The sequence below is a fragment of the Pseudoalteromonas sp. EB27 genome (assembly GCF_001974875.1).
In the GTDB taxonomy this organism is placed as follows: domain Bacteria; phylum Pseudomonadota; class Gammaproteobacteria; order Enterobacterales; family Alteromonadaceae; genus Pseudoalteromonas.
Genome location: NZ_MTQD01000002.1, coordinates 57,672 through 288,357, shown reverse-complemented (window position 1 = coordinate 288,357; position 230,686 = coordinate 57,672). Strand labels below are relative to the sequence as shown.

Genomic DNA, 230,686 nt, shown 5'->3' with positions numbered 1-230,686 from the left:
GTTAAAGAAAGCGCTAATATGAGTTTTTTCATCGGTTTTATCCATCCTAGATAGTGTTTATATAATAGAAACAAACGATCAACATAAAAGCAAGTATAAACACAAAAAATAAGTTCAATTAATAAGCTAAATTTGGGGGGTAACAAAAATAATCTAATAGCTACATATATTTTAGGCATTAAAAAAGGCGCTTAAAAAGCGCCTTGCTAACAAGTATGTGTGCTTAAAACATATCTTGATAGGAATTTGTTGTGCTAAACGTAATTGCTTTTTCAAAGCCAGGTAACTGAATACTTTGCTCGCTTATTACAATGTCATTGTCATCAATAAGTCCGTCGCCAAAGCGGTAAATAAGCTCATATTGGCCTAAATCAGCTTGAGCTTGATACATTTGTTGCGCGGCTTTAATTGCTACATTTTTTTGAGCGTAACTAGTCATAACGTCATCGCCATGGCGATTAGCGAGCATTTGCATTGTCACTTTTGGTGAAAGTACTATTGCTGTTGCATTGTTACCGCCAAAGCCTTTTGAATTTATAAAAGCTATATCCATTTCACTGCATTCGTAATGGCTATTACGAATATCAAGATGATCGGTGTAAACATCATCAGCCACTTTATCAATTGTGGTAATACCCGGCATAATGTTGTGACTAAATACACCGAGAGCTATCGCTAATTGGTCGCCACTTGCAGGAGCTATAGTATGACCAACATAGGCTTTAGGCGCTGTCACTTTCCAATTATCAATAGCGAACGTTTGTGCCACTTTGTGATATATCAGCGACTCTGTTACGCGGTTTAACGGTGTACTTGAGCCATGCGCTAAAATAAAGCTACGTTCTTGCAAAGCTTCTTTGCCTAAAAGGCTCGTTGCTAAAGCAGCCGATTTAGCCATGGTAATGTAGTTACCAGGACCAGGTGACGTAATTGATTTTTTTATACCATCTGCATTTACAAATACATCCGGCACAGAGCCCATTATGTCAGCGCCTAATTCAAGGGCTAATGCATCATCCATTAAAATAGCAACTTGTGCGCCTTCACCTAATGTAAAGCCGCAGTTATCCCCAAACGGGCGGCTACTTTTGCGATAATCTGGTTCTTCATCATGTGATAAGTTATCTAAGCGGCGCAAACCTTCAACATTTGCAAGTGCGCTCATGTTACCAAAGCCTTCAATCACTTCGGGTGTAATAGCACACTCAACACTTGCGACAACCGCAACGCGTGTACGCCCTGCTTGTATGTCGTTTACTGCTGCACGTAAGTTGTATAAAAACGTAGCACAGGCGCCCGAGGTCGAAAACGTAGTTCCCACATTGCCCGTAACATACGCGTTAATAAAGTCAGTCGACATGGTATTTAAACCCAGTGCTAACTGCTTAGTACTAACACGGTCGCCCTGTTGGCGTGCTTTAACTAAACCGCCTAGGCCTTTGTCGTCCATTTGGCCAATTACCGATGCTGAATAGGTACCAATTTTATCTGGCTCTACGCTATTCATAATGTGTTGCCAATCAAGCCCTGTTGATTTAATCGCATCGGTAGCTGCAAAAATAGTCGCTTGCAAACCACGAGGCTGATAGCGGCTGTTATACATAACAGACGGATCAAATCCAGTCGGAAATTGCCCTGCAGATTTAATTGGATTATCACGTGTTGAGTCATGCTTAACATCTAAGTCGGCTGCAATAGTTACTTTTACTTTTTTGCCTTCAAGTTCTTCAACTTGCCAGCTAGTTGGAACAGGTACCGGTAAGTCGCGAGCGCGAGTTTCAAACACAATAGCGTTATCGCTTGATGCGTTTAGCGTCATTTTTTGCTGCCACGGTGTGGCATCTGCATCAAAGTGTTCTTTTTCAATTTTACGAATAAGTGTACCGGCAATAATTTGCTCACCAAAGCGTGCTTCTATGTCGCTTTGCTCAACATTATTACCTTGTGTATCTTGTAATTGGCCGTTTACAACGCTTACTAGATTCATCAGTGTGGCGAGGCCTAAAAATGTTTCACTGCGATCTTTAGCGTTTAAACTATCTAACACGATACGGCGATAACCTTGATGAAAAGAAGTACGGCCAGCGGCGTTAATGCCACCCATGCCTACTATAACGGGTAATGCAGTCATAATTTACCTTTAAAAAACGTGTTATAAGATGAACACGCAGTTTAAATGGATTACGTACCATACATTGTGCTTTAATAGCCAAATATTCAGCACAAAAGGCCAAAAGGTACTGGTCGGAGCATTTACATGACTGAAAAAAACACTAATCCACCACTAAACATTGCTATAGCGGTATATCCGCATTTATTAGTGACTAGTTTAACGTTACCTATAGAAATGCTAAGAGCCGGCGAGGCCTTTGCTAAAGGCCACCTTAATAAGCAAAGTTTTAGACCGCTTGCTATAAATTTAGTGGCTAAAAATGCAGAATCTATAGCTACTCGCGCAGGCCTTGCGATAGTTCCTGATTGCATAACAACTAATGCGCCCTACAGCGATTTAATTATAGTCCCGGGTATTTGGCGAAACCCGCGCCCAGTAGTACGTACAAATCAAGACGTAGTTGATTGGCTAAGCGAAAGCTTTAGCGCTGGCAGTCATATAATTGGTGTAGGTACTGGCAACTGCTTATTAGCTGAGGCTGGCTTACTTGATGGGCACCCTGCTACCACACATTGGCACTACGCCAATCAATTTAGCCATGACTATCCGCTGGTGCGTTTAAAACCCGACTTTTTTATAACCCAGTCAGAGCGTATGTATACCGTAGCGAGTCTTAATGCCCTTGCGGATGTGATCGTACATATTATTAGTCAGTACTATACAAAAGCAGCCGCTCAACATGTAGAGCGTAATTTTTCGCACGAAATACGTAAACCCTACGAAGATCAACGCTATTTAGAAGGTGCAGTAGACCGTCACCCCGATGAGCTAATTGCGCAAATTCAGTTTTGGCTAAAAACCAATTTAGCCACCGAGCTAAACCTGCAAGAAGTCGCTGCCCAATTTAGCTTGAGCTACCGTACTTTTACCCGCCGTTTTAGAGCAGCTACTAATCAAAGCCCTATTGAGTATTGGCAACAATTACGCGTAGAAGGTGCGAAGGAGTTATTAGCATCATCAAATTTATCAATTCAAGAAGTGGCTTTAGAAGTGGGATATAACGACCAAGGGCATTTAACACGCGTGTTTAAAAAAGTATTAAGCCAAACCCCCAGTGGTTACAGAAAAGTAGTTAGACGAAAGTTATTTGGATAACCAGCGACTGCACTCTAAATTGGCATTTTTTTATACATAAATTATACTCTTATCAATAATATAATTTATGCCATACCAAGGTAACTGCATGAAAGATAAACTTAGTAAGCACCTTTTTGATCCACAAAGCGATGCTTCTATTGAATCAAAGTTATTAAAGTTACTTTCACTCGTACGAAAACATTTGAGCATGGAAGTTGCGTTTATTTCAGAATTCACCAATAATGATCGCGTTTTTAAAGTGGTAGATAACCAAACTACAAATACCTGCGTATCCGTGGGTAACTCAGATCCAATTTGCGAAACTTACTGTAAAAAAATATCCGATAACGAGCTAGAACAAATAATCCCTAATACCCTTGAGCACCCTATAACCCGCAATATGCCAGTTACAGAAAAGCTAAATATTGGCTCGTATATAGGTGTACCTATTGTCTTATCTACAGGTAAAGTTTACGGTACTTTTTGCTGTTATAAAACCATATTAGATAATACCTTGAACGATAAAGATTTGTCATTTCTTAGGTTAATTTCTGAAATAGCTACGGAGTTAATCGAAAAAAATGTTCAATCTAACATTTTAAATAATGAGTCAAAGTCGCTTATTGAAAATATTATAAAAACAAACGATATTACGATTTATTTTCAGCCCATATTTAATTTATCAACCAATCAACTTTCGGGTTATGAGTCTCTGTCACGCTTTTTTATTGAACCCTATAAAACACCTGACATTTGGTTTAAAGATGCTGAAAAGCTAGGTCTAGGAGAAGCATTAGAGATACTTGCTATACAAAATACATTACATTGCTTGGATAAATTTGATGAAAAAGCTTATATCACTATCAACACTTCACCTCAGCATATTTTATCAAGCTCAATAGACAAAGTATTACAAAGCATCGATTGTAATAGAATAATTTTAGAAGTGACTGAACATTCACCTATTTTAGACTACCAAGCGATGCGAACCGCACTTCAACCATTAAGAAACCGAGGTGTAAAACTCGCTATCGATGATGTAGGTGCTGGATTTTCATCTTTTCAGCATATTTTAGAATTAGAGGCAGATATCATTAAGTTAGACATAAGCCTTACTCAAAATATAAATACGGATCGTAGAAAGTTTTTATTAGCTAAGGCACTATGCGGATTTGCCAAAGCGATTAATTGCTCAATAGTTGCTGAGGGAATAGAAAATCAAGAAGAATTAAGTGCGCTGAGAAAGCTAGGCGTTGATAACGTGCAAGGTTACTTTATAGGCCGCCCTGCCCCGCTTGAAGACGCTATTCATTTTCAAACAGTCAGGCTTTAATAAAAAACGCCACTTTTAGTGGCGTTCTGAGTCGTTAAATTCTTTTCGATAATAGCGTTTTTGATAGTTTTTTACTTTAGTGTGTACGCCTTTGCTTAAGCTTTTAAATTTAGCCTCGAGTACGTCTACACCGTATAAAATACCGACCACCAGCACCGAGAGCTTTATTGCAGCGCCAAGGTTTTCGGTCGCTATCATAACGCCTATTGATGCAAGCACCCAGATGGTTGCAGCAGAGGTTACACCAACTACCGCACCATCTTTTGCGAGCATAACGCCAGCCCCTAAAAAGCCAATACCTGTAATTATTTGCCCAACTACACGAGAATGATCTATCACATCCCCTTGTAAATTAAACGCGGTCGATAAAAACAAATACGTACCCAAGGTTATTAACGCAGAGGTACGAATGCCTACAGGTTTGCCGCGCAATTGGCGCTCTATACCAATAATAGCACCACAAAAAGCCGCAGTACCAATAGCTGCCCACGAATACGGGGCTACATCAATTAAATCTAAAAAAGTCACTGTTAACCTTATATTTTATTAGCTATAGCCACCGCTGTTCTTAAACGTTGGCTACCAAACGCTGACATTTTACTAAAATCACTTCGTGCAATAGGTACATATTGGCAATCTATTGCGAGCTGTTTATCGTTACCGGGCTCACAAAACGGATCGTGAACATACACGCAGTGCTCATCAAGGTGCGTAACACACACCCAATGTGGCGATTTTTTACCATCAAAACTGTATGTACTAATTAATAACAGCACACTAAAGCCTTTACTTAACCACTGCTCAATATGCTCAAGCTCTACATCTTTATACGTAAGCGGTATATTTGCCTGTGCAATACCATCTACAAATTGTTGATGCACGGTGGCAAGTACCACTTTTTTGTTTTCGTTGCGTACGCCATCTAAAAACAAAGGCTCGGTGGTATTAACCATTACCTCGCTTTTAAAACCACGCTTATTAGCGGCAAGTGCCAAACCAAACGGATGACAACCACCATGACCCGATGTCATAAAAATGGTGGTACCTTCACGCCAAAGTGCTAACTCATGTGATTGGCTAAGCTCAGTTGTTGGCTCAAGTGCCCCCATTGCCATTAATAGTGCAGCAGGTCCGCATGTAAACTCGGTAGTTTGCTGATACCACGGCGTTAAACGCGCCACTTTTAACTCACTCGTTTGTCGAATGTTTTTTTGCATTCGTAGTGCATCACTGTGGTCATCGTAATAATCGCTATATTGGCCAAACACTCTGTAACCTAAACTTTTATAAAGCCCTATCGCACCTTCGTTATTTACAGCCACTTCTAAACGCAGGTAAATACGCCCGTGCTCACACGTTTCTTTTTCAAGGCTAGTAAGCAATGCCTTTGCAATCCCCTTACCTTGCATTGTGGGTTTTACAGCAAGCGAATACAAACGCCCTAAACGTGTGCCTTTATGGCACCACACTAGCCCATAGCCGCATATTTGCTCGCCATTTTCTGCAACGAGTAAAATACCATGCTTAGCACTTAGCCAGCGCTTTAAACTGCGCGGGCTCAATTTATCGTTATTAAAGCAAGCATTTTCAACGTCAATCAGTGCATTTAAATCACTGCTAAGCGCTTTTCGAATAACAAGGTTGCTCATGTTATTACCCACGGCCTCGTGCTTCTAAGCGTTGTTTAAATTCATCCATAATGATCATGTATAGCTCGTCACCCAAATAGCCGTCTTCTACTTTGTGATCAATACTTGGGTTGTCGTTTACTTCAAGCACGTATGCTTTGCCTTGATGCTCTTTAACATCAACGCCATATAAACCCCTACCCACTGTTTTACATGCTTTTAATGCTGCATCTAACACCGCTTTTGGTAACTCAAAGGTTGGCAATGTTTCAAAGCCACCAGAGAAAAACCGTTTAGCGTCGTGGTTATAAATTTGCCAATGGTTACGCGCCATTAAATAACGACATGCATAAATTGCACGACCATTTAATACACCCACTCGCCAATCGTATTCGGTGTACATGTATTCTTGTGCAAGCACTAATGCGCTAAATTCAAACAGCTCTGTAAGCTTAGCTTCAAGCTCATCACGGTTTGATACTTTATAAACACCTTTTGAGAAAGACCCTTCAGGCATTTTTAAAACAAGCGGATACGTAAACGCTTCTTCTAATTGCTCAAGCGTTTCACTTGCTTGATCTGCCACTACAACCGTTTTTAAACTTGGCACTTTTTGATAATTAAACGCATCGTGTAAATACACTTTATTACAACAACGTAAAATAGACTCAGCATCATCAATAACCACTAAACCCAGGCTTTGCGCTTTGCTTGCAAGGCGGTACGTTGGATGGTCAATCGCTGTAGTTTGGCGAATAAATAACGCATCAAACTGGGCTATGTTATCAATTTCGTCAAAGCTTAATGCTTGTGCATTAATGCCGTGTTTAGCGGCGGCTTTAATAAAACGTGCAATAGCGTCTTTATCACTCGGCGGTACTTTTTCGTTATGATCAACAAGTATTGCCATGTCCCATCTAAAACGACGTTGCACTGAGCCAATACGCCACTGCGTTTTAGTAAAGTTATCTAGCTTGGCTACAAATTCGCTGTACTGCTGCTCGCTTAAAGACGATAAAGACCCTTGTTGCAACAAGCCCTGTTCATCAACAAATAAAATAGGCGTTGGGTATTGCTTAAATACCGACTTAGCCGCTTTTGATTGTAAATCGTTTTGTGTATTACCAAAGTAAAGTGTGCCATCTATTTGGCCCACATTTAACATAGGGGCTTGACCACTACGCAATGCGTTTATGGTTTTTACACTTGGCAAAACTTGGTGCTTGCGCGCCTCAGCAAGTAACGAGCAATAGTAACCTTTGCTCAAGTATTGGCTTGAGTCGCACAGATTAATAATGCGTGTTTTTGGTTCATTTTGTTTTGGGTAATCACGTAAGTAGGTATTAAACGTAATTACATTTTCGAACGATTGAGCAAGCGTTTGCTCGTTGTTATCAACCACAATTAAGGTTTTAAACACGACTTTTCCTAGTTAAGTCAAAATATAAAAAGCATGCTTAGTAAAATACTAAGCATTATAAATAGAAACACCCATCGTACTAAGTGGGCATTGCGCGAATCACTTAATATGATGGGTGCTTTAACAGGTACCTACTGTACGAGTTAGCGCTTAAATTGCTTAAGCGACATGTGCTTTATATGCCCTTTTTTTAAAACGCACAAATGAGATATTTTTAGCGTGAAGATGAAAAATATTGATTAACTATATTTTCCAACTAATGCCGATTAAAATACCCAAAACAATACCTTAAGAGAGTTAAAAATGTCGCTGCCTGCTTGCCCAAAATGCCAATGTGAATATGTTTACCAAGACCAACAACTGCTTATTTGCCCCGAGTGCGCCTATGAGTGGAACCCAAATAATACAAACGATGAAGCCGCCATTTTAGTTAAAGATGCCAACGGCACTTTGCTAAATGATGGCGACAAAGTGACAGTAGCCAAAGATTTAAAAATTAAAGGCAGCTCGCAAGTCATTAAAATTGGCACCAAAGCGGTCGTTAGAAGAGTGCTTGATAAAAAAGATCACGAACTTGATTGTAAAGTAGATGGTATTGGCGAAATGATGGTAACAGCGAAGTTTGTGAAAAAAGCTACCTAAAATTGGATATTTAAAATATAGGATGTTAGATGAAAAATCATAAAAATAAATTCATCCAAGCCTTATGCTCTGTCATTGAAGCTTATTATTAGTGCGTGTAATTGATTTTGTTTAACTGCTATTAGTTGGTGTATATCTAAAGGTCCACCATCCATTTAATAAGGCAAATTATCGCCTAGGTATGTTTAAGCTTTTAACCTCCTCACCTTAATGAGGAGGTATCTCTTGAACTAAACAGTTTACATTTCAGTTAAAGTGCTTTTTAAGCTTTGATTACCCAGTAAAGAAATCAAATACGTTACCAAGTGTTGATGATGAGCCTTTATAAAATTCAGTAAAACTACATCGACTGCATGTCACAGCAGTGTACTTTTTATTTTGAACATCAAAAATTCTTGACCAAAAACCACCCGAAACTCTTATTTCACCGGTATCAAATTCGTTATTATTACACTTAGGGCAAGACCAATTGTTATGTCTCATATTTCAACCTCCATATTATTTATGTACGGTATATTAGACACTTAACGAACACGTGTAGCAATTTTTTTAATAAACAAACCAATATTTAGTTCTTATATTGGTTAAGTTGGAATTTTGATAGATATTTGAATGGCTTTTTAATAATTGCTTTTTATAATAATTAGTACGGGGGTCATACTAATTTCACTTAGGGATTATCTACTTGTTAGCTGTATATTGCGTTAGCAACAAAAATTTTCGTAGGTCCCGTTCATATCTCATTACGTGCAAAATATATACTTTATCGTTATCTTTTTTGTAAAATATACGACAAGGATTCATGACCAGTTCAAGATAATTTAGGTTAGCTAACTCAATTGGTTTTTTACCTGATTCAGGAAAGAGTTCGAGACGTTCAACTTTTTCAAATATTTTGGAAACCAATTTTTTCGCTGACTGCAAATTGCTTAATGCGATATATTCAGCAATATCGTTAAGATCATCCAAAGCTGGATTAGTCCAAATTATTTCAGCCATTTATTCATTTTATCTTTAGCTTCAACATTCGACATGGTTTCACCACGACTTATTGCCTGCTCTCCTTTTGCAAGAGACTCAAGAATTTGCATACGCTTTTGCATAAATTCATAATCATCAACATCTACTAAGTATGCAGATGGTTGCCCATGTTCAGTTATCAACACAGGTTCTTTAGAGGAATGAAGTTCAGATAATATCTTCGTTGCTTGACGCTTCAATGTTGTTACTAGTTCTACTCTCATAATAATCCCCAAACAAATGTATCATTATAGTAGCACCGAGTGGCCAACTTGGGAAATACAACTAACGAGGCTGTAAAGCACTAAAATCAATTAAAAAGGGAGCACCTAACGTCAACCATGCTCATTTTTAAACTATTAGGTACTTCTCATTATATGCCTTTGTACAAATTGAAATACACACTACGTTACGCACTTACAGCATAGCTGTAGGTTAGATAAATGGCGAAGCCATGCCATACGACAATTAATTTATGAATAAAAATAAGCGTTTATTGTGTCGATATGGCTCTATCAGCAAACGGTTCACTCAAAAACCAAAGCTTTATAAAATCTCTACCACCACGTATTCGTGGGCTTTACCTGCAATTGTTAACGTAATTTCATCATCAATCTGTTTATTTAATAACTGCTTACCCATAGGAGCGCCGGGTGTTACTACAGCAATTGCGTGCTGTTTAACGTTTACCGTTAATCCACCAGCGGCTGGGCCTAAATAAAACCATTTTTGCGCTGCGTTATCATCTTCTAAACATAACAGCGAACCGATAGCTATTTTGTCGGTTGGTTTTTCGTTAAAGGCAGGCTCAAACAATTCTATGCTTTTATAGCAATCGTTTACGCGCTGGGCTTGGCCTTGTGCTAAATACGCGGCTTCGAGCCCTAGGGTATCGTATTTATTTTCGGCTATATTTTCTTCATGTGTGGCTGTGTCGTGCGCGGTTTTTGCCGCTACTTTTGCTGTTGTAAGCTGCGCTTCTAGCGCAAAACGAAGGTGTTCGATAACGTGGGTTTTATTCATGGGGATTAATACAATACTGGCAGTAAAAATAAGGCAGCTAGTTTAACATTTTTGCGAGGCCTAAAACCATTGTTTTAAACCCCACAAGTTTGGTTGGAATACTAGCGGGGTTTAAATAAGCATTAAACAAGCAAAGAGCCGTTGATTGGTGCAGCTCTTTGCTTGTGCTTTATTAAAACCTTATGGCATATTTAATAATGTTTGCGTGTGGGCATCTACTTTAACTTCGTAATTTTTAGCGCTTAAGCCCAATAGTTCTGGCAAGGTTGCCGCTATACAAATAGACGAGAACGTCCCCACTACAATGCCGGTAAATAATGCAATAGCAAAGCCTTGCAGTGGTGCGCCTGCAAGTAACCAAACGCTGGCAACCGTTGCAAGTGTGGTACCCGACGTTATTAAGGTACGTGTTAGCGTACTTTTAATCGCATTATTAATAATAGTCGCTGGGCTAAGTACATTGTTTGATTGAACACGTAAAAGCTCACGCACTCTATCCCCTACTATTATTGAGTCGTTAAGTGAGTAACCAATAATAGCCAGTAAACTTGCCAGTACGGTTAGGTTAAATTCAATTTGTAATAGTGAAAATAACCCTAGTACAAGTATTAAATCGTGCACTAGCGCAACCACAGAGCCGAGTGCTAAGCGCCATTCAAAACGCACTGCAAGGTAAATCATTACTGCAATCATTGCAGCAAACATGGCTAAACAACCCTGATCAAATAACTCATCGCCCACTTGTGAGCCAATATAGGCTGACGATAATACCTGTGCGTTTATATCATCGTTTTGTGTAACAGCGCTTTGCCAATCAAGGCTATTAGCTGTTGTTGATGCACTTGGCGCTTCTCTTAATTGAAAATGGCTATTACCTTGCGCGGTTAGCTCAAACTCTCCGTTGTGATTTTCAGCAATAAACGATTGAAGCTCTTTTAGCTCAACACTTTGGCTGGTTGTAAACTCAGTTAAATAACCGCCGGTAAAATCTAGGCCAAAATTTAGACCCTTTTGCGTAAGCGTAAATACGGATAGCAGCACTAACATGGCGCTTAAAAGCATGCCCATAAAGCGTAAACGTGTGCCCGCCTCACCTTTCAAAAAATAATTAAGCATGTGCTTTTACTCCTGCTTTTTTACCCATTTTTAAATACAACGTTTGGCTTAATATTTTTGATACGTACACACCTGTAAATACAGACGTTAAAAGTCCCAGTGCGAGTGTAATGGCAAAACCTTTAACGGGCCCGTAGCCTATGCCGTATAAGATAAGTGCGGTTATCATGGTGGTTATATTGGCATCAAATATTGTATTTGCGGCTTGTTTATAACCCTCTTGAATAGCTTGATATGGTGCACGGCCTTGGCGACGTTCTTCTTTAATGCGTTCAAATATTATTACGTTAGTGTCTACCGCCATACCTATGGTTAGCACCAGACCTGCAATACCCGGAAGCGTTAACACAACCCCTGGTAATAATGACATTAAGCCCACAAGCGACGTTAAATTTAATATAAGTGCTACGTTTGCAATAAGGCCTAAACGACGATACCAAAGCGCCATAAATGCAAGCGTAATACCCATGCCTAACATAAGCGCGGCTAAGCCATTACTAATGTTTTCTTGGCCGAGGCTTGGCCCTATTGTTTGTTCGTGCACAATTGTAACGGGTGCTGTAAGCGAGCCTGCGCGTAGTAACAATGCCAGATCGGCTGCGGCTTGTTGGCTTTTCATATTGGTAATACTAAAACGCGAACTTAAATGCTGAGCAATATTGGCTACGTTAATAACTTCGCTTTTTTTAACTACTTCGCCTTTAGCGTTTTGAGAATACTCAGAGTAAACCGTCGCCATTGGCTTACCAATATTGGCTTTTGAAAACGCCGACATTGCATCCCCGCCTTGACTGTCTAAGCTTAGTTGTACAAGTGGTTTACCCCAATCGTCGCGGCCTATGTTTGCATTATTGATATGATCGCCTGTAAAAATTGGCACAGGATCGAGCTTTATAGTCCCGCCCGATTGCATATTAAATGTTTGCCCGCCAATTTCTTTTAATTGATAAAAACCAAGCGATGCAGTTGCACCAATAATACGTTTTGCTTCGTTTGGATCTTGCACGCCCGGTAACTCTATACGAATGCGATGTTTGCCTTGTTGCTGTGTTACCGCTTCGGTAATGCCCAATTCTTCAATACGCGAACGAAGGGTTGTAAGTGTTTGCCCCATTACTTCTTTATCAAAGCTGCTGCGGCCTTGCTCCGAATAACTAAATTTGGCAGCCTTAACGCTGCCGTTATTGCTTGTTACAACGGCTAAATTAGCAAATCGGCTTTGTAGCTCTTCAATAACGGGGGTTAACTTGTCGGTTGCATTAGGCAATGCGTTTATTTCAAACCCGTGCTGAGTTTGCTGCGCTTTTACACCATGTGCTTTTTGCTTAATAATAATTGATTTAGCTTGTTGATACGCACTGACTAATTGCTCATCAACGGCTTTATCTAAATCTACGTCTAGTACAAATAACACACCGCCATTTAAATCAAGGCCCAGCTTTATTGGTGATAAACCAAAATTTTGTAACCATGTAGGGCTTGTTGCATGCTCAACAACTTTAACTTGCGTGTTTGGGTATTGCGCTTTTATAGCCGCTTGCGCCTGTGCGCTTTTAGTTGGCTCGTTTAAAAGTACATTAATAGTTGATTGCTTATCTAAGCCCTGCTCAACCTCAAGCCCTTGGTTATTTAAAAAAGTAACTAGGGTTTTAGTGCTTGGTAAAGATTGCGTTTCGCTGTGCGCAGCAGCACTTATGTGCAACCACGATTTATTTGGATATAGGTTTGGTAATGCGCTGATAGCTAATAAAACCAGTACTATTAGCATGGCGATATAGCTTAATTTAAATTTAGCCGTAGACGGCTTTTTATCTTTTTTAAAACTTAACATCTTTAATCCTTATTGCCAGCAAAGCTAGCAACGTACTTTTTAAAAGCACAATTAATCTGCAGGCTAAAACTTTAAAAGTTAAAACCTAATAAAATTAAATAAGGAAAATTAAGCGTGGTAGGTAGTTACAGCTCTGTAGAGTAAGTTAACGTCTTTCCAGCCACTCAAGCGCGACTTTTTACTATTAGTTACAAGCGTATACCAAGGCTGTATAGGATTAACGGCTCTTGGTCGTAAGAATATATGCCTAACAAGGTTTTGAGCGAAAAATTCAAAAACCACATCGTATTCTGGTTCACTTTGAACAGTGTGCAAAAACAATGATGAATTATTGGCAGTTAACCTTGGTTGGTGCGCGTCAAAATCGGTTTGATGCGTTTTTTTATGCTGCGTAATATCTACAGACTTACTAATAGGCTGTATTTTAGTTAAATCGCCAATATCAGTAAGCGAAACCTGCGTACTAATATTGATATTTAAATTTTGTGAGGCGCCCATAGCATTGCTCTGCACACTAAAAAGTGCAGCAAGTAGCAAAAAGGCAGTTAATAACACTCTAAATTTAAACATTCACGTTTTAAAACTAAAATAAGGGATGCGTAGTATATAAGGGCAAGCATTTAAAATACAATGCTTATTAATTAAGTATTTAGTTTTAACAGAGATCACTAATGCGCCCCAGACAAAGCAGTGAAAAACGACCAGACGCCATGAACCTACGCCAAAGTGTAAAAACGCTTTGCCCCTACCTTACAAAATTTAAAGGCCGTGTTTTTATTGCACTTATGGCGCTTATAGGCGCAAAAGGTGCCACGCTTTTAATGCCTTGGGCGCTTAAAGAAATAATAGACTCTGTAGATAAGTCGATTAACCCACTGATAGTTATTCCCGCTTTATTGTTATTGATGTACGGTGCACTGCGTTTTGCTAGCGTATTTTTAGGTGAAATAAGAGATGCTGTATTTTCTCGCGTAACCGAGCACGCCATGCGTGATATTGGTTTAAAAGTATTTAAGCATTTACACTCGCTTGAACTGGCTTTTCATTTAGATAGGCAAACCGGTGGCATTACCCGTGATATAGAGCGCGGTACTAGCGGCTTAAGTTTTTTAATGCGTTTTTTAATGTTTAACATTGTGCCTACTTTGTTCGAAATACTGACTGTTGCGATTATTTTTGGCACGTTGTTTTCTGTTTGGTTTGCGCTTATTACATTACTGGCAGTCGCTATTTATATTACCTTTACTGTAGTGGTTACCCAGTGGAGAAACCGATTTATTAGAGAAGCAAATGCTGCCGACAATCAAAGTAATACCCGCGCCATAGACAGCCTACTTAATTATGAAACTGTAAAGTATTTTAATAATGAGCAGTTTGAAGCAAAAACGTACGACACCTTTTTAGCAAACTGGGAAAAAGCCCGTTTAAAAAATAGAATGTCGTTGCTCGCACTCAACTCAGGCCAAGCACTTATTATTGCTTGTGCTATTACTGCCTTAATGTGGTTGGGCTCAACAGAAGTAGTTTCAGGTACACTCTCTATTGGTGAACTTGTGATGATTAACGCATATATGATTCAGCTATTTTTACCGCTTAACTTTTTAGGCTTTGTGTACCGCGAAATAAGACGCGCGCTAACCGACCTTGAAAACATGCTTGGGCTACTTAACAAAAAACCACAAATAACCGATGCACTTAATGCAAAAGAGCTAAATGTTAGCCAAGGTGAAATAACATTTAACAATGTAAGTTTTAGTTACGATGCGCATCGCCCTATTCTTAATAGCCTTAACTTTTGTGTTAAAGCTGGCAGCAAAGTAGCCATTGTTGGTGCCAGTGGTGCAGGTAAAAGTTCATTAGCGAGACTGCTTTATCGTTTTTATGATGTAAGCGCTGGTGAAATTAGTATTGATAATCAAGCAATAAACTCAGTAACACTTAATAGTTTACGAAAAGCCATTGCAATAGTCCCACAAGATACTGTGCTGTTTAACACTACTATTCGTGAGAATATCGCTTACGGCAGACCATCAGCAAGTGATGCAGAAATTGACGAAGCCATTGCTATGGCGCATTTAAAAGACTTTATAGCAACACTTGATAAAGGCGATAAAACACTGGTTGGCGAGCGCGGTTTAAAAGTATCCGGTGGCGAAAAACAGCGTATTGCCATTGCACGCGCTATTTTGAAAAAGTCCCCTATTTTAATTTTTGATGAAGCAACTTCTGCACTCGATTCTCATTCTGAGCAAGCAATACTCGCAGCAATGCGTGAAGTTGCCAGTAACCATACGAGTATTGTTATTGCTCATCGCCTTTCTACTATTACCGATGCAGACACCATTATTGTGCTCAAAGCCGGACAAATTATTGAGCAAGGTAAGCACGATGAGTTACTTACACTCGCCGGAGAATATGCCCGTATGTGGGAGCTTCAGCATAAAAAATAAATAGTGTGTAACCCCTCTTAGCTCGGATACTTTCAAGTATTCGAGCTAAATAAAGCTTTTATAGCGCCTATCGACCTTTCTCTTTTCTTCTATATTAGTTTTATCGAGCACTGTGGTGATTCACCTCAAAAGGTTTGTTTGTATGATTAATATCAATAACAATCGATAAGTTAAATATTCGTAACAATAAATGATTCACTTCTATTTGAATCAAAAAGCTCCTCAGGGGAACATAATGAAAAAGAGTTTAATTGCAGCAGCTTTAGTTGCCACATTTATTACCGGTTGTTCAGAGCCGCAAACAACAAAAACAGACGAGCAACAACCTAAAATAGCCACTACAGCAGTGACAAAAAAAGCAGAGTTAGGTAGTTTTGGCGTTGATTTAACAGCGCGTAACAAAGCCGTTAAACCAGGCGATGACTTTTTTATGTATGCCAGCGGCACCTGGTATGACAACTACGTAATGCCTGCAGATAAAACCCGCTACGGTGCATTTTCAGGATTAGCTGAGCGCAGCGAAGACGATGTTAAAGCTATTATTGAAGAAATAGCGGCGCGTAAAGATTTAAACGCAGAAGAAAAACTCGTTGCTGATTTTTACAATGCGTATATGGATACCGAAACGCTTAATAAGCTAGGTGTAGCGCCAATCAAGCCATTATTAAGTGAAATTAGTGATATAGCGTCAACTGACGATTTAGCTGAAATGTTTGGAAAGTCTTGGTTAACCGGTAATAAAGCCCCTTTTGGTGGCGGCATGTGGTTTAACCGCTTAGACCCTAACAAATATGAAATGTCCCTCGGTGCTGGTGGTTTAGGCTTACCCGATCGCTCTTACTACCTTGAAGACGCTGAGCGCTTTGTTAAAACCCGTACAGCTTATGTTGCTCACATTGCCGATATGCTTGAATTTACAGGCACTGAAAATACCGCTGAGCGCGCTCAAGCTATTCTTGAACTTGAAACTAAAATAGCACAAGGTCATTGGCCGCGTGAAAAACGTCGTAATCGCGATTTAACCTTAAATCAAATTGAACGCACCGATTTAAGCACGGCTTACTCAGGTTTTAATTGGGATTTATACTTTGCGCAAACAGGCTATAAAGTACCTCAGTTAAATGTGTCTCAGCCTGAGCCAATAAAAGCGATGATTGAGCTAATCAATCAAGAAGATATTGCAGTATGGAAAGACTACTTAACGTATCACGCTATTAGCGGTAACGCAGGTTTGCTATCAGAGGAAGTATTTAATACTAACTTTGCTTTTTTTGGTAAAGAACTAAACGGACAGCAAGAACCTCGACCTCGTTGGAAACGCGCAATAAGTCAAATGTCGGGCACAAATTCGCTTGGTTTTGCAATTGGTAAAATATACGTAGCACGTTACTTCCCTGAGTCATCAAAACAGCAAATGTCTGAGCTGGTTGAAAACCTTCGTACAGCCCTTGGTGAACGTATTGATAACCTAGAGTGGATGGGCGATGCAACTAAAGTAAATGCGCGCGCTAAACTGGCTGCCTTTGTACCGAAAATTGGTTACCCCGATGTATGGCAGTCTTATGAAGGTTTAAGCATTACTAAAAATGATTTGATTGGTAATGTGAAAAACATGCGTGAATTTTTCCACGCAGAAAGTGTTGAAAAAGAGCTACAAAAAACAGACCGTAACCGCTGGGGCATGACGCCACAACGCGTAAACGCTTACTACAATAGCTCGTTTAATGAAATTGTATTTCCGGCTGCGATACTACAACCGCCGTTTTTCGATCCAAATGCCGATCCGGCAGTAAACTATGGCGGTATTGGCGCTGTAATTGGTCACGAAATGGGTCATGGATTTGACGATCAAGGTTCAAAATCAGACGAAAACGGTGTGCAACGTAATTGGTGGACTGATGCTGACCGTGCTGCATTTGACAAAAAAGCCGATCAATTGGCTGCGCAGTACAGTAAATACGAGCCAATTGAAGGTAATTTTGTTAATGGTCGCAACAGCCTTGGCGAAAATATTGGTGATGTGGGTGGTTTATCAATGGCTTACCACGCTTACAAGCTAAGTTTAAACGGCAAAGAAGCACCTGTTATTGACGGTGTTACTGGCGATCAACGTTTCTTCCTTGCGTGGGCACAAGTATGGAAAGAAAAACGTACTGAGCAAAGCATGCTTAACCAACTGCGTGGTGGCACACATGCCCCAGGTCGCTTTAGAGCACAAGCGCCGCGTAACCACGATGCATGGTACAAAGCGTTTGATGTAAAACCAGGCGATGAGTTATACCTTCCTGAAGATGAACGTGTACGTATTTGGTAAGTAATATATGAGGCTATTAGTTTGCCTTGTTTAATTTTATTACTCAATGTAGGCAACTCATTAAATGAGTTGCCTTTTTATTGGGTTTTATTTGCTCTGAAAACCATCTTTAAGTCCCCCTACAATCCCTTAATAAAATGCACTTTAGATGGCTTTTAAACGCGACAGTTTTAATCTACTTTAATACTTACTAGCCCTTGAATGCATTTACCTTTAGAATACGCACTATAATTTTATTCTATTATTTACATATATTAAGGCGAAACGCAGATGGGAAGAGCTTACCAAAACAAAAAAGATTCAATGGCTAAGACTGCGGGTGCTAAAACTAAAGTTTATTCTAAGTACGGCAAAGAAATTTATATTTGCGCTAAAAACGGTGGTGTAGATCCAGATGGTAACTTATCATTACGTCGTTTGATTGAACGCGCTAAAAAAGACCAAGTACCAGCACACGTTATTGACCGCGCAATAGACAAAGCAAAAGGCGGCGGCGGCGAAGACTACTCAGCAACACGTTACGAAGGTTACGGCCCAGGTAACTGTATGATTATTGTTGATTGTTTAACAGATAACAACAAACGTACCTTTGCTGATGTACGTGTTTGTTTTACTAAAGCAAATGCTAAAATTGGCGCTCAAAACTCTGTTTCACATTTATTTGATCACCTTGCTATTTTTGTATTTGACGGTGATGACGACGAAGCAGTACTTGAAGCACTAATGATGGCTGATGTTGATGTAACTGACGTAGAAGTTGATGACGGTAAAGTCACTGTTTTTGCTCCTCACACAGAGTACAACAACACACGTACAGCGCTTGAAGAAATGGGCGTGACTGAATTTGACGAAGACCTAATTAGCTTTGTGCCACAAATTGAAACACCTATTGAAGGCGAAGACGTAGAAGTTATGGAACGCTTTTTAGCCATGCTAGAAGATTGCGACGACGTACAAAACGTTTACCATAACGCGCAATTCTAAAATTAGTTAACTAAGTTAGAACGACTTTAAGCCAACAGCTATGTTGGCTTTTTCATTTTTAGAACGTGGTATAAATATATGAATAATCTTACGGAGCTTAAAAGTGGCAAACTTGTTGGTGCTACTCGCCTGCAATTAGTAGAAGAGCTAAACACATTCCCTGAAGAAATTTTTAGCTTAGCTGACACGCTTGAAGTACTCGATTTATCAAATAATAATTTATCAACACTACCTGATAAATTTGCCTGTTTAACACGTCTTAAGCGTGTATTTTTATCGTTTAATCAGTTTAAGCATATTCCTGCGGTTTTAGCTAAATGCCCTGCTCTGATAATGGTTGCATTTAAAGGCTGTAAAATATCTGAGTTTAGTGATTATTGTTTACCAAAAAATATTGAATGGCTCATACTCACCGACAATAATATTACTGAGCTACCACAAAGTTTTGGCCAATTTACACAGCTCAAAAAGCTCGCGCTTGCGGGCAATAAACTTAAGCAACTACCAAGTAGCATGGCGCAGTGTAAAAACCTCGAGCTTGTTAGGCTCTCTGCTAATAACTTAACACACGTAGACGACTGGCTGTTTGAATTACCTAAACTTGCTTGGCTTGCGTTTGCCGGTAACGATTTTAATAAAGCTCAGTGCCTTACAAAATGCAGCTTAGAAAATAAACCTCTCAACGATTACACACTTAGTCATGTTATTGGCCAAGGTGCATCGGGCGTTATTCATTTAGCACAAGCTGCTGACAGCGCTGTAGCGATTAAATTATTTAAAGGTGCAATTACCAGCGACGGCTACCCGCTTGATGAAGTAAATTGCTGCTTACAAGCAGGCGATCACGCTAATTTAATTAAAGTACTTGCCTACATAGAACAAAGTGATCAGTTAGGTTTAGTGATGGAGCTAATAGATAAAAGCTTTGCTAATTTAGGCCTGCCTCCAAGCCTTGAAACCTGTACGCGTGATACCTTTAATAATGATTGCCATTACTCAACTGAAGCTATTTTAAAAATTGCACAGCAAATGGTAAGCACACTGCATCACTTGCATACTAATAAAGTGAGCCATGGTGACATTTATGCGCATAACACTATGGTTAACCAAAACCATAACGTTCTGTTTGGTGACTTTGGTGCTGCAACTAATTTAACAATGCTAAGTGAGTATCAGCAAAAGCAACTAGAGTTGATAGAAGTAAGCGCTTTGGGCTGTTTAATTGAAGACTTATTAAGCACGGTAACCGGCGATGATAGACAAAGCGAGCTATTTTTTAAAATGTCCGATATGGCAAAACGTGCTATGCAACCTATATTAAATCAAAGGCCTACATTTATTGAGTTATTAGAAGAGCTAAATATATAACTCAGTATTAATTAAATAAATTCTAAAAGGGTGCAACGTGTAACACGTTGTTCCCTGTTAGTTTGTATTGTGTATTTATTCGATCATTCGAATTTATTTAGTGCGCTTAAACGGATAAACCTGTTGTTTTAGCATACCTATCGGCATGTAATCCCCGACTACACCATATGCTTCTGGCCACTCTTTTTGGCCTTTAACAGCTGTACCAAACGCATAATCTAAAAACGAAAAATGCGCAGCGTAATTACGGTCAATCGCGGCTTTATCTGACGCATGATGCCAATGGTGAAACTGCGGTGTAACCATAAAATATTTTAGCCAACCAAATCTAACACGTACATTTGCATGATTAAACACAGCCTGCAAACCCACAATTATTACGTATAAACTAATTATTTGCTGTGAAAATCCAAGTACAAATATGGGCGTGAGCACTAAGCTGCGAGTAACCAGTATTTCAAGAATATGTTGGCGAGAGCCCGCTAACCAATCCATTTCTTTAGCGCTGTGATGTACGCCATGAAAACGCCATAACAAAGGAATTTCGTGATAAGCACGATGCACCCAATACTGCATTAAATCGGCCACAAGTATTATTAAAAACAACTGCACTACAAAGGATGTTTGCTCTATATAACCTTGTACTGTAGATGATACAGCCCAACCAAAACCATAATGTACAAAATGGTTAGTAACAAGTAATACAAAACCAATAATTAAATGATTTACAAAAAAGTGGTTTAAATCACCTCGCCACTCACTACGCAATATTTTTTGCTCTTTCCGATGCGGTAGCAGCTTTTCAATAACAATAAATATGAGTGTTGAGCCGAGTAAATCTAAAATAAACCAATCGAGCCCTATGTAAGGTGTGTCGCTGGCAAACTCGTTTACCTCAACGTTTGGTCCGCCAAACATAATAGCCAATATAATAAAAAACCACGCTGTAGCTCCTAAGCGCTTATTGGTATTACGTACAAAGTTAAGTAGTCCTAAACTGCCGGATATTAGCAATGCTGCAAACATAAGCTGGCGCAAAAAACTAACGTCGTAGCTTTTTCTCAGTTCTGGTGTGGTTAAGTATTCGGGAAAGTGAAAAGCTAATACGCCTAAACAACTCAGTATTGCTAAAAAACAGGCTATGTAGCCACTTATGTTGCCCTCACCTATCTGAAGGTGGTTTGTGCGAAATACCTTTCGTGATAAAGCTCTGATCATTTTTATTATCCCTTGCTTCGTTGAGTTGATTAAATACAACGAAATTCCATTGATTTACACACCCACATATTAACAAAATTTAGGGTATAAAAAATACAAATAGTTCACTCCATAGTCTGAGTTGCAAATATACAGATAAACCAAACGCAAAAAAGCCACGCAATGCGTGGCTTGGTTGGATAAAGCTAAACTTTTACGAGGTCAATTATAAGTACTGACCTAGTGCTTTAACTTGGTCTAGCATGCGGTTTGAGAAACCCCATTCGTTGTCGTACCAAGCCATTACTTTAACTAGATTACCATCGGCTTTAGTTTGCGTTGCATCAAAGATAGATGACGCTGGGTTATGGTTAAAGTCGATAGAAACAAGCGGAAGCTCGTTGTATTGTAAAATATCTTTCATTGAACCCGTTGACGCTTCTTTCATGATTGCATTGATTTCTTCTGCAGTCGTATCGCGCTTAGTAATAAACGTAAAATCAACTAAAGATACGTTGATTGTCGGTACACGTACCGACATACCGTCTAATTTACCAGCAAGTTCTGGTAATACTAAACCAACAGCTGCCGCAGCACCTGTTTTAGTTGGGATCATAGATTGAGTTGCACTACGAGCACGGTATAGGTCTGGGTGGTATACGTCAGATAGGTTTTGATCATTCGTATAAGAATGAATCGTTGTCATACTACCTTTTTCAATACCTACTGTGTCATTAATTGCTTTTGCAAGTGGTGCTAAACAGTTAGTAGTACACGATGCATTTGAAATAATTTGGCTATCAGCGTTAATTACATCGCTGTTTACACCATGAACCACTGTTGCATCCATATCTTTACCTGGAGCAGAAACGATTACTTTTTTAGCGCCCGCTGTAATGTGCTTAGCAGCGTCATCACGTTTAGTGAAAAAACCAGTACATTCTAAAACGATATCTACGTTTAGTGCTTTCCACGGTAAATTTGCAGGGTCGCGTTCTTGCGTTAACGTAATTACGTCGTCATCGATTAGCATAGTGTTATTTTCAAGTGTTACTTTTTTAGAAAATTGACCATGAACTGAGTCATACTGCGTTAAATGTGCATTAACGTTAGCAGGTGCTAAATCGTTAATTGCTACAATTTTAATTTCGCTGTTTTGAGCTGACTCATAAAGTGCACGTAAAACATTTCTACCGATACGGCCGTAACCGTTAATTGCTACATTAATCATTTTAGACTCCTATTTAAGTTCACTTGCTTGGCGAGCAAGCGCTTCAATTGCTTGCCAGTCTTTATTTTCAATTAGTTGTTTATCTAGCATCCACGTACCACCAACACAAATAACATTGTTAAGCGCTAAATAGTTCGGTGCAGTTGCTAGGCTAATGCCGCCAGTTGGGCAAAAAGTAATATGTGGTAATGGGCCACCGATTGATTTAAGCATTGATGTTCCGCCTGCAGCTTCTGCAGGGAAGAATTTTAAATACTTAAAACCATGCGACGCAAGTTGCATAACTTCACTTGCAGTTGCAGCGCCTGGTAAAAATGGTATATCTGATGTTTTAGCCAAAGCAATAAGCTCATCGCTAACACCTGGACTCACCATAAAATCTGCACCTGCGGCAACCGAAAGATCAAAGCTTGCTTTATCTACTACCGTACCAGTACCTACATAGGCTTTAGGTACTTCTGCTTTCATCAGCTTTACAGCTTCTGCAGCAATAGGTGTACGTAGTGTTATTTCTAAGGCTTTTAAGCCACCGTTATATAACGCTCTTGCAAGTGGTGCTGCATCTTCTAATTTTTCGATTACAACCACTGGCACTACGGGTGCCGATGCTAAGATTTTTTCAATACTCATTACTTGTTCCTCATTACCCAGTATGGCTAATATTTATTCAAGTCCAAAAGCACTCGCGCCTAAATCGGCACTGCTTACGATATTTCTAAATCCAGTAAATAATTCACGACCTGTACCAAATGTTGCACTTGGCAGGCTAAGTTCTGCTTCACGTTTAGCAAGTTCTTCGTCACTAACGTGTACTTTTAATATTCCGTTTGGCGCATCAAGTGTCACTAAATCACCTTCTCGGATTTTAGCAATAACGCCGCCTTCGACTGCCTCTGGTGCTAAGTGAATAGCTGCTGGTACTTTACCTGATGCACCCGACATACGACCGTCAGTAACAATGGCTACTTTAAAGCCTTCATCTTGAAGCGTTGCCATTACTGGCGTTAATTTATGTAGCTCTGGCATACCTTTCGCTTTAGGGCCTTGCTCTTTTAGCACGGCAATAAAGTCTTGGTTTAATTCGCCACGCGTGTATGCGTCTTGCAGAGCACTTTGTGAGCTAAATACTTTTGCTGGAGCAGTAACAACCTGATGTTCAATAGCAACAGCTGACACTTTAATAACAGCTTTACCTAAGTTACCCGTTAGAAGTTGCAGACCACCTTGCTTACTAAAAGGGTTACTCACTGGGCGAAGTACTTCTTCATCGTGTGAATTTGCTGGGCAATCTACCCATTTTACTTTAGTTGGGCCGGTTGAGTTGCTCATGATCAGGCTATCGTCTTTATCTAAACGAGGCTCTGTCATGTAAGGTGCTAAACCATCGCCTAGCATTGTTTTAACGTCTGTGTGTAAGTAACCAGCGCTTGCTAGCTCTCGCATTAAGAAACCCATACCGCCAGCTGCTTGGAAGTGGTTTACATCAGCTGAGCCGTTAGGGTAAATACGTGTAAGTAGTGGTACAACTTCTGATAAATCAGACATGTCTTTCCACGTAACCTGAATGCCCGCCGCTTTTGCTATCGCAACAATATGAATAGCATGGTTAGTAGAACCACCTGTAGAAAGCAAGCCGACTAAACCGTTTATGATCGTTTTTTCGCTGATCACATCGGCTAAACACGGGCTTTCTTTATCATCTGTAAGCTGCTTAAGCATGGTTTCTACAGCATTACCTGTAAGGCCATCGCGAAGCTCAGTGTAAGGATTAATAAACGAGCTACCAGGAAGGTGTAAGCCCATTATTTCCATTAACATTTGATTTGAGTTTGCAGTACCGTAGAACGTACAAGTACCTGCGCTGTGATAAGACGCGCTTTCAGCCTCTAATAAGTCTTCGCGACTTACTAAACCTTGTGCAAATTTTTGACGAATACGTGCTTTTTCTTTATTAGGAATACCTGATTGCATTGGACCTGCGGGTAAAAAGAACACAGGTAAATGACCAAAAGACAGTGCACCAATTAATAAACCCGGGACAATTTTGTCGCAAACGCCTAAACAAAAAACGCCATCAAACACATCGTGTGAAAGCGATATTGCCGTAGACATAGCAATTACATCACGAGAAAAAAGCGAAAGTTCCATACCGTCACGCCCTTGCGTAACACCATCACACATTGCAGGAACACCACCAGCAACTTGTGCTGTAGCATCGAATTTTGTTGCAATGTCTTTAATTAAATCTGGGTAATCTTTGTATGGCACATGAGCCGAAAGCATGTCGTTATATGAGTTGATAATAGCAAGATTTGGCTGCTCATCAGATTTTAAGCGCGCTTTATCATCACTGCTACACGCAGCCATAACATGGGCTATATTTCCGCAACCTAAACCGGCACGAACTCTTGTTTGTTTTTTTGCGTGCGAAATACGTTCTAAATAATCTTGACGGGTATTTTTACTGCGTTCGATAACGCGCTGGGTAACTTCTTGAATACGAGGATGTAACATAATTTAACTCATCTCTATTAGTTAGAGGATAAAGGCTCAGTAGCAACTACAGACTCCACGTAAATAACTGTACTGAGCATCTTTGATTTACCCGTTCAAAGGTACGCTACCAGGGAGCCTCTCACAACAGCCCTGACACCGGTGTCACTGTATTAACGCATAGCAATGACACCGGTGTCAACCCTGGGTAACAAAAATAGTTTAATATTTTAACATGACCGAATAATGACCTAATTGATTTTTAGGCACAAAGTATATTTTAGCAAGTTCAGAGCAAAAAAAAGCCCAAATAAGCGTCACTCATATTCGGGCTACTGTGAAAGTTTTTTTAACTCACTATTTTATCGCAGAGGTAGACTCGCGTGTAATTAAGCGCGACTCAAGTGTTACCTGATAAGGCTTTTCTTGTGGTTGAGCTATGTGTGAAATAAGTTGAGTTACGGCCTGTTTAGTCATCTCTTCAACCGGTTGTGCTATAGTTGTTAAACCAGGCCAAATATGACGCGCAATGGGTGCATTATCAAAACCAGCTATTGAAATGTCATCAGGCACTTTTAATTGGCGCTGAGTAGCTAATTTTAATACCGCTGCCGCCATGTAATCGTTTGATGCAAATACAGCTGTTGGCCTAGGGGACAAATCTAATATGCTACGTGCACTATCTACACCAGAATGATAACTAAAGTTACCCTCCTCTACTAATCGTTCATCAAACTCTATCCCATGGCTTGCAAGTGAGCGCCTGTAACCTTTAAAGCGTTGTTGCGTAGCACTGTGATCCGGGTGCCCTTTAATAAACGCTATAGATTTATGCCCAAGGCTAATTAAATGCTCAGTAATTTCAAATGCGCCTTGCTCATCATTACTACGAACTGAAATAGAATCATCTTGAAGTAAAGCTGACGCAACTCTTGCATAAGGAATTTTTTTAGATTTTAAAAAAGAAGCCAGCTCAGCAAAATCACCAAAAGGAGGTGTTAGCACAATGCCATCTAATCGAGATGTCTGCAGTAATTGCTCAATATTATTTATAAGGGCATCACCACGAAACTCACAGGGGTGTATCAATAGATTATAATTATTTTCTTTGCATGCTTCTAGAGCACCCGTTTGCACGCGAGTGATGTAGCTTTTACTTGGGTTATCGTAAAGACAGCCAATAATAAAGCTACGATTTTGTGCAAGCCCTCGTGCAATTGGGTTTGGGGTATAATCGAGTTCTTTAAATACCGCAAGCACCTTTTCTCGGGTTGCAGCACTAACATTAGGCTCGTTATTTAAAACGCGTGATACGGTTTTTTTAGAAACACCAGCATGACTTGCCACACTGTTTATTGTTACTTTTTTCATCACTCTATTTTTCCAAATGCGAACAAGGAAAGCTCCTTATTTGCTGTTGTGCAAACACGCTGCGGCACCAATTAGTGGAATATTATCTTGTGTTACAAGTGTTACAGGAATTTGCCCTGCGTACTGCGACATAATACCCTTTTGCGAAAATCGTTCAACAAAACGACTTTCTAAAAGTCTTGCTTGCATTCGAGGCAGTATTCCACCGCCGATAAATAGTCCACCTAGAGCCCCGTAAACAACAGCTAAATCGCCAGCTACACTGCCAATCCAATCACAAAACTGGTTTAGCGTTGCATCACACACATCACATTCACCGCTATTTGCTAGGCTACTAATTTGCGCTGCATCTAAATTTTTAGCTGTTACACCCTTAACCGCAGACATCGCTTTATATAAATGCGTTATGCCAGGTCCTGAAAATACAGTTTCGATAGAAACGTGGGGGTGGTCTTTACGTAATTCATTTAATAATAAAGTATCGAGTTCATTAACGGGTGCAAGTGATATATGCCCACCTTCTGAACTTAAAACAGCGGTAGATTGCGATGTTCTTACTAAACATGCAGCACCAAAACCAGTACCTGGGCCTATAACACCAATGTTTGCATTGTCATCAGCTTGACCTGATTTAACAATTACATTTTGTGTAGGATCTAAGTAAGGAGCAGCGTACGCAAAAGCAGCAAAATCGTTAATGACTTCTAGTTGAAGTAAATTAAAGTGTGCTTTAAATTCACTAACACTAAAATGCCAACCTAAATTGGTTAAGTGTACTTGCCCAGCTTTTATTGGACCTGCAACGGCTAAGCATGCGCGTTTAGGGGTAATATGCGAAACTGTTTGTAAATATTGTTCTAGCGCACTTTCAAGTGAACCAAAATTAGCACTAGGGAATATATTAATGTGCTCTATTACAAATTGGTTAATGTCTTCATTAAAACCAGTTATTAAAGCAAAGCGGGCATTAGTGCCGCCAACATCAGCAACTAAGATGGGATCAAATTGGGCAGAAGAGTTTAGGCTCATAGTATTATCTCTTTTGTTAAGCGACTCGTGCTTATTATTTTACAATGGTATACCATTGTTATTTATACTTTGAGCTATCACCTCAAAGTAGCTATCACAGTAAAAAATGCTGTCTATAAAAGATATTGACAGCGAATACGTTTTGACAACAAAATGATAAAACACTGACATTATGACACCGGTGTCATGAATTTATCAATAAAAATATACGTTAATTCACAAAAAGCTTGAAATTATTCATTAATAAACGAAAATGACACAATTATTTATCAATTTAATTAAGTTGTAACAATGAAAGGTAAAGCCACCTCATTTGATATTGCCCACTATGCAGGGGTATCTCAATCAACTGTATCTCGCGCTTTACGTAACAGCCATCTTGTTAATGAAGAAACACGTAAGCGTGTTTTCGATATAGCTAAAAAACTTAATTACAAAGTTGATAAAAATGCCAGCAACTTAAGGACTCAGCAAAGTAGTACGCTAGCATTACTTCTTTTCGAAGACCCTACTTCTGATGAGTCACAAATTAATCCGTTCTTTTTAGCCATGCTTGGCAGCATTACCCGTGCTTGCGCTAAAGAAGGTTACGATTTATTAGTATCATTTCAATCGGCCAGCGCTGATTGGCAAGCAGACTATGAAGATAGCCACAGAGCCGATGGTATTATTTTACTCGGTTATGGCGATTACATTGATTACCAACCAAAATTTAACACCCTACTTGAACAAAACACTAAGTTTGTTTGTTGGGGCGCAACGGTTGATAATCGCCCAGATTTAACTGTTTGTTGTGACAACTACGGTGGCGGTAAGCTTGCCGCTGAGCACTTTATTGCTCACAGCAGAACTGATTGCGCTTTTATTGGTGATGCATCTGATCATAGCCCTGAATTCTTTAGTCGTTTTCAGGGCTTTAAAGATGAGCTATTGGCTAACAACGTAAAAATAAACGAACGTAAAATGGCTAATGCTATATCTACTGAAGAATCTGGGTATCACGCCACTCGTTCGCTTATCGCTAATAATATTAAATTTAACGCCTTATTTGCCGCAAGCGATTTAATTGCTATTGGGGCTATACGTGCACTTAAAGAAGCAAATATCAACGTACCAAAAGATGTTGCGGTAGTCGGCTTTGATAACATAGCCATTGCTAGTTATGTAAACCCACCGCTGACGACGATAGAGCAAAACACTACTGTTGCTGGGCAAATGCTTGTAGAGAACTTATTAAAACTGATACGTGGTGAAGAAGTACAAAGTACCCTATTAGCTCCTATTCTCATTCCTAGAAGGTCAAGCTGAGCCTTCATATTGTGTAAGTATTGACTACGAGCTGTTCACATTCATTTACAAACAACATAAAAAACATAAAAAACATAAAAAGCATAAAAAACAATGAACTAAAAAAATGAAAAGTTCATAAACCACACTTTTTGGTCAAAAAACCACCCAGCTAGCCCTCCCACAGCCATAGAGCCCTGTTAACCATATTTACTATTTTGTTTCCTTAATGTAAATTTATTGTGCCGCTATGATCTTACCTTCTAACTTTATAGCTTAAATAACAATAATACCTCAGGGATCTACATATGTTTAAAACTAAAGCTCTATCAAATGCAATAAGATACTCCTTATTGCTAGGCTCTGTAGCCTTAGCGCCTAACGCGCTGGCTCAAGAAAATGATTTGAATTCAGACGTGGAATTAGAAGAAGAAGCACCTGAACGAATAGTTGTAACAGGCTCACGTATAAGAAAAGCTGAATTCTCAAATGCATCACCAATTCAAATTATCAATGGCGACTTATCTCGTGAAATGGGTTTATTTGATGCAGGCTCAATGCTTCAATCGACCAGCCAAGCGGCTGGTGCTCAAATAGATAATACATTTGGTGGTTTTGTACTAGATAACGGCCCGGGCGCTGCAACAATCGGATTTCGTGGTTTAGGTGCTGAGCGAACTCTTGTACTTATTAATGGTCGAAGAATGGCTCCTGCTGGCGTTGGTGGTGCACCAACATCCCCTGATTTGAATTTAATACCTGGCGTGATGATTGAGCGTGTAGAGAATTTATTTGATGGCGCATCAACCGTTTATGGTTCTGATGCGGTAGCTGGTGTAGCTAACGTAATATTGAAAAAAGATGTTGAAGGTTTTATTTTTGATGCATCTTATCGTCAACCTAAAGGTGAAGGCGGTGAAGAAACTGTACTTTCGGGTATGTGGGGCAAAACCATGGATAATGGTTTTATCACTGTAGGTGTTGAATATTCAGAACAAAAATCTCAATCTTTATCTGGCAACCCTTTTGTTAAAGGGTGTGAAGAGCGTATTTGGGAAGCTGAAGATGGCAGTATCGTAACGCGAAACAGTGGCTATGGTCCTGTAGCAAGCGGTGAAGATTCATGTGATATTTTCCCTTTAACAAATCGTATTAGCGTACCTTCTTTCTTTGGCAGTGTTTATTACACTCCTAACTTCACAAACACTGGTATTCCAAACTTCAGCGAATCAACTGTACCATCAAGTCTTGAAGGATTTTTACCTTCATGGGTAGCTGGTGATTTCGATGGCGATGGTATTAATGATGGTGTATTTGTTGATGGTAACGGCGATGGTTTCCGTGACGTTGACTTCCAAGACCCTCTATACGCTTTCCAACAATCGGATTACTACAAAAGCGGTGATTACAGAAGTAAAAATGAACGTATCTCACTAATGCTTAATGGTGAATACAACTTCCAAGATGATAACGACACAACTTTCTACTATGAAGGTTTATATGCGAGTCGTAAATCACCAATTTTTAGCCCTGGTGCACAAATATTTCAACAAGTAGCGGCATCAAACCCGTATAACCCATGTGGTACAAACGGTATTGACTGTTTTGGCGTGTTAGGTGTGGGCCCTGGTGGACCTGAAGCCGTTCAGCCAATCATCAACATTCGTGGTGACCGTGATCAAACTGAGGTTGAAGTATCACAATACCGTTTAGTTACCGGTGTTACTGGTAACCTTGGTATGTTTGAAAATATTGGTTTAGACAATTGGTACTACGACGCGTCTGTATCGTACAGCGCATCAAAAGGTACTGACCACCGAGTTGGTATTGATGAAGAACGCTTAATTAACTCTTTAGAAACTGCTGTTCTAAATGATGATGGGACTGTTACCTGTGGTACCGGTTCTGATGGTTGTGTTCCTGTTAATTTATTTGCAGACAGTATTTACCAAGAAGGTGGCGGTACGCTTTCACCTGAAGAAGCGGCCTATTTGTTTATTGATCGCGACATCGAAACAAAAGTAAACCAGTTTGTTTTTAATGCATTCATGGGTGGTGATTTCTTCGCGCTACCATGGAATAACGAAACTGTTGCAGGTATCGTTGGTATTGAATATCGTCGTGATGAGATTGAATCAAATCCAAATGCTGCAGCATCTCAAGGCCTACTATGGGGCTACTTTGCTGACCAAGGCGCTGATGGTTCTCGTAATCTAAAAGAAATATTCACAGAAGTTGACTTCCCTTTACTTAAAGGAGTTAAAGGTGCTGAAGAACTTACATTTACAGCTTCTGGCCGTGTTTCTGAAGAATCTTTCTACGATGCTGAATCAACTTATAGTCTTAAAACTATCTACCGTCCTGTTGATTGGTTTACTTTACGTGCAACAAAAGGTACTTCTTATAGAGCGCCAAACTTACGTGAACGTTTCTTAAACGGTACGTCTGGTTTTAATACAGTTGCCGACCCATGTGTTGTTCCGGAAGATGCTCGTAATATAGACCCATTGAACCCAGGTTCAGCAGCTACATATAATGCGGCTGAAGAAACACGTGATACAGCAGTACTAAACGCTTGTCAAGCATCAGGTATTGATCCAACTACTCTTGGTTTAGGTCAAGGTGGGACTGATTCATATACTGGAACTTATAGCGCTGAGATTGAAACTGGCGGTACAACTGAGCTTAGTGCTGAAACATCAGTGGCTAAAACATACGGTTTTATCTTTGAACAACCGTTCACTGATGCATTTGATTTAACAATGTCATTAACTCGTTTTGATATTGAAGTAACAAATAGTATTGCAGAGCCAAGCGCTGGTTACAGTATTGGTCAGTGTTATTCTGCTGATGGTAATGATGCTTTCTGTAGCCGTATAGGGCGTGACGAAAATGGTCAAATTGATTTAGTTGATGCTAGCTTTATCAATATTGGCTTAATCTCATCTAAAGGTTTTGATTACAATATCTACTTTGAAACAGATACGGTAATTGCAGAAGAAAACTTAGGTATTACACTAGACCTTCAAGCTACGCGCATGACAGAGCAAGTTTTTGATGTACTTGGTACTATTGATGACAATATGGGTGAGCCAGATTCACCAGAATGGCGCGGTACAGCACGCTTACAACTTAAATATTCTGATTTTAGATTTAACTGGGAAACACGTTTCATCGGTAAAGGTCGTGAAGATGAAGATGATTTAGGTGAATTCGAAGAAGGTACTGCAGGTTGTCGTGGTTTAACTGACGCAAATGGTGCTCCACTTAAATGTCGCCCTGTAGGTTTCACTGATGACTACTTTGTGCATAACATTGGTATGACTTGGTCTAACGATGCTTATAAAGTGAACTTTGGTGTACGTAACGTATTTAATGAAGCTCCACCAAAAGTAGATCCAAGTGGCTCTTTCTCAAATACTAACATCCCTCTAGGTGTTGGTTATGATACTTCAGGACGTAGCCCATACATCAGTTTTACAGCTTCTTTTTAATTAGAATTGGCTGAGTATATATTCAATCCAGATGGCCTAAAATTTTAGGCCATTTTTTTTGAGGGAATAAAAAATGAAACTTAAAAAAAGAATGTTAGTAGGATTTACCTTACTAAGCCTATCTTCTTTCGCTAATAGCGAAACTGAAGATGCGACACAAATGAGCAGTATCGATGCTTTTTCAATGTCATCGGCTATCCGTAGTGTTGTAGCATCACCTGATGGTAAGAAGCTTGCTATTTTAAGAGCCACTACCAAAAATGGTGACTATATAATTGAGATAAGAGATCCAAATAACCTAGAAGCAGACCCAGTAAGGTTGGGCGCTGATAAAATGCTGATATCTTCCATCGTATGGTTAAACGATGAAAAAATTGGCGTTATGTTTAGACAAATACTAGAAGATGGTAGTCGCAAGTATTGGGTTAATAAGTTTGCAATAACTGATGCAGATGGTAAAGGCGACTGGTTATTGCCATTTAAGAAAAAACGAAATATTCAATTTAATATAATAAATATTCTTCCTGACAAAAAAGATGAAGTATTAGTAGAGGTTGATATTAATAATAACTACATTCCAGATGTAGTGCGCTTTAATATTAATACTGGACGAAGCGTTACTGTAATGCGCGGAAATGAAAAAGTATCAGGCTCATTTGTTTCTGACTACGATGGTGAAATAAGAATAGCCCAAGGTTGGAATAAGTCTGATAACGCAATCGATTATTATGCCCGAGATAAAGGCAATGATGATTGGAAAGTAATTAAGCAAGTTAGCCCTAAAAAGCGTGAAAATTTTGAGATATTAGGGTTCGCAAAAAGTAATCCTAACGAAGTTTATGTTAACGCCAACTTGGGCGAAAATACGACTGGCATCTATATTTACAATATTAAAACAGGTCAGTATTCTGAACGCCAATTTGGCCTTAAATCGGTAGATACCGACGGTGTTATACTTGATACAGACGGTACTTTACAAGGCTTTCGCTATACCACCAAGCAACCTAAGTTTTATTTCACAGATCCTAACCTTCAAGCACTTAACGAATCTGTTGCTTCTTTATTTAAAGATAAGTTTGTGCAAATCATTAGTAGTTCTGATAACGATAATGTATTAGTAGTGAGAGTATCTGCTGACGATAACCCAGGCAGCTATTACATTGTTACTAATAAACAGAAGTTAACCAAAATTGGTGATCGACTTCCGTTTATTGATAAAAGTAAACTAGGATCCGTTAAATATATCTCTTATAAAGCAAGAGATGGACGCAAAATAAAAGCGTATGTAACAATTCCTGCGACTAAAGGTCCTTACCCCGCAATAGTACTCCCTCACGGTGGTCCTTGGGTGCGCGACTCTATTGTTTTTGATGATTGGGCGCAGTTACTCGCCTATCATGGTTACGTTGTTATTCAACCAAACTATCGTGGTTCTACTGGTTACGGTTTAGAGCATTGGATAGCAGGTGATAATAACTGGGGCTTGAAAAAACAAGATGATTTAGACGATGCCGCGCAGTACTTGATCGATAAAGGCTTAGCAACAAAAGATAAGCTTGCTTTATTTGGTTGGAGTTATGGCGGTTATGCTGCATTTGCTGCATCTATGCGTGAAAACAACATATATAAATGTGTTGTTGCCGGTGCGGGTGTAAGTGATTTGAGTCGTATCAATGCAACTCTTAACGAAAATCGCTTTTTAAGTATTTTACAACGCCCTACTATTTCTGGTGTCTCTCCTGTAGAGCAAGTAAATAAAGTAAATATTCCGATACTGGTTGTACATGGTGATATAGATAGTCGTGTTCCAGTAAAACACAGTAGAGACTTCGTATCTGAGCTTGAAAAGTACAAAAAAGACTTTAAATATATTGAGCTAGAAGATGCCGATCACTTTTCTGATACGCTTTTTTACGATCATAAAAAAGAGTTTTATACTGAGTTATTATCGTGGTTTGATAATAAATGTGGGCTCAAATAATATAATTAAAGGGTGACATTCATTTTTATGAAGAGAATTATTTAGTTTTAATACCGAGTTACTACATAATAGAAAGGCCTCTAAATTTATCTAGAAGCCTTATTTAATAACTACAGCATTTTATACCAATCCGCAATAATACTTAATCATTTCGCGGGGCTAAACGTGTCGCTAACTGCGTTAAAAAATTCTTATTTAGAACAACTAAATAGCGAATTTTTTGCCTAGCTATCAACACGTTCTTCCTGCCTCAAAATAGATCACTTAATTAAGCGAATTGGTATTATATATTATTTTTTTAGAGACTCGGCAACTACAGGATAATAATCCCAAACTTGTTTATCACTGAGTGAGCGTACAAGCTTAATGTATTCTGCGTGTGTCCAAGCTAGAGGTGTTGCTGAGTTTGTACCCTCGCCTAACTCATAACCTGCTTTATTTACGCCTACGCCATCCCATACTTGCTCCGGTAGCATCATGCCGCTATTAGCAAACTGCTCTAAACCTTTTACGTAACTATTTTTAATGTCCGCTTGTTTTGCATCATCAAGCGCATTATTTGCATTTGCAGCTGCTATTTCATAATGCCCGCGCTCACCTGTAAAAAATGGCCATACACGACCACGTTGGCCTGGCGTGTTGCTCCCGCTTTCGGCGTAATTAGTGCCTGTGGTTTCATCTTCGCCGTAACCGTCGTTACCATAACGGCGATAGCCTGCAAATGTGCCGCTACCATCGGTATAGTTAAAGCTGTATTTAACTTGTAAGTTATCTTCAAGCGTTTCGTCGTCATACTCAGGCAGGGTTTTAACTATACTTGCATCCTTGGCACTTCTTACTCCGTAGCGGACTAATTCTAAAAACCCACCGTCTAAAATCTGCTTTTTGTTAAAACCTTCACGGCCATTGTTGGCGTTAATTTTAGTATTAGAGTTAGCGTCGGTGTCTTGACCTATACGAATAAAATACTCGCCATCGGTGCTATCACCTTTTAAATTACCTTGAGTGGTAAACATTTGCGATTCTATATTACTGTTGTACTTTTTAGCCGTTGCTAAATAACGATCAGCATTTTGAGTATCACCACTGAGTGTTGCTATGTCACTGGCTGTTATAAGGCCAGCAACAACGGCAGCCGTTGTAGAGGGAGAATAACCACTTTGCTCTTCCCAGCGCTCTTGCTGTGTTGCAGGTGGAGTGATTTGCATGTCGTTCCATAAAATTTTAGCTCTTCCGCCATTAACTAAAAAGTCAGCTGCCGGTTTTAGCATGCGTGCGTACCAACCTTTAAGTTCGTTATCACTTAGTACGTTTGCTTGATGTAACTTCCACGCGAGCATAATTGGCATAGCCGTTTGATCTAGCTGTACCCCTACCCATTCAAGTTCACCGTCAACATGTGTTTTTTGTAAAAACCAGCCAGTGTCGCCATTGTTACCGGGAGTTTTGCTAGTAACTTGTACTTTTTCAAGGTATTCGAAGGCCGTTTTTGCAGTGGCTGTATCGCCTAAGGCCATAAACGCCATAGCTACTTGATAAAAGTCACGAACCCATACCGCTTTGTAACCTGTAGAACCCTCTTTGGCTGAAACAGTTTCACCCCAAGGATTAGAAAGTGAGGCAATGAGCGCACCCGCATTGGTTTTGTCCTCTTGCGCTTTTAGCACCATTGCACTGGTATAAAGTAGCTTACCGTCATCGGCTGTTTGATTAACCATGGCGTTTAATGGCTCAAGGCTTTGTAAATAATCTTCCCAGCCTAGCGCTTCACCTTTACCGTTGTAGGCATCAAGCACATTTTGATAACCTTTAGATAAGCTCTGCGCACCTTGTTGATGGCTTTGCTGCTGGGTTTTACCAAAGCTTAGTGCTAAATCAAATGTGGTATTACTATCGATATTACCAAGCTCTGCCAGCAGAGTGACGTTACCTGCCTTATCGCCAGTGTTTGAATATTGTTTGCTTAGTGTGTGTTGTTTTTTAAGTGAGGTGATGCCATCGCTCACACCTGTAAAGCCTACACTTTGCATTTTGAATGGCGTAGATGATTGCAACGTTAAAAAGTTATCGTCTTCCCAGGCAACTAAGCCTTGCTCAGTGGTTTTTGCAAAATCACCTAAGCCGTTGTTGTTTATATAAGGGTTAACAGCAACATACGCTCTCACGCCTTTAAGTGATGTATTAAAAATACTGCGTACAAACAATGTTTGTCCGCCTGGATCGGTGAATATGTGTTTTTCGAGGGTAAAACGCCCTTGCTTATCTGTGCTTGTTACTTTGTAAGCAAGCGATAGTGGTCTACCTTTATCGTCTTTATGTAAGTAATCAATTGTAACGTCTAAGTCGTCAGCTTCAGTGACTGTAAAGTCTTTACCGGTTACTACAAACTGCATATCTTTGATTTGTGCTTGGTGAATGAGTCCAAACATAGTTTCGGTGATCATACCTTTAGCAATTGAAAACCATACTTTTGATACTTCACCTGTCGCAGCGTTGTTATTATATTGGCCGTTTTGGTATTGCTCAAAAGAAGTACCAATTCCGGTTTTACCCGCGTAAGCCCAAAATGGTTCAGCTCCTGGTGCGCCAGGAGCGCCAGAAGCGGCTGAAACTGTAGCGTCAATATTTTCGTTATTCTTATTTTGTGCACCACAGGCTGTTAAACCCAAAGTTAAAATAGCAGTGGTAATAAGGTTATATTTTTTCATTGTGTGACCCTTAGTTTGAATTTTTAACGCGCATTACAGCAATTGCAGCAACAACGAATGATGCAGCACCAATTAATAATGCGTAAATAGGCTGATTAGAAAATACGTGTCGTAAAATAAGCCCTAAAATACTAGCGGCAAGCAATTGCGGTATAACAATAAAGAAGTTAAAAATACCCATATACACGCCCATTTTGTTACTCGGTAGTGCATTACTTAACATTGCATAAGGAAGCGATAAAATAGAAGCCCATGCAAAGCCAACGCCTATCATTGGAATAAGGAGCATTTTTGGATCTGTTATAAACATAAAGCTCGCAAGGCCCAATGCGCCTAGTAATAAGTTAAAGCAATGCGCGCCTTTTAATCCCATTTTTTTAACTAAAAACGGAATACACATAGCAGCAATAGCCGCAAAGCCATTGTAAGCTGCAAATAAAATGCCGACCCAATCAGCCCCATCGTTAAAGGCTTTACTTGTTGCATCACTGCTGCCGTAATGAAAGCTTGTTACTGCGGCTGTGGTGTATATCCACATAGCAAATAACGTAAACCAGCTAAAAAACTGCACCCAAGCAAGCTGCTTCATTGCCTCTGGCATGGTAAATACATCTTGTACTACTTGGTAAAAACCGCCTTGTATTTTGTTAGCAGCCTTTAATGCGCTTGCTATCCACTGCACAATACCAAACGCTAGTAAGCCACCAGCAAGTAGGTATAACTCTTTTTCAAGCGATAAACCCATTACTAAAGCAAGTGTTGCTAAACCTAGCACCACAAAAATAATGGCACCTTTATTGAAGTTGATATCTACTAATGCGATGTTAGTCGGTTTGGCAGTGTAGTTTTCAAAAGCAGCTAATTGCTCAGGGCTATATTCTTTGGTTCGCATAACTGTCCAGAGAACTGCAACTAGCAATACAACCCCACCCCAATAAAATGAATATTTAACAGATTCAGGGATTTGCCCTGGCGCAGCAGTATTACTTACGTCAAACCAATTGGTCATCATCCATGGTAGTCCTGAGGCTAATACCGCACCAATACCAATAAAAAAGCTTTGCAAGCCATAGCCCGTAGCACGTTGTTTTTCTGGCAGGTTATCGCCTACAAGTGCTCTAAAAGGTTCCATAGTGACGTTGATTGATGCATCCATAATCCACAACATACCTGCCGCAATCCAAAGGGTTGGTGAATGCGGCATGATAAAGAGTGAGATAGTAGTAAGTACCGCCCCTATGAAAAAGAATGGACGTCGACGACCAAAACGTCCCCATGTTTTATCACTCCAATAACCAATTATTGGTTGCACTATTAAACCTGTTAGCGGTGCTGCAACCCATAAAATAGGAATATCATCAACTTGTGCGCCTAGGGTTTGAAAAATACGGCTCACATTGCCGTTTTGTAGTGCAAAACCAAATTGAATGCCTAAAAAGCCAAAGCACATATTCCATATTTGCCAAAAACTTAGATTTGGTTTGTTGCTGTCATAATTATTATTTTGATTATTCATGATTAGCCTTATTAGTTAAAACTGCGCTACTAAATGCATCTAGCGAAAGCATAAGCTTTGTAACTTCTTTGTCAGTGATGATCTTTACCGTATTTTGTTCAAGTAAGTCGTGTAGCGGTTTATTTCGCTCAAAGGTCTTTACTTGCTCTGGTGTTAAATTAATTAATACCGTTTGTGGCTCCTCACTAAAATTACTAAAAACATAAATAGATTGCTGTCCCAGCGTGCGTACAAAACCAACAACACGCTCGCTACCACTAACCGAAAGCGCTGTCATGGTTCCACCTACAACAGCGGGTAAACTATTAAGAGCCATTATTGCTTTATAATAATCACGAAGTGATGCTTGTTCGCTCGTTAAGTTAGCGCCGTCGAATTTACCTTTATTCATCCATGCTTGATGCGCTGGTACACCAATATAATCAAAAATGCTGGTGCGAGTAGGTGTTCCAAAACCTGCGTTTTCAGATCCGTCCTCTCCCACATCTTGGGCAAAATATAATAAAGTGGGTGCGCGACTAATTAAGCTAGAAACGACCATTGCTGGTTTCCCCCAGCGTGCATCACCTGCAAAATCAGGGCTAGCAATGCGTTGTTCGTCGTGATTTTCTAAAAAGTGCAGCATGTGCGCTTCAATATCAGTAACTTGGCTTTGGGCTGGAAAAATAGTATTGGCAGCTTGCTTATTCTGCATAATGGCTTTTAATGTGTCGTAAAAGCCGACTTTGTCATACAAGTAATCCATTTTTCCTTGCTGAATATACGCTCTGTACATTTGTGGGTTGTAAACTTCAGCCAATAAAAACGCATCGGGCTTTTGCATTTTTATTGATGAATTTAAAAAGCTCCAAAATTCAACCGGTACCATCTCGGCCATATCGTACCTAAAGCCATCAACGCCTTTATCGAGCCAGTACAAAATGATGTCTCTAAATTTATACCAACTATTAGGAAGCTTTTTATTTTGCCAAAACGCATAATGAGCGCGATAATCTTGGTTTTCTAGTTCTTTGGGTAATGCAGGAAAGTCATAGCTGCCATCAGGCTTAACGCCATAATTCACTCTTACGGTTTCGTACCAATCGTTAATATCTGGCTTTGGTGCACGCGCACCATTACCCGTCCATTTTGCTGGGGTTTCATCAAAAAAACCGTCAGCTAAAGGGTGAGTATTACCCCCTAAAACTATATAGCTTTGTGATGTTGGAACCTGAAAAGACTGACCTGGTACATAATAAAAGTTATTATTTTTATCGTACTCTTTGCTGGTGTCGTCTTGTTCACCAAAGTCTTTTATTCCCTTGGGTTTTGCTACTGATTTATAATTACGAGCCACATGGTTAGGTACAATATCTATAACCACTTTCATGCCATGCTTATGAGTGCGTTCAATCAGGTCACTAAACTCACCCATTCTATTGGTCACATTTATGGCTAAATCTGGGTTTACGTCGTAGTAATCTTTTATTGCATAAGGTGAACCTGCACGGCCTTTAACTACATCAGGGTCGTCTTGCGTAATTCCATACTCGGTATAATCGCCCACTAGCGCATGATGTAAAACACCGGTATACCAAATATGGGTCGTCCCCAATTCTTTAATACCTTTAAGTGCAGCATCGTTAAAGTCGGAAAATTTACCTACGCCATTTTGCTCTTTCGTACCCCAAGGCACATTCGCGGTCTGTGTGTTGCCAAATAAGCGTGTAAATACTTGGTATACAACAGGCTTTGTTAACTCATTTTGCGCCTGTTTAGGCGCTTGCTGTTGTTCGGTTTCATTATTGTCTGAGCACGCACTTGTTATAAGTGCGCTACATAGTAATGCAGGTACATAAACTGATTTTTTCATTGTGTGTCTTTTTGTCAGTAGTGTTATAGCTTTATACTAAAGATATCTGCAGCAAGCATACAGTTGCTGCATACGTATTCACTTAAACATTCACGGCGTATTAATCACTAATACCGTAGCAGCCATTGGCTTTAAGTTAATACTGTTAGTTAGTTTAAAAGTGTGTTGTTTGAATAATGCCTGCGCATTGGCATTTTTTGGTATAACTTCTTGCATGTAATCAAGATTATGCTTTTGTGTTACTTTGTTTTTATTCATAAAAACTAATACTGTTTGCGTATCACTAACACGAGCATAACTATACACACCATTGTTCGGACTAAAATGAACGAGCTTACCCTTTGTAAGTGCCGGGCTTTGCTTTCTAAAGTTAAGAAGCGTGCTTATAGTCTTGTGCATATCGCGCTGCTCTTTACTTAAACCTATTCCAGTAAACGCATTGGCGTTTTGATTTTTAAACCCACCTGGAAAATCAATACGTATATCACCATGATCTTTACTCGGCGTGTTATCCAATAATATTTCGGTTCCATAGTATATTTGAGCAATGCCGCGCGTTGTTAAAAACAAAGTCATCGCCATTTTAGTTTTAGCTAAGTCTTGCCCAAGCTCCGTATATACACGGCTCATATCGTGGTTATCAGCAAACACCATAATGTTATTGGTGTCTGGGTATAAAAAATCGTTAGCTAATGACTGATATACTTTAACCCAGCCTGTGCTCCAACTTTCATCTTCATTTAAAGCTCGAATTACCGCCTCTTGCAACGAAAAGTCCATCACACTGGGTAAGCTTGACACATACCCATCTTGATTAACTTTACCGCGCTGCCAATACGACGCTATTGCAGGGTTTGAAGTCCACTCTTCTCCAACAATATTAAAGTGTGGGTATTCATCCATAATGGCCTTGGTCCAATCACTTAAAAACGCTTTATCTGAATAAGAATAGGTATCTACACGAATACCGCTTAAATCTGCGTATTCGATCCACCAAATTGCATTTTGAATTAAATACTCATTTAATAATGGTTGGCGCTGATTTAAATCGGGCATGCTAGCGACAAACCAACCATCGCTAAATTGGCGTTTATCGTAGTTACTTGCGTGTGGATCTTGAATTGTTTGACGCGCATGGCTTGTGGCATTTTTGCCATTTTCAAACTGCCCATTAAAGTTAATCCAATCTTGAGTTGGTTTATCCTTCATCCACAGGTGCTCAGAACCAAAATGATTAAGCACCATGTCCATAACAAGCCCAATGCCCTGCTCTTTAGCCTTTGTTGACAACGTTTTATACAACTGGTTTGAACCCATACGTGGATCAACGTTGTAAAAGTCTGTAATCGCGTAACCATGATAAGAGTAATCAGGCATGTTGTTTTCAAGCACAGGTGTTAGCCAAAGCTGTGTAACGCCTAGATTATTTAAATACGGCAGCGCATTAATTACACCTTGAATATCACCGCCATGTCGCCCGCCTTTAAAGCTTGTATTTGCACTCTCTAGCATACCTCTAACTGTATCGTTTTTTTTATCACCATTTGCAAAGCGATCTGGGTTAATTAAATATAAAGCATCTGCATTTGTGAAACCTTGGCGTTGCGCGCTATGTTTATCCCGGGTAAGTAAAGGAAATTCAAAGCTATGTACTGGATCGCTACTCTTAAATTGAAGCGTTCCTGCTTTGGCGTTATCGCTAATATTTAAATGTAGAAAAGCATAATTCGGGTTGTCAGTGCGTATTACGTTATTAAGATTAACCCCTTTATACTTATCTAATTTAAATTCTTCGTTAGCTATATTTTGCTCATGTACGAGCACTGTGATGTTATTTTTATTCATGCCTACCCACCAATTGGCAGGCTCTACATTAAGTGCATAACTAAAGCTTGGTAAGCTACATACGCTTACTAGTAAAAGTGTGTTTAAAAATCGCATTGTTATACCTTTTTAATGCTGGCTAAAAAATTCTGGTGAGTTGGTAGCTGCGCAACTGTTGAGTTTATCAATGTTTTTAAAGTAGAGAATAAATCGCTCAGTTGATCATCACTTAGCGAATCAACAATATTGTTATAGTCATCAGGGATAAGCCCTTGCCCTATCATGACTTGCTGCCAAGCAACTTCAGCGAATAGTTCATCATCTTCCCGCACTACTTTGCCTGTTTGTTTAAATAAACTCAGTTTATGGGTAAGGGAATTTGGTATATCCATTTGCATGCATTGACGCCAAAACGGGGTATCTTCTCGCTCGGTGAGTTTATAATGCAAAATAATAAAATCGCGTATATGCTCTATTTCAATAACGCTTTGTTTATTAAACTGCGTTACTAACGCATCGCTAATGCCATTATGTGGAAATAGTTTAATTAAGCGTGTAACCGCAGTTTGAATTAAATGAATACTGGTTGACTCAAGCGGCTCTAAAAATCCACTTGATAAACCAACCGCGACCACGTTTTTATGCCACTGCTTTAAGCGCCGACCTGTTTTGAATTTTATAATACGGGGCTCTGTAATTGGCTCAGCGGGTAAGCTTTTTAGCAGTAACTGCTTAGCATCATCATCTGACAAGTATCTACTGCAATAGACAAGGCCATTGCCAATACGATTTTGGAGTGGTATTTGCCATTGCCAACCAGCACTATGTGCAATAGATCGCGTATAAGGTTTTAGCTCATTGGTACTTTTTGTTTGAACAGCCACTGCACTATCGCATGGTAAGTAATGAGACCAATCAATAAACCCTGTATTAAGTGTTTGCTCAATTAACAAGGCACGCAGCCCGGTGCAATCTATAAATAAATCACCACTAATTTGACTATCGTTATTAAGTGTTAGGCTTTTAATATTGCCTGTATAGCATTGTTCAACATGGTCTATTTTTGCATCTATATGTTTAACACCGCGCGATATAGCCAACTTTTTTAGATATTCAGCGTAAAGCGTCGCATCAAAATGATATGCATAACTCAGCCCAGGTAGTTGAGTATTTGGGATGGTATTTAAAGGGGCAAACCTATGCTGTTTAGCCGCTTGGTAATTGAGTGAAAAATCCCATAGTTCGTCTTCGCAACCCGTAACTTGGCCTTTTAACCAAAAATTATAAAAATCACAAAAGGGAAAATCTTTACCAAACGAGCCAAACGCATGCATGTAGCTATGCGATTGGGTTTTCCAGTTTTCGAACTCTATACCTAATTTTATTGAAGCATTAGTGGCATTAATAAAATCTTGCTCGTTTATACCCAGCGCGTTATTAAGTTGAATAATAGGCGGTATTGTTGCTTCACCCACTCCTATCGTACCAATAGCTGATGATTCTATTAGTGTGATATTAATTACTTTACCTAACACTTTATTAAGCAGTGCTGCTGTTATCCAGCCTGCGGTACCACCGCCTGCAATTACCACGTGTTTTATTGGTTTCATATTATTATCCACGTTTTATTAAATTTAAGTACGGTTAAAAAGTTAGGTAAACTAGCTATAAAAAAGCCCCTGTAACACAAATTACAAGGGCTTCTACACACAGTTTTTATTATAGCTTGTAGCTAAAGCCTAACAAGTAAGTGCGACCGTAATCTTGGTAATCACGTACTTGTAAAGCATTGTCGCCTGAAAGCGACGTAAACGGTTCTTCGGTCAGGTTTTGTACTTGGAACTGAATTGATAAGCCTTCAAGGCTCTCTATACCTGCTTCACTAAAGTCGTAACCCGCTTGAACATCCCAAATAGTTTCACCTAAAATATCAACTTGTTCCGTATCAAAGCCTAAACCATATACATCGCCTTTAAAGGCACTGCGTTTGCGCATACTAGTACGTAACTGCATACCATGCATTTCGTAGTAAACCGTTAAGCTTTGAATTTTATCTGAAAGACCAGGTAGTTCGTATTCGTTACCGTTTTGGTCCTCAATATCAGACTCAATACCAGTATGGCTGGCAATTAAACCAAAACCTTCAAGAGACGGATGGAAAATTTTAAATGGTAATGCCAGTGACAGCTCATAACCATATAAATCGCCACCGCCGCCATTTATTTTACCACTGCCAGTACCCGATGATGTTGCTGGTAATTCTCCGGTAGATGGATCTGCGACACCCGACATATCAATTGCGTAAGTACCGTCAAAAATCCACTGAGTTAAATCTTTATAGAAAAACGCTGCAGAGAAGTAACCCTCATCACTAAAGTAATTCTCGTAAGTAAAATCGTAGCCTGTTGCTTCTTTAGGCTCTAAATTTGGATTACCACCCGATACAGACCAATAGTTACCATTTTCATCTGGCGTTTGATTATATGATGCATTAACTGATGAATTCATTTCATCTAAGCGTGCACGAGAAATTGTTTTAGCAGCACCAAAACGTATCGTTTGTTGCTCATCAATCGCAAGTGACAGGTTTAAGCTAGGTAATACGTGTGAGTAATCATGACTTATGTTTGTAGGTGATGTAACAACCACACCATCAACAGTACTAAATGCATTACCTTGTGATGATTGATCAGTTTGTACATAACGCACGCCCACGTTACCCGTTAATGCAAGACCGCTTACTTCAGCATTAATATTTGCTTGAACAAATGCAGAAGTAATTTCTTCTTTTACAGTCCACGATTTCGTCGCATGACTTGTATTTGTTAAGCTCTCTGCAAGTAAGTCGTAATAACCATCGTTAACTAAGCCATTTACGTCATAAGCAATCATATCGCCCATGCCTATAAAGCCTAGGTCAACACTTCCGTTACGGTACTGTTCTGGCACGCTAAGCATGCCTGGGTTATCAAGCGAAAAGCTAGATAACGTCATAAAGTAACCTTCTGAATCTTTTGTTTTCTCACGTTCTTTGTAAGACATACCAAATTCAATAGAGCTTATGTACTCGTTTTCTAATACCTTTGAAGCCGCTATTTTTAATGTTGATAATTCATCTTCAATGGTCGGTGCATTAATAAAACCATCTTGCGCTTGGTTTTCATACTCAGTGCCAGTCAAACCATATTTATCGTTAAGTGCAGAGCTTGCACCCCACGATAGTGGGCCACCTAATTGTATTAAACCATAATCGCTATAATCTAAATCATGTGAAAAAGTAGCTCCAGTGTTACCACCATTAAATGTGTAACCCAAGTTATCTGCTACCCCGCGAGCATCACCACGACCAGTGCCTGAATAGCTTTCAACACTCCATATTTTGCGCTCTACTTGTGAGTAACTTGCATCAAACTCAACTGACCATAAATCGTCAATATCGTATTTAGTATTAAAACCAAAGGCTGTAAGTTCGGCTTCGCGTTCTTCATAATCGTTACGAACTACAACACGCTGACCTTGTGTTACTGCACTTGTTATAAAGCCAGATGCTTCATCAACTACAACACTATTTGGATCAATACTACCTTGTCCCCATGCAAATGGAACTTCAATACCGCGTAGAATTTTTTCATCTGTAAAATCTACATATAACGCATCAAACGTCATATTTAATTTATCTGTGGGCGCCGCTTCTAAAACAAGCATTGCCGAATCACGCTCAAGCGTTGATGAACGTACGTAAGGTTTAGCACCACCTAAAATTGAATAATCGTTACCATTTTCAGTGAATTCTGGATAACCCCATGAGTTCCAACGTTTTTCTTGATTTGGTGAACTCATGGTGTTTAGTGCAAATGCAACACCAATGGTATCGTCTGCAAATTGATCAATGTATGAAATAGTGCCTCGGTAACCGTCGTCGTTGCCGTCAGGGTTTAATTTACTAAAGCTGGTTTGCTCATACTGTCCATTTACTTGTACAACACGTTCGCCTTTGCTTAAAGGACGAACTGTTTGCATATTAATAACACCAGCAATACCCTCAGCATCAATACTTGCATTTGGCGTTTTATAAACAGTTACACCGCTCATTATTTCTGATGGGTAAAGGTCAAACTCTACACCACGGTTATCACCAATCGATACTTGTTCACGACCATTAAACGTTGTGCCACTTTCATTCTCGCCAAAACCACGAATAGAGACACGACTTGCTCGGCCGTCTAAGCGCTGAGCTGTTAAACCGGGTAAACGCGCAATCGATTCAGCAATTGAAGAATCTGGCAATTTGCCAATATCTTCAGCCGATATAGATTCTACAACCTGTGTAGAGAAGCGTTTTGTGTTAATAGACTCAACCACACTGCCACGAAAGCCTTTAACTTCGATAACTTCTACATCATCTTTTTTTATTGTATCTTCTTGAGCAGCCTGTGTAGCAAAGCTCGATAAGCCTGCAGCTGTTAATGCCAAAGTTAATATACTTGGTTTGAACATAGACATAATGTTTTCCCGTTACCCATATTGTGATACCCGCGTTCAATGTTTAAGTGATAGTTAAACAAGGCGAGCTAATTTTGTTGTCAGGATGAATATTAACGCCAGATTTATTTTATTAACAACTTTATGCATACGTATTCAACAATTTCAATATAGCCTAACATTAACATACATTACACACGTGCATTTTTAACCAATTGATTTTATTGGGAATAAGACAGATAAAAAACACAAGACAAACATCAATAGTCAAATCAATTCTATTGAAACTTAATGGCACTTTTACTTAAATGTAAACAAGGTGAAATTAATTATCACTGTCAAATAACGTTTAAATTATTCCACATTTACCAAGCGTTAAATTGGTCAGACCATTTCATGTAGATCCTGGGATATATTTCCCTTACAGTACAATCTGTTAGATTCAATTTAACTAATAAATCAATGACTGACGTAATTGGTAAACAATAGATACGCAAAATGAACGCTACTAAAGCCACTCTAACCACTTATTTTTAATAAATTTATTGCATTATTTTTAGTGCATACGTATGCAGACTTTTTACAGGATTAAAGGCTTCACGTATGCTTTTTGCAAATAACGTGATTAATCGTAATCACAATAAAGAATAGTCTAAATACTGTGTGGAATGACGGAGAAAAGCATGACCCAAAAGCAGTGGTATAAAGGTGCGGTTATTTATCAAGTTTATCCGCGTAGCTTTCAAGATAGCAACAGCGATGGTATTGGTGATTTAAAAGGGATTATTAATCGTATTGATTACATTAAAAGCTTAGGCGTTGATGCAATTTGGATTTCACCTTTTTTCAAATCGCCAATGAAAGACTTTGGCTACGATATTAGTGACTACCGTGACATTGACCCGCTTTTTGGTGATTTAAACGATTTTGATGAACTTATTAGCCAAGCCCATGATCGCAATATTAAAATTATAATTGACCAAGTGCTAAGCCATACGTCAGATCAACACCAATGGTTTACAGATAGCCGCGAAAATCAAAATAACGATAAAGCGGATTGGTATGTTTGGGCTGAAGCTAAAGATGACGGCACAGCACCTAATAATTGGCTGTCTATTTTTGGTGGTGGCGCGTGGCAGTGGGAACCTCGCCGTGGGCAATATTATTTGCATAACTTTTTAACCGAACAACCCGATTTAAACTTTCATAATCCTGACGTAAGACAAGCTGTACTTGATAACGTAGAGTTTTGGCTTAAAAAAGGCGTAGATGGCTTTAGATTAGATGCTATTAACTTTTGCTATCACGATGCACAACTTCGCGATAACCCAGCTAAACCAAAAGATAAGCGCCAGGGTCGCGGTTTTAGTGAAGATAACCCATACGCATTTCAGTATCATTACTACAACAACACTCAGCCAGAAAATATTGAGTTTATGCAAGACATTCGCACATTACTTAATAAATACCCAGGTACTGTATCGCTTGGCGAAATCTCATCTGAGGATTCATTAGCGACTATGGCGCAGTACACCCAAGGTGGCGATAAGCTGCACATGGGATATAGCTTTGAGCTCTTAACAAATGATTATTCAAGTGAATATATTAGAACTACTGTTCAAACTCTTGAACAACGTATGACTGAGGGTTGGCCGTGTTGGGCATTTAGCAACCATGATGTTGAGCGCGTAGCGAGTCGCTGGAGTGAAAATGGCATAATAAACCCTCAGCAATGTAAAATGCTAACCGCCCTACTTGCTTCTCTTCGTGGCAGTGTATGTATGTACCAAGGTGAAGAGCTTGGTTTAGGTGAAGCATCTGTTGCCTTTGAAGACTTACAAGACCCATATGGCATTACATTTTGGCCTAATTTTAAAGGGCGTGATGGCTGTAGAACGCCAATGCCATGGGAGCAAATTGATTCATCTCATGCCGGTTTTAGTGATGTAAAACCTTGGCTACCCATTGATGATGCACACAAACAGCAATCAGTTGCGATGCAAACAAATGATAGTCACTCAATTTTAAACGCCTACCGTGAGTTTATGGCGTGGCGAAAAAAGCAAACAGTTTTACTTGAGGGTGATATTGAGTTTATTGAAACGCCTGAGCCTGTTCTTGCTTTTTATAGAACGCTTGGAACGCAAAAAATGCTTTGCCTGTTTAATCTAAGTTCTCAACAAACAAATATTGATATGCCGACATCAATCGTTAAAGAATATAACGAGCTTAGCCACCACAGCGCAAAATTAAGCCAAGACACACTAACGCTTGAGCCTTTCGCTTGCTTTTATGCAGAGTGTTAATGAAATCAATAATTACACTTAATGTTACAGCTAAGCTCTAAACATAAAAAGCCCAAGTAAATTACTTGGGCTTTTTTGTGCATTTAATTTTTCTAATGACTTTGGGTTTTACTGTTTAAGTAATCAGTTAAAGCAAATAAAACGCCTGACATTACAAACGTGACATGAATTGTCACTTTCCAAAGTAGCTCATCACTTGGATATGCACCTGAGTTTATAAATACTTTTAATAACTCAACAGCAGAAATAGCCACTATCGCACTTATTAATTTCATCTTTAGACCTGAAAAACCAACTTTGCCCATCCAAGATGGTCTGTCTTCGTGATTATCAATATTAAGCTTAGAAACAAAGTTCTCGTAACCACTAAATGTAATGATCAGCAATAACCCCGCTAATAATGCCGTATCAACTAGAGTTAGAATACCGACAAGTAACTCTTGATTGGTTGCTGTAAATGTCGCAATACCCATTAAATAAAGCTGCTTAAAAAACTTTATTAACAACAGTACAACTGCAAATAGTAGACCCACAAAAAATGGGGCTAGTAACCAACGCCCTTTAAAAATAAAAGATTCTAATGCATGCTCTACTTTATTAGCTTGGCGTGGTTTTTTATTAGGGGTGTGTGATGACATTGGTTTGACTTTTAATTAAAAAAGCGACCTTAGCTTATAAACCACTACAACACAATGTCGCGAAATCCTGACAAGTGAATTACTCATCCTCACGATAAAAATATTTCGTTATCTTTTATTTCGTTTTCGTTTAAAAATCAATATACCAACAGAGTTGTTCTGGATTGGGCACTACTGGTTTAAACCTAACCTTAAACTGGGTAAATCAGTCATCACACCATTTTTTTAGGAATAAACGAATGAAAAAAGCATTGCTAGCATTAATCGTAGCTCCACTATTTGCAGTATCTGCGACTTACGCGGTAGCAGACGATGCGCCAACAGCTTCAGCCGAAATGGTAAAAGAATACACAGAAATGTGTGTTAACTGGGCTAAAGATGATGACGTAAGCAATGAAGAGCTAAATGCCTACGTATTAAAATGCGTAAATGATGAGCTTGAATCTGAAGGCTATAAAAAAGTATCTTCTGTTAAAATTTAATCATACCAATTGCATTAAATTAGCGATCTATTTAGTGCGGTAAAATGACTATGTTTTTAATAAAAATTAATATACCCAATACACTTAGTTAAATGTACTGCTAATAAAGCCGTTGCGAAAACATTTAACTAGGCACAAAAAAACCGGAATAGACACAAGCTGTGCATTCCGGTTTTTTTATGACTTTTTAAAAACTATAAAAAGCTATGAATAAGAAATACCTACTTATTCATTCTCTTTTTTAGTTTTAGGCTTTGCTTTGGCTTTAGGCTTTGCCTTAGCTGGTGCCTTTTTTGCAGCGGCTTTCTTTTTAGGTGCTGCCTTTTTCTTAGCTTCTTCTGTCCATTTACCTGCATCAAAATGAGCAGTCCAGCCAGTTGCTTTGCCGTCAACTTCAGTCATAACATACTGAGCTTTATTTTTACGGCTGTAGCGTACAACAGCAAGATTACCATCAGGATCTTTAGCCGGTGCATCAGCTAAGTAATAAAACTTAGGCGAGATGCGGTCTCTAAAGCGTTTTAACTCTTCTACCTTAGGTGCACGTGTTTCACGAGACTTAGGAAAAGTATTTGCAGCTAAAAATATACCCGCGGCGCCATCACGTAATACGAAATACGCATCTGACTTTTCACACTCTAACTCAGTAATGTGAACAGGATCTTCTTTTGGTGGAGCAGCTTCGCCACTTTTAAGTAGTTTACGTGTGTTTTTACACTCGTCATTATTACAGCCAAAGTACTTACCAAAACGACCCGATTTAAGTTCCATGTCAGAACCACATTTATCACATTCGATAATTGGTCCGTCATAGCCTTTAATTTTAAAGGTACCTTCTTCAACAATATGCCCTTTACATGCCGGGTTATTACCACACACATGTAACTTACGCGTTTCATCAATTAGGTATGAATCCATTGCTGTTTCACAAATAGGACAACGCTTCATCTGCATTAACTTTTCAGTTTCTACATCTTCTACATCAGCTGCAACAGCTTCATCACCCGACACTAAGTTCATTGTCGTAGTACAACGCTCTTTTGGCGGAAGGCTGTAACCAGTACACCCTAAGAAAACACCGGTTGATGCCGTGCGTATACCCATTTTTCGGCTACATGTAGGGCATTCAATATCGGTTTCAACCATCTCGTTAAGACGCATGCCACCATTCTCTGGCTCGTCTTTAGCGACAGTTAATTGCGTTGAAAAATCAGCATAAAACTTATCTAGAACTTGAGTCCATACACGCTCGCCTTCAGCGATATCATCTAAACGGCCTTCCATTTTAGCTGTAAAATCAAAGTTCATTAAATCAGTGAAATTTTCAACCAAGCGATCAGTAACTATTTCACCCATTTTTTCAGCAAAGAAACGGCGGTTTTCTACACGTACATAACCACGATCTTGAATCGTTGATATAATTGACGCATAAGTAGATGGACGACCAATACCGCGTTTTTCAAGCTCTTTTACTAAACTTGCTTCACTAAAGCGCGCTGGTGGTTTCGTAAAATGTTGCTTGGGATCAAGTTCGATTAAAGTAAGGATCTCACCTTCTTTAACAGCCGGTAGTGATTGATCTTCTTCGTTTTTCTTACGTACTGCAGGTTGTACTTTTGTCCAACCATCAAAGCGGAGCACACGGCCTTTCGCTTTAAGCTGGAAGTCGTTAGCCGCAACAGTTAGTGTTGTTAAATCGTATTCAGCAGGTACCATTTGGCACGCTACAAACTGACGCCAAATTAGCTCGTACAGCTTTTTAGCATCGGCGTCTACACCTTCAACATGACCAGATAACACGGTGACGCTTGAAGGACGTATTGCCTCATGCGCTTCTTGTGCATTACCTTTAGAGCTGTAGCTAATTGGATCTTTTGGTAAGTATTTAGCACCAAACTCGTTTGTTACATACTCACGACACATTTCAACGGCATCTTTTGAAAGATTAGTTGAATCGGTACGCATATACGTAATATAACCGCCTTCATACAAACGCTGAGCAAGCATCATGGTCTTTTTAACGCCATAACCTAAACGTGTACTTGCCGCTTGCTGCATGGTTGAAGTAATTAATGGCGCACTTGGGCGGCTTTTACTTGGTTTTTCTTCAACACTAATTACTTTGTATTCTGCATTCTCAAGACTTTTAACCGCTGCGCTAGCCTGAGCTTCATTTACAGGCTTAAAAGGCTTTCCTGCTTGTTTGGCTACTTCTAGACGTAACTCAGACTCAGTATTTTTAACGTCAGCGTGAATATCCCAAAATTCTTCAGGGATAAACGCCTTAATTTCACGCTCACGCTCTACTAATAAACGTACCGCAACAGACTGAACTCGTCCTGCAGAAAGTCCACGGGCCACTTTAGCCCACAATAAAGGTGATACCATAAAGCCAACAACACGGTCTAAAAAGCGACGTGTTTGCTGAGCGTAAACCATATCAGTATTAAGCTCGCCAGGTGTTTCAAACGCTTGCTGTATTGCGTTTTTAGTAATTTCGTTAAAAACTACGCGCTTATACTTAGCAGGATCACCACCAATGATTTCTTGAAGGTGCCAAGCAATTGCTTCCCCTTCTCTATCCAAATCCGTTGCGAGATATATTTGGTCTGCATTTTCAGCCAGCTTTTGTAATTCTTGAACAACTTTTTCTTTACCTGGCAGTATTTCGTAATGCGGATCCCAGCCTTGGTTTGGGTCAATACCCATACGCGCGACTAAGTTTGTATAATCTCGTTGCTTTTTATACGCTGCTTTCTCTTCAGGTTCCATTTTACGAACTTCTGCTGGCGTTTTAGTTGCCGGCACTTTAGCTTTGCTCGAACCTGAAGTAGGTAAATCTCGTACATGCCCAATACTGGACTTTACGATGAAGTCATTACCTAAATATTTATTAATTGTTTTAGCCTTAGCAGGAGACTCTACAATTACTAGCGATTTGCCCATAGTTGCCTATTTCTAACCAAATATTAAAAATGTGTTTTGCCGACATAAGCGGCGCGAATATTTATAGGTATATCTACAAACACTAGTTGTTACAAGCTTTTAATACAAACTTTTCAGTATTTACTGAATAAACGAACAATTTTTGTCGTTAAATTAAACAAACAGGTGTTTTTAGATTAATTGATGTGGAATATATAGAACAGAAACAAAAATGCCAACCTAAAGGTTGGCATTTTTAAAATAAAGCCTTATTTACTATCGTAAATTTCAACTCCTTTGGAGACTGTTTTAGTGCCACCAGCCTGAGTAGTAAACTCAAATGTTATTGAAAGTACACCGTCAAATTTATCATTACCATCTGCTTCTCGAGAAATACGAACATCTGAATACATTGGCTTATCCGTATTGGTACTTGGGATGATCGCGTTATTTTCGATAATAGATAAGTCACCATTTGTAGATGATATTGATACTGTTGTACCTGCAGGCAACGGATTACCAAACTCATCCGTGTAGTGAATACGAACAGTAATACCAGCTAAACCTACTTCTAATTGTTCAGGATCAGTTTCATCTGGGTCAGTTTCGTCATACGCAGGGTTATCTGCAAAAACATTTGACAAATCAACTGCTGAGATATCACAACGCTCAGATACATCGGATGGCTCAAGTACTGCAACAACTGAAACAGAGCAATCTGCTGGTACATAAACAGGATATGGTGCATCAAGAATATCCGTTGTTTTCAACACAGAAAAACGAACATATGGGTTATCTCCAGACATAACCAATTCAATTTGTTTACGCACTTCAATTAGCTCTCGAGAACACTCACCTGCAGTTTCAGCAGCTTCACCACATAATAAACCATTATATTTACCATCAGCAAAGTCATAAATACCGTCATTATCTAGGTCTCGCCATGTTTCATTATGACCACCACGTGAAATTAGCTCAGAACACTCATCTGTAGAGGGGTCATAACTTGAAGCGTCTGCATCACTACAGTTTGCTTTATCAAAGGTCGCATTTTCATTGTGATCTATAAACGCTTCAGGTAAATCGTAACTTGCGTAATACTCACCAATATCAAATAAACCATTGGTACGCTTAACATCATCAGTGGTTTGCTCATCTACAAAGTTTTCTTGCCCTTTAGTGACAGCTAGAATACTTACACGTCCACCCATAACAACGCCATCAGCATTATTTTTAGCGCGTGTAATACCATTAATACAAGGAGCTGCAATACCAAAATATGGGTCACAATTTATAATACCTGTTTTTGGATTTATTCCTTCCGTCGTGGTTGAATCACCATCGATGTCACCAATTCGGTTACCCCATTTATAATCATAAAATGGACGGTCTCCTTGAGAGCGCCAGGTTACAACACAAGTAGCGTCGTCAGTTTTACAAGTAACTTCATTGCTAGATGAGCCAATGACCCCTGCTTCAGCTAAAATAGTTGCTTCTACACCGTCACCATTATAATTATTAAATTGGTCACCAAAATATACCGTAATATCATTTAAAACACCGTTATAGTTAAGTGAGTTCGTATTAAGCGTATTTGGGCTTGCATCAAAACTGTTTTGGTCTGTCACGCCCGAAGCTAAAGTTAACTGAGCTGATACAGAGCTTATTTGCTCACTCAACGGAACTAAAGTTAGTGTCCCATCTGGACAAATTTCATTGGTTGGGTCTGCAGAGCACAGCGCAACATCATCAACCCAACATGTTAAGTCATCACCTTCAGGTAAATTATTAACATCTTCTTTAGAAATAAAACACGCTTTTACCACTAATGGACCAGGTACTATGCCAGATTCAACCGTTGTCTGAACAAAGCCTTCATTATTTGTATCACTTGTTCTAAGTGAAAGTTTAGCTGCACCCACTGAATCTGTTAACTTGAAATCAATACGTTGCTGCGTGGAAGCAAGACCATCCGCATCTATTAGCTTAAATCTAACAATCGATTGAGTCGGAGCTCCGCCTTCACCTGGAGGTAATGCAATAAATGTTTCACTGACATCAACAAACTGTATTGATTGTACCGCTGATGTTTCTACAGGAATAATCGTAGTTGCAGTGAAGTTTTTACCACCTGTTTCAACCGTGATATTAATATCATCATCAATACTACAACCTGTAGCTCGGTATGTTGATGTTGCTATACCACTTGATGATTTTACTGATGCATCAATTACTGAGTCGCCGCTAATTACACACGTTGAGCTGAACTCAACATCTGTTGGAGTTAAGTATAAATTACCATCCTCATCTAAAAGTGTTACTTCAATAACTGTACTACCACCTGCTTTTAAAGGGATAACATTTCCTGAAATATCTGTATTAAGCCCGTTATCAACCTCTAGGGTTAAATCAGCAATACCTACAGCAAAATTAGTTGAATTACTTTCACCTACAGACGTTACAGTCACGGTACCAGCTCCACCAGTATTACCAGGTTGCAATTTTAGTAAAGCAATACCAAAGTTATCGGTAAGGGCTGTCCCAGATGAAGGGAGAACAGAACCTAAATTTGTTGAAATATTAACAAGCGAATTTTTACTACCATCACCACTTTGCTCATCAATAACTTCAACAAATAATTCACCTAGTTCTGATGAAGATATTGTGTTGGCTACCGTACAACCCGATGCTGTTTGAGTAGGGTCAAGTTTTACACTAGAACGATTATCATCCCAGCCTGCGTTACAGCCTGTTAAAAGCTTTACTGATATAGAGAATTGTGCCAAATCAACTGGTGCAGAATCACCTGAAGAATAAAATACAGCTGTATTACTCACTTCTGTTGAGTTAGTAGGATTATAAGTTGCGACAACTTGACCTGCACCTTTAAAGCTACCACTAGAGAGAGTTACTTTTGCCTCCCCCGCTGAGTTAGTAATTGCAGTACCTAAGTCAGGCGTTATTTTGCCTGTGAAGTTTGTAGTAAATGTAACAAGTTGCTCGCTAAGTGCAACTCCATCATTTTTTAAAGTCGCTGTAACCGTCCCTAAATTATCGGTTGTAACCGGATTTGTATCCGAATACTTAGCGCCACTCTCATCGACTATATTTACCGTTAAGGTTGTTGAACCACTAACCCCCGTATCATCACCTTGCCCACCACTTGATTGAAAAGCAAAAGTACTTGTATAAGATTCACCATCGACTGTATAAGTAGCAGTTACTTCACCCGCACCGGCTTCAGTACCGGCGGTAAGTTCAACCGTTGCAATACCATCGTTTTGAGTTAATGCACTTGATGGAGACAATTCACCAATTTCATCTTCTAATGTAAAAGCAATACGCTTACCCGCGACAATTACCCCGTCTTGAGTAAGAGTTGCACGTAAATCTAAAGAGGAGGTAGCAGTAACAGAATTTGACTCTGTTGCGTCTGTCTGAGAATATCCCTTCAGTGAAACCAAATATGTACTAGTCTCTGTAGTGGAATCACCATCACTAATAGAACCGTCTTTTTCAAGTGACCCACCGCCACCACAGGCTGTGAGTAAAAAACTTAGCAATGAAATGCCGAGCAGTCGCATTAAAGGCATGAACCTCTCCCTAGCGTTGTTATTATAATCAAAATTAATTTACACTTAATATTAACCTATAACTTAGTCTAAAATCACAGTTTTTTATTACTTTTTTGTGCAAAATATTTTTAAATAAATACTAACTTTTTCTGTAGTAAATATTTCCTTGCTGGTAGTCTATGGCAAATTTATAAAAATGTAGATCAGGAAATATGTCAAAAATCCGTTCAATGAGTTTAACCACTCGCATCATGATTGGTATGGCGCTTGGGGTTGCAGTAGGTTTTATATTTCAGGCTATATTAGCTGGTGAAGACGATTATCTAATACCACTTGGGTTATTCTCTTTGCCAATTAAAGCCTTTTTTGTTGATGGTATTTTCCATGTTGGTGGTCAAATATTTATTGCCAGCTTGAAAATGTTAGTTGTGCCTCTTGTTTTTGTATCGCTTGTTTGTGGTACCTGTAGCTTAAGCGACCCTAAAAAACTAGGTCGATTAGGTGGTAAATCTATTGGTTTATATTTATTGACTACAGCTATTGCTATAACAGTAGCAATTACGCTTGCCTTATTATTTAGCCCTGGTGAAGGCATCAGCTTGCCATCTAATGCAACTTATGATGCTAAAGAAGCGCCTACTCTTGCCCGTGTAATTATAGATATGTTTCCTACAAATCCTTTTGAAGCCATGGCCAAAGGCAATATGCTTCAAGTTATTGTGTTTGCACTTTTATTTGGTGTAGCAATGGCATTGAGTGGGAAGGCGGGAAAACGTGTTGCTACCGTATTTGAAGATTTAAACACTGTGATTTTAAAACTAGTTACGCTTTTAATGAATATTGCCCCTTATGGCGTATTCTTTTTAATGGCAAAACTGTTCACAACAATTGAGCTTAACTTAATTGTGAGCTTAGCCAAATACTTTGGCGTTGTAGTGTTAGCACTGTTATTACATGCGCTTGTAAATTACACCGTATTACTAAAAGTACTTACAGGCTTAAACCCACTTATTTTCTTAGCAAAAATGAAGCACACATGCTTATTTGCATTTAGTACTTCAAGCTCAAGCGCAACTATGCCTATTACACTTGAAACAGCAACTAAAAAGCTAGGCGCTAACAACTCCGTTGCCTCATTCACTATCCCTCTAGGCGCGACCATTAACATGGATGGCACCGCTATCATGCAAGGTGTGGCTACCGTGTTTATTGCACAAGTGTTTAGTGTTGATTTAACAATATCTGATTATCTAATGGTTATATTAACAGCAACACTTGCCTCTGTAGGTACAGCAGGTGTACCTGGTGTTGGTTTAATAATGCTCGCAATGGTACTTAACCAAGTTGGCTTACCTGTAGAAGGGATTGCAATTATTATCGGTGTAGATAGATTACTTGATATGACACGTACAGCAGTTAACGTAACCGGCGATTGTATGGTTACCTGTGTTGTTGCCAAGTCTGAAGGTGAGCTTGATGAGAGCATCTTCAACGACCCTAATGCAGCTAAAGATTTAGAGGATTATCATAAATCTATTGATTCATAAGCTACATTTATACAGCTATAAAAAAACCTTGATGGAATCCATCAAGGTTTTTTTTCGAGTAAAAATAATTAAACTGAATCCTGAAAAGATTCTAATCTAAGGATTTAACGACTTAAACTTAGAAAGTAAGTTTATTCCCACTTTATTTACACCACTACTCAAACCAAGAGCTAGTTTATCGCTCAACCCTTTTTTAACTTTGTATTTAATCTTATAAATTTGGCGCTCATGTTGCTGCTCTAGCAATGCATCATCACTTGTTTTTATCACGTCTACCAAGCCTTTATCAATCGCTTGAGTTGCAAACCAATGCTCACCTGTCGCAACTAAGTTTATATCTAAGCTTGGACGTTGAGTGCTTACAAACGTTTTAAATAAATCATGTGTTTGTTCAATTTCTTCACGAAATTTTTCACGGGCCTTATCTGTGTTTTCACCAAATAAAGTAAGTGTGCGTTTAAATTCACCTGCTGTTATTTGCTCAAATTCAACATCATTTTTCTTTAATATTTTATTAAAGTTAGGTATTTGAGCTATCACACCAATAGATCCAACTATTGCAAAAGGGGCTGCAAGTATCTCATCCGCAACACACGCCATCATGTAACCACCACTTGCTGCTACTTTATCAATTGCAACACTCAGGGGAATACCCGCACTTTTAATACGCTGTAACTGAGATGCAGCAAGTCCATAGCCATGTACAACTCCACCACCACTTTCTAAACGAATAAGTACTTTGTCTTTACTTGGATCGGCAATAGAGATAATCGCCGTTATTTCTTCTCGTAAACTTTCTACTTCGTGAGCATCCATACTACCCACAAAGTCAATTACATATAAACGAGGTTTAGGCTCATCTTTATCTGCTTTTTTACTTTTTGATTTAAGTTGTTTTTGATGCGCTTTAAGCTCTTTTTTGCCCAACGTATTTTGTAAAAAACTCTCTTTAAGTTCAACTAACTGCTCTGATATATCGTCAATTTGTACTTCACCTTTTTTGGCCTTTGGCTTAACCGCAGCGCCAACTATTAGCATTAAAATAACTGCTATAGCGATAACAAAAGTAACTGTTTTAGCAAAAAACAAACCGTATTCGTATAAAAATTCCAACTGGTTTCTCCATTTATAAATTTCAGCTAATTTAGCATGCTTTAAAGCAAAAAAAAGCCACTTTTCAGTGGCTTTTAAAGGTTAATTATTTTACTGGTTATTAATCAGTCACAACCTCAGGGTTGGAAACTAATAACATCCGTCCTCGAGCAGCTAAGTAAGTCGCTACTTGCAACTGCATTTCTGCATTAGCAGCAGCACTGCCTTCAACAGTTGCAGCCTGCGCAGCATCTTGAGCTGGTGTTAATATAGAACCATGATGCCCTTTGGTAAATTTAACTAAATAGCTTGCTGGTGTTTCACTCAATGCTTGCGAAGTACTTACTGTTTCAAGACCCATCAAGTTAGCTAATGGAATTGTGCCAGAAATAGGATTATTAGCTGCCATTGGTGGTATCACTTGGTCAGGCTTGTTATCAACACCATCACCCACAACAACATTAGTATAAACAGGAGTACCTAATGCTTTTACAGTAGCTGCGTAGTTAGTTGGATCGCCACTATCTAGCGCTGTTTGTGCAGCAAATGCAAACTGAGTAAACACTCCTTGAATATTAGTAAGCTTACTTGTTTCACCAGCTGTAGTTAAAGAAGCTACATACTCGTTATAACCACAAGTTAAATATGCTTCCATATCTGGCAATAGTGCACCACAGTTAGACACTGCATCAGCTTGTAAGTATGCAGTAAATTCATCAGCTTCTGTTGTACCGGCTTGTGAAAGTACTGAACCTTGAATAAATGGACCAAACGCAGCAGATTCAAGTAAGAAGCTTGCTATACCGCCACCACCACTTGCAAGAGCTACCGTGTTTACATTAAATAGCGGATCAAGCGTCTCGGCTATTGGCGTGTTAGCTTGAGCAATAAAGGCTGGAGCAACAATCGAACCTAGCGAATGCCCGATATAGGTAACGTCTTTACTATTAATAGTTGAATCGTTAATAAAGTTTAAACCTAAACGAAGGCCTAATAAATCAGCTGCTGATTGACGTAAGCTATCACGTGCAACCAGTAATGAACTTAAGTTCATGTAACTAAGCACAGAACCTGTAGTTGCATTGAAGTCGTCAGTTCCATCACCATCAACATCTATTCCACGCTCACCATGTCTTGGATGGTCAATAGCAACTGTTGCAAAGCCTTGAATAGAAAGTTGGGCAGTTAAAGCAAGCATACTTTCTTTTTGTGTTGTAATACCGTGCTGCATAATAACAACAGGCCATCCACCTTCAGGCATAGCGATAGGATCTAATTGTAACTGTGCACGAACACCATTAATTATCGGTAAAATAGGTTTAGTAACTTGCACTGGCACATTTGCCATGCTTTGTACTTTTGGAATTGAGTTGTATTTTGTTAAATGACGTGTGCTGTCTAGTCCTAAGTCACGTAATTGTCCGTCACTTAATGCAGAACATAAACCATCATTTTCACTAATAGGATCTGCAGGAAATGCATCGCCTGCAACGGCCTTGTAACCAATTATTGCCACCGCGTTATCACACATACCTTGCCAATATGTATCACTTAAATCACTAATATCAGTACCCGTTGGTGTACCTAAATACATCGGTAACATAATGCTACCTTTTTGATATTGCACACCAGAGAATGCAGCAGAGACTTCTACACCCTGAGAAGCAAATACTTGTTGTACATTTACCATAGGTTGTTCAGGAACTTGAAGTGCAGGCGTTGGTAAAGCTGGCTCTTGCAAGCTTGCAGCTAGTAACTTTTTAATTGTCCCAAGTACAGGACCTGCTGATTGAATAGTCATCGCACTAGAAAAAATAATATCTTCTTTTGTGATATCGCCTGAGCTAACTACTACATTTTCGTAACTGTTAACAGCCCCCTGCAAACCAAGTTGGGCTTCTGTAATTAATGGCGCTTCTTGTTTAACCAATCCATAAGTAGAAGAAGGCTCAATAGAACGCCCTAATGAATCTTTAAGCCCTGTAGTTAATACATTGATGTATGAGCTACCTGCCGTAAATGGTTTTAAAGGAATAATTGCAACGGCATCACCAGAAGCTTGAGTAACAAAGTCAACACCAAAAGTAAGCTCACCGACCAATTTACAAGCTGTACCGGCAGCTACAACTGAACATTCTGCGTCAGTTAAGCTTGCACCCATTACAACTTCAAAAATTCTTACTGTACCAGGTGTTCCAGCAGACGTTTCATCTAAGCTAACATTTGGTGGGAATGTTAAATCGATTTTATAAGGAACCTGCGAAGACCAACCATCAAGTGCACCTAGTGCAAGTTGAGGGTCTGCATAAGCTGCGCGCGAAATAGACACATTATTGTCATCTAATTCTCCAGGAATATTAAGTGTACCGTCTTGAGTTCCGCTCATTAATAAATCATTAGGAACTGATAAGATACCTGCCGCTGGGTCAAATGTAACTGTTGCTGTAGGAATGACTGGTGCTGTGTCGTTTTTGACATCTGTTAACGTTTCTCCACCGCCACAGCCTGCTAAAGCTGCTGTAACCGAGAGTGAAAGTAGCATTTTTTTCATATTGTTGGCTCCGCACGTATTTTATTTTTATAGTGTGTTTAATCAGTGTATTAAGTTAAAACAATGTAATCAGATTATTAATGAGACATTAGACCAGTTAAACTTAACGTAAAGTTTCTATTTTCGCCACCTAATTTTACAATAAATTCGATTACTTCACGTTTCGCTATGTTAAAATCAAAAAAATTATATGAATTGGTACTTTTATGCACACATATCAAGCAGCTGAAAACGCACTTAAAGATAAAGTTATTTTAATAACAGGCGCCGGTGATGGTATTGGCCGAGTTGCAGCAATTACGTATGCAAAATACGGCGCTACAGTTATCTTATTAGGAAAAACAACTAATAAACTTGAATGTGTTTACGATGAAATTGTTAATGCTGGCTACCCTAAACCTGCAATAGTCCCTATGGATTTAAAAGGCGCTACGAAGCAAAACTACCGTGACCTTGCTGCAACAATCGAATATCAGTTTGGACGCCTTGATGGATTGCTTAATAATGCAGGTATTTTAGGGTCACTCGGTCCGCTTGAACATTTTTGCTCATCTACGTTCGAAAACATAATGAAAGTAAACGTGACTGCACAAGCAATGATCACTAAAGCACTTTTTCCTGTTCTTCGTAAGTCTGATAATGCATCGATAGTATTCACGTCATCAGGTGTAGGCCGCAAAGGTCGTGAATTTTGGGGGCCTTATGCCATCTCAAAATTCGCAGTAGAAGGTATGATGCAAACATGGGCATGTGAAGTAGGTAAAACGAATATTCGTATAAACTGTATTAACCCAGGTGCAACGCGTACCTCTATGCGTGCAGCTGCATACCCTGGCGAAGATAGAGAAACGCTTGCTACACCAGAGGATTTAATGCCTACATATTTATATCTAATGAGTGACGATTCAAGTGAAGTGAATGGCGAATCGTTAGATGCTCAAGTAAAAAAGTAATTTAGAGTTTAAATAATTTAAACAGCACATTAAAAAAGCCGCAATTAGCGGCTTTTTTGTGTTCAATAAATAACTAATTGATTATTTACGTTTAGTCGGCTTAACACGCTGATTGTGTTTTTTAACTGCTTTACGAATTTGGTTGATTTTAGCGCGTTTATCTTTGCGTTTTTCAGGCATAACAGAAAGCTTAGTTTGTGTTTCGCGGCCTAATTTAACGGTTTTACGCAAGTAGTTAACTGTTTCTAAATCATACTCCATCCAACCACCTTGTGGCACCCGCTTATCAAGCTCTAGTTTACCGTAACGAATACGAATAAGACGAGATACTTCCGCATCTTGAGACTGCCATAAACGACGAACTTCACGGTTACGTCCTTCATTTAACGTTACGTTAAACCATCGGTTAACGCCTTCACCACCCATAGGGGTTACAGTCGTGAATTTAGCTGGACCATCTTCAAGCTCAACACCGCGTAGTAAGTTTTTAACCGTTTCATTGGTTACTTCACCAAATACACGCGCAGAGTATTCACGCTCTACTTCATAGCTTGGGTGCATTAAACGGTTTGCCAGTTCACCATCGTTTGTAAAGAGCATCAAACCTGATGTATTAACGTCTAGTCGACCAACCGCAATCCAGCGATCGCCATCAATACGCGGAAGTCGGTCAAATACAGTACGACGTCCTTCAGGATCTTTACGTGTGCTTAACTCACCTTCTGGTTTGTTATACATAATCACACGACAGATTCGGTCTGCTTTTTCTTCAATTTTTACACTGTGTCCGTCAACACGAATCAAATCGGTTTCTTCAACACGGTCACCTAACTTTGCCACTTTACCGTTTACACTAACGCGGTTTGCGTCAATGTATTTTTCCATTTCACGGCGTGAGCCTACGCCTGCACGGGCTAAGACTTTTTGTAACTTTTCACCTTGTATAATACTCATTCGGATGGTTCTCTCACAGAAGGATCGCTCAATAACTGGTTAATTTTACTTTGCTGCTCTGTTGGCAACGCAGGTAAATTTTCAAGCCCAGTTAACGAAAAATAATCTAAAAATTGCTTAGTAGTTGCATATAAAGCCGGCTTACCCGGAACCTCTTTATGCCCTACCACTTTAACCCACTCTCTTTCGAGTAAGGTTTTAATAATATTCGAACCCGTAGTAACACCTCTTACTTGCTCAATTTCGCCGCGTGTAATGGGCTGCCTGTATGCTATAAGTGATAATGTTTCCAGTAAAGCACGCGAGTATTTTGGTGCACGTTCTTGCCACAAGTTATTTAACCAAGGGCTTAAACTACTGCATGCCTGAAACCGATACCCACTACCAACCTCAACTAAGCGAATACCACGAGTTTGAAAATGTTCTTGTATTGTATCTATTGCGTCATTTATTCGTGCCATAGAAATAGCTAAATCTATTAATACGATGTCTTTAAGGTGGCGTTTACTAACAGGCTTATCTGCAACAAAAATAGCTGCTTCAATGATCTCAACTAGTTGTTCATCACTAATTCGTCGACCCGCCATACACACTCTTAACAAATAAAAATACACAGCCATCTATTATGACAGAACAACACCAAACTAGGAAAATATATCTATCAAATAACTAAATTTAAAACACAAAAAAGCCAGTGACTAGCACTGGCTTCTTTGTTGCTTATTAAAATGACAACTATTAACTATGTTTAATGGCTTCTAATGCATCATCTTCAGCTACTGCGTTACCGTATTTTTTAATGTAACCCATAAACTCGCTTTTACTGATCCGCTTATCTTGGTTTTTATCCATATAACCAAAATGATTTGAAATATCATCATCGTTACCTTCAACTACCGAGATATAGCCATTGCTGTCGTTATCTAGACTTGCAAAGCTGCTTTCAATTTTATCGAATTTAGCAATTTCAGCTTTAAATGCCGACTCACTTACTTCAGAATCAGTAGCTACTTTACCATTGTTTAACTTCATGTAAGTGTTAAATTCTTTGCGGCTAATTTCGTTATCCATATTGGTATCAATATTTGAAAAGTGACCCCAAATGCTATCGTCATCAGCTTCAACTTTTGAGATGTAGCCATCGCTATCATTATCTAAACTTGCAAAGTCACTGTCTATTCTTTCAAGACCTTGATTAGATGAACAAGCCGCTAGGCTTAATGATGCTAAAATAGTGGCTGCTAATGTTAACTTTTTCATAAGACGTATCCTTCGTAATTAATTAAATGTCACTTTAACTAATACAAATCTAATGCCAATAATAGTTAACTTATAATAATCAATAACTTAATCTCATTCGGTATATTTATTAAGCAGTTTCAATAAGTTAAGCTTGCAAGCTTTGCAAACTACCTTGTAATTTTTGCAAAAAAATACCCGGTAAAAACCAGGTATTTCAATTTTACTTATATAGTTAAGCTAACAATTAGATTGCTGCGTTTTGGTAGCGCTTAACAAACTCAGTAACGTTTTGACCATTACATTTTAATGAGTTCAGGTTACCAATTTTTTGACGAACAGGTGCTAAACCTTGTTTTAAAGCCGTCATACATAGTTGAGTTTCTTGTTGAGCGTCTTTTGCAAATACTTCTACTTTCTCAACTGATGCGTTGCTTAATGTCGTTTTTTTAGCAATATCACGAATATCTTCGCCATTACATAAAATGCTTTTAGAAAAACGAGATAGGTAAACACCGTGCTGGGCAGCTTCTTTACGAGCAACGCTAAAGCCTTCGTTTGCACTTAGTACGCATAACTTAGACTCAATTTTGTTATCTTGGCTAAAGTAAGTATTGCTTTGTGCTGACGCAGTTGCAGATGCTAGTAAAGCAGTGGCTAAAAGTAGTTGTGTTTTCATGAGAGATCCTATTTGAACGAGCTAAACAAGTGAATTTCGCGCATTATATATTCAATAAAGTTAAGTTCAATTGAATTTTTTATTTATTTAAATAATTAATATTGTATTCACAATGTTTAAACTTTACCCATCATTTGATCAACATTTACGCAGCTATTATCTCAATTCAGTCATGTTATGTACGCGTATTTACTGATACAATTTAAGCTATTAAATAGAACCAATTTTAAGGTAAATTTTATGAAAGTGATTTCTTTCAATATCAATGGTCTGCGTGCTCGTCTTCACCAATTACAAGCAATTATCGACAAACATCAACCAGACGTTATTGGCTTGCAAGAGATTAAAGTTCACGACGAAGCATTCCCATTAGAAGATGTACAAAAAATGGGATATCACGTCTACTTTCATGGTCAAAAGGCGCATTATGGCGTAGCTATGTTATGCAAAAAAGAGCCTAAATCGGTCTTAAAAGGTTTTGCCACCGATACAGATGAATCGCAAAAACGCATGATAAGCGTCACTATTGAACAAGAAAACGGTCGCGACCTTACTGTCATGAATGGCTATTTCCCACAAGGTGATAATATTAATCACGAAACTAAATTCCCTTATAAACGTCAATTTTATAAAGATTTAATGACACACCTTGAAACCAACCACACACCCGATCAAGATGTAATTGTCATGGGTGATATCAACATATCACCCACCGATTTAGATATTGGTATTGGCGAAGTAAATGCTAAACGTTGGTTAAAAACAGGTAAATGTTCTTTCCAACCGGTAGAGCGTGAATGGCTTGCAACACTACTTAATTGGGGTTTTAAAGACACCTTTAGAGAGCAAAACCCCGAAATAGACGATCAATACTCGTGGTTTGACTATCGCTCTAAAGGGTTTGTAGATAATCGAGGACTTCGTATAGATGTAGTGCTTGCAACCAACGAACTTGCAGCACGCTGCATAGATACCGGTATTGATTACGAACTTCGCGGTATTGAAAAACCGTCAGACCATGCCCCTATATGGTCAACATTTAAGTAATTATTATGCTCAGCCTAACAATGCAGGGACTGCTTTGGTCCCTTGTAATTATCATTGCTATTTTAAGCTTTGATAAAAAAACATATAAAACATTACTGAATACGCCAGTCCGTCAAACTGGCGTGCTTGCGTGTGCGTTAGTGTTTGCAATGCTTTGGCGAATAAAGGCAGGAATTTTAACGGGCCTTGATTTGCACATACTAGGTGTTACGGCTGCGACATTAATTTTAGGCTGGCGATTGACTATTTTAAGTAGCCTACTTGCCACAGCACTGCTCGCTGCCTTTGGTCAAATTGAACTTGAGCTGTTACCAGTACAACTGCTTATTGGTGCGTTTATTCCTATTTTATTGAGCTATCTTGGCTTTATAATTAGTTACCAATATTTACCTCGTCATTTTTTTGTTTATATATTTGTTTGTGCGTTTATAACCGCGGGATTTATAGCCTGTATAAAAATAAGCCTAGGTGCTTTATTTTACTTAGCTATAGGGCAATACAATTGGCAAGAACTTGCAGATAACTACGTTTATCTAAGTGCCATAATCTGGTTTCCTGAAGCAATGCTCAACGGCATGGCTATAACGATTATGATCACCTATCGCCCGCATTGGGTAAAAACTTTTTACGATAAGGACTACCTAGGCTCATGAGTCTACAATATCAATGCCCGCTGTGTACCCTAGCACTTTTAAAAGCTGATTCAACACTTCGTTGTGCTAATAACCATAGCTTTGATTTTGCCAAAGAAGGTTATGTTAATTTACTGCCTGTGCAACAAAAAAACTCAAAACAACCGGGTGACTCACTTGAAATGGTACAAGCCAGACGCGCATTTTTAGAGCGTGGTTATTATGGCTTCTTGCAACGAAATCTTAGCGACATAGTTAGTAATATAAGTGCAAATACAGTAATTGACTTAGGATGCGGCGAAGGATTTTATACCCAAGCAATAGCAAGTAAAACAAATGCTATAGTATATGGTGTCGATATTTCAAAATCAGCGGTTAAATATGCAGCAAAGCGCTACCTTAATTGCCATTTTAGCGTGGCATCAATCAGCCAAGCGCCCTTTAAAAGCCAATTTGCCGATGTACTTGTTAGCGTATTTGCACCTTTGTTTGAGCAAGAGCTCGAACGCCTTGCAAATCAAAACGCAACATTAGTGGTTGCAAGCCCAGGCCCTTGTCATTTAAAAGAGCTAAAATCGTATATATATTCAGAAGTAAACGAACATACTGAAATATCCACTCCAAAAGGGTTTCAAAAATCGGAACAGATCCTTTTAACAGAGCATGTAGCACTTAGCTTTACTGATATTAAAAACTTAATAATGATGACACCATTTGCATGGAAATTTAGACCCGAGCACTGGACAGCACTCGAAGAAAAAGGTGAACACACTGTCACCTTATCATTTTATATTACTCAGTTTACCAAAATAGATAATGGTATAACTCTCTAAAACTGCTCTTTAGTAAATGCCCTGTCCATTTTTTCAAACATATCTTTGAGTAAATTGGCAAGCTCCATATAACGGGGCTTGTTTTCACTTAACTGCGCTTGATATCCATTAGCTGCCATTTTAGTGTACAGCTCGTTATACCATTTTTGCATCGCAGGCTCTAAAGGCGTTTGCGCTCGCTTACCTAACCAAAATAGACCTTGTAATGGTAGAGATATGAAAAATAATGCACTCGCAATGGCTTGTGGTAAAAAATCAGAACCTAAGTAATTTAGCTGAAAAAACAATGTTAGCATGGCTAAGATTGGCATTACTGTAATAGCAAGCTCAGTCGCTCTGATCACTCTAAACTCTAAAAACAAAGGCGCAAGCTCTTTGCGCATTGGCCATTTTTTACCATACAAACGGCCTGTTTGTAGTTGTGACATCACACTTTTTTGCATCATGAATCCTCACAGATACTGCTTTTAAATACAATAGAAAAACGAGCTATACCCAAAGTGTAACACAAAATGAAGGAGTTACACTTTCTCAGTAAAAGAGCTTAAATTTACCCTTTAATGGCGAACAATCCTAACTTAAACATCTTAAATAAGGTAAAGTATTTAACATTGCGTTAACCACTTTGCAATTGAACATTCAATTGTTTTAGCTTTATTTAATACCGTAAGTGTAACGATTACGTATTAACGTTTACTTACTAAATTTGTTTATGGAAATTGAATCTATGCCAACAACCTCCCCTAAAGCCCAACATGTTTTAGTTTTAAACTGTGGTAGCTCTAGTTTAAAGTTTGCCATTATTGATGCAAACGACGGTCACGAAATTATCTCAGGCCTTGCTGAGCGCTTAGGCGCCAAAGCACCCTCTATTAAATACAAATTTAATGGTGCTAAAACAGTTATCGACTTAGCGGCTAACCAAGCACATGCTGAGGCTATAAATACGCTTGTAAGCTTAATAAAAGATCACAAACTTGATGAGCAACTTATCGCAGTAGGCCATCGTGTTGTGCATGGCGGCGAGCACTTTACGCAATCTGTATTGATTGACGAAAAAGTAATTGCAGGCATTACGCAGTCAGCAACGCTTGCACCGCTTCATGGGCACGCTAATTTACTAGGTATATCATCTGCGCAGGCATCGTTTGAAGGTTTGCCACAAGTCGCGGTGTTTGATACTGCATTTCATCAAACTATGAGCGAAGTTGCCTTTCTTTACGCTCTTCCATATAAGTTGTACACCGAGTTTGGTGTTAGGCGTTATGGTTTTCATGGCACAAGTCATTTTTATGTTGCAGGGCAAACAGCAAAGTTACTAGAGCAACCTATCGAGCAAAGCAATTTTATTAGTGCCCACTTAGGCAACGGTTGTTCTGTATGCGCGATTAAAAATGGTAAGAGTGTTGATACCAGCATGGGACTAACGCCTCTAGAGGGGCTGATAATGGGCACACGTAGCGGCGATATTGACCCTGGTTTATTTAACTTTTTAACCACCCAACTTGATTACACAGCCCAGCAAATAGATAACCTACTAAACCAAAAAAGTGGCTTGTTAGGTATTAGCGAGCTTTCTAACGATTGCCGTACTATTGAAGAAGCCGCTATAGCCGGGAATAAAAAAGCGATACTCGCAATTGACATGTTTTGCTACCGCCTTTCAAAACAAATCGCGGCGTATATGGTGCCATTACAGCGTCTTGATGCTGTGATTTTTACGGGTGGTATTGGTGAAAACTCAGATATTATTCGTGAAAAAGTAATTACACAACTTGCCTTTTTAGGCATTAATTGTAATCCGCAAGCCAACCTTAATGCGCGCTTTGGTCAAGGCGGTGTTATTAGCTGTAAAAATTCACATGTCAAAGCAGTTGTAATGCCAACTAATGAAGAGTGGGTTATTGCCCTTGATGCGGCAAATATTGTGAAGGAGCTTTAATATGGCACGTCGTATTATGTTAATTCCTGTTTCTACCGGTGTTGGTTTAACGTCGGTATCAGTTGGTTTAGTGCGTGCACTTGAACAAAAAACAGTTAAAGTTAACTTTTTTAAACCCATCGCTCAGCCACGTTCTGGTGAAACAGGCCCTGAAAAATCAACACAAATAGTCACTCAAGGCTCACCTATTAACCCACCAATGCCTTTTGCACTTGATTATGCAGAGCAAATGATTGGCGACGGTAAAGGTGATGATCTACTAGAGGAAATTGTTGAACGCTTTGAAAGTAAAATAAACGACGACGAAGTCGCTATAATTGAAGGTATGGTACCTACTCGTCGCCAACCTTATGCTGGGCGTGTAAATCGCGAAATTGCGCAAACACTCGGCGCCGAAATTGTATTTGTACTTACCCCAGGTAATTACACCATTACTCAAATAGAAGACCGCCTTGAAATTGCAGCAGGTAACTACGGTGGTATCGATCATCCTCGCGTACTGGGCTGTATTTTTAATAAAGTAAATGCGCCACTTGATGAAGAAGGTCGTGCACGCGCCGATTTAGTAGACTCATACAAACCTGAAGAGCTTGAAAACGAGTTAAATCGTTTAGCCTCCCTGCCTATTTTTAAAAATAATCCGTTCATGTTACTTGGCGCAATCCCGTGGGATTTTGACTTAGTAGCGCCGCGCGTAAAAGACTTAAGTGCGTATTTAAAAGCAACAATAATTAACGAAGGCGATATGCTTCATCGTCGCCTGCGACGTATTACTTTTTGTGCTCGTACGGTTTCAAATATTTTAAACTATTTTACGCCAGGCGCTTTATTAGTAACACCGGGCGATCGCTCTGACATACTTGTTGCTGCGTGTTTATCAGCTATGAATGGCACCAAACTTGGCGCCATATTGCTTACCGGTGGTTTTGAACCAGAACCGCGTATAATGGCCTTGTGTGAGCAAGCCATGCAAACCGGTTTACCAATACTTGCAACCGATGCCGACACATGGCGTACATCATTATTACTGCATAACTTTAATATGGAAGTACCAAACGATGATGACCAACGTATTGAAAAAGTAAAAGATCACAACGCAGAGCATATCAATTCAAGCTGGCTAGATACTCTCGCTAAAAGTGTAGGTAAAACTCGCAAGTTATCACCGCCCGCATTTCGTTACTTACTTACCACTAAAGCGCGTAAAGCAGGTAAAACAGTTGTTCTGCCAGAAGGCAATGAACCTCGTACAATTAAAGCGGCTGCTATTTGTGGTCAACGCGGGATTGCTAAAACTATATTACTGGGCGATCGCGAAGAAATAATGCGTATTGCGCAGCAGCAAGGTATTGAGCTAAACGAACATGTAACTATTATCGAGCCAAAAAGTATTATTAATGACTATATTGCGCCTATGGTCGAAATTCGTAAAAGCAAAGGCCTAACAGTCGTAGTAGCACAAGAGCAACTACAAGATAACGTCGTACTGGGTACAATGATGCTTGAGCAAGGTAAAGTGGACGGTTTAGTATCGGGCGCGGTAAACACTACGGCAAATACAATTCGCCCACCACTACAATTAATTAAGACAGCACCAGGGTCATCGCTAGTATCATCTGTATTTTTTATGCTGCTACCTGACCAAGTGTTAGTTTACGGTGACTGTGCGATTAACCCAGACCCTAATGCTGAACAGCTTGCAGATATAGCGATTCAATCTGCCGACTCTGCAGCTGCATTTGGTATAGAGCCACGTGTTGCTATGATCAGCTACAGCACGGGTACTTCTGGTACCGGTGCCGATGTTGAAAAAGTACGTGAAGCCACAAAAATTGCAAAACAAAAACGTCCTGATTTAATTATCGACGGTCCACTACAATACGATGCCGCTATAATGGAAAACGTAGCTCTTAAAAAAGCACCTAACAGCCCTGTAGCCGGTAAAGCGACTGTATTTATATTCCCAGATTTAAATACGGGTAATACTACATATAAAGCAGTGCAGAGAAGTGCCGACTTAATAAGTATTGGCCCTATGCTGCAAGGTATGCGCAAACCTGTAAACGATTTAAGCCGGGGTGCATTGGTTGATGATATTGTGTATACAATCGCCTTAACTGCAATTCAGGCAGCCCAAGCAGAAGCGCAAATTACTCAATAAACGCAACGTGTGCTTTTTATAGTCTAGCTAGTATTTACTTAATAATTAACTAGTTAGGCTATTTATACCCTACAACCCCCATACTTATCCACAGAAATTGTGGGTAAGTTTGTAATCTCTATTAAAACCTACTCCCAAATGCCTATTTTAGTCTCGGTTACACCTTTAACTTGAAGGCAATAATCTATACTATTAAGCTATCAATAATGCTGTATCGCAGGCGTTTAATGTCAAAACAAACATTACAATTACACAGCACAATTTTATCTATACATAGTTTAGATGTAGATGCCGACATACCTGCGGCACTTTTAAAGCAATCTTTATTTTTTATTTCTAAAACCCATGATGAACTTTCAATTGTATGCCCAAGCGATTTTGAAGTAAAAAGCCTGGATACCGAACCAGACTGGCAAGCTTTAGAGGTTGTAGGTCCACTTGGCTTTTCGTTAACCGGAATTATGGCTAATATTTCAGGCGTATTAGCGCGAGCTAAAATTTCTATCTTTTCAATCTCAACCTACGATACTGATTATATTCTCATAAAAAAACACACTGCAGATAATGCTATTTCAGCTTTAAGAAAAGAAGGTTATAACGTGGTGGTAAATTAACTTATGAAAGCTCAAAAAATTGACTATTTAGCTCAAAATAAAACGCCTCTTAACGCAATAAATATTACCAGCCCATTTACAGGTAAAGTAATTGAACTGAAAGAGCACCCAGAACCTTTTTTTCGTTTTGGCACTCTGGGCCCTGGTATTATGGTGCAACTAACAAGTCATAAAATTTTAGCACCGTTTGATGGAACTTTATTACAAGTAAAAAATGCAGGCACTGAGTTTATTCTACAAGCTAATAATGGTCTAAAAGCCTTGATTAACTTAACTATCCCTGATTCGCAATCAATTACGCATACCCATATTGCGCAACTCAATGGTAGCAAAATATGCAAAGGTCAACGCCTTGCTTATTTTGATTTACGAGAACTTGATACTCCAATGCTTGCTAGTTTAATTTTACTAAACGGCCATAATCTTGGCACATTTCATTACTCACATTCGCATGTAAATGCGGGCGAAGACACCCTATTAACTATTATTAAGAAGAACTAGATTTATGATCACTCTATACGGTATTAGCAACTGCGATACGATAAAAAAAGCAAAAAAATACTTAGCCGACAACAATATCGAATTCACTTTTCATGATTACCGCAAAGATGGCGTAAACGAGAAAATGGTGAGTGATTTTGCAAATAAACTCGATTGGGAGCAACTCATTAATAAAAGAGGCACTACTTATCGCGCATTATCTGATGAGCAAAAACAGAGCCTAACTAAAGAAAGTGCTATCCCATTGTTAGTTGAACAACCTGCCATGATCAAACGCCCAGTACTGGTAAACAATGGCACTTACCATTTAGGTTTTAAAGCAGCCCAATACGACGAGATTTTTAATAATGACTAATGATGTAATTAAACTAGCCCAAGCACTAATCCAACGTGAATCAGTAACGCCCGAAGATGCTGGCTGCCAACAAATGATGAACGAGCGCCTTGCTGCGGTTGGCTTTAATATAGAGTCATTATTTTTTACCGACACACTTAATACTTGGGCTCGAAAAGGCACACAATCGCCACATTTTTGTTTTGCAGGTCACACTGATGTTGTACCAACAGGTCCTGAACAAAATTGGCAACATCCGCCGTTTTCAGGATTAATAAAAGATGGCCTATTACATGGGCGTGGTGCTGCCGATATGAAAGGCTCATTAGCTGCAATGCTTGTGGCAACCGAGCGCTTTGTTACTAAACATCCAGATCATAAAGGTTCAATTTCTTTTTTAATCACCTCAGACGAAGAAGGTCCATTTGTAAACGGGACTACTCGCGTAATTGATACATTAGAAGCACGCGGTGAAAAAATTGATATGTGTCTTGTAGGCGAGCCCTCATCACGCGATGTACTCGGTGATGTGGTTAAAAATGGTCGCAGAGGCTCACTTACCGCTTTTTTAACCGTTAAGGGTATACAAGGTCATGTGGCCTACCCGCATTTAGCACAAAACCCAATTCACTTAGCGACGCCAGCACTTACTGAACTTAGCCAAACGGTGTGGGATAACGGCAACGAATACTTCCCCGCCACCAGCTTTCAAATTTCTAATATTAATGGTGGCACGGGTGCGGGTAATGTTATTCCGGGTGAGCTCGAAGTACAGTTTAACTTTAGATTTAGCACGCAAGTAACGTATGAGCAATTACAGCAACGTGTAAATGACATTCTACAAAAGCATGACTTAAATTATGAATTAAGCTGGATAGTAAATGGCTTACCTTTTATTACCGAGCACGGCCCGCTTGTTGATGCCACAGTTAAAGCGATTAAATCAGTAACCGGTTTAACCACGAATCTAGAAACCACGGGTGGTACATCTGACGGTCGTTTTATTGCACAAACAGGTGCTAAAGTAATTGAACTTGGTCCACGTAACGCCACTATCCATAAAGTAGATGAATGCGTAAGTACCGATGATTTAATAGCCCTTACCGACATTTACGAGCAAATACTAGAGCAACTTTTAGCATAATGGATGTCACTCAACCCACATCAGTACTGTGTATTACAGGTCAAAGTGATACACATTTAACTGATATACAAAACCATCGCTTGCACAGCGCTATTATTAGCGATTTTTTAGCGCTGCAAAGTGCAGCACAAAAAGCGGGATTTGAGCTTACTATTGCCTCAAGTTTTCGCGACTTTAATCGTCAATCAATTATTTGGAATAATAAATTTTTAGGTATTCGACCTGTTTTTAATAAACAACAAAAGGTTGTAGATTTAACTAAATTAAATGATGTAAATAAATGCATAGCAATAATGCTCTACTCTGCACTACCTGGGGCAAGCAGGCACCATTTAGGCACCGATTTAGACGTGTTTGATAAAGCTGCAGTAAGTGATGATTATAAACTACAGCTAACACCTGATGAATACCTGCAGGGTGGGCCGTTTGCGCCTTTAAGTAATTGGCTTGATACTCACTTGGTTAAATTTGGTTTTTATCGCCCTTACCAACATGATTTAGGCGGCGTAGCACCAGAGCTTTGGCATATAAGCCATATCAAGCAATCACAATTGTTAGTGAATACACTTAGCGAGCAAGTACTTTTTGAATGCATAAAAAATAGTGAACTACAGGGTAAGCAGGCAATACTTGATAACTTACCTGCTATTTATAAACGCTTTGTAACAAACGTGAGTCCACCATAAAAGAAGGTTAACTTAAATGATATTAAGCCTTCTTTTTATTTAAAATAAATACTAGCACAGCGCCTAATATCAAGGAGCTTGCAACTATAAACTCCATTGTTACCTGCTCTGATAAAAACAAGACCCCGGCAATGGCTGCAAGTACCGGCACACAAAGCTGCACAACAGCCGCCTGGGTGCTTTTAAGCAGTGGCATTGCCACATACCAAACACTGTACCCAATCCCAGAAGCTATTGCCCCAGAGGCACATGCAAGTAACACTCCTTCAATACTCATATTTTTTAAATAACTCATACCAACAAGTAATAAAACAGGGATAGCCACTAAACTTCTTATAAAGTTAAACCCAGTTGTACGCAGTGGCGATACACACACTTTACCGCGAATACTGTAAATACCCCATGCCACACCACTGAGTGCCATAAGTGATGCACCTAATAACGAAGGTACAGCAGCAGATGGCAGCATTAAATATACAAAGCCGCCTAGCGCCACTATAAACGCGCACCACTGAAGTACACTCAACTGCTCTTTTTGATATATACCCCAGCCAATCATAGTGAGTTGCACGGCTGAAAACAAAATAAGTGCACCGGTTCCTGTATCTAGCTCAAGGTATGCAATCGAAAAACAAAGCGCGTAAATAAGAAGACTAATACTGCTTCGCCAGCTTCCTTTATCACTTAAAATAGCGGGGTTAAATGTACCTTTTCGTTTTAAATTATGGGTATAAATAGCCATTATAATGCCCAAACATGCAGCTCCGCTTAGTAAACGAATAACAGTAAAATTCCAAGCATCTATATAGCCTTCGGCTAAAGCCATTCTGCAAAAAAGAGAGTTTGCGGCAAACGCGATTAAGGCAATAATTGTATACAATGTAGCTTTCAAAAAAATTCCTTAGCAATCAAAAACGAGTCACAGCATTGTTTAAATTAATAATCTAATTAACCCTCTAAGCTTAAAGTGTAACTATAAAAGCCTACAAAGGCTTTACTGAGCGACACATTTAAACAGGATTGATACAACTGTGCAAAGGGAGTGTTGTATTTAATAGACCACCTCATCTGTATAAGCATTTCACTTAACAAGAAAAGTTCACGCTTTGTTCACCAATGTCATTTTATATTCCCTTATTGACAGGCAGTTTTACTCTACGATTTTTTACAATATTTCACACATTCAAATAAAAATAATATGTTAATGTATGCAAGTAAATTAAGAGGAGTGCGCAGTGCGCCTAAGTATAATTTTAAGCTTTTGTTGTATTTTAAGTGGGTGTAGCACAATGGGCTTTAATGACCTATTTAATGACTATGCCACGCAAATGACACCAATAAGAAATGCGATCGAGAAAAATAACATCGAAGAAGCACGATCCCTTATTGCCAATAATAGCACCATGCACAGCAGCTACTTACTCAACCAACTTGAGCAAGCTCGTTTAAACGACTTAGCCAATACGCCACAAGAGGCACAAAGTAAATTTGAGAACGTGTACACGCAAATGCAAAAAAAACGCGAAGCCGCCAAAATACAAGTAAGTGCGGGGCTTGAACAAAGTAATGCATTATTTACTAACGACTCAGCCATTACTTATGTACCACCGGCTTACGAAATGAGTATGCTTCATAGTTATAAAGCACTTAACTACGTGTATAAAAACGATGTAGAAGGCGCTTTGGTCGAAATTCGCCGTGCTAATAAAGTACAAGTTGATGCACTAAGCGAAAATAAAACAGATGGCGACTCAACCGTTAAAGAAGCGCAGCAGCACTACCCTAGCATGGGCAATGTAACCAGAGATGTAAAAAATGGCTTTCAAAATGCCTATACATTTTATTTATCTGCTTTGCTTTACCAAAGTGCTAAGCAGTATGACGATGCTTATATTGATTATAAAAAAGCACTGGCTATACAACCTAACAATATTTATTTACAGCAGGACGTAATGCGCCTAGCTAAAAAACAAGGGTTTGACCAAGATCTAAGTGAATTTAAAAAACGTTTTAGTGATGCACCCACTATTTCTGCAACACAAGGCGAGGTAATTGTTTTGTTTGAACAAGGCTTAGTACCAAAACAAGATGAATTTAAACTGCGCTTACCCATTTATTCATCACGCGGCGATGCGCGCTTTTATAGCCTTGCAATGCCAGTATATAAAGATAATGCCTATGTGCGCCGCCTTAATAATATAAACATAGATGCACAAAGCTTGGAGCTGAGCCCATTAGTACACATTGAAGCACTTGCAGCAAAAACATTAGAAGATCAAATACCTGCAAAAGTAGCTCGTCAAGTGCTTAGGTTAGTAGCTAAAGAAAAAGTCCGTGCAGAGCTTGCACGCAGTGCTGGTGACGTAGGTAATATACTTGCCAATATTTATAATTTGGCTTCTGAGCAAGCTGATACACGCAGTTGGCTTACACTTCCAAATCAAATAAGTGTTGCAAGGCAAAGCCTAAACGCAGGTGAGCATTCTCTGCATATAGGCACACAAGCACCTATAAATTTTACCATTAGTAAGCAAGGGTTAACGTTAATTTACTTAACCTCTATTAATAACTACTTTAATTATCACGTAGTCCAACTTTAGGGCCTATTAACCTTTCGAGGTTGAATTTACAGAAGTATGTTTGGTTTTTAGGCAAGGCAGAGCCTATGTAATGTGGTTGTTCCCCATAAATAGGCGATAACGCAGCATAAATGCCAAACATGCGCTGCCCGTTGGGTTCGTCCTAGGGGCGATTGACTCTTTGTTGCTCGGTTTTTACTTAGCCCACTAGGTTACAAACCTCGCGGCTCGATTAAATCGCCCTTAGATAAAATAAATTTTAATCCATAAAGGTCAATAGGCCCAGGAGCCATCATGAAATACATAGCGCCATTATTAGCAGTCTTAATGCTCAGTGCATGTTCCAGCAAACCGGTTACATCGGGTATTTCTGTTGAACAAAATAAAAACCAGTTTAATGAGCAATTACGTGTAGATAACCCAGAGCTTGGTAAAAAGCTGGCCATTACTGATGTGAAAACACGTCAAACCAACCAGTTAACCGATGTAGTAGTGACACTCTCAAGCCAATATAAAAAATCACAATATTTGCAGTATCAGTTTAATTGGTTTGATAAAGACGGCTTTGTAATTAAAGGCAACCATTCACCTTGGCAAGCACTCACCTTATTTGGTTTTGCAAAAACACAATTACCGGGCTTAGCACCTAGCTCTGATGCGGTTACCTTTTCTTTAGCAGTAAGAGAAGTGTCTACCGAATCACAAGAATTTAAAGATTAAAGGAAACAACTATGATCATCAGTAACAAATTTAAAACAGTATCAACTTACGCTCTAGTTGGCTTGAGCGCTTTAGTGTTAAGTGGCTGTGCTAATAAAGCCGTAGTAAGTTATGGCGACGCACAAGCAGTAGAAACTACAGATATTAATTTTGGTTCTACCGACTTACAAAAAGTAGCGAGTCAAATGACCGACTCATTACTCAGCTCACCTGTTGTTGGCACAATGACCGCCAATAAACGCCCTGTAGTATTTGTTGAGCGTATTAAAAATAAAACCAGCGAGCACATTGATACAGAATCAATCACCGATTCAATCTCAACACAAATGCTACGCAGCGGTAAGTTTCGTTTTGTAGATATGACCCGTGTTGAGTCAGTACGTGAGCAATTAACGTTTCAAAACGAAGATGCCCTTGTTAACCCTACAACAGCCGTTGCATTTGGTAAACAAATTGGCGCGCAATATATGTTATATGGAAACTTATCAAGTATCGTTAAATCAAATGCTGATAAATCAGACGTATATTATAAATTTACAATGCGTTTAATGGATATGGAAAGCGGCCTAGTTGAGTGGGCAGACGAAACTGAAATTCGTAAAACTAAAGAAAAATCAACCTTTGGCTGGTAGCTAATACCAATCTGCTTATATATGGGGTCTATTTAACGTTAAGAAAATTACGCTAGTACTAGGCAAAAATTTTTGTATCTAGTTGTTCTAAATAAAAAATTTTTAACGACGTTATAGCGCAATTTAATTCGTTAAATTGATCAAAGATTTATGCAGGTTGGTATAAAAGGAGCAAGTTATGAAAGCAATTACTGTAATTATGTGCGCTTTACTTACAATAAGCGCGCCTACGTTTGCTAAATACGAGCGCAATAAAGCAGTCCCTGTGCAGCAAGTTTTATTTGGTGACGTAAAATCGGTACGCAATATTACCGAGCAAGAAATCATTCAAGACAAAAACAATGGCTGGAAAACCTTCGGCGGCGCATTACTCGGTGGTGTAGTAGGCAACCAGTTTGGTGGCGGTAGCGGCCGCACAGTAGCAACAATATTGGGCTCGGTAATTGGTGGCAGTGTTGCACATAATAGGCAGCAGCAAAGCCATTATCAGCAAAATCACTTTGTAGAGTTATTAATACAAGTTGAAAATGGCGACCAGTTTATGGTTGTTCAAGATCAGGACCAATCTATGCGTTTTAGCAAAGGCGATAACGTAAGATTAGTGTATTTGAACGACAACACAGTGCGTGTAGATAAAGCGTACTAGGACGTGCTGAACTTTGGTGGTTGAATTTGCAGCAGAATGTTTGGTATTTAGACAAGGCAGAGCCTATGAACTGTGGTTGTTCCCTATAAATAGGCGATAACGCAGCATAAATCCCAAACATGCGCTGCCCGAAGGGTTCTGCCTAGCGGCAATTAACTCTTCGTTGCTCGGTTTTTACTTATTCTTACATGGATGTAAGCCAGTAGGGTAACGCAGGAGCAGTTACCGAGCCCACTAGGTTACAAATCTCGCGTCGCGATTTAATCACCCCTAGATTGGACAAATTTCAATCCACAAAGATCAACACGCCCTGTTAATATATTCATGATTAAAGTAAAAACGAGCCAAATTTGGCTCGTTTTTTATTATTTTTTTAATAACTATACTTGGCGATAGTCTTTAAAAAAGCGCTTCATTTTTAACATCGCATCGGATAAATCATCTTTGCTTGGTAAAAATACCAATCTAAAATGATCCGGCTCAGGCCAATTAAACGCCCTACCATGCACAAGTAATATTTTTTCTGCTTTTAGCAAATCGTACATCATTTTTTCATCATCTTTGACGTTAAAAAGTGCTGTATCTACTTTGGCAAACGCATAGAGCGCGCCTTTAGGTTTTTTACAACTAATGCCTTCAATATCATTTAATCCGCGCCACGCAATATCACGCTGCTCATACAAGCGCCCACCTGGGTTTATTAGACTATCAATTGATTGCACACCGCCAAGCGCCTGTTGAATTGCATATTGTGCAGGTACATTAGCGCACAAACGCATAGATGAAAGTATTTCTAGGCCTTTGCGTAAATCATCCATTACCGAAGTACGACCGCTTAACACCATCCACCCCATTCTGAGCCCCGCTGCACGGTATGTTTTTGCTAAACCATTAAAAGTAATGATTGGTACATCATCACAAAGTGAGCCGATTGAAGTATGAGTTATACCATCGTATAAAATCTTTTCGTAAATTTCATCGCTCAGTAACAGCAGTTTATGTTCACGCGCTATATCAATTAATTGCATTAACAAATCATCGCTGTAAACCGCACCGGTGGGATTATTAGGATTAATTAATACCAGCGCTTTAGTTTTAGATGTTATTTTACTTTTTATATCTGCAATGTCCGGAAACCAATCTTGCTCTTCATCACATAAATAATGCACCGGATTACCACCCGATAACGTGACCGAAGCAGTCCAAAGTGGATAATCTGGAGCAGGAATAAGCACTTCATCGCCATTATTTAATAGCGCTTGGGTGATCATCTGAATAAGTTCGCTTACGCCATTACCAATATAAATGTTATCTACATCTAAATTATGTAATCCACGTTGTTGGTAATGCTGATAAATAGCCACGCGGGCTGAATAGAGGCCTTTAGAGTCACAGTAACCTTGGGCTGAATATAAGTTGCGGATAATATCGCGGTGCATGTCTTCTGGCATATCAAAACCAAAGGCGGCCGGATTACCTATATTCAATTTTAATACTTTTTGACCTTCGTCTTCCATTTTTTTAGCTTGCGCTAAAACCGGCCCACGAATGTCATAACATACACCTTCTAATTTGTGACTCTTTTTAATATCAGACATTTTTACCTCTTTAGGGCGTATTGACTTTATGGATTAAATTTGTTCAACCTAGGCGCGATTTAATCGCGGCGCGAGATTTGTAACCTAGTGGGCTAAGTAAAAATTGAGTAACAAAGAGAAAATAGCCCCTAGGAAGAACCCTCTGGGCAATGCGTGTTTGGATTTTATGTGTTGTTATCGCCTATTTATGTGGAAAAACCACACTGCATAGGCTCTGCCTAACCTAAAACCAGACACTCGTTGCAAATTCAATCCCGAAAGATCAACACGCCCTAGTGAATCTTTAGACTAACCTAGTAAAGGCGTAAAATGCCAGTGTATTTAAGCGCTTAATACTGAAATAAATTCACGTTTGGCTTATATCTTTAACGAGATGCTAACCATTCATTTAACTTAGCTTGAGAGCCTGTTACTTGAGCCATTAAACTATCAGATGCGTCGATGGCTTCAGCTAAGTTATCTAGGTTTAAATTTTGTTCAATAACACGAGAAACCTCAGCAAGGCTTGAAGCACCAAACTGCGCAGCGTTAGATTTTAAACTATGAGAATGACGAATAGCCGCTTCTCTGTCTTTTCCAATGGTTGCTAACACTTCAGAGCCTAAACGTTCAAACTCCGAGCAGCAAAAATCAAGTGTATCAGCAAACTGCTCACCCAATAATGATTCCATACTCTCTAATGCTGATGTATCTATATTTATTTCTGTCATATTTTAAGCCCTTAAAACAATCCATGTAAATTACAGTTTAATAGTACTACTTTATATTGATGCGTAAAAAAAACCAACTTAATTACCTTATAAATGTATAATTATGAGGATCATACTGGCAACAAAAAGTTTATTAAATGGCACGCACACTTTGTAATCATTGTAACTTTGCACTTAACACCTGTATTTGCAGCGCAACTACAAATATAAATAACAAAGTTACGGTTATTATTCTACAACACCCAAGCGAAGAAAAAATAGCAAAAAATACCGCTAAGCTATTGAATTTATGCTTAACTGATTGCCAAATAATCAAAGGTGAAAATAATGATGACTTTTCCATACTAAAAACACTGCCAATAAGCTCTACTGTTTTGCTCTACCCTAGCGAAAATGCTATAAATTTAGACGATAGCGTTGAGCAACCAAGTATAAAAAAAATCACTCATTTAATCGTGGTTGATGGTACATGGAAAAAGGCCTATAAAATTTTACAACTCACCCCATTACTAAATCAGTTCAAAACGGTCAGCTTTAAAAAACTACCTAAAAACCGTTATGCAATCCGTAAAGCCCCTCGGGTCGACAGCCTATCCACACTTGAAGCCGTCGCGCATAGTTTGTTTTTAATAGAGCAGCTAAACCCCGCACCACTTTATAATGTGCTTGATGAATTAATACAAAAACAAACCCAACACATGCCCGATCACGTAAAAGCACGTTACTTAGATTAAATACGGTGCCATGAATTTAAATGCGTAGTTACCCAAACAGACTAAAACGTGGCTTTACTCGCCAAGGCCCCGACTATCGCTTTGACGACCAAGTCGATTTTAGCGATATCAGAGATACCTTTGGTTTTAGATCAATGGTGGTAGGTAAATGGGTAACCAAAGAAGAGCGCTACATTAGCGCTAATTTAATTTACGATGCGCTGGCCGACCTTGCCCAAATACTGCATTTACCACCCAAAGCTATTGGCCTGCGCGAGAAGCTTAATTTTGCATTTGGCCATGGTGGTCAAAAAGGCGTGCAAGCGCATTATAATGCGGCTTCTCAAACGCTTGCTCTTGCAAAAAATGCAGGCGGTGGCGCACTCGCTCACGAATGGTTTCATGCATTTGATCATCATATAAGCGAGCATTTATTTGCAGCAAAACCACGATTTGGTTTTGCCTCAAAACTATGGCTTTCAAACACGCCTAATTTATCGCACCCACTTAATAATGCTTTAAACAATTTTTATAAATATGTATTTTTAAATGAGGATGGTGTGGATGCTAATAGCTTTGTACAAACATGCATAGAACACGATAAAGCACAAAACATGAATTATATGAGCATGCCAGAGGAACTTGCAGCACGTTGTTTTGAAGCGTGTATTGAGCAGCATTCACATATAAAAAATAGCTTTTTGGTGGGAGGCTTACAAAGTAGTAATTTAATATACCCAAACGCTGAGCATATTAATAAAGCAAATGAAGCGCTTAATCAGTATTTTGAACTACTGGGTTACGCGCTTCATAAAATAGACGAGTAAAGCCTATATTTGGTGATTATTTATCGTCACTAATGCGGCTTGCTACCGCACTGCTTTGATCTTTATACTTTGCGTCTTTACGAATGTTGTAAGGGTTTTCGCATGGGCCTGAAAGCATTTCAAAGCTCATTGCACCAATTTTCATCAGGGGGCGAAGTGCCAGTGGTAATTTACCTGAGTTGTAAAACTCTAAAACAATATTACCGCTCCAGCCTGGGTCGATTCTGTGCGCGGTTACATGCACCATTAAACCCAAACGCGCAAGCGATGAGCGTCCATCTAACCACCCTACTATGTCTGCTGGCAACGTTACTTTTTCGTGTGTAATAGCTAAAGCGAGTTCACCTGGGTGTAAAAAGAATGCTTCACCTTCATCAAGCACTATTTCTTCACTCATGATTGATTCCATGGCTTTATTTAACTGATCTTTTGGGCCACTTAAATCGACGTATGCGGCATTATGCGCATTAAAAGTTCTAAATTTATTCCCTAAGCGCAAATCGGCAGTCACGCCTGAAATCATCTCGCTCGTTGGCGCAGGCTCAATAACAATGCGACCGTCGCTTAGGTATTCATTAATATGTGTGTCTGAAAGTCTCATTATTTACTAATCTTCCGTAATCACAATTTCAATCGCATTGTGATGCTGTTGATAATAGAGCGTGCTGGCTATAAGCCTCGCTGCTGCGCTGTATGTTTTGCTTATTGCCGCCTCGTTATCGTTGGCAATAAGTTTCCCTTGCTCAGAATACTCGCGTATATCTATTGCAAGAGGAATATGGCTAAGTACGGGTACACCGTGTTTGTGTGCAAGCTTTTGTGCACCATCTTTACCAAATACGTGGTTAGCTTCACCACAGTGGCTGCAAATGTAGTGACTCATGTTTTCTATTAGGCCTAGAACCGGTACGTTTACTTTATTAAACATGGCAATGCCTTTTTGCGCATCGGCTAGCGCTAAGTCTTGCGGTGTCGTTACAATAACAGTGCCGCTCGCGGGAACTTTTTGACTCATTGTAAGCTGAATATCACCGGTACCTGGTGGCATATCCACAATTAAGTAATCAAGCTCGCCCCAATCAGTCTCGTTAAGTAACTGGTTAAGTGCGCCTGACGCCATTGGTCCGCGCCATACAGTGGCATCATCGCTTGGTACTAAAAATCCAATAGATTGCGCTTTAATGCCGTTTGCATCAAAAGGCTGTAATTGTTTGTTATCTTTAGTGACGGGCTCTGCGCCCACCAAACCTAAAAGCATTGGAATAGACGGGCCATAAATATCAGCATCTAAAATACCCACCTTTGCTCCTTCGTTTTTAAGGGCGCCCGCCAAGTTAACAGCGGTAGTCGACTTACCTACTCCGCCTTTGCCTGAGGCAATAAGCACAATATGTTTAATCGCTTTAAACTTAGCTGCTTCTTTAATGATAACCTTGGCGCTAATTGTTACTGGCACATTTAAGCTTTCACTTACGTGTTGCTCAACTAAAGGCATTTCTGATTGTCCAGCAAATGGCAGGGTTAATTTTATCTGTAGTGATTTATCGTCATTTTGAGTAATAGTATCAATGAAGCTTTCGTCAATACCGACGGCAAAAGCCGCACTGCGATATGCCGCTAAGGCAGTAATAATCGGTTGTTTTTGCACCGATTTAGAAGAGAATAGTTTCGACAGTCCAAACATAGCAATTAAATAGCGTTTCTTTGATGAAAAGTGCCACGGAATTATGTAACATTCAGGGCATTAACACCAGTCAATTAATAAAAATCCATAAGCTGTGCACACTCTAAGCAGATAGCTTGTAGATAAATTAATGATAATTGCCGTTTGTATAATAAAAACGGCGTTTTATCCTCAATTCGGAATGATTATGACGCAGCGAAAGATCCTGATTACCAGCGCATTACCTTATGCAAATGGCCCTACTCACTTAGGTCATTTATTGGAATATATTCAAACTGATATTTGGTCACGTTTTCAAAAACTACAGGGCCACGAAGCTTATTATGTTTGCGCAGACGATGCCCACGGCACGCCAATTATGCTTAATGCGCAAAAGCAAGGGATCACGCCTGAAGAAATGGTAAAACAAGTGAGCATAGAGCGCCAACGCGACTTTGCTGACTTTAATATCAAATTTGATAACTACCACAGCACGCACAGCCAAGAAAACAAAGAATTTAGCGAACTTATCTATAACCGCCTAAACGATGCCGGTCATATTAAAAAGCACACTATTTCGCAATTATTCGATCCTGAAAAAGGTATTTTCTTACCCGATCGTTTTGTAACTGGTACTTGCCCAACATGTAAGTCTGAAAACCAAAACGGCGATAGCTGTGATTCGTGTGGTGCTACATACAGCCCAACCGAACTCATTAATCCGCGCTCTGTAATGTCAGGCGCTGAGCCTGTGCTTAAAGATTCTGAACATTACTTTTTTGACCTGCCAGCATTTGAAGGCATGTTAAAAGAGTGGCTACACTCGGGCACTATTCAGCAAGAAATGGCTAACAAGCTAGACGAATGGTTTACCGATGGCCTGCAGCAGTGGGATATTAGCCGTGATGCGCCTTACTTTGGTTTTGAAATTCCAAATGCACCGGGCAAATATTTTTACGTTTGGTTAGATGCACCTATTGGTTACATGGCGAGCTTTAAAAACCTATGTGATAAAAAAGGCATCAACTTTGATGAGTTTTGGGCTGAAGGTTCAGACGCTGAGCTTTATCACTTTATTGGTAAAGACATCATTTATTTCCACAGCTTATTTTGGCCAGCAATGTTAGAAGGCGCTAATTTTAGAAAGCCAACTAACGTATTCGCTCATGGTTTTGTTACTGTAAATGGCGAAAAAATGTCTAAATCAAAGGGTACGTTTATTAAAGCGCGTACTTATTTAGATAACTTAAACCCAGAGTACTTACGTTACTACTACGCAGCAAAATTAAGCAGCGGTATTGTTGATCTTGATTTAAACCTAGAAGACTTTGCACAACGCGTAAATTCAGACCTAGTAGGTAAAGTAGTAAACATAGCGAGCCGTTGTGCTGGCTTTATTACTAAAAAGTTTGATGGCAAGCTAAGCAGCACTATTATGCAACCAGAGCTGTTAGCAGAGTTTCAAGCGGCTGCACCTAGCATTACAACACACTATGAGAACCGCGATTACAGCCGCGCAATTCGCGAAATAATGGCGCTTGCCGACAAAGCAAACCAATTTATTGATGGCGCAGCACCTTGGGTATTAATTAAAGACGAAACTAAGCAACAAGAAGCACACGAAGTGTGTTCTCTTGGTCTTAACTTGTTCCGCGTTTTAATTACTTACTTAAAACCAGTGCTACCAGAAATGGCCGACAACGTACAAGCATTTTTAAATGACGACCTTGCATGGGACGGCGTTCAAAATGCGCTAGTAAGCCACCCTATCAATAAATTCAAACCGTTAATGCAGCGTGTTGAAATGGATAAAGTAAATAAAATGGTTGAAGAATCTAAAGAAAGCTTAGCGCCAAAAGTAACTATTGACCCTAACAGCCCACTTGCAAAAGAGCCGATTAGCGACGAAATAGAATTTGATGACTTTGCAAAAGTAGACTTACGCGTAGCTAAAATTGCTAAAGCAGAGCACGTAGAAGGCGCTGATAAACTACTTAAGCTAACACTTGATTTAGGCGGCGAAACTCGCCAAGTGTTTGCAGGTATTAAATCAGCTTACGCACCAGAGGATCTTGAAGGTAAGTTAACCGTTATGGTCGCTAACCTTAAGCCTCGTAAAATGCGCTTTGGTATGTCTGAGGGCATGGTATTAGCAGCAGGTCCTGGCGGAAAAGAAATTTATATTCTTAACCCAGATGACGGCTCAGAGCCTGGTATGCGCGTAATGTAATATTACTCATACAATAAAAACCGCTGATACATCAGCGGTTTTTTTATGGGCAAAAGTAATGTTTAGTCATATATTAAGCCTAGCCGTTTATACAAACGCCTTTGCATTAAATAAAGTGAATTGTAATTATGACCCAAATTTTAGATACCAACAGAACAAAAGTAAGTAGCCAAATAAAGCAACACAAGTTAGTCGCCATACTGCGCTTAAAACAACAAACCGATGTAGCACCATTAATTGATTGTTTAGGGCCTGTTTATCTTTCGAGGTTAAATTTGCAGCAGACTGTTTGGTGTTTAGGCAAGGCAGAGCCTATGTAGTGTGGTTATTCCCCATAAATAGGCGATAACGCAGCATAAATGCCAAACAGGCGCTTCCCGAAGGGTTCTGCCCGAAGGGTTCTGCCTAGGGGCAATTTACTCTTTGTTGCTCGGTTTTTACTTAGCCCACTAGGTTACAAACCTCGCGCCGCGATTAAATAGCCCCTAGATTGAACAAATTTTAATCCTGAAAGGTCAACAGGCCCTAATAAATGCGGGCATAAACGCATTAGAGATCACTTCAAACACACCTGGCTTTGAGCAAGAAATAGCAAAAGCGCGTGCAGCGCATAAAAACGCACTTATTGGTGCAGGCACAATAATTAACACCACCCTTGTTCAGCAAGCAATTGATGCAGGCGCACAGTTTATTGTAACGCCAAATACCAACAAATCAGTTGTCGAACTTACCCACCAGCACGGGTTACCAGTATTAATGGGCGCGCTAACACCTACCGATGTAGCAAATGCAATTGAATATAACGCAGATATTATTAAGGTGTTTCCTGCGGGCAGTATGGGCGTTGGTTACTTCAAAGCGTTAACAGGCCCATTTTCAGAGGCGCAACTAATGCCTGTTGGAGGTATTACTTTGGATAACTTATCACAATGGTTTGAAGCAGGCGCTTGTGGTGCTGCAGTAAGTGGCGATTTTTGTAAGATATTAAATACCGAACAAGAACGTAGTGACCTTAGCAAGCTTGTAAAAAACTATATAAGTAAACTGCCTAAATAGGCAGTTATACTTTAACTATAAAATTAATCATCTTTTTTAATTGAGCTTTTTCAATACGCGGTCTTTTCTTGGTAGGTAATAGTTATCGTAATCAAGAGACACTATAACGCGTTCTGCTTTTCCTAATAACTCATTACGCGGAATTAAACCTATGACACGCGAGTCAGCGCTATTGTCGCGGTTATCACCCATTGCTAAATAATAATCATCAGGAATTGTAATTGCATCAAACCCCGATAAACGTGAAGGAATATTTGCCACTCTTATCGAATGCTCTAATCCGTTTAAATCTTCGATTTTATCAAGCGAGTCTATATTGCTTTGCTTATCTGCATAATTAAGTTTTTTACCATTAATAATGAGCTCATTATTTTCAAGCGCAACGGTGTCTCCTGGCACACCAATTACACGTTTAATTAAACGATTATCGGCAGCTTGTGAGTCAAAAACAATAATATCACCGGTTTGTGGGTCCGCTAGTTTTAGTAATTTTATGTGCGTAAATGGGACGCGAATATCGTAGGCCATTTTATCGGTAAGTATTCTGTCACCTTCTTGAATTGTTGGCTTCATTGAGCCTGTTGGCACTTCGTACCAATCAGCAACAGCGCTTCTAAATACGCTCATCAGTGCAATAAATACGATAAGAGAGCGGTTATTTTTCCAAAACTTATAAACTAATTTCATGCCTATTCCCTTCAATTGAACAAGTCTTTAATTGAGTAACTGTTTATATGACTTTGCTAATTAGCTGCAGTTCAATCAATGATGTAACAAAACATGTTTACTCAAAATATAAATGATCGATTAAATTTAGAGCGTCGTAACATTTAACGAAACCAACGGGTATTAACTTAAAGGAAAATAAAATGTTTAAGAAAATTACTACTGCATTATTGTTTACAACTGCAAGCCTTGGATTTACTACAGCGGCTTATGCTGATCATCACGGTATGAAAAAAGACGTTGTTGAGGTAGCCGTTGAAAATGGTTCGTTTACTACCCTTGTTGCTGCTGTAAAAGCCGCAGGCTTAGTTGAAACGCTACAAGGTAAGGGACCATTTACTATTTTTGCACCAACAGATGCTGCATTTTCTAAATTACCTGAAGGCACTGTAGAAATGCTTCTCAAGCCTGAAAACAAAGACAAGCTAACGGCGGTATTAACTTATCACGTAGTGTCTGGAAAAGTGATGGCAGCCGATGTAATGAAGGTAGATAGCGCTAAAACACTACAAGGCCAATCAGTTATGGTTAAAGCCGACAGTATGGGTGTAATGATAAATGACGCTAAAGTTGTAAAAGCTGATGTAAAAGCAAGCAACGGCGTAATTCATGTTATCGACACAGTACTACTTCCAAAAGAGTAGTCATAAAAGAATAAGCCAAATAAAAAAGCATAAGTAAGTACTTATGCTTTTTTATTTATTTTTTCATCACATAACAAATTATTGATTTAGTTTTTCTTTCGCTTCTTTTACTTTTTCAAAATCTAAACCAAGTTCGTCAGTCGCTTCTTTAATAAGGTGCGGTTGAGTCATTACTACTGCCATTAGTTGCTGTAGTTTTTCTGGCGGAATACCAAGCTCTTGAACAAGCGCCATTGCCATCATTGGGTTTTGAGTAAACGCTTCAAACAATGCTTTTACTTTTTCGTCGCTTACATTGTGCTCTTTAAGTATTGCTAGTATTGGATTCATTATTAAACCTTAAGTGTTTTTTATAGGGCTTAGTATATGGGCTAAACCCTAAAATTAAAGAGTTACTCTACAAGTAAAACAACTTTACCAGCATTTTCATTACGCTCTAAAATAGCATGAGCTTCGTTTGCGTCGCTCCAATTCAATGTTTTATACAGGTTAAAGTCGTACTTTTTAGTGGCAATATCATTGTAAAAACGCGCTACAAAGTCGTCGCGCACCTGGCGTTTAAAATCAATGCTGCGGTTTCTAAGTGTTGATGCATGAAACGAAATACGTTTGCGTAAAAGCGCCGCAAAATCAACTTCTGCAAAACGTCCATCTAAAAATGCAAGCATCACAATTTGGCAATCCATCGCTGCAATAGCGGCATTTTTATTTAAATAACTCCCCGACACCGGATCTACAATTGCATTTGCTGTTAAGTCATTTGCTTTCATATATTCTACAAAGTCGGTGGTTTTGTAGTTAATTGCATGATCGGCACCGAGCTCTTTTGCATGTTGGCATTTGTCATCCGTACCTGCGGTAATAACAACGGTAGCACCTGCGCTTTTGGCCATTTGAATTGCTGCACCGCCCACGCCACTAGCACCTGCATGAATAAGCGCTGTTTGCCCTTTTTGTAATTTACCAAGCTCAAATAACGCGCCAAATGCTGTTAAATACACTTCGCTTATTGCAGCGCCTTCAGCCATTGTTACATCATCGGGTAATTCCATAAGCTGCTTTGCATCAACGGCTACATATTCACTGTAAGCGCCGCCTGAGCACAACGTAAAAATACGTTTGTTTAGCCAAGTGTTATCTACATCTTTACCGAGCTCGGTGACTGTACCCGCACATTCTAAACCTAAAATAGGGCTATCTCCCGCAGGGGCCGGGTACTTACCTTGGCGCTGCATACTGTCTGCACGGTTTACACCTATTGCTGCAACTTTAACAAGTACTTCATGGCTCTTTAAAACCGGTTTTTCGGTTTCACTAAATGCAAGATTACCATCTTCATGAGAAATATATTTCATTGTTGCTCCAAGTTTAAAAACTGTAATAACATATAAATGGGGATGAACACAGATTCAAACAACCTCAAAAGCGCCAACTTTGTTTGTAAGGATAAACATCGGGTAGATAACCATTATGTACTTGTTGCTGACAACCTTGCCAAAACGTCGCTAAAAACAAGTTACTGTGCTTATTATTAAAATAATTAAACGCAATCTCGTTGGCGCTAAAAAACACCTTAAATTGGCTCGGAAATATATCGTTTTCAGCTATATCAAAATACGAGTTTCTACTTAGCTCTTCAAGTGCATTTTGGGTTTGTGGCACCTCTCTAAAGTTGCAATCGGTTAGTGGGCAAATTTCGTCAAAGTCGTAAAACACAACTCGCCCCCATCGCGTTACGCCAAAGTTTTTCATTAGCATGTCGCCCGGAAATATATTAGCACCCGCTAACTCTTTAATTGCTTTACCGTAGTCATGCATCACTCGTTCTAAGGTTTTGTTATCGCATTGGGTAATATATAAATTAAGCGGGGTCATTTTACGCTCAACATAAACGTGCTTTAAAATAAGTGCCTTGCCAGATATAACCATACTGCTGCCAATTTGGCTTTTCATCTGCTCAAGCAGTTCATCGCTAAAACGGCTTAAATCAAACGCTAAATATCTAAATTCGTGTGTGTCGACCAAACGACCAACCCTATCGGCTTGTTTTACAAAGTTATACTTTTCTTTCACCTGTGCTTTGGTGGCTGTTTTTGGCGCACTGAATTTGTCTTTGATTACTTTATAAACGTAATCTAACCCTTCAATAGTAAATACCAGCATTACCATACCTGGCGTCCCTGGTGCTGTAACATACTTGAAGTTGGCTGGGCTATTTTTAGTCGTATCAACTTTGTGCCGATAAAACTCAGTTTTGGCGTGCTTTATAAAACCAATGGCGTTAAATAATTCAAAGCGTTGTTTGTGTGGCATTAACACACTTAAGTAATCTACATAACGAGCGGGTTTATCGGTATCAACCATAAAATAGGTGCGTGCAAAACCAAATAATAAACTTAATTGATCGGCGCCCATCATTACAGCATCAATCTTTAGTCCCTCATCGGTATTTAAAATAGCGATAGCAAAAGGCATGTTGTCGCCATTTTTAGCAATGCAGCGCCCAATTAAATAACAGGCTTTGTTTCTAAAAAATAATGAGTTGGCGTATTCAATATACCCGTCATTTAAATTTATAAGTTCGTACACCTGTTTGCATTGCTGCTTAGCGCCTTGCATTAACGTACTTTGTAAAGTGGCTACATCGCGTTCTAACTGGCTAAACGGCACTCTAAATACTTGATTAGTGATAAGCGTTTTAACGGCATTATTAAACCCATTATGTAACGACACCCTACTCACTAAGCTTTCATAAGAGCGCGGCTCACTACGATACTTTGCTTTTAATACAAACAAATGCACAGTACGAATTTTTTTATCGTCCCAAATTGCGCCAAACGTTGAGTTAAAAAAGGTATGCGCAATAGGTTTATTTTCGTGATTTTGTACCATATCGCCATAAATATTTTTAGCTAACTGCCACGTTTGCGGGCAAGTAAGTTCAGCGTAAGCAATTACTCTCACGGCTTCACTCACGTTTTTTACTTCGCGTTCGTAAACCTGTAAACGTTCACGCATAGCACTTTGCACACTGTGGTACTTTCGTTGTTCAAAACGGCTTTGTGCACCCAGTGTAATATTTAAAAATTGCGAAAACATCGCCTCAAATCCTGCAAAAACAGATCGTGCAAGCTTCCTGGCTACAACATGTTGTAGCGCATTATTCGATTGATTTGTTAACCTATTTTGCATAAATACAGCACTTATATTGATGCCAGTTATGGCGGTTATTTTTTATTAATGGTTTACACCTTAGCAAGCAGGCTTTAATTTAGGTAATTAATAAAGCATATAAATAAAATTGATCCTATGAATATACGTAATGTCGATCTCAACCTTCTCGTTTATTTAAATGTGTTAATAGATGAGAAAAGTGTTTCAAAGGCTGCCAATAAACTCGCGCTTACGCAACCGGCTATGAGTAATGCATTAAAACGTTTACGCGATTTATTTGACGACCCGCTACTTGTGCGTGCCGCAGGCTCTATGACACCAACAGCAAAGGCACTTGCATTAAAGCCTGAAGTGGAGGCGCTCTTAAAAATGGCCGAAGCAATTACGCAGCCTAGTGATCAATTTAACCCTGCAACCGCAGAAGTTACGTTTAGAATAATGGCAAACGACTACATAGAGTCGACCTTAATAGCCCCTTTTATAACCGCGCAGCTTAGTAAAAGTCCTGGTATTAATTTTGACGTATTAAGCCCAAGCGACGTTAACCTGCAAGACATGGAAAAAGGCACTATTGATTTAGCAATAAACCGCTTTAATGGCCTACCACGCTCGTTTCATCAAGCCAGTGTTTGGCGCGATAATTACTGTTGTTTAACCCATCCTAAAAATACATTTTTACACCAATCAGGGTTAGAAGACTACTTACAAAAAGAACACATTTGGGTAAACCGTGCCGGCTGGGGGCCAGAGGCAGCGGTTACTAATAAATCGGGAAAGCAAAAATTAGGCTGGGTAGACGAAGCGCTTTGGCAGCTAGAACAAACTCGTAAAATACGTGTTTTTACTCGCCACTACATGGTTGCAAGCCTGCTTTGCCAATCAGAACAACTTATTGCCACACTACCGCGCAGGCAGGCTAAGTTATTAGCTTCTCATACTGATTTAGTGATCAGCCCTGTGCCATTCCAAATAGTCCCTATTGAGGTGAAAATGATATGGAGCCCGCTACTGCACCACGCGCCAGCGCACCAGTGGTTAAGGCGTGAGTTATTAGCATTCGCTAAAACAATTGCAGATAGGTAATTAAGAGTAAGCATTTAATTAATGCTCAAGAGCCTAACGCGAAAGCCAGTGCTATGTACTGAATCATCAGGTTTTGAGCTGGTAGCTTGGTCAGCATTTTAAATACATTGAGTTAGAAATTACCTAGTGAAAACTAGAATTCCAACTCAAATACAATGTTCGCTAAAGAATTGAATCAAAATAGGTACTGGGTTATTCTTAATTAGTAATATAAAGCCAATAACTTTAGATACTCGTTATCAAGAATCTACGACATATTAAAAAATGGAATTTTATGTACCAATACTTATATTTAAAGTGTTCACTTATAATGAGTAAGGCCACCAAAATTAGCTTTCTTCCTTTCTCTAAAGTTGAAACTGACAATTTAAAAACTCTCTTATTTACTGCACGACTTTTTGTTTATATAGCTCTTGCATACTTTTTGAATGGGTTAGGTACTTTTGTATATGATGTTCATGAAGTTGTTAATTTATACAACTTTAAACAAACTTGGAGCGTAATTTTTACAAATATTCATCAGACTCTACTATTGAAAAAATTATTATGGGAGATGTTATTTAGCGCTGCTATATTAGCGTCTGGAGGTATATTGGCTGCAATAATTTCATTCGAGTTTAAATATGAAAGTAAAAATGACTAACCTCAGGCCTTTGCTGTACTTTAAAACCTTATGCTATTGAAGCTGAAATTATTAAAGCACTTAACTTTCCTCCTTTAACAAATAGCACTAATAATATAAAAATTCAGAAACAGTATTTTTAATAGGTAATTTATAAATGGATAGTGCATCAATAATTGCATGGAGTGTTTTATTTGGTGGCATAGGTATTGGCTACCTTACTTACGGGCGAAGAAAAAAAGCCGTAGTACCACTTTGTATTGGTTTATCGTTATTAGTGTTTCCGTACTTTATGACCAGTGTAAGTATGTTGCTTATTGTAGGCGCTATTTTAGTTGCCATTCCCTACTTTGTTAAAATTTAACATTACTACTGTTATTGCTAAGGCTAAATAAAATACACGCGAAAAATAAAAAAGCGCCATGGTATTCAACTTTGGGAAAATACCATGGCGCTTTTGGGGTAGTAGAAATAGGAATGTACCTACACTGTATGATTTGCAAGCTTAGTACCAACTTCATGAAATAATTAAAGTTCAATAAAAACAATTAATTAATATATTTTCTCGATACCTCTATTGTTTCCCTTGTTCCAGTTTTGTGCACGCTGCCACGAATTTTCACCAAATTAATTGGCATTATTTAAGGTTGTTTCAGCATTCTATTAACCATTAAATCTTATTATTGATAAAATCAATATCAGTTATTGAAAACAACAATTTTATTAATAATACACTTAGCGCTAGAGTGAAGTTAAGCCAACAAACTAAGAGTAATTATTATGACAACAACTTCTTTCACACGCCAAGATGGATTATTCATCGATGCTAACTTGCATCAGTTCATTGAAGAGCAGTTATGCACTAAAGCTAACACCACTGAAACTTACCAAGCATTAGCTACTTTAGTTGATGAGTTTGGTTGTAAATGCCGCAAAACAAAACATCAACCTAATGATGTATTAGAGGTAGATACATTATTAAACGCATACCAACTTAAAAATCATCCACTTTGCCATGTTGATGCACAAACTACGGAAGCCGTTTTAGACGAATATTGCTGCCAGGTTCCTGCAATTATTGTTGTTGCATTAATGGATACGCTTAGTGGTACTCAGTGCGATGAACCTGAGGCACATGAGATTTATCATCGTGCAGCGCAGTTAACCAACCGCCCTTGTATGCACAGAGTAAAAACTGCTTCAGCAGCTTAATAATGGATGTATTTAAAAGTGCTCGATAACCTTCTTTGCAAAGCCAGTACAAGTTAAGGTTGTCGAGTTATGAATTCGTGAGTTATCGGTGTGTTCTTGCGCTAAATCAAAGGTTACTTCACCGCTTTTAAATGTTTGCTCTAACGCATTTTCTATGAGTAGTGCGGCTTCGTTCCACCCCATAAATTTAAGCATTAATACCGCACTTAAAATACTACTGCTGGGGTTTGCTTTATTTTGCCCTGCTATACGTTCAAACGTGCCATGCGTAGGCTCAAAAAATGCAACATCGTTATTTAAATTTGCAGCGGGCATTATGCCAACACCGCCAACTTGTGCACTGAGCATATCCGCTAAAAAATCACCGTTTTGGTTAGTCGTCACCACTACATCAAATTGCTCTGGGTGCATTAAACATTGCTGCAGCATGTTATCGGCTATGACTTCTTTAATAATTAAGGGCGCTTGATGTGTTCGCTCTATTTGCAACCAACGCCCATTTTCATGTGCAGTGGCATTAAATTCGTTTTGTGCTAGTGCAAACCCCCAACGCTTAAATGCCCCATCGGTAAATTTAAGTACATTGCCTTTATGCACTAGCGTTAACGATTCACTATCGTTTTTTATTGCATAGTTAATGGCATAACGTACTAATCGCTCAGAGCCTTCTTTGGATATATTTTTAATACCAATTCCGCACTCTTGTGAAAACCTTAACCGGGTTACACCCATTTCCTCACATAAAAAATCGAGCATTTTTTCGCTTTCTACACTGCCTGCTTGCCACTCAATACCTGAGTACACGTCTTCGCTGCTATCACGAAGTACTGCTATGTTTGTTAAAAAAGGATTTTTTAAAGGAGAAGGAAGTGCGCTAAAGCCTTTTATAGTGCGCATATTTACAAACAAATCCATTTCTTGCCTGAGTGCAACATTAAGCGATCGAAATCCACCACCCAGTGGTGTGGTTAACGGCCCTTTTATGGCAATTTTACAGGCACGTACTGCGTTAATTGTTTCTTGTGGAAACCAATCACCGTCATACAGCTTTGCGGCCTGCTCGCCATTATAAACTTGCATCCAATGAATTTTCCGTGCGCTTTTATAGCAATGCTCAATTGCACTATCAACAACGTGGCGCATTACCGGCATAACATCTAGACCCACGCCATCGCCATCAATAAAAGCTATGATAGGTTCTAACGGTATTTGCCAGTCTCCTTGTGCATCAATAGTGATATTTTGGCCGTGCTCAGGAACTTGAATATGCTGATACGTCATGGCTAAAACCTAACTTAAAATAACGATTAATTGATTAAACCATGCTTAGCTAGGAGTGTCTGTATTTGTACTTTTATAGTTACTATCATTTTAAAAAATAAAGAATTAGGCGTGATTATTTATCCATTTAGTTGGTCTTGTATATTAGGATTTTCGTACCAGTTATTAAATTACAGTGGAGCATTTTAATGAAATTCTTTTTTGTACTGCTACTATCAATTAGCTCTTTTAACGCATTAGCCCTTGAAGTAGTCATACATAACCTTAGCTCGCTCTCAAGTAATGCTCAAAACACAGTATCTACATGGGTTAATCAAAGTGTTGAAAAAACACAAAATACACTGGGACCTTTAAAACAAACCACATTGCCTATTTATTTAAAACCACAATATTTTGCTTTTGAGCCTGTGCCTTGGGCTACAGTTAAACGCAATAACCCCGATGGGCTTGAACTACATATAGATCGCTACGCTAGTCTAAATGCATTCACTAAAGATTGGACGCTATACCATGAACTTTCGCATTTATACTTGCCGCTACTTCCCTACTCCGGTTTTTGGCTAAGTGAGGGTTTTGCCAGTTATATGCAAAACGTAATAATGCGTGACAGCGGTATAATTACCCAGCCGCAGTTTGTACAACGTTTAAATGCAGGATTTGATCGTGCCCGCCTGCAAGCCAAAACTAAAACACAGCCACTTAATAAGCTCTCTGCTGATATGTGGAAACAACGTGCCCAACAACGTGTTTATTGGACTGGTGCAGCTTTTTTTGCCCAGGCTGATTTAGAGCTACAAAAACAAGGGTTATCTGTGGCGGGTATAATAAAACAGTATCAAGTATGCTGTAGACCCGCTCGTTCAAATGCTAAAACATTTATAAAAGAGTTAGATAAGCTATCCGGTAGTAGCATTTTTTCAACGCTATATGCAAAATATAATACTCGTACTGATTTTCCTGATATTAGTGAAGAGCAGCTAAACACGCTTTAAAAGCTGCTCTGTTTTATATAGTTACTATATTCAACCAGTCCTTGCGCATTAAAATTAGTTGAACACTCATTCATAAAACCATGCGAAAAATTGGTTTTATAGCACTTAACATCCGCTTTGGTGCTTAAAGCTTTAATAACTTCATCAACATTAAAGTGCCCCTCACTTGCTGGAAATATGAACTCACAGGGTACTTTTGCGCTTAAATTTAAATTATGTCTAATTTGCGACGGATAAAAGCCAATTAACTTTTTAAGGTGTGTATTGCCTGTTAATAACTGTGCCCGCCATGCTGCACTTGCCCCTGCACTAAAAGCAATACACGTGGTTGGCACTTTTAAGCCTTCAAAGCATTTTTGAAGTTTGTCGGTGTATTTATCATGGCCACACTGCTGCATAAAATTATTATAACTATCTTGTTCATTTTCAATGACTTGAATCTTGTTATTGAAAGGGTCAACAATAACTATATTTGGACTAATTGCCTGTGATAACCTTCTTAAAGCAGGGGTTAAACCATAAATATCACTCACTATTAGGTAATTCATACTTATCCTTTGGTAACTAAAAATGGCTATTGTAAGCAGTTGATAAGATTTATTATAAATATTTTTACAAAAATAGCTTGCACACAATTTATATATAAGTTACCTTCCCTCTCTGGTTTAAAGAAACCGCCGCGGTTAACCATTTACCCTGATCCAGTAAGCCCCGCAAAACGTATATTTGAAAGCTAAGTTATTGTACGGCGAGAACCCCTTGAATAATACCGAGATGATTTTTTACTATCATCGCAAAAGTGTCATAAAGATCGTCAACACTGTAATGAAGCTAAACACAACATCGTTAATTTATTAACTGCAATTTGCTATAAAAATATAGCGCAGAATAAATAACAAGAATAAAGTGAGTTTTATTATGTCTTATAAATATAATGGGTCTATGATCCAAATCGCACATCCAGTGCAATCAATTTCAGTAAACAAACATCGTGTAATCTTTAGTGATACGCAAGGTTTAAAAAATGCATTGTTTCAAAAAGCGAGTGATGCGCGCCAGTTTGTTAAGTGGCTAAAAGCTAACTAAACAACACATAACTTTAATTGCCTTTTATTATTGCAATTATTGATAAGATATTATGCCAGCCTCGTTGCTGGCATTTTACTTTTTAGCTCTTTATTGGTTACAATAGTTTTACAATAATAATTACTGGTAGCTGTTGTAATGCTCCGTATATTTTTAACCTTTTTACTCTTTTTCAGTTTGAGCCCAATAAGTAATGCGAGAACCATAAACTGGCTAGCGCATGACTTTGCACCCTACTATATTTTAAATGGCCAATATCAACACCAAGGCCGCGACGAAAGCATAATTTCATTACTTGAAAAACAACTGCCTAATATTACCTTTAATCGAATGCTTATTCCCTCAGGTAAAGTAATTCAAGAACTGTCTAATAATTCACACAATACGTGCGCACTATCGCTTTATAAAAACGATTACAGAAAAAAGTATATTTACTTTACAGACGAGAGCTCAACAACGGGTCTTTCACCTTCAATTGCCATGCACAAGAGATTAGCCAAAGCGCTAAATATAGCGGACTCAAATGAAGTCTCGTTATTGGATTTAATACAAGATAAAAAACTAACTCTTGGAGTCTCTATGAGCCGCTCTTATGGCCAAGAGATAGATACATTAATAAACAGTACGCCCAATATAGATTTAGTAATTAGACCAACCCGCGATAGCCTAGCGAGCCTTACATATATGCTTAACCTAAAACGAATTGATATTTTGCTGGGTTACCCAAGCGAGCATTACTATTTAGCTAAATCAATGCACTTTGCAGAAAATTTAACGCAACGTCCATTAACCGAATCACCCGCGTTAAGTTATGGTTTTATTGGCTGTACTAAAAACGAGCAAGGCGCAGAAGACATTGCCATTCTTAATGAGCAGCTCAAAGTCATTAAAAAAACGCAGGCTTATAACGATTTGCTCATGCGCTGGTTACCTAAGCATTTAAGGCCGCTATTACAGTCACGTATTAATAGCGCAAAATAAGCAAATTCGAAGTCGCTTAATTTGAGTTTCTGTTAAGCAAAAAAAACGCCACAGTAAGTGGCGTTTTTATATTTAATAATGGTATTACTGACGAACGCCTTCTATTGATAAAATAATATCAACATGAGTAGATGCAGGTCCTAAGTTGTAATCAATACCGTAATCGGTAAGTTTAAGGCTGGTTTCGCCCTCAAAACCTACGCGATAGCCGCCCCACGGATCTTTACCTTCGCCAACTTTATCTATTTCAAAGGTAATAGTGTTAGTTACGCCATGCAGCGTAAATTCGCCGGTTACGTCGGCCTCTTCACCATCTTCATCAAATTTAATGCTCGTGCTTTTAAATGTCGCTTTTGGGTATTTATCCACATTTAAAAAATCTTTACCATGTAAGTGCTTATCACGCTCTGCATGGTTAGAATCAAGGCTTGTGGTATCAATATTTACCATAATCTTTGATGCATCAGGGTTTTTAGCATCATAACTAAATGTGCCGTCAAAAGTATTAAAGCGACCATATAACCAGCTGTAACCTAGGTGTTTAATTTTAAAGTTAACAGACGCGTGCCCACCTTTTGTATCAATTACATAATCAGCTGCATTAGCGGCTGTTGCCGATAACATCATTGCAGCCGAAACGGCTGTGCTTACTAATAGTTTTTTCATTTTAATCATCCTTTAATGGTTTGATCATTCTGATTAAGGTTTTATCTTTATCGATAAAGTGATGTTTTAACGCCCCTAGTGCATGAAGTACTGCAAACCCTATTAATGTGCATGCACCATAATAATGTACTTTTCCTGCAATATCGGCTTGGTCATCAAAAGCAAAATCAAGCGCTGATACGTTAAATAATGTAAACACTTCTATTGGACGTCCGTCTGCGGTTGATATCAAATACCCTGCAACAACAATAACGGCCAAAATAATATACATAGCAATATGCGCCGTATGCGCTAATTGGTTTATGCCTTTACTTTCACCTAATGGTTTGGGTTGTGTAGATAAAGCACGCCATAAAATTCTAAATAAAAATACGGCCACAAGCGTAATACCAATGCTCTTATGTAAATCGAGCGAGCCTTTATACCAGCTATCGTAATAAGTAAGCTCAACCATATATAAGCCCAAACCAAACAAGCCAAAAATAGTCAGCGCCATGAGCCAATGTAAAATAATGGCGACAAGCCCGTATGATGACGGTGTATTTTTAAACATGTGTGATTTCCTATAATGCTATGACGCTACAATATAGTGCACAGCCGTAAATGAAAATAACATTTACAAACACTTTACGTGCGTATACGCACAGAACTTTGATATTCAAAGTCAGTTTTAAAAGGAGAGGATTAAACAGATAAGTTTATAGGGTGGATTGCTCGCTTAAGCTGACATAAATTAAGCTCTCAGGGCTTACTTGCAAACAGGTAACAAGTCCTTCTTTAATGAGCTCTAGCATAGCAATAAAACTAACGACTACACCACTTCGCCCTTCATTTGGCGTAAAAAGCGCATTAAAAACCACCGCCGAATTTGCTTGCGATAATTGCTGTAATATTTGACTCATTCTCTCTCGCGTTGAGAGTACTTCGGCAGTAATTTGGTGATGCTCAAACGTTTTTGCGCGCGCCATTACATCACTCAACGCCAGCATTAAGTCTTTAAGTTCAAGTTCGGGGAGGTTTTGAGTTGTGTCTTCACGTATTGGCATAGCGGCATGCGCTATAAAAATATCACGACCAACACGAGGAATGTCATCGAGATTTTCAGCGGCTTTTTTAAATAGCTCATATTCTTGTAAACGCTTAATAAGCTCAGCGCGAGGATCTTCTTCCTCTTCTAGCTCTTCGTGTACAGGTAATAATAAGCGCGACTTAATTTGTGCAAGTAACGCAGCCATTACTAAATATTCACCAGCAAGTTCGAGTTGAAACTCGGTCATCATTTCAACGTAACTTACGTACTGCTCTGTAATACTAAAAATAGAAAGTTCGAGCACATCAAGCTTATGCTTTTTAATTAAGTACAGCAGTAAATCGAGCGGACCTTCAAAAGTTTCTAATATTATTTTGAGCGCATCGGGCGGAATGTATAAATCTTCGGGTTTGTCTACAACCGCTTTACCATGCAAAAAAGCCAGTGGCAGCTTTTGCTGCACTGGCTTTTCGATATATTTAATATCAGCGGTACTTTCGCTCACGCTTTATTACTCAAACGGGCTTGTATCACCACAGCCAACACGCAATATTTTAACGTCATCTTCCGACAGATCGATTACTGTTGTTGCTTGCTCTGGCAAATAACCACCGTGAATAATTAAATCAACATGCTTATCTAATCGCTCTAAAATTTCATCAGGATCTGACTCTGTAAACTGCTCACCAGGTAAAATTAAAGAACACGACATTAACGGCTCGCCAAGTTCGGCAAGTAACGCACAGGCTATTGGATGCTCAATTACACGCATGCCAATGGTTTTTTTCTTGTCGTTTAATAAGCGTTTAGGAACTTCTTTTGTTCCTTTAAAAATAAAGGTATAAGGCCCTGGCGTATTATTTTTAATAAGTCTAAATAATTGGTTATCTACACGTGCGTAAGTAGATAACTCCGATAAATCACGGCAAACTAGCGTAAAGTTATCGTTTTTTTCAATACCACGAATACGCTCTATGCGCTCTTTGGCTTGCTTGTTACCAATATTACAACCGATGGCGTAGCCCGAATCTGTAGGATAAACAACAACGCCGCCTTGTTTAATAATATCAACGGCTTGACTAATCAATCTCGGTTGCGGGTTATCAGGATGAATATGAAATAATTGACTCATGTTAATGCCCCTTCTTCTCCTTCCCAAGCTTGCCAAACACCTTGGCAGTCTTTAGGTAGGTATAAATTTTTGCCAAGCTCTAAATAGCTTGTCGGAAAATGAAAATCAGACCCTTGTGAGCAAAGTAATTCGTACTCACGACTGAGTTCACCTAAAAATTGACGTTCGCTTGGCGCCTGTTGAGGTTGTGCAACTTCCATTGCGTCCCCTCCTACACTTTTAAATTCTACTAATAACTTACGTAGCCACTTATTTGACATTTGATAGCTACTTGGGTGCGCAAGTACCGCAACACCACCAGCGGCATGAATAGCCTCAATGGCAGTTTGCATAGTGCACCAGCAGCTTGGTACGTAGCCTGTTTTGCCACGCCCTAAGTACTTTTTAAAAACACCCGGAAAATTTTTGGCAACGCCGCGCTCTATTAATGCGCGTGCAAAATGGGCACGTGTAATTTGCGCGTCTTTTGCCAGCTCTTTAGCTTGCTCGTATATGCCATCAAAGCCATTTTTTGCAAGGCGAACACCAATCTCTAGTGCACGCTCTTCTCGCTTTTGCTGCTGAGCTGATAATAAAGAGGTAAGGTCAATATTATTAATATCAATATTTAAACCCACAATATGAATTTCAAAACTTTCCCATTTGGTAGATACTTCTGTGCCCGTAATTAATGAAAGCGGTAATTTTTCGGCTTCAATAAATTGCTGCGCAGGCTTAATAGCCGCCACAGTGTCATGATCGGTAATAGCAAACACATCAATATTTTTATCAACAGCGCGATGCAATAATTCTTCAACCGTTAAACGCCCGTCTGAATGTGTGGTATGGCTATGTAAATCATATTTTATCAAAAGAAAACTGCTTAAAATTAAGGGTTAATGGTGTTTATGTAAGTATAACAACTTTTTTGACTAAATTGTTTTAAATAAACACTTGACACAAAAGCATAAGATACGTTTTACTGTAGTCACTTTCAGACACATTAAGAATTAACAATAATGATCAATTCAAACTTAAACACTATTTGGTGGTGGCACTCGTAATTATCGGGTGATGAATTGTCGTGTCTAACAAAAATTCAAAACCCGCAACTATGCGGGTTTTTTTATAACTAAATTTTACGAAACGTATACGTTAAAAATATTTAATAAATTTTGAGGCAGAAAAACATGAATAACGGTCTTACTCTTACACATCGTTGGTGGTGGCGCCTGATATAGCGGGACGGTAATGATCTGTTTGTAATTTAGATATCGTTATTCAAACCCCGCATTGCTAAAGCATTGCGGGGTTTAATTTTTTGAGGGAATGAGGTTTGATTTTTAGTCATATAACTACCACACCAGGCGAAGTAACAAGCATTATGCAAGTACGCGACTATATTAGTAGTCCTCTTGCATTATACGCGGCACTTGATAAGCCTAACTCACTACTGCTTGAATCGGCTGAGATTGATTCTAAAGACAGTGTAAAAAGTTTAATTTTAGTCGACTGTGCCCTGCGCATTGTATGCCAAGGTAAAACAGTAACCGTTACTGCAAAGTCAAATAACGGGCAGCAACTGCTTAGCTACTTACATGCTAATGTTAAAAGCTGTACAGCCACGCTAAACGATACAACACTAACGCTTAAGTACTTGAGTGCAAACAATGATATTGACGAAGCAAGTAAGTTGGTTGCAGACAATGCATTTAGCGCTCTTCGTACGTGTATTAACAGTATTAAAAGCACAACTAACAATCCATTTTCGTTATTTTTAGGCGGTGTATTTGCCTACGATATGGTAGCAAACTTTGAGCAGTTAAGTGATGTGCCTGATGGCGAAAACACATGCCCTGATTACGTATTTTATTTAGCCGAAACGCTAGTTGTTATTGATCATCAAAAACAAACAACTGAACTCATTGGTAATGTGTTTAATGGTCCAGACGTACATGCTAACTGCTTTGAAGTAGGTAAAGAGCTAGAACGATTAAATACACTTTGCGATAACGCAGCTGAATTTAGTGCAGATATGCAAAGCGGCGAGTGCGATGTGAGCGTTGATATAGACGATGCGACTTACTGCGAGCAAGTAGTAAAACTCAAAAAGAATATTGTTGATGGTGATATTTTTCAGGTAGTGCCGTCGCGTACATTTTCACTACCTTGTCCTGATCCCCTGCACGCTTATAGCCAACTTAAAAAGCAAAACCCTAGCCCGTATATGTTTTATATGCGCGATGAAGACTTTGCATTATTTGGCGCGTCTCCTGAGTCGGCCCTTAAGTACGACGTAAGTAATAAGCAAGTAGAAGTATACCCAATTGCGGGGACTCGCCCGCGTGGTAAATTTGCTAATGGGCAAATTAACCCAGACCTAGACAGCCGCATTGAGCTTGAACTAAGAAACGATCAAAAAGAGCGCGCCGAGCATTTAATGCTGGTTGATTTAGCCCGTAACGACGTTGCACGCATTAGCGTTGCAGGTACTCGCTTTGCTAAAGAGCTATTAAAAGTAGACCGCTATTCACAAGTAATGCATTTGGTGTCACGCGTTGTTGGTACACTCAAACCCGAGCTTGATGCACTGCACGCTTACCAAGCATGTATGAACATGGGCACGCTTGTTGGTGCACCAAAGGTGCGTGCTGCTGAGCTTGTTCGTCAAACAGAAGGTAAACGTCGTGGTAGCTATGGCGGCGCAGTAGGTTACTTAACCGGTGATGGCGCAATGGATAGCTGTATTGTTATTCGCTCAGCTTTTGTTAAAAATAACAAAGCGTATGTGCAAGCCGGTGCCGGTGTGGTGTTTGACTCAGATCCTATTTCAGAAGCAAACGAAACTCGCGCTAAAGCACAAGCGGTTATCACCGCCATAAAATCTACGTATAAGGCGGTATAAAATGAGCAAAGTAAATCCTATCAAAATCTATTTTTTAGATAACTTTGACTCATTTACATACAACCTTGTTGATGAGCTGACGATGCTTGGCTGCGAACTGGTTGTTTACAGAAACAACATTAGCGCTGAGATTATTTTTAACAAAATGCGCCAAGAGCAAGGCCAAGTGCTATTAGTACTTTCGCCAGGTCCTGGCACACCAAGCGATGCAGGCTGTTTAATGGAGCTTATTGAGCTCTCTAAAGGTCACTTTCCAATGTTGGGTATTTGTTTAGGCCAGCAAGCATTAACGCAAAGCTATGGTGGAGTAATCGGTCACGCGGGTGAAACCGTACATGGTAAGTCTTCAATTATTAATTTAGGCGATCATCCTGTATTTGATGGCATGGGCAATACAATGCCAGTTGCGCGTTATCATTCATTAATGGCAACAAAAGTGCCTGATAATATTAAGGTAATTGCCCAGTACGAAGATATCCCAATGGCTATATACCATCATGATGACAACGCATTGGGTTACCAGTTTCATCCAGAATCAATACTAACGCCAAACGGCGCAATGCTACTTCAGCAAAGTGTCGCTTACTTAACACGCGCTAAATAAAAGAGGACATTATGAGTACACAACCAGAACAACCCATAAATGTTCAACACGCTATTGAGCAACTAATTACTGGGCAATCATTAAGCTACGCAGACGCCAAAGCGCTTTTTGATGAAATAATGCAAGGTAATATGAGTGAAATTGAGCTAACCGCCCTACTTATAAGCCTTAAAATTAAAGGCGAAGTAAGCGACGAGATTGCAGGCGCTGCGGCCTCAATGCGCGAAAACGCCGTTGCTTTTACTACCAGCAGTACGCAACTTGCCGATAGCTGTGGCACTGGTGGCGATGGTTCTAACACAATTAATATAAGTACAACGGCTGCTATTGTAGCCGCTGCTGCCGGTATTAACATGGTAAAACACGGTAATCGCAGTGTATCGAGTAATTCAGGCTCAGCCGATTTACTCAAAGCACTGGGCATTAATATAGATATGAGCCCAGAGCAAGCGGCAAAGTGTCTTGAGCAAACCAATTTTACCTTTTTGTTTGCACCGCACTACCACAGTGGCGTACGCCATGCGATGGGCGTACGAACAGCGCTTAAAACACGCACTATTTTTAATATTTTAGGCCCACTTGCTAACCCAGCGGCACCTGATGTGCAATTGTTAGGTGTGTATAACGAAGCGTTGTGTATGCCAATGGCACAAACACTTAAAACCCTTGGCACAAAGCGCGCGATGATAGTTCACGGCTCGGGCACTGACGAAATAGCTCTACACGGCCCAACAACGGTAGTTGAGCTAAATAATGGCGAGATTACACAGTACACACTAAACCCAAGCGACTTTGACCTTGCAAACTATTCACTTGAACAACTCGCTGGTGAAGGCCCACAATACAACGCAAATGCTAGCCTCGCCATCTTGCAAGGCAAAGGCACAGATGCACATAATGCTGCTATTGTGGTTAACGTAGCTGCCCTTTTATACCTAACAGGTAAAGCAGAAACGTTAAAAGAAGGGGCAAAACAAGTACAAACATTATTAAGTTCAGGGCAAGCCATGAACACACTAAGTGCAATTATTGAGGTAAGTAATGGCTAATGTATTAGACAAAATTGTTGCTGATAAAAAATTAGAACTAATTGAAAGAAAAGCCACGCGTCCGCTTGAAAGCTTTAAGCATCTTGCAGTGCCTACAAGTCGTAGCTTTTATAAAGCACTTGCAGCACCTGGCACACAGTTTATTTTAGAGTGTAAAAAAGCATCGCCTTCAAAAGGGTTAATTAGAGACCCGTTTGATTTAACTGAAATTACCTCAGTTTATAAAAAATACGCTACCTGCATGAGTGTTTTAACTGATGCTAAATATTTTCAAGGTAGTTTTGATTACCTCGAATTTGTGCGCAGCCAAGTAGAACAACCGCTTATCTGTAAAGACTTTTTTATAGATGAGTACCAAGTGTACATGGCACGTATTTATGGCGGTGACGCTATATTACTGATGCTGTCAGTTCTTGACGACGAAAGCTATAAAGCACTGCATGCGGTTGCAGATTCACTTAATATGTCGGTATTAACCGAAGTAAGTAATGAAGAAGAAGTACACCGTGCACTTGCGCTTGATGCACAAATTATTGGTATTAATAACCGCGATTTACGCGATTTAAGCACCGATTTAGCCACTACCGAAAAACTACGAAAGCTTATTCCAGCTGATAAAGTGGTTATTTCGGAATCTGGCATTTACACCCATCAAGACGTAAAACGTTTAGCTCCATTATGCGATGGCTTTTTAATTGGCAGCTCACTTATGGGCGAGCGTGATTTAGAGCAAGCATGTCGCCGTGTGATTTTGGGGGACAATAAAGTATGTGGTTTAACGCGAACTCAAGATGCACAAGCGGCATATAAAAACGGTGCTATTTATGGTGGTTTAATTTTTCATCCTAAATCGCCACGCTATGTAGATTTAGATTGTGCAATAGAGCTTAGTAAAAGTGCACCACTTAATTTTGTGGGTGTATTTGTTGATGCCCCAATTGAGCAAGTAGTTCAATACGCAAGTGTGTTAAAATTAGCGGCAGTACAATTACATGGCCAAGAAAGTGACGATTACATTGCTGTCTTGCGTACACAGTTACCAAACGGCTGCGAGATTTGGAAAGCACAAGCAATAAAAGATGCATTGCCCACACCTGTAAGTGGAGTTGATCGTCATCTTTACGATACGCACAGCGATACTCAAGCCGGCGGTACAGGTAAAGCATTCGATTGGTCAGTGCTAAGCGATGCAACTACACCGTTTATGCTTGCTGGAGGCTTAAATCCAGACAATATTAAAGATGCGCTTTTAAAAGGTGCCTTAGGCCTTGACTTAAACTCAGGCGTTGAAGAATCTGCGGGTAAAAAGTGCCCTAACAAATTACATAATGCTTTTACGAGCATCAGAAATTATTGAGGTTAAAATGCAAAATCCAGCTTATTTTGGCGAGTTTGGCGGTATGTTTGTACCCGAGTTACTTGTCCCTGCGCTTAAGCAGTTAGAAAACGAATTTAACAAAGCACAAAAAGATCCTGAGTTTCAGGCAGAGCTAAGTAAATTATTAAACGAGTATGCGGGTCGTCCTACCCCACTTACTTTAACGCGCAATTTAGTTAAAAACCCAAAAGTAAAACTGTATCTAAAGCGTGAAGACTTACTACACGGCGGCGCGCACAAAACGAATCAAGTACTTGGCCAAGCGTTACTTACTAAGCGCATGGGTAAAAAACAAGTTATTGCTGAAACCGGTGCCGGTCAACACGGTGTTGCAACCGCGCTTGCATGTGCATTACTGGGTTTAAAGTGTCGTATTTATATGGGCGCAAAAGACGTTGAACGTCAGCAACCTAACGTATTTAGAATGAAGTTGATGGGCGCAGAGGTTATTCCGGTAACAGCGGGTTCTGGTACATTAAAAGATGCCGTAAATGAAGCGCTGCGTGACTGGTCAGCAAACTACCAAGACGCGCATTACTTGCTAGGTACTGCCGCGGGTCCTCACCCATTCCCAACAATTGTACGTGAGTATCAAAAAATTATTGGTGAAGAAGCCAAGCAACAAGTCCTTAAAGCCGAAGGTCGTTTACCTGACGCGGTTATTGCCTGTGTGGGCGGTGGTTCAAACGCAATTGGTATGTTTACCGACTTTATTGATGAGCCAGGCGTTAAATTAATTGGTGTTGAGCCCGCTGGTAAAGGTCTTGATACAAATGAACACGGCGCAACAATTTGTAAAGGCACTAAAGGTATATTACACGGTACTTATACGTATATTATGCAAAATGATGATGGCCAAATTGAAGAATCTTACTCGGTATCTGCTGGTCTTGATTACCCAGCTGTTGGTCCTCAACATGCATTTTTACACGAAACTGGTCGCGCGCAATACGTTGGCATTACAGATACTGAAGCGCTAGATGCGTTTCAATCACTTGCCAAAAATGAAGGGATCATTCCGGCACTTGAATCAAGCCATGCGTTAGCTTATGCACTTAAGTATGCAGAAGAGCAAACCGAACAAAGCGTTATAGTTATTAATTTAAGTGGTCGTGGCGATAAAGATTTAGCACACGTTCACAATGTACTATCTGAAAGAGGTCAGCTATGAGCCAAGTAAAAACGGATCGTTACGGCAAAATGTTTGCAGCGCTTAACGAGCAAAAACAAGGTGCATTTGTACCATTTGTAACAATTGGCGATCCAGGCAAAGCGCAAAGCATTGCGATTATTAAAAGCCTAATTGACGGCGGCGCTGATGCGCTTGAGCTTGGTATTCCGTTTTCTGACCCAATTGCAGATGGACCAGTAATACAAAAAGCGAATATTCGCGCTCTCGATGTGCACATTAATACACAAGATTGCTTTGATATTATTAAAGAAATACGTGAGTATAATGCCGATATCCCAATTGGTTTATTACTATATTCAAACCTTGTGTTTAAGCGCGGTATAGAAGCATTTTACAAAGATGCAAAAGCGGTAGGCGTAGACTCAATTTTAGTGGCAGATGTACCGCTACATGAATCTAAAGTGTTCAGAAAGTCAGCAATGGATAACGGTGTAGACCCAATTTTTATTGCAACACCAAATGCCGATGACGACACACTTCGCCAGTGCGCCTCTTACGGTCGTGGTTACACGTATTTACTATCGCGCGCAGGTGTTACCGGTACCGATACTAAAGCACAAATGCCAGCGGGCAACATTGTTACTAAATTAAAAGAATACCACGCAGCCCCTGCTCTTTTAGGGTTTGGCATTTCAACGCCAGATGATGTAAAAGCGGCTCTTAATGCAGGAGCAGCCGGTGCTATTTCAGGCTCAGCCGTGGTTAAAATTATCGAAGCTAACCTTAATGATTTACCGACAATGACCGCTCAGCTAAAAGCTTTTGTAGCCGATATGAAAGCAGCTACATCGCTTTAAGGTAACTCGGGCGTGTTTTATACGCATTAAAAAAGGGCATTTAAAGTGCCCTTTTTTGTTTTTTAAAAAGCAACTTAGTGAGCTTGGTGTTTACCCTCTAAAATCTCTTCAATAAATTTAGCATTAAATGCTTCTAAATCGGCTGGGCTTCGGCTTGTTACTAAGCCTTTATCTACACATACTTCTTGGTCGACCCAATTAGCGCCTGCATTAATTAAATCGCTTTTAATACTTGGAAAAGAGGTAATGGTGCGGTCGCGCAATTTATTAATTTCAGCTAGTAACCACGGTGCATGGCAAATTGCAGCAACGGGTTTATTTTTTTCTGCGCCAAAAAAGCCATCAATAAAGGCTTTAGCATCTTTATCTTGGCGTAAACTGTCTGGGTTAAATAAACCACCAGGAAGCATAAGCGCGTCATAGTCAGCGGGATCTGCGTTCGTGACTAGTTTATCTACTGTTACTTTATCGCCCCACTTGTCTTCGTCCCAGCCCGTAATTTGGCCTTCTTTAATTGATACTATTTCGATGTTTGCACCGGCATCAAGTAATGCGCTGCGTGGAGATAACAGCTCACTTTGCTCAAATCCATCAGTGGCTAAAATTGCAATTTTTTTGCCTTGTAAACGTGTGCTTGTTTGTAATGTACTCATTGAGATCTCCTTTTTCTTGAAAAATATATTCGAAACACATAGTTAAAAAAGCACAATGCATGCCGAAAACAAGCACTTGAAAATAAAGGAGTTAATCTAATTGAAGTTTATAGTGCTATGTAAATCATTTAGACAATATGAATAATCTACATAAACAAGATACAGCACAGGTTTGGTACTCGATGATTAAATACTGAAGCTTCACTTCTCGCGTGAGCAAGTTTGGCGCCTACAACTAACACTCGGCATTATGTTTATCCTTGTAGGCGCGCAACTTGTTGGCGTTTAAAAACACAATTTTTTATGATGGGTGATTAAGTAATTAGAAGCTGCGCTTCTCGCGTGAGCAAGCTCAACGCCTACAACTAACACTCGGCATGTGTTTATTTTTGTAGACGCACAACTTGTTGGCGTTTAAAAACGCAGTTTTTGTGATGGATGGTTAAGTAATTAGAAGCTTCGCTTCTCGCGTGAGCAAGTTCAGCGCCTAAAACTCATGCTCGGCATTATGTTTATTTTTGTAGACGCACAACTTGTTGGCGTTTAAAAACGCAGTTTTTGTGATGGATGGTTAAGTAATTAGAAGCTGCGCTTCTCGCGCGAGCAAGCTCAACGCCTACAACTCATGTTCGGCATTATGTTTATTTTTGTAGACGCACAACTTGTTGGCGTTTAAAAACGCAGTTTTATGATCGGTGATTAAGTAATCAGAAGCTGCGCTTCTCGCGCGAGCAAGTTTGGCGTCTACAACTAACACTCGGCATATGTTTCTTTTTATAGACGCACAACTTGCTGGCGTGATGGGCAAAGCCCATAATTTTATGTTTAATAGCTCCAATCAAAGCTCAATCAACGACCTAGCTAAATAATGCTATTTAAAGTAGATCTTTTAACGCTTTGGCAGGCTTAAAAACAGCTTTGTTTGCGCCTTCTATTTCAATCGCTGCGCCTGTTTGCGGGTTACGCCCAGTACGCGCTGGATAGTAACTTAGTGCAAAAGTACCAAAGCCATTAATTTGAACCTGATCCCCCTCAGAAAGCGATTTAGTAATTACTTTTTGCAAGCTTGAAAGTGCCGCTTGAGAATCTTTTTTTGTTAATTCACTCTTGTGTGCAATGGCAGCAACGAGTTCTGCTTTATTCATTTTAGGCTCCTAAATACACGCCAAATCAGTGTTGGTTAAGCGTGGGAATATGATGATATAAAAAGTACCAAACCAAATTGGCAATAAAGCCACGCAGGCTAAGGGTTACAGGGCAACAAGTCAACCTTGTAGTTGCTAAGCTTTATGTGGTAAAAAGCCTTTGACTCTTTTTCGTATAATTTAGGTAGACTATGCACGCATTAATTGAATACATCCCACTCATACTGTTTTTTGCAGTATTTAAGCTAGTCGATATTTATTGGGCTACCGGTTTATTAATGGCCACTACGCTTATTCAAGTTGCTTATAGCTACTTTAAACATGGCTCTGTGCCAACTCGTCAGTGGATATTTTTCGGCATTGCTGCTGTGTTTGGTACGTTAACGCTGGTACTTCATGATGAGCAATACATAAAATGGAAAGCAACGATAATATACGCAGGTTTAAGTTTAACGTTACTTGTTAGCCGTTATGTACTTAAAAAAAATCTCGTTAAAAAAGCGCTTAGTTCAATACTCGAAAATGCTAATGATACAAAACAAGCCATTGTAGTCCCAGAACCGTTATGGGATAAACTTAACCTGATGTGGGTTGTAATTACTGCTGGCATCGCAGCGTTGAACATTTATATTGCGTATAATTTTTCGCTCGACTTTTGGGTCAACTTCAAAGTATTTGGTTTAATGGGCATTACCTTTGTGAGTATTTTTGCCACTATTATTGCCTTGTACAAATACCTCCCTAATGAAGAAGAACCAGTAAAGTAATTTATAGATAACTAATATCGTCATAAAAATGTCGTCTTTGCTTGTTAGTTTGTAAAAAAAACAAGTTGAGACGACCTTGAACGCCAATCAATACCGCTGGTTTGAATTTACCCTCATTTTTGTATTGCTGCCTTTGCTGGGCTTTGTATTACGCGATCATTTAGCTAACTGGCTTATTCCTGCGCTTATTATTTTAATGAGTGTGTGTTGTATGTTGCTACTGGGCGATCCCCATTTTAAACGTTTTAGACTCACAAGCCTTGGGCAGTTTTCTGCTGTTAAAAAACGTTTGTTTAGCTTCTTTTTTTTAGGTGCGTTGTTTTCGGGTATGTTTTACGGGATTATTCATCAAGGAAACTGGTTTACCCTTCCCCGCAACTCGTTTAATGATTGGCTTTTACTGTTGTTGCTCTACCCAATACTGTCGGTTATTCCTCAAGAGTTAATATTCAGAACGTATTTTTTTCATCGTTATAAGCGCATCATGCCCAAAAAAGCAGTACGTATTATAGTTAGTGCGAGTGTATTTGCGTTGGCGCATATTGTTTATGCAAATTGGATTGCAGTAGGTTTGGCATTTTTGGGCGGTTTACTGTTTGCTTATACCTATGCACAAAGCCGCTCAACCGTTGTGTGTGTTATTGAGCATAGCTTATGGGGGCTTTGGATGTTTACACTCGGGATCGGCAGCTATCTTGATTCAGGCGCATTTAACTAATATAACAAGCAAGAAAAAATCCGATACTAGAAAACTAATATCGGATTTTGAATATTTCTAAAGCCACTTAACTAATCGTTAAAACGCTTCTTAACTGTTCGGCCTTAAGCGAATGCTAGGCTTTAAAATATTTAATCAAGTAGTTAAAATAATGATTCAAACTCACCATTTGGAAATAAAACACCAGGAATACCACGTACTGCAGTAACATCAGCTAGTTTAGTATCACCAAAATATAAACCGCCACTGTAATTACGACCCTTTTGCTTTACATCTAACCAACGTCCATTTTCGCCTTTCGCTATTAGATTAATGTTGCCACTAACATCACGAATACGTAAATCTAACGCACGATTTTTTATGCTAACAAATATATCTGTAGAGGTAAGTTCTGATAAGTTTTCAACATCGCCCACGTAAGCAAACTTAAAATCGCTTGCACCACTTAAAGGAAAATCTAATTCAAAAGTAAATGCTAAATCGTCATTATCTTCACCAATAAAAGGCGAAGCCTCTACTGCTGTGATATGAAATGCAGTGTTTTGAATGTCGCTCACGTAATCACCATTAAAATCAAAAGTAGATAACGTTGTAGACTCTTCACCTAATGAATTAACAAAACGATTTAAGTTTAGTGATAAATCGCCTTCAAGTTTACCAGCGGCTTTATCGATAATTACATTCGTAGTTACCTGTGTAATACCTGTATCGGCTTCTGGGTTTAATTCACTTTGAGCATCTATGCCATCAAACTCAATCAGCAACTCACTTACATCAACACTTAATACCGTAGTACCATTTGTAACAGTAGCGCTCATTATACCTTCAATTTTATTACCTAACACACCACTTACTCTAAATGTGGGAATTGATAAATCAATTGTTATAGGTAACTCATCATATGTGCCAGTTATAGCCCAAGTATAAGGTGATTGGCTGTAATCAATATCTAAGTCACGAAGTTTATATTGTCCTGATGGTGTAGAGCCATCAGCTAGTGGTGAATAATTTGTAATAACTTCGTTTAAAGCATTAGTAAGTGCATCAAGGGTTCTTTGTGTGTCTTCATCAAACGCATCTTCAAGCTCAGCAAATTTTACGTCTAATTCATCTGAATAGCTTTTTTCTTGAAGTCTTGCAGCACCTATAATATTTCGTGTATCAACAAGTAACTCTCTTGAATCTAAGCTTTGAACTTCTGTTGAGCGAGCCTGCCAATTTGTAAATGTAGTTACACTTGCGATCGTTTGCTTAACTTGACCTGCAACGTTTGGTAGTAATCCATTTCCTTGGTCGCTAAATAAGTTATCTGTAACATACTGCGCTGCTAAATCGCTATAATCTTCCCATGCCTGTTGGTCAGTCTCTGAGTTAGTAAATGCATTAAAAGCACTTTCAACACTAAACGTACTATCAGCAACACCAGCTAAAATTGCTGCGTAAGTAAATGCATTAGTAACCATTTCTGCTTCAACACTTGCATTTAAATTGCTGTGCGTTAAATGATAAAAAGGCGTGGCTGATAAACTAGCTTGCGTAGCACTAAAGCCTTCATCTGTAATTGCTTTACTTAATGGCGATAAATAAACCGTATTTACACCCGGTGCACTAAATGCATCTGCTTTGTAATTAAGAGTAACGGCTGTCAATTCTTGGTAGTCGATTAAACGGTTTGCGTTTAAGTCATTTACATCACCACGGACTGTTCTGCCACAACCTGTAAAGCGCGGACAAGGTAGAGCCATATCACTCGGTATAAACTCAAAACTATTAAAAGTAAGTGGAGTTACACTTACACTCACAGTATTAATGTTTTCGACTTCAATTGATTCTTGCACCACCCCATCGCTATCTAAAACATTAAGCGTGCCCTGTGGTGATTGCCAATTAGATACATAAAAACTCACAGAAGAAGATGTAGCAATTTCACTCACTGCAACAGATTCTGAACTGTCACTGTCTGATGAAGAACCACAACCTACTAATGCAATAGCTACCCCTAAAGGTATAATTTGTTTTAACATCTTCATTCCTTAAAACTTAATGTTCACGTACCAATTCACATTCGCATAATAGGCTTTATCTAAATCTAGGCTATCAGTTTGTAAATTAAGACCAAAATATTCGTTTTCTATACCAACTAAAAATGCTTCACTTTTTGTTTCGTAGCCTGCTTGCACTCTCCAATGATCCCAAAAGTGAATACGGCCTTTTAATTGGCTAAACGTGTCTTTGTCGTATCGTTTTAAAGTTAACTGAGTTGAAAACCGATCGTTTATTCTGTAATCAGCAAATGCTTGTAGACGCATTTCCATTTCGAAATCATGAGATACCGTATTTCCAAATGCAGATGTTTTTAATGAAACTGTTGGCTGAGTAATAATATCGCCGTTGTCATCTTCGCTAAATGGAATTTCAGTAGTTTGCCCTTTTACGGAGCCACTGTCTTCATACTCTGTTTTATAGAGCAAATCTTTTACGCTAAAGCCAACCTGAAGCTCATCGTTTACTTGCCAATCAGCAAAAATATCTAGGCTATAGCCAAGGCCTTCAGGTTTTTCTGAAGGTGAAAACTTTTTAAATAATATATCTTTTGAAAAGTTGTAATCAACCGTTACAGCACCTTCAACTTCATCACTATAAATTTCACCATTTACAATCGCGTCTTGATAATGCGAGCTAGCAAAAACAGATAGTTTAGGTGTTATTGTTAATGCATTTTTATCTAAAAATTTAAAGTCATAAGATACAAACACACCATTAGAGGTTGCTTGTTTAGCATCAAGGTAATAAGTATAAAATCTGTCTTCAAACTCTAAATCATTTTTTTCAGTATGGGTATATTTAGCTGTATCAGGATCAAAGTTAAGAACATAGTCGTAACGACTCTGTAAACCTACTTTAAAATTACCGTAGCCAACACCTACTTCAAATATATTATAGGTAAATGCACTGTCACCCGATTTTAATGGTGCATCAAAATCATCTACAAAGGCTTGTACTGGTTGTGCTTCAGTATAAATTTCTGCGTCAAAATGAGTAAATATTTGAAATTGGTTATCTGCGGAAGCAAGAGGAGAAATAAGAGCTGTTGAAAATCCTAACAAGAGAATTTTTTTTTTCATAATTTGATCGCTTTCTATAAAAAAAGGGAAAAGCATTGCTTTCCCCTTTTATAGTTTAAATATTACTTAGATGAATCAATTAAATCAACATCAGTGTAATCAACTACATCACCATCAATGTAAGTAATTGAAAGACCATTAGTTGTTTTAGCTGCAGTACCAAAAGACATCATCATCTCATTGTACATAGCCATAACGTCACCAGTGTAACCTGCACTTTCATTACCAGTAATAGACAATGTGTAACCCATTGCATTATTTACTGTAATATCTAAAGCACTTGCTTCTTCCATGTCGCTGTCGATGAATGTAGTCATTACTTTAAAGTCTACATCACCAGAAACACCCTCTAATGTAATAGAGCCTGAATCTGTTGCATCATCAGCAGTAAGACTTAACATACCAGTAAAGCCAGAATCGCCATCCATGATTTCAACATGGTTAGTGGTTTCAGTCATTAAGATTTCTGCATCATCTACATTATCAGCAGTCACTGCGCCATCAAAAGTAAATACTAAACATGAATCGATTTGAGTAGCATCAATTGTACCGGCTGCAAAATCAACACAATCTGTAAGTGCTTGTGTTTGTGTAGCAGCAGTAACAAGCTCAACAGATACGTCATTCTCACCTTTTAATGTAGCGCCCCAAGCAACAACAAGCTTGTCACCTTCATAAGAAGCCGCTGCATTAATCATCTCACCTGTAGTAGCATTGCTAAGCATTAGCGTAAGATCATCTAAGCTGTAAGCATAGTCCCAATCAGCATTGCGAGTTGATGTGCCTGTACCTGAGTTATTACCCATTTCAGCTAATTCATCAATTACGTCTGCAAGAATGTCTGCTGCATCAGCAACTGCATCAGCACCAGTGCCTGTAAGCACAGTCATAGTCGATAATGACTCTGATGTAGCTTTAACAGAAGTTAGTACTTCAAGTTTAGCAACTGCAGTTTCAGCAGCAAGTTGTAAGTTATAAGCTGTTACAAATTGCTCGCTAGCTAGTTCACCTTGAGCTACAGCAGCTGTTTGCATTGCTGTAAGCGCATCAATCATTGCTTGTGCGCCTTCGCCTTCAAGGTCTAGGTAAGCATTAGCAGCAACAAGTGCTTGCTCAATAGCAATTTCAAGTGCATCAACAGCAGCAGCAAAATCAGACGCTGCAGTAACGGCAGTCATTGCAAGCTCAAGAGCTTCAGTTGCGTTTGCAGCTGTATCTATCATTGCACCTTCTGCGTTAGCAAGTGCGCTTGTAGAAGCCGCTTCAGCTGTGTCTGCTACTGATTTTTTCTCATCAGCAACGTCTGCAGTGTCTTCAGCAACTAATTTTGCTGCAGCAAGAGCAACATCAAACGTTTCAATCGCAGCTTCTGCTTCAGCTACTAGTGCAGCTAATGCTAAGTCGTATGCAACTGTGTCAGTTACAGCTACAGATGCATCTGTTTGTAACAACGTTGCAGAATCAAGTATTTGTTGGTAATCAGAGCTTTGAGTAACTAAAGCATTTGCAGCAGTTACATAGCCTTGTGATTTAACAAAAATAGAACCCGCTTTAGCTGCTAAATCAGCTGTAGTAGCTTCGTTTTTAAGTAATGTAACAGCGCTTACAAATGCAGCTGCGTTATCAGCTGTAAGAGCGTCGCCACCCATTGCTTGAACATCTGCAAGTGAACTTTGAGCTGTTTCAATGTTCATTTCTAATGTAGTAAGTGCAGTTTGAGAAGCTGTAATTTCTACTGTTAAAGCAGCTGCTAGAGCAGTATAAAAGTCATCTCCAACTGTACATTCTGCGCCAGTACAACCAATTACTTCTAGTGCTTTTTTAACTTTTATTGCAGCGGCCGCAAGACCTGCATCAGTTGCTGCACCATTTTTAACAGCTTTATCTTTAGCAGCTTTTGCTTTTGCTGCAATACCTACTGAGTTAGCTGCAAATGCATCAATTTGTGCCTGTGTTGCACTAGGGTTGTTAGCAGTGAATGCCGCTTTTAAAGCGTCTTCAATTGCAGTTTCATCACCCGTTGCTACAGCAACAAAAATGTTTGCAGTATTTGTAATAGCTGTTTGTAACATTGTAGCTATTGCAGCAATACCAGCGTCAGTATTACCTTTAAACTGGCCAGACTTAATACCTGCAGCAATACTGCTCATTACATCACCAATTGAAGGTAAACCTTGAATTGAAGATGAAAGTTGTGCAATTGCTAAAATACCGTCTGTAAGTTCTTCTTCGCCATCAACGTCACTTAAATCTACAGCGCCGCCGTTAGATAAATCACCTATAATAGCTGAAAGTAAAAGTGCTGCGTCTTGACCCATTACTTGTACAACAGTATTTAGGCTAGCTGTAGCAATAGCGTCTTCATCTACACTTGAACCTGAGTCAAGAAGAAGAGCCGCCACTAACGATGTTAAGAAAGTAACATTAGCTTTGTAAGAACTTGCAACATTAAGGTCGCCAGCTGCACCACTTACTCCAGATGTATCTGCTTCAACAGCTGGGATAAATTTAACAACTGAAAGCTCTAGGTCAGTTTTGTACCATTCGCCAAACTCAATCGCAGTATCGCCATCATTTACATCATCTGCTTCTGGCGCTACATCGTAATCGCCACAACCTACGTAAGCGTCACAACGTAAAAAGCTATCATCGCCTTCTGCAGATGTTTTAACTGTAATGTAAACTGGTCCAGTAAAGTCATCATCTAGGTAGATGCTGTAACGGCCGCTTTCATCAGTTAGCACTTCAGGGTTAGCCGCAATTTTGCTTGCTTCTACTGCAGCATCTGCAGCATCTTGTGATAGTGCTTCTTCAGAAAAAGACTCTGCTTCTGCTGAAGCAGCTGAGCGAAACGCAACAGGAACGCTTTGACCAGATGCATCTAAAGTCATTACAGTTACTACTGCACTTTTCATTGAACCTTTAACAGCTTTACCCGTTACTTCAATGTTGAACTGTGCATCACCTGTTGCAGTAAAAGCTTCTACAGGTGTAACAGGAATGTTTCTGTCATTGTCCGAACCACATGCTGTTAAGCCTAATGTAAGTGCAACTGAAGCTGCAATAGGTGTAAATTTGATCGTACGCTTTACCATTTATTTCTCCTTGATAGCCTGGAATGAGTATCAGAAATTAGTTTAGTTGATAGTGGCTTGTGTAAGCTTTTATGTTTAAAAAGCATTAAAAAAGTACACAATCATAACCTTTGTTACCAGAACATTAAAAATACCATTAAGCTATGTAGTTATGCTACATATTTATACATTTTATAGAAGTATTTATCTTTATTCTATGAGCTACTTCTTTATCAGCATCTCTATTATTCAATAACCTATAGACACTCATAAAGAACCAGCACATATTGATACAATATATTCACTTTATTAAATGAATATTACATATAATCTAGTTTGTTAATTATATTCTTCAAGTAAATGCGATGGATGAGTGCTAAAAAAGAGGATAATTCGAAAAATTAATGAAAAAGGATTGTTTATATCAAAGGTTAGTCGGTTTTACTTTAGCTAAGCAAACGTTTATAAAACTTGTTTACTTAACTAAAATAAATGTTTAGTTGTGCTTAACTTAGGCACTGGTTAGTAAGGCACTCTTACAACCCCCTCCATTAATACACGCGCACTTCGGCTCATACTTGCTTTGATAACTTGCCAATCACCATTTATATTTTTAGCCTCAGCACCTACTTTTAGGGTACCTGATGGGTGACCAAAGTTAACTTCAATTAATGCGCCGCCACCAGCAGCTATATTTACGAGTGTGCCTTCAATTGCTGCAGCAGTGCCAATAGCAACCGCAGCTGTGCCCATCATGGCATGGTGCAGTTTACCCATCGACATAGCGCGTACTAACAAGTTGATATTTGCAGCTTCAATAATTTTACCGCTAGATGCTTTGTAATCTAAAGGAGCGGCAACAAACGCAACCTTTGGCGTATGTTGACGAGCTTGCGCTTCATTAATGTTAGTAATTAAGCCCATTTTAACAGCGCCGTAAGCACGAATGGTTTCGAGCTTTTCAAGCGCTGCAACATCATTATTTATATCGTCTTGCAGCTCTATGCCGGTATAGCCAATATCAGCGGCGTTAATAAATACAGTAGGAATACCTGCGTTTATCATTGTTGCTTTTAAAGTACCAACACCCGGTACTTTTAAGTCATCAACTACGTTACCGGTTGGAAATAACGCGCCATCGCCATCAGCGGGGTCTATAAATTCAAGTTTTACTTCAGCTGCTGCAAAGGTAACGCCATCGAGCTCAAAGTCGCCGGTTTCTTGCACTTCGCCATTGGTCATAGGGACATGCACTAATATGCTTTTTTTAATATTAGCCTGCCACACACGCACAATAGCAACACCGTTATTAGGTAATCTGCTTTTATCGACCAAACCATTACTAATAGCAAAAGCACCCACTGCTGACGTTAAGTTGCCACAGTTACCGCTCCAATCCACAAACGGTTTATCTATCGCCACTTGACCAAACAAGTAATCCACATCGTGATCAGTTTGCTCACTTTTACTTAGGATTACAGTTTTACTAGTACTTGATGTAGCGCCGCCCATGCCATCCGTTTGCTTAGCATACGGATCGGGGCTGCCAATAACGCGCAGTAATAAATTATCCCGCGCCTCGCCTGCTACTTGAGTAGGCTTCGGCAAGTCAGTTAAATTAAAAAAAACACCTTTACTGGTGCCGCCACGCATATAGGTTGCAGGCACTTTAATTTGCGGTTTAAACATAATATTTGCCCTTATGCAGATTGCGTTGCTTCTAAAAAGTCTTGAGCAAAGCGTTGTAACACGCCACCAGCAGCATATATAGAAAGCTCTTCTTGGGTATCTATTCGGCACTTCATAGGCACAGTAAGTACTTCACCGTCTTTACGGGTAATAATTAAATTAACAGTAGCACCTGGTTTCAAATCACCTGCTACATCGTACGTTTCGCTGCCATCCAGCTTTAGAGTTTTACGGGTTGTGCCCACTTTAAATTCAAGTGGTAAAACACCCATCCCAATTAGATTAGTACGATGAATACGCTCAAAACCTTCAGCTGCTATTACTTCAACGCCTGCAAGCCTTACACCTTTTGCCGCCCAATCGCGCGACGAACCTTGACCGTAATCGGCACCGGCTACAATAATAAGCGGCTGTTTACGCTCCATGTAGGCTTCGATTGCTTCCCACATACGTGTGTTAGTGCCTTGTGGCTCTAATCGTGCGTACGAGCCTTGTTTAATATCACCGTTTTCGTCAAGCACCATTTCGTTAAGCAGCTTTGGATTAGCAAAGGTTGCGCGCTGCGCTGTTAAATGATCGCCTCGGTGCGTTGCATACGAGTTATAGTCTTCTTCTGGCACATTCATTTTAGTCAGGTACTCGCCAGCGGCACTGCTTGCCATAATCGCGTTTGATGGCGATAAATGATCCGTTGTGATGTTATCGCCAAGTACAGCAAGCGCACGCATACCGGTCATTGTGCGCTCACCAGCAAGTGCACCTTCCCAATAAGGCGGGCGACGAATGTACGTACTTTCTGGGCGCCAGTCGTAAAGTGGGTCGTTATCTTCACCGTAATCTACGGTTAAATTAAACATCGGCTCGTATACTTTTCTAAACTGCTCTGGCTTAACGCTTTGCTTAATTACTGCATCAATCTCTTCATCTGATGGCCATAAATCTTTAAGCGTAATATCGTTGCCTTGTTGATCTTGTCCTAGTATCCCTTTTTCAATATCAAAGCGAATAGTACCCGCAATGGCGTACGCAACAACTAAAGGAGGTGACGCTAAAAATGCTTGCTTAGCATAAGGATGAATACGCCCATCAAAGTTACGATTGCCCGAAAGCACCGCTGTAGTGTATAAATCGCGATCAATTACTTCTTTTTGAATAACAGGGTCAAGGGCACCGCTCATCCCATTACAGGTGGTACACGCAAAACCAACAATGCCAAAGCCAAGTTGCTCAAGCTCTGTTAGTAGGTTTGCATCTTCAAGGTACGATTGCACCGCTTTTGAGCCTGGTGCTAATGAGGTTTTAACCCAAGGTTTGCGCATTAAACCCTTAGCATTTGCGTTACGGGCAAGTAGTGCAGCGGCAATTACATTACGCGGGTTACTCGTATTAGTACAGCTAGTAATAGCGGCAATAATACATGCGCCATCTGGCATTAAGCCTTCTTCGTTTTCAACAACACCCGAAATACCTTCTTTAGCTAAATCGCTTGTCGATACTCGGCGGTGTGGATTAGATGGACCCGCAATATTGCGCCCCACGCTTGATAAATCAAACTTAAGTACACGCTCATATTTTACAGTTTTTAAGCTATCGCTCCAAAGGCCTGCTGTTTTTGCGTAGTTTTCTACAAGGGCAATTTGCTCTTCTTCACGACCTGTTAAACGCAAGTAATCTATTGTTTTATCATCGATATAAAACATGGCTGCGGTTGCGCCAAATTCAGGTGTCATGTTCGAAATAGTTGCTCTGTCGCCAAGAGTAAGCGCGTCGGCACCTTCACCGTAAAACTCTAAATAAGTAGAAACAACACGTTGCCCGCGTAAAAACTCAGTAATAGCTAGCACAATATCGGTTGCGGTAATACCTGGTTGGCGCTTGCCTGTTAGCTCAACACCTACAATATCGGGTAAACGAATATAAGAAGCACGACCAAGCATTACGCTTTCAGCTTCAAGCCCGCCTACGCCCACAGCAATAACGCCCAGCGCATCAACATGTGGCGTGTGGCTGTCGGTACCTACTAGTGTATCGGGGAATGCAACCCCATCTCGGTTTTGAATAACCGGCGACATTTTTTCAAGATTAATTTGATGCATAATGCCGTTACCCGGTGGAATAACGTCAATATTTTTAAATGCAGTTTTAGTCCAGTTGATAAAGTGAAAACGGTCATCATTTCGTCTGTCTTCAATCGCGCGGTTTTTTTCAAATGCGTCAGGATCAAAACCGGCATGCTCTACCGCTAACGAATGATCCACTATTAACTGCGTGGGTACCACAGGATTCACTTTTGCCGGGTCACCGCCTTTGGCTGCAATTGCATCACGAAGCCCTGCCAAATCCACAAGCGCTGTTTGCCCTAAAATATCGTGGCAGACCACACGCGCCGGATACCACGGAAAATCTAAATCTTGCTTTCGCTCAATTAGCTGATTAAGTGCATCGGTTAACATGGCAGATTCGCATCGGCGCACTAGGTTTTCGGCAAATACACGCGATGTATAAGGCAGCGTGGCGTATGCACCTGGCTTAATTGCATCTACGGCTTCTTGCGTATCGTAGTAGTCGACATTTGAGCCCGGTAGAGGTTTACGGTATTGGGTATTGTTAATTATGGTCATGGTAAAGGTTCGCTAATTTGGTGACGGATGTAATACCAATTTTATTGAGAGTGCAATTGGTATTTTTCAAGAAAGGCTTTAGGTTTGTAGTTGTTTTTATTATATAAAGCATTAAAGCCGTAAAAGGTGAGCCATTGGCTCACCTTAGTTAAAAATAATTAACTTCTTGACTCTATTGGTGTGTAACTGCGTGCATCAGGCCCTGTGTAATCGGCACTTGGGCGGATAATACGGTTGTTAGCGCGTTGCTCTTTTACATGTGCAGTCCAACCAGTAACGCGGCTCATTACAAATATTGGCGTAAATAATTTTGTCGGAATATTCATAAAGTGATAAGCAGATGCATGGAAAAAATCGGCGTTACAAAACAGCTTTTTCTCTCGCCACATAATCTCTTCACAACGAACTGACACAGGGTAAAGCACTGTATCGCCTACCTCAGCCGCTAGTTTTTCAGACCATTTTTTAATAATTACATTACGTGGATCAGATTCGCGATAAATCGCATGACCAAAGCCCATTATTTTGTCTTTACGTTCAAGCATGCCCATTACTTCTTGCTCAGCATGCTCTGCACTTGTAAAACCTTGAATCATATCCATAGCCGCTTCGTTGGCGCCGCCATGTAATGGCCCACGTAACGTACCAATCGCACCGGTCACACAAGAGTGAATATCAGAGAGTGTTGATGCACACACACGTCCCGTAAAGGTAGATGCGTTAAACTCGTGCTCTGCGTATAAAATTAGTGAAACGTTCATCACTTGTGCGAATAACTCGCTTGGTGCTTTGTCGTGTAACAGCGTTAAAAAATGTGCGCCAACAGAGTCGTCATCTGTTTGTGTTTCAATGCGTACGCCGTCGTGTGTAAAGCGGTACCAGTAACAAATAATACTTGGGAACACAGCAACCATACGGTCGATTGCATCATTGGCTTCGCTAAAATCATTTTCCATTTCAAGGTTACCCAACATTGAGCAGCCCGTGCGCATTACATCCATTGGATGCGCGTCTTTAGGAATATTTTCAAGCACAGTTTTAAGTGCATCTGGTAAGCCGCGTAAACTTTTAAGTTTAGCTTTATATTCTGCCAATTCGCTTGTGGTTGGTAACTCACCGCGTGAAAGTAAAAAAGACACTTCTTCAAACTGTGCTTTTTCGGCAAGTTCGCTAATATCGTAACCACAATACGTTAAACCAGAACCACTTTGTCCAACAGTACACAATGCTGTTTGACCAGCCACTTGTCCGCGTAAACCCGCGCCGCCTAATGCTTTATCTACCATGATCTTCTCCTATCTTAAATTTGTGTGTGATTGTATTATTTGTCAGATTTTGATGAAAAAAGTGTATCGAGTGTGTTCTCGTACGTGTGGTAATCTAAAAAGTCGTAGAGCTCAGAACGCGTTTGCATATTTTCAATTTGGCTTTGTTGCGAGCCTTCATTTAAAATTGCTGAATACACGTTAAGTGCTGCTTTGTTCATGGCTCTAAATGCACTCAATGGGTAAAGCACCATTTCAACACCTACATCATTTAGCTGCTCTTTTGTGTAAATAGGTGTTTGGCCAAACTCAGTGATGTTTGCCAAAATTGGAACGTTAATCGCTTTTGCAAATGCTTGGTAATCAGCAAGGTCGTGTACGGCTTCTGCAAAAATAGCGTCAGCACCGGCTTCAACACAGGCAGCTGCACGGTCAATAGCAGCATTTAAACCTTCTTTTTGAAATGCATCAGTACGCGCCATAATATAAAAATCGCTATCGGTTTTTGCATCAACCGCTGCTTTAATGCGGTCAACCATTTCACCTTGGCTTACAATTTCTTTATTAGGACGATGGCCACAGCGCTTTTGGGCTACTTGGTCTTCTATATGAAAACCCGCCGCACCGGCTTTAGTCATTTCTTTTACTGTGCGTGCAATGTTAAACGCGCCACCCCAACCGGTATCGGCATCAACAAGTAGTGGTAAATCGCTCGCCCCCGTAATACGGCGAATATCTTCAAGCACGTTATCAAGGCTTGTCATACCCAAATCAGGCATACCAAACGAGGCATTTGCAACACCGGCACCTGAGAGATAAATAGCTTGGTGGCCCATTTTTTCTGCCATCATCGCTGTGTAGGCGTTAATAGTACCTACCACTTGTAACGGGCGGTTATTGGCAATAGCGTGTTTAAACTTTAATCCTGCTGACATTACTTTCTCCTCACTTTGAACGGTTGCTACGTGGAGTAACTTATAGTTTTAATATGTAATTGTGACTGTTTAACTGCTCTTGCTAGCTTTTAGCAGTTAATAAATCAAATTTGGTTTGAATATTTGCTTGCGATGCACTGATGTGGCGCTTCATTAACATTTCGGCCAGTTCGCCGTCGTGGTTTTCAATGGCGTTAATAATAGCTAAATGCTCATCAAACGCTTTTGATACACGCGGCCCCACCATGCCCATTTGTACACGGTACATGCGTATTAATTGATAAAGCTCATTACACAGTAAATGAATTAAATGCGCGTTTTTACTGCCTTGAATAATACGATAATGAAAATCTAAATCGCCGGCTTCTTGATAATAAGATTCGCCCTCTTTAACACGTTGCGTTTGTAGGTGCTGATTAAGTAATTGCTTTAAGCCTTTTACTTCTTCGGGTTCCATATTGTCGGCAGCAAGCCTACATGCTAAGCCTTCAAGTGAGCTGCGAACTTGATAAACTTCAATCAAACGCTCAGCGGTAAGGGCTACTACCCGGCAACCTACGTTAGCTTTACGCTCAACAAGGTAACAACTTTCTAGGCGATTTAACGCCTCTCTAAGCGTTGCACGGCTTACACCATAACGTTTGGCAAGTTCAGGCTCTGATATTTTACTACCTTGAACTATGCTGCCCTCAACAATCTCACGGCGCATATCTACAAATACTTGATCTGATGCGGTAGTTATAGGCGCTTCGTTTAAAAATGTGTGTGTCATAGGTTATTTTTTAGATTGTCGACAATTAATGTGGTTACTATGGGCTTATTAAAAAATCATGTCAACCCTTAAACCTATCAAAAAGACTAAAAAACACACTCATTGTCGACACTATCAACCTAAAGTCGCATAAAAATGGCTTTAAAATGGACTAACATAGTGAAGTGTCGACAGAGTAATAAATCAGATGTTACGCTTTTTAGCGCTGAAAACACCTCGCATAAATGCTATTATCGCGCTTTATTTTTATAGTATGAGCTAACGCGTGAACGCCAACACTTTTATTCCTGAGCACTTTATTGACGACGTAAAAACCTATTTACCAGCGCATCTAAACTTAGATGACTTTTTAAATGCGTGTCGCAGGCCCCTCAGAAAATCTATCCGCGTTAATACATTAAAAATTAGCATTGAAGAATTTGTAAAACGTGCAACTGAAAAAAATTGGGTGCTAACCCCAATCCCTTGGTGCAGTGAAGGCTTTTGGTTAGAACGTCCCGAAGATGAAGAGCAAAACCTAGCCCTAGGTAATACCGACTTACACCTAAGTGGTGCTATGTACGTGCAAGAAGCAAGTTCAATGCTGCCGCCTATCGCATTAAAGCAAAGTATTGAACTCGCAGACTCTCAAAATAATTTCGTGCTTGATATGGCATCAGCACCGGGCTCTAAAACATCGCAGCTTGCAGCACTTATGAATAACCAAGGTGTACTTGTTGCAAATGAGCTTTCGTCATCACGCCTAAAAGTACTTAGCGCGACACTCAAACGTATGGGGGTTGGTAACTGTGCGCTCTCGCACTTTGATGGCGTTATATTTGGCAACTACATGTTTGAATGCTTTGATAGCATATTGCTAGACGCGCCCTGCTCTGGCGAAGGGACTGTACGTAAAGACGCAGACGCCCTTAAAAATTGGTCAATAGAATCAAACATACAAATAGCCCAAGTACAAAAAGACTTAATTAAAAGCGCATTTTACGCATTAAAGCCAGGTGGCACCTTAGTGTACTCAACTTGTACACTTACCCCGCTCGAAAACCAACAAGTGTGCGATTATTTACTGAGTGAATTTGGCGACTATATAACGCCTGAGTCCCTAAGTGATTTATTTGAAGGTGCAAGTAAAGCAACAACAAGTGAAGGCTATTTACATGTATGGCCGCAAACCTTCGATAGCGAAGGCTTTTTTATCGCTAAATTTAAAAAGCACACTAGTTGCAACAACCCAAATCAAACAGTTAAAAAAGGTGCGTTTCCGTTTAACGAGTTTGATAAAAAACAAAGTGCCTCGTTTATGCAATCGCTTAAAAAGCACTTTGGGTTAACCACCTTGCCAGGCAATTTAATGCAACGTGATAAAGAACTGTGGTTATTTCCTGAGGGGTTTGAAGCCGCACAAAACAAAATTAAGTACGCACGCTTAGGTATTCAAATTGGAATTATTCATAAAAACGGCGTAAGGCTGACGCACGAGTTTGCAACCGTATTTGGCAATGAGTGTAAAACCAATGTATTTGCTTTAAATAACGAGCAAGCAAATGATTATTTTCAAGGTAAAGATATACGCTTAACTGAGGCAACTCAAACAATAGGTGAAGTGGTATTAACGCTGTGCGGCTGCCCTATTGGTTTAGGTAAATGGCAAAAAAATAAGATCAAAAATTCACTGCCACGCGATCTAGTGCAAAATACGCAGTTAATAAGCTGGGGTTAAACTAAAGTACAAATTACACATAATTAATCTAATCCTTTGTTATCAAATGTAACCAGGTGGCAAAATTAGTTATGCTTTATTGAGTAGCTTTACTATAGTTTTAAGTACTTTCTTCTTCTCCCTAATGAACCAGAAAGTTTTTAGTTAACGCTAGACTCAATTTAGAGTCACTTTATAGCCCAGAGGTTTTTATAAACCTCTGGGCAATTTTTTGCGCAGTATAATAACAATTTAGCTTTACCAAAAAACAAGTATTCATAAAGAAGTGATGAGACGCTGCGCTTTTAGAAAAGTGATAAATCAGTTAGTTGAATAGATCACTTGGTGTCTGCTCATTCATCCTCATTAACTTCTCTTTGTGCAATTGTTTTTTCAGATTTAACTTTAACGTGAACCTGCTTCACGATTACAAGTAAACACAAAACTCTTGTAGAGATAAAGTACGAGCTGCTTGCTGCTGTCTAATACAACGCTTTTACCAATAAGACAATTATTCACAAAGAGGTTATGAGTCACTGCGCTTTTAGAGAAGTGATAAATCAATTCGTGAATAGCTTACTTGGTGTCTACTCATTACTCCTCATTCTCTTTGAGCAATTGGTTTTTTACATTTTACTTTAACGTAAACAAACTCAGCGCATTCAAAGCCAACCTAGTTACAATGTTTTTTAAACATCCACCTTGTTCTAACGGCTTCAAAGTGGGGGCCAAATTTAAGCGATAAACATAAAATAGGCAAAGCATCAACTTGCTTAGCCACATCAAAAATTTGATAAAATTTATAACCATATTTAACGGCTAAATTTAGTTCAGCAACATACAATGCTTTATACTTTGGAGGGAGTTGCTGCCAGTTCATTAGCACTATTTGAATAATCCCAAGCTGCACATCAAACTTGTACGGCCCAAATTTTTTAGCTTGCTGAATATACTCATATACGCGCTCTGTCGGCCCTTCTTGATAACTAACTACTTGTGCCAGTGCAATCCACGTTTCTGACCATGTTTGCCTTAACTCTAATGATTTTAATAAATTTTTTTCTGCTTGTTGATAAACCAAAAGCTTATTCTTATTTTGGCCGCTAGTTACAGCTAGATTGAGCATTTTTATATAAGCACTTAACTGCCAGTAATGAGGCTGTAAAGGGTCTTGGCTTGTTGCATATGTAATTGCCTTATCTGCAAGCTCTAGCTCTTCAGGAGTAATTGTGCTTACAGGCTGCTTTAAAATATTGACTGCATTAAAATACCATGTATTTGCACGCATACTTTGTAAACTCTGATAACCTATAACTAATGTAATAACTGCAAGCATGGCAATTTGTGTGAGGCGGTTTGTATTTAAATTACTCATTAAACAACGACTCTGTTAAACGTTTAGGATTAGTAAAAAACAAATTATGTGCATCATTTTTACCTATCAACTCGCTCACTATTTGCTTAGCTTTACTCAAAATAGGCGGCCTGCGCTTAACTGAATGGGCATCAGATGCAACATAAGTTACTAAACCGTTTTTTAGCATATCTAGACTAATATTTTTTGCAGTTTCGCCCCATGCACCTTCAATGCTTGACGCTGTTAACTGAAACTCACACCCTAATTGCTTTAAACGTTCAATATAAAAAGGGTTTGCTTGAATATCGCGATTACGCTCAGGGTGAGGAATAATCACCTTTATATTTTGTTTAGCTAGCCAATTTATAAACTTATCGTAACCTTGCGGTACATGCGAGTGCGGGAGTTCTAATAATAAATAATTTACTGAATTAAGCGTACCAATAAACGGGAGTTTATTACCAAGCACTAAACTCATTAGCTCTACATCAAGCCTAACTTCAGCGGCCACAGCTAGTTTAATACCAATATTATTTACTAATGCCTGTGCTTTTAAATTAGCAAGGTCGCTATACAATTGCGAAGCCGAATTATTAAATCGCCCAATATGTATATGTGGCGTGGCAACCATATGAGTTATTCCATCATTTTGCGCAATAGTTAATAGTGCTAAAGATTCATTTAAATCTTTAGCACCATCATCAATTCCTGGCAAAATATGGGAATGAATATCAATCATAGATTTGTATTTAACTATGCATTAGGTTGTTCAGGTTTTTGCGAGTAATCGTAATAGTCGTAGTAACCATGGCTATGCTGGTCTTTACTTTTACTCATATCTACTTGGTTAAGCACAATACCTGCAACATGCGCTTTAGCTTCAAACAAGCGCTCAATACCTGCTTTAATAGGTTTAATCCGCGTAATATCCGACTTAACAACATAAATTACCGAGTCTGTACTTTGCGCAACAACTAATGCATCACTCACGGCTTGTGTTGGTGGTGTATCTATAATTATATGGTCATATTGAGCTTTCAAGCCATCAATTACTTCATTAAAGCGCGCGTTAGATAAAAGCTCTAACGGGTTACTAGGAATCTGACCACTTGGCATAATAGTTACGCCTGACTGCACATCAACATGTATACACTCACTTAACTGCTCCGTGCCTACAATTAAATTACTTAACCCTGGGTGAAATACCGGAATATCAAAGCGCTTAGCAATACTTGGTTTTCGTAAATCAGCATCAATTAGCAATACTTTACCCATTTGCGCAAGCGACATAGCTAAATTAGCTGAGGTCGTTGTTTTCCCCTCACCCGGAGCACTTGATGTAACAGCGATTACTTTATGATCGCGCTCTAACTGAGTTAATAGCAAACTAGTTCTGAACGTTCGTACCGACTCTGCAAAACGCCTGTAATTATCATTAAGATAGGCATGAATCGGAAAAACACTCTTCTTAGGCATTGGTACATGGGGTAAAAGCCCAAGCATACGCTGGGCAAGCTTACTTTCAACGTCATTTTTGGTTTTAACAGTGTCGTTAAGGGCGTCAAATATAAAGCTCATTACTACTGCAAAACCAAAACTTGCCACAAAAGCTAAAATAACAATAAGCTTTTTATTCGGCTTCGCTGGTTGATTTGGTGCATAGGCACGATCCGTAAAGCGTGCTGCCGCCGAGCTAAAATCGCTTGTTACTTCGGTCTCTTTTGAGCGAGATAAAAACGTATTAAAAATATTACGATTAGTCTCAACTTCTCGTTTTAGTTGGTTATATTGGGTTTCTTTACGAGTAATATCTTGATATTCAGCACGAATTTTAACTAGGTCACGCTCAAGCGCACTTACAGTGCGTGTTATACGGTTTAGCTCTTTTTCAATGCCAGTAATAAGACCCTTAATTTGCTTATTTAAATTATTTTTTACAGTAGCAAGCTCAGCTTTAGCCGAGATAATTTTCGGGTGTTTAGGCCCATACACTTCACCTAAGTCACTTAATTTGCGTTCTACTATAACGACTTCACGCTTTACGTTTTGTATAACTTGGTGTGATGTAATTTCAGGCATGCTGCCTAAAAGCTCTAAGTTATTATTACCGTATTCACTTATTACACGGTTAATACTCTCAAGGTTGTTTTTTTCATTACGTGCAACAATTAACTGCTGCGATATCTGTTCAAGCTCTTGCGTAGCAAGCCCTGCTATACCTTCAATATCTACAAGCTTTTGCTGCTCTCGATAAGCTTGCAGGCGCACTTCTGAGTCATCAAGCTGAATTCGCAATTGTGATAAGCGTGTATTTAGCCAACTAGATGCTTGTTGAGTAATACCCATTTTTGCGCGCATTTGGCTATTAATATAAACCTCACCAACTGTGTTAGCTACGAGTGCAGCTAATTTAGGATCGCTTGATTCAAAACTAACCATAACTAGCTGAGTATTACGAATAGGCGAAACTGAAAGACGGGATTTAAAAGCGCCTAACAAGCCAAGCATTTCACGATCAGCTTGATCCTCAGGTGAATATACAGTTTTTTCTTTTTTATTTAAAAAAGGGAGTTGCTGTTTTATAGCTGTTTTCAGTTCACCTAAAACAGATGGTTTCCCAATAAAGTCTGGATGTGCTTTTAAATTAAGTTTGGTAATTACCTCACGGGCAATACTGTCAGACTTCATTACTTCAAACTGAGTAAGGTAATACTCCTTTTTAGTAGAGTCTAAGCCGTATATTTCATCAAAACTCACTGCTTTAGTTTGCTCTGCCTCAATAAGTAAAGTAGCCGTTGCAATATATTTAGGTGCTAAGGTTAAAGCAACCATAATAGTTAGTAATGTAACAACGATCGAAAAACCCAAAATACGCCATTTGGCGCGTTTAATTACATTAATATATGCACTTAAATCAATAATGTCTTCATTATTGGTTAGAGTTTCATTTATTTGGTTCATTAATTACTGCCTTGTAAACTGCTTAAAACAAGCGTTGTTCTATTTTTATGGTATCGCCCGCTGCAATCTGGCTATTTAAATTACCTTTTTGTTGCTGCTGTTTAGTTTGCTCTTTAAAAATATAAATTTTATCTACCGAGGCACGTTCAGTTAATCCACCCGCTAGTGCAATAGCTTGGTTAACTGTCATAGCAGGCTGATAAGAATAAGCACCAGGATTTTTTACTTCACCGTGAATATAAAAAGGACGATACTCAATAACCTGAACATATACATTGGGGTTTATTAAATACTCAGGCTTTAAACCCTGCGTTATGACTTGCTCAATCTCAGACGTATTAAGTCCCGCAAGTTTTACTTTACCTAAAAATGGGTAATTAACTTCGCCACTATTACCTAAAAGTGCAGTAACCTCTAAATCAGGTTGGCCAAACACTTTTATTTCAACCTTATCGCCAGCACCTAAAATATAACTTTGTGCTGTTTGAGCAAAGCAAACGCTGCTTAAAACTAGCAGCGTTAAACTAAAAATAAACTTCATTAATTAGCCTTTAAAGCAAATGTAAAATTAACACCAACAATAACGCGGTCAAACTCTATTGCGCTTTGAGTAGAATCTTTATCAATAAAATCGACGTAAGTAGAAACCATACCAAAATTACTAGCAACGTAGTTTAAACCTAAACGAGCACTTTTAGATTTATCTTTACGGCCTACATCTCCAGTATATTGTTCGTTAGTGTAATTAATACCAGCAAGAGAACTTAAATAGTCACTCCAGTTGTGAGTCCAATTAACACCATATGTACTTTCTTTAATGTAATCACCTTGTACTAGCGGATCTTTAGCTGAGCGACTTGTTGTTAATTGGACTGTAGAATAACTAAGTGGCTGCCAGTTAACCCCAGCTTCCCAGCTTAAACCGCTAAAACTTTCACGCTCATTAGCGCTAAAGTCTTTATTTTGATAACCCAATTTAAATGAACCTGAAGTAAGAGCTGTTGCTTCCCACTCCATACCGAGCAGCACTTTTACGTCGTCTGAGTCACGTGATATACCGCTATTTGCTAAAAAATCGTAACGGTAATTTTCTTGCTTAACTTCTAAAAATGTACGTGTAGCAGCTTGAGTATTGTAATAACCGGTAATACCAACTAACGATTTATCATAATCACGAAACTGTGACACGGCTCTAAAATTTTGATATTTTTTACTATAAAAACCAGCGTTTAAAGCAATTTGCGCTTTTGAGCTTTGCGCACCATATTCATAACGTGCTGTAATATTTTGCTGCTGGTATTTTACAAGTTCATTTACTGCATCACCTAAGCCTTCGGTTAAACCGCTACCACGCGGCTCGTATAACCAATCTGCATCACCGTTAATATCTAAACGATGTTGACTAGTAAATTCTTTATGTACACCAGCACCAATATTAACTTGGGTAAAATTGTCAGCGCTATCTTTATTATGTAAAGAGCTGCTCGTACCTAAATCAAGTTTGTAACTGTCAGGACCATTTTCAATAACGGCTTTTACATTAGGAGTTATAGTCCAAATTAATCGCGACTCTTTATTATCAGGTGTGGTGAAAAAGTTATTATTACTACTAAAGCCTGTTTGTAAGGTAGGTGTAATTTCGGCGCCATCCTTAGTCATAACGCTACCTGGCTTTAAATTTGCAGCTACGGGAGCTGCAAACCCAACACTTAACATAGCAAAAATAGGGGCTAGTGTTTTAGTATGCATTTGCATTCTTAAATCCTTTAAAAATTGTCATAAAAATAATTTTTATATCAAACCACAACGACCAGTGTTTAATATAATGTAAATCAAATTCTACACGTTTTTCCATTTTATCAAGCGTGTCGGTTTCGCCGCGCCAGCCATTAATTTGCGCCCAACCTGTAATTCCTGGCTTAGCTTTATGGCGTAACATGTAAAACTCTACCTTTTTACGGTATTCCTCATTATGGGCTACAGCGTGCGGGCGAGGGCCTACAATCGACATATCGCCTTTTAAAACATTTATAAATTGCGGTAACTCATCAAGGCTTGTACGTCGTAAAAAACCACCTAAAGGTGTTATACGTGCATCATTTTTAGTAGCTTGTGTAACCACTGCACTGTTTTCGGTAACACTCATTGAGCGAAACTTCCATACCTTAATTTTACGCCCATCAAGCCCGTATCGATCCTGCTTAAAAATCACAGGTCCTTTTGAGGTAAATTTAACAGCAAATGTAATGGCAATTAAAATAGGCGATATCAGCATTAAAATAATAAAGGCTACTATTATATCCTCAGTACGTTTTATAAATTCACGGGCACCAATGAATGGTGATTCAAATACACTAAGTGTATCAACGTCACCTACATGCTCTATACGCGCGTGTATTAAATTAGATATTAAAAAGTCGGGAATTATATGCACATCAACCGTTGTATCACCTAGTTGACGCAAAATATCAGCTATGCGTTTATCTGCCTTCATTGGCAATGCAATATACAAAACACCTATTTCACCATTGCGAGCTGCATTAACCGCATCTTGAATACGTCCTGCAACATCATGTTTTGTTGAGTTTTCAAACAGGCGTTCTGGTTGGCGGTCATCGTAAAAACCTAAAAAATTAAAGCCGAGTTCGTCATTTTTAGTTATTTCATTATACAAATTAACCGCTGATTCTGTTGCTCCAACAATTGCGACATTACGTAAATTCAAACCTAATTTACGTCTATGACGCTTGTATAAATGCACTACAAAGCGCCATGCATATAAGTAAGTGATACTTAATAAAAACCACAGACCTAACCCAATACGCGAAAGCGACTCTGTAAACTTAAAAGCAAACGATATAAGAAACAAAACGACAAATGCAGAAAACAAAGCCCCCCAAGCACAAAGCACCATAGTTCTAAATTTACCAGCGCGCCACGAGCGATAAGCCGAAAATATTTCCGCACAATACAGAAAACTTAATGCTACGGTTAATACTGCTACCATATAAAAGGCAGACAAGTCAAAACCATAAAAAAGAGCTGAACATTGAAAGGCCAAGAATAATGCAAAAATATCGAACAAACGATAAAAATTCGCATCAGACGAGCCGTTAGGCTTAAACGTCCTTGAAGATGTCATACTATGTATCCCTATAGATATCTTAATGAGTGAATTAAGCTCCACAAAACTGTAGTTAAATATTACAGCATCGTATTAGAGTATACAATAATAGGTTAAGGGATATATGCAATAATATTAAGTAGAAAAGTATCATTAATCAAATGACAGAAACCAATTTAAACAAAATAAACATTTATTAACAAAGTAAACATTTTCACTCCCTACCACCTTCATTCTCGCCAAAGCTACAACCATTTTTGACCTAAATACGACACAGACTTAGGTAAATTAAATAGAGGTTTGATATAGGGCTTAAACGTAAAAATGAAGATTAAACATACAAATATTGGGGTTATTATGGAAAGTAAAAAATGAGTGACATAGCCAAAGCTTTCCAAACTATAATAGTTAAAAAATAAAGCTATAAAAAACTGGTGTAAAATAAAAAATTCAAGAGAATTCTTGCCAATATTAACGAACAAATGATTTATAAACCCTATTTTAGAAATAAATACCACAAAGCCTACAAAAAGCAAAGTCATCGGAAAATACTTAACTAGCAAAACTGAGTACCCTACCGAATCCATTACATTATCTTTAAAAACAAGCATAAAAAGTAAAGATAAGACCATAACAACCACAACTACTTTTTGGTTATCTAACATCTCTACTATAAGAGTCTTAAATAAAAATCCAGCCACAAAAAAAGGTATACCTTGATAAGCAAGATTATAAAAAAGCATATTACTTATTTCAAATTCAAAACTATATAAGCCTAAGAATAGGTGAATAGCAAAGGATGTTAATAGAGTAAAAACTAACTGTACAGGTAAGGAAAATCGACTAATAACGACAGCATAAGCACTTAATGCAAGTAAAGCATAAACAAACCAAAGATTACCAAAAGGCACTGGAAAGATGTACCCATTAGGAAAGGATGGATAATTACTCCAAGGATACAAATTAAAACCAATTATTTCAAAAGTTAATGAAATAACTGTCCATAATATTATCACCCACAACATGAGCGGCAATCTCTTAGTTAAGAACCACTTAGATTTGCTACCTGTTATAGATGCCATAACTAGGCCAGCTGCTAAAAAAAAAGCCGGTATCCTTGCAAAACTAAGTATATAATTAACTTTGTCTACTAAGGTAAAAACAATATGTGTTGAAGAACCGTACAATGTAGTGAATGACAGCAACGCATGATGAAAAGCAACCAATAAAACAGTAATCCCTTTTAAAGCATCAACCCAAATTATTCTTTTTTTTAATGCAACTTCCATTGTAATGATCCAAGAGTTTATAAACTTACTGCAAGTTTTAATGCACAGCTTAATTTTAAAGGAACTATCATAATTAAGCTTTACAGTAAGAGAGTTAACAATATTGAAGTTTATTACATCATTAATAATAAACTTAATATCTGAATGGTTTTTTAGCTATTTCCCCAAATTTAATCACTTCCAAAATAATAATCTTTTCTTAATTGGGAGAATAAGCAACAAAGCACTTGGTAGATTGCAAATTATGTTAAGCAGCGCAGATAATATTCTTCGTGCTTTAATCTGCTCAATAAGCACTAAATAATGAAAAGCACGTTTTAAATTTTTATTACGAATTTTTAGTGCAGATGTCTCTAAATCAGACAAATGATATTCCCTGATAAACTTTTTATCGAAGTTCAATAATTTATCAATATGTTCTATTTCTAATTTACTTGAAATTGACCCGTCTCGTACAGTATAAACATAGCCGGCCTCATTAAGGACCTCTGCATTTGCTCCCTGTGCTAAACAACTTGCCAAAAAATAATAATCTTCGCCAATTTTTACTTCTGGCCAGTATTTTATACTGTGTTTTTTTACAAACTCATTTTTAAACAGCGGCTTAACATAACCTGTCGATTTTACACCAGTAAATACTAAATTAGTTTCTATAAGAAACGATAAATTTAATCTACCTAGCGGTAATTCAGTATGCGAATAGAAAGGCTTAGATAAAATGCCATTGCTACTTAACTCACAAAAATTATCGATTAAAACATCAGCTTTAGCTGGAGCGGCGCCCAGCATGTTTTTCAATCTATTTTGAGACATAGAATCATCAGAATCCAACACAGCAATCCATGTGCCTTTCGCAGCATCAAAGCCAATATTTCGTGCTGCCCCCGGCCCGCCATTTGCCTCTGAGCGCAATAACTTAACACGTGAATCAATTATTGATTCAACCACATTACATGTATTATCAGTTGATGCGTCATCAACCACTATAACTTCTACAGAAACCCCTTCTTGCGACAAAGCGGAGTTAATAGCGGTTAATATAAAATCCTCTGCATTCCACGCTGCAATTACAACTGAAATATCAATAGCGTTTGACATTATAAATCCTAAATAAATTATGTATATTTACTAACTCGGCCTCTGCTGAATAAGCCGTAAAAAAAACCAACTCCGTGCGATAAATCACATAAAGAATTTAATGTAGAACTTTTAGGTGAAATAGCATGGTAGGGTAAAAGTAAAACACCTTTGGTTAAATACACCCAACCTTTAAAAATACACGATAAATAAGTCATAAAAGGTGTTTTTACTGATGACTCAATCATAAAACCTGTAGCACCAATTCTAAATGTTCTGCGCATAGCCCACTTAACAGATAAGCGACTTTGGGCTACATACTCACTAACGACAGCCTCTTTGCTCCATATAAGATTTCCACCTGATTTATTAACCCTTAAAAATAGCTCTTTATCTTCGCCACCATTTATAAGCTCTGGGTTAAAGCTCAAATCATTTGCTTCCATAAAACTTATATCAATTAAAATATTATTTGTAGCAGCCCATTTAACCCCATCCCCATCAGCTATCGTACGCTCATGATATACAGCAGCATTACGGTAAAACGTCCCTGTTGATTCTGGAAATATTGCTAATTGAGGCCCAGATGCAACATTATTAGTTTCAATGGTTTTAACTAAGTTTTCTATCCAACATTTTGACGCAAAAGCATCATCATCAATAAATGCTAAATATGTATAGCCTTCTTTTTTTGCAAAATTAAGCGCTGCATTGCGAGCATGAGGGATCCCCTGTAGAGGCTCTAATAAATGCTTAACGTGCTTTTTACCGTTAGAATAATTTTCAATTATTCCTAATACACTTTTATCAGCTACTTTGTTGTTCTCAACAACTAATATATCAATCTGATAGTCCGATATATTAGCGAGCTCCTGCAAGCTAGCTAAGCAATGATTGAATGTCTCATTACGGCTACCTGTGGTTAAAGTAGAAACAATAATTTTATTCATAATTTTTATAAACAACTTTTTATTTTTTTAAAATATCTCTATTTACAACAGCCATAAGGAAGCGAAACGGCACAGAAAACATTGAAGATGGAAACTTTTTGAATATAATCGTTGCTAAACGAAGATTAAAACCCTTTCCTGATATTAAATGCTTTATCATTAAATAAGAATAAAGATTAAGATGGTATTCAGCCATTCTCTTAATATGGTTATGTTCATTCTCTTGCAAGAAAAACGTAGACAATATCATTTTAAACAGAACAAACTCAAATCCTACTTGGGTCGAAGAATCAAGCTTACTCCAATCAAACGAGTCAAAATAAATATTCACACCTTCACCACAATAAGTATTTTCATTAAATGAAAACACAACCTTTTCGCAGTTATTTACTAATTGTAACCAAAGTAAAAAGTCTTCCCCTGCGCTAACTAAAGATGGATCAAAACGAGCGTTAGGTTGCGACTTAAAATCATAAACAATACAAGAAGTTTGGCTTAAATAGTCTTTGATAAATAGCTTAAAACAATTAGCACCGGTTAACTCAGCTAATTGTTTATCTACACTTAACTTAATATCATAAACGTCAGCCGTTTCATCCCAATTTTCAAAACATTCAAGTGAATTAAACCAGGACCCTGTTTTATTAAAGCGGCTATGATTACAAAAATAAAACCCCGCTCCATCTGACAGTGCAGATAAGGCTTCTGAAATATGTTGCTCCTTCCAAACATCATCTGAATCTAAAAAAGCGACGATACTGATTCCGCATTCTTGCAAGTAATCTAATGCGGTATTTCTAGCAACTGCTGGCCCTGCATTTTTTTGCTTGATTAATTCTATACGACAATGTTCAGGCAACTCCAAGGTAGTAAGCTCGTTGTCTGCAGCTACAGGAGAACCATCATCAACAATTACAATGGTAAATGCTGTATTTTCAACCTGTTGTGCCACAATTGATAACAGTGCTTTCGCGAGTATACCTGACGCTCTTTGATAAAAAGGTATCACCACACCAACATTATTTATTAGCATTAAACTCTCCCTATTAAACGTTGCCTAATACGGTAAGGCAGCTTTAATTTTGATAATACTCTTGATAGAAATAATATATGCAGAGAAATTGAAGAATTATTTTCTCTCACAAAATCAATTATTTCTTGTGCCATAGGTGCTTTATCTGAGTACAGCTCATAGAAAATATTAAATTTCTTTTTATCATAAAGCGAAAAGTCAAACACATCTTTATAGAGCTCTCTTTTGCCTAAAATATCAAGCGTAGCCATTGTGCGTCTGCATTTATAACAATTTGAGCAATTATTCTCACTTTCTTCATCCACACAAACATCAAGATATTGATATGATTCGGGAAAGGCTGTGATCAACTGAGTTTTAGTAAACCGAGTTAATAATGTTCCATGAGGTAAAACAGCTATGTTCTCGGTAGACAACAAAGGTAATAACATTGGGTCCAGGTGGGCTATTGTGGGCCTGTTATAAAATTGAAAATCACTAAGATGATAAGCAGAAGCATAATAAAATTGATTTATACCTTGCTGTATTAGCAAAGCAACTGAAACATTCCTAAGTGTATGATTATAAATAAAGTTCAACATTCCGTTATCATAAAACAGGTCTAGATTTGAATTAATTTTGAGCAAAGGCGTTTTTAATTGTACGGCGCATTTAGAGACAAAATTGTAACGTTGTTCGAACAACCGTTCACCCGCCTCTCCATGTGAACCAACATTATTAAATAAAAAGTATTCAATATTCTCTGCTTTTATATCGGCTACTGTGGCGAATGAGTCGACCCCTCCAGAGAAGCCAGTGGCTATTGTATTGTTTTTTATTTCTTTGCTAGCCCCAATCAAACGTTCAGCCGTTATTGGGATAATAGTTAACTCAGAATAAACTGAACGCAATAGTGCTTGAATGGTTGGCAAACAAGTAAATAATCGACGAGATAAATGGCCATTTAAAATAATAGGCTCGTTTGCAGCCATGCAAGGCATTAATAAGGCAATTAATGCACAATCCACTGACTCGGATAACAATTGTTGCTGTTGCAGTGATACATAATACGTTAACGATGATTCAGTAAAAGGTGAATCACTAAGCTTAAAAGAGATTTGGCATTGCTCTGCATCAACCTGTTGTATTTCTGGTGCATGAATAATCATAAGCTTTTAACCTCACAATACTGCGATAATTTTTCTATCGCCATCTCAGACCTCTCAATAAAGGTATTATCATTACTCATTTGCCCGTGTTTTTTAGCGAGTAATACTAACTTCTCTGCAGCTCTGTCGATAAAATACGAATCGGTAAAATTTAATAATTTACCGACTTGCTCACTGCGTTTTCCTAAACCTCGGTTGCCAGTTTTATGTGACCATAAATCTTTAATAGAGGAACTTGGCGTTGCATTAAATTTAAGATCAATTGACATTGATTCTGACCAGTCAAACCATTTATTTCTATGGAGAGGGAAAATAGGCTCTAATGCTAACCATGGCACTCGAAGCGTATCGGCCAAAATAGCGCCATGCATAGCCTCTGTTATTAATAATTCAGTTTGTTGTATGGCTTGTAACGAAGTCAACACATCTGGATCTGTTGGATCTATATAATTAATACCCGCTTGCTTGCATACTTTTTGCCAGTTACCCCGACCTATACTTTCCCAGTGTGGCATAAAGCTCACTTTATATTTTTTTGCTTGTGCTGGTAAGTTCATAAAGCGCGTTAAAATAGCGGCATCAGTAATGGCTAATTTAGGGTCTAAATTTAATGCCTTGGCTGTTCTGGGGCCGCGTACAAAAGCAACATCCCAACTTCCGTCATTTAGATTGGGTTTACCGGAATAACCTCCGTACCCTGACCCCATTACAATTTTCTTAGGTTTTTTAGGTAAAAAGTCCCATAAAATAGAGCCAACTCCTAAAAAAAGCTCGTCTTCATTATCATCAAGAAAGCCCGGAGCGAGTAATGCATCCCACATAATGTTATTTAAGTCGTCACCAAAGTTGGGAGTATCACCTTTGTAAAAAGTAAGTTTCATGTTATTGAGGTTCCTGAATATTAAGTTTTTTAGCAAGCATGATTAAATGGTGATTATTGGGCAATAATATTAAACCAATGTTGACTAATTTTTTTCTATCAAATAAAAGTAACTGAGCTAAATAGGTTATAAAAAAGATAGTGGCTGAAATAATAATATCTAATAATATAAACTTGAGCGGTGGAATAAACTGAGTTATGAGCGAGGTTGTAATTGCCGCGACGATACAACAAATTAAGGGCACTATAAAATTGGCTATATACTCTTTTATATTAAGTGATAACAGCTGGCATGATTTCCACATTGATACTGAGCAGTACAAACTCTTCCCAAATATAAGGGTGATTAGCAAAGTATTTAATCCCCAAAAAGCACTGATGGCAGTAAGCGGCACGATAATTAGCGAAAGTTTAACTTGTAGCTGAAACCACCACTTAGCATGGTTACTTAATATAATAATATTTTTTTGTGGTATGCCTAAAATAATAAAAGGGAACATGATACAAAAAGCTTGAAACACCACCGCTGCATTTAGCCATTTTTCGGTAAAAAATAATAAAAATATTTTTTCGCTATTGATAAAACAAAAAGTAAATAACGGAAACAAACACAGCACTGAAAAATAAACAGAGTTCATAAAAGCCTTTCGAAACTCTATCAATTCTTCTTGTTTTTTAGCTAAAAGAGGAAAGCTAATCTCGTTAACCGTCACTATAAATATATCACTAATAATATTGGAAAGCCGTTTAGCAACATTATAAAAACCAAGTTCTCGCTTACCCAAAACACCACCAATTATCACTGATTCATAATGGTTTAATACAGAACTAACCCCAGTAGTAAGCGTTGAATAAGTAGCGAAACTGTTGAGCTTAACTATACTCGCCAGTGAAAACTTAAAGGTAACCAGTTTTCTGGTGGGTAAATATACAGCTAAAAAGTTAGCAATAGATAAAATAGCTTGTGCCCAAATTAAAGCCCAAACGCCAAAATCTAATAACAGCAGTGCGATAATAATAATCGCAGATATAACTGCTGAAAATATTGTGCGTAGCGCAATTAGGGAATATAACTGCTGCTTTAGTAACACTATGTTTAATGTATAAAAAAGCCCATCAAAAATGAGTTTCAAACAGAATATGGTAATGGCTAAGTTAAAGGTTTGGCTTTGAAAATCAAAAAATGACAGCAAAGAAAAAGCGACAATAATGGCAGACAAAAGCAGCGATACAGCCAAATTTAACCAAAAAATACTGCTGATTGTAAGTGTATCTTCAATTTGGTATTTAATAATGGCATCACGCCAGCCCGATGGCATAAAGCTACTGGCAATAAAAATAATTGCTAATGCCATGGCCACTAAACCAAAGTCTTCAGGTGCAAGTATGCGCGCTGTATAAGCAAAAACTGCAAAGTTTATAATTGGAGGGAAAAACTTGCTAAAAAACAACCAAAATATCCCTTTGGCAGAGGCTTCCATCAATTAACTTCTCTTTTTAAAAAACGCTTAACAAATTCGTTTTTTAACTGCTTTAAAATATAGCTTAAGGCAGTTAATGAATTAAAGAATGCTTTTAAACTTGAGGCAAACTTTAATTTTTTTAATGATGTGTAAAATTCTATCCATTGAATTTTGGCGTTAATGCTTTTTGCGTGCAGTTTAAAAAGTTGTCTTTCTTGAGGCGAAATAGGTAGAGATGAAATCATTTTATAATCACAATCTCGCAATTGTATTAAATCGTGCATGCTATGGTTGCCTGATAGCGAGTTTGCTCGTACAGTAGCTACGTAGCCAGAAGCCTCTATCAGTTTTAATTTAGCGCCTAATGCAAGGCACCTACAATATAACTCGTAATCTTCACCCAAGCGCATATTCTCTTGGTAGATTAAATTGTTTTTGACAAGAAAATTACGCTTTATAATAGGTTTTATAAAGCCTAACTCTTGGCGCTCTTTTCCTTTTTTACTTATGTTTGAGTCTATAAATTCTGATAACGAAATATCAAATGGAAAATTGTAACTATTACCCATCATGTTTGTTTTTGTTGAGGTAGGCTCCCCTTCGATGACTCTATATTGATCATCAGCTATTAGTTGATAACCTTTACTATTGTTCAACAATTTTTTATAGCGTCCCACTTCAATATAATCATCAGAATCAAGAACTGTTATCCACTCACAAGAACAATGCTTTAATGCAATATTTCTTGCTTTAGAAGGGCCACTATTAATTGCGGTTGAATATACAGACACTTTACTGTGGGTATTCTCAAGTTGTTTAGCTATTTCCATTGTTTCGTCTGTTGAACAGTCATCAACCACAATAACCTGAGCAACGCATTCTTCATCAACAACTGAATCAATTGCTCGAGCTATAGTCCCTGCTGCGTTGTATGCTGCAATAATTACAGCAACAGTATGATCTTTCGACATCTTTATCCTTGATAATATTCTTTCAGTAATTTTTATTTATAAACTCTAACGTAATCAATAAAAAACTGTTGTGGAAAAATTGTGTTGTCAATACCTTTTTTTCCTCCCCAGCCCCCACCAATAGCTAAATTAATAATCAGGTACATTGGTTGATTAAAGGGCCAAGAAGAAGCTGAATTATCTTCTTTTTGATAGCTAAAGTGCAGTGTATTGTCGACATAGAAATCGATACGTTTGTTAGTCCGTTCGACACTATATATATGAAACTTATTTGAGAGGTCATCTACTACCAAAGAGGCATTAAGCGCATTGCCTTTGTTGTGATTACGTGCATTAGTATGAATTGCTGAATGGACTTGATTTGGGTCAAAGCCAACATATTCCATAATGTCAATTTCACCAGACATAGGCCAACCTACTTTTTTAATATTACTGCCTAACAGCCAGATAGCTGGCCATACGCCTCGGCCTTGAGGCAATTTTGCCCTAACTTCAATACGTCCATTACCAAACCCTGGTATGTGCTCTGTGGTTAAACTTGCTGATGTGTAACTATCTTTAGGTTGATCATCAAATAAGTATTGCCAAACACTTTGTGGCTTTTTAGCAGCTTGATAGTGTGACTCAATTATTAAATAGCCATTTTTTACACGGCTATTAGCACTATTTTTTTCTTGATAGTGCTGCGCCTCACCATTTCGTATATAGCCCTTTTCGTAATGCCATTTTGCAGGATCGGGTAATCCATCAATATCAAACTCATCACTCCAAATTAACTCTTTCGCTCCTACATTTACGCTAAATAAAGCAAATATGGATATTATTAAAATATGATACATGTATTAATACAACTCTATATTTTTAACGCCAGTTAATTTAGTCATAACACCAAAGTGGAAACACCCTCTTAAAAACCAGCTATACCTTCTACTGGCTTGTAAACAAAATAATAAAGACATTAAAGAGCAAAACATGACCTTTGCTAATGACTTACACATTAGCTTTACTAAAAACAACCGCCCCGAAGTAGGTGTAAATTTAGTAGGTGCATATGTCTGTCCCATTCTAAACCTACGCTTTGCTAACCAATTTAAACTCGCTCTTCCATTTGTAACTGGTTCAAACACAAGTGCATTTTCTGCATACTTTAACTTAGCTCCCTTTTTAAAAACTCGTGAGAAGTAATCTGTATCTTCACCACCACTTTTACCAAGTGCTAAATCAAATGTTTCATTTTTAAGGTGATCAGATTCTAAATTTAGTAATGTGTTACATGTATAACCCGTCTCGATTACGCCATTTACAAATACGGGTTTAGTAGAATGAAGATCGCATTGCACTATCCATTTAGGCGCATCATTTGGGTAGATTGACTCTACAGGCCCTAACACTACTTCTGCATTCTCATTAACAGCTGTCAAATATAATTCATAAAGCCATTTATTAGATACTGTTTCATCATCATCAATAAAAGCGAGCCATTTTGTTTTACAATTAGCTAAACACGCATTTCTTGCTATTGATATATTACGTGAGGGTGCATGAACATATGTCAGCATTAAACCTAAATCGCTTGCTGTTTTTTCTATATTTGGTCGAGCAGTTGGCTCAACATCGTTATCTGCAACAACTACTCTTATCAGCATATCCTCTGGTAGTATTTGTTCAGCAATAGAAATTAGCGTTTGCTTTATCTCTAGCCTTTTGTATGTACAAATAGCAATAGTAATTTCAACCATTATGATTTACCCATCGCTGAATTAAGAGCACTTTTTAGCAATTTATTACAAAACCCCATAGACCAACCATAATGCATAGTTGCAGCAATAAGTCCTGATAGTAGATTAGTTAATGAACGGCTCTTTAAAGCGAGTAATGTTCCATAACCTAAGCATATACTTAGCCAACCGATAAAAGGAAAAGTAAACACCCAGCTAATTGAAGCTAGTAAACACATTAACAAGCATGGAAATACTGATAATGGTATTAATTGTCGTATTTTGGGAATTTGCTTGTGTTTAAGTGCATTACTCGCCCGCCCTACACCATAGCGGTAGTATTGAACGAAAAGAGCCTTAAGAGTGCTGCGAGGGTAATATTTCATTTTTGTTTTGCCAGTTAACCAAATTTTGTACCCTGCAGCAGTTAGCCTAAAATCAAGCTCTGCATCTTCGTTAGCTACAAATGATTCATCATAGCCACCCACTTTTTCAAAAGCCTCTATACTCATTAATGCATGATGCCCATGTATAACCCATTCGCCATCACTGTTATTTCGATGGGCGGATCCACCATTCCCTAGTTTAGAGTTTTGAGCACATGCAGCTGCTTTTTGAAATCCATTTTCACCAAATGTATCCATGCTTATGACTATTGAGTCAGCCTTTAAATTTAATACTTCTTGATAAAGCGTTTTTAAAAAGTCATCCGGATATTCACCATGTGCATCTACTCTTATAAAATATTTAAATTCGTAGCCATATTCTTTTACAGCTAGGTTAATGCCTGCACTTTGAATTTTTTTATGATTATTAATTAGTTTTATATTTGGATAGTTCTTACTGTATTGCTTAACAATCTCTATTGTTTTATCAGTACTACCACCGTCAGCTACAACTATAAGTTTTGGTGATTCACTAATAAGCTGCAGTAGCAATTTTTCTATATGCGCTTCTTCGTTTAAGCAAGGTATAATCACTAATACATTTAAGTCACTCACTTAAAGCTCCCATTGGTATCTTGCTCCCATTTAGCTAGGGCATTTTCTAAGCCATTCTCAAATGTTAACCCCTCATCTTCAAGCCATTGCGGGTAAACATCTGTTGAATGTATTAATTTTAAAATTCGCTCTGGGTGAATACCAATGTCTAAAAAATTAATTATTTTTAAAAATGAAGCACCCGCCAACATTACGCTTTTTGGGAAAAGCATAGTTTTGACTTTTGGAAAATGCTCTTTCTGAAAGGTATTTACAATATTTTCCAACGTATATCGAGTAGTATATGCCCCATTAAATAAAATAAAGTTAGTATCTTTATTTCTGGCATGCTCTATTGAGTAAAGTAAGTCATCTACATAGATACATGACTTAATTGTGTCTTTTCTTCCTGGGTAAATGAAGAAACCTTTATCAAGCAAACTAGCTAAACGAGTAAAATTACCGCCTTCGCCGGGTCCAAAAACAACTGCAGGCCTCACTACTATTAATTTTGATTTTTTATTTCGCTCATGCCACGTATGATGAATTTGTTCTGCCATCATTTTAGAGAAACCATACGATGAAACCGGCGCAGGTGTAGATGCTTCAGTTTTTCTGCTCTCACTTGGGCCATATACAGAAATAGAACTTGTGAAAATAATTTCATTTATGCCATTATTTTCAGCAAACTTAGTTACCTCATTCGCACCCAAAATGTTAGTTTCATAATATTCATGGTGTTCATGGCCTGGGGTTGTATGTATAGCTGCAAAATTATAGATAGTACTTATATTTTTATTGTTTAGTGATAGTGTGCTAAGGTCTCTTACATCCGCTAAAATATACTCAACATCTTCTCTTTTTACTTTCGGGTTTTTAATATCTACAGAAGTAATTGTTTTATAGCCTTTTGCTAACAAATTATCTATTAGGTGAGAACCTATGAAACCTGATCCACCAAATATAATCGCACCTTTTAATGCTTCATTATTCATAACGTTCTTCTTCCTTTAAATACACCCATGATACACACATAAAAAAGTGGACAATCGTAAACTGCTCAAACCAAACGGCTTCTAAAAATGTTTGTAAAAATAGGTAACTCATAATTACTACTGCAAAAAAGTGTGAGCTACCTACAGTAATATGCTTAAAATTAAAAATTTTTCTTATTATCATAATTATAAAAACTAAATATAAAAAAAGCCCAGATAACCCTAGTTCTACACTTATATCTACATACATATTATGAAAGTTAAACCCTGCACCCGAAGGTACATGATGAATAGCCCATATATCTTCAGCAACATTATTACCGATGTAAAACAAGCTTTGAAATCCTACACCTAACAAAGGCTTTTCTGCTATTAAATGGACCCCTCTTTCCCATAAAAGTGTTCTACCAGTTAGGGTTGGGTCTTTACCAATGTTATACATAAACTCATTAAAGCTTCCACTTATCAATGAAAAAACTATAACGCACATTACAAGAAAAAAAGTAAGAACCATGAGCCAGTTCAATTTACTTCTTGTAAAGCTATCTAGTAGTAAATTTTGGTAATAAACAATAAAAAAACTTATTAATAAACTGCCAATCACAAAGACAATTGATCCTAATGACTTTGCTTTAATTAGAACTAAAGTTGAAATTAGCAAAAGAAGTAAGCCTAACACTCTACTCGTAAAGTCAATTTTTTTATTCATCGATAAAGTAATTGCTAATGCTATACAAATAGCTGTATTTATTGCTAAGTAGTTCTTACTACTGAAGATGCCAATTAAACTAATTTCACCAGTCATCCCATTTAATGCAGTCCTTGATGAAAGCAAACTCATCAGCATTGCAATTAACATTACGACAGCTGAAGATCTTAAAAACAAATTTAACGTAAGCCTGCTAGCAATAACTACAGCAAATACGGTTGTTAGTAAAAACTGTATATTGGCTCGCAAAGCAAATGTTGGTATATCAGACCAAACTACTGAGGCTAAACATAGTGCTGGTATTAAAAAAAGCTCCCAGTTTTTTCTACAAACTTTTAAGGTGAAAGTGACTCCAGAAGCTGCATATATAAAGCCTGCGATTAAAAATACTAAAGCAGCTACCCCGCCAAACATTGAATTAAATAACAATGCGCCTACGGCTAAAAATGCCCAAACTGAAGCGTATAAGTGATCTTTTTTAATTAACATAAAAACTTAAAATAAATAGCCTGCTTAGTTGCATATAAGTCAAGGTGTTTTTAAAAGAGCTCTTTTACTTTCTTGCTAAACTCTTCACCCATATGACTTGATTGCATTGCATATTCTACATTGGCAAGCATATAACCTAATTTAGAACCACAATCATGCGACTTCCCTTTTAGGTGGTAGGCTTCAAGCGTTTCTAGGTGGCGCAATTGTAATAAGGCATCAGTAAGTTGTATTTCACCGCCTGCCCCAGGTGGTGTGTATTCAAGTAAATCCCAAATTGCTGTAGATACAACATAGCGCCCAGTAATAGCTAAATTGCTTGGTGCTTCATCGTTATTTGGTTTTTCGACCATATTTTTAATTGCAGCATTTTCGCCTGCATTTATTTTTTTACCGGCTATATCAACTACACCATATTGGTGAACTTGCTCTTGAGGTACGGGCTCTACCATTACTTGGTTGTAGCCTGTTTTGTCGAATCGGTCGATCATTTGGCTTAAATTGTCGGTTTTTGAATTTGATTTGTATTTATCAATAATTACGTCGGGTAGCATTACTGCAAATGGGTTATTACCAACAATTGGGCGCGCTGCTAAAACAGCATGGCCTAAGCCTAGTGGTGCTGATTGGCGAACCGAAATTACGGTTACATCTTTTGGTACTATTGAGCGAACCTCTTCTAGTAAACTACGCTTTACGCGCGCCTCTAGTGTAGCTTCTAGCTCAAAGCTTGTATCAAAGTGATTTTCTATTGAATTTTTTGAAGCGTGTGTAACAAGCACAATTTCTTTAATGCCAGCTGCTACAGCTTCGTTGACTACGTATTGAATTAAAGGTTTATCTACCAGAGGAAGCATTTCTTTAGGGATGGCTTTTGTGGCTGGTAGCATACGCGTACCAAGGCCAGCTACAGGTAATACTGCTTTTAAAACTTTCACTTTAATTCCTTTCATTATTTTTGTTAAACAACAAAAAAAGGAATTGCTAAGCTAAAATCCCTTTTTGAGCGCTTCACATGCCGTGTGAGCTTGCTATTATACACAACACAATAATGCACTCAATAATTAAAGAGTACTTTTTGATTGTTTTTTTGTTAACTTCATGTTGCACAACATTGGGTTGCATCGCACTATTTCAGTGCTCTCATACTTTTTAGTGATCTACCTTTTCAAAGCTACCAATACTATACTAGGCTTGTTTAGTTATTAGGGATCACAGACTTGAAGGAACATTTGTGCGTTTAGGGTTTTACATTTTATTATTAGTGTCTTTTTTTGTATGCGCACAAGATATGCTTTTGTATTTACGCAATAGCGATATAATTGCGCGCGCTCAAAAACAGTATGGTGATGAAGGGCATAAACGTATTAAAAATTGGCTAAGTTTTATAGATGAGTCAGCTGATAAAAGTGAATGGCAAAAAATCCATTTAGTGAATGACTTTTTTAATAAACACATTAAATACAAAACCGATGATGAGCTTTGGCACCAAAAAGATTATTGGGCCACCCCACTTGAGAGTTTAGGCGTTGGTATGGGTGATTGTGAAGACTACGTAATTGCCAAATACTTTACGTTAATAGCACTGGGCGTACCCGAAGATAAAGTACGTTTAATGTATGTACGTCAAAAAACAGTTAATCAACCTCACATGGTACTTATTTATATTGAAACTCCTAATCAAATCCCCTTTGTTTTAGGCAATTTTAACACTAAACTACTGCCCGCTAATAAGCGCCCTGACTTAACACCTATCTATAGTTTTAATGGCCAAGGTTTATGGTTAGCCAAATCAAAAGGGTTAGGTAATAAAGTAAAAAATAGCCGTGGTGTTTCTGCCTGGAACACCATGTTAGAGCGAATTGAACAAGGTGAGCTTGCGCCCGCCAAAAGTGATAAAGGAACACCGAGTTATGTCTCGACTTTTTAAAAATGGATTGAGTTTAAAAACCCAAGTATATGGCCTTATTATATTGATTTCGGTACTTTCGTTTTTTGTACGCGTAATTACTGACGTTGATACCACTCGCCAATACTTACAAACGCAAATGGGTAGCCACGCGCAAGATACTGCAACAAGCTTAGGGCTTTCTATATCGCCCTACCTTGAAGAAGATAGCTTAATGATTGCCCAAACCATGGCAACCGCTATTTTCGACTCCGGTTATTACAAACAAATAAAATTTACTAACCCCGATAATAAAATAGTTTTTGACCTAACAAGCCCTAAACGCGTTGAGTCTGTACCTAATTGGTTTATTACAGCAGTAAAGCTTAAAGCTCCTACTATGCAATCAGAATTAAACAATGGCTGGATTATGGCTGGAGTGCTTGAAGTAACAAGCCATGTTGGGCAATCGTATTTAACGCTATGGGAACATACTAAACGCAGCTTTTATGGCTCTTTATTTTTATTAGTAGCGTCGCTTGCTGTAGCATATTTAATATTACGTGCTGTATTTAAACCTTTAAAAGCAGTAGAAAACCAAGCACACTTGGTAACGCGTAAACGCTTTACATTAAACGACGAAATACCAGTTGCACGCGAGCTACGTACTGTAACTAAAGCCATTAACAATATGGTAATGAATCTACAAAGCACCTTTGACTCTTTAACAAAGCAAACACAAGCACTTACCGATGAAGTATATGTAGACTCACTCACTGGGCTGGGTAACCGCCGTTCGTTTGAGAACCACTTTAACTCAGTGGTTGACGCCATTACTAGCGATACTCCAATCACTGCAATGATGGTCACTCTCCCCTCACTTGCTAATATTAACCAAACTGTAAGTTACCAAGATGGTGACGAGCACGTACATGATGTAAGCGTTACTTTGCAAAATGTGTTTGGTGCTTTAACTAATTCTAAAATATTTAGACTTAACGGTAGTACTTTTATTGCTTTAGTCCCATTCGATATACAATTTTTAAATAGAACACGCCTCGATATAAATGATGCTTTTAGTAAAAAGAAAAACAGCTTACACGTAAATGGTTTTGCTAACTTAGCATTAGTAAATGTTGATAAAGGCTCATCTATCGGGGGTGTACTTTCAGCCCTTGATACCGGCTGCACCATTGGCGATTCGGCTGTAAATAAAGTAGATAAAGATACTTTATTTAGTGTTAAAGAGTGGCGTTCGCTTATTCAGTCAATTATTGCTACTGGTGAAGTTAGTTTTTCGGTGCAACCAGTTAAACGCACTAACTCACAAAACAAGCAGTGCTACTTTGAGGTGTTTGCTCATTTTACGCATGAAGGCGAAAAGGTTAATAATGGCCATTTATTTGCTATGGCCGAAAAGCTTAACTTAACCGAAGAGTTAGACAAAAAAATAATTCGTAACTTTGTAAACGTTAAAGAGCAACACCCAGACGATACATTTGCGTTAAATATTAGTAAGGCTTCGTTGTATTCAACTGACTTTATTGAATGGCTTACTCTTTATGCTCACACTAAACCAATTATTAAAACAAACTTGGTTTTTGAATTGCATGAAATTAGCTTACTTTATAACGTACATGTTGCCTCTTTACATATAGATACAATAAAAGATATTGGCATAAGTGTGTGTGTTGAACACTTTGGCACCAGTTTAACCTCGTTTAGATACTTGCAAGGGTTAGATATAGAATATATAAAAATAGATGGTAGCTATATTCAAGATTTATTAGATAACACCCAAAGCCAATTTTTTATTCAAACAGTTAATAATATTTGTCATGGCTTTGGTATTAAAGTTTTAGCTTGTTTAATTGAAAAACCTGAAACTTTAAAGGTACTTGAAGATTTAGGTTGCGATGGCGTACAGGGCAATTTAATAATGCCGCCAACCAAAATAATAAAAACTAATGATAATGGCGAAAATAAAGAGTTTACTTTTTGCACCGATGCGCTAAAATTTTGTAATTAATACTCTACCAAGGGACAAGAGATGAAATCATTTATATTAGCCAGCTTAATAGCTGGTGCATCTGCACTTACAGTTTTACCAAGTTATGCACAAACGGATACTGATGCAGTAGTACAAACTGAAGGCATGACTGATTTAGTCAACGTTTTAAATAGCGTAACCGCTGAAACAGCTCCAGATCAGCTTAAAGCAGACTTAGTAGCGGCTATTAAAGGCGTATGTACAAATTGTACTGCTGCCCAAGTTGACTCTATGATGACTGTAGTTGTAGGCGCTATTGGTGCTGATAGCCCACTTATTGCTGATTTTTTAGCTGCACTTGTAGCCGCTGGCGTTGACAGCGATACCGTTACACTTGCTGCTATTACCGCTGGCGTTGATGCCACTGTTGCCTCTGAAGCAACAGCAGCTGGCCCCGGTGGCGCACCAGCTCCTGCTGCTCCGGTAATTGTTACTTTACCAACAACTGCAGTACCTCAAGGTGCCGGCGGCACTGGTGGCGATGCAGGTATATCTGAAGTCGGTAACTAACCGTTAATAAAATAATAAAAACGCAGCCTTTTGGCTGCGTTTTACTTTATATGGCTTATTTTTTTAGCCCTTCTTTTTAGGCTCTTAGTTTAGAGAATCCTGTGAATCGTTTTATATTTTTTTTACTCTGCGCAATTTTATTTTTGCTGCCCTTACCATTAGGTAGTTACCGCCCTTGGGCAATTTTAGCAATGGGGATATTAATTAGTGCTACCTTTTTCATCCATTTAGTTTACAGCAGTATTAATAACGAGCACCCTTTATACCCTCCTTTATATTCTTGGCCCTTATTTACTGTACTCAGTATAGTTGCGGGCGTATACGCTGTACAAATATTTACCGTAAGCGTTGACCCGTTTCAGACTAAACAAATGCTTATTAAAACAAGTTTTATGATTTTATTTTGCTGGCTACTATTTATTTATTGTAATACTGAAAAGCGTATTAAAAATTTAATATATGCAATTATAAGTGCAGGCGTTTTTCAGGCTTTATATGCCACTTATTTAAATTTATCGCCAGATATAATTAGCCCATTATTTGGCTATAAACATACCGAGCGTGCTATTGGTACGTTTACTTACTCTAACTTTTTGGCTAACTTTTTAGCTTTATGTTTGTGTTTAGGTATTGGTGTTTTAGTTAGCGAGCTAAAACGCTCAACTAGCGACTATAAACAAACATTAAAACAAACACTTCGGGCGTGGACTGAAATACTTTTAAGCTCAAAAATAATTTTACGTATTTCGTTAATTATTATTATTGTGGCGCTTATTTTAACCCGTAGCCGTATGGGTAACTCAGCGTTTTTTATTGCATTAATGGTTGTTAGCTTACTCGCGTTTTTTATTTACAGGCAAAAACCTAAAGCGTTCAAACTACTTATAATAAGTTTCTTTATAATCGATTTGATTATCATTGGTGCTATATTTGATGTAGAAAAAGTTAAACAGCGTATTAGCGAAACCAGTATTTCATCAGAAACCCGTGACGAAGTTGTACGTGATTCAATACCCCTTATTTTAGATAAACCATTATTGGGATCTGGTGGTGGTACATTTTATACAGCATTCCCTGCGTACCAGTCTGAGCCTTATTCTGGTTACTATGATAACGCCCATAACGATTACGTACAGTTTGCAGTAGAGCTGGGTATACCTACTACAGCCGCACTGGGCTCACTTATACTTTATTGTTTATGGTTATGTATAGCGACTATGCGAAAACGTAAAACAGCGTTGTTTCAAGGCGTTTCTTTTGGTTGTGCCATTGCAGTTATAGATATGCTGCTGCATTCATTAGTGGATTACTCTTTACAAGCGGGTGCAAACTCAATGTTGTTCATGACTATTTTATGCTTGGCAATATTAAGTAATAAATTACCCGCGTCTAAACGAAGTCGAAAAGAGCATAGCTAAATACAAAGCCAAGCAATTGCCTAATATAGAATGATTAGAAGCTGCGCTTCTCACGCGAGCAAGCTCAGCGTCTACCGCCAAGGTTCAATTCACGGTTAACTTGTTGACGTGGTAAGCAAAGCCTGTAACAAGTGATTTATGCACTAAGAGGTTAAGAGACGCTGCGCTTTTAGAGAAGGAAATAAAACCAAACGCATTTTTTATTAATATTATGTCTTCTCATTTACTCCTCTTTAGCTTCTCTTTGTGCAAATAGATCTTTAATTGATTTATTGGTGAATAGATTAAATAATTTCAAGCATTGCTTTCGTAACAAGTGTACCCGTTATAAGTGATTTATTCACTAAGAGGTTATGAGGCGCTGCGCTTTTAGAGAAGAAAATAAACACCGAAACTGTATTCTGATTGGCATTGTGTCTTCTCATTTACTCCTCTTTCGCTTCTCTTTGTGCAAATAGGCCTTTAATTTATTTAATTATTGATTAAGAATTACTGTTCTTCTAAATCAAACTCAGTTAAATGACCATCACCATGTATAAGTTGATAGCGGGCTAAATTTCCTTGCTCTAGTGTTATTAAACTAATAGCTGAGTCGCTCACTAAGTATTTTTGCCCTTCGCCTATGGTTTGGTGCTTATCTACTTCCATATGCCAACGTTTGGTAAAAAAGTTTAAGGGACTTTTTGGGCCGTATAAAATTGAGTCGAGCTTATCGAGTATGTTTATTAACTTACGCGGAAACTCGTTTTTAATACCACTGGCAGTAAGTTGCCAAATTCGATTGGGATGATCGCCAAAACGCTTTTGCACCGAAAAGCAAAATGAGTAATGCACGTCTCCCGATAAAATCAGGGTTTCGTTTGGGGTGTCGGTGCGTCTAAAAGTATCGAGTAGCTTTTTTGCCGAGCCTTCGTGCGCCATCCAGTTTTCTACGTCTACCATGAGAGGTTGGCCACATATATTAAACATGGCTTGAATGGCTTCTATTGATTTAACACCAAATACAGGAGCTGGCGATACAATAATAACTTGGTCGTGGCTTAATAGGCTTTCCTCAAGCTCTGTGAGGCGCTCCCAATCAAGTAGACCTGAAGGCTCATTAAAGTTTTGCTCATTTCGCCAGCGGTGCGTACGTGTATCTAGCACCACTACTTTGGGTATTGTAGTAAGTTCGTAATGCCAAAAGCTAAAATCATTTAGTGGTTTATCAAATGCTTTAAACTGCCATAAATTATTAGCTGTACGGCTTTGCTTAAAAGGTGTCAGTAGCTCGCCTGTTTTATTTAGTGCATCGTTCCCCATTCCTTGGAATAGCCAATAACTAATTAAACCGTTATTAATGATTCGTTTACTACTTGGATTTTCATTTATAGCTTGCTCCCACCCTGCGGTGAGGTTCCAATCGTCGGTTACATCGTGATCGTCAAACATCATTAATGTCGATACATTGGCAAACAACCGCTCTACTTCACTCAAGCCTTTTGCATAATCAATTAATGCTGTTTTTTCAGCGTTAAAAATAGTTTTGTTTTGCTCGCTTTGACCTAAATACGTTGTGTTTTGTATATCAACGCATTGCCAAGCAGCAGCACTAAAATTTAGTAAATAAAGTGCTATGTATTCTTCAAAGTGGATAAGGTGGTTATACGCTTTTACACTTGAAAAGTGAGGTTCGTCTTTTTTTAGCCAATAACCTACACCTAACTTTGAGCGTTTTTGCCACGGCGTTTTTGGTAAAAACAAATGGCGATTATAAAGTTGCTCATTTATATCGTCGGGTAGCTCAATTGCAAGTGGTTGCTCTTTGTAAATGCCTAAGGCTTTAATTAACTGATGAACAGCTAATAACATGGGGCCTGCTACGTCATCGGCATAAACCTGATCACCACTGAGTAATAGCAATTGCGCGCCTTGATTATTATTACCACGCTGAGTATTTTGCCAGTGACTTGCAGACACTAAGCTGTCTTTTGCTGGATGATGTGCATTACGGCACGAGCCATGCAAAATATCACTGAGTTTATTGGGAATTACAAATGCAGGCGTGGTTTGATTGCTATAGCACCGCGGCGATAAATCGATTGCTGTATCGTCAATTATGAGTCCATAGCTTAATAAGCTATCTACAGGAAGTTTATTATTTACTGGCTTTATAATTACGAAATGCAGGTACAAATGTTCCCCTAAAGAAACAGTGTGTTGATCGCTATAACATTCATGATTTATAAGTGTTATTTGGCAGTTTGCAGGCTTGGAGGTAGCAAACTGAATGCAGACTCCAGTTTGCTCTGCACGGCGCACCATTGGCCCCATTAGTAAAATAGGAAGGTTTGCCGTGTGAGTAATCATGTATTTAGCCTTTAGCTGCTAATTTAAATAAAGAATAAAAGTTCTCGGTAGTCGCTTTAGCAAGTTCATTAAAGCTAATGCCTTTAAGTTCGCTAATGTAATAAGCAACATCTTCTACGTACGCTGGCTGATTTGTTTGCCCACGATGCGGTACCGGCGCTAAATAAGGCGAGTCGGTTTCTATTAATAATCTATCTAGCGGTATTTGTTTTACTACTTCTTTTAATTCAATAGCATTTTTAAAGGTAACAATACCCGATATAGAAATATAAAAGCCCATGTCTATGGCTTTTTTTGCCATATCCCAGTCTTCAGTAAAGCAATGCAGTACGCCACCGCAGTTTTGGGCTTTGTGCTCACGCATTAAGTTAATCGTGTCGGCGCGGGCATCACGAGTATGAATAATTAACGGCTTTTGTAATTCGTTAGCCACTTCAATATGCCCAACAAAGCTGGCTTGCTGCACTGCGTGAGTATCTTTTGAATAGTAGTAATCAAGACCCGTTTCGCCAATGGCAACAACTTTTTCGTGTGAGGCTAAGTCGATTAGTTGCTGTTTATTAAGGGCGTCTTTTTGATCAAGTGGATGTACACCACATGAGGCTGATACATCGTCGTAATGCTTAATTTTATCAAGCATGCTTGGAAACTGATCAAGCGTTACGCTTACACATAAAAAATGTTCTATTTGCTTTGCACGCGCTTTATCAAGAACTTGGTCAAGGTTTAAGTCTAATTTATCAAAATCAAGACGATCTAAATGGCAATGAGAATCTACAATCACTATAAGGCCTGTTTTATGTCACGGTTTAAATTTGTTCTTTTAATTTATAATGTTAGCAATTAAAAGAACCCAATACAGGCCGCGTTAATCTCAATGAAAAACCGACCCTATAACTACATGGTATATGTTTGATCGCCTGAGTTTAACATAGTCCCAAGTAGCTTTTCGATTTTAGCGTTTAGGTTTGTTTTGTCATCTAAAAAGCTAATACCAATACCTGGAGGGTTAGAGCTTTGTGCCCCTTGTGGCGTGATCCACGACACTTTACCTGTTACTACATCATCTTCTAAGGCATCGGGCAAGGTAACTCTAAGTGCTAATGAATGCCCTGCTTCGTAACGCATATTAGTACGTACAAATAAGCCACCTTTTTTTAAGTAAGGCATATAACAACGGTATAACTCGTCTAAATCGTCTATGTCTACTAGTAATTCTTGCATGATTAATCCTTTTAAGAATTTCGCAATGTGTATGCTAATCGTGATACAGCAAGCGGTAAATTAAGGCCAAGTACTTGTGTGTTATTTTGTAAAAACTCGCCTAATGCATTTTGAGCACTTTGATAAGCATCAAAATTCATACCTTGCAGTAATTGCTGCTTTAGTTGCACGCTTAAAAACAAAGTAAATATACGAACAAGTTCAGGCTGTTTATTTATTATATCGACTAACGCTTTGAAATTATGGCTTTGTTTAAACTCAGTTGCAAACTTATACAGTGTATCAATATTTTTTAGCTGGTCTTGCTGTTGCCAATGCTTTACTTGCAGCGGTTGGTTATAAAAAAGTGCCAGCCAACTATAGTTAGGAATATCTAATGTTTCTAACCATTGCTGGGCAAGTGCTGTATTAGTTATTTTTACGTCACTTTTAGCACATCTACTTAAAATAGTTGCAGGGAGCTGTTCTGGTTGGCTTGTAGTTAATATTAAAAAGCGGCTATTAGTTGGCTCTTCAAGTGTTTTTAATAATGCGTTAGCTGCTGCTGTGGTCATTTTTTCGCAATTTTCGATTATTGCTACTTTATTGCCATTTTGCGCTGCTGAGTGATTCATAAAATCACTAATACCACGTATATCGTCTACACCAATACTTTGTCCATCAACTTGCGTTAAGCGCTTGTCGGGATGAGTACCAGCAAGAGTAAGTAAGCAGCTTTTACACTGTCCGCAAGGTGTTAGCATACTGTTTTTCGAAGCTACCTGCTTAGCTATATTTTGGCATAACAAAGCATTGCCAAGCTCATCACTTAACTCAAATTTACCTACGCCAACAGGCCCACAAAATAATTGCGCATGATGAAAACGCTCTGCACGATAACTTTGCGCTAAACGTGCTTGAGTATCATGTAGCCAAGGCAATGGCATATTATTTTAGGCCTTCAAAAAATGAATGCAGTACATTGGTTATATCGCGATGTACTTTATCAATACTTTGGTTTGCATCGACCGTTTTAATGGTGTTGTCGTCATTAGCTAGTTCAACATAACGCATACGTGTACGTTGAAAAAATTCAATGGCTTCTTGCTCAATACGGTCTAGCTCACCACGCCCTTTTGCACGTTCAAGGCCTATCACTGGGTCAATATCAAGGTAAATAGTTAAATCAGGCTTTAAGCCCTTTAATACCATTGACGAAAGTGAAGCTAATGTATTTGAGCTAATACCACGCCCGCCACCTTGATACGCCTGAGACGATAAGTCATGACGATCGGCAAGTACCCATTGGCCTTTATCAAGCGCTGGGGTAATAACATTGTGCATTAGCTGCGAGCGAGCTGCGTACATAATAAGCAACTCGGTTTCAAAAGCAATTTCTTCTTCGTGCTCTGCTTTTACAAGCGTACGAAGCGATTCAGCCAGTGGCGTGCCGCCAGGTTCGCGGACATTAATGAAGTCTATTTTTTGTTTGTTTAAAAAGTCTTGGCATAACGAAATAGCGGTTGATTTACCTGCGCCTTCTAGCCCTTCTATTACTATAAATTTTGATTTCATAAAAACTTAATTCTTTTTATTTAATATATACGTTTTAACTGCCGCGTTATGCTGCTTTAACGTGGTTGAAAATTGGTGGCTGCCATCGCCTTTTGATACAAAGTAAACGTATTCACTTTGCGGCGGATTAACTGCAGCTAAAATAGCGGCTTTAGATGGCATAGCAATCGGTGTTGGCGGTAAGCCATTAATACGATACGTATTGTAAGGCGTATAATCGCGTAAATCTTTGTATTTAATATCGCCATCAAAATCGGCGCCTAGTCCGTATATTACGGTAGGATCGGTTTGTAGGCGCATATTGGTGTTTAATCGATTAACAAACGCTGATGCAATTAACGGACGCTCGCTGGCAAGGCCTGTTTCTTTTTCAATGATTGAAGCCATTATAAGTGCTTCGTATGCTGTTTTGTAGGGCAGATTAACAGCGCGCTGCTGCCAAGCGTCGTCTAACGTTTGCTGCATTTTTTGTGCTGCACGTTTTAATAAACTGCTCGCAGTATCGTTATTATGGTAATGGTACGTGTCGGGGAATAACCAGCCCTCTAGGTGCGTATTATTACCCAGTATTTGTGTACTTAGTTCATCAGTTTTTAAATCGTTTTGTAACTTATCGGCTTTATTAATAGCACTTAGTACTTCACGTAAGTTTTGCCCTTCAATAATGGTAAAACTAAAATTGATTTGCTGGCCTTGGTTAATTTTTTTTACGTTATTAATAACGCTATCGGCTGTTAGCTCGTAAAGCCCCGCTTTTAAGTCGGTAAGTGTGGGATCTAATTTTGCAATGACTTGATAACGCCAGCAACTTTCTACCCAGTTTTTAGCTTGCCATTGCTGACATAACTTATTAAAGCCAGTGCCATGCTTAACTTCAAATTGTGTGTTTTTAGCTACTTTTAGTGGGCTATTTATTGTTGCTTGTAATTGCTGGTAACCAATAGCAGTGGTTATGACAGCTAAAAAAAGTACCGATAAAATAACTTTTAACACTCAGCCTCCTTGGCTAATAATTTAGTTAATAATGCGTAGCTGTCATCTGTATTAAATACCTGTTGCTCAATACTTTTAACAGGTACTGCTCCCATTAAGCTATTACACACAAATACGGCGTCTGCTTGGGTCAAGTCTTCTACTTTTACGCGTTTAAATTCAACAGGCAATTTATCACATAACGATTGTAGATAAACGCCCTTTATTCCGCACTCATCAAGCAATGGCGTAAACACACACTTATTTTTAATCGCAAAAATATTAGCTGCTGAAGCTTCAATTACATTGTTACTGTAATCAAGCACTAACACATCGTCGCAGTTTTGCGTTTGCATCGCTTTTTTAATTAGCACTTGTTCAAGTCGGTTTAATGTTTTAAGACCCGCTAAATATGGCTGCGCCGCTAATTTAATCGGGCTTATTTCGAGATTTACACCCTTTTTAACAAGCGCTTCGTAATTACTAGGGTAATCTAATACACTCAATAAAATAGTAACATTGCACTCACTTGGCAACCCATAACCACGGCCGCCTTCGCCTCGCGTTACAAGTATTTTAAGCACGTTTAGTGGTGCAGTTTTTATATGCAAAGCAATTTGATTTTCAAGGCTATTAAAGTCTAACTCAGGAAACCCCAAGCGCTGTGCGCATTCAATCAAACGCGCTTTATGATGCGCCCAGTATTGTACTTTCCCATTAACAACCTTAGCGGTTGTAAAAAAGCCGTCACCGTAATTTAAGCCCCTGTCACGCGTACTTAAAGTGCTATTTTGATCTACTGCTATTATTGTTTGCATTTTATTTGGCATATAAAAAAAGCCCAGTTAAACAACTGAGCTCTTATAATTTGATTCGTTGTTAAAAAAGATTATACCTTTTTAAATAGCAACGAGCCATTAGTACCACCAAAACCGAACGAGTTACACAGTGCAAAGTCTAACTTTGCATCACGTGCAGTGTGCGCAATATAATCTAAGTCACACCCTTCGTCTGGGTTATCAAGGTTGATAGTTGGCGACACTTTTTGATCAGTCAACGATAAAATCGAAATAATCGATTCAACCGAGCCTGCAGCACCTAACAAGTGACCCATCATAGATTTAGACGAGCCTACCATTACATCTTTAGCTGAATTACCAAATATAGACTTAACTGCTGCAGTTTCTGCTTTATCGCCTGCATTTGTAGATGTGCCGTGTGCGTTAATGTAACCAATTTGCTCAGCGTTTACTTGCGCATCATTTAGTGCGTTTTGCATTGCAAGTGCAGCACCCGCACCATCTTCTGGTGGTGATGTCATGTGATACGCATCGCCGCTCATACCAAAGCCTACAAGCTCAGCATAAATTTTAGCTCCACGTGCTTTAGCATGTTCGTACTCTTCAACTACAACAACACCAGCACCGTCAGAAAGCACAAAGCCATCGCGGTCTTTATCCCAAGGGCGAGAAGCCGCTTGTGGATCGTCGTTACGTGTTGAAAGTGCACGTGCAGCATTAAAGCCACCCATACCAATTGGGGTACACGCTTTTTCTGCACCGCCAGCAACCATTGCATCTGCATCACCGTAGGCAATCATGCGCGCTGCATGGCCAATATTATGCAAACCAGTAGTACAGGCAGTTACAATTGAAATATTTGGACCACGAAGTCCATGCATCATTGATAAATGACCTGAGATCATATTAATAATGGTAGACGGCACATAAAATGGCGATAACTTACGCGGACCACTATTTAATAGCTTAATGTGGTTTTCTTCAATTAACGTAAGCCCACCAATACCTGAACCTACAGCTACACCAATGCGTGCTGCGTTTTGCTCGGTGATTTCAAGGCCTGAATCTTTAAAGGCTTGAACACCCGCTGCAATGCCGTACTGAATAAACAAGTCCATTTTTTTAGTATCTTTCGCTGACATGTATGCAGTTGCATCAAAGTCATTTATTAAACCCGCGAATTTAGTACCAAATTTTGATGTATCAAAGTGCGTTATTGTTTGAATGCCACTTTTACCATCTAATAAGCCTTGCCAGGTTGATTGAACATCATTACCTAGCGGCGTCAACATTCCTAAGCCAGTTACGACGACTCGACGTTTAGCCACGGTTTGCCTCCAATAAGGGATATTTTACAAGGGGGTGATCATACCCAAGCTACCTCAAAGTGCTAGTCCCAAAATAGATTAAAAACGCATAACACAATCAAAATTAATTTTTAGCTAAAATTGAGCATCGAGATTTAAGTTTTGAATCATGAACTTTGAGGTGGTTTGGATATAAAAAATTAAAGGCAGCGGATGCTGCCTTTAACGTGCGATTAATTACTCAGCGTGTGCTGTAACGTAATCGATAGCAGTTTGTACTGTAGTGATCTTCTCAGCTTCTTCATCTGGGATCTCAGTATCAAACTCTTCTTCAAGAGCCATTACTAGTTCAACAGTATCAAGAGAATCTGCACCTAGGTCATCTACGAAAGAAGATTCATTTTTAACTTCTTCTTCTTTAACACCTAGTTGTTCAATGATAATTTTCTTTACGCGTTCTTGGATATCGCTCATTCTTCTTTCCTTTATTAAAAACGCCGATGCGTTATTTTCAGATTGCCGCGTAGTTTACGCGGCATAATTCTCTGATTCAATGATTTGACCATAAATAATTGTCTGGTCAAACCTCTGAGTGTGTGTTTTGTCTTTTATCGCTTATTTTCGCAGCGATTTCAAGTATGTTTAAAGCAAGTTCACAAATAATTCAATGTTTTTGAGGTAACTTACTTAACTTTATCAAGCAGTAATTTAGGTACTATGGTTATTAAACCATGTACATCGCGCCATTTACATGCAAAGTTTCGCCTGATACATACGCAGCCGCGTCAGATGCTAAATAACATACTGCAGCCGCAATTTCGTCAGGTTGACCTAAACGCCCTGCTGGAACATTTGCAAGTGTTGCTGCTTTTTGCTCGTCAGTTAAATTATCAGTCATGTCTGTTTGAATAAAACCAGGTGCAATTACGTTAACGGTAATACCACGTGATGCAACTTCGCGCGCTAGTGACTTAGAAAAACCAATTACACCCGCTTTAGCCGCTGCATAATTAGCCTGACCTGCATTACCCATAGTACCCACTACTGAGCCAATGTTAATAATACGGCCTTTCTTTTTTTTCATCATTGGACGAAGTACCGCTTTAGATAAACGGAAAACTGAGCTTAAATTAGTGTCGATAATATCGTCCCACTCAGTCTCTTTCATACGCATTAATAAGTTATCACGTGTAATACCTGCGTTATTTACAAGTACGTCAATATCGCCTAAATCAGCCTTTATTGCAGCAAGTGTTGCTTCAATAGATGCAGGATCGGTTACGTTTAATGCATAACCTTTACCACTGTCACCTAGGTACTCACTGATTTTAGCAGCGCCTGACTCACTTGTCGCAGTACCTGCAACTTTTGCACCTTGTGCAACTAATGTTGTTGCAATTGCTTTACCAATACCACGGCTGGCGCCAGTAATTAGGACAACTTTGCCCTCTAATGAAAATAAATTAGACATTTTATATACTCTTATTTAGCTGCATCAATTGAAGCGGCGTCGTTTACTGAGCCACAGATCATTGCTTTATCAATTCGTTTAGCAAGTCCTGTTAATACTTTACCAGGACCAAATTCGTAGCTTTGTGTTACATCTTGCGCAACCAGGGCTTGTACTGTTTCTGTCCAGCGAACTGGGCTGTAAAGCTGGCGCACTAATGCATCTTTAATTGCATCAGCTGACGTTTCAGCTTTTACATCAACATTATTAATTACATCACATTTAGGTGTATTAAATGTTAAAGCGGCTAAATCTGCTGCAAGCTTTTCAGCTGCTGGCTTCATTAACTCACAATGTGAAGGTACGCTAACCGAAAGTGGTAATGCACGTTTAGCACCGGCATCTTTACATGCTTGCGATGCTCTATCTACTGCCGCTTTATGCCCTGCAATAACAACTTGACCAGGAGAGTTGTAGTTAACTGGCGATACAACCTCACCTTGCGCTGAGGCAGCACAAGCCGCTTTAATTTCTTCATCGCCTAGGCCAATAATAGCGGCCATTGAACCTACGCCTGCTGGCACGGCTTCTTGCATGTATAAACCACGGTTTTCAACAAGCTTTACGGCTTCGCTCAAGCTTAATACGTCGCTACATACTAGCGCTGAGTATTCACCTAAGCTGTGACCCGCCATAACAACGTCGGCATCTGGGTTAGCTGCTAACCAATCACGGTAAATAGCAACACTTGCAGTTAGTAATGCAGGTTGTGTGCGGTGGGTTTGATTTAATTTTTCTTCTGGGCCATTAAGAACTAGCTCTGCTAAGTCGTAACCCAGTGCATTAGACGCTTCTGCAAATGTTGCTTTAACAATGTCAGAACTCTCTAGTAGTTCTTGTAACATACCAACGCTTTGCGAGCCTTGACCTGGGAATAGAAGTGCAATTTTTTGTGCCATACTTTGCTCTTTTTAATTAAACAAATAAATAATGAAATACACGGCACATCAATTATTGATTAACCGCCGTGTCTTTAGAATGTGTGTTTTCGAAAATAGCGGCTATTTTATCAGGAAGTTGACGTTCAACCTCTTTTACCGCTTCATCAATAGCTGCTTGAAATGCTTTAGCTGACGCATTTCCATGACTTTTAACGACAATACCGCGCAATCCTACCAGAGAAGCACCGTTATACTGGTCGGGGTTCACCCTTTTATAGAGTTTTTTTATTATTGGGCGCAATATAAACGCCATACATTTATATAAAAGGTGCTTTTCGAGCGCGGTTGTAAACTTATTCATAATAAGCTTGGCAATGCCTTCACATGTTTTAAGTGCTACGTTGCCAACAAACCCTTCGCATACAATAACATCAGCCTTACCCGAGAAAATATCACTCCCTTCGCTGTAACCAATGTAATTAATATGTGGGCTTTGCTGCATTAATTGTGCAGCTTGTTTAATGTCGTCGTGGCCTTTAATGTCCTCAGCGCCAATGTTTAATAAACTAACGCGAGGGTTATCTAAACCAAGTGCTTGTCCTGCAACAATAGAGCCCATAATGCCAAACTGATAGAGCATTTGCGCATCACAATGCACATTAGCACCTAAGTCGAGTAAATATACTGGGTTTTTAAGCTCTGTAGGAACAGATGAAATGAGTGCGGCACGTTTAACACCTGGCAGCATTTTTAATACATAGTGAGCCATAAAAAATAGAGCGCCGGTATTACCTGAGCTAACACATGCTTGAGCCTCGCCCGATTTAACTAAATCTAGGGCAACACGCATAGATGAATCTTTTTTTGAGCGCACAGCAATTGCAGGTTCACAGGCATTGGTGACTATTTCACTACAGTGACGAATTATGAGTCTAGGATGAGGTAGAGAATCGAGGGATTCGAGTTCTTTAGATATAACGTGTTCATTGCCACATAAAATGAGAGTTAAATTGGCATGAGCATTTACCGCACAAACGGCAGCAGGAATAGATGAACGGGGGCCGTAATCGCCCCCCATCATATCTAACGCTATGGTTAGATCTTTCAGCATATAAGTAATCTCTTATTTAGAAATTACTTGAACGCCTTTGTAGTAACCATCTGCAGTCACATGGTGACGACGATGAGTCTCACCAGATGTTTGATCTACAGTTAAAGTTGGACCACTGATCGCATCGTGTGAACGGCGCATGCCGCGTCTTGCACGAGACTTTTTGCTTTTTTGTACAGCCATAGTCTTCTCCTAAGAATCTTTCTTAAGTTGTTTCAAAATATCAAATGGATTAGGTTTATCATCTTCCGCCTTTAATACACCAAAGCTGGCAGGCTTTGCTGAATAACTGCATGAAGCTTCGTTGTGGGTAGCCACTAATGGAATTGCTAAAATTAGTTCGTCTTCAATTAAATTAAAAACGTTAACTTCACCATTTTCATCAAGCGCTACTTCATCGTAGTCTTCTGGAAAAATATCTAACTCTGTATCTTCACCTACTGGTGAATATGCAAAGTCTTGAACCAAATCCAACCCTAAATCACCATTACAACGTTGACAAATGACAGTAACGTGTGTGGACAAATTGCCTCTAATCACAGCGAAACCTTGATCATCGTTTTTGCAATGTATTTTTACCGCTATTTCACCTACTTCTTCCTGCACAACTTTCTCTAAACGAGTAAGTTTTTCAAGCGGTACAATTCCGTCATACTTTAAACGGTGCTGCGCTGCTTTGCCTGGATGAAGAGTGATGGGAATTTTCACCTTTTGCATAGGGGCTGCATCATATAGATAGTTAGTTTGTTAGTCAAAGTAAAAAACCATTTTTACTTGGTTTTTAACGTGTTTTACTCTCGGATCTGATTTATCCTAACTCAATCTGAATTATCGTAGGAAAACAGTCCGTGAAGCATCCACTCATTTTAGCGTCAAGCTCGCCTTTTAGGCAGTCTTTATTACAAAAATTTAATTTACCATTTGATACGTTTTCACCAGACGTTGACGAATCAGCACTTGAATGCGAAACACCTACCGAACTGGTTAAGCGTTTAAGTGAATTAAAAGCCTCAGCGGCTAATAAACACTTTAACAAAGGGTTAGCTATTGGATCAGACCAAGTCGCTGTGTTTAATAATCAAATTTTAGGTAAACCACATAATAAACAAAATGCCGTAAAACAACTAAATTTATTTAGCGGTAATACTGTAACATTTTTAACTGGGCTTTGTGTTTACGATATTGTAACTGGCTCTAAAAAAACTTGTGTTGAACCCTTTGATGTTACTTTTAAAATCCTCAGTGATGTACAAATTAGTGCTTATTGCGATGCTGAGCAGCCTTATAACTGTGCTGGCAGCTTTAAAAGTGAAGGGTTAGGTATCTGTTTATTTGAAAAACTAAGCGGAGACGATCCTAATAGCTTAATTGGATTACCATTAATTAAACTCAGCCAATTACTGGCTGAGTTTGGTATTGATGTGCTTACTGCTCAAAACAAGTTTTAGTTAAGTAAATTAGCCAAGCAGAACCTGTTGCAACTGCAGATAATTATCTACTGTTGCAACAGGACTAAGCTTATTTAGCTGCTGTGCGTTATGTACACCCATTGTTACGCCAATTCTATCCATGCCAGCAGCTTTTGCCATGGTCATGTCTATTTGAGTGTCACCAATCATTACAGCGTCTTGAGCGCTTATGCCAAGTTCTTCAAGCAATTGATACAACATATCTGGAGACGGTTTAGACAGTGCCTCATCGCTTGTACGTGTTGCACTAAAAAAATGTCTAAGTTGGCTTTGATCAAGCAAACGCTCTAACCCACCTCTACCTTTACCTGTTGCAACCGCTAAAACAATGCCCTGCTCTTTTAAGGCATTTAAAACGCCGACAACATTAGCAAATACAGGCGTGGGAGTAGTATCCACACTGTATTGATATTTATAACCTGAAATTAACGCTTGGTGCTGCGCTACATTATCAGGAAATAAAACGTCAATTGCTTTTTCAAGCGACATACCAATAATGTTTTTAATGGCTTCATCACTAGGTGGCACTATATTAAGTGACTCTGCGCTACTACGAATACAGTTAACTATTTTAGTCACTGAATCCATAACAGTGCCGTCCCAATCAAAAATGACGAGCTTATATTTTTTAATTGGGGCTACTTTTATCACAGTTTCGCATCTCGTAGTTTTAGTAGTGTATTTTTAAGCGTTTTATCTAGCGGTGCTTCAATACGCATGGTTGTTTCGTTTTTAGGGTGATAGAAAGTTAAATCGTGTGCGTGTAAAAATAATCGATTTAAACCAACTTTACGCATAGATTCATCAAAACCCTGATCGCCGTATTTATCATCGCATGCTATTGGGTGACCTTTACACTGCGTATGCACACGAATTTGGTGCGTGCGCCCTGTAACAGGCGATGCTTGTACAAGTGAGCAATCGTTAAAACGTTCAAGTACTTTAAAACGAGTATGTGAAGGTTTTCCCTCAGTGTTATCTACACGTACTACGCGCTCGCCCGACTTAAGTGTATTTTTACGTAGCCCTTCGGTTACGTTTTTAGTTTTAGAGTCCCACTGCCCTTCTACAAGTGCCCAGTAATTTTTTTCCATTGTTTTTTCACGAAGTTGTTCATGCAATGCTGTTAACACCGAACGGCGCTTCGCTATAAGTAAACAACCCGATGTATCACGGTCAAGCCTATGAACTAGCTCAAGGCTGCGCTCTTCTGGGCGAAGTGCGCGTAGTGCTTCAATTAAACCATAACTTAAACCACTGCCACCATGAACAGCCATACCTGAAGGTTTATTTATGACGATAAGGTATTTATCTTCAAATAAAATATCGTTTTCTAGGCGAGTTACTTTGTCTAACTTTGATGGTACAAACTCTTCACGCTCAGCAACTCTGATAGGTGCAATACGCAGTACATCGTCAAGCTGCAGTTTATATACAGGCTTAATACGCTTTTTATTAACGCGTACCTCACCTTTGCGCAAAAGTTTATAAATAGCGCTTTTAGGCACCCCTTTTAAATGGGTAATAAGAAAGTTATCAATACGCTGACCTAAATGGTCTTCGTTGATCGTGACATAAGTTACTTGTAAGTCGTTTTTTTCTGACATTGCCTAATCACTAATTTAAGTAAAATAATTTAGTTGCTAACACTGTAATAATAGTGGGATAATCAGCAGCGCAAATATTTAGTATTTGCAAATAACAACGGTGCTTTTTAACACATTAAAACATTCGTGATGCACATTCTGGGTAGCCGATCATACAGATCCGAGTTAAGTTTTCCAAAGCTTTTATGCCTCCTCAGTTAACACGTGCGATCAATTAACGGCAATGCGCGTAATATATTGCTGGTTAAGTTTGAACATGAAGCGATTTTTAACGTGCTAGAGAAAGCAATGAACAGATAATTTGTCTGATAGTGACGACGTAAAAAACGTCGTTCAGCACTAGCTCAATTATTGTAGTACCGTATAGCAGCTTATTTAGAACTAAAAAAATCTAATAAATAAGCGTTCATTAACATCGGCAGCGATTTTTGCTCTTAAAACGGATATTAGCGATACATCAGTATGTATTGCTCACCAACTTAATGAGCCCTACGCGCCTAATATGAATGATATTTAGTAAGATTAATATGACAGGCCGACTTCTGGGTAAAACTTGTAAACGTAGCTGAAAAGCCGACAGTTTTAGCACCATTAAGAATTTAATAGCGATAATAATCGCTATTGTTTGCCAGCATTTAAAATACTGCATACGGGAAACAGAGCCGTTCCGTTAAAGACCCAGTCGTGAGGCTGCACATTCTAAAAATAGGGACAACTGAACAGGCGAGAAAAACATCGTCATGTCAGCGACATAAATAAGTAGAGTAACAATATGAAACGTATGCTAATCAATGCAACGCAGCAAGAAGAAATGCGCGTAGCACTGGTTGATGGCCAGCGCCTTTATGATTTAGATATCGAAAGCCCAGGTCACGAACAGAAAAAAGCCAATATTTATAAAGGCAAAATCACTCGCATTGAACCATCTCTTGAAGCAGCATTTGTTGATTACGGTGCTGACCGTCATGGTTTCCTTCCTTTAAAAGAAATTGCACGTACTTACTTCCCTGCAGGTTACACTTTTCATGGTCGCCCAAACATCCGCGACGTAATAAAAGAAGGTCAAGAAGTAATAGTACAAGTTGATAAAGAAGAACGCGGCCAAAAAGGCGCAGCGTTAACTACTTTTATCAGTGTTGCTGGTAGCTATTTAGTTCTTATGCCTAACAATCCTCGTGCTGGCGGTATTTCTCGTCGTATTGAAGGTGATGAGCGTACTGAACTTAAAGAAGCATTAGGTCGTTTAGAACTTCCTAAAGGTATGGGCTTAATTGTTCGTACAGCGGGTGTTGGTAAGTCATTTGAAGAACTTAACTACGATTTAAAAGCATTATTAGTACATTGGGATGCAATTAAACAAGCAGCTGATAGTGCTAAAGCACCGTTTTTAATTCACCAAGAAAGCAACGTGATTTTCCGCGCAATACGCGATTATTTACGTCGCGATATTGGCGAAATTTTAATTGATAAACCACGTGTTTTTGAAGAAGCTAAAGCGCACATTGAGCGTTTTCGTCCTGACTTTATGAGCCGTGTTAAGCTTTATCAAGGCGACACTCCTTTATTTACGCATTACCAAATTGAAAGCCAAATTGAGTCTGCGTTCCAGCGTGAAGTACGTCTTCCTTCTGGTGGTTCAATTGTAATTGACCCAACTGAAGCACTTACATCTATCGATATCAACTCGTCTAAAGCAACTAAAGGCGGCGATATTGAAGAGACTGCACTTAATACTAACTTAGAAGCGGCCGATGAGATTGCACGTCAATTACGTCTGCGTGACTTAGGCGGTTTAATTGTAATCGACTTTATCGATATGACGCCTCCACGCCATCAGCGTGAAGTAGAAAATCGTTTAAAAGATGCTGCTCGCCCAGATCGTGCTCGTGTTCAAATTGGTAAAATTTCACGCTTTGGTTTACTTGAAATGTCGCGTCAGCGTCTGCGTCCTTCATTAGGTGAAGCAAGCCAAGGTCCATGTCCACGTTGTAGTGGCCAAGGTACTATTCGTTCAAACGAATCAATTGCGCTTTCTATTCTTCGTTTAATTGAAGAAGAAGCAATTAAAGACAACACAGCACAAGTAAATGCACAAGTGCCTGTTGCCGTTGCCGCTTATTTGTTAAATGAGCAGCGTCGTAGTGTTCACCGCATTGAAAAGCATCACAAATGTGACGTAGTGATTATTCCAAATCAACATATGGAAACACCACATTACGAAGTTATGCGTTTACGTAAAGACGAAACACTTGAAACAGTAAGCTACGGACAAGTTGTTGCACCAGAGCCTGAAGTATTTGAGATGTCAAAATCACCAAGTACTCCAGTACGTGAAGAGCCAATGTTAAAAGGCGTGGTAATGCCTTCTACTCCAGCTCCACAATCAGCTCCAGCTAAAGCAGTAGCACCAGCGGCTGTTGTACAAACTAAAACTGAAGGTGGCTTACTAGCTGCTATTGGTAATTGGTTTAAGTCGTTATTTGCAAGTGAATCTGAAGAAGATAAAAAAGAAGCTGTAGAAAAAGAGCAGCAAGAAGCGCGTAATAACGCTCGTCGTGGTAACGATAATCGTCGTCGTAATAACAATCAACGTCGTCGTAATAATAACCCGCGCACTAATAAACCACGCAACGAGCGCCCTGCAGCTGAAGAGGAAGTTAAAACAGACTCACCAGCAGCAAGCACCGAGACTCAAGAGAGAAACGAGAACCGTAATAAGCGTCGTCGTAACCCTAACTCTCGTAAGCGCCCAGAGCATAAAAGCGAAGAAAAAGATCAAGTTAAAACTGAAGCTCCTGCAAAAGCAGCAGTAGAAGTAGAAACTGATTCTAAGCCAGCTCAAGCTGCAGAGCCTAAAGAGCAAAAGCCTAAAGTTCGCCGTCAACGTCGTAACATACGTAAAAAAGTACGTCTGCAAGATGAAAACGCTGAGCAAGCTAACTCAACAGAGCAAACACCTGAACAAGCGGTAGTGACTGACACTCCACAAGTTCAAGAGCAAGCACCTGTTGCAGAAAAGCAAACACAAGCTCCGGCAGAAAAAACAGCGCACATTAAAGAAGAGAAAGTTGACACTGTTGATTCTAACGATGAAACAGCAACTACTGAAGACGAGCAAGAGCAAACACGTACACGTTCACGCCGTTCTCCTCGTCATCTTCGTGCATCAGGTCAACGTCGTCGACGTCCTGAAGGTGAAGCAGAAGTTAAATCTGACGAAGCCCCTGCATTTGTTCCAGTTGCTGATCAAGCTGCTGCAGAATATGAAGCAGAGCTTAAAGCTAAATCTGAAGAAACACCTGTGGATGCAGCGCAGCAAATTGAACAAGCCGTCGCGGTTGAAGACTTAGCAAAAGTTGAAGCTGTAGAAGAGCCTGCTAAAGTTGAAACTCCAGTAGCAACTGAAGAGCCAGCTAAAGTTGAAACTCCAGTAGTAACTGAAGAGCCAGCTAAAGTTGAAACTCCAGTAGTAACTGAAGAGCCAGCTAAAGTTGAAACTCCAGTAGTAACTGAAGAGCCAGCTAAAGTTGAAACTCCAGTAGCAACTGAAGAGCCAGCTAAAGTTGAAGCGCCAGTAGTAACTGAAGAGCCGACTAAAGTTGAAGCGCCAGTAGTAACTGAAGAGCCAGCTAAAGTTGAAGCGCCAGTAGTAACTGAAGCACCAGCTAAGGTTGAAACTCCGGTAGTAACTGAAGAGCCGACTAAAGTTGAAACGCCAGTAGTAACTGAAGAGCAAGCTAAAGTTGAAACTCCAGTAGTAACTGAAGTTCCAGCAAAAGCAGAAAAATCAGCACCGCATGTTAAAACATCGGTAACTCAAGGGTCTGCAAGTGCACCAATGGCACAGCCTACTCCTGTAGCTGATAGCGAAGTAAAGCATACATCTGTTGCAATGGCTCACGATAAACGTGAACTAGTGCCAGACAGTGGTTTACGTGCGGGTTCTATCAAACCTGCTGGTCGTGCAAGTTCTGCTATGACTAAAACAATGAGTGTTGATTAGTAACTAACACTTATTAAAAAGCCCCGCTATTTAATAAATAGCGGGGCTTTTTTGTTTTAATGAGTTGAATAATCAGAAAAATGGCTTCACGCCCATAATACGTAATTTATGTACAAAGAGGTTAAGAGGCTCTGCGCTTTTAGAGGTAGTAAAAAGGCTAAGCCTGCCAATAAAGCATGGCTTGTGTTTTCTCATTTACTCCTCTTTCACTTCTCTTTGTGAAATAAATCATTTAGTGGTTTTGTTCCGATGCAACGAATTTATATACCGATACAAAAAAGCGCGATATAAATACCGCGCTTTTAAATCAGCTTTTTAACTTAACTTGTTAAATTTACTCGCTTTCATTTTCCATAAAACGTTGTAGCTGATCTTTTAAGTTTGGCGGAATACCTTTAATAACTAACGTATCGGTTGCTTCGTTATAGGTAACACGCTCACCTAAATGCTTACGTTCAAAGCTTACACTAACTCCACCGCCAAGGCCTGAAAACTTAACCATACTGGTTACTGTTTTTTTATCAACGGGGAAAGTTTCTTCCAAGTCATAGCTTTGCTCTTTGCAAAAACTATCAAACGGGCTGTCATCGCCTTTTGTAAGCGTTGCAGATAGATCGCTCACACTTGCATCTTCGCCTGTGGTTACGCAATCATTACAGTAATCAAATACTTGCTTACGTAAATCGTCTTTTTCTGATTTATCAAACTGTTGCTCTGATAAATAATCCTCTACTGCGCTAAGCATTACTTGGCTTTGCTGTTTTGAATCAATACCTTCTTCACAGCCTAAAAAGTCTAAGAAAAAGTCAGCAACTTTACGACCCGCACGTCCTTTAATAAATGAAATATAACGATTATCTTCTGCTTGCGTATCCCACGCTGTTAAATCGATACGAGCAGCGAGTTGCATACGAGATATGTCTAAATGGCGAGAAGCCGCTAAATCAAGCTCTGAGGTCATAGAGTAATGCTCTTTAATGTTAATCATCGCAATTAACATGTAATCGGTAGCAACATACTGATAATGACAAAATACTAAATAACCTGTTTCACTAAAAGCGTACTTATCAAGTTCTTCTTTTAAAACCGTTGAAGCTTGCTCTGTCATATGCCAAAAGCCTAGCTCATCGTTACGGTAGCTTTGCATTGCAGAGGCTACAACACTGTTTTTATCACCACTGAAAGCACAGTAACCTTTACCAGGTTTACCATTATATGCATGATGTAATTGTTCGATAAAAACGGCTACTTTATCGTTAATTACCATCTCATCATTTCGAAGGTGAATTTGCGTATCGTCGTCTTTTTTGTCTACATAATGAACGACTAATTTTTTAACGTCTGTTGTCATCTTTGTTTTTCACGCCTCTAGTGTTAAAATACGAGAATATAACTATTTTATTGAACCAACTGATGCCAATCTTATCAAAATACTCTAATGAAGAAGTAGAACAAATCGTCGATCAGCTTATTGATGTGCTAACTAAACACAATGCGCCAGTAGATTTAAGCCTTATGTGCTTAGGAAATTCTATCACGCATATCTTAAAAGAGCATGTACCAACAGGGAAAAGACAAGCCGTAACTGAGAACTTTGCAAAAGCTCTATCACAGTCGGTTAAATAAACTCTATGAATTTATCGCAGCACAATCAGTTTTCATCAAAAGCGAGTCAGCTATTAAGCTGGGGCCATTGGTTTACTTTTGCCAATATTGGCTTGGCGCTATTTATTAGCTTAAGCTACTTATTTGCCGACTCGCCACCAACAAGCTTTATGGGCATTACTTATATGCTAGTAACGTGGTTAAGCCACACTAGTTTTATCGCCTTTTTAGCGTTTGTGCTGACGGTATTTCCGCTTAGTTTAATATTCCCTTACCCACGACATATACGAGGCATGGCGGCTGTAATAGCCACACTAGGCGCGTCACTGCTTACCCTTGATGCTTATGTTTACGTTAATTTGGGTTATCACCTAAGTATATCTGCCTTACCTGAGATTATTTCTCTACTGTGGCATCGTTTAACCAGTTCACCTGCTTTAACAACCATTTTAGCCAGTGGGATTGTATTACTTATTTTAGGCTTTCAGCTACTTGTGAGTAATTACACATGGCAACACCTTGAGCGCCTAAAACAATACAAATTTGCACGTTACGCAATTTCATTTTTAATAGTGTGTTTTTCACTTAGCCACAGCATTCATATCTGGGCTGACGCAAATTTAAACTTTGATGTAACGAAACAAGATAATGTATTACCACTTTCATACCCTACTACCGCTAAAAGTTTATTAGCTAAAAATGACTTACTTGATATAGAAAGCTATAAGCAGGCACATAACGTAAAAATTAATAACCAAAATATTAGTTATCAAATGCCAAGCCCGCTTGATAAGTGTGAAGACTACACACAAGCCAATGTAGATATTTTTGTATTTGAAACCCAGCAACAACTCGCTAAATTTGTTGCCGATAGTAAAAATTTGCACAAAACAGAGCAGTTTTTACAGCCAACTAATCATGACGATATGCTATTTAGCTTAGTGTATGGTTTGCCAGCTTTTTATAAAGCAGCAATTTTAAGAGAGCAAACTCTTCCTGCTTGGCAAAGTCAGCGCCGCAGCATTGAAGTAACGGGCGTGGAAGAACTTAGTTTTATAAATGATCAAGCCCACAGCTCTAGCGCAATTAGAGTTATTAAAAGTAGCGATAATGCCGTTGTACGAGATGATAAAACCCAGGTTTTTGCTTTTAGTCTTGCCAATAACAAGCAAGAAGTAGTAACAACATCAACTTTATATAGCTCCGACAAACGTATTTCTAAAGTAGATGGACTTATTCAACCTAGCGATTTAATTGCCACAAGTGTTGGCCAATATTTAAATTGTAAAGCCATTGCCAAGCAAACAATGCTGGGCGTTAATTTATACAAGAAAAAAGATGATATGGGCGTTAACTACTCTCAGGGTGTCGTTATAGCCTATAAAAAAGATAGGATTACCTTAATAGATTCAGATGGTAACTTTAAAAATATCTCTGCCGCTGAGGGGTTTTCTATTGAACAAGGTTTAGATATACCATTTTTAGTGCAGAGTATTAAAAAGCTTAAAACCTTCACCCAATAGCCGTTATCCTAACCTAGCTTGCTATACCACCAAGCTAGGTTATAGTTTTATATTGTTGTTAGATATAAAAACCAAGGATGACATGTATGTTTAAAACTTCTCGTTATATTGTCCACTCTAGCTTTTTACTTATTAGTTTTTTTAGCTTTAGCGATACCACTTACTACAAATGTGTAACAGAGAAAGGCACAATCTTTTCTCAACTGCCCTGTGACGACGAAGCAACAACTTATAAAGTTAACACAACAGGTAATCAGTATTCAGGCCCCAAAGTTGATTACACTAAACAACTGAACGAACTTGAACGTGAAAAACTCCTGTCAGGTTTACAGGCTGAGTTACGTAGTAATAACCACAAACTAACTATACTTGATCGTAATAAGCAGCGTGCTGAATATAAACAACAAGAACGGTTAAATCATATTCTAGCCGTTGAAGACAAAAACCGTATTACCAAAGACATTACTAAAAAACTAAAAGTAATTAATAAAGAGTATAAAAAAGATGTATCTGTTATTACTAAACAAATTAAAATACTCGAAAAAAAGATAGATCAATACCAATAAATCACTCCAAATTAATGAGCAATATTTATCTTGGTTTTAAACTTAAAATAACATACCCTTAACACAATAGAGTATAAGCTCTAGGGACTATTAAGGAGTGCAAATGCAGCCTCGCCATATTGCTGAATTAATTTTAACGGGTTTTAAAAGGCACTATCAACTATTTCAAAAAACAACGGCCAAAGCTCCCCTCGCCTTTGCAAAAAAAGATTGGCAAGCAATTAATGATATAAGCCGTTTGCGTATCAGCTATTATGATGATCGTGTTAACGAAACTACGCAAGCGCTAAAAAAAGAAACCCCAACAGAGCAACTTGATGAAAGCCTATGGCTTGAAGTTAAAAAGATATACCAGCATTTTTTATGTTTTCATCCCCAAGCTGAACTAGCCGAAACCTTTTATAACTCTGTATTTTGCCGGCTGTACCATAGGCGCTATTTTCATAATGACTTTATATTTGTAGAAGCAACTTTGAAAGATGCTCCTTCAGTACCTGTTGAGGCCGAATATAGGACATACTTTCCAGTAGTTGATGGCCTAAAGCCAACAATAAAGCGCATTATTAATCATTTTGATTTTAAAGCCCCATTTGTAAATTTAGAGCGTGATATTCGCCTTCTTGTTAAAGCATTTTATAAACAAGCACCCGATACACATCACCAGCCTTGGCAAATGCGCTTTGATATTTTGCACACGCCTTTTTATCGTAATAAAGCAGCTTATATAGTAGGTCGTGTTGTTTCAAAAAGTGGTGTTCAGCCTTTTATAATCGCCGTATTACACGATGAAGATAACGGATTGTATTTAGATGCACTTTTAACTAAGTCATCTCAAATGCGTGTTATTTTTGGCTTTGCCCGTGCCTACTTTATGGTAGAGACTCATGCGCCTTCAGCACTTGTCCGGTTTTTGAATCAGCTTATGCCAAACAAAACACTTGCTGAGCTCTATAATGCAGTGGGTTTTCATAAGCAGGGGAAAACTGAGTTTTATCGAGAGTTTTTAAATCACTTATCTCACTCAAGTGATGAGTTTACAATTGCTCCGGGTACACCAGGCATGGTGATGATGGTATTTACCCTCCCCTCATTTGGTTATGTTTTTAAAATAATAAAAGACAAATTTGGTGAAAGTAAGCCCTTTGGCCGTGATACGGTATTAAAGCGCTATCAACTAGTAAAAAACCATGATCGCGTTGGCAGAATGGCCGACACCATAGAGTATTCTAACGTCGTATTTCCTTTGGCACGTTTTGATAGTAATTTACTTACGCAATTGCATAAAACAATTGGCTCATCAATGGTAATTGAAGGCGAATGGTTGATCATCAAGCATTTGTATATTGAACGGCGCATGACACCACTCAATTTATTTTTAGAAAATGCTGATGAAGAAAGTGCCGCTGACGCAATTGAAGAATACGGGCAAGCCTTAAAAGAAATGATTGCCGTTAATATATTTCCTGGCGATATGCTCTTAAAAAACTTTGGTGTAAGTAAGCACAAACGTATTATTTTTTACGATTACGATGAAGTTCAATACCTAACCGATATGAACTTTAGAGCATTACCAAAAGCAAAGAGTTACGATGATTATTTAATGGATGAGCAAAGTTACTCTGTTGCACCACAAGACGTATTTCCAGAGCAGTTATGTACCTTTGTAATGCCTAATCCTATGTATAAAAAGTTTTTCCTCAGCACTCATCCAGAGCTTATAGATGTTAGCTTTTGGAAGCAGGCACAACAAAATATAAAAAATGGTCAGGTAAGTCATATTTACCCATACCCGACAGCACAGCGATTTATTCACCACTGGTAAGCGCTAAAGGACACACACAATGAATATAAGTAAAATAGATTTAAATTTACTCGTTTATCTCGATACATTGCTTCGAGAATGCAACGTAACACGCGCTGCTAATCAATTGAGTATTACGCAACCCGCAATGAGTAATGGCCTTAAACGACTTCGTAACCTATTTAACGACCCTATTTTAGTTCGTACCAGCGATGGTATGGTCCCGACAGAGCGCGCTTTAGAGTTACAACCCGTTATTCGTGGCATATTAATGACGCTTGAAGAAACTCTAGCACCTAATAGAGAATTTGAGGCAAGCCAGAGTAAACGTGTATTTAGAATAATGGCCAGTGATTACGCTGCAAGTACGTTAGCGCCAAAGCTTTTAAGTAAACTACACGAAGAAGCCCCCGATACTACTTTAGATATACTCACACCAAGTGACGTAACCTTTCATGACGTAGAAAACGGTAAAGTAGATATGGCAATCAACCGCTTTGAAAACTTACCTCAGTCTTTTCATCATAAACGTATTTGGAAAGACAGTTTTTGCTGCTTAGTTAAGGCCGACAACCCTATTATTGAGAGCTTTAGCCTCGACAGCTACTTAAAAGCACGCCATATATGGGTGAGTAAAACAGGTTTTGGTGTAGGTGTGGGCATGGACCCTAAAGATGTGCAAAAACTCGGCTGGGTTGACGAAGCACTTGCCCACTTTGGTAAACATCGTAACATTGCCACTTTTACGCGTAACTATCATGTAGCGATTCATTTAGCTAAAGAGAAAAACTTGATTGCGACCCTTCCTTCAAAAGCTGCAAATATATACTTAGATGATCCGGGGCTTAAAATTTTAGAGCCACCGTTTCCAATTCCTCCTTTCGAGCTTGATATGATTTGGAGCCCACTGCTGCATCGCGATGCGAGCCATATCTGGTTACGCCAAAAAGTAGCTGAGGTAGCTGAAGAGCTAAAATAACTTTATTACACAATATAATGTAAAAATTGCTAGGTTAATACTTTCCTCATTAACTTAGCCCCTTCCTGTAATAAAATTAAATCAATAAAATCAAATGACTACATAAAAACAAAAACGTGGAACGTACATTGCTTTTATTAAATTGAACTATACATTCATTTAATAAAAGAGGTCATTATGAACACCCATCAAGGATCAGAAGTAAATCATATTACTGACATCATTCAAGTTATGAACAGCGGCATCGATTTTTATCAAAAAGCACAGGAAAAAGTTGAAGACCCTGCTATTGGCGCACTTTTTCAGCGTATGATAGATGCCCGAAAAGTGAGTGTCGAGCGTCTGCAGCCATATGCAATTAATGAAAAAGGCGAACGCGAAGATGGTTCATCTTTCGCAGTTGAAGCACGACGTGCATATACAGCCCTATTGACTACTTTCACTTCACATAATGACAGCACGTATGTTAAAGAGCTTGAAGAAGTAGAAGATAAAACGCTTGAAGAAATTAAAGCCGCTATGGATAAACCGCAACCAGCTGATTGCGAAGCAGCACTGGCTAAAACATTATTAACGATGCAAAGCTGCCATGCAGAAATGAGCCGTATGCAAAAGCAGTAAGCTTACATAACTCATAAATACAACCCAGCCTAGCGCTGGGTTTTTTATTGCCTCTAATACCAATCTGTATAAATCTTTAAGCAATTTAACGAATTAAATTACTCTATAACGATGCTAAATAGACCCCATATATAAGCAGATTGCTATAAACACCACCTTATTTCGCCACATTTTAAATACATAATAAATACAAATATTTAACGTTATTAGAATATTTATTTAACCACGCTTTATTTTTGCTGTGCTAATTTTGTTATTAGGTACCTAAAACCTTGCTGTGGCGCCGCAGCATTTAATTAAAAATAAGGTCCAATATGAAAAGTAAACTAAGTAAACTGCAAAATAATGCTGATGTAGATATGACCCCGATGTTAGACATAGTGTTCATATTACTAATTTTCTTTATTGTAACTACATCTTTTGTAAAACCTGTGGCTATTGAATTAAACCGACCACTCGACAGCCCTCAAATAGATAAGCCTGTTAAAAATGCTTTATTTAGAATTGATGAAAGTAACGGAGTATATTTTTCAGGGAGGTTAATTGATTTAGAGCAAGTTACGTCTAATTTAGCGATGTTCGCGGCTAAATATGAAATAAGTTCGGTGCTTATAACCGCAGACGAAAACAGTACACATAATACTTTAATGAGTGTAATGAATAATATTAAGCAATACGATGATTATTCAATAAGTTTGATTTCTAAATAAAATCAGCCCAAGCTAAAACAAAAAAAGGGCCTTACGGCCCTTTGAGTTAAATAACGAAAGGGAGGTTATTAATTAAAAACGGTATTCTGCACCTACGTAGTAGTAAGCACCGTTAAATCCAAATGGAGCCGAGCGACGTGAGTAGTCAAACACACCTGAGCTACTTATTACTGTGTTGCCACTAGCATCCACAATAGTACCTGAGCGAGAGTTACCTATTTCGTTTTTATCTGGGTAAACGTCAAACAAGTTATTTGCACCAATGTTTACCGACAAATCTTCAGTAACGAAGTAGTTAACTTTAACGTCAGTTAAAATTTCTGCGCCATACGTTTGACGTCCGCCATCTTCTACTGTGTACTCACCAAAGCGATTAAGTGACAGGTTAACTGTCCAATCATCACGTTGATAAAGTGCACTTAAGTTAATACGATCCTCTGGTTGCCACTCTTCTATAATAGAGATATCTTCCGCTGAAAATATATCGTCTACACTTACTGTCTCAAGGCTTGAGCCAGCAGGAGAAAATAACGATACAACATCTGTTTTAGTGAAGTTAGCTGCAAGTGTAAAATCAAGCGTACCGCCTAAACCTTCAGTGTTCCACGTTGCTACAAAATCAACACCACGAGTTTCAGTATCAGCACCATTTAAGAAAAACTGCCCTACGCCAGCCCCCGCACTATTTAATGCAGCATCAAGGCTTGTAGATAAACCTTTACCTAAGCGGTCACTAATTACAATACGGTCGTCAATATCAATTGAATAGTAATCAACGGTTACATTAATATTATCTGTAACGTTATACACAATACCTAAACTACGGTTTTGTGATTTTTCTTCTTTAAGCTTTGGAATACCTAAGCTTTGCGCAAGTGTTGAATCATTTCTAAATGTACCAACCTCTTCTGCAACTAAGTTACCATTAGTATCAACAACAAATTGCGTACTTACATTATTAAAGTAAAGCTGTTGCATTGAAGGTGCTCTAAAACCTGAGCTTAATGCACCACGTAGTGAAATATCGTCGGTTACAGACCAGTTACCAGCAAGCTTAAAGTTTACTGTATCACCAAAGCCTTTGTAGTTATCGTAGCGAAGTGCACCCGATAAAATTACATCTTCAATTACATAAGCTTCTGCATCTACATAAAATGAGATTACATCACGCGACTCATCAACTGATGACGCAGGAGACGAACCACCAAAACCTTGTGAACCACCTGATGCATCTTCAGAGCCAACACCACCACTTAAGCCGTTATAAATACTTACACCGTTGGTCGTATCGTAATCGCGGTATGCATATTCACTACCTTCTAAGATACGGTATTCATCAGTACGAATTTCAGCACCCATCGCTAACGAATAATCATCAAAGTTTTGCGTAAAATCAATGTTGATTGTTTGCAATGATAATTCCATGCCGTAAGCGTACGCTTCACGTGGGATAGTTGTTCGAATATCAGCTGCACTTAAACCTTGGTCATAACGTAAAAAGTTAGCGTATGAGGCATTAATAGTGTCACTTGTCGTATAATCAATGCTGTTTTCACCGTAGGTGTAAGACAAATCAAGACTTGCATCGTTATCAAACTCAGTTTTATAACCAAAGTTGTATGAGATATCGTCGATAGTTGTATTAATTTTTGGTAAGAAACCTAGCGGAATTGTCGCATCGTTATCTTGCAGTACTGGGTTACCACCTGCATTTGCATTATGACGGAAAAATGCAGCCGACTCGTTTTCACGTGTTGAGTAAGTAATAAAGCCGTAAAGCTCGCCATCACCTAATTCATAGCCGGTATTAATTGTTAAACCAAACTGCTGAGAATCAGCATCACCAATTCTAAAAGTATCACGATCGGCTGTCAGTTCACGCGGATCGCCAGCAAGTAAAGTACCGTCACTTAACTCTGTACAACCATAAAACTGACAAGAGCCATGTAAACCTGCACGGTTAGTAGGTGCACGGTCACGGTAATTGATAGTTGTATTTAAATAACCGTCATCACCTAGCGCAAAGCCTTTATTAAAATCAAGGTTGATGGTTTCGCCATCACCTTCTGAATATTGGCCGTAGTTAATAGCCGCTTTACCGCCTTCGCTACCATCTTTAAGTACAATATTAATAACACCAGCAATCGCATCAGAACCATACTGAGCAGCAGCGCCATCACGTAATACTTCAATGCGTTTAATTGCAGAGGCTGGAATTGCATTCATATCAGTACCTGCAGTACCACGCCCAACAGAGCCATTAATATGAATAATACTTGCTTGGTGACGACGTTTGCCGTTAATTAACACCAATGTTTGGTCGGGACCTAAACCGCGAAGTGTCGCAGGTCTTAAAGCATCAGTACCATCACTAATTGCAGAGCTTGAAAAGTTAAATGAAGGAGCGATAGACTGTAGCATACGACCAACTTCTGTTTGGCCTGTATTTTCAAGCGCTTCTGCACTTAAGATATCTACTGGAACGGGTAAATCTTCAACTGAACGTCCTGCTACACGGCTACCCACAATAGCAATTTTTTCAATTTTTTCTTGAGCGACTTCTTCTGCTGCGTTTACACCTTGCGAATTAACTGCAAGTAAGGCTGGTAATACTGCTGCACTGACCGCTGAAAGCTTCATCATGTTGTTATCATTCCTGTCGATTTGTTTGAGTTTTATACTCAGTAAACCATTTTGATCAACAACCGCATCGAGCTCTGTCCCACCTAGTAATGCCTCTAGAGCATCTAGTTGAGTGTAAAATCCATAAACTGAATTTGCGTCATACTGCTTTGCCAACTCATAAGAAAACACCACGGTTTGCTCTGTTTGTTTAGCATATTCAATTAAGGCTTTGTCTGCTCGCTGCGCTTTTATATCAAATTGCACCATTTGCCCAGTGGTTTGAGTTGCTGCTTGTACACTCAAGCTAAAAATAGCCGGTGCAAGCACACTAAATCCACCCAATAAATGCGTTTGGTTACTGCGCAACTTATATAAACAGCTGACAAACAAAAATCCTCTATGGCTTTGTCTCTTTTTTTTAATGTTTTTTTTACGTTCAATATTTATTGATGCAACTTTATTTAACATTAGTCTGATTTGCATAACGTCTACTTATGATTCTGTATGGTGTTTTAGCGTTACTACATGCTCACCTAAACGCTCATGATCAATCGAAAAATTAGTTTGTAAACTTTCTAGTAAACCTTCAACGTCACCCGCTTTAAATACCCCAGCTACTTTAATACTGGCAAGCTCGGCTGAAGAAAGCTCAAAACGTGTCGCGGTATAACGACTTACTTCATTTAAAGCATCGCTTAGCTCTTCTCCGTTAAAAATAAGCATGCCATTTTGCCATGCCAAATCGCGTTGTACGTCGTTCATTGATAGTTGGGTAATTGGCTTTGTAACACTCTGCTCTATAACTACCTTTTCGCCTGAGGTAACAATGTTGGCATTAATTTGACGAATTTTTTGCGTGCTGTTATCTGCAAGTTGATAATCTTTAAAGTCATTTGCATCAACCGCTACACTGGGGTCGGTGATCATCACTTTGCCTTCGGTAACAACAAGCTCTAAATCTGATGAGGTATTACGCTGTACATTGAATACGGTACCGAGTGCGGTAAAGCTTTTGTCGCCTGCCATAACACTAAACGGACGCGTGGCATCTTTTGCTACATTAAAGCGCCCTTCTCCACGACTAAGTAATAACTGCCTGCGGCCTTTGCTATAAGCAACTTCTAGCAAGCTATTAGTATTAAGCTGCACTATGGTGCCATCTGGCAACACATACGTTGCTTGCTCGCCTACTTTTGTTTTGTAAATTTTAGTGTAATTAACTTTTGCAAGCTCTTGGTTATAGCCATTTTCTAAATTAATTAATAAGTAGCTGCATACCATTAACGCTGCAAATAAGCTCGCTGCAATTGAGTAAGAAAACATCCACTTATTTTTTGTTGCTTTAGTATTGTTACGCTGAGGAAATAAATGACTTAATTCATTTAATACCGAAAGTTCATCCCAAAGCTGAGCAAGTTCATATATAGAGTCTTGATGGGCGGTGCTTTGCATCATCCATAATTTAAATTGCTCTTTTTCATCATCAGTTAAACCACGATCAATTGCGCTTATCCATTCACATGACTTTTCTAAAATTAAATCTTTTGAATTAAATTGATGAACATTACTCATTCTGCGACCCTCTTAACTGATATAGGGTGTGCTTGAGCTTTAGGATGTATTTGAGAGCTTTGCTCATGTTCACGCATGTACAACATGGTTTGTAATAATCCTTTTGCAATGTGTTTTTCAACAGTGCTTTGGCTTAACTGCATTTGATCTGCGATCTCTTTTTGGCTCATGCCATAAACTTTTTTTAATATAAAGCATTTACGAATTGATGAGTTTAGTTGCTCAGTAGCTCTACAAAAAAGTAAGAAGCGCTCTTTAGATGTGTATTCATCTTCAAGCTTCATTGATTTGAGTAGTACGGGTAATTCGTTATCATTTTCTAACGAATCATTAAATTTGTTGTCCCACTTTGCTATATGGTTTAGTGCTAGGTGTTTTGCTGTTTTAAGCATATAACTGCGGGTAAACTGAATGTCTTGCTTTAAATCAGCTTCATAGCTTTTTACAAAGGTTTCTTGCACAATATCTTCTACATCGTCGGGTTGAACTATGCGCGATACAAAACGTTTGAGCTGTTTAGAAATATCAACAAATGTTGACGTGAACTTTACTTTTTTCGTCATCCTTAACATACACCTGTTGTTATTTTTATTACCGACAGGTTACGAGTTTTTGATATAAAAACAAGCTCAAATGTTAATTCTGGGTTATTTAAATGGATAGGAAGATAAATGAGTAAATTTTTAGATTACATCCGACTTAGCTTCTTTGCATTCGGTTTACTACTTGGAGTGCAAATTCCTGCATTTGTAAGCGATTTTGGCCAAGCATTATCAGCCCAATTAATTGAAGCTAAAAATGCCATTGCACCATTTAAAAACGATGCCGCTAAGTATTTTAATAATGATTTAGATAAGCTAATAAAACACTATAAAAATATTGATGATGGGATTGTGAATAAAGGTGCAAGCAATATCAGTACACTTTACACGCGACAACAAGATTTACAAATCGCTGTAAATAGGTTTGCGCAATCTCCATATATTTTTACATTGATCAGTGGCATGAGCGATGTAAAGCAACAAGTGTGGCAACGCTTTGAAGGTCAAATCATTTTAAAAAAAGACTCTATAATAGCCGCCATTATTGCAGCCATTATAATTGCCTTACTTGCCGAGCTTACTGGTTATTTGTTGTTAACTGGAGTAAAACGCTCATTCAAGCGCTTATTCGCAGCTCAAAAATAGTGATTTCATAAAATCATAAAACACATCGGTTTTACGGGTAGTTAAGCTATTTTGCGGACGCAAAAACCAAACTGGAGCATCATCTTGTGCCATTACACCGGGCATAACTTCAACTAAAATGCCATTTTTAATATCTTCATGAATAGCTATCATTGATTTAATTGCAATGCCATGACCCGCAATAGCTGCTTGAGTCATATTATCGGAATTAGAAATGGTAAAGCGTGTTCTCGCATTAAAAGTATGTATTTTACCCTGCTCATCAAAAAGCTTTAATTGGCGCTGCCACGGCAGGCAAACCCAATAGTGTTCGCTTAATTGAGCTAAGCTTTTAGGCATACCATATTTTTTTATGTAGCTAGGAGCTGCGCAAAGTATACGTTTGTTGTTTACTATTTTTCGCGACAGTAAACCGGAATCATTTAATTGCCCTACACGAATTGCCACATCTTGTGCGTCATCAACCACATTTACAAAATGATCCGTAATTAAAAAATCAAGTTTTAGTTCAGGATAGGCCTGCTCTAACTCGTTAAGCCTTGGCATTACGTATTTCGAAAAAATCCAAGGGGGCATAGTCACGCGTAATAAACCACTTACCGATGAGCTACGTGCACCAATACTATGCTCAGCGTCGTGCAATGCCTCAATTATAGCGCCAACGCGCGTATAAAATATTTCACCTGCGGGAGATAACCGTACTCGTCGGCTATCTCTAAAAACAAGTACTGTTGCAAGCTCACGCTCCAATTTACTTAAGCGATGGCTTACCGTTGCAGGCGATAAACGCTGCTCGCGAGCAGCAGCAAGCACTCCTTTATTTTCAACTACTGCTATAAATGTTTCTAGGTCGCTTAAATTATACATAAAGATGCCATTGTGCACTTTTCAATGTTTAACATTTTCGAATGAAGCTTTCAGTTTTGCAATGTTTATTTAAATATGTAAAACACTATAATTGCAAATAGTCTAATTATTGAGGTTCAATCATGAGTTTAAAAGCGCAAATAGATGCCTATAACGTACAAAAAGATGCCAAGTTACCGGCTGACGTTTTAGCATTAATGAACACTACAAACGAAGAGCTTATTGCACAGCATATTAAAGACAATGCGTTGCAAATTGGTCAAAAGGTAGAAAACTTCAGCCTAGCCAACCATAACGGCGAAAACATTGAGCTTGCGGATTTATTAAAAAAAGGTCCGATAATTATTAGCTTTTATCGTGGTGGCTGGTGCCCATATTGTAATTTAGAGCTAAAAGCACTTAATGACTACTTACCGCAATTTAAAACTCAAAGTGCTCAGTTAGTGGCAATATCACCACAACTGCCTGATGAAACTCTCTCAACTGCACAAAAAAACGACCTTGAATTTGATGTGCTGTCAGATGTCAGTAATAAAGTAGCTGAGCAATTTGGTCTATTGTTTACACTTGATGAACGTATTCAAGCGTTATACACACAATTTGGTATTGATTTTGAACACTACTACGGCGATAAAAGCTTTAAATTGCCGCTACCGGCTACCTATGTGATAAACCAAGAAGGTGTTATTACATATGCATTTTTAAACGAAGACTACACCCTACGCGCAGAACCTACTGATATTATGGCAGCACTTGAATCGGAGAATAACTAATGTCTATTTTAAAATCGTTAAAAACACTGACTCTTTCACTACTTGTAGGCACAAGCCTTGTATCTGGTTATGCAGTCGCTGATGAACCAAAAGAACAAGCAAAGCCCAAAGTGCTTATTTTTGATGTAAACGAAACCCTACTTGATTTAACGTCAATGCGTACCTCTATTGGTAAAGCACTAGGCGGACGTGAAGATTTATTACCACTTTGGTTTTCGACTATGCTGCACCATTCATTAGTAGATACAGTAAGCGGTAGCTATCACGACTTTGGGCAAATTGGGGTGGCGTCACTTCTTATGGTTGCTCAAAATAACAATATTGATATTACTAGTGAACAAGCTAAAACAGCTATTGTTACACCTCTTTTAACACTTCCTCCACACAGCGATGTTAAAGAAGGACTGGCAAAACTTAGAGCTCAGGGCTATAAGTTAGTAAGCCTTACAAATTCTTCAAACAAAGGTGTAAAGGCACAGTTTGAAAGCGCTGGTTTAATGTCTTACTTTGATGCGCGTTACAGCATTGAAGATATTAAAATTTACAAACCAGACTTACGTGCTTATGAATGGGTACTTAAAAAGCTAAACGTAGCACCAAATGAAGCAATGATGGTTGCAGCCCATGGTTGGGATGTTGCCGGCGCAAAAGAAGCAGGCTTACAAACCACTTTCATTGCACGCCCAGGTAAAGCACTTTACCCATTAGCTAAAAAACCAGATCACGTTGTGAAAGATTTACATGAATTAGCCGCTCTACTTAAATAAGTATGCGCTGATGAATCAATACCCAAGCGGCCAATGTTAGGATGACATTGGCCGCTTTTTTATAACTACCCCTAAATATGTCTTAGTGTAATTATTTTCATAATCAGTATGTTAAAAATTGAATGTAAACAAAGCATTTAGCCCAGTATGAGTTATTTTATCTGCTAGCAATTTAGTACTCACAACGCTACTATTAAATAAATACGTGGTGGAGAACATAATGAATAGTGAAAGATTAGGTGAGTTTGAGCAGTACTTTCAAATTAATGAAAGTATAAGAGTGAATTTATTCGCTGTATCGAACGGACAAGTTCCTAAATCGCAGCTTGAGCTAGAAGACGACATTCCCCCACTATTTAGATTAGCAAATGAAGTAAGTGAACTTGAGCAAAGCTCGTTACGCCCACTGCGTAACTTGGGCGATATAGCACAAGAGCTTGCTACATTTTTACAAGCCCAGTCACGTAAAATAGATTTAATAATGAGCCATATTTTGGCCTCAGAACAAGCGCAAGATAATGCAATTCAATGTGATAGCTACGGCGGTGGCGGTATTCGCTTTACATCACCCGAAGTACACTCAATTGGCCAAGCGTTTAGAACAAAACTATTTTTGCACCACGAAGCCTCTGCGGTTTATTGTTACACCGAAGTTGTGGCAGTAGAAAAACAAGATAGCGAACATTATCAATACACCCTGCTCTTTACCGCAATTAGAACCACTGACCAAGAACTGATTGTTAGAGCGAGTTTACATGCTCAAACCCGCCAACTTAAAAAACGTCAAGAACTTGATCAAAACCAGGCCGACCTAAACAGTGATAATTAGCTGACATCTTTATGTAAAATGCTAAACTAGCGTCATCTTAATTAGTATATAAAATTCATGAACTTTAGACTTTTACCAGAATGGGCCGAGCAAGACGCTGTTATGCTTACATGGCCTCACAAAGACACCGATTGGGCTGATAATTTAGCACGTGTAGAACCTGTATATATTGAGCTTGCTAAGCATATAACAGCGCAACAGCAGCTTGTTATTGTGGCGCACAACAGTGCCCTAAAAATGCATATTACAGCATTGCTAAATAGCGCTAACGTCTCTCTTAATCGTGTTCATTTTGTAGTAACACCTACCAACGATACCTGGGCTCGCGATCATGGTCCACTTACTTGCGCCGCTATTGATTCACCAGAGCAACTAAAAGTATATGATTTTACTTTTAATGGTTGGGGCAATAAATTTGAAAGCGCATTAGACAATCAAATTAATCGTGCTTTGGTAAAAGAGCTAAGTAGCACAAACAACCAATATCAAGCGCTCGATATGGTACTTGAAGGTGGCGGTGTTGAAATAAACGAGCATGGTGTGTTGCTAACAACCAGCGAATGTTTGCTTAACAAAAACCGCAACCCAGATTTAAATCCTGCTGACATAGAAGTACTTTTAAAAGATCACTTAGGCGCAACACGTTTTTTATGGGTTGATCATGGCTATTTAGCGGGTGATGACACCGACAGCCACATTGATACTTTAGTGCGTTTTGCGCCAAATAATACCCTTGTATATGTGCAGTGTGATGATAAAACTGATGAGCACTTTAGCGCGCTTGATGCAATGGAAAAACAACTAAAAACCTTTAAAACTGCCGATAACACCCCATATAACTTAATTGAGTTACCGTGGCCAAAAGCCGCTTATGACGATGAGCAAACACGCTTACCGGCTACCTACGCTAACTACTTAATTATTAATAATGCTGTGCTTGTGCCAACGTATAATGATGCCAATGATGAACGTGCTCTTGCTCAAGTTCAAAAAGCATACCCACAACACACTATTATTGGCGTTAATTGCCAACCAATAATTGAACAATTTGGCAGCCTGCACTGTATTACAATGCAATTACCTCGTGGATTTTTAGCTGGAGCAGCACAATGACAAGCCCTGCAAAATTAACCGTTGCATTAGTGCAACAAAGCAATACCGATAACGCTCAGCACAATATGGAAAAATCAATAAGTGCCATTCGTGAAGCAGCTCAAAAAGGTGCAAAACTGGTCGTACTTCAAGAGCTACACCGAAGCCTCTATTTTTGTCAAACCGAAAATGTTGATGTATTTGATTTAGCCGAAACCATTCCAGGCCCTAGCAGTAATGCCATAGGTGAACTTGCTAAAGAGCTAAGTATTGTAATTGTCGCTTCTTTATTTGAAAAGCGCGCTACGGGCCTTTATCACAACACCGCAGTTGTATTAGAACAAGATGGCAGTATTGCGGGTAAATACCGCAAAATGCATATTCCTGATGACCCTGGTTTTTACGAAAAATTTTACTTTACCCCAGGTGATATCGGGTTTGAGCCTATTCAAACCTCGGTGGGTAAATTAGGCGTGCTAGTATGTTGGGATCAATGGTTTCCTGAAGCTGCACGTTTAATGGCAATGGCTGGCGCTGAAGTGTTAATTTACCCTACCGCTATCGGTTGGGATCCTAACGACGACATTGCTGAGCAAACTCGTCAAAAAGATGCGTGGGTTATTAGCCAGCGTGCCCATGCTGTTGCCAATGGTGTACCGGTAATTAGCTGTAACCGTGTCGGCCATGAAAGTGACCCAAGTGCGCAAAGCGATGGTATTGCCTTTTGGGGGAATTCGTTCATTGCAGGCCCACAAGGTGAATTATTAGCAGAGGCTAATAATACTGATGAGCAAATTTTAGTGGTTGAAATTGATCAAAAACGCTCAGAAAACGTAAGACGTATTTGGCCGTTCTTGCGTGATCGACGAATTGATCACTATAAAGACCTAACAAAAATATATCGAGACTAAGTAACCTTAACTCAAGATGGCTCTTACTTGCTAAGAGCCAACTATAAATGGAGTAATAAATGGCGTTTGAGCAATGGGCAGCCTTGCCTTGGGTAAAATCTCATAAAGATAAAATTCAATGGGGCCAGCTAAGCGGAAGTGGTTTAAGTATTGCCATTGCTGAAGGCGTTAAACAGCAAGACAACTTAGTCTTGATTGTTACGCCTGATACACCAAGCGCACTGCGCCTTGAAACAGAGCTAGAATATTTATTACCCGATAACCCAGTAATGGTATTTCCTGATTGGGAAACTCTGCCATACGATCACTTTTCTCCCCATCAAGATATTATTTCAGCCCGGTTAGCCACTTTAAACACCTTAAAAAAAGAACAACAAAGTGTGTTAATTGTGCCTGTATCTACCTTAATGTTGCGCACAGCCCCGGCCTCGTTTATTTACGGTTCGACAATAAACTTTAAAGTGGGCGACAAGCTAGACACACATAACTTTCGTGACAACTTAGAGCAAGCTGGTTATTTAAATGTTCAACAAGTAATGGAGCACGGCGAATACGCTATACGCGGCTCTATCGTTGACTTATACCCAATGGGTAGCCCGCATCCATTTAGACTCGACTTTTTTGATGACGAACTCGACACTATTCGCTTATTTGATGTAGAAACACAGCGTTCTGATGAAAAAGTAGATAAAATTGAGCTACTTCCAGCACATGAATTTCCTACTAACGACGCTGATATTGAACGTTTTAGAATAAGCTACCGTGAAAAATTTGGTGCAAGCTCGCAGCAAGACTCTGTATACATGCAAGTAAGCAAAGGTAACTGGCCTGCCGGTATTGAATACTACATGCCGTTGTTTTTTGAAAAGCTCGCGACTATTTTTGACTACCTGCCAGAAACAACTACCGTTATGCAACTGGGCGATTTAGAGCACGCGGCAGATAACTTTTGGCACGATGTAAATGTACGCTATGAGAACCGTAGAGTTGACCCACTTCGCCCATTACTAGAACCCAATGCGCTTTATCAGCCTATTGAAGAGCTGTTTTCTAATTTAGGCAATTTTGCACGTATTCGTTTATCGCTTGCAAAGCTTGGTACTAAAGCGGGCAATAAAAACTTAAGCGTTAGCGAGCTGCCTGCTATTCGAATTGATCATAAGCAGCATGAACCTTATGGCGCGTTTATAAATTATGTAGCAGAGCAAAAAAAGAAAAAAGGCCGCATATTACTCAGTGTTGAATCCGATGGTCGTCGCGAATCATTACTGAGCATTTTAAAACCAAGCGGTTTAAAATTTAAAGAATTTGAAACACTCGAACAATTTACAAAAAGCGCGAGTGATGTAGGTTTAATAGTAAGCCCGCTTGAACAAAGTGTCGTACTTGGCACTAAACCAAGCCTATCTATTATTACCGAGCAAGAACTGCTAGGTATAAAAGTATCTCAGCGCAGACGCCGTAAGCACAAGTACGAAGCCAGCCAAGATGCACTAATACGTAACTTAGCCGAGCTTAAAGAAGGCCAACCTGTTGTGCATCTCGATCATGGTGTTGGGCGTTACCAAGGTTTGCAAACAATTGATGCTGCAGGTGTAGTTACTGAGTTTGTTACGATTACTTACGCAAGTGAAGCTAAACTATACGTGCCAGTATCGGCGCTGCATATGCTGAGTCGTTACTCTGGCGGCGAAGAAGCTAGCGCCCCACTGCACAAGCTTGGCTCAGATGCATGGGAAAAAGCAAAAAAACGTGCGGCTGAAAAAGTTCGCGATGTAGCAGCAGAATTACTCGACATTTATGCACAGCGCCAAGCAAAACCCGGTAATAAGTTTACGCTAGACGCCCCTGCATATCGCCAATTTAGCGATAGCTTCCCGTTTGAAGAAACTGACGATCAGCGCAACGCCATAGAAGCGGTATTAGGTGATATGCAATCAAAGCAAGCCATGGACCGCTTAGTATGTGGTGACGTAGGCTTTGGTAAAACAGAAGTGGCCATGCGCGCTGCTTTTGTAGCGGTTAACGATGATAAACAAGTGGCAATTTTAGTGCCTACCACCTTGCTGGCTCAGCAGCACTATGAAAACTTTAAAGACCGTTTTGCTGATTTTCCTATTGAAGTAGGTGTACTTTCGCGCTTTAACTCCACTAAAGAGCAAAAAGATACGCTTGAAAAAATGGCAAACGGTAAGCTCGATATAGTTATTGGTACACATAAACTTATTCAGCAAGATATTAAGTTTAACGATTTAGGCTTACTTATTGTCGATGAAGAACATCGCTTTGGTGTTCGCCAAAAAGAGAAAATTAAAGCACTGCGCGCTGATGTAGACATACTCACACTAACTGCAACGCCAATACCGCGTACACTTAACATGGCCATGAGCGGCATGCGCGATTTATCAATTATTGCAACGCCACCGGCTAAACGTTTAGCGGTTAAAACCTTTGTACGCCAACGCGATGTAGAACTAATACGCGAAGCCGTACTGCGAGAAATTAAACGCGGTGGCCAAGTTTACTTTTTGCATAACAATGTAGAAACTATTGAGCGTGTTGCACAAGAAATTAGTGAATGGGTGCCGGAAGCAAGCGTAACCTCAGCCCATGGTCAAATGCGCGAGCAAGAGCTTGAGCAAATAATGACTGACTTTTATCATCAAAAATACAACGTGCTTGTATGTACTACGATTATCGAAACGGGTATTGATGTGCCTACAGCCAACACCATTATTATGGATAGAGCTGATAAACTTGGCCTTGCGCAATTACACCAATTACGTGGACGAGTTGGCCGAAGCCATCACCAAGCGTATGCCTATTTACTCACAGGTGACCCCAAAGCACTTTCTAAAGACGCGAGTAAACGCTTACAAGCAATCGAATCGTTGGAAGATTTAGGCGCGGGTTTTGCCCTCGCTACACACGATTTAGAAATTCGTGGCGCCGGTGAGTTACTTGGCGACGATCAATCAGGTCAAATGCAAACTATAGGCTTTAGTTTGTATATGGAAATGCTCGAGCAGGCCGTAAATGCACTACGTGAAGGTAAAGAGCCAACGCTTGAAAACCTACTTCAAAAACAAACCGAAGTAGATTTAAAACTAGCTGCCCTATTACCTGATGACTACATACACGATGTAAATGCACGTTTAGGCATGTACAAGCGCGTTGCAAGTTGTGCTAACCTTGACGACATGGACGAATTACAGGTAGAACTTATAGACCGTTTTGGTTTACTGCCAGATGCAGCCAAAAACTTGTTCAGCTTGCAGCAGCTTAAAATGCAGGCCAGTAATTTGGGTATAACAAAAATTGAAGCAAACCCAAAAGGTGGTTATTTTGAATTTAGCCAAGATACCAAGGTTAACCCTAGCTTCATCATTGGTTTGATACAAAGTGCGCCTAAGGTGTACAAAATGGATGGCGCAAATAAATTGCGCTTTGCAATTAGTGAAGCTAACGCTCGCGAACGCTTAAAAATGGTCACTGCAATGATTGCAGATTTCGAAAAAAAGGTTAGCCATTAATGTTGCTAAAAAAATCGCTGGTTATTTTATGCTGCTTGTTTAGCAGCACTGCATTTGCAGAACGCTGGTTTGAGGTTGAGGTGCTTGTATTTAAACAGCGCCCGGCTCCGTATTTGCAAGAAGATTTTACACTTAAGCACAAAGCTATTGAGGATAAAAACTCTCTAGATTTAATGACCCCTCTTTATACAGAGCAAGCAATGCAAGCCTGTATAGATGGTGATGAGCGTTTTCAAAAACGCTCTTTTACAGATTCATTAGTTAATTCAAACCCACAATCGGGTGTATGTGGTGACAGTACAAACTACCTACAAAGCTATGATGAGCTACCTGTTACACCTCTAGCGCCTGCTAAAGATGATATGCAGCAAACTTATTTATTAGCGCCAGAACAGCTGCAATTTAAAGCGCAGTACAGGCAGCTAGATCGCAAAGGATTAACACCTATTCTACATACAGGCTGGCGCTTTGAAGGCGCAAGTAAGTCGCGTGCACCAAGCATGCATTTAATCGCAGGTAAACACCTTAAAAGTGACTCTAACGTAACCCCTAGCTATTCAAACCCTGATTTTGTAAGTTTATTAAATTCACAACCTGAACTATTTAACGACCCGGATCAATCAAAAGCAGAATGGGAACTAGACGGTTTATTTAAAATACACTTACGACATTATTTATACATTACAGCTAATTTTGATATTAGCCAAAAGCTAGAAAATGGCGATATAGAGTCAGCCCGCTTTTCTCAGTTTAGACGTGTAATAAGTGGTGAAGTACATTACTTTGACCACCCACGAATGGGCATGATTGTCCAAATCAGAAAATTCAAACATTAATACTAAGTAGGATATAACAATGAAAAAACTCCTTATCATCGCAGCTACATTAAGCCTTGCGGCTTGTTCTAAGGTAAGTCTTGAGAGTTACGAAAAAATCAAAGTAGGTATGGATAAGACTGAAGTTGAAACCATTTTAGGTACTGCGGACAACTGTGTTGAAAAAACACTGCATACTAATTGTGTGTGGGGCGACGAAGCAAAAAATATCGAGATCACGCTAGTATCAAACAAAGTAACTTTATATAGCAAACATGGTTTAGCTAATAAATAAATTTAAAAAAGGGACTGATTTTATCAGTCCCTTTTTTAATTACTAAAATTCACTTTTTGGAGTAGATAAGCTCAATATTAACGATTTTACTTCGATTTAACGTTATTTTATAGCGTTGATAAAGTGTTCTATCTTCCTCGGTTAGCACAAGCACCATGTTAAGTTGGTAGCGCCGTTCAACTGCCTGTTTAGATATTTTATTACTGTCTAAATGATATAACTTCCCTTCACCACGTTTTAAATAACGCGCAAATGGCGCAAGACTAAATTGTAGCGTTTGCTGCAGTGTATCGTACCCAGGTAAAAATTCTTTCGCGCTTACCCGTGTCTCACTTGCAAAGTGTAACCACTGCGCAGCTTGTTTATTTTGTTGACGACGTTTTGAAAATATAGATTTTACTTCTTTAGGGATTTTTTTAAAGCGTGTGTATTCAAGCCAAATTAGCTGACTCGCTATTTTGTCTTTAGTAATACTATTTTTAAAACTAAATCTCCACTTAGGTCGCCCTTGTACAATAGCTCGCCAAATCATACGCGTAATATCTTCTTTAAATATTTCACGTAGCCCGTAAATAACCCCTAAAATTAAAATAAGCGTCGCGGTGACTTCAGTAAACGTTGAGCGGGCATTAAGTATGACAACCATCACGAATGCCATGATAACTGCCGTTACAGTGCCTTTTACTAATCGTTTAAGATAGCTGTTAAGAAACCGTGTTTGGCGCTGTAATATAACGCCATGCTCAATTAAGCGTTGCAACAAGCGCATTTTATTTGTTATTCGATTAGCGTCTTGCATTGTGGTTTCAGAATTATAGTTTTTGTCAGCCCGGTACGCATTTTCGTTTTTACAAAACTGCATTAAATCGTTACGCTCTTTTGCATAATCGCTACTACGTGGGCCTTCATCTAAAAGCTTTAAAAATGATTGCTCAACATGCCAACTTAAATAGTTATCAGCATTGGTAAAAAATGGCAGTAGTTTTTCATCATCTGGCGTATAGCGACGCAGCTTTTTTAGAAGTCCTTCACTTTGTTCATATACTTCGTTAGCGCGTTTATAAAAGTCTTCTGCTTCATCAATTTTTAACGCATCTTTAATGTCGGCATCAAGGGCTAAACGTACTTGGTAACAAAATAAATTAAGGTTTTGACGATAATCTTGCTGCTCACCTTTGTTTTTACTAACAAAGCGGCTTCGTACTAAAGGCAAGTGTATATTGTTAGCGTTGTAGGCTAAATGTGATTTAAAGTGGTTATTAAAGTAAGATTCTTCGGTGAGCGTTTGCGGATTAATCCCCATTTCATTAGGGATAGAAAAATACAGATCTATGCGCTGTTCAGAACGAGGAGTAAGCTCTGGTTCAATGACAAAAGATAAGTTTTCATCTTGTTTTAACAATCAGTTCTCCTTCTAAAATATCGTTTTAGTGTACTTGTCTCCTTTGTTTTGTTCAATAAAAAAGGCTCAGTAAATACTGAGCCTTAATACGATTAATGTGCTAGTTAAAATTTAACGTTTACACCAGCAAATACACGACGGCCAAGTACATCATATGTGTACGGGTCAGTATTAGAATCGTTGTTACCTGAGTAGTATGGTGGTTGCTTATCAAATAAGTTATTTACACCAGCAGTTAACGAAACCATTTCACTGATAAAGTAAGAACCGCTCACATCATGGTAAACAACAGATGGTGTTGTTGGTGCATAACATGTAGATTCTTTACCTAAACAGCTGTAGCTATCCATTCCTGCAATGTAACGTGCTTTGTAGTTAGCAGACCAAGCATCACCTTTAACATCTAGCTCAAAGTTTGCTTTTACGTCAGCATAACCACCGATACCAGAAGTAATTAAACCAGCGTAATCAATACTTGATTCAATAACATCAACAGTGTACTCGTCAAGGTAAGTAACATCTAATGACGTATTCCAAGCAAGACCAGCTAAATCAAATTTGTAATTTAAGTTTAAGTCATAACCTTTTGTTTGCTCATAACCTACGTTTTGTAGTTGGTTATTAAACGCGATACGACCTGTGCTTTGGTTAAAATCGATATTTGCTGAACTACAAAGTGCTGTTGATTGATTCGCTAAAGAACCATCTGATGCAAGACATGAATCAACAATGTATTGGTTGTTTACTGTAGCAATAGCGTTTTCGATTTCAATGTCGTAGTAATCTAACGTCATTGAGAAACCTTCAAACCATTCTGGTTCGTAAACTACACCAACGGTAACTGTATCAGCTAATTCAGGTGTTAATTCATCATTACCACCAACGGTTACTTCAGCCTGATCTTGTGCGCCTGTAAAGCTAACTTGCTCATAAGATGGAGAATCACCTGAGTATAACTCAGCAACTGTAGGAGCACGGAAAGCTGTAGAGCGAACACCACGGAACATTAGTTCGTCGTTTACACGCCAAGTTAAACCTAGTTTCCACGTTTCATCAGAACCAAATGTGCTGTAATCAAAAGCACGAATCGCAGCGCTTAATTCTACATTTTGTGCTAAGTAAGCATCTGCTACTAAAGGAATAGCAAGCTCAAGGTATGCTTCGTTTACATCAAAACGACCGCTTGTTGCATCAACACGTGGGTCATTCGCAAGACCTTGTGAAGTGATCGAATCTGGTGTGTACCACGCTTTTTCTTCACGGCGTTCAAGACCTGCAGCAAAACCTACAAAGCCCGCAGGTACTTCCATTAACTCACCAGAAAGCGCAGCTGTAATCATAAATAATTGACTGCCGCCTGAGTTTTGCTCAGTGTAAACATAGTCACTAAAGCTACTGCTTGACCATGAAGCTTGTGAAAGTGGGTTAAAGTTACCAGCTTCAATTTCGCTTTGAATTGAACCCATATTGTGAAGGTTGCTTAAGCGATCTACTGAGTCATTACGACCAAAAATAACTGATGTATCCCACTCTAAGCCATTATCTAAATAACCTGCAGCACCGATAACAGAACGAACTGTATCAACTACTTGAGATGAGTCACGTGTACCAGTGTCAACCATACGGCGACCGTAAGAAACTTCATCACCGTAGTTAATATTTTGGTCAATTAAAGAATCGCCCATCCACTCTGCGTAGTCAAAGTCGAACCATACTGGCTGTGGCGCTAATTGCTGCTCTGACCAACGTTTTGAGTATGTAAACTCAGAGTATAAACGCGTGTCATCAGTTAAATCAAAGCTACCAATACCAGTAAGGTTTAAACGACGCATTGGCGTGTATAAGTAGCTAGATTGAGAATAGTTGTAGGCATCACTAGTACCAAAGTCGTGCCAACCATTATCAGCCTGACCTTGCAAAGATTCATCACCTGACCAAACATGGCCATTAGGAGTGTAAGAAGAACCAGAACAGTATGGAGCACTGCCATCGCCATCTTCAGTTAATGGACAATCAGAAAAGCTACGATCAGCCTGAGAAGCATCGCCACGGTCTGTGTACTGTAAACCTATTACAACGTTACCACGACCGAAGTTTCCACCCATTGTAATATCAAAAGACGTTTCATCTGCATCACCTTCAGTAGTGATTGCTGATTTAACATTAAGGTCTAAACCTTCAAAGTTATCTTTTAAGATAATATTTACAACACCCGCAACAGCATCAGTACCATAAACAGCAGATGCACCATCTTTAAGTACTTCAATATGCTTGATCATAGATACTGGTATAGTATTCAAATCAACTGTAGAAGCAGCGCCTGTACCTGAGTTAATCATACGGCGGCCGTTTACAAGTACTAAAGTACGTTGTGAACCTAAACCACGCAAATCAATAGATGCATTACCACCAGAACCATTATTGATACCTGGGTTTGTCATTGCGCCGCCTGTAGCGGTCATTTTTTGTAGTACAGAATCTACTGATACAGCGCCTGAAGCAGCGATATCGTCAGCACCGATTATAGTAACTGGGCTAGCGGTTTCCATATCTGCGCGCTTAATGCGAGAACCCGTTACTTGAATTTTTTCGATTGCTTGTGCTGAGTCTTCAGCAGCTAGAACTTGCACACTTGAGAACATTGGAAATGCTGCAATTACAGCTAAACCAAGAGTTGATTTTTTCATGAAAGAACCCTACTTGTTGGAAATTTACCTTTATTGGTAATGCTCACTTTTTATTAGAATAGTGAGTCAGGTGGGCAACTTAGGCGCTTTTAACTGAACGAAAACTTAACGGAAGCTCAATTTATATCAAGCAATAATGTGGATAAATCATTTTAGGTACATAGGTTACATTATGTTTCAGTGTTAATTAATAAATACACTTTAAAAACAAAAGCATGAGAAAATACAGAAACATTAGAAACACACCTGAAACCAAAGTGATTTACTTTGTAATCAAATGTAATTGATTGAGCTATGTACCAAAAACAGACAAATTAACAACTTAATCACAGCACATTATTAAAACCGCAAAACTAAATGTTAATTAATAACCATATTTATGCATACTTGGTGCTTAAATAGTCTTATTTAGCCACTTTGGAAAGTTTTTTGATTAGATTTTTATTCAGTCGCAATTAAAGTTGAACTTTTTGAGAGCACTTATTTATCATTGAAGTTTATAAGTCTCAAAATCTAAAAAATAATTTAATTGATCTAGTCACTCAAATAATCGTATGTATGAGAAAACAAATTCACACCAAAAATGTACGTTGTATGCAGAAGCTTGCAGTCGCTACTTCAATACGTTACATAAAAAGAGTAATTTAGTGTTTGTATTAAAGAGGTTGTATTATCTTTGACTGTTAGCTCTAAATTCCAGAGCATATTTTGCTCAGAACAAATGCCAACCATGGTATTGCTCTGCCACAGGCCATTATGTTTTTTAAATTGCTGAGGAATGTAACCCATATACATAGTAATGCCTTTGAGCTTGGCATCTTCAATTGTAATATTTGTTGGTAAATCACTAAAAATAGTAAATGGGGTTTCGGGAGAAAGAGTTTTCTCGCTTAACCATACTTTAACATCATTTGAAAAAGTACAAGGCAAATTGGTTGTGCATGTGGCATTTTTTAGAAATTTTTCATCTGTATTTTTGGAAAAATCACACGCTGTTAATAAAAAAAATACCGCGGTGAATAAACTTAACCTATATATAAGCATAACAATTTCGCACTAAAGAAAAGCAAATACTAATAATCGCGACTGCAAATAACAAGTGTGAGTGTTACTATTAAGCCAAATTAGGCACAAACTGTATCAAAAAATAAACAACAAGCTCACAAACATTGATTGATGTCATAATTTTATGTAATTGACCTATCTTTTTTAGGCCAAAAAATTTATCATTTCACCCGCAAAAAATAAGGGTTTCTCAAGTTTTTTTTCTGAAGCTTTCATGTATTGAAAGTTTTAGATAACACGCTTGAGAAAATAGTAGGCCCCACTTTTAAAGGTGGGTAATTCATTTCTAAACGCATTTATTGCAGCGGAAGCCAGAAAATGAGCCAAACAGTAGCATCACAAACTGAGTATAACTATAAGGTTGTACGCCAATTCGCTATTATGACAGTGATTTGGGGCATCGTTGGCATGAGTATTGGGGTTCTGATTGCTGCCCAATTAGCTTGGCCAGCACTTAACTTTGATACACCATGGTTAACTTACTCTCGACTACGTCCGTTACACACGAACGCAGTAATTTTCGCATTTGGTACCAGTGCACTTTTTGCGACGTCTTATTACGTCGTACAACGTACTTGTCAAACGCGTCTTTTCTCAGACAAACTCGCCGCCTTTTCATTTTGGGGCTGGCAGCTAGTTATTGTATTAGCAGTAATTACATTACCACTTGGTATTACTAGCTCAAAAGAATACGCAGAACTTGAATGGCCAATCGATATTTTAATCGCTGTGGTTTGGATTGTTTACGCTATTGTATTCTTTGGTACTTTAATTAAGCGTAAAGTGTCGCATATTTATGTTGCTAACTGGTTCTACGCTGGCTTTATTATCACTGTTGCAGTACTTCATATTGTAAACAGTATGGCAGTGCCTGTGTCGTTAACTAAATCATATTCAATCTATGCGGGTGCGGTAGATGCTATGGTTCAGTGGTGGTACGGTCATAACGCTGTAGGTTTCCTACTTACTGCTGGTTTCTTGGGTATGATGTATTACTTTGTACCAAAACAAGCAGGTCGCCCAGTTTACTCATACCGTTTATCGGTAGTTCACTTTTGGGCTCTAATTTCATTATATATCTGGGCTGGTCCTCATCACCTTCACTACACAGCGCTTCCTGATTGGACGCAAAGTTTAGGTATGGTTATGTCTATTATCCTATTCGTACCGTCTTGGGGTGGTATGATCAACGGTATTATGACGCTATCTGGCGCGTGGCATAAACTACGTACCGATCCAGTACTTCGTTTCTTAGTTGTTTCATTATCTTTCTACGGTATGTCTACGTTTGAAGGTCCTATGATGGCAATTAAATCTGTAAATGCGTTATCTCACTATACAGATTGGACAATCGGCCACGTACACTCAGGTGCACTAGGTTGGGTTGCTATGATTTCAATTGGTGCTATCTACCACTTAATTCCTGCGTTATTCGCGCAAGGTCGTATGTATAGCGTTAAATTGGTTAACACCCACTTCTGGTTACACACTGTAGGTGTTGTTTTATATATTGTTGCAATGTGGATCTCTGGTGTAATGCAAGGTCTAATGTGGCGTGCAGTAAATGCTGACGGTACATTAATGTACAGCTTTGTGCAGTCTTTAGAAGCGTCGCATCCTTTCTATATTATGCGCTTTGTAGGCGGTGTATTCATCGTAACAGGTATGTTAGTTATGGCTTATAACGTTTACCGCACTATTTCAGCTGAGAAAGAATCTCTGAAACTAGACGCGCAAGCACAATTAGCATAACGGAGTGAGATGATGAGCAAGAAAAATTCGCAAAACAAACATGAAATAGTAGAAAAGAACGTTGGCCTTATGGCTATTCTGACTGTTTTTGCTATTAGCTTTGGCGCACTAGTTGAGATCACTCCGCTAATGTTCCAAGACGATACAACTAAACCAGTAGAAGGCCTACGCCCTCTTAATGCTTTAGAAATGGAAGGCCGTGATCTTTACGTGCGTGAAGGTTGTTCTAACTGTCACTCACAAATGATTCGTCCTTTTCGTGATGAAGTTGAGCGTTATGGTCATTACTCTGTAGCCGGTGAATCTGTTTGGGATCACCCGTTCTTATGGGGTTCTAAACGTACTGGTCCTGATTTGGCTCGTGTTGGTAAGCGCTACTCGGACGACTGGCACTATGCTCACTTAGTTGACCCACGCGCTGTGGTTCCTGAGTCAAACATGCCAGGCTTTCCTTGGTTAGCAGAGAATACGGTTGATACCAGCCTTACTCTGAAAAAACTACAAATTTTCCGTGATACTTTTGCTATTAACCCAGAAAACCCAAAACATCCGGGTTTAGGCTATGGCAGCGACGAAGAGCTTCAAGCTGATGTTGATAAAGTTAATGCTATGAATGACGGCAAAGGCGCAACAGAAATACAAGCTCTAATCGCGTATTTACAGCAACTTGGCACCCACTTGAAGTAAAAATTATGGATTACGGAACATACAGAGGCATTTTGACTCTGGTAATTTTAGTATTGTTTATTGTGATTGTTGCATGGGCATATAGTAAGCGAAGCAAAACCCGTTTTGATAGCGCAGCTAATGCCATTTTCGAAGATGAAAAAAAACATGACAACACACTCTCTAACGAGGAAAAGGAGTCTGAAAAATGACTAGCTTTTGGAGTATTTGGGTTATTGTTTTAACCCTTGCATGCTTATGCATCATCTTTGGCCTATTAGTTTGGAACTTAAAAAACTATGCTGGCGTAAAAGAAGGTGAAAGCTGTGGACATGAATTTGACGGCATTGAAGAGCTAAATAATCCACTACCAAAATGGTGGACTTACATGTTTTTCGCAACTTTTATTTGGTCAGTATATTACCTTGCAGCTTACCCAGGTTTAGGCAACTGGGAAGGTTTGGGTAAATGGACGAGTTCTAACCAAGGTATTACGTCTTTAGCTGAATCTAAAAAAGCAGTTGCAGAGGCCAAAGCAGAAGGTCGCTTTGTTAAGCTTGATAAAGAGTATGAAGCTGCAGAAGAACGCTTCGGTCCTATTTTTAATAAGTTGGCACAGGTACCGGTTTTAGATTTAGTTAATTCTAAGTTTGAAGGTGATGCAGCGCAGCAAGTTGCTCTAGAAAATGGCGACAAACACGAGCAAACAGATGGTCAATTAGCCATCGAAATTGGTCAGCGTTTGTTCTCACAAAACTGTGCGCAATGTCATGGCTCTGATGCGCGTGGTGGTACCGGCTTTCCTAACCTAACTGATAAAGATTGGTTATATGGCGGAACACCAGACAAAATTAGAGAAACACTCCTTAATGGTCGTATAGCTGCAATGCCAGCTTGGGGCGATGCTCTTGGTGAGCAAGGCGTTAAAGAAATGACAGCACATGTGCTAAGCCTTTCTGGCCGTACTGTTAACCAAAAAGATGCAGCAGCAGGTGCAGCTAAGTTTGCAATGTGTGCCGCATGTCACGGTGCTGACGGTAAAGGGTCGGTTGCACATAACCTACCATTTGGCGCGCCTAACCTGACAGATAACATTTGGTTATATGGTGGTTCTCAACGTGCAGTTGAAGAAACACTTAACCATGGTCGTGCTGGTGTAATGCCTGCATGGAAAGACATTTTAGGTGAAGAAAAAATTCATTTATTAACAGCCTATGTTTACAGTTTATCGCAAGATAAATAAGCATGCGGTTAATAAAATGTTTATAAATTAATTTATTTAATTCAATAGATTAATCCAGATCAAAAAAGCCTCCACTGTGAGGCTTTTTTTTAGTCTTTTACGTATAAATCCTATAAAATAAACCTCCCTAAACTAATTTAGAGCAACTATGCAACCTACTCCGTGGTATAAGAATTTTTGGCCTTGGTTTTTAATCTTTTTTCCGTTAGTGGCCATTATTGGCTGTATTAGCCTATTTATTACGGCAATAGGTAACGGTCCAGATATGGTTGTTGACGACTACTACAAAAAAGGTAAAGCAATCAACTTAGAACTTACTAAGTTTGAAAAAGCAAAAGCGCTTTATCTGCATGGCGGATTAAATGTAACCAATGAGCGCGTAAGCTTTAAATTTACAAAAGGCGACAGCAGCAATGTGCATGTATTAAAACTCTCTTTTTACCACCGCACAATTAAAGCACATGACTTTACCGCTACTCTAACCCCTAATGCCAATCAAGAGTTTACAGCACTACTTGATATGTACACACCAGGTGCCTACTCAGTATTTATTGAGCCTATAGATGGCAGTTGGAAAATGAAAGAAAATATAACGTTACCAACTGTACAAACTGTTTTAGTTACTCCTAATTATAAGTAGTATAACTATGTCTAACTCTTGTTTTCATTGCCTTGAAAATGTGCCAAACGGATTTAGTGCAAGCGTTATAATTGACGATAAAGCCCAGCCAATGTGTTGCATTGGCTGCCAAGCTGTTGCACAAAACATCGTTGACCAAGGTATGACCGATTACTACAAATATCGGACCGTACGTGCAGGTAAAGTGGAACAATTGGTACCCGAGCAACTCGCATTTATAAAAAGTTATGACAACGAAGACATTCAAGACGAATTTATAGCCACTAACGATAATATCTCAGAAGTATTACTGAGTGTCGAAGGTATAACCTGCGCTGCTTGTGCGTGGCTTATCGAAAAACAACTATTAAATTTAACCTCAGTAAAACGTGTTGATGTAAACACATCCACCAACCGCGCGATGATCCAATGGAATAAAACCAGCACCCCATTGAGCGAAATTATTACTTCCTTAGCCAAAATTGGTTATAAAGCCTACCCATTTCAATCAGATATTGAAGCTCAACAAAAGCAACAAACTGCCAAAGCCTATATTCGTCGCTTAGGTGTTGCAGGCTTAATGACCATGCAAGTTATGATGTTTGCGTTTGCCATGTACTTTGGCATGTTTTCAGGCATGGACAGCAATTTTGAGCAGTATTTTAGATGGATCAGCTTAGTACTTGCCTCTCCGGTTATTTTATATAGCGCACTGCCCTTTTTAACCAACGCCATAAATGGCTTAAAAGCAAAACAGCTCAATATGGATTTACCCGTATCGCTGGCTATTTTTGGTGCGTTTGGCGCAAGTTGTTACGCCACATTTATGCAAGTCGGCGAAGTGTATTTTGAATCTGTGTGCATGTTTACCTTTTTACTGTTGTTAGGTAAGTATCTTGAATTTAGAGCACGTTTAAAAGCGAGCGAATTTACTGCCAACTTACAAAAATTACTGCCATTAACAGCCCGCACCATTAACGAAAGTGGCGAAGAACTTATAATTGCAGCCAAAAAACTAAAACTTAATGACGTAGTACTTATTAAAGCGGGTGAAACAATCCCTGCCGACGGCGAGCTTATAAAGGGTAAAACTACGGTTGATGAATCAATGATGACGGGCGAACACCAACCCGTTACAAAATTTATCGGTCACAATGTCTACGCCGGTTGCGTTAACCACGACGGCGTTATTGAAATAAAAATTAATAAAATTGGCCAAAATACCCTTTTAAATCAAATTATCCGCCTGCAACACAACGCATTAACTAAACGCCCTAAACTGGTTGAAATTACAGATAAAGTTGCGCAATGGTTTATAGCGTGCCTGCTTATATTTGCTTCACTTACAGCTATTGGCTGGTACCAAATTGACCCTGAACACGCATTTTGGATCACCATTTCGGTTTTAGTTGCTACCTGCCCATGTGCCCTGAGTTTAGCCATACCAACCGCACTTACATGCGCGGTTGCAACCTTGACCCGTAAAGGCGTATTAATAAAACAAGCGCATGTGCTCGAAACACTCTCACAAATTACGTTATTTGCCTTTGATAAAACAGGCACACTTACGCAAGGTAAATTTAGCCTTGATGAAGTAGATATAATCGATAAAAAATATACAAAAACGCAAGTGCTAGATATGGCAGCCATGCTAGAGCGTTATTCTGAGCATCCTATTGCCAGCGCTTTTGATGAAATCACGCCCGTTCATAATACTCTTGATAACGTTGAAGTACATCCAGGGCTAGGAATTAGCGCACAAGATGCAACTCATCATTACGCAATTGGTAAAAGTGGCTGGTTTGATAGCAAAAAATCGAATGCACAAGCAAGCTTATATATAAATAAACAAGTTGTTGCACGTTTTTACTTTGTTGATAAAGTAAAAAGCGATGCGAAAAAGCTTATAGAGTCTCTTCAATCGCAAAACTTAACGTGTCATATGTTGACCGGTGACGCGTCAGATGCAGGGCAAAAAGTAGCTAAACAGCTTAAACTTGAAAGCGTACAATCAGGATGTTCCCCACAGGATAAACAAACCGCAGTTGAGCAATGGTCTTCACAAAGCGAAGTGGTTGCTATGGTCGGTGATGGCATAAACGACAGCCCAGTATTTGCCAGCGCGCATTTATCAATTGCTATGGAAACCGGTGCTGACATATCAAAAAATAGCGCTGATGTAGTGCTTCTTAATAGCGATTTAGCCTCCATTGGTCATTTACTTAATGTTGCCAAACAAACCAGACGTATTATTAAACAAAATCTTGCGCTGTCTTTATTGTATAATGCTTCCATATTACCACTGGCAGCGCTGGGCTTAGTAGCCCCTTGGATGGCTGTTATTGGCATGTCTGCCAGCTCAATTATTGTGATTAGTAATTCACTAAGGCTATTAAAGTTATGAGCATAATTTACATTTTGATCCCTATTGCCATTTTATTTGTCATTATTGCTATTGGCGTATTTTTTTGGGCCGTAAAAAGTGAGCAGTTTTCGGATTTAAACAAGCAAGGTCATAGTATTTTGTTTGAAGACGACAAAGAGCAACATAATAAAAGTAATGATTGACCCTCTTTATACCAGCGCATTTTTAATGGGCCTAATCGGTAGCGGTCATTGCATTGCTATGTGTGGCGGTATTGCAAGCTCATTACAACTGGCTAGTGACAAACGCAAAACATTTACCTATTCATTTGCCTATAATGTTGGACGTGCCCTGAGCTACATGGCAGCAGGCGCACTTGTTGCAGGAATTAGTAGTCAATTTGCTAGGCAAAACACCTCCTTTTCATTAGTACTTTCATTCATTGCTGCTATTTTTATGCTCCTCGTTGGCGTGTATATAATGCGCTTGGGCCCTACTTTGCAGTGGTTAGAGAAAATTGGTAAAACCTTGGTGTGGCAACACATTGTTAAACTAAATAAATATTTAATGCCTATCAACTCTCCTTTTAAAGCCTTAGGTTACGGTGCTTTGTGGGGCTGGCTGCCTTGTGGTTTAGTATATTCAGCGCTTACATGGGCGATGACTAGTCCTAGTGCTTTAGATGGTGCTTTAGTTATGCTTTGCTTTGCTCTGGGTACTTTTCCCGCGATGATCACGTTAGGCGTTGCAGCGCAAAAACTAAATACTATTATTAACCACCCATGGACCCGAATTGTATTAGGCAGTGTTATAATTTGGTATGGTATCTACTTATTGATTATTGCAACCGACAAGTTGGTACATTAATCTACACAATGTCGTGAATAAAAATTTAAACGGATTAAATTATGGATTTCTCTCAAAGCCGTACTAAAGGTAATTGTGCTATTAGCTGTAATAACTGCAGTATTAGTCAATTGTGTTTGCCATTTTCACTTAATGGCCAAGAAATGGACAAGCTAGACGAAATTATTGAGCGAAAAAAACCTCTCCATAAAGGCGACTACTTATTTGAATCAGGCGCACCTTTACAGGCTATTTATGCGGTACGTTCAGGCTCATTTAAATCGTACACATTATCAGAGCGAGGTGATGAGCAAATAACTGGCTTTCATTTAGCTGGCGATCTAGTTGGTTTTGATGCGATAAATAAAATGACTCATCCCAGTTTTTCACAAGCACTTGAAACATCAATGGTTTGCGAAATCCCATTCGATACTCTTGACGAACTATCAGGGAAATTACCTAAACTTCGCCAACAAATAATGCGTTTAATGAGTAGCGAAATTACTTACGATCAAGAAATGCTGTTACTACTCAATAAAAAATCAGCAGAAGAGCGCCTAGCTAGTTTTATTTATAACTTATCTGAGCGCTTTGGTGAGCGCGGTTTTTCGCGTAAAGAATTTAGATTTACGATGACTCGCGGTGAAATAGGCAACTACCTAGGCCTTACTGTAGAAACTATTAGTCGTTTATTAAGTCGTTTTCAAAAAGCAGACTTAATTAAAGTAGAAGGTAAATTTATTACAATTTTAGATAATGATGCCTTGGCTAAAACAGCGGCAATTGTTAAGCCTCGTCAAATTAAATAGTTTGATTTAGAACAACAATTTATATGCTACCCCTTTAACTGTTTTATATTTACGTTACACTAAATGTACACCCGTTATGTAAATGGAGTAGCATATGAACACTATTAAACGCATTATTGCGGTTATTGACCCTACCAAAGACGATCAACACGGCTTAGCACGTTCAATAGATTTAGCTAAAAAGTCTGGCGCAAGTATTACCGCTTTTATGACGGTTTACGACTTCTCTTACGAAATGACAACCATGCTATCAGGCGATGAACGCGAAGCAATGCGTGACGCTGTACTAAAAGATCGTGAGCTATGGCTAAACGATTTAGTCTCTCCTTACAAAGATATAAATATTGAAACCCAAGTGGTTTGGCATAATCGCCCTTACGAAGCCATAATCGATACTGTAATTGATGAAAAGTACGATTTAGTAATTAAAGGCACACATCAACATGGTGCACTTAAATCCGTTATTTTTACCCCGACCGATTGGCACTTAGTACGCAAATGCCCCGCTCCGGTTTTATTTGTAAAAGAAATGGCATGGCCTGCTAACGGTAATATTTTAGCTGCTGTAAATGCAGTTAGCGAAAATGAAGAGCATGTAGCACTTAATAAACGCGTTATTAAAGACGCACAATTTTTATGTGAACTTGCCAACGCAAAACTTAATTTAGTTAATGCTTATCCTGCAACGCCCATAAATATCGCAATCGAAATTCCTGAGTTTAACCCGGGGCTTTATAACGAATCAGTTAAAAAACATCATCATGAATCAACCAATGCACTTGCTGCAGAGTTTAATTTAAACCCAGAGCAATGTTTTATTGAAGAAGGCCTGCCAGAGGATGTAATCCCTGATGTAGCGAAGCGGTTAAATAGCGAATTAGTTGTTATTGGTACCGTTGGGCGTACCGGCTTAAGTGCTGCTCTTGTAGGTAACACAGCAGAGCATGTAATTGATAGCCTAGACTGTGATGTACTGGCACTCAAACCCGATGGTTACGTGAGCCCACTTGCAAAAAACTAGATTAACCAAAAGATTTTTAGCAAGTAACAGCTCATATACTACTTCCTAAAAATACCGTGTTTAAATTGCTTTTAATTACATCCTAAACTCGCATATTCAGGTGGTTTGGGTATAATACGCCCCTTTATTTTTAGCAAATAACTTTGCTGTATTGTTTTACTAGGGGGCGTAATTGTCACACTCAGATCAAGCTAAAGCTCAATTTAACTTAAATAAGCTGCAAAAGCGTTTACGTCGCCAAACTGGTCAAGCTGTTATGGACTTCAATATGATTGAAGAAGGCGACCGTATTATGGTGTGTTTATCAGGCGGCAAAGATAGCTACACCATGCTTGAAATGCTTCAACATTTAAAACGTGTAGCACCGATAAAGTTTGACCTAGTTGTTGTAAATCTTGATCAAAAACAACCAGGTTTCCCTGAACATGTACTACCCCAGTACCTTGATAAACTAAATGTTGAGTACAAAATTGTAGAAGAAGATACCTACAGCATTGTTACCGATATTATCCCTGAAGGTAAAACAACGTGTTCACTTTGCTCACGCTTACGTCGTGGTATTTTATACCGCACAGCAAATGAGATAGGCGCTACTAAAATAGCCCTTGGGCATCACCGTGATGACATGATTGAAACCTTATTTTTGAACATGTTTTATGGCGGTAAACTAAAAAGTATGCCGGCTAAATTAATGAGTGATAATGGCGAGCACATGGTTATTCGCCCACTTGCATACTGCAAAGAAACCGATATAGCCCAATACGCATTTGCACAAGGCTACCCTATAATCCCGTGTAATCTTTGTGGCTCACAAGAAAACCTACAGCGTAAACATACAAAAGCAATGCTTGCAAAATGGGATGCGGAGCACCCGGGCCGTATTGAAAGTATTTTTACAGCAATGCAAAACATAGTGCCTTCACATTTAGCTGATGCCGACTTATTTGATTTTAAAAACTTACAAACAGGTGAAGTAATTGATGGTGGCGATATCGCCCTTGATAAACCTGACATACCTAAAGTACCAGTAAGTAGTGAAATTGATGAACAAGAAGTGCCAAGTGTAGTTACTATAAATCTTAGCTAACTTTTAGTTAGCTAAGAGTAAAGAATTAAGGGTTTGTATTTATATACAAACCCTTTAATTTACCAATTTAATCTTAAGCTTTACTTTAACTCTCAGCTAAACCTTGTAAAAACTCTAAACTTAACTTTTCTTGTGCATTGGCCTGGTATGGCAACTGTTGCAAGCTATCGTACGAAAAATCGTTAATATCAAAGTGACTTATTTCACTATTCCCAAAGCTGTTACGCTCACCGGGGCTTGGGGACATTTTCTCAATTACAAAATCACTTAAACGCATATCTGTAATACCTTGTGGTAATACCGACCAGTGAGCTTTCAAATTAAGTGTTTGGCTTCCCTGTGCTAACCGCTCTTTAGATACTAAATGAGCAAGTGGTGTATCGCCACTGTATAAGTTAGCCCTAACTCGATACAAACCGCTTTTTATCACTGTTAAATTAGCTGGCACGACCATGTTTTCATCTTGTGCATATGCAGTTTCAAAACCTGTTAAAGTCGCACTCGGCGCCATATATTGAATTTGTGCAACTACAGGGACTTTTTTACCAGCAACATCACCCTCTACAAACACTTGCAAACTACGAGGGTAATCATCCTCTCCTTTAAAGGTGATAGTTGCCTCACCTTCACGTGCATTACCTATATGAGTATTTAATACTTCTTTTGTATCTGTATTTGCAAGCTCAACGACTACTTTACCAAGTCCTTGAGCACTTACTCTTATTATTATTTCTTCTGGGTATACAAAACGATACTGCTTAATACTTAACGTTAAAGCATCACCACTTTCGTCAATAGGGCTCGACACAGGGTAAAACTGGTTTGGTTTTAATCGGTCTTCATCTAGTGGGCTTAATGGTTGAGAATAAGGAGGAAATTTGAGTGCGCTTTGGTATTGCATAACCACTTGCTGCGCCGCTTTTGTTAAGTCTTCATTAAACGCGACTTGCTTTTTTGATTGTGTTTTATTTTTTTTAGGTACATCTATGGGAATCACTTTTACAGGTGATAAATCAACTACGCTAGCGGCTTGTTTAACCTGCGTTGTCACTGGCTCTACAACTTTATGAGTGTCATTTTTACTTGTAAACCATAGCGAAAATAAAATAGCGCTAATAATTAAAGCAACGACATAAAATTTTTTCATTAGTTAATTTAATCCTTTATAAGGCGTATAGCTTTGAGCTACACGCCTTGCATGTTATGGGATCACATTATAAATAAGTGCTGATGCGCTTAAATTATTTGAATCCTTAATATAACGATATTGTTTTTTCCAAAACCAACTACCTGTAGTTTTATCAAACGTATTAAACCCTACCGTGTCACCTTCAACATTTACGTTATTCATGGCGATTGTTACATTACCTTTGCGCTGGGCATTATGTATTTCGTTATGGCTATAACTGTCACTCATCATCATTGGATAATGGTTAGGCATAAAGCTATTTACCGCATCACCTTGCGATTTTAAACGGCCATCAGTATCAATACTTTGGCTACAACTTCCAAATGAACGAGCTGAACTTGCACCACATGAAGAGTGCGATGCAACAACCGAGTCATCATTGCCTTTTAAAAATCCACCTGTTAATCCTAAGTATGCATTACCATCTGCCACAAAGCGTAAACGAGGTGTACGTGCATCAGGAAATGGTGATATTTTACGCGCGTTATTCACTTTTAAATCGTGTAATACGCCAACGGCCTCGGTTACATCACTTCCTAGCCACCATTTGAGTGCAGCATCGACCGCAAAGTTCCATGATGCGCCAGTTAAAGCACTAACAGCGACGTCAGCAAGCTCACTTCCACCGCCCGCGCCTGCTAAATCAAACGTAGCCACGATATTAAGCGGCTGTAATCCTTCGTTTTCTAACCAGTTTTCTTGATTATCAATAATATGGCGTGCAACTAAGTCACCTGTTGAATGTGTTACAAATACACAGCCATCACTGCATAAATTAGAGCGTGAAATTTGCTTTAATTTAGGCCATACCCAATCGGTAGCAATCTTACCTTCAACGCGTTCATAAGCAGGCCAGTCAATTCGCTCATCCGCACGATTATTCCAGTACGATTGCCAATATGTTTCACCATCATTAATTACATCACTTCCCAATTTATTGGTTATTTGCGAGGTTTGTAAACCATGAATTAATATAATTTTGTAGTCTTTACTCGCTGCAGAAAAGCTCATTAACATAGCAAGTCCCGCACCGATTAGGTGGCTTGGCTTAATTAATTTGTGTGTGTATTTGTTGTTCATACAATTCCTTAATGTTGTGTGCTTAATATTTTATTATCATTTAAGGTATTCATGTTGGTCTGCGTAAGCTTGTCAGCCTAAGCGATCACTAGTATTAGGAACAACGAACAAAAATGCAACAACTTATTATCATTTAGGAAGGGTGGGAATTTATTTCATACTGATTAATGAGTTAACAAAGGTATAGTTGTTAAATATGAAATTATTAAATGAGTTTCAGGGGGATATTGAGGTATAATATTAAAACGAGCACCATTAAAAGTGCCCGCTATAGAATAAGGACAAAGCTAATCTAACCGTTGGCTTTAAGCTCACTGGTAAATTGCCCAATCGCATTTACAACTTCTTGCGCGCCTTGTTGGATCTCTTGCATCACTTCACCAGATTCTTTAGATAACGCCAAGCCTTGCTCTGCTTTTTCTTTACCTTTTTCTATTACAGCAACCGTATTTTGTGTTTGTGATTGATTACGTTGCACAACTTCTACAATTTCTTCTGTTGCTTTTGATGTACGCGATGCAAGCAGCCTAACTTCATCTGCAACAACGGCAAAGCCTCGACCTTGCTCGCCAGCTCTAGCCGCTTCAATTGCGGCATTTAATGCTAATAAATTTGTTTGTTCAGCAATGCTACTAATGCTTTGTACAATACTTGATATTTGCTGCGACTGCTGATCAAGCGCTGAAATCTCATTCGCAGCTTGCTCCATGTTAATAGCCAGCTCAGTCATTACTGCAACAGTGTCTTGTATAACGCTCGCGCCCTGTTCTGCTTTTTTATCCGTTTGGGTTGAGGTGCTATAAGCAATCTCGGCCGCTTGTGAGATTGCAATTTCTTGATTTACTTGTTCAGTAATAACTGTGGCAAACTTCATCACTTTATAAAGCTCATTTGCGTCATTTGAGATTGGGTTATATGACGCTTCTAACCAAACAATATTGCCGTGTTTATCTACGCGTTTAAAGCGCTCAGCAATAAATTGACCATCTCTTAATTTATCCCAAAATTGCAGGTATTCTTGGGAGTTGTACTCTGAAGCCTCACAAAATGTGCGATGGTGTTTTCCTATTAATTCACTTTCTTGATAACCCATTGCAGCTAAAAACTGTTCATTTGCTTTTAAAACATGGCCCTCTAAATCAAATTCAATTACCGCCATAGAGCGATATATAGCTTTAATAGTATCGCTTTGCTCGCGAGAAGCTGTAATTGTTTTTGTAAGTACACTCCCGAATATAGAAAAATAGAGCAACTGATCTTGCTCACCTTTTACAGGATGTACTATTAAACGTAACCATTCAGCTTTGCCATCGCTGCGCATAACTTGTAATGCACCGCCCCAATGCCCTTCTTTTTTAATAGCTTGTTGCAAGCTTTTAAATTCGACAGATTGTCGAGACGAATCTGTAATAAAATTATCAAAAGAGTTATTAGTTAGCTCATCTTCGCTATAGCCTAGGTTTTCTAAAAATTTATCGTTGGCGTGCGAAATCCTGCCATCATAAAGAATGTTCAGTACTAACATCTCTCGGTAAAGCCCTTCCCACACTTGTTGTAATGGATAGAGCTCTGCTTTTAAAGAGGCTATTTCATTTTGTTTATTTTTAGAAAAAAACATTAATATCCCTACTAATACAATCAATATAAAATTAATTTTAGTATAGGAGACATTTACCATAACGCGATAAATAATAAGAGTTTTAACCGCAACTACATATGGACACTTATATAAGTGAACATGTACTTATATAATAGCTTCGGCGCAACGTAATCCTCAAAGTTTAAAACGTTAATCTTTCGTATAAACCTGATGCCCTAGATACGCTTTTATTCATTGCTAATTGCAGTACTTTTTTATCAGCCACCAGCTCAAAGGTATTTTTAGCGCGGGTTATACCCGTATACACTAATTGCCTGTTTATCCCCATGCGCGCTTGTTTTAGCGGTGGCAGTACCATTGCAGTGTAGCTAAACTCTGAGCCTTGTGATTTATGAATAGTCATTACATAGACTTTATCGTGCGCAGGGAGTCGTGCAGGCGAAAATGCTCGTTGATTACCTTGCTCATCAATAAATATCGCTTTGAGCCGCCCACTTTCATCGGGCATTAAAATACCAATATCGCCGTTAAATAACTTAAGCTGGTAATCGTTTTGGCTCACCATAATAGGCATGCCTGTGTAATGATGTGTATTAGGGCTAACAGTTATTAAACCTTGCTGTTGCAACACGCGCTCTATTCGTTGATTTAAGCTATGCACTCCGTAATCGCCCTCTCGTACCGCAGCTAAAAGCTGATAACTAGCAAAAGCAGCATGCACTTGTGCAACACCTGTACCTTGGGCAATTAAGTTAAGGTATTTTGCATAATGACTTGCTGCACTTTTAACGAGTTTTTCAATCGGTTTTGCTACAAAGTCGTAATCTAAAATTACATCGTTAAAGCGCCCTTCAGTACTTTCTTGCTCTACGTAATTTAAAATACCGGTGTTATTAGTGTTTACCGCAAGTGCAAGTTGACCAATACCGCTTTGTGCGTCAAATCGATAACTGTGTTGTAAAAAGGCAATGCAATCTGCGAGTTTAAATTCACTCGCACTTTGCGCTGCAAGTTTAGCCTCGTTATTAAAGCATAAATTATTTAACTCATCACAACGTGCTTGCGAATAGCGTGGCGTTTGCCCAAGTGTTAAACCTTGGCATAAATCGCTCATTACGCTGCCGGTATCTACCGAGGCAAGCTGATCTTTATCACCTAAGAGTATTAACCGCGCGTGCGCGGGCAGTGCTTCTATTAATTTAGCCATCAGCGATAAATCGACCATACTGGCTTCATCAATAATTAGCACATCTAAATGCAGCGGATTGCTTTTGTTATGTCTAAATTTATTAGTAAACGGTTTTACGCCCAGTAAGCGATGAATCGTTTGAGCGCTTTGTGGTATCAGCGTTTTTATATCATCAGGAATCGTTGTGAGCTTATTTTTGGCGCCCAAAATAGACTCACTTAAACGTGCAGCTGCTTTACCTGTAGGGGCCACCAGCTTAATACTAAGGGGTGCTGTTTCATAAAGTGACTGCAAAATAGCCAGCAACTTAGTCACTGTGGTAGTTTTACCTGTGCCAGGACCGCCCGTGATCACACTAAAGCCTTTGGTGGCCGCAATCGCGCACGCCACTTTTTGCCAATCAGTTTCAACAGTTGAATCAGCAGGAAAATAGGTATTTAAAAGCCCTGCTAATACTTCATTATTAATATTGAGCTTTCGCTCGCTCATGCTTAATAGTCTATCAGCAAGTGTTTGCTCATAACCTGCAAGGCGCGCAAAATAAAGTCGCTCGTTAAATAATTGCAATGGCTTACTCTCGCCAACGCTTTCATGGTTTTGTAAATAACTAACCGCTGTGTGTACGTTAAAGTCATCACTAAACGGGCTTAGCGTACTGGGAACATTGCCATCGAGTTTATTAAAGTCACCTTTGCGCAAGTTAAAAGGATTGCTCCAATCAACTTCATTTAAGGTTAAACAACTGTGCTGACTTTGCTGCGATAAGCACAGTAATAAAACAATATAAAATAGTTCATTATGTGTTTGCTCTATGCCATTAGTACTCAGTAATTCAGCGAGCTTAACATCAACTACACGTAATCGTTTTTCAACTAATAAATACTCAAGTAACGGGACTTCAGTAATTGAATATTTTACAGCCACCTCATTTTGTGATTTAAGAATATTTAGAGGCTCATCGCTAGGCGCTTGATCAATATCGTCAAACAAGCCAGGTTGTTCATTTAAATCGCTCATAGCATGGCTCCTTGGCTAAATAAGCCATCTAAAATAATCACTTGTTCTACAGTTAGCTTTTTAAAGTACACGCCTTGCCCTGCAGGCATTCCACGTAAAAAAGTGTAATACACGCCGCCTAAATGGGTTTCAATTGAATAATCAGCTATACGTTGTTTTAATAAACGATGCAGCGCTACCGTGTAGATTAAATACTGTAAATGATATTGATGACTACTCATCGCTTGCTCAAGCATATCGCCTTCGTAATCAGCTGGCGTACTGCCTAAATAATTAGACTTATAATCTAAAATATAATACTTACCTTGGTAGCAAAATATTAAATCGACAAAGCCTTTTAACAAGCCTTTTACTTGCGAAAACTCAAGCTTACTTTGCGTAAAACCAAAATGTTTAACCAACATTTCGTTTAGCTTAGGTGCACTTAAGCTCTCAAGTGGTAAATTAAACTCCATTTCGACTAGGCAGTCGCTTGGTGTAAGTACACCCAATGAAAGAAGGCTCTTATCTAGAGAGCTGTTATCTAGGGGGCACACAAGAACATCGAGCACCCACTTTTCAGCCACTTCTCGCCATTGCTCACCTATGTGGTATTTTTCAAGGCAGCGCTTAACAACTTCCGATAAGTTTTGCTCGGTATTAGTTGGGTGGACTATTGGGCTAGTAAAATCTATTTGTTCAAATATTTCGTGCAAACAGCTACCCGGCTTTGGCCCTTTAGGAAAGCTATAAGGTGATGGTAGTTCGTCCTCTTGCACTGCAAACTCGTCTTTTTCGTGATCTTCATCACTTCGCCCTGGGGCTAATTGGTCGCTGTGCTTTTTAAAGCTCAACGCGCTAAAGCTGGTTGCTCGCCAGTTACGCTCTATACTTGCCGTTACTTTATTAACACTTAATGTTTGCTGCGCAATTTTACTATTATTAAAACTAAGTGTTCCCTGCTCTAATAACGTTTGTGAGGTAAATTGCTGATAGCTCATCGCGCTATTAGCGTCGCAAAACTCACTTAAATGCGTACGCCATGTTTGGCTACTGGCAAGTTCAAGCCCTGCAAATAACACATGCCCTAGTGCACTACTTTGCATAGCTAAGCGGCTACTTTGCCCTTGCCCAATATTATAAACACCCAGCGCACAAAAATGCACGGCGCGAGTAAGTGCTACATACAGCAGGCGTAAATCTTCAGCTAGACGCTCTTGCTCTGCTTTTTGCAGGGCATCTTCGTCTTTACTTAAATCGTAAATCAGCTTGCCATTATTATGATAAAGCGCTTCTTTAGTTTCGCGATAGCCACTGGCAAATGGCATAAATACCAGTGGGTATTCTAGCCCTTTTGAGGCATGCATAGTAACAATTTTAACTAAGTTGGCGTCACTTTCTAGGCGTACTTGTACTGTTTCACCATCTTGTTGGCTTACCTTTTGTGCAAACCAGCGCAGCAAACGTAGCGTACCTTCAAGCTCTATTTGTTTTTGCTGAAGTATTTCGCCCAAATGCCTAAAGTCAGTCAGCCAACGCTCAACGTTATACCCTAAACCTTGCCATTTAGCGCTAAGCTGATTATGGCTCATTAAACGCTCAAGCATTGCCATAGCGCCTTGCTTGTTCCAAATGTGGCTAAGTTGTGCAAAAAAGTTTAAGTAGTCTTGCCATTTATTTTCATCATCGGCGAGTGCGTGTATTTCGTTATAACTTAAACAAAATAGTGGACCAGCTAATACACCGCGCAGCAATGACTCGTCATATTGACCATGCAGCGCCGTTAAAAAGTTAAGTAGGTGATGGCTAAGCTCTTGGCTAAAAACGCTCTCGCGCGATAAATACACGCTGGCTATTTTGGCTTCGCTAAGTGCTTTTTTCATTATTTGCGCTTCAACACGGTCGCGCACTAATATACAAATATCGGCAGCGCTTACAGGAGTACTGCCAATACAGGCATTACCTTGTTTTGCTTTTTCAAGCAGGGTCACTATTTTATTAGTAAAATGAGTGGCTAAATGTGCTTGCCCTACACCTTTGTTAGTTGGTTTGTTTTTTTCATCTGCGGCTTCATCTACAAATACGTTAAATTCGAATGCGGTCGCGGGTTTGCCATCAATTAAAAAAGAGTCTTCCGCTTTTTTACCTTTAGCAGCCACTGCGTTAAACGGTATGGCGTCGTTATAAATAAAGCTGTTAGCGTGTTTTCCAAATAAACTATTAACGCTATTTACTATATCGGTGCTTGAGCGAAAGTTAGTACCCAGCGTAAATTGCTGATCAGTCTGTACAGCTTCTTTTGCGCCAATGTACGTAAAAATATCTGCGCCCCTAAAGCCATAAATAGCCTGTTTGGGGTCGCCTATCATGGCAAGCGTGGTATTTTGTTGCCCATAAATTTTACTAAAAATACCGTACTGAATCGGGTCGGTATCTTGGAATTCATCAATCATGGCAACCGGAAACAACTGCGCAATTTTTTGCGCTAGTACGTCGCCTTGCTCGTTATTAAGCGCACTGTGTAAATTGGTCAGTAAATCATCTGGGGTGATCACGCTTTGCTCTTGCTTGCGCTTAACTATTGCGGCTTTGACCCAGCGCGCTGCATGTTGTACAACCGCTATTTTGAGCCCTTGGTTTATGCTGTTATTAAGTGCGGCAAGCTCGTCAAACTGACTCAGTAATGGATGCACAAATAATGGCTGATTTTTTTTATAATTACTCACATCGCTTAAGTTTTCTGTACTCCACACCTCAAACGAATACTTGTTAGTGCCAAATTCAAAAAACAAATCGCCGGCTAAACAAAATGCTTCAAGCGCACCAAGGCTGCCTTTTCGTGCTGGCGTTTTAGACCCGCTTAAACCAGAGCTTTTAATGGCACCGATAAACTCTTGATCTAACACTGCTTTTTTAAATTCAGGCACACGGGTTATGTACTCGTCACGGGCTTTCCATACATCATCTAAATTTATTTGTGGTGTAATGTGCGCATTAGCTTTGTTTAAAATGCTCGCCACTTGAGCGAATAAAGACTCTGGTGCGGCAAATACATCTAAAATAGCATCGGTGCGTTCTTTGTTAAGTGGGTATACAAACGCACGCCAAAAATCTTTAATAGTTTCGAGCAGTATGTCGCGCTCATCTAAAATAAATTCGAGATTAAACGCCACGCCCGACTCAAACGCATGTTGTTTTAGCATCCGCTGACAAAAGCCATGAATAGTAAAAATAGCGGCTTCGTCCATTGATTTAGCAGCTGCATCGAGTAAATCAAAGGCGCGGTGTTTATCATCAATGGCGGCAATTACGCCTTCAATGAGTTCGTCGTTTGGGTCTTGCCCAAGCAATGCGTCGCGCGCAGCAATAATTCGGCTGCGTACGCGGTCTTTAATTTCTTGGGTGGCCGCGTCGGTAAAGGTTACTACCAAAATTTGCTCAACGCTAAGCGGCGTATTTAACCCACCTTCTATTTGCATACCTAACAAGTAGCGTAAATACAGCCCCGTAATTGTATAAGTTTTGCCGGTACCCGCACTGGCTTCTATTAAACTTTGACCAATGAGCGGCATAGTAAGAGGATTAAGCGCTTGCATGGTCACTCTCCTTTGCGTGTTCAAATAAAGGCGTGAGCAATTTATCACTCCATTTTATAAATTCGTCTTGGCAGTCGCTTAGCGATTGCACTGTTAGGCGAATATACGGGTTTTCGCCCTCTCCTCGCCCTATGTATTGCGGGCTAAATTTGCTCATCGCTTTTGTTATATCGCCGCCACTTTTAACGTACTCATAACCACTTACCGGAAAAAATGGCACAGGCTCTGCGCGCAGTGCTTTGTATAACTCAAACCAATCGGCCAATAGTGCATCCGCATCGGCTTTGTTTATGGGCGCAAAGGTAATTTGCTTATCGAGCCCAAGTAACAATGTTTCTACGTGATGATCCATACTTTGCGCTGCAAGGTGATAAATAAAGCCTTTAATTAAATCTTTCGCTTTAATACTCGCACTGCGGTAAAACACTTGTTTTTGCAAATAAACATGATTGAGCCAGCCTTCTATTTTGGTGCCTTCAATGGTAAGCAAAACTTCTATCGGCTCACTTTTCCCGCCTTTAATGTGCTCTTTAACCTGCCCTGCAAGCGCATCAACTCGGTGCTCCATACTCTCAAATATGAGGCTGCCTACATTGGCTTGAGGTAACTCACCTCGCTGCAGTATTTGCTCTGTACTCAGCGGTTGCTCGTTTATATTGGCTTTAAGTATTTCATCAAGATAAAAATAACGGCGCAGTGCATCTAGGCTAAATGGTTCTTCGTCTTTTGCTACTTCGTTAAATTGTGGCAGGCGTAAACCTAATGTTTGTTGATAAAAGCTCTCTTGTGCGCTGCACACACTTTTAATAAACACATCGAGATCTAACTGTTCTGGCACAACAACATCAAGCGCGGTAACTGGCTGTGGTTTAATTGACTCACTTGGCAGCCAAATTGGATTGTAACTGTGGTTACTCAGCACAGTATTGGCTTGCTCATCGGCTAAATAATAATGGCTATTAAAGGGCTGTAAATGCTGCTGATTAATTAGACATTCTGGCAGTGCTTTTTCGCTTTTATCGCTTAATACAAAGCTACGCCCAATATATTCTAACAGCTCGCTTACAAGGGTTGATGGCATACGCGGTTGGTTATCAAAACACGAACGACCAATGTAACTCATGTATAAGTTGTCGCGGGCACTCAGTAGTGCTTCTAAAAATAAGTAGCGGTCATCTAATTTACGTGATCGGTCACCTTTTTGCTTTTTAGAATAAGGCACTAAGTCAAAACCAATAGGCTGTACGTTACGCGGGTAGTCGGCATCATTTAAGCCCAGCATACACACCACTTTAAATGGCACGGCGCGCATGGGCATAAGCGTACAAAAGTTTACTTGGCCTACTAAAAACCGCTGCCCCACGCCTTTTTCTTGAATGCCTTGTTTAATTAAGTAACTAACAATACGCTGCGAAACCGCTTTACTGTAATCGCCGTTGTCGTGGTGCTTTTGTAACTCTTCGAGCACATTTTGCAGCACTAATAAATCCCAGCTCTCGTCGCTTTCACTTTCGTATATAGCGTTTAATAGCTCACTTAAAATATGCGCTTTATTAGTGAGCGTATCGTCGGGCGTTAGCTGCTCTTTAAAGCTTTGCAGTACATCAATAAAGTGCACGAGCTTGTTGAGTGTATCAAGCGCCATGCCTTCTACTTCATCGGCGCTGTAAATACCATTAAACGGGCATTGCTCGTCGCGCATGGCAATGCCAAGCAATAAACGGTTGAGCCCATGTTGCCAGGTATTTAAGTCGATAGCGGGTAAATCAAAGCTGCTTTTATGCTCTGCGTTTATGCCCCATTTAACCCCTACTCGTTCAAGCCAGTATTGAATTTGCTCGTACTCGTGCGCTTCAAGCCCAAACTTTTCGGCTATTTGCGTCACTTGTAATAAATCGAGAATATCCGACACACCAAAGCGCGAAAACGGTAAGTTAGCTAAACTAGCAAATGAGCTAAGCACGGGCTTTTCTTGCTCTATGGCTAAATCGGCCAATGCGTAAGGAATAAAGCGGCTGCCTTGTGCCCCGCCAAATACGGCTTCAATGTATGGGCTGTAAGTGCCTACATCGGGCATCATGACGATTATGTCTTTGGGGGTAAGCGCCGGGTTTTGATTAAACAAGTTAAGTAAGTAGTCGTGCAAGCGCTCAACTTCTCTGAGCGGTGTATGGCAATCGCTAAGCGTAATGCTGGTGTCGGTTGCGCTGATTGGTAATTTACCTTCGTCGTTTATAAACCACTCTTTGTTATCGGTCAGCGATTCACCTTTAAACGCAAGCTGATAAATCTCGCTTTGTACTTGCCCTAGTAAGGTGTCGTCAAACACATCAATAAAACCGTCAATCCAACGGGCATCTAACTGTACAAGTTGTTCAAAATAGTCGCGGCCTAATTTACCCCACGACGATAACAACGGATTACCAATAAAGTAGTATTCTTCATCTGGATTGGTTTGTTTTTTTTGTTGTGCTTCCACCAGCGGCATTTTAGCGTATTTAGCGCTTATTTTAGCCGCTGTTTTTTCATCTATAATATCGCCCCAGTAATGCTCACTCGGGTTAAAAAAGAATAATATAACCTCGGTTTTTTTACTCAGCGCTTCAAATACGTCTAGCTGGGAGCTGGCAATCGCAGATATACCAAATAAGCTAATGCGTTGTGGCAGTAAGCTATTATCCATAGTCTCAAGCGCTGCAAGTAACTGCCCTTGCATATTAGCGCGATGAAATTGACTTTGCCCAAGGTCTTGGCTTAATTTTACAATGCGTCGCCATAAGTCAGGTTGCCATGGGGCAATGGTTACATCCACGTCATCAAGCTCATCTTTGCCGCTATCCCATGTGGCTATCCAGTGTGGTCGGTACATTAAATATTGGTCGTACACGTCGGCTATTTTTTCGCACAGCGCAAAAGTTTTTTGCCCGTCAATATCGCCCTCTAAATAGGTTTTTAGCGGCAAATATAATGGCTCATCAATACAGTTTGGTAAAATTGCAAATAGTTTCCAAGCAAGGTTGGGCTTGTTAAATGCCGACTCTTTAGGGACATTTGGCAGTAATTGCTGATACAACTGCCAAATAAAGCTCGACGGCAGCGGAAAATCTACCTGCGCTGCAACCCCTAAGTTTTCGCTCAAACCTATTTTTAACCACTGCGACATACCCGGCGATTGCACTAGCACTACTTCTTTGTCGAACGGGCTTTGCAATGGGTTTACTTTTAACAGCTGGTGGAACTGCGCTTGCAGGGCTTCCATACGGTTTGATTGAATAATATTTAGCATATAACACTGACCTTGCTTGAGATAAAACCAGTGTAAGATATTTTCAATATTAGGGGTAGCGCAAACAGGTAATTGGTATTAATAAATCAGAGAGTTAGCAAGTAATTTAAACGCACAGCATCTATTTTATATACTGTGCGTAGTAGTGAGTTTATTTATAAGGGCTAATACTTGATAAACTAAAGTCACTTTGCATTATTACTTCGCCATCAATGCCTTTTAATTTAAGTGAAATAGCGGGATCTGTTTGTTGCCAGTCTACGCTTAAATCACCATAATTTACGTTATGAGTAAAGTCCCCTACTCGGTGTTTGTTAGGGCTTACGTCTTTCCACTTTTCAGTTAAGCCAGAGCTAGTCATCTCAATTAATGGGTAATCAAGGTTTTGCTGATACTTTGATATTTCGCCCCAGTGTGTGTCACCGCTTATAATCACTACCCCATTTACCTTGTGCTTTTTAATCAATGCAAATAAACGGTTTCTATCTTCAGGAAAGTTTGCCCATGACTCCCAACCTGTAAAATCGGGTAAAAGCTGTAAGCTTGAGGCAATCAATTTTATTGCAGCGGGCTTTTTAAGCTCTTGTTCAAGCCATTGCCACTGGGCTTCACCTATCATTGATGCGCCCTTCACTTCACTAGGACTATACGGGCCTTGGTTATTTAACTTACGCTTAGTGTAGTATTCAAGCTCACCTACATGGTTTAGCGCATCACGGTTCCAACGTAAATCAGGCATTATTACTTGTATGGTTTGCTCATTTTCACCATACATGTACGAGGTATAAATTCCATCAGGGCGAGTGCGACGCGCTGAGTTTACAGGTTCATCCCAAAAATTAAGCATAATTTGGCGTGATTGCTCTTTATGCGGATACTCTTTACCTGCATCGTTTTGACCAAAATCGTGGTCATCCCACATAGCAATAATAGGCGTTTGCGCTTTTAACGTTTTAAAACCAGGCTTTGCCCCTAAACGTTGATACTTATTGGCAAGTACATCCATATCGTTGGTATCGCCGTAAATATTGTCACCCAGAAATATAAACAAATCCCCTTGCTCTTTATTAATTGCATTAAATATGGGAATGTTTTTATCTTGATGCCCACACGAACCAAACAGGATTTTAGATGGCGCGGCAGTAACATTCGCGCTAATAACCAAACTCAATGCCAAGGCTGATAGGGTCAATGGTTTAAATAGGTTCTTCATTTTAAAATCTCGCTAATAGCAGGTGCCATATTTGAATTTATTTCATTTGGGTTCTGCCCAAGAGCCTTTAAAACGGTCGCTGCTATTTGCGCTTGTTTAAGCTCATTTTTAGTTTTAATTAAGCCACTGCCTTTTATTGCAGGACCAATGGCAGCAAGCCAAATATGTTCAGAGCCAATAATTCCTTCTGGGTAAGTATTTGCACCTAACTCTAGCTCAGCAAGTGCACGTTTAGAGCTGTGATGTTGCCAATCATTGGCATTATTGCCACGCCCGTGATCAGTGGTAATAATTAGTGTGGTGTTATCTTTATAACCCGCTGTAGTTTGAATGGTTGCCCATAAGTCTTTTATAAACGCGTCACTTTGCCTCGCCGATTTAAGGTATTGATCGTAATGACCATCATGCGCAAAGTCATCGGTTTCGCCTAAACTTATCACTAACAACTTAGGCTTTTTAGCCAACATATACGCTTTAGCAAAGCGATATGTAAAACTGTCTAATCGTACGTTATACCAAGGGCTGGGGATTTCATTTTGTAGTGCATTTAACAATGGCGCATCAGTGAATAAATTCTCTTCAATTGACATAAAACCTGCATTTACATACACGTTACTGCGCTTAGTATTTACAATGTATGGAAATACATCCCAACTGCCAAATAAGGCTGTGCTACCTTTAAACTCAGGTAACTTATCTAAACGCTCTAAAATAGTTTTATTTGGGTTGAGCACTTTGTTGTTACTATTTATATTTTCGTCTACTTCACCGGTGAGTATTTCGTTATAACCAGGATATGAAAAATACCACGGGTTACTTACCGACATAGTAGAGCCGTTAGCTCTATCGCCAATTATAATCCCTTTTTTAGCCACTACTTGAGTTAAAAAAGGCATTAGTAATTGCTGGCGCTCATTCGCTGTTTTTGCCCAAAATTGAGTCTTTAATTGCTCTGGCTTTTTAACAAAGTCAGTATTATTAATTAAGCTATTATCAGCCCCATTAAATACTTCTTGCCAGCGTACTCCATCAAGCGTTATCAGCACTACATTTTGCGCCGCATTAACCGCATTGCTTAATAATACAGTTAAGCTAAATACCACTACTTTTATTATTGAGTTCATAATATGTGTGTACCTTTTAAAAAAGCCCATCAGTGATGGGCTTTAAAATATTTACTATTTAACCTGAACTCTGGTTAAGAGTTTACTAACATAATTGAATAATAAGTTGCGTACTTTGAGTATTAAAAAGTAGCACTTAAAGTCACTGCCGCTGTACGCGGAGCACCTATAAAGTAAGTGGTACCATTGCCTGTACCGCCAGCTAGATAGCTTTTATCTGTCACGTTATAAACTACAAATGCAATATCTAGTGCTTTAAATGGGCCTGCATTTACTTCTGCTGAGTAACCTGCATTTAAATCCAGTACAGTGTAGCCGTCAACCTCACCACGTTCGCCGGTGTATTTAGCCGACAACCCAAAACGAAAATCCCCACTGTAGTAGTCTGTCGATAGCACGAATAAGTCATCGACTGAGTCAATTACTTTGTCACCTGCTTCAAAGCCTGGCGCGTCGCCCTTGTACTCTGAGTCGTTATTTGTATACGAGCTATATATATTCCACTCTGAATTAAGCATATAACTTGCAGAAAGCTCTAAACCTTTAGACTCAATACCACCTACATTTAAGTAAGAGCCATTAGTGCCTATTGTGTAATCAATACCGCCTGTATCGCTACCAGGTGCAATAAAGGTAATACGGTTATCAAACTCTATTGAATACGCTGTTGCTGTTAGTTTTAACGCATTATTTTGATAGCGCACACCAAGGTCAATATTCTCAGCGGTTTCAGGCTCGATGGCTGATAAATCCGAGCTATCACGTTCTAGTACACCGTCTTTAATAGCCGCAAAATTTTCGCTGTAACTGGTAAATAACTCTGTAGAGTCATTTAACTGATACAAAATACCGCCACTGAACAATATGTCTGAATCACTATTTATTTTTGCTGTGGTTGCATTTTGATAATGATCATACTTTTCAATATCAACAAGGT

The 230,686-nt window shown here is 39.0% G+C and carries 197 protein-coding genes (2 of these 197 only partly in view); 83 read left to right on the top strand and 114 right to left on the bottom strand.

Translation table 11 applies throughout. The annotated features are described in order from the left end of the window. Nucleotides 1-32, bottom strand: partial view of an energy transducer TonB gene (locus BW142_RS03850; protein ID WP_076923950.1) — the beginning only. The gene continues 994 nt to the left of window position 1, outside the view; the window shows 32 of its 1,026 coding nt (coding positions 1-32); it begins with the start codon at nucleotides 30-32; its stop codon lies beyond the left edge, outside the window. Between the two features lie 191 nt (nucleotides 33-223). Next, a complete protein-coding gene (locus BW142_RS03845; RefSeq protein WP_076923949.1) occupies nucleotides 224-2,131 on the bottom strand; it encodes a beta-ketoacyl synthase in 1,908 nt (635 codons plus the stop codon). Nucleotides 2,132-2,257: 126 nt separating this feature from the next. On the opposite strand from BW142_RS03845, the gene BW142_RS03840 reads away from it, so the two are divergent. Both BW142_RS03840 and BW142_RS03835 read left to right on the top strand, forming a co-directional pair. Further along, complete coding sequence (locus BW142_RS03840) at nucleotides 2,258-3,268, top strand: helix-turn-helix domain-containing protein (RefSeq protein WP_076923948.1); 1,011 nt, start codon at nucleotides 2,258-2,260, stop codon at nucleotides 3,266-3,268. A gap of 88 nt (nucleotides 3,269-3,356) precedes the next feature. Beyond that, nucleotides 3,357-4,583: an EAL domain-containing protein gene (locus BW142_RS03835; RefSeq protein WP_076923947.1), complete on the top strand. Its 1,227-nt coding sequence runs from the start codon at nucleotides 3,357-3,359 to the stop codon at nucleotides 4,581-4,583. A gap of 15 nt (nucleotides 4,584-4,598) precedes the next feature. Here the strand turns inward: BW142_RS03835 and BW142_RS03830 are convergent, their stop codons facing one another. The 3 genes from BW142_RS03830 to BW142_RS03820 are packed head-to-tail and all read right to left on the bottom strand — an operon-like array spanning nucleotide 4,599 to nucleotide 7,631. Then, entirely contained in the window at nucleotides 4,599-5,111 is a 513-nt protein-coding gene (locus BW142_RS03830; RefSeq protein ID WP_024600291.1) for an MgtC/SapB family protein, read from the bottom strand. An 8-nt stretch (nucleotides 5,112-5,119) separates the two neighbouring features. Further along, complete coding sequence (locus tag BW142_RS03825) at nucleotides 5,120-6,232, bottom strand: GNAT family N-acetyltransferase/peptidase C39 family protein (protein ID WP_076923999.1); 1,113 nt, start codon at nucleotides 6,230-6,232, stop codon at nucleotides 5,120-5,122. Between the two features lie 4 nt (nucleotides 6,233-6,236). Further along, complete coding sequence (locus BW142_RS03820) at nucleotides 6,237-7,631, bottom strand: RimK family protein (RefSeq protein WP_076923946.1); 1,395 nt, start codon at nucleotides 7,629-7,631, stop codon at nucleotides 6,237-6,239. Nucleotides 7,632-7,934: 303 nt separating this feature from the next. On the opposite strand from BW142_RS03820, the gene BW142_RS03815 reads away from it, so the two are divergent. Further along, nucleotides 7,935-8,273 carry a zinc ribbon domain-containing protein YjdM gene (locus BW142_RS03815; protein WP_076923945.1) on the top strand — a complete coding sequence of 113 codons (339 nt, stop codon included), beginning with the start codon at nucleotides 7,935-7,937 and terminating at the stop codon, nucleotides 8,271-8,273. Between the two features lie 273 nt (nucleotides 8,274-8,546). Here BW142_RS03815 and BW142_RS03810 read toward each other — a convergent pair whose 3' ends face one another. The 7 genes from BW142_RS03810 to BW142_RS03780 form a co-directional block, all read right to left on the bottom strand. Further along, a complete protein-coding gene (locus BW142_RS03810; protein ID WP_024600295.1) occupies nucleotides 8,547-8,756 on the bottom strand; it encodes a zinc ribbon domain-containing protein in 210 nt (69 codons plus the stop codon). A gap of 198 nt (nucleotides 8,757-8,954) precedes the next feature. Continuing rightward, nucleotides 8,955-9,272, bottom strand: a complete 318-nt coding sequence (locus BW142_RS03805) for a type II toxin-antitoxin system RelE/ParE family toxin (protein WP_076923944.1) — start codon at nucleotides 9,270-9,272, stop codon at nucleotides 8,955-8,957. Beyond that, complete coding sequence (locus BW142_RS03800; protein ID WP_010555056.1) at nucleotides 9,260-9,517, bottom strand: type II toxin-antitoxin system Phd/YefM family antitoxin; 258 nt, start codon at nucleotides 9,515-9,517, stop codon at nucleotides 9,260-9,262. Before BW142_RS03800 ends, BW142_RS03805 begins: the two co-directional genes overlap by 13 nt. A 322-nt stretch (nucleotides 9,518-9,839) precedes the next feature. Further along, nucleotides 9,840-10,316, bottom strand: coding sequence for a GreA/GreB family elongation factor (locus BW142_RS03795; protein ID WP_076923943.1), 477 nt, complete (start codon nucleotides 10,314-10,316; stop codon nucleotides 9,840-9,842). A 180-nt stretch (nucleotides 10,317-10,496) separates the two neighbouring features. Continuing rightward, nucleotides 10,497-11,432 carry a protein translocase subunit SecF gene (gene secF, locus BW142_RS03790; protein WP_076923942.1) on the bottom strand — a complete coding sequence of 312 codons (936 nt, stop codon included), beginning with the start codon at nucleotides 11,430-11,432 and terminating at the stop codon, nucleotides 10,497-10,499. Further along, nucleotides 11,425-13,263 carry a protein translocase subunit SecD gene (secD, locus tag BW142_RS03785; RefSeq protein ID WP_076923941.1) on the bottom strand — a complete coding sequence of 613 codons (1,839 nt, stop codon included), beginning with the start codon at nucleotides 13,261-13,263 and terminating at the stop codon, nucleotides 11,425-11,427. The genes secF and secD overlap by 8 nt, the downstream gene beginning before the upstream one ends. 108 nt (nucleotides 13,264-13,371) lie before the next feature. After that, a complete protein-coding gene (locus BW142_RS03780) occupies nucleotides 13,372-13,833 on the bottom strand; it encodes a hypothetical protein (RefSeq protein ID WP_076923940.1) in 462 nt (153 codons plus the stop codon). A gap of 101 nt (nucleotides 13,834-13,934) precedes the next feature. Between BW142_RS03780 and BW142_RS03775 the strand changes: the two genes are divergently transcribed. The 4 genes from BW142_RS03775 (at nucleotide 13,935) to BW142_RS03760 (ending at nucleotide 20,379) form a co-directional block, all read left to right on the top strand. Further along, the gene (locus tag BW142_RS03775; protein WP_076923939.1) at nucleotides 13,935-15,713 is read left to right on the top strand and encodes an ABC transporter ATP-binding protein/permease; all 1,779 of its coding nucleotides are present in this window, start codon (nucleotides 13,935-13,937) and stop codon (nucleotides 15,711-15,713) included. Nucleotides 15,714-15,948: 235 nt separating this feature from the next. Continuing rightward, on the top strand, nucleotides 15,949-18,027 hold the full coding sequence (locus BW142_RS03770; protein ID WP_076923938.1) for a M13 family metallopeptidase: 2,079 nt from the start codon (nucleotides 15,949-15,951) through the stop codon (nucleotides 18,025-18,027). A gap of 270 nt (nucleotides 18,028-18,297) precedes the next feature. After that, nucleotides 18,298-19,011, top strand: coding sequence for a YebC/PmpR family DNA-binding transcriptional regulator (locus BW142_RS03765; protein WP_010555049.1), 714 nt, complete (start codon nucleotides 18,298-18,300; stop codon nucleotides 19,009-19,011). Between the two features lie 78 nt (nucleotides 19,012-19,089). Then, entirely contained in the window at nucleotides 19,090-20,379 is a 1,290-nt protein-coding gene (locus BW142_RS03760) for a leucine-rich repeat-containing protein kinase family protein (RefSeq protein WP_076923937.1), read from the top strand. 93 nt (nucleotides 20,380-20,472) lie between these two features. On the opposite strand, the gene BW142_RS03755 is transcribed toward BW142_RS03760, so the two are convergent. The 6 genes from BW142_RS03755 to glk all read right to left on the bottom strand — a co-directional run bounded on the left by BW142_RS03755 (nucleotide 20,473) and on the right by glk (nucleotide 27,700). Continuing rightward, nucleotides 20,473-21,597: a sterol desaturase family protein gene (locus BW142_RS03755; protein ID WP_076923936.1), complete on the bottom strand. Its 1,125-nt coding sequence runs from the start codon at nucleotides 21,595-21,597 to the stop codon at nucleotides 20,473-20,475. A gap of 205 nt (nucleotides 21,598-21,802) precedes the next feature. Further along, on the bottom strand, nucleotides 21,803-22,807 hold the full coding sequence (gene gap / locus BW142_RS03750) for a type I glyceraldehyde-3-phosphate dehydrogenase (RefSeq protein WP_076923935.1): 1,005 nt from the start codon (nucleotides 22,805-22,807) through the stop codon (nucleotides 21,803-21,805). Between the two features lie 9 nt (nucleotides 22,808-22,816). Then, the gene (eda, locus tag BW142_RS03745) at nucleotides 22,817-23,437 is read right to left on the bottom strand and encodes a bifunctional 4-hydroxy-2-oxoglutarate aldolase/2-dehydro-3-deoxy-phosphogluconate aldolase (RefSeq protein WP_076923934.1); all 621 of its coding nucleotides are present in this window, start codon (nucleotides 23,435-23,437) and stop codon (nucleotides 22,817-22,819) included. A gap of 33 nt (nucleotides 23,438-23,470) precedes the next feature. Next, nucleotides 23,471-25,321 carry a phosphogluconate dehydratase gene (gene edd / locus BW142_RS03740; protein WP_076923933.1) on the bottom strand — a complete coding sequence of 617 codons (1,851 nt, stop codon included), beginning with the start codon at nucleotides 25,319-25,321 and terminating at the stop codon, nucleotides 23,471-23,473. Nucleotides 25,322-25,657: 336 nt separating this feature from the next. Beyond that, nucleotides 25,658-26,671, bottom strand: a complete 1,014-nt coding sequence (locus tag BW142_RS03735) for a LacI family DNA-binding transcriptional regulator (RefSeq protein ID WP_076923932.1) — start codon at nucleotides 26,669-26,671, stop codon at nucleotides 25,658-25,660. A 36-nt stretch (nucleotides 26,672-26,707) separates the two neighbouring features. Beyond that, a complete protein-coding gene (gene glk, locus BW142_RS03730) occupies nucleotides 26,708-27,700 on the bottom strand; it encodes a glucokinase (protein WP_076923931.1) in 993 nt (330 codons plus the stop codon). A 291-nt stretch (nucleotides 27,701-27,991) separates the two neighbouring features. Between glk and BW142_RS03725 the strand changes: the two genes are divergently transcribed. From BW142_RS03725 to BW142_RS03715, 3 genes are all read left to right on the top strand, one after another. Beyond that, entirely contained in the window at nucleotides 27,992-29,008 is a 1,017-nt protein-coding gene (locus BW142_RS03725; RefSeq protein WP_007582612.1) for a LacI family DNA-binding transcriptional regulator, read from the top strand. A 287-nt stretch (nucleotides 29,009-29,295) separates the two neighbouring features. Then, a complete protein-coding gene (locus tag BW142_RS03720) occupies nucleotides 29,296-32,481 on the top strand; it encodes a TonB-dependent receptor (protein WP_076923930.1) in 3,186 nt (1,061 codons plus the stop codon). Nucleotides 32,482-32,554: 73 nt separating this feature from the next. Continuing rightward, complete coding sequence (locus BW142_RS03715; RefSeq protein ID WP_076923929.1) at nucleotides 32,555-34,462, top strand: prolyl oligopeptidase family serine peptidase; 1,908 nt, start codon at nucleotides 32,555-32,557, stop codon at nucleotides 34,460-34,462. A gap of 290 nt (nucleotides 34,463-34,752) precedes the next feature. On the opposite strand, the gene BW142_RS03710 is transcribed toward BW142_RS03715, so the two are convergent. The 6 genes from BW142_RS03710 to BW142_RS03685 form a co-directional block, all read right to left on the bottom strand. Then, nucleotides 34,753-37,170, bottom strand: coding sequence for a glucan 1,4-alpha-glucosidase (locus BW142_RS03710; protein ID WP_076923928.1), 2,418 nt, complete (start codon nucleotides 37,168-37,170; stop codon nucleotides 34,753-34,755). Between the two features lie 10 nt (nucleotides 37,171-37,180). Further along, entirely contained in the window at nucleotides 37,181-38,686 is a 1,506-nt protein-coding gene (locus tag BW142_RS03705; protein WP_076923927.1) for an MFS transporter, read from the bottom strand. Continuing rightward, nucleotides 38,679-40,538, bottom strand: a complete 1,860-nt coding sequence (locus BW142_RS03700; RefSeq protein ID WP_076923926.1) for an alpha-amylase family glycosyl hydrolase — start codon at nucleotides 40,536-40,538, stop codon at nucleotides 38,679-38,681. The genes BW142_RS03705 and BW142_RS03700 overlap by 8 nt, the downstream gene beginning before the upstream one ends. Nucleotides 40,539-40,628: 90 nt before the next feature. Next, entirely contained in the window at nucleotides 40,629-42,479 is a 1,851-nt protein-coding gene (locus tag BW142_RS03695; RefSeq protein ID WP_076923925.1) for a glycoside hydrolase family 13 protein, read from the bottom strand. Between the two features lie 2 nt (nucleotides 42,480-42,481). Beyond that, nucleotides 42,482-43,972, bottom strand: coding sequence for a tryptophan halogenase family protein (locus tag BW142_RS03690; protein ID WP_076923924.1), 1,491 nt, complete (start codon nucleotides 43,970-43,972; stop codon nucleotides 42,482-42,484). 109 nt (nucleotides 43,973-44,081) lie between these two features. Continuing rightward, a complete protein-coding gene (locus BW142_RS03685; RefSeq protein WP_076923923.1) occupies nucleotides 44,082-46,865 on the bottom strand; it encodes a TonB-dependent receptor in 2,784 nt (927 codons plus the stop codon). A gap of 662 nt (nucleotides 46,866-47,527) precedes the next feature. Between BW142_RS03685 and BW142_RS03680 the strand changes: the two genes are divergently transcribed. Continuing rightward, nucleotides 47,528-49,150, top strand: coding sequence for an alpha-glucosidase family protein (locus BW142_RS03680; RefSeq protein WP_076923922.1), 1,623 nt, complete (start codon nucleotides 47,528-47,530; stop codon nucleotides 49,148-49,150). Nucleotides 49,151-49,242: 92 nt separating this feature from the next. Here BW142_RS03680 and BW142_RS03675 read toward each other — a convergent pair whose 3' ends face one another. After that, the gene (locus BW142_RS03675; protein ID WP_007582598.1) at nucleotides 49,243-49,788 is read right to left on the bottom strand and encodes a TIGR00645 family protein; all 546 of its coding nucleotides are present in this window, start codon (nucleotides 49,786-49,788) and stop codon (nucleotides 49,243-49,245) included. 239 nt (nucleotides 49,789-50,027) lie between these two features. Here BW142_RS03675 and BW142_RS03670 point away from each other — a divergent pair, with 239 nt between their 5' ends. Continuing rightward, nucleotides 50,028-50,270 carry a hypothetical protein gene (locus BW142_RS03670; protein WP_007582596.1) on the top strand — a complete coding sequence of 81 codons (243 nt, stop codon included), beginning with the start codon at nucleotides 50,028-50,030 and terminating at the stop codon, nucleotides 50,268-50,270. A 225-nt stretch (nucleotides 50,271-50,495) separates the two neighbouring features. Here the strand turns inward: BW142_RS03670 and topA are convergent, their stop codons facing one another. Both topA and BW142_RS03660 read right to left on the bottom strand, forming a co-directional pair. After that, nucleotides 50,496-53,216: a type I DNA topoisomerase gene (gene topA / locus BW142_RS03665; RefSeq protein WP_076923921.1), complete on the bottom strand. Its 2,721-nt coding sequence runs from the start codon at nucleotides 53,214-53,216 to the stop codon at nucleotides 50,496-50,498. 248 nt (nucleotides 53,217-53,464) lie between these two features. Continuing rightward, on the bottom strand, nucleotides 53,465-56,788 hold the full coding sequence (locus BW142_RS03660) for a hypothetical protein (protein ID WP_076923920.1): 3,324 nt from the start codon (nucleotides 56,786-56,788) through the stop codon (nucleotides 53,465-53,467). A 194-nt stretch (nucleotides 56,789-56,982) separates the two neighbouring features. On the opposite strand from BW142_RS03660, the gene BW142_RS03655 reads away from it, so the two are divergent. Further along, nucleotides 56,983-58,317: a dicarboxylate/amino acid:cation symporter gene (locus tag BW142_RS03655; protein ID WP_024599384.1), complete on the top strand. Its 1,335-nt coding sequence runs from the start codon at nucleotides 56,983-56,985 to the stop codon at nucleotides 58,315-58,317. A 96-nt stretch (nucleotides 58,318-58,413) separates the two neighbouring features. Here BW142_RS03655 and sohB read toward each other — a convergent pair whose 3' ends face one another. Together sohB and BW142_RS03645 are read right to left on the bottom strand one after the other, a co-directional pair. Continuing rightward, the gene (gene sohB, locus BW142_RS03650) at nucleotides 58,414-59,430 is read right to left on the bottom strand and encodes a protease SohB (protein ID WP_076923919.1); all 1,017 of its coding nucleotides are present in this window, start codon (nucleotides 59,428-59,430) and stop codon (nucleotides 58,414-58,416) included. Between the two features lie 100 nt (nucleotides 59,431-59,530). Next, nucleotides 59,531-61,960 (bottom strand): VolA/Pla-1 family phospholipase, encoded by a 2,430-nt coding sequence (locus BW142_RS03645; protein ID WP_024599382.1) that lies wholly within the window; start codon nucleotides 61,958-61,960, stop codon nucleotides 59,531-59,533. 206 nt (nucleotides 61,961-62,166) lie between these two features. Between BW142_RS03645 and BW142_RS03640 the strand changes: the two genes are divergently transcribed. Then, nucleotides 62,167-62,913 carry a YciK family oxidoreductase gene (locus BW142_RS03640; protein WP_076923918.1) on the top strand — a complete coding sequence of 249 codons (747 nt, stop codon included), beginning with the start codon at nucleotides 62,167-62,169 and terminating at the stop codon, nucleotides 62,911-62,913. An 81-nt stretch (nucleotides 62,914-62,994) separates the two neighbouring features. Here the strand turns inward: BW142_RS03640 and rluB are convergent, their stop codons facing one another. The 4 genes from rluB to BW142_RS03620 form a co-directional block, all read right to left on the bottom strand. Continuing rightward, on the bottom strand, nucleotides 62,995-63,867 hold the full coding sequence (gene rluB / locus BW142_RS03635) for a 23S rRNA pseudouridine(2605) synthase RluB (RefSeq protein ID WP_007582584.1): 873 nt from the start codon (nucleotides 63,865-63,867) through the stop codon (nucleotides 62,995-62,997). Then, entirely contained in the window at nucleotides 63,864-64,454 is a 591-nt protein-coding gene (scpB, locus tag BW142_RS03630) for an SMC-Scp complex subunit ScpB (RefSeq protein ID WP_024590449.1), read from the bottom strand. Before scpB ends, rluB begins: the two co-directional genes overlap by 4 nt. A 151-nt stretch (nucleotides 64,455-64,605) precedes the next feature. After that, the gene (locus tag BW142_RS03625; protein WP_076923917.1) at nucleotides 64,606-65,127 is read right to left on the bottom strand and encodes a major outer membrane lipoprotein; all 522 of its coding nucleotides are present in this window, start codon (nucleotides 65,125-65,127) and stop codon (nucleotides 64,606-64,608) included. Between the two features lie 226 nt (nucleotides 65,128-65,353). Beyond that, entirely contained in the window at nucleotides 65,354-65,785 is a 432-nt protein-coding gene (locus BW142_RS03620; protein WP_007582577.1) for a hypothetical protein, read from the bottom strand. Between the two features lie 240 nt (nucleotides 65,786-66,025). Here BW142_RS03620 and xthA point away from each other — a divergent pair, with 240 nt between their 5' ends. The 3 genes from xthA to BW142_RS03605 are packed head-to-tail and all read left to right on the top strand — an operon-like array spanning nucleotide 66,026 to nucleotide 68,297. Next, nucleotides 66,026-66,832, top strand: coding sequence for an exodeoxyribonuclease III (gene xthA / locus BW142_RS03615; protein WP_024599378.1), 807 nt, complete (start codon nucleotides 66,026-66,028; stop codon nucleotides 66,830-66,832). Between the two features lie 5 nt (nucleotides 66,833-66,837). Next, a complete protein-coding gene (locus BW142_RS03610; RefSeq protein WP_076923916.1) occupies nucleotides 66,838-67,485 on the top strand; it encodes an energy-coupling factor ABC transporter permease in 648 nt (215 codons plus the stop codon). Further along, a complete protein-coding gene (locus tag BW142_RS03605; RefSeq protein WP_076923915.1) occupies nucleotides 67,482-68,297 on the top strand; it encodes a putative RNA methyltransferase in 816 nt (271 codons plus the stop codon). Before BW142_RS03610 ends, BW142_RS03605 begins: the two co-directional genes overlap by 4 nt. Here the strand turns inward: BW142_RS03605 and yfbV are convergent. After that, nucleotides 68,294-68,740 carry a terminus macrodomain insulation protein YfbV gene (gene yfbV / locus BW142_RS03600; protein WP_076923914.1) on the bottom strand — a complete coding sequence of 149 codons (447 nt, stop codon included), beginning with the start codon at nucleotides 68,738-68,740 and terminating at the stop codon, nucleotides 68,294-68,296. The genes BW142_RS03605 and yfbV overlap by 4 nt on opposite strands. A 284-nt stretch (nucleotides 68,741-69,024) precedes the next feature. On the opposite strand from yfbV, the gene BW142_RS03595 reads away from it, so the two are divergent. The 7 genes from BW142_RS03595 (at nucleotide 69,025) to BW142_RS03565 (ending at nucleotide 75,679) form a co-directional block, all read left to right on the top strand. Next, nucleotides 69,025-70,239 (top strand): acetate kinase, encoded by a 1,215-nt coding sequence (locus BW142_RS03595; protein ID WP_076923913.1) that lies wholly within the window; start codon nucleotides 69,025-69,027, stop codon nucleotides 70,237-70,239. A gap of 1 nt (nucleotide 70,240) precedes the next feature. Next, nucleotides 70,241-72,400: a phosphate acetyltransferase gene (gene pta / locus BW142_RS03590; protein ID WP_076923912.1), complete on the top strand. Its 2,160-nt coding sequence runs from the start codon at nucleotides 70,241-70,243 to the stop codon at nucleotides 72,398-72,400. Nucleotides 72,401-72,627: 227 nt separating this feature from the next. Then, nucleotides 72,628-73,014, top strand: coding sequence for an ACT domain-containing protein (locus BW142_RS03585; protein ID WP_076923998.1), 387 nt, complete (start codon nucleotides 72,628-72,630; stop codon nucleotides 73,012-73,014). Nucleotides 73,015-73,017: 3 nt separating this feature from the next. Further along, nucleotides 73,018-73,515, top strand: a complete 498-nt coding sequence (locus tag BW142_RS03580) for a PTS glucose transporter subunit IIA (protein WP_076923911.1) — start codon at nucleotides 73,018-73,020, stop codon at nucleotides 73,513-73,515. Nucleotides 73,516-73,519: 4 nt separating this feature from the next. Then, the gene (locus BW142_RS03575; protein ID WP_076923910.1) at nucleotides 73,520-73,870 is read left to right on the top strand and encodes an ArsC family reductase; all 351 of its coding nucleotides are present in this window, start codon (nucleotides 73,520-73,522) and stop codon (nucleotides 73,868-73,870) included. Then, nucleotides 73,863-74,993, top strand: coding sequence for a succinyl-diaminopimelate desuccinylase (dapE, locus tag BW142_RS03570; protein WP_076923909.1), 1,131 nt, complete (start codon nucleotides 73,863-73,865; stop codon nucleotides 74,991-74,993). The genes BW142_RS03575 and dapE overlap by 8 nt, the downstream gene beginning before the upstream one ends. After that, nucleotides 74,993-75,679 (top strand): M15 family metallopeptidase, encoded by a 687-nt coding sequence (locus BW142_RS03565; protein ID WP_076923908.1) that lies wholly within the window; start codon nucleotides 74,993-74,995, stop codon nucleotides 75,677-75,679. The genes dapE and BW142_RS03565 overlap by 1 nt, the downstream gene beginning before the upstream one ends. Nucleotides 75,680-75,701: 22 nt before the next feature. Here the strand turns inward: BW142_RS03565 and BW142_RS03560 are convergent, their stop codons facing one another. Further along, complete coding sequence (locus BW142_RS03560) at nucleotides 75,702-76,571, bottom strand: DMT family transporter (RefSeq protein WP_076923907.1); 870 nt, start codon at nucleotides 76,569-76,571, stop codon at nucleotides 75,702-75,704. A 343-nt stretch (nucleotides 76,572-76,914) separates the two neighbouring features. Here BW142_RS03560 and BW142_RS03555 point away from each other — a divergent pair, with 343 nt between their 5' ends. From BW142_RS03555 to BW142_RS03540, 4 genes are all read left to right on the top strand, one after another. After that, nucleotides 76,915-78,279 (top strand): adenine DNA methylase, encoded by a 1,365-nt coding sequence (locus tag BW142_RS03555; protein ID WP_076923906.1) that lies wholly within the window; start codon nucleotides 76,915-76,917, stop codon nucleotides 78,277-78,279. Between the two features lie 273 nt (nucleotides 78,280-78,552). Next, a complete protein-coding gene (locus BW142_RS03550) occupies nucleotides 78,553-78,978 on the top strand; it encodes a YcfL family protein (RefSeq protein ID WP_007582549.1) in 426 nt (141 codons plus the stop codon). Between the two features lie 11 nt (nucleotides 78,979-78,989). Beyond that, a complete protein-coding gene (gene lpoB, locus BW142_RS03545; RefSeq protein ID WP_076923905.1) occupies nucleotides 78,990-79,610 on the top strand; it encodes a penicillin-binding protein activator LpoB in 621 nt (206 codons plus the stop codon). Nucleotides 79,611-79,788: 178 nt separating this feature from the next. Beyond that, nucleotides 79,789-80,256, top strand: a complete 468-nt coding sequence (locus BW142_RS03540; RefSeq protein ID WP_008134100.1) for a glycine zipper 2TM domain-containing protein — start codon at nucleotides 79,789-79,791, stop codon at nucleotides 80,254-80,256. A 380-nt stretch (nucleotides 80,257-80,636) separates the two neighbouring features. On the opposite strand, the gene BW142_RS03535 is transcribed toward BW142_RS03540, so the two are convergent. Together BW142_RS03535 and BW142_RS03530 are read right to left on the bottom strand one after the other, a co-directional pair. Next, nucleotides 80,637-81,854 carry a pyridoxal phosphate-dependent aminotransferase gene (locus BW142_RS03535; RefSeq protein WP_024590435.1) on the bottom strand — a complete coding sequence of 406 codons (1,218 nt, stop codon included), beginning with the start codon at nucleotides 81,852-81,854 and terminating at the stop codon, nucleotides 80,637-80,639. Nucleotides 81,855-82,219: 365 nt separating this feature from the next. Then, nucleotides 82,220-82,564 carry an Hpt domain-containing protein gene (locus BW142_RS03530; RefSeq protein ID WP_076923904.1) on the bottom strand — a complete coding sequence of 115 codons (345 nt, stop codon included), beginning with the start codon at nucleotides 82,562-82,564 and terminating at the stop codon, nucleotides 82,220-82,222. A 137-nt stretch (nucleotides 82,565-82,701) separates the two neighbouring features. On the opposite strand from BW142_RS03530, the gene BW142_RS03525 reads away from it, so the two are divergent. Together BW142_RS03525 and BW142_RS03520 are read left to right on the top strand one after the other, a co-directional pair. After that, nucleotides 82,702-83,298, top strand: a complete 597-nt coding sequence (locus tag BW142_RS03525) for a tRNA-uridine aminocarboxypropyltransferase (protein ID WP_076923903.1) — start codon at nucleotides 82,702-82,704, stop codon at nucleotides 83,296-83,298. Nucleotides 83,299-83,318: 20 nt separating this feature from the next. Next, nucleotides 83,319-84,104, top strand: a complete 786-nt coding sequence (locus BW142_RS03520) for a CLCA_X family protein (RefSeq protein ID WP_076923902.1) — start codon at nucleotides 83,319-83,321, stop codon at nucleotides 84,102-84,104. A gap of 16 nt (nucleotides 84,105-84,120) precedes the next feature. Here the strand turns inward: BW142_RS03520 and dcd are convergent, their stop codons facing one another. Beyond that, nucleotides 84,121-84,705: a dCTP deaminase gene (gene dcd, locus BW142_RS03515; protein WP_076923901.1), complete on the bottom strand. Its 585-nt coding sequence runs from the start codon at nucleotides 84,703-84,705 to the stop codon at nucleotides 84,121-84,123. Nucleotides 84,706-84,711: 6 nt separating this feature from the next. After that, nucleotides 84,712-85,788 carry an iron-sulfur cluster carrier protein ApbC gene (gene apbC / locus BW142_RS03510; protein ID WP_076923900.1) on the bottom strand — a complete coding sequence of 359 codons (1,077 nt, stop codon included), beginning with the start codon at nucleotides 85,786-85,788 and terminating at the stop codon, nucleotides 84,712-84,714. Nucleotides 85,789-85,975: 187 nt separating this feature from the next. Between apbC and metG the strand changes: the two genes are divergently transcribed. From metG to BW142_RS03495, 3 genes are all read left to right on the top strand, one after another. Further along, nucleotides 85,976-87,997, top strand: coding sequence for a methionine--tRNA ligase (gene metG, locus BW142_RS03505; RefSeq protein ID WP_076923899.1), 2,022 nt, complete (start codon nucleotides 85,976-85,978; stop codon nucleotides 87,995-87,997). Between the two features lie 128 nt (nucleotides 87,998-88,125). Beyond that, nucleotides 88,126-88,317 carry a hypothetical protein gene (locus BW142_RS20820; RefSeq protein WP_076923898.1) on the top strand — a complete coding sequence of 64 codons (192 nt, stop codon included), beginning with the start codon at nucleotides 88,126-88,128 and terminating at the stop codon, nucleotides 88,315-88,317. A 169-nt stretch (nucleotides 88,318-88,486) separates the two neighbouring features. After that, a complete protein-coding gene (locus tag BW142_RS03495; RefSeq protein ID WP_076923897.1) occupies nucleotides 88,487-89,053 on the top strand; it encodes a bifunctional 4-hydroxy-2-oxoglutarate aldolase/2-dehydro-3-deoxy-phosphogluconate aldolase in 567 nt (188 codons plus the stop codon). 36 nt (nucleotides 89,054-89,089) lie between these two features. Here the strand turns inward: BW142_RS03495 and lepB are convergent, their stop codons facing one another. Continuing rightward, nucleotides 89,090-89,740: a signal peptidase I gene (gene lepB / locus BW142_RS03490; RefSeq protein WP_024599364.1), complete on the bottom strand. Its 651-nt coding sequence runs from the start codon at nucleotides 89,738-89,740 to the stop codon at nucleotides 89,090-89,092. 182 nt (nucleotides 89,741-89,922) lie between these two features. Between lepB and BW142_RS03485 the strand changes: the two genes are divergently transcribed. Beyond that, nucleotides 89,923-90,423: a fasciclin domain-containing protein gene (locus BW142_RS03485; protein ID WP_076923896.1), complete on the top strand. Its 501-nt coding sequence runs from the start codon at nucleotides 89,923-89,925 to the stop codon at nucleotides 90,421-90,423. Between the two features lie 78 nt (nucleotides 90,424-90,501). Here BW142_RS03485 and BW142_RS03480 read toward each other — a convergent pair whose 3' ends face one another. From BW142_RS03480 to aceK (BW142_RS03470), 3 genes are all read right to left on the bottom strand, one after another. Further along, entirely contained in the window at nucleotides 90,502-90,753 is a 252-nt protein-coding gene (locus BW142_RS03480; protein ID WP_007582532.1) for a DUF2999 family protein, read from the bottom strand. A 62-nt stretch (nucleotides 90,754-90,815) separates the two neighbouring features. Next, the gene (locus tag BW142_RS03475; protein WP_024599363.1) at nucleotides 90,816-91,778 is read right to left on the bottom strand and encodes a zinc-binding dehydrogenase; all 963 of its coding nucleotides are present in this window, start codon (nucleotides 91,776-91,778) and stop codon (nucleotides 90,816-90,818) included. A 64-nt stretch (nucleotides 91,779-91,842) separates the two neighbouring features. Further along, nucleotides 91,843-93,615, bottom strand: coding sequence for a bifunctional isocitrate dehydrogenase kinase/phosphatase (gene aceK / locus BW142_RS03470; protein ID WP_076923895.1), 1,773 nt, complete (start codon nucleotides 93,613-93,615; stop codon nucleotides 91,843-91,845). 117 nt (nucleotides 93,616-93,732) lie between these two features. Here aceK (BW142_RS03470) and BW142_RS03465 point away from each other — a divergent pair, with 117 nt between their 5' ends. The 4 genes from BW142_RS03465 to BW142_RS03450 all read left to right on the top strand — a co-directional run bounded on the left by BW142_RS03465 (nucleotide 93,733) and on the right by BW142_RS03450 (nucleotide 96,514). Then, the gene (locus tag BW142_RS03465; RefSeq protein ID WP_076923894.1) at nucleotides 93,733-94,680 is read left to right on the top strand and encodes a LysR family transcriptional regulator; all 948 of its coding nucleotides are present in this window, start codon (nucleotides 93,733-93,735) and stop codon (nucleotides 94,678-94,680) included. A 310-nt stretch (nucleotides 94,681-94,990) separates the two neighbouring features. Then, nucleotides 94,991-95,323, top strand: a complete 333-nt coding sequence (locus tag BW142_RS03460; protein WP_143475901.1) for a hypothetical protein — start codon at nucleotides 94,991-94,993, stop codon at nucleotides 95,321-95,323. Between the two features lie 136 nt (nucleotides 95,324-95,459). Continuing rightward, a complete protein-coding gene (locus BW142_RS03455) occupies nucleotides 95,460-95,666 on the top strand; it encodes a hypothetical protein (RefSeq protein ID WP_007582523.1) in 207 nt (68 codons plus the stop codon). Nucleotides 95,667-96,082: 416 nt separating this feature from the next. Further along, nucleotides 96,083-96,514, top strand: coding sequence for a hypothetical protein (locus BW142_RS03450; protein WP_076923892.1), 432 nt, complete (start codon nucleotides 96,083-96,085; stop codon nucleotides 96,512-96,514). 12 nt (nucleotides 96,515-96,526) lie between these two features. On the opposite strand, the gene icd is transcribed toward BW142_RS03450, so the two are convergent. After that, the gene (gene icd, locus BW142_RS03445; protein WP_076923891.1) at nucleotides 96,527-97,795 is read right to left on the bottom strand and encodes an NADP-dependent isocitrate dehydrogenase; all 1,269 of its coding nucleotides are present in this window, start codon (nucleotides 97,793-97,795) and stop codon (nucleotides 96,527-96,529) included. 188 nt (nucleotides 97,796-97,983) lie between these two features. Between icd and BW142_RS03440 the strand changes: the two genes are divergently transcribed. Next, nucleotides 97,984-98,787 carry a hypothetical protein gene (locus tag BW142_RS03440; RefSeq protein WP_076923890.1) on the top strand — a complete coding sequence of 268 codons (804 nt, stop codon included), beginning with the start codon at nucleotides 97,984-97,986 and terminating at the stop codon, nucleotides 98,785-98,787. Here BW142_RS03440 and BW142_RS03435 read toward each other — a convergent pair. Beyond that, complete coding sequence (locus tag BW142_RS03435; protein WP_076923889.1) at nucleotides 98,784-99,335, bottom strand: hypothetical protein; 552 nt, start codon at nucleotides 99,333-99,335, stop codon at nucleotides 98,784-98,786. The genes BW142_RS03440 and BW142_RS03435 overlap by 4 nt on opposite strands. A gap of 370 nt (nucleotides 99,336-99,705) precedes the next feature. On the opposite strand from BW142_RS03435, the gene BW142_RS20700 reads away from it, so the two are divergent. Together BW142_RS20700 and BW142_RS03430 are read left to right on the top strand one after the other, a co-directional pair. After that, complete coding sequence (locus BW142_RS20700; RefSeq protein WP_002961566.1) at nucleotides 99,706-99,873, top strand: hypothetical protein; 168 nt, start codon at nucleotides 99,706-99,708, stop codon at nucleotides 99,871-99,873. A 138-nt stretch (nucleotides 99,874-100,011) separates the two neighbouring features. Then, nucleotides 100,012-100,854: a TIGR02285 family protein gene (locus BW142_RS03430; protein ID WP_076923888.1), complete on the top strand. Its 843-nt coding sequence runs from the start codon at nucleotides 100,012-100,014 to the stop codon at nucleotides 100,852-100,854. 84 nt (nucleotides 100,855-100,938) lie between these two features. Here BW142_RS03430 and BW142_RS03425 read toward each other — a convergent pair whose 3' ends face one another. The 5 genes from BW142_RS03425 to BW142_RS03405 all read right to left on the bottom strand — a co-directional run bounded on the left by BW142_RS03425 (nucleotide 100,939) and on the right by BW142_RS03405 (nucleotide 104,533). Beyond that, nucleotides 100,939-101,520, bottom strand: a complete 582-nt coding sequence (locus tag BW142_RS03425; protein ID WP_007582505.1) for a YceI family protein — start codon at nucleotides 101,518-101,520, stop codon at nucleotides 100,939-100,941. Nucleotide 101,521: 1 nt separating this feature from the next. After that, on the bottom strand, nucleotides 101,522-102,073 hold the full coding sequence (locus tag BW142_RS03420) for a cytochrome b (protein ID WP_076923887.1): 552 nt from the start codon (nucleotides 102,071-102,073) through the stop codon (nucleotides 101,522-101,524). Between the two features lie 145 nt (nucleotides 102,074-102,218). Next, nucleotides 102,219-103,055 carry a ScpA family protein gene (locus tag BW142_RS03415; protein WP_083707545.1) on the bottom strand — a complete coding sequence of 279 codons (837 nt, stop codon included), beginning with the start codon at nucleotides 103,053-103,055 and terminating at the stop codon, nucleotides 102,219-102,221. 6 nt (nucleotides 103,056-103,061) lie between these two features. After that, the gene (locus BW142_RS03410) at nucleotides 103,062-103,682 is read right to left on the bottom strand and encodes an L-threonylcarbamoyladenylate synthase (RefSeq protein ID WP_024599353.1); all 621 of its coding nucleotides are present in this window, start codon (nucleotides 103,680-103,682) and stop codon (nucleotides 103,062-103,064) included. Beyond that, nucleotides 103,679-104,533 carry a PHP domain-containing protein gene (locus BW142_RS03405; protein ID WP_076923886.1) on the bottom strand — a complete coding sequence of 285 codons (855 nt, stop codon included), beginning with the start codon at nucleotides 104,531-104,533 and terminating at the stop codon, nucleotides 103,679-103,681. Before BW142_RS03405 ends, BW142_RS03410 begins: the two co-directional genes overlap by 4 nt. A 464-nt stretch (nucleotides 104,534-104,997) precedes the next feature. On the opposite strand from BW142_RS03405, the gene BW142_RS03400 reads away from it, so the two are divergent. From BW142_RS03400 to trpA, 6 genes are read left to right on the top strand one after another with little or no spacing between them, the layout of a single operon-like run. Then, the gene (locus BW142_RS03400; RefSeq protein WP_076923885.1) at nucleotides 104,998-106,566 is read left to right on the top strand and encodes an anthranilate synthase component 1; all 1,569 of its coding nucleotides are present in this window, start codon (nucleotides 104,998-105,000) and stop codon (nucleotides 106,564-106,566) included. 1 nt (nucleotide 106,567) lies between these two features. Then, nucleotides 106,568-107,170: an aminodeoxychorismate/anthranilate synthase component II gene (locus BW142_RS03395; protein ID WP_076923884.1), complete on the top strand. Its 603-nt coding sequence runs from the start codon at nucleotides 106,568-106,570 to the stop codon at nucleotides 107,168-107,170. An 11-nt stretch (nucleotides 107,171-107,181) separates the two neighbouring features. Beyond that, entirely contained in the window at nucleotides 107,182-108,219 is a 1,038-nt protein-coding gene (trpD, locus tag BW142_RS03390) for an anthranilate phosphoribosyltransferase (RefSeq protein WP_076923883.1), read from the top strand. Next, nucleotides 108,212-109,576 carry a bifunctional indole-3-glycerol-phosphate synthase TrpC/phosphoribosylanthranilate isomerase TrpF gene (trpCF, locus tag BW142_RS03385; protein WP_076923882.1) on the top strand — a complete coding sequence of 455 codons (1,365 nt, stop codon included), beginning with the start codon at nucleotides 108,212-108,214 and terminating at the stop codon, nucleotides 109,574-109,576. Before trpD ends, trpCF begins: the two co-directional genes overlap by 8 nt. A 7-nt stretch (nucleotides 109,577-109,583) precedes the next feature. Next, on the top strand, nucleotides 109,584-110,768 hold the full coding sequence (gene trpB / locus BW142_RS03380) for a tryptophan synthase subunit beta (protein ID WP_024599347.1): 1,185 nt from the start codon (nucleotides 109,584-109,586) through the stop codon (nucleotides 110,766-110,768). After that, on the top strand, nucleotides 110,765-111,586 hold the full coding sequence (gene trpA, locus BW142_RS03375) for a tryptophan synthase subunit alpha (RefSeq protein ID WP_076923881.1): 822 nt from the start codon (nucleotides 110,765-110,767) through the stop codon (nucleotides 111,584-111,586). The genes trpB and trpA overlap by 4 nt, the downstream gene beginning before the upstream one ends. Nucleotides 111,587-111,660: 74 nt before the next feature. Here the strand turns inward: trpA and BW142_RS03370 are convergent, their stop codons facing one another. Together BW142_RS03370 and BW142_RS03365 are read right to left on the bottom strand one after the other, a co-directional pair. Continuing rightward, nucleotides 111,661-112,239 (bottom strand): type 1 glutamine amidotransferase domain-containing protein, encoded by a 579-nt coding sequence (locus BW142_RS03370; protein ID WP_007582489.1) that lies wholly within the window; start codon nucleotides 112,237-112,239, stop codon nucleotides 111,661-111,663. 875 nt (nucleotides 112,240-113,114) lie between these two features. Further along, entirely contained in the window at nucleotides 113,115-113,384 is a 270-nt protein-coding gene (locus BW142_RS03365; protein WP_007375441.1) for an HU family DNA-binding protein, read from the bottom strand. 191 nt (nucleotides 113,385-113,575) lie between these two features. On the opposite strand from BW142_RS03365, the gene BW142_RS03360 reads away from it, so the two are divergent. Both BW142_RS03360 and BW142_RS03355 read left to right on the top strand, forming a co-directional pair. Continuing rightward, entirely contained in the window at nucleotides 113,576-114,151 is a 576-nt protein-coding gene (locus BW142_RS03360) for an inner membrane-spanning protein YciB (protein WP_076923880.1), read from the top strand. A gap of 76 nt (nucleotides 114,152-114,227) precedes the next feature. Further along, complete coding sequence (locus tag BW142_RS03355; protein ID WP_076923879.1) at nucleotides 114,228-114,869, top strand: CPBP family intramembrane glutamic endopeptidase; 642 nt, start codon at nucleotides 114,228-114,230, stop codon at nucleotides 114,867-114,869. A gap of 143 nt (nucleotides 114,870-115,012) precedes the next feature. On the opposite strand, the gene BW142_RS03350 is transcribed toward BW142_RS03355, so the two are convergent. The 8 genes from BW142_RS03350 to BW142_RS03315 all read right to left on the bottom strand — a co-directional run bounded on the left by BW142_RS03350 (nucleotide 115,013) and on the right by BW142_RS03315 (nucleotide 128,350). Next, a complete protein-coding gene (locus BW142_RS03350; RefSeq protein ID WP_076923878.1) occupies nucleotides 115,013-116,893 on the bottom strand; it encodes a hypothetical protein in 1,881 nt (626 codons plus the stop codon). A 9-nt stretch (nucleotides 116,894-116,902) separates the two neighbouring features. Continuing rightward, nucleotides 116,903-117,994, bottom strand: coding sequence for a hypothetical protein (locus BW142_RS03345; protein WP_024599342.1), 1,092 nt, complete (start codon nucleotides 117,992-117,994; stop codon nucleotides 116,903-116,905). 62 nt (nucleotides 117,995-118,056) lie between these two features. Beyond that, nucleotides 118,057-121,089, bottom strand: a complete 3,033-nt coding sequence (locus BW142_RS03340) for a hypothetical protein (protein WP_076923877.1) — start codon at nucleotides 121,087-121,089, stop codon at nucleotides 118,057-118,059. A 501-nt stretch (nucleotides 121,090-121,590) separates the two neighbouring features. Then, entirely contained in the window at nucleotides 121,591-122,757 is a 1,167-nt protein-coding gene (gene prpF, locus BW142_RS03335) for a 2-methylaconitate cis-trans isomerase PrpF (RefSeq protein WP_076923876.1), read from the bottom strand. A gap of 11 nt (nucleotides 122,758-122,768) precedes the next feature. Beyond that, nucleotides 122,769-125,378 (bottom strand): Fe/S-dependent 2-methylisocitrate dehydratase AcnD, encoded by a 2,610-nt coding sequence (acnD, locus tag BW142_RS03330; protein WP_076923875.1) that lies wholly within the window; start codon nucleotides 125,376-125,378, stop codon nucleotides 122,769-122,771. Between the two features lie 158 nt (nucleotides 125,379-125,536). Then, nucleotides 125,537-126,664, bottom strand: coding sequence for a 2-methylcitrate synthase (gene prpC, locus BW142_RS03325; protein WP_076923874.1), 1,128 nt, complete (start codon nucleotides 126,662-126,664; stop codon nucleotides 125,537-125,539). 35 nt (nucleotides 126,665-126,699) lie between these two features. Further along, nucleotides 126,700-127,578, bottom strand: a complete 879-nt coding sequence (gene prpB / locus BW142_RS03320; protein ID WP_076923873.1) for a methylisocitrate lyase — start codon at nucleotides 127,576-127,578, stop codon at nucleotides 126,700-126,702. Between the two features lie 82 nt (nucleotides 127,579-127,660). Next, the gene (locus BW142_RS03315) at nucleotides 127,661-128,350 is read right to left on the bottom strand and encodes a GntR family transcriptional regulator (protein WP_024590401.1); all 690 of its coding nucleotides are present in this window, start codon (nucleotides 128,348-128,350) and stop codon (nucleotides 127,661-127,663) included. Nucleotides 128,351-128,615: 265 nt separating this feature from the next. Between BW142_RS03315 and rsmF the strand changes: the two genes are divergently transcribed. After that, complete coding sequence (gene rsmF, locus BW142_RS03310) at nucleotides 128,616-130,067, top strand: 16S rRNA (cytosine(1407)-C(5))-methyltransferase RsmF (protein WP_076923872.1); 1,452 nt, start codon at nucleotides 128,616-128,618, stop codon at nucleotides 130,065-130,067. A 652-nt stretch (nucleotides 130,068-130,719) separates the two neighbouring features. On the opposite strand, the gene BW142_RS03305 is transcribed toward rsmF, so the two are convergent. From BW142_RS03305 to galU, 20 genes are all read right to left on the bottom strand, one after another. Beyond that, nucleotides 130,720-131,421, bottom strand: a complete 702-nt coding sequence (locus BW142_RS03305; RefSeq protein WP_076923871.1) for a VpsP family polysaccharide biosynthesis protein — start codon at nucleotides 131,419-131,421, stop codon at nucleotides 130,720-130,722. After that, entirely contained in the window at nucleotides 131,414-132,142 is a 729-nt protein-coding gene (locus BW142_RS03300; RefSeq protein WP_076923870.1) for a CpsB/CapC family capsule biosynthesis tyrosine phosphatase, read from the bottom strand. Before BW142_RS03300 ends, BW142_RS03305 begins: the two co-directional genes overlap by 8 nt. 14 nt (nucleotides 132,143-132,156) lie before the next feature. Next, complete coding sequence (locus BW142_RS03295) at nucleotides 132,157-134,364, bottom strand: polysaccharide biosynthesis tyrosine autokinase (RefSeq protein ID WP_076923869.1); 2,208 nt, start codon at nucleotides 134,362-134,364, stop codon at nucleotides 132,157-132,159. A gap of 22 nt (nucleotides 134,365-134,386) precedes the next feature. After that, complete coding sequence (locus tag BW142_RS03290) at nucleotides 134,387-134,905, bottom strand: polysaccharide biosynthesis/export family protein (RefSeq protein ID WP_076923868.1); 519 nt, start codon at nucleotides 134,903-134,905, stop codon at nucleotides 134,387-134,389. Continuing rightward, nucleotides 134,905-136,119 (bottom strand): outer membrane beta-barrel protein, encoded by a 1,215-nt coding sequence (locus tag BW142_RS03285; RefSeq protein ID WP_076923867.1) that lies wholly within the window; start codon nucleotides 136,117-136,119, stop codon nucleotides 134,905-134,907. Before BW142_RS03285 ends, BW142_RS03290 begins: the two co-directional genes overlap by 1 nt. Beyond that, nucleotides 136,103-137,506, bottom strand: a complete 1,404-nt coding sequence (locus tag BW142_RS03280; RefSeq protein ID WP_076923866.1) for an undecaprenyl-phosphate glucose phosphotransferase — start codon at nucleotides 137,504-137,506, stop codon at nucleotides 136,103-136,105. Before BW142_RS03280 ends, BW142_RS03285 begins: the two co-directional genes overlap by 17 nt. 227 nt (nucleotides 137,507-137,733) lie before the next feature. Next, complete coding sequence (locus tag BW142_RS03275) at nucleotides 137,734-138,777, bottom strand: acyltransferase (RefSeq protein ID WP_076923865.1); 1,044 nt, start codon at nucleotides 138,775-138,777, stop codon at nucleotides 137,734-137,736. Between the two features lie 174 nt (nucleotides 138,778-138,951). Then, complete coding sequence (locus BW142_RS03270; protein WP_076923864.1) at nucleotides 138,952-139,875, bottom strand: glycosyltransferase family 2 protein; 924 nt, start codon at nucleotides 139,873-139,875, stop codon at nucleotides 138,952-138,954. A 17-nt stretch (nucleotides 139,876-139,892) separates the two neighbouring features. Then, entirely contained in the window at nucleotides 139,893-140,804 is a 912-nt protein-coding gene (locus tag BW142_RS03265; RefSeq protein WP_076923863.1) for a glycosyltransferase family 2 protein, read from the bottom strand. Nucleotides 140,805-140,823: 19 nt separating this feature from the next. Continuing rightward, the gene (locus BW142_RS03260) at nucleotides 140,824-141,837 is read right to left on the bottom strand and encodes a glycosyltransferase family 2 protein (RefSeq protein ID WP_076923862.1); all 1,014 of its coding nucleotides are present in this window, start codon (nucleotides 141,835-141,837) and stop codon (nucleotides 140,824-140,826) included. Continuing rightward, on the bottom strand, nucleotides 141,837-142,985 hold the full coding sequence (locus BW142_RS03255; protein WP_076923861.1) for a hypothetical protein: 1,149 nt from the start codon (nucleotides 142,983-142,985) through the stop codon (nucleotides 141,837-141,839). The genes BW142_RS03260 and BW142_RS03255 overlap by 1 nt, the downstream gene beginning before the upstream one ends. Beyond that, on the bottom strand, nucleotides 142,982-143,866 hold the full coding sequence (locus BW142_RS03250; RefSeq protein WP_076923860.1) for a polysaccharide pyruvyl transferase family protein: 885 nt from the start codon (nucleotides 143,864-143,866) through the stop codon (nucleotides 142,982-142,984). The genes BW142_RS03255 and BW142_RS03250 overlap by 4 nt, the downstream gene beginning before the upstream one ends. Before the next feature lies 1 nt (nucleotide 143,867). Continuing rightward, nucleotides 143,868-145,346, bottom strand: coding sequence for an oligosaccharide flippase family protein (locus tag BW142_RS03245; protein ID WP_076923859.1), 1,479 nt, complete (start codon nucleotides 145,344-145,346; stop codon nucleotides 143,868-143,870). Next, nucleotides 145,346-146,299 carry a glycosyltransferase family 2 protein gene (locus tag BW142_RS03240; RefSeq protein ID WP_076923858.1) on the bottom strand — a complete coding sequence of 318 codons (954 nt, stop codon included), beginning with the start codon at nucleotides 146,297-146,299 and terminating at the stop codon, nucleotides 145,346-145,348. The genes BW142_RS03245 and BW142_RS03240 overlap by 1 nt, the downstream gene beginning before the upstream one ends. Before the next feature lie 32 nt (nucleotides 146,300-146,331). After that, a complete protein-coding gene (locus BW142_RS03235) occupies nucleotides 146,332-147,138 on the bottom strand; it encodes a glycoside hydrolase family 16 protein (protein WP_076923857.1) in 807 nt (268 codons plus the stop codon). Between the two features lie 3 nt (nucleotides 147,139-147,141). After that, nucleotides 147,142-148,038 (bottom strand): glycosyltransferase family 2 protein, encoded by an 897-nt coding sequence (locus BW142_RS03230; RefSeq protein WP_076923856.1) that lies wholly within the window; start codon nucleotides 148,036-148,038, stop codon nucleotides 147,142-147,144. Beyond that, nucleotides 148,038-149,018 carry a glycosyltransferase family 2 protein gene (locus tag BW142_RS03225; RefSeq protein WP_076923855.1) on the bottom strand — a complete coding sequence of 327 codons (981 nt, stop codon included), beginning with the start codon at nucleotides 149,016-149,018 and terminating at the stop codon, nucleotides 148,038-148,040. The genes BW142_RS03230 and BW142_RS03225 overlap by 1 nt, the downstream gene beginning before the upstream one ends. After that, the gene (locus BW142_RS03220) at nucleotides 149,015-149,992 is read right to left on the bottom strand and encodes an NAD(P)-dependent oxidoreductase (RefSeq protein WP_076923854.1); all 978 of its coding nucleotides are present in this window, start codon (nucleotides 149,990-149,992) and stop codon (nucleotides 149,015-149,017) included. The genes BW142_RS03225 and BW142_RS03220 overlap by 4 nt, the downstream gene beginning before the upstream one ends. After that, on the bottom strand, nucleotides 149,985-151,190 hold the full coding sequence (locus BW142_RS03215) for an O-antigen ligase family protein (protein ID WP_083707544.1): 1,206 nt from the start codon (nucleotides 151,188-151,190) through the stop codon (nucleotides 149,985-149,987). Before BW142_RS03215 ends, BW142_RS03220 begins: the two co-directional genes overlap by 8 nt. A gap of 50 nt (nucleotides 151,191-151,240) precedes the next feature. After that, a complete protein-coding gene (gene galU, locus BW142_RS03205; protein WP_076923851.1) occupies nucleotides 151,241-152,128 on the bottom strand; it encodes a UTP--glucose-1-phosphate uridylyltransferase GalU in 888 nt (295 codons plus the stop codon). A 296-nt stretch (nucleotides 152,129-152,424) separates the two neighbouring features. On the opposite strand from galU, the gene BW142_RS03200 reads away from it, so the two are divergent. From BW142_RS03200 to BW142_RS03185, 4 genes are all read left to right on the top strand, one after another. Next, the gene (locus BW142_RS03200; protein WP_076923850.1) at nucleotides 152,425-153,120 is read left to right on the top strand and encodes a transglutaminase-like cysteine peptidase; all 696 of its coding nucleotides are present in this window, start codon (nucleotides 152,425-152,427) and stop codon (nucleotides 153,118-153,120) included. Next, nucleotides 153,104-155,107 carry an EAL domain-containing protein gene (locus BW142_RS03195; protein ID WP_076923849.1) on the top strand — a complete coding sequence of 668 codons (2,004 nt, stop codon included), beginning with the start codon at nucleotides 153,104-153,106 and terminating at the stop codon, nucleotides 155,105-155,107. The genes BW142_RS03200 and BW142_RS03195 overlap by 17 nt, the downstream gene beginning before the upstream one ends. A gap of 21 nt (nucleotides 155,108-155,128) precedes the next feature. Further along, nucleotides 155,129-155,638 (top strand): hypothetical protein, encoded by a 510-nt coding sequence (locus tag BW142_RS03190; RefSeq protein ID WP_076923848.1) that lies wholly within the window; start codon nucleotides 155,129-155,131, stop codon nucleotides 155,636-155,638. 101 nt (nucleotides 155,639-155,739) lie between these two features. Continuing rightward, on the top strand, nucleotides 155,740-157,056 hold the full coding sequence (locus BW142_RS03185) for an O-antigen ligase family protein (RefSeq protein ID WP_076923847.1): 1,317 nt from the start codon (nucleotides 155,740-155,742) through the stop codon (nucleotides 157,054-157,056). Nucleotides 157,057-157,340: 284 nt separating this feature from the next. On the opposite strand, the gene BW142_RS20695 is transcribed toward BW142_RS03185, so the two are convergent. From BW142_RS20695 to yceD, 15 genes are all read right to left on the bottom strand, one after another. Next, on the bottom strand, nucleotides 157,341-157,481 hold the full coding sequence (locus tag BW142_RS20695) for a hypothetical protein (protein ID WP_171972308.1): 141 nt from the start codon (nucleotides 157,479-157,481) through the stop codon (nucleotides 157,341-157,343). A gap of 64 nt (nucleotides 157,482-157,545) precedes the next feature. Continuing rightward, nucleotides 157,546-159,405 carry an alkaline phosphatase D family protein gene (locus BW142_RS03180; RefSeq protein ID WP_076923846.1) on the bottom strand — a complete coding sequence of 620 codons (1,860 nt, stop codon included), beginning with the start codon at nucleotides 159,403-159,405 and terminating at the stop codon, nucleotides 157,546-157,548. 4 nt (nucleotides 159,406-159,409) lie between these two features. Next, nucleotides 159,410-160,189, bottom strand: coding sequence for a YchF/TatD family DNA exonuclease (locus BW142_RS03175; protein ID WP_076923845.1), 780 nt, complete (start codon nucleotides 160,187-160,189; stop codon nucleotides 159,410-159,412). A gap of 113 nt (nucleotides 160,190-160,302) precedes the next feature. Then, a complete protein-coding gene (locus tag BW142_RS03170; protein ID WP_002962367.1) occupies nucleotides 160,303-160,629 on the bottom strand; it encodes a PilZ domain-containing protein in 327 nt (108 codons plus the stop codon). Between the two features lie 11 nt (nucleotides 160,630-160,640). Beyond that, nucleotides 160,641-161,555 carry a DNA polymerase III subunit delta' gene (locus BW142_RS03165; RefSeq protein ID WP_076923844.1) on the bottom strand — a complete coding sequence of 305 codons (915 nt, stop codon included), beginning with the start codon at nucleotides 161,553-161,555 and terminating at the stop codon, nucleotides 160,641-160,643. A 1-nt stretch (nucleotide 161,556) separates the two neighbouring features. Continuing rightward, complete coding sequence (gene tmk, locus BW142_RS03160; protein WP_007585737.1) at nucleotides 161,557-162,183, bottom strand: dTMP kinase; 627 nt, start codon at nucleotides 162,181-162,183, stop codon at nucleotides 161,557-161,559. Between the two features lie 6 nt (nucleotides 162,184-162,189). Further along, nucleotides 162,190-163,176, bottom strand: coding sequence for an endolytic transglycosylase MltG (mltG, locus tag BW142_RS03155; protein ID WP_076923843.1), 987 nt, complete (start codon nucleotides 163,174-163,176; stop codon nucleotides 162,190-162,192). Then, nucleotides 163,170-163,985 carry an aminodeoxychorismate lyase gene (gene pabC / locus BW142_RS03150; protein ID WP_083707543.1) on the bottom strand — a complete coding sequence of 272 codons (816 nt, stop codon included), beginning with the start codon at nucleotides 163,983-163,985 and terminating at the stop codon, nucleotides 163,170-163,172. Before pabC ends, mltG begins: the two co-directional genes overlap by 7 nt. Nucleotides 163,986-164,044: 59 nt before the next feature. Continuing rightward, on the bottom strand, nucleotides 164,045-165,283 hold the full coding sequence (gene fabF, locus BW142_RS03145; protein WP_076923842.1) for a beta-ketoacyl-ACP synthase II: 1,239 nt from the start codon (nucleotides 165,281-165,283) through the stop codon (nucleotides 164,045-164,047). Between the two features lie 216 nt (nucleotides 165,284-165,499). Then, nucleotides 165,500-165,736 carry an acyl carrier protein gene (gene acpP / locus BW142_RS03140; RefSeq protein ID WP_002962377.1) on the bottom strand — a complete coding sequence of 79 codons (237 nt, stop codon included), beginning with the start codon at nucleotides 165,734-165,736 and terminating at the stop codon, nucleotides 165,500-165,502. A gap of 250 nt (nucleotides 165,737-165,986) precedes the next feature. Beyond that, nucleotides 165,987-166,733: a 3-oxoacyl-ACP reductase FabG gene (fabG, locus tag BW142_RS03135; protein ID WP_076923841.1), complete on the bottom strand. Its 747-nt coding sequence runs from the start codon at nucleotides 166,731-166,733 to the stop codon at nucleotides 165,987-165,989. Nucleotides 166,734-166,744: 11 nt separating this feature from the next. Continuing rightward, the gene (gene fabD / locus BW142_RS03130) at nucleotides 166,745-167,671 is read right to left on the bottom strand and encodes an ACP S-malonyltransferase (protein WP_076923840.1); all 927 of its coding nucleotides are present in this window, start codon (nucleotides 167,669-167,671) and stop codon (nucleotides 166,745-166,747) included. A 52-nt stretch (nucleotides 167,672-167,723) separates the two neighbouring features. Next, nucleotides 167,724-168,764 carry a phosphate acyltransferase PlsX gene (gene plsX, locus BW142_RS03125; RefSeq protein ID WP_076923839.1) on the bottom strand — a complete coding sequence of 347 codons (1,041 nt, stop codon included), beginning with the start codon at nucleotides 168,762-168,764 and terminating at the stop codon, nucleotides 167,724-167,726. A 12-nt stretch (nucleotides 168,765-168,776) separates the two neighbouring features. After that, a complete protein-coding gene (gene rpmF / locus BW142_RS03120; RefSeq protein ID WP_002962381.1) occupies nucleotides 168,777-168,947 on the bottom strand; it encodes a 50S ribosomal protein L32 in 171 nt (56 codons plus the stop codon). A gap of 9 nt (nucleotides 168,948-168,956) precedes the next feature. Next, on the bottom strand, nucleotides 168,957-169,481 hold the full coding sequence (gene yceD / locus BW142_RS03115) for a 23S rRNA accumulation protein YceD (protein WP_007585727.1): 525 nt from the start codon (nucleotides 169,479-169,481) through the stop codon (nucleotides 168,957-168,959). A gap of 131 nt (nucleotides 169,482-169,612) precedes the next feature. Between yceD and BW142_RS03110 the strand changes: the two genes are divergently transcribed. Further along, a complete protein-coding gene (locus tag BW142_RS03110; protein WP_076923838.1) occupies nucleotides 169,613-170,212 on the top strand; it encodes a Maf family protein in 600 nt (199 codons plus the stop codon). 9 nt (nucleotides 170,213-170,221) lie between these two features. On the opposite strand, the gene BW142_RS03105 is transcribed toward BW142_RS03110, so the two are convergent. Beyond that, complete coding sequence (locus tag BW142_RS03105) at nucleotides 170,222-170,884, bottom strand: HAD-IA family hydrolase (RefSeq protein ID WP_253188792.1); 663 nt, start codon at nucleotides 170,882-170,884, stop codon at nucleotides 170,222-170,224. Continuing rightward, the gene (gene rluC, locus BW142_RS03100) at nucleotides 170,881-171,840 is read right to left on the bottom strand and encodes a 23S rRNA pseudouridine(955/2504/2580) synthase RluC (RefSeq protein WP_076923837.1); all 960 of its coding nucleotides are present in this window, start codon (nucleotides 171,838-171,840) and stop codon (nucleotides 170,881-170,883) included. The genes BW142_RS03105 and rluC overlap by 4 nt, the downstream gene beginning before the upstream one ends. 772 nt (nucleotides 171,841-172,612) lie before the next feature. Between rluC and rne the strand changes: the two genes are divergently transcribed. Then, nucleotides 172,613-175,843, top strand: a complete 3,231-nt coding sequence (gene rne / locus BW142_RS03095) for a ribonuclease E (RefSeq protein ID WP_076923836.1) — start codon at nucleotides 172,613-172,615, stop codon at nucleotides 175,841-175,843. 334 nt (nucleotides 175,844-176,177) lie between these two features. On the opposite strand, the gene yejK is transcribed toward rne, so the two are convergent. Beyond that, the gene (yejK, locus tag BW142_RS03090) at nucleotides 176,178-177,194 is read right to left on the bottom strand and encodes a nucleoid-associated protein YejK (RefSeq protein WP_076923835.1); all 1,017 of its coding nucleotides are present in this window, start codon (nucleotides 177,192-177,194) and stop codon (nucleotides 176,178-176,180) included. A 62-nt stretch (nucleotides 177,195-177,256) separates the two neighbouring features. Here yejK and BW142_RS03085 point away from each other — a divergent pair, with 62 nt between their 5' ends. The 7 genes from BW142_RS03085 (at nucleotide 177,257) to BW142_RS03055 (ending at nucleotide 183,648) form a co-directional block, all read left to right on the top strand. Further along, nucleotides 177,257-177,469, top strand: coding sequence for a DUF1414 domain-containing protein (locus BW142_RS03085; protein WP_007375276.1), 213 nt, complete (start codon nucleotides 177,257-177,259; stop codon nucleotides 177,467-177,469). Between the two features lie 5 nt (nucleotides 177,470-177,474). Further along, nucleotides 177,475-178,971, top strand: a complete 1,497-nt coding sequence (locus BW142_RS03080; RefSeq protein ID WP_076923834.1) for a DUF3413 domain-containing protein — start codon at nucleotides 177,475-177,477, stop codon at nucleotides 178,969-178,971. 86 nt (nucleotides 178,972-179,057) lie between these two features. Then, complete coding sequence (locus tag BW142_RS03075; RefSeq protein ID WP_076923833.1) at nucleotides 179,058-179,537, top strand: hypothetical protein; 480 nt, start codon at nucleotides 179,058-179,060, stop codon at nucleotides 179,535-179,537. A 103-nt stretch (nucleotides 179,538-179,640) separates the two neighbouring features. Then, nucleotides 179,641-181,359: a bifunctional isocitrate dehydrogenase kinase/phosphatase gene (gene aceK / locus BW142_RS03070; RefSeq protein WP_076923832.1), complete on the top strand. Its 1,719-nt coding sequence runs from the start codon at nucleotides 179,641-179,643 to the stop codon at nucleotides 181,357-181,359. Nucleotides 181,360-181,378: 19 nt separating this feature from the next. Continuing rightward, on the top strand, nucleotides 181,379-182,317 hold the full coding sequence (locus BW142_RS03065) for a LysR family transcriptional regulator (RefSeq protein ID WP_076923831.1): 939 nt from the start codon (nucleotides 181,379-181,381) through the stop codon (nucleotides 182,315-182,317). Between the two features lie 177 nt (nucleotides 182,318-182,494). Further along, nucleotides 182,495-182,938, top strand: coding sequence for a PA2169 family four-helix-bundle protein (locus BW142_RS03060; protein WP_024604016.1), 444 nt, complete (start codon nucleotides 182,495-182,497; stop codon nucleotides 182,936-182,938). A gap of 314 nt (nucleotides 182,939-183,252) precedes the next feature. Continuing rightward, complete coding sequence (locus tag BW142_RS03055) at nucleotides 183,253-183,648, top strand: biopolymer transporter ExbD (RefSeq protein ID WP_076923830.1); 396 nt, start codon at nucleotides 183,253-183,255, stop codon at nucleotides 183,646-183,648. 72 nt (nucleotides 183,649-183,720) lie between these two features. On the opposite strand, the gene BW142_RS03050 is transcribed toward BW142_RS03055, so the two are convergent. The 3 genes from BW142_RS03050 to BW142_RS03040 are packed head-to-tail and all read right to left on the bottom strand — an operon-like array spanning nucleotide 183,721 to nucleotide 188,408. Continuing rightward, entirely contained in the window at nucleotides 183,721-186,756 is a 3,036-nt protein-coding gene (locus tag BW142_RS03050; protein ID WP_076923829.1) for a TonB-dependent receptor, read from the bottom strand. A 9-nt stretch (nucleotides 186,757-186,765) separates the two neighbouring features. Beyond that, nucleotides 186,766-187,845, bottom strand: coding sequence for a FecR domain-containing protein (locus tag BW142_RS03045; protein ID WP_076923828.1), 1,080 nt, complete (start codon nucleotides 187,843-187,845; stop codon nucleotides 186,766-186,768). Further along, nucleotides 187,842-188,408: an RNA polymerase sigma factor gene (locus BW142_RS03040; RefSeq protein WP_024599128.1), complete on the bottom strand. Its 567-nt coding sequence runs from the start codon at nucleotides 188,406-188,408 to the stop codon at nucleotides 187,842-187,844. The genes BW142_RS03045 and BW142_RS03040 overlap by 4 nt, the downstream gene beginning before the upstream one ends. A 108-nt stretch (nucleotides 188,409-188,516) precedes the next feature. On the opposite strand from BW142_RS03040, the gene BW142_RS03035 reads away from it, so the two are divergent. Continuing rightward, a complete protein-coding gene (locus tag BW142_RS03035) occupies nucleotides 188,517-189,032 on the top strand; it encodes a DUF2937 family protein (protein WP_024599129.1) in 516 nt (171 codons plus the stop codon). Here the strand turns inward: BW142_RS03035 and BW142_RS03030 are convergent. Continuing rightward, nucleotides 189,012-189,899 carry a LysR family transcriptional regulator gene (locus BW142_RS03030; RefSeq protein ID WP_024599130.1) on the bottom strand — a complete coding sequence of 296 codons (888 nt, stop codon included), beginning with the start codon at nucleotides 189,897-189,899 and terminating at the stop codon, nucleotides 189,012-189,014. The two genes, BW142_RS03035 and BW142_RS03030, sit on opposite strands and share 21 nt — an antisense overlap. Nucleotides 189,900-190,021: 122 nt before the next feature. Here BW142_RS03030 and BW142_RS03025 point away from each other — a divergent pair, with 122 nt between their 5' ends. From BW142_RS03025 to BW142_RS02990, 8 genes are all read left to right on the top strand, one after another. Beyond that, on the top strand, nucleotides 190,022-190,672 hold the full coding sequence (locus tag BW142_RS03025) for a peroxiredoxin-like family protein (RefSeq protein ID WP_076923827.1): 651 nt from the start codon (nucleotides 190,022-190,024) through the stop codon (nucleotides 190,670-190,672). Then, a complete protein-coding gene (locus BW142_RS03020; RefSeq protein WP_024599132.1) occupies nucleotides 190,672-191,439 on the top strand; it encodes a haloacid dehalogenase type II in 768 nt (255 codons plus the stop codon). The genes BW142_RS03025 and BW142_RS03020 overlap by 1 nt, the downstream gene beginning before the upstream one ends. A gap of 220 nt (nucleotides 191,440-191,659) precedes the next feature. Further along, nucleotides 191,660-192,268, top strand: coding sequence for a PilZ domain-containing protein (locus BW142_RS03015; RefSeq protein ID WP_024594380.1), 609 nt, complete (start codon nucleotides 191,660-191,662; stop codon nucleotides 192,266-192,268). A gap of 57 nt (nucleotides 192,269-192,325) precedes the next feature. After that, the gene (locus BW142_RS03010) at nucleotides 192,326-193,381 is read left to right on the top strand and encodes an agmatine deiminase family protein (RefSeq protein WP_076923826.1); all 1,056 of its coding nucleotides are present in this window, start codon (nucleotides 192,326-192,328) and stop codon (nucleotides 193,379-193,381) included. Beyond that, nucleotides 193,378-194,271 (top strand): carbon-nitrogen hydrolase, encoded by an 894-nt coding sequence (locus BW142_RS03005; protein WP_076923825.1) that lies wholly within the window; start codon nucleotides 193,378-193,380, stop codon nucleotides 194,269-194,271. Before BW142_RS03010 ends, BW142_RS03005 begins: the two co-directional genes overlap by 4 nt. Before the next feature lie 59 nt (nucleotides 194,272-194,330). Continuing rightward, nucleotides 194,331-197,804 (top strand): transcription-repair coupling factor, encoded by a 3,474-nt coding sequence (gene mfd, locus BW142_RS03000; RefSeq protein WP_076923824.1) that lies wholly within the window; start codon nucleotides 194,331-194,333, stop codon nucleotides 197,802-197,804. Next, nucleotides 197,804-198,640: a peptidoglycan binding protein CsiV gene (locus BW142_RS02995; protein ID WP_076923823.1), complete on the top strand. Its 837-nt coding sequence runs from the start codon at nucleotides 197,804-197,806 to the stop codon at nucleotides 198,638-198,640. The genes mfd and BW142_RS02995 overlap by 1 nt, the downstream gene beginning before the upstream one ends. 19 nt (nucleotides 198,641-198,659) lie before the next feature. Then, on the top strand, nucleotides 198,660-198,914 hold the full coding sequence (locus tag BW142_RS02990; protein WP_024599137.1) for a lipoprotein: 255 nt from the start codon (nucleotides 198,660-198,662) through the stop codon (nucleotides 198,912-198,914). Nucleotides 198,915-198,963: 49 nt separating this feature from the next. On the opposite strand, the gene BW142_RS02985 is transcribed toward BW142_RS02990, so the two are convergent. The 3 genes from BW142_RS02985 to BW142_RS02975 form a co-directional block, all read right to left on the bottom strand. Next, nucleotides 198,964-200,316, bottom strand: coding sequence for a hypothetical protein (locus BW142_RS02985; protein ID WP_024599138.1), 1,353 nt, complete (start codon nucleotides 200,314-200,316; stop codon nucleotides 198,964-198,966). A 104-nt stretch (nucleotides 200,317-200,420) separates the two neighbouring features. Beyond that, on the bottom strand, nucleotides 200,421-203,003 hold the full coding sequence (locus BW142_RS02980) for a TonB-dependent receptor (protein WP_076923822.1): 2,583 nt from the start codon (nucleotides 203,001-203,003) through the stop codon (nucleotides 200,421-200,423). Nucleotides 203,004-203,621: 618 nt separating this feature from the next. After that, nucleotides 203,622-204,047, bottom strand: a complete 426-nt coding sequence (locus tag BW142_RS02975) for a hypothetical protein (protein WP_076923821.1) — start codon at nucleotides 204,045-204,047, stop codon at nucleotides 203,622-203,624. Between the two features lie 339 nt (nucleotides 204,048-204,386). On the opposite strand from BW142_RS02975, the gene ccoN reads away from it, so the two are divergent. The 11 genes from ccoN to ttcA all read left to right on the top strand — a co-directional run bounded on the left by ccoN (nucleotide 204,387) and on the right by ttcA (nucleotide 214,476). Further along, entirely contained in the window at nucleotides 204,387-205,820 is a 1,434-nt protein-coding gene (gene ccoN / locus BW142_RS02970; protein WP_007585649.1) for a cytochrome-c oxidase, cbb3-type subunit I, read from the top strand. Between the two features lie 12 nt (nucleotides 205,821-205,832). After that, on the top strand, nucleotides 205,833-206,507 hold the full coding sequence (gene ccoO / locus BW142_RS02965; protein WP_024599141.1) for a cytochrome-c oxidase, cbb3-type subunit II: 675 nt from the start codon (nucleotides 205,833-205,835) through the stop codon (nucleotides 206,505-206,507). Between the two features lie 5 nt (nucleotides 206,508-206,512). After that, nucleotides 206,513-206,698 (top strand): cbb3-type cytochrome c oxidase subunit 3, encoded by a 186-nt coding sequence (locus tag BW142_RS02960; protein ID WP_010554061.1) that lies wholly within the window; start codon nucleotides 206,513-206,515, stop codon nucleotides 206,696-206,698. After that, nucleotides 206,695-207,729 (top strand): cytochrome-c oxidase, cbb3-type subunit III, encoded by a 1,035-nt coding sequence (ccoP, locus tag BW142_RS02955; protein WP_076923820.1) that lies wholly within the window; start codon nucleotides 206,695-206,697, stop codon nucleotides 207,727-207,729. The genes BW142_RS02960 and ccoP overlap by 4 nt, the downstream gene beginning before the upstream one ends. Nucleotides 207,730-207,877: 148 nt before the next feature. Continuing rightward, nucleotides 207,878-208,369, top strand: coding sequence for a FixH family protein (locus tag BW142_RS02950; RefSeq protein WP_076923819.1), 492 nt, complete (start codon nucleotides 207,878-207,880; stop codon nucleotides 208,367-208,369). Nucleotides 208,370-208,376: 7 nt separating this feature from the next. Next, nucleotides 208,377-210,752 (top strand): heavy metal translocating P-type ATPase, encoded by a 2,376-nt coding sequence (locus BW142_RS02945; RefSeq protein WP_076923818.1) that lies wholly within the window; start codon nucleotides 208,377-208,379, stop codon nucleotides 210,750-210,752. Further along, the gene (ccoS, locus tag BW142_RS02940) at nucleotides 210,749-210,916 is read left to right on the top strand and encodes a cbb3-type cytochrome oxidase assembly protein CcoS (RefSeq protein WP_002963071.1); all 168 of its coding nucleotides are present in this window, start codon (nucleotides 210,749-210,751) and stop codon (nucleotides 210,914-210,916) included. The genes BW142_RS02945 and ccoS overlap by 4 nt, the downstream gene beginning before the upstream one ends. Next, the gene (locus BW142_RS02935) at nucleotides 210,909-211,580 is read left to right on the top strand and encodes a sulfite exporter TauE/SafE family protein (protein ID WP_024599145.1); all 672 of its coding nucleotides are present in this window, start codon (nucleotides 210,909-210,911) and stop codon (nucleotides 211,578-211,580) included. Before ccoS ends, BW142_RS02935 begins: the two co-directional genes overlap by 8 nt. 41 nt (nucleotides 211,581-211,621) lie before the next feature. Then, complete coding sequence (locus BW142_RS02930) at nucleotides 211,622-212,368, top strand: FNR family transcription factor (protein WP_024596435.1); 747 nt, start codon at nucleotides 211,622-211,624, stop codon at nucleotides 212,366-212,368. A gap of 94 nt (nucleotides 212,369-212,462) precedes the next feature. Continuing rightward, a complete protein-coding gene (gene uspE / locus BW142_RS02925) occupies nucleotides 212,463-213,389 on the top strand; it encodes a universal stress protein UspE (protein ID WP_024599146.1) in 927 nt (308 codons plus the stop codon). 172 nt (nucleotides 213,390-213,561) lie between these two features. Then, the gene (gene ttcA, locus BW142_RS02920) at nucleotides 213,562-214,476 is read left to right on the top strand and encodes a tRNA 2-thiocytidine(32) synthetase TtcA (protein WP_024599147.1); all 915 of its coding nucleotides are present in this window, start codon (nucleotides 213,562-213,564) and stop codon (nucleotides 214,474-214,476) included. Nucleotides 214,477-214,561: 85 nt separating this feature from the next. Here ttcA and BW142_RS02915 read toward each other — a convergent pair whose 3' ends face one another. The 9 genes from BW142_RS02915 to BW142_RS02875 all read right to left on the bottom strand — a co-directional run. Continuing rightward, the gene (locus BW142_RS02915; RefSeq protein WP_076923817.1) at nucleotides 214,562-215,623 is read right to left on the bottom strand and encodes a hypothetical protein; all 1,062 of its coding nucleotides are present in this window, start codon (nucleotides 215,621-215,623) and stop codon (nucleotides 214,562-214,564) included. A gap of 54 nt (nucleotides 215,624-215,677) precedes the next feature. Continuing rightward, complete coding sequence (locus BW142_RS02910) at nucleotides 215,678-216,745, bottom strand: hypothetical protein (RefSeq protein WP_076923816.1); 1,068 nt, start codon at nucleotides 216,743-216,745, stop codon at nucleotides 215,678-215,680. Between the two features lie 292 nt (nucleotides 216,746-217,037). Further along, complete coding sequence (locus BW142_RS02905) at nucleotides 217,038-218,363, bottom strand: PAS domain-containing methyl-accepting chemotaxis protein (RefSeq protein ID WP_076923815.1); 1,326 nt, start codon at nucleotides 218,361-218,363, stop codon at nucleotides 217,038-217,040. Between the two features lie 163 nt (nucleotides 218,364-218,526). Continuing rightward, complete coding sequence (gene recD / locus BW142_RS02900) at nucleotides 218,527-220,551, bottom strand: exodeoxyribonuclease V subunit alpha (RefSeq protein WP_076923814.1); 2,025 nt, start codon at nucleotides 220,549-220,551, stop codon at nucleotides 218,527-218,529. Continuing rightward, nucleotides 220,548-224,126 carry an exodeoxyribonuclease V subunit beta gene (gene recB / locus BW142_RS02895; RefSeq protein ID WP_076923813.1) on the bottom strand — a complete coding sequence of 1,193 codons (3,579 nt, stop codon included), beginning with the start codon at nucleotides 224,124-224,126 and terminating at the stop codon, nucleotides 220,548-220,550. The genes recD and recB overlap by 4 nt, the downstream gene beginning before the upstream one ends. Then, on the bottom strand, nucleotides 224,113-227,412 hold the full coding sequence (gene recC / locus BW142_RS02890) for an exodeoxyribonuclease V subunit gamma (protein ID WP_076923812.1): 3,300 nt from the start codon (nucleotides 227,410-227,412) through the stop codon (nucleotides 224,113-224,115). Before recC ends, recB begins: the two co-directional genes overlap by 14 nt. Nucleotides 227,413-227,563: 151 nt before the next feature. Then, entirely contained in the window at nucleotides 227,564-228,625 is a 1,062-nt protein-coding gene (locus tag BW142_RS02885; protein WP_076923811.1) for an alkaline phosphatase D family protein, read from the bottom strand. Then, the gene (locus BW142_RS02880) at nucleotides 228,622-229,749 is read right to left on the bottom strand and encodes an alkaline phosphatase family protein (protein ID WP_083707550.1); all 1,128 of its coding nucleotides are present in this window, start codon (nucleotides 229,747-229,749) and stop codon (nucleotides 228,622-228,624) included. The genes BW142_RS02885 and BW142_RS02880 overlap by 4 nt, the downstream gene beginning before the upstream one ends. A 122-nt stretch (nucleotides 229,750-229,871) precedes the next feature. After that, on the bottom strand, nucleotides 229,872-230,686 hold the 3' portion of the coding sequence (locus BW142_RS02875; RefSeq protein WP_076923809.1) for a TonB-dependent receptor. It continues 1,459 nt past the right edge of the window; the window shows 815 of its 2,274 coding nt (coding positions 1,460-2,274); its start codon lies off the right edge, out of view; its stop codon occupies nucleotides 229,872-229,874.

What these genes read in the sequence shown, in the direction of transcription:
- recC (WP_076923812.1), bottom strand. Translation starts at nt 227,412, where the DNA reads ATGCTAAATATTATTCAATCAAACCGTATGGAAGCCCTGCAAGCGCAG.
- BW142_RS03680 (WP_076923922.1), top strand. Translation starts at nt 47,528, where the DNA reads ATGACCCAAAAGCAGTGGTATAAAGGTGCGGTTATTTATCAAGTTTAT.
- BW142_RS03845 (WP_076923949.1), bottom strand. Translation starts at nt 2,131, where the DNA reads ATGACTGCATTACCCGTTATAGTAGGCATGGGTGGCATTAACGCCGCT.
- rluB (WP_007582584.1), bottom strand. Translation starts at nt 63,867, where the DNA reads ATGAGTATTATACAAGGTGAAAAGTTACAAAAAGTCTTAGCCCGTGCA.
- prpC (WP_076923874.1), bottom strand. Translation starts at nt 126,664, where the DNA reads ATGGTAGATAAAGCATTAGGCGGCGCGGGTTTACGCGGACAAGTGGCT.
- gap (WP_076923935.1), bottom strand. Translation starts at nt 22,807, where the DNA reads ATGATTAATGTAGCAATTAACGGTTACGGCCGTATCGGTAGAAATGTT.
- mfd (WP_076923824.1), top strand. Translation starts at nt 194,331, where the DNA reads ATGGCGTTTGAGCAATGGGCAGCCTTGCCTTGGGTAAAATCTCATAAA.
- acnD (WP_076923875.1), bottom strand. Translation starts at nt 125,378, where the DNA reads ATGACCATAATTAACAATACCCAATACCGTAAACCTCTACCGGGCTCA.
- BW142_RS03610 (WP_076923916.1), top strand. Translation starts at nt 66,838, where the DNA reads ATGCTCAGCCTAACAATGCAGGGACTGCTTTGGTCCCTTGTAATTATC.
- BW142_RS03010 (WP_076923826.1), top strand. Translation starts at nt 192,326, where the DNA reads ATGAACTTTAGACTTTTACCAGAATGGGCCGAGCAAGACGCTGTTATG.
- trpB (WP_024599347.1), top strand. Translation starts at nt 109,584, where the DNA reads ATGCAAAATCCAGCTTATTTTGGCGAGTTTGGCGGTATGTTTGTACCC.
- BW142_RS03075 (WP_076923833.1), top strand. Translation starts at nt 179,058, where the DNA reads ATGTTTAAAACTTCTCGTTATATTGTCCACTCTAGCTTTTTACTTATT.
- pabC (WP_083707543.1), bottom strand. Translation starts at nt 163,985, where the DNA reads ATGCCAAATAAAATGCAAACAATAATAGCAGTAGATCAAAATAGCACT.
- BW142_RS02995 (WP_076923823.1), top strand. Translation starts at nt 197,804, where the DNA reads ATGTTGCTAAAAAAATCGCTGGTTATTTTATGCTGCTTGTTTAGCAGC.
- BW142_RS03815 (WP_076923945.1), top strand. Translation starts at nt 7,935, where the DNA reads ATGTCGCTGCCTGCTTGCCCAAAATGCCAATGTGAATATGTTTACCAA.
- BW142_RS03770 (WP_076923938.1), top strand. Translation starts at nt 15,949, where the DNA reads ATGAAAAAGAGTTTAATTGCAGCAGCTTTAGTTGCCACATTTATTACC.
- BW142_RS03030 (WP_024599130.1), bottom strand. Translation starts at nt 189,899, where the DNA reads ATGTATAATTTAAGCGACCTAGAAACATTTATAGCAGTAGTTGAAAAT.
- BW142_RS20820 (WP_076923898.1), top strand. Translation starts at nt 88,126, where the DNA reads ATGACCCAAATTTTAGATACCAACAGAACAAAAGTAAGTAGCCAAATA.
- BW142_RS03710 (WP_076923928.1), bottom strand. Translation starts at nt 37,170, where the DNA reads ATGAAAAAATATAACCTTATTACCACTGCTATTTTAACTTTGGGTTTA.
- BW142_RS03450 (WP_076923892.1), top strand. Translation starts at nt 96,083, where the DNA reads ATGACAACAACTTCTTTCACACGCCAAGATGGATTATTCATCGATGCT.
- aceK (WP_076923895.1), bottom strand. Translation starts at nt 93,615, where the DNA reads ATGCAAAATAGGTTAACAAATCAATCGAATAATGCGCTACAACATGTT.
- topA (WP_076923921.1), bottom strand. Translation starts at nt 53,216, where the DNA reads ATGGGCAAATCGCTAGTAATTGTAGAGTCTCCTGCTAAGGCTAAAACA.
- dapE (WP_076923909.1), top strand. Translation starts at nt 73,863, where the DNA reads ATGACTAATGATGTAATTAAACTAGCCCAAGCACTAATCCAACGTGAA.
- BW142_RS03775 (WP_076923939.1), top strand. Translation starts at nt 13,935, where the DNA reads ATGCGCCCCAGACAAAGCAGTGAAAAACGACCAGACGCCATGAACCTA.
- BW142_RS03260 (WP_076923862.1), bottom strand. Translation starts at nt 141,837, where the DNA reads ATGCTAATAAATAATGTTGGTGTGGTGATACCTTTTTATCAAAGAGCG.
- BW142_RS03250 (WP_076923860.1), bottom strand. Translation starts at nt 143,866, where the DNA reads ATGAAACTTACTTTTTACAAAGGTGATACTCCCAACTTTGGTGACGAC.
- BW142_RS03290 (WP_076923868.1), bottom strand. Translation starts at nt 134,905, where the DNA reads ATGAAGTTTATTTTTAGTTTAACGCTGCTAGTTTTAAGCAGCGTTTGC.
- BW142_RS03660 (WP_076923920.1), bottom strand. Translation starts at nt 56,788, where the DNA reads ATGCCTTTAATGCGACTGCTCGGCATTTCATTGCTAAGTTTTTTACTC.
- BW142_RS02910 (WP_076923816.1), bottom strand. Translation starts at nt 216,745, where the DNA reads ATGAACAACAAATACACACACAAATTAATTAAGCCAAGCCACCTAATC.
- BW142_RS02990 (WP_024599137.1), top strand. Translation starts at nt 198,660, where the DNA reads ATGAAAAAACTCCTTATCATCGCAGCTACATTAAGCCTTGCGGCTTGT.
- metG (WP_076923899.1), top strand. Translation starts at nt 85,976, where the DNA reads ATGACGCAGCGAAAGATCCTGATTACCAGCGCATTACCTTATGCAAAT.
- BW142_RS03800 (WP_010555056.1), bottom strand. Translation starts at nt 9,517, where the DNA reads ATGAGAGTAGAACTAGTAACAACATTGAAGCGTCAAGCAACGAAGATA.
- BW142_RS03530 (WP_076923904.1), bottom strand. Translation starts at nt 82,564, where the DNA reads ATGACAGAAATAAATATAGATACATCAGCATTAGAGAGTATGGAATCA.
- pta (WP_076923912.1), top strand. Translation starts at nt 70,241, where the DNA reads ATGGCACGTCGTATTATGTTAATTCCTGTTTCTACCGGTGTTGGTTTA.
- trpD (WP_076923883.1), top strand. Translation starts at nt 107,182, where the DNA reads ATGAGTACACAACCAGAACAACCCATAAATGTTCAACACGCTATTGAG.
- BW142_RS03340 (WP_076923877.1), bottom strand. Translation starts at nt 121,089, where the DNA reads ATGGTAAAGCGTACGATCAAATTTACACCTATTGCAGCTTCAGTTGCA.
- BW142_RS03180 (WP_076923846.1), bottom strand. Translation starts at nt 159,405, where the DNA reads ATGATTACTCACACGGCAAACCTTCCTATTTTACTAATGGGGCCAATG.
- BW142_RS03670 (WP_007582596.1), top strand. Translation starts at nt 50,028, where the DNA reads ATGAAAAAAGCATTGCTAGCATTAATCGTAGCTCCACTATTTGCAGTA.
- BW142_RS03255 (WP_076923861.1), bottom strand. Translation starts at nt 142,985, where the DNA reads ATGATTATTCATGCACCAGAAATACAACAGGTTGATGCAGAGCAATGC.
- BW142_RS03695 (WP_076923925.1), bottom strand. Translation starts at nt 42,479, where the DNA reads ATGCGATTTTTAAACACACTTTTACTAGTAAGCGTATGTAGCTTACCA.
- BW142_RS02915 (WP_076923817.1), bottom strand. Translation starts at nt 215,623, where the DNA reads ATGAAAAAATTTTATGTCGTTGCTTTAATTATTAGCGCTATTTTATTT.
- BW142_RS03170 (WP_002962367.1), bottom strand. Translation starts at nt 160,629, where the DNA reads ATGCAAGAATTACTAGTAGACATAGACGATTTAGACGAGTTATACCGT.
- BW142_RS02930 (WP_024596435.1), top strand. Translation starts at nt 211,622, where the DNA reads ATGGATTTCTCTCAAAGCCGTACTAAAGGTAATTGTGCTATTAGCTGT.
- BW142_RS03795 (WP_076923943.1), bottom strand. Translation starts at nt 10,316, where the DNA reads ATGAATAAAACCCACGTTATCGAACACCTTCGTTTTGCGCTAGAAGCG.
- BW142_RS03360 (WP_076923880.1), top strand. Translation starts at nt 113,576, where the DNA reads ATGCACGCATTAATTGAATACATCCCACTCATACTGTTTTTTGCAGTA.
- BW142_RS03195 (WP_076923849.1), top strand. Translation starts at nt 153,104, where the DNA reads ATGTCTCGACTTTTTAAAAATGGATTGAGTTTAAAAACCCAAGTATAT.
- BW142_RS03080 (WP_076923834.1), top strand. Translation starts at nt 177,475, where the DNA reads ATGAATTTATCGCAGCACAATCAGTTTTCATCAAAAGCGAGTCAGCTA.
- BW142_RS03765 (WP_010555049.1), top strand. Translation starts at nt 18,298, where the DNA reads ATGGGAAGAGCTTACCAAAACAAAAAAGATTCAATGGCTAAGACTGCG.
- BW142_RS03365 (WP_007375441.1), bottom strand. Translation starts at nt 113,384, where the DNA reads ATGAATAAAGCAGAACTCGTTGCTGCCATTGCACACAAGAGTGAATTA.
- ccoS (WP_002963071.1), top strand. Translation starts at nt 210,749, where the DNA reads ATGAGCATAATTTACATTTTGATCCCTATTGCCATTTTATTTGTCATT.
- BW142_RS03245 (WP_076923859.1), bottom strand. Translation starts at nt 145,346, where the DNA reads ATGGAAGCCTCTGCCAAAGGGATATTTTGGTTGTTTTTTAGCAAGTTT.
- trpA (WP_076923881.1), top strand. Translation starts at nt 110,765, where the DNA reads ATGAGCCAAGTAAAAACGGATCGTTACGGCAAAATGTTTGCAGCGCTT.
- ccoO (WP_024599141.1), top strand. Translation starts at nt 205,833, where the DNA reads ATGAGCAAGAAAAATTCGCAAAACAAACATGAAATAGTAGAAAAGAAC.
- fabG (WP_076923841.1), bottom strand. Translation starts at nt 166,733, where the DNA reads ATGTCTAATTTATTTTCATTAGAGGGCAAAGTTGTCCTAATTACTGGC.
- BW142_RS03585 (WP_076923998.1), top strand. Translation starts at nt 72,628, where the DNA reads ATGTCAAAACAAACATTACAATTACACAGCACAATTTTATCTATACAT.
- trpCF (WP_076923882.1), top strand. Translation starts at nt 108,212, where the DNA reads ATGGCTAATGTATTAGACAAAATTGTTGCTGATAAAAAATTAGAACTA.
- yfbV (WP_076923914.1), bottom strand. Translation starts at nt 68,740, where the DNA reads ATGCAAAAAAGTGTGATGTCACAACTACAAACAGGCCGTTTGTATGGT.
- BW142_RS03595 (WP_076923913.1), top strand. Translation starts at nt 69,025, where the DNA reads ATGCCAACAACCTCCCCTAAAGCCCAACATGTTTTAGTTTTAAACTGT.
- BW142_RS03265 (WP_076923863.1), bottom strand. Translation starts at nt 140,804, where the DNA reads ATGAATAAAATTATTGTTTCTACTTTAACCACAGGTAGCCGTAATGAG.
- secF (WP_076923942.1), bottom strand. Translation starts at nt 11,432, where the DNA reads ATGCTTAATTATTTTTTGAAAGGTGAGGCGGGCACACGTTTACGCTTT.
- BW142_RS03520 (WP_076923902.1), top strand. Translation starts at nt 83,319, where the DNA reads ATGCGTAGTTACCCAAACAGACTAAAACGTGGCTTTACTCGCCAAGGC.
- scpB (WP_024590449.1), bottom strand. Translation starts at nt 64,454, where the DNA reads ATGGCGGGTCGACGAATTAGTGATGAACAACTAGTTGAGATCATTGAA.
- BW142_RS03735 (WP_076923932.1), bottom strand. Translation starts at nt 26,671, where the DNA reads ATGAAAAAAGTAACAATAAACAGTGTGGCAAGTCATGCTGGTGTTTCT.
- BW142_RS03540 (WP_008134100.1), top strand. Translation starts at nt 79,789, where the DNA reads ATGAAAGCAATTACTGTAATTATGTGCGCTTTACTTACAATAAGCGCG.
- BW142_RS03620 (WP_007582577.1), bottom strand. Translation starts at nt 65,785, where the DNA reads ATGAAAACACAACTACTTTTAGCCACTGCTTTACTAGCATCTGCAACT.
- BW142_RS03700 (WP_076923926.1), bottom strand. Translation starts at nt 40,538, where the DNA reads ATGAAAAAATCAGTTTATGTACCTGCATTACTATGTAGCGCACTTATA.
- BW142_RS02935 (WP_024599145.1), top strand. Translation starts at nt 210,909, where the DNA reads ATGATTGACCCTCTTTATACCAGCGCATTTTTAATGGGCCTAATCGGT.
- uspE (WP_024599146.1), top strand. Translation starts at nt 212,463, where the DNA reads ATGAACACTATTAAACGCATTATTGCGGTTATTGACCCTACCAAAGAC.
- rluC (WP_076923837.1), bottom strand. Translation starts at nt 171,840, where the DNA reads ATGTCAGAAAAAAACGACTTACAAGTAACTTATGTCACGATCAACGAA.
- BW142_RS03085 (WP_007375276.1), top strand. Translation starts at nt 177,257, where the DNA reads ATGCCAATCTTATCAAAATACTCTAATGAAGAAGTAGAACAAATCGTC.
- BW142_RS03060 (WP_024604016.1), top strand. Translation starts at nt 182,495, where the DNA reads ATGAACACCCATCAAGGATCAGAAGTAAATCATATTACTGACATCATT.
- rpmF (WP_002962381.1), bottom strand. Translation starts at nt 168,947, where the DNA reads ATGGCTGTACAAAAAAGCAAAAAGTCTCGTGCAAGACGCGGCATGCGC.
- BW142_RS03055 (WP_076923830.1), top strand. Translation starts at nt 183,253, where the DNA reads ATGAAAAGTAAACTAAGTAAACTGCAAAATAATGCTGATGTAGATATG.
- BW142_RS03580 (WP_076923911.1), top strand. Translation starts at nt 73,018, where the DNA reads ATGAAAGCTCAAAAAATTGACTATTTAGCTCAAAATAAAACGCCTCTT.
- BW142_RS03565 (WP_076923908.1), top strand. Translation starts at nt 74,993, where the DNA reads ATGGATGTCACTCAACCCACATCAGTACTGTGTATTACAGGTCAAAGT.
- BW142_RS02960 (WP_010554061.1), top strand. Translation starts at nt 206,513, where the DNA reads ATGGATTACGGAACATACAGAGGCATTTTGACTCTGGTAATTTTAGTA.
- BW142_RS03780 (WP_076923940.1), bottom strand. Translation starts at nt 13,833, where the DNA reads ATGTTTAAATTTAGAGTGTTATTAACTGCCTTTTTGCTACTTGCTGCA.
- BW142_RS03485 (WP_076923896.1), top strand. Translation starts at nt 89,923, where the DNA reads ATGTTTAAGAAAATTACTACTGCATTATTGTTTACAACTGCAAGCCTT.
- BW142_RS02950 (WP_076923819.1), top strand. Translation starts at nt 207,878, where the DNA reads ATGCAACCTACTCCGTGGTATAAGAATTTTTGGCCTTGGTTTTTAATC.
- BW142_RS03725 (WP_007582612.1), top strand. Translation starts at nt 27,992, where the DNA reads ATGAAAGGTAAAGCCACCTCATTTGATATTGCCCACTATGCAGGGGTA.
- BW142_RS03015 (WP_024594380.1), top strand. Translation starts at nt 191,660, where the DNA reads ATGAATAGTGAAAGATTAGGTGAGTTTGAGCAGTACTTTCAAATTAAT.
- BW142_RS03235 (WP_076923857.1), bottom strand. Translation starts at nt 147,138, where the DNA reads ATGTATCATATTTTAATAATATCCATATTTGCTTTATTTAGCGTAAAT.
- BW142_RS03220 (WP_076923854.1), bottom strand. Translation starts at nt 149,992, where the DNA reads ATGAATAATGAAGCATTAAAAGGTGCGATTATATTTGGTGGATCAGGT.
- glk (WP_076923931.1), bottom strand. Translation starts at nt 27,700, where the DNA reads ATGAGCCTAAACTCTTCTGCCCAATTTGATCCCATCTTAGTTGCTGAT.
- BW142_RS03190 (WP_076923848.1), top strand. Translation starts at nt 155,129, where the DNA reads ATGAAATCATTTATATTAGCCAGCTTAATAGCTGGTGCATCTGCACTT.
- BW142_RS03420 (WP_076923887.1), bottom strand. Translation starts at nt 102,073, where the DNA reads ATGTTTAAAAATACACCGTCATCATACGGGCTTGTCGCCATTATTTTA.
- rne (WP_076923836.1), top strand. Translation starts at nt 172,613, where the DNA reads ATGAAACGTATGCTAATCAATGCAACGCAGCAAGAAGAAATGCGCGTA.
- lpoB (WP_076923905.1), top strand. Translation starts at nt 78,990, where the DNA reads ATGATCATCAGTAACAAATTTAAAACAGTATCAACTTACGCTCTAGTT.
- prpF (WP_076923876.1), bottom strand. Translation starts at nt 122,757, where the DNA reads ATGTTTAAACCGCAAATTAAAGTGCCTGCAACCTATATGCGTGGCGGC.
- BW142_RS03840 (WP_076923948.1), top strand. Translation starts at nt 2,258, where the DNA reads ATGACTGAAAAAAACACTAATCCACCACTAAACATTGCTATAGCGGTA.
- BW142_RS02880 (WP_083707550.1), bottom strand. Translation starts at nt 229,749, where the DNA reads ATGAACTCAATAATAAAAGTAGTGGTATTTAGCTTAACTGTATTATTA.
- BW142_RS03035 (WP_024599129.1), top strand. Translation starts at nt 188,517, where the DNA reads ATGAGTAAATTTTTAGATTACATCCGACTTAGCTTCTTTGCATTCGGT.
- BW142_RS03605 (WP_076923915.1), top strand. Translation starts at nt 67,482, where the DNA reads ATGAGTCTACAATATCAATGCCCGCTGTGTACCCTAGCACTTTTAAAA.
- eda (WP_076923934.1), bottom strand. Translation starts at nt 23,437, where the DNA reads ATGAGTATTGAAAAAATCTTAGCATCGGCACCCGTAGTGCCAGTGGTT.
- BW142_RS03690 (WP_076923924.1), bottom strand. Translation starts at nt 43,972, where the DNA reads ATGAAACCAATAAAACACGTGGTAATTGCAGGCGGTGGTACCGCAGGC.
- apbC (WP_076923900.1), bottom strand. Translation starts at nt 85,788, where the DNA reads ATGTTTGGACTGTCGAAACTATTCTCTTCTAAATCGGTGCAAAAACAA.
- BW142_RS03640 (WP_076923918.1), top strand. Translation starts at nt 62,167, where the DNA reads ATGCACACATATCAAGCAGCTGAAAACGCACTTAAAGATAAAGTTATT.
- plsX (WP_076923839.1), bottom strand. Translation starts at nt 168,764, where the DNA reads ATGCTGAAAGATCTAACCATAGCGTTAGATATGATGGGGGGCGATTAC.
- xthA (WP_024599378.1), top strand. Translation starts at nt 66,026, where the DNA reads ATGAAAGTGATTTCTTTCAATATCAATGGTCTGCGTGCTCGTCTTCAC.
- BW142_RS03370 (WP_007582489.1), bottom strand. Translation starts at nt 112,239, where the DNA reads ATGAGTACATTACAAACAAGCACACGTTTACAAGGCAAAAAAATTGCA.
- yceD (WP_007585727.1), bottom strand. Translation starts at nt 169,481, where the DNA reads ATGCAAAAGGTGAAAATTCCCATCACTCTTCATCCAGGCAAAGCAGCG.
- BW142_RS03050 (WP_076923829.1), bottom strand. Translation starts at nt 186,756, where the DNA reads ATGCAAATCAGACTAATGTTAAATAAAGTTGCATCAATAAATATTGAA.
- BW142_RS03625 (WP_076923917.1), bottom strand. Translation starts at nt 65,127, where the DNA reads ATGAAAAAGTTAACATTAGCAGCCACTATTTTAGCATCATTAAGCCTA.
- BW142_RS03300 (WP_076923870.1), bottom strand. Translation starts at nt 132,142, where the DNA reads ATGATTGATATTCATTCCCATATTTTGCCAGGAATTGATGATGGTGCT.
- BW142_RS03040 (WP_024599128.1), bottom strand. Translation starts at nt 188,408, where the DNA reads ATGACGAAAAAAGTAAAGTTCACGTCAACATTTGTTGATATTTCTAAA.
- BW142_RS03465 (WP_076923894.1), top strand. Translation starts at nt 93,733, where the DNA reads ATGAATATACGTAATGTCGATCTCAACCTTCTCGTTTATTTAAATGTG.
- BW142_RS03810 (WP_024600295.1), bottom strand. Translation starts at nt 8,756, where the DNA reads ATGAGACATAACAATTGGTCTTGCCCTAAGTGTAATAATAACGAATTT.
- BW142_RS03755 (WP_076923936.1), bottom strand. Translation starts at nt 21,597, where the DNA reads ATGATCAGAGCTTTATCACGAAAGGTATTTCGCACAAACCACCTTCAG.
- BW142_RS03395 (WP_076923884.1), top strand. Translation starts at nt 106,568, where the DNA reads ATGAGCAAAGTAAATCCTATCAAAATCTATTTTTTAGATAACTTTGAC.
- prpB (WP_076923873.1), bottom strand. Translation starts at nt 127,578, where the DNA reads ATGTCAGCAGGATTAAAGTTTAAACACGCTATTGCCAATAACCGCCCG.
- BW142_RS03315 (WP_024590401.1), bottom strand. Translation starts at nt 128,350, where the DNA reads ATGACACACACATTTTTAAACGAAGCGCCTATAACTACCGCATCAGAT.
- BW142_RS03550 (WP_007582549.1), top strand. Translation starts at nt 78,553, where the DNA reads ATGAAATACATAGCGCCATTATTAGCAGTCTTAATGCTCAGTGCATGT.
- BW142_RS20700 (WP_002961566.1), top strand. Translation starts at nt 99,706, where the DNA reads ATGTCTTATAAATATAATGGGTCTATGATCCAAATCGCACATCCAGTG.
- BW142_RS03280 (WP_076923866.1), bottom strand. Translation starts at nt 137,506, where the DNA reads ATGACATCTTCAAGGACGTTTAAGCCTAACGGCTCGTCTGATGCGAAT.
- dcd (WP_076923901.1), bottom strand. Translation starts at nt 84,705, where the DNA reads ATGAGACTTTCAGACACACATATTAATGAATACCTAAGCGACGGTCGC.
- BW142_RS02885 (WP_076923811.1), bottom strand. Translation starts at nt 228,625, where the DNA reads ATGAAGAACCTATTTAAACCATTGACCCTATCAGCCTTGGCATTGAGT.
- BW142_RS03440 (WP_076923890.1), top strand. Translation starts at nt 97,984, where the DNA reads ATGAAATTCTTTTTTGTACTGCTACTATCAATTAGCTCTTTTAACGCA.
- BW142_RS03525 (WP_076923903.1), top strand. Translation starts at nt 82,702, where the DNA reads ATGGCACGCACACTTTGTAATCATTGTAACTTTGCACTTAACACCTGT.
- BW142_RS03455 (WP_007582523.1), top strand. Translation starts at nt 95,460, where the DNA reads ATGGATAGTGCATCAATAATTGCATGGAGTGTTTTATTTGGTGGCATA.
- BW142_RS03835 (WP_076923947.1), top strand. Translation starts at nt 3,357, where the DNA reads ATGAAAGATAAACTTAGTAAGCACCTTTTTGATCCACAAAGCGATGCT.
- BW142_RS03410 (WP_024599353.1), bottom strand. Translation starts at nt 103,682, where the DNA reads ATGAGTCAATTATTTCATATTCATCCTGATAACCCGCAACCGAGATTG.
- BW142_RS03065 (WP_076923831.1), top strand. Translation starts at nt 181,379, where the DNA reads ATGAATATAAGTAAAATAGATTTAAATTTACTCGTTTATCTCGATACA.
- BW142_RS03215 (WP_083707544.1), bottom strand. Translation starts at nt 151,190, where the DNA reads ATGTTAATTAAAAAAGATCACTTATACGCTTCAGTTTGGGCATTTTTA.
- yejK (WP_076923835.1), bottom strand. Translation starts at nt 177,194, where the DNA reads ATGACAACAGACGTTAAAAAATTAGTCGTTCATTATGTAGACAAAAAA.
- BW142_RS02980 (WP_076923822.1), bottom strand. Translation starts at nt 203,003, where the DNA reads ATGAAAAAATCAACTCTTGGTTTAGCTGTAATTGCAGCATTTCCAATG.
- BW142_RS03295 (WP_076923869.1), bottom strand. Translation starts at nt 134,364, where the DNA reads ATGAACCAAATAAATGAAACTCTAACCAATAATGAAGACATTATTGAT.
- BW142_RS03005 (WP_076923825.1), top strand. Translation starts at nt 193,378, where the DNA reads ATGACAAGCCCTGCAAAATTAACCGTTGCATTAGTGCAACAAAGCAAT.
- recB (WP_076923813.1), bottom strand. Translation starts at nt 224,126, where the DNA reads ATGCAAGCGCTTAATCCTCTTACTATGCCGCTCATTGGTCAAAGTTTA.
- BW142_RS03645 (WP_024599382.1), bottom strand. Translation starts at nt 61,960, where the DNA reads ATGAAAAAAATGCTACTTTCACTCTCGGTTACAGCAGCTTTAGCAGGC.
- BW142_RS03675 (WP_007582598.1), bottom strand. Translation starts at nt 49,788, where the DNA reads ATGTCATCACACACCCCTAATAAAAAACCACGCCAAGCTAATAAAGTA.
- edd (WP_076923933.1), bottom strand. Translation starts at nt 25,321, where the DNA reads ATGTTACATCCTCGTATTCAAGAAGTTACCCAGCGCGTTATCGAACGC.
- BW142_RS03165 (WP_076923844.1), bottom strand. Translation starts at nt 161,555, where the DNA reads ATGCCATTGCCTTGGCTACATGATACTCAAGCACGTTTAGCGCAAAGT.
- BW142_RS03285 (WP_076923867.1), bottom strand. Translation starts at nt 136,119, where the DNA reads ATGCAAATGCATACTAAAACACTAGCCCCTATTTTTGCTATGTTAAGT.
- lepB (WP_024599364.1), bottom strand. Translation starts at nt 89,740, where the DNA reads ATGAAATTAGTTTATAAGTTTTGGAAAAATAACCGCTCTCTTATCGTA.
- ccoP (WP_076923820.1), top strand. Translation starts at nt 206,695, where the DNA reads ATGACTAGCTTTTGGAGTATTTGGGTTATTGTTTTAACCCTTGCATGC.
- ccoN (WP_007585649.1), top strand. Translation starts at nt 204,387, where the DNA reads ATGAGCCAAACAGTAGCATCACAAACTGAGTATAACTATAAGGTTGTA.
- BW142_RS02945 (WP_076923818.1), top strand. Translation starts at nt 208,377, where the DNA reads ATGTCTAACTCTTGTTTTCATTGCCTTGAAAATGTGCCAAACGGATTT.
- icd (WP_076923891.1), bottom strand. Translation starts at nt 97,795, where the DNA reads ATGACGTATCAGCATATTCAAGTTCCTGAGCACGGCCAAAATATCACT.
- BW142_RS03705 (WP_076923927.1), bottom strand. Translation starts at nt 38,686, where the DNA reads ATGAATAATCAAAATAATAATTATGACAGCAACAAACCAAATCTAAGT.
- BW142_RS03825 (WP_076923999.1), bottom strand. Translation starts at nt 6,232, where the DNA reads ATGAGCAACCTTGTTATTCGAAAAGCGCTTAGCAGTGATTTAAATGCA.
- tmk (WP_007585737.1), bottom strand. Translation starts at nt 162,183, where the DNA reads ATGAAATCAAAATTTATAGTAATAGAAGGGCTAGAAGGCGCAGGTAAA.
- BW142_RS03720 (WP_076923930.1), top strand. Translation starts at nt 29,296, where the DNA reads ATGTTTAAAACTAAAGCTCTATCAAATGCAATAAGATACTCCTTATTG.
- BW142_RS03275 (WP_076923865.1), bottom strand. Translation starts at nt 138,777, where the DNA reads ATGGAAGTTGCATTAAAAAAAAGAATAATTTGGGTTGATGCTTTAAAA.
- BW142_RS03425 (WP_007582505.1), bottom strand. Translation starts at nt 101,520, where the DNA reads ATGAAAAAACTATTAGTAAGCACAGCCGTTTCGGCTGCAATGATGTTA.
- BW142_RS03430 (WP_076923888.1), top strand. Translation starts at nt 100,012, where the DNA reads ATGCTCCGTATATTTTTAACCTTTTTACTCTTTTTCAGTTTGAGCCCA.
- BW142_RS03475 (WP_024599363.1), bottom strand. Translation starts at nt 91,778, where the DNA reads ATGAAATATATTTCTCATGAAGATGGTAATCTTGCATTTAGTGAAACC.
- BW142_RS03240 (WP_076923858.1), bottom strand. Translation starts at nt 146,299, where the DNA reads ATGTCGAAAGATCATACTGTTGCTGTAATTATTGCAGCATACAACGCA.
- BW142_RS03715 (WP_076923929.1), top strand. Translation starts at nt 32,555, where the DNA reads ATGAAACTTAAAAAAAGAATGTTAGTAGGATTTACCTTACTAAGCCTA.
- BW142_RS20695 (WP_171972308.1), bottom strand. Translation starts at nt 157,481, where the DNA reads ATGAGAAGACACAATGCCAATCAGAATACAGTTTCGGTGTTTATTTTC.
- recD (WP_076923814.1), bottom strand. Translation starts at nt 220,551, where the DNA reads ATGAGCGATTTAAATGAACAACCTGGCTTGTTTGACGATATTGATCAA.
- BW142_RS03655 (WP_024599384.1), top strand. Translation starts at nt 56,983, where the DNA reads ATGTCAAAAATCCGTTCAATGAGTTTAACCACTCGCATCATGATTGGT.
- BW142_RS03345 (WP_024599342.1), bottom strand. Translation starts at nt 117,994, where the DNA reads ATGAAAAAAAAAATTCTCTTGTTAGGATTTTCAACAGCTCTTATTTCT.
- BW142_RS02905 (WP_076923815.1), bottom strand. Translation starts at nt 218,363, where the DNA reads ATGTTTTTTTCTAAAAATAAACAAAATGAAATAGCCTCTTTAAAAGCA.
- BW142_RS03460 (WP_143475901.1), top strand. Translation starts at nt 94,991, where the DNA reads ATGAGTAAGGCCACCAAAATTAGCTTTCTTCCTTTCTCTAAAGTTGAA.
- BW142_RS03435 (WP_076923889.1), bottom strand. Translation starts at nt 99,335, where the DNA reads ATGAATTACCTAATAGTGAGTGATATTTATGGTTTAACCCCTGCTTTA.
- BW142_RS03270 (WP_076923864.1), bottom strand. Translation starts at nt 139,875, where the DNA reads ATGTCAAACGCTATTGATATTTCAGTTGTAATTGCAGCGTGGAATGCA.
- fabD (WP_076923840.1), bottom strand. Translation starts at nt 167,671, where the DNA reads ATGGCACAAAAAATTGCACTTCTATTCCCAGGTCAAGGCTCGCAAAGC.
- aceK (WP_076923832.1), top strand. Translation starts at nt 179,641, where the DNA reads ATGCAGCCTCGCCATATTGCTGAATTAATTTTAACGGGTTTTAAAAGG.
- BW142_RS03230 (WP_076923856.1), bottom strand. Translation starts at nt 148,038, where the DNA reads ATGGTTGAAATTACTATTGCTATTTGTACATACAAAAGGCTAGAGATA.
- BW142_RS03685 (WP_076923923.1), bottom strand. Translation starts at nt 46,865, where the DNA reads ATGTCTATGTTCAAACCAAGTATATTAACTTTGGCATTAACAGCTGCA.
- BW142_RS03045 (WP_076923828.1), bottom strand. Translation starts at nt 187,845, where the DNA reads ATGAGTAATGTTCATCAATTTAATTCAAAAGATTTAATTTTAGAAAAG.
- BW142_RS03025 (WP_076923827.1), top strand. Translation starts at nt 190,022, where the DNA reads ATGAGTTTAAAAGCGCAAATAGATGCCTATAACGTACAAAAAGATGCC.
- BW142_RS03760 (WP_076923937.1), top strand. Translation starts at nt 19,090, where the DNA reads ATGAATAATCTTACGGAGCTTAAAAGTGGCAAACTTGTTGGTGCTACT.
- secD (WP_076923941.1), bottom strand. Translation starts at nt 13,263, where the DNA reads ATGTTAAGTTTTAAAAAAGATAAAAAGCCGTCTACGGCTAAATTTAAA.
- acpP (WP_002962377.1), bottom strand. Translation starts at nt 165,736, where the DNA reads ATGAGCGATATCCAAGAACGCGTAAAGAAAATTATCATTGAACAACTA.
- BW142_RS03805 (WP_076923944.1), bottom strand. Translation starts at nt 9,272, where the DNA reads ATGGCTGAAATAATTTGGACTAATCCAGCTTTGGATGATCTTAACGAT.
- BW142_RS02975 (WP_076923821.1), bottom strand. Translation starts at nt 204,047, where the DNA reads ATGCTTATATATAGGTTAAGTTTATTCACCGCGGTATTTTTTTTATTA.
- BW142_RS03020 (WP_024599132.1), top strand. Translation starts at nt 190,672, where the DNA reads ATGTCTATTTTAAAATCGTTAAAAACACTGACTCTTTCACTACTTGTA.
- BW142_RS03575 (WP_076923910.1), top strand. Translation starts at nt 73,520, where the DNA reads ATGATCACTCTATACGGTATTAGCAACTGCGATACGATAAAAAAAGCA.
- BW142_RS03480 (WP_007582532.1), bottom strand. Translation starts at nt 90,753, where the DNA reads ATGAATCCAATACTAGCAATACTTAAAGAGCACAATGTAAGCGACGAA.
- BW142_RS03535 (WP_024590435.1), bottom strand. Translation starts at nt 81,854, where the DNA reads ATGTCTGATATTAAAAAGAGTCACAAATTAGAAGGTGTATGTTATGAC.
- BW142_RS03350 (WP_076923878.1), bottom strand. Translation starts at nt 116,893, where the DNA reads ATGTTAAAACAAATTATACCTTTAGGGGTAGCTATTGCATTAGTAGGT.
- BW142_RS03305 (WP_076923871.1), bottom strand. Translation starts at nt 131,421, where the DNA reads ATGAGTAATTTAAATACAAACCGCCTCACACAAATTGCCATGCTTGCA.